This window comes from Chitinophaga costaii (assembly GCF_900094705.1).
GTDB classification, from domain to species: domain Bacteria; phylum Bacteroidota; class Bacteroidia; order Chitinophagales; family Chitinophagaceae; genus Chitinophaga; species Chitinophaga costaii.
In genome coordinates, this window is the sequence record NZ_FMAR01000004.1 from 115,343 (window position 1) to 346,028 (window position 230,686).

Annotated in this window: 189 protein-coding genes and 2 tRNA genes (2 of these 191 cut by a window edge); 95 read left to right on the forward strand and 96 right to left on the reverse strand. The window is 48.2% G+C overall.

Annotated elements, in window-relative coordinates; genetic code table 11:
* Together GA0116948_RS07495 and GA0116948_RS07500 are read left to right on the forward strand one after the other, a co-directional pair.
* Positions 1 to 156: the end of a YfiT family bacillithiol transferase gene (locus GA0116948_RS07495; RefSeq protein WP_089710699.1), read on the forward strand. 387 nt of this gene lie to the left of the window's left edge; only the last 156 of its 543 coding nucleotides appear in the window; its start codon lies off the left edge, out of view; the stop codon is at positions 154 to 156.
* 18 nt (positions 157 to 174) lie between these two features.
* Positions 175 to 732 (forward strand): NUDIX hydrolase, encoded by a 558-nt coding sequence (locus GA0116948_RS07500; protein ID WP_089710701.1) that lies wholly within the window; start codon positions 175 to 177, stop codon positions 730 to 732.
* A 106-nt stretch (positions 733 to 838) separates the two neighbouring features.
* Here the strand turns inward: GA0116948_RS07500 and GA0116948_RS07505 are convergent, their stop codons facing one another.
* The 4 genes from GA0116948_RS07505 to GA0116948_RS07520 all read right to left on the reverse strand — a co-directional run bounded on the left by GA0116948_RS07505 (position 839) and on the right by GA0116948_RS07520 (position 7,071).
* Positions 839 to 2,122, reverse strand: a complete 1,284-nt coding sequence (locus tag GA0116948_RS07505) for a bifunctional folylpolyglutamate synthase/dihydrofolate synthase (RefSeq protein WP_089710703.1) — start codon at positions 2,120 to 2,122, stop codon at positions 839 to 841.
* 140 nt (positions 2,123 to 2,262) lie between these two features.
* Positions 2,263 to 3,720, reverse strand: a complete 1,458-nt coding sequence (locus tag GA0116948_RS07510; protein WP_089710706.1) for a DUF5723 family protein — start codon at positions 3,718 to 3,720, stop codon at positions 2,263 to 2,265.
* A 306-nt stretch (positions 3,721 to 4,026) separates the two neighbouring features.
* A complete protein-coding gene (gene ccsA / locus GA0116948_RS07515; protein ID WP_240619161.1) occupies positions 4,027 to 6,573 on the reverse strand; it encodes a cytochrome c biogenesis protein CcsA in 2,547 nt (848 codons plus the stop codon).
* Positions 6,574 to 6,675: 102 nt separating this feature from the next.
* Positions 6,676 to 7,071, reverse strand: a complete 396-nt coding sequence (locus GA0116948_RS07520) for a cytochrome c maturation protein CcmE domain-containing protein (protein ID WP_089710710.1) — start codon at positions 7,069 to 7,071, stop codon at positions 6,676 to 6,678.
* 334 nt (positions 7,072 to 7,405) lie between these two features.
* Here GA0116948_RS07520 and GA0116948_RS07525 point away from each other — a divergent pair, with 334 nt between their 5' ends.
* The 4 genes from GA0116948_RS07525 (at position 7,406) to GA0116948_RS07540 (ending at position 11,468) form a co-directional block, all read left to right on the forward strand.
* Positions 7,406 to 8,449: an agmatinase family protein gene (locus GA0116948_RS07525; protein WP_089711140.1), complete on the forward strand. Its 1,044-nt coding sequence runs from the start codon at positions 7,406 to 7,408 to the stop codon at positions 8,447 to 8,449.
* Positions 8,450 to 8,549: 100 nt separating this feature from the next.
* Positions 8,550 to 9,134 carry a hypothetical protein gene (locus GA0116948_RS07530; protein ID WP_123891726.1) on the forward strand — a complete coding sequence of 195 codons (585 nt, stop codon included), beginning with the start codon at positions 8,550 to 8,552 and terminating at the stop codon, positions 9,132 to 9,134.
* A gap of 28 nt (positions 9,135 to 9,162) precedes the next feature.
* A complete protein-coding gene (locus GA0116948_RS07535) occupies positions 9,163 to 10,449 on the forward strand; it encodes a radical SAM protein (RefSeq protein ID WP_089710714.1) in 1,287 nt (428 codons plus the stop codon).
* Positions 10,450 to 10,574: 125 nt separating this feature from the next.
* Entirely contained in the window at positions 10,575 to 11,468 is an 894-nt protein-coding gene (locus GA0116948_RS07540) for a hypothetical protein (protein ID WP_089710716.1), read from the forward strand.
* Positions 11,469 to 11,548: 80 nt separating this feature from the next.
* Here GA0116948_RS07540 and GA0116948_RS07545 read toward each other — a convergent pair whose 3' ends face one another.
* Positions 11,549 to 12,076, reverse strand: a complete 528-nt coding sequence (locus GA0116948_RS07545; RefSeq protein WP_089710718.1) for a thioredoxin family protein — start codon at positions 12,074 to 12,076, stop codon at positions 11,549 to 11,551.
* Between the two features lie 254 nt (positions 12,077 to 12,330).
* Between GA0116948_RS07545 and GA0116948_RS07550 the strand changes: the two genes are divergently transcribed.
* The 17 genes from GA0116948_RS07550 to GA0116948_RS07625 all read left to right on the forward strand — a co-directional run bounded on the left by GA0116948_RS07550 (position 12,331) and on the right by GA0116948_RS07625 (position 28,925).
* Complete coding sequence (locus GA0116948_RS07550; RefSeq protein WP_089711142.1) at positions 12,331 to 13,338, forward strand: alpha/beta hydrolase; 1,008 nt, start codon at positions 12,331 to 12,333, stop codon at positions 13,336 to 13,338.
* Positions 13,339 to 13,462: 124 nt separating this feature from the next.
* Positions 13,463 to 14,080, forward strand: coding sequence for a DUF4294 domain-containing protein (locus GA0116948_RS07555; RefSeq protein WP_089710720.1), 618 nt, complete (start codon positions 13,463 to 13,465; stop codon positions 14,078 to 14,080).
* 22 nt (positions 14,081 to 14,102) lie between these two features.
* Positions 14,103 to 14,663: a hypothetical protein gene (locus GA0116948_RS07560; protein WP_089710722.1), complete on the forward strand. Its 561-nt coding sequence runs from the start codon at positions 14,103 to 14,105 to the stop codon at positions 14,661 to 14,663.
* A gap of 8 nt (positions 14,664 to 14,671) precedes the next feature.
* Positions 14,672 to 15,175 carry a hypothetical protein gene (locus tag GA0116948_RS07565; RefSeq protein ID WP_123891725.1) on the forward strand — a complete coding sequence of 168 codons (504 nt, stop codon included), beginning with the start codon at positions 14,672 to 14,674 and terminating at the stop codon, positions 15,173 to 15,175.
* Positions 15,176 to 15,243: 68 nt separating this feature from the next.
* Entirely contained in the window at positions 15,244 to 15,978 is a 735-nt protein-coding gene (bshB1, locus tag GA0116948_RS07570) for a bacillithiol biosynthesis deacetylase BshB1 (RefSeq protein ID WP_089710726.1), read from the forward strand.
* A 1,007-nt stretch (positions 15,979 to 16,985) separates the two neighbouring features.
* Positions 16,986 to 17,537, forward strand: coding sequence for a peroxiredoxin (locus GA0116948_RS07575; RefSeq protein WP_089710728.1), 552 nt, complete (start codon positions 16,986 to 16,988; stop codon positions 17,535 to 17,537).
* Between the two features lie 119 nt (positions 17,538 to 17,656).
* Positions 17,657 to 18,238, forward strand: a complete 582-nt coding sequence (locus GA0116948_RS07580) for a carboxymuconolactone decarboxylase family protein (protein WP_089710731.1) — start codon at positions 17,657 to 17,659, stop codon at positions 18,236 to 18,238.
* A gap of 405 nt (positions 18,239 to 18,643) precedes the next feature.
* Positions 18,644 to 18,880 carry a 50S ribosomal protein L28 gene (rpmB, locus tag GA0116948_RS07585; RefSeq protein ID WP_089710733.1) on the forward strand — a complete coding sequence of 79 codons (237 nt, stop codon included), beginning with the start codon at positions 18,644 to 18,646 and terminating at the stop codon, positions 18,878 to 18,880.
* Positions 18,881 to 18,913: 33 nt separating this feature from the next.
* A complete protein-coding gene (gene rpmG / locus GA0116948_RS07590) occupies positions 18,914 to 19,096 on the forward strand; it encodes a 50S ribosomal protein L33 (RefSeq protein WP_089710735.1) in 183 nt (60 codons plus the stop codon).
* Between the two features lie 113 nt (positions 19,097 to 19,209).
* Entirely contained in the window at positions 19,210 to 19,383 is a 174-nt protein-coding gene (locus GA0116948_RS07595; protein ID WP_089710737.1) for a DUF4295 family protein, read from the forward strand.
* Positions 19,384 to 19,497: 114 nt separating this feature from the next.
* Positions 19,498 to 20,460 carry a signal recognition particle-docking protein FtsY gene (gene ftsY / locus GA0116948_RS07600; protein WP_089710739.1) on the forward strand — a complete coding sequence of 321 codons (963 nt, stop codon included), beginning with the start codon at positions 19,498 to 19,500 and terminating at the stop codon, positions 20,458 to 20,460.
* A gap of 192 nt (positions 20,461 to 20,652) precedes the next feature.
* Positions 20,653 to 20,775 (forward strand): hypothetical protein, encoded by a 123-nt coding sequence (locus GA0116948_RS21675; RefSeq protein ID WP_262487065.1) that lies wholly within the window; start codon positions 20,653 to 20,655, stop codon positions 20,773 to 20,775.
* Between the two features lie 312 nt (positions 20,776 to 21,087).
* Positions 21,088 to 21,978 carry a cupin-like domain-containing protein gene (locus GA0116948_RS07605; protein WP_089710741.1) on the forward strand — a complete coding sequence of 297 codons (891 nt, stop codon included), beginning with the start codon at positions 21,088 to 21,090 and terminating at the stop codon, positions 21,976 to 21,978.
* A gap of 354 nt (positions 21,979 to 22,332) precedes the next feature.
* The gene (rimO, locus tag GA0116948_RS07610) at positions 22,333 to 23,643 is read left to right on the forward strand and encodes a 30S ribosomal protein S12 methylthiotransferase RimO (protein WP_089710743.1); all 1,311 of its coding nucleotides are present in this window, start codon (positions 22,333 to 22,335) and stop codon (positions 23,641 to 23,643) included.
* A gap of 67 nt (positions 23,644 to 23,710) precedes the next feature.
* Entirely contained in the window at positions 23,711 to 25,489 is a 1,779-nt protein-coding gene (locus tag GA0116948_RS07615; protein ID WP_089710746.1) for a DEAD/DEAH box helicase, read from the forward strand.
* 229 nt (positions 25,490 to 25,718) lie between these two features.
* A complete protein-coding gene (gene glgB, locus GA0116948_RS07620) occupies positions 25,719 to 27,683 on the forward strand; it encodes a 1,4-alpha-glucan branching protein GlgB (RefSeq protein WP_089710748.1) in 1,965 nt (654 codons plus the stop codon).
* Positions 27,684 to 28,043: 360 nt separating this feature from the next.
* Entirely contained in the window at positions 28,044 to 28,925 is an 882-nt protein-coding gene (locus GA0116948_RS07625) for a DUF4382 domain-containing protein (protein WP_089710750.1), read from the forward strand.
* Between the two features lie 581 nt (positions 28,926 to 29,506).
* Here GA0116948_RS07625 and GA0116948_RS07630 read toward each other — a convergent pair.
* The 3 genes from GA0116948_RS07630 to GA0116948_RS07640 all read right to left on the reverse strand — a co-directional run bounded on the left by GA0116948_RS07630 (position 29,507) and on the right by GA0116948_RS07640 (position 34,537).
* A complete protein-coding gene (locus GA0116948_RS07630; protein ID WP_089710752.1) occupies positions 29,507 to 30,151 on the reverse strand; it encodes a DUF4272 domain-containing protein in 645 nt (214 codons plus the stop codon).
* A 581-nt stretch (positions 30,152 to 30,732) separates the two neighbouring features.
* Entirely contained in the window at positions 30,733 to 33,126 is a 2,394-nt protein-coding gene (locus GA0116948_RS07635; RefSeq protein ID WP_089710754.1) for a glycoside hydrolase family 31 protein, read from the reverse strand.
* Between the two features lie 310 nt (positions 33,127 to 33,436).
* Positions 33,437 to 34,537 (reverse strand): YCF48-related protein, encoded by a 1,101-nt coding sequence (locus GA0116948_RS07640; RefSeq protein WP_089710756.1) that lies wholly within the window; start codon positions 34,535 to 34,537, stop codon positions 33,437 to 33,439.
* A 130-nt stretch (positions 34,538 to 34,667) separates the two neighbouring features.
* Between GA0116948_RS07640 and GA0116948_RS07645 the strand changes: the two genes are divergently transcribed.
* On the forward strand, positions 34,668 to 37,796 hold the full coding sequence (locus tag GA0116948_RS07645) for a sensor histidine kinase (RefSeq protein ID WP_089710758.1): 3,129 nt from the start codon (positions 34,668 to 34,670) through the stop codon (positions 37,794 to 37,796).
* A gap of 83 nt (positions 37,797 to 37,879) precedes the next feature.
* Positions 37,880 to 38,512: a response regulator transcription factor gene (locus GA0116948_RS07650; protein ID WP_240619160.1), complete on the forward strand. Its 633-nt coding sequence runs from the start codon at positions 37,880 to 37,882 to the stop codon at positions 38,510 to 38,512.
* A 356-nt stretch (positions 38,513 to 38,868) separates the two neighbouring features.
* On the opposite strand, the gene GA0116948_RS21220 is transcribed toward GA0116948_RS07650, so the two are convergent.
* On the reverse strand, positions 38,869 to 39,018 hold the full coding sequence (locus tag GA0116948_RS21220) for a hypothetical protein (protein WP_165798373.1): 150 nt from the start codon (positions 39,016 to 39,018) through the stop codon (positions 38,869 to 38,871).
* Positions 39,019 to 39,404: 386 nt separating this feature from the next.
* Here GA0116948_RS21220 and GA0116948_RS07655 point away from each other — a divergent pair, with 386 nt between their 5' ends.
* From GA0116948_RS07655 to GA0116948_RS07670, 4 genes are all read left to right on the forward strand, one after another.
* A complete protein-coding gene (locus tag GA0116948_RS07655) occupies positions 39,405 to 41,315 on the forward strand; it encodes a DNA topoisomerase IV subunit B (RefSeq protein WP_089710762.1) in 1,911 nt (636 codons plus the stop codon).
* 118 nt (positions 41,316 to 41,433) lie between these two features.
* Positions 41,434 to 42,315: a DUF1835 domain-containing protein gene (locus GA0116948_RS07660; protein WP_089710764.1), complete on the forward strand. Its 882-nt coding sequence runs from the start codon at positions 41,434 to 41,436 to the stop codon at positions 42,313 to 42,315.
* A complete protein-coding gene (locus GA0116948_RS07665; RefSeq protein WP_089710766.1) occupies positions 42,312 to 42,701 on the forward strand; it encodes a hypothetical protein in 390 nt (129 codons plus the stop codon). The genes GA0116948_RS07660 and GA0116948_RS07665 overlap by 4 nt, the downstream gene beginning before the upstream one ends.
* 76 nt (positions 42,702 to 42,777) lie before the next feature.
* Positions 42,778 to 45,312: a DNA gyrase/topoisomerase IV subunit A gene (locus tag GA0116948_RS07670; protein WP_089710768.1), complete on the forward strand. Its 2,535-nt coding sequence runs from the start codon at positions 42,778 to 42,780 to the stop codon at positions 45,310 to 45,312.
* Positions 45,313 to 45,420: 108 nt separating this feature from the next.
* Here the strand turns inward: GA0116948_RS07670 and GA0116948_RS07675 are convergent, their stop codons facing one another.
* The 10 genes from GA0116948_RS07675 to GA0116948_RS07720 form a co-directional block, all read right to left on the reverse strand.
* Positions 45,421 to 46,422 carry a hypothetical protein gene (locus GA0116948_RS07675; protein ID WP_089710770.1) on the reverse strand — a complete coding sequence of 334 codons (1,002 nt, stop codon included), beginning with the start codon at positions 46,420 to 46,422 and terminating at the stop codon, positions 45,421 to 45,423.
* 40 nt (positions 46,423 to 46,462) lie between these two features.
* A complete protein-coding gene (locus tag GA0116948_RS07680) occupies positions 46,463 to 47,011 on the reverse strand; it encodes a D-glycero-alpha-D-manno-heptose-1,7-bisphosphate 7-phosphatase (protein ID WP_089710772.1) in 549 nt (182 codons plus the stop codon).
* Positions 47,012 to 47,470: 459 nt separating this feature from the next.
* Positions 47,471 to 48,175 carry a nucleotidyltransferase family protein gene (locus GA0116948_RS07685; protein ID WP_170876074.1) on the reverse strand — a complete coding sequence of 235 codons (705 nt, stop codon included), beginning with the start codon at positions 48,173 to 48,175 and terminating at the stop codon, positions 47,471 to 47,473.
* Complete coding sequence (locus tag GA0116948_RS07690) at positions 48,175 to 48,756, reverse strand: D-sedoheptulose-7-phosphate isomerase (RefSeq protein WP_089710774.1); 582 nt, start codon at positions 48,754 to 48,756, stop codon at positions 48,175 to 48,177. The genes GA0116948_RS07685 and GA0116948_RS07690 overlap by 1 nt, the downstream gene beginning before the upstream one ends.
* A gap of 17 nt (positions 48,757 to 48,773) precedes the next feature.
* Complete coding sequence (locus tag GA0116948_RS07695) at positions 48,774 to 49,793, reverse strand: GHMP family kinase ATP-binding protein (protein ID WP_089710776.1); 1,020 nt, start codon at positions 49,791 to 49,793, stop codon at positions 48,774 to 48,776.
* A 13-nt stretch (positions 49,794 to 49,806) separates the two neighbouring features.
* A complete protein-coding gene (locus GA0116948_RS07700; RefSeq protein ID WP_089710778.1) occupies positions 49,807 to 50,943 on the reverse strand; it encodes a glycosyltransferase in 1,137 nt (378 codons plus the stop codon).
* Positions 50,943 to 51,881 (reverse strand): glycosyltransferase family 2 protein, encoded by a 939-nt coding sequence (locus GA0116948_RS07705; protein WP_089710780.1) that lies wholly within the window; start codon positions 51,879 to 51,881, stop codon positions 50,943 to 50,945. The genes GA0116948_RS07700 and GA0116948_RS07705 overlap by 1 nt, the downstream gene beginning before the upstream one ends.
* A gap of 16 nt (positions 51,882 to 51,897) precedes the next feature.
* Positions 51,898 to 52,437: a DUF4199 domain-containing protein gene (locus GA0116948_RS07710; protein WP_089710782.1), complete on the reverse strand. Its 540-nt coding sequence runs from the start codon at positions 52,435 to 52,437 to the stop codon at positions 51,898 to 51,900.
* 9 nt (positions 52,438 to 52,446) lie between these two features.
* A complete protein-coding gene (locus tag GA0116948_RS07715) occupies positions 52,447 to 53,706 on the reverse strand; it encodes a dihydroorotase (RefSeq protein ID WP_089710784.1) in 1,260 nt (419 codons plus the stop codon).
* Positions 53,707 to 53,832: 126 nt separating this feature from the next.
* Positions 53,833 to 55,122, reverse strand: a complete 1,290-nt coding sequence (locus GA0116948_RS07720) for a sensor histidine kinase (protein WP_165798372.1) — start codon at positions 55,120 to 55,122, stop codon at positions 53,833 to 53,835.
* 260 nt (positions 55,123 to 55,382) lie between these two features.
* On the opposite strand from GA0116948_RS07720, the gene GA0116948_RS07725 reads away from it, so the two are divergent.
* Complete coding sequence (locus GA0116948_RS07725) at positions 55,383 to 56,651, forward strand: hemolysin family protein (protein ID WP_089710789.1); 1,269 nt, start codon at positions 55,383 to 55,385, stop codon at positions 56,649 to 56,651.
* A 256-nt stretch (positions 56,652 to 56,907) separates the two neighbouring features.
* On the opposite strand, the gene GA0116948_RS07730 is transcribed toward GA0116948_RS07725, so the two are convergent.
* From GA0116948_RS07730 to GA0116948_RS07760, 8 genes are all read right to left on the reverse strand, one after another.
* Entirely contained in the window at positions 56,908 to 58,347 is a 1,440-nt protein-coding gene (locus tag GA0116948_RS07730) for a glycoside hydrolase family 30 protein (protein ID WP_205686073.1), read from the reverse strand.
* Positions 58,348 to 58,371: 24 nt separating this feature from the next.
* Positions 58,372 to 59,820, reverse strand: coding sequence for a glycoside hydrolase family 30 protein (locus GA0116948_RS07735; RefSeq protein WP_089711147.1), 1,449 nt, complete (start codon positions 59,818 to 59,820; stop codon positions 58,372 to 58,374).
* Positions 59,821 to 60,035: 215 nt separating this feature from the next.
* Positions 60,036 to 61,532, reverse strand: a complete 1,497-nt coding sequence (locus tag GA0116948_RS07740; RefSeq protein ID WP_089710791.1) for a RagB/SusD family nutrient uptake outer membrane protein — start codon at positions 61,530 to 61,532, stop codon at positions 60,036 to 60,038.
* 45 nt (positions 61,533 to 61,577) lie between these two features.
* A complete protein-coding gene (locus GA0116948_RS07745) occupies positions 61,578 to 64,580 on the reverse strand; it encodes a SusC/RagA family TonB-linked outer membrane protein (protein ID WP_089710792.1) in 3,003 nt (1,000 codons plus the stop codon).
* Positions 64,581 to 65,118: 538 nt separating this feature from the next.
* Positions 65,119 to 67,041, reverse strand: a complete 1,923-nt coding sequence (locus GA0116948_RS07750) for a 7TM diverse intracellular signaling domain-containing protein (protein ID WP_089710794.1) — start codon at positions 67,039 to 67,041, stop codon at positions 65,119 to 65,121.
* A 133-nt stretch (positions 67,042 to 67,174) separates the two neighbouring features.
* A complete protein-coding gene (locus GA0116948_RS07755) occupies positions 67,175 to 68,092 on the reverse strand; it encodes an acyl-CoA desaturase (protein ID WP_089710796.1) in 918 nt (305 codons plus the stop codon).
* 505 nt (positions 68,093 to 68,597) lie between these two features.
* A complete protein-coding gene (locus GA0116948_RS21225; protein WP_165798371.1) occupies positions 68,598 to 68,756 on the reverse strand; it encodes a hypothetical protein in 159 nt (52 codons plus the stop codon).
* Positions 68,757 to 68,987: 231 nt separating this feature from the next.
* Positions 68,988 to 69,830, reverse strand: a complete 843-nt coding sequence (locus GA0116948_RS07760) for a hypothetical protein (RefSeq protein WP_089710798.1) — start codon at positions 69,828 to 69,830, stop codon at positions 68,988 to 68,990.
* Between the two features lie 358 nt (positions 69,831 to 70,188).
* Between GA0116948_RS07760 and GA0116948_RS07770 the strand changes: the two genes are divergently transcribed.
* The gene (locus GA0116948_RS07770; protein ID WP_089710801.1) at positions 70,189 to 71,391 is read left to right on the forward strand and encodes a family 16 glycosylhydrolase; all 1,203 of its coding nucleotides are present in this window, start codon (positions 70,189 to 70,191) and stop codon (positions 71,389 to 71,391) included.
* Positions 71,392 to 71,458: 67 nt separating this feature from the next.
* On the opposite strand, the gene GA0116948_RS07775 is transcribed toward GA0116948_RS07770, so the two are convergent.
* From GA0116948_RS07775 to GA0116948_RS07810, 8 genes are all read right to left on the reverse strand, one after another.
* Positions 71,459 to 72,010, reverse strand: coding sequence for a hypothetical protein (locus GA0116948_RS07775; protein ID WP_089710803.1), 552 nt, complete (start codon positions 72,008 to 72,010; stop codon positions 71,459 to 71,461).
* Positions 72,011 to 72,198: 188 nt separating this feature from the next.
* Complete coding sequence (locus tag GA0116948_RS07780; protein ID WP_240619159.1) at positions 72,199 to 73,383, reverse strand: VWA domain-containing protein; 1,185 nt, start codon at positions 73,381 to 73,383, stop codon at positions 72,199 to 72,201.
* Complete coding sequence (locus tag GA0116948_RS07785) at positions 73,380 to 75,653, reverse strand: DUF5682 family protein (RefSeq protein ID WP_089710804.1); 2,274 nt, start codon at positions 75,651 to 75,653, stop codon at positions 73,380 to 73,382. The genes GA0116948_RS07780 and GA0116948_RS07785 overlap by 4 nt, the downstream gene beginning before the upstream one ends.
* A gap of 32 nt (positions 75,654 to 75,685) precedes the next feature.
* Positions 75,686 to 76,765, reverse strand: a complete 1,080-nt coding sequence (locus GA0116948_RS07790; protein WP_089710806.1) for an ATP-binding protein — start codon at positions 76,763 to 76,765, stop codon at positions 75,686 to 75,688.
* 16 nt (positions 76,766 to 76,781) lie between these two features.
* Positions 76,782 to 78,260 (reverse strand): DUF5691 domain-containing protein, encoded by a 1,479-nt coding sequence (locus GA0116948_RS07795; protein ID WP_089710808.1) that lies wholly within the window; start codon positions 78,258 to 78,260, stop codon positions 76,782 to 76,784.
* Positions 78,244 to 79,560: an SWIM zinc finger family protein gene (locus GA0116948_RS07800; RefSeq protein ID WP_089710810.1), complete on the reverse strand. Its 1,317-nt coding sequence runs from the start codon at positions 79,558 to 79,560 to the stop codon at positions 78,244 to 78,246. Before GA0116948_RS07800 ends, GA0116948_RS07795 begins: the two co-directional genes overlap by 17 nt.
* A 253-nt stretch (positions 79,561 to 79,813) precedes the next feature.
* On the reverse strand, positions 79,814 to 80,779 hold the full coding sequence (locus tag GA0116948_RS07805) for a fatty acid desaturase (RefSeq protein WP_089711152.1): 966 nt from the start codon (positions 80,777 to 80,779) through the stop codon (positions 79,814 to 79,816).
* A gap of 20 nt (positions 80,780 to 80,799) precedes the next feature.
* Positions 80,800 to 82,842 carry a M13 family metallopeptidase gene (locus tag GA0116948_RS07810; RefSeq protein WP_089710811.1) on the reverse strand — a complete coding sequence of 681 codons (2,043 nt, stop codon included), beginning with the start codon at positions 82,840 to 82,842 and terminating at the stop codon, positions 80,800 to 80,802.
* Between the two features lie 215 nt (positions 82,843 to 83,057).
* On the opposite strand from GA0116948_RS07810, the gene GA0116948_RS07815 reads away from it, so the two are divergent.
* The gene (locus GA0116948_RS07815; RefSeq protein ID WP_089710813.1) at positions 83,058 to 84,467 is read left to right on the forward strand and encodes an alpha-L-fucosidase; all 1,410 of its coding nucleotides are present in this window, start codon (positions 83,058 to 83,060) and stop codon (positions 84,465 to 84,467) included.
* Between the two features lie 28 nt (positions 84,468 to 84,495).
* On the opposite strand, the gene GA0116948_RS07820 is transcribed toward GA0116948_RS07815, so the two are convergent.
* The 3 genes from GA0116948_RS07820 to GA0116948_RS07830 form a co-directional block, all read right to left on the reverse strand.
* Positions 84,496 to 86,439: a lectin-like domain-containing protein gene (locus GA0116948_RS07820; RefSeq protein WP_089710815.1), complete on the reverse strand. Its 1,944-nt coding sequence runs from the start codon at positions 86,437 to 86,439 to the stop codon at positions 84,496 to 84,498.
* Between the two features lie 188 nt (positions 86,440 to 86,627).
* Positions 86,628 to 87,209 (reverse strand): GDP-mannose pyrophosphatase NudK, encoded by a 582-nt coding sequence (gene nudK, locus GA0116948_RS07825; protein WP_089710817.1) that lies wholly within the window; start codon positions 87,207 to 87,209, stop codon positions 86,628 to 86,630.
* Positions 87,210 to 87,326: 117 nt separating this feature from the next.
* Positions 87,327 to 87,551 carry a CDGSH iron-sulfur domain-containing protein gene (locus GA0116948_RS07830; RefSeq protein ID WP_089711154.1) on the reverse strand — a complete coding sequence of 75 codons (225 nt, stop codon included), beginning with the start codon at positions 87,549 to 87,551 and terminating at the stop codon, positions 87,327 to 87,329.
* A gap of 117 nt (positions 87,552 to 87,668) precedes the next feature.
* On the opposite strand from GA0116948_RS07830, the gene GA0116948_RS07835 reads away from it, so the two are divergent.
* The 8 genes from GA0116948_RS07835 to GA0116948_RS07870 all read left to right on the forward strand — a co-directional run bounded on the left by GA0116948_RS07835 (position 87,669) and on the right by GA0116948_RS07870 (position 99,773).
* Positions 87,669 to 88,247: an RNA polymerase sigma-70 factor gene (locus GA0116948_RS07835; protein ID WP_089710819.1), complete on the forward strand. Its 579-nt coding sequence runs from the start codon at positions 87,669 to 87,671 to the stop codon at positions 88,245 to 88,247.
* Between the two features lie 141 nt (positions 88,248 to 88,388).
* Positions 88,389 to 89,444 carry a FecR family protein gene (locus GA0116948_RS07840; RefSeq protein WP_089710821.1) on the forward strand — a complete coding sequence of 352 codons (1,056 nt, stop codon included), beginning with the start codon at positions 88,389 to 88,391 and terminating at the stop codon, positions 89,442 to 89,444.
* 291 nt (positions 89,445 to 89,735) lie between these two features.
* On the forward strand, positions 89,736 to 93,023 hold the full coding sequence (locus GA0116948_RS07845) for a SusC/RagA family TonB-linked outer membrane protein (protein WP_165798370.1): 3,288 nt from the start codon (positions 89,736 to 89,738) through the stop codon (positions 93,021 to 93,023).
* 21 nt (positions 93,024 to 93,044) lie between these two features.
* Complete coding sequence (locus GA0116948_RS07850) at positions 93,045 to 94,652, forward strand: RagB/SusD family nutrient uptake outer membrane protein (RefSeq protein WP_089710826.1); 1,608 nt, start codon at positions 93,045 to 93,047, stop codon at positions 94,650 to 94,652.
* 91 nt (positions 94,653 to 94,743) lie between these two features.
* The gene (locus tag GA0116948_RS07855) at positions 94,744 to 95,499 is read left to right on the forward strand and encodes a ThuA domain-containing protein (protein WP_089710828.1); all 756 of its coding nucleotides are present in this window, start codon (positions 94,744 to 94,746) and stop codon (positions 95,497 to 95,499) included.
* Positions 95,500 to 95,533: 34 nt separating this feature from the next.
* On the forward strand, positions 95,534 to 97,291 hold the full coding sequence (locus tag GA0116948_RS07860; RefSeq protein WP_089710829.1) for a glycoside hydrolase family 9 protein: 1,758 nt from the start codon (positions 95,534 to 95,536) through the stop codon (positions 97,289 to 97,291).
* A 121-nt stretch (positions 97,292 to 97,412) separates the two neighbouring features.
* Positions 97,413 to 98,534: a glycoside hydrolase family 18 protein gene (locus tag GA0116948_RS07865; protein WP_089710832.1), complete on the forward strand. Its 1,122-nt coding sequence runs from the start codon at positions 97,413 to 97,415 to the stop codon at positions 98,532 to 98,534.
* A 45-nt stretch (positions 98,535 to 98,579) separates the two neighbouring features.
* A complete protein-coding gene (locus GA0116948_RS07870) occupies positions 98,580 to 99,773 on the forward strand; it encodes a DUF5009 domain-containing protein (RefSeq protein WP_089710834.1) in 1,194 nt (397 codons plus the stop codon).
* Between the two features lie 234 nt (positions 99,774 to 100,007).
* Here the strand turns inward: GA0116948_RS07870 and GA0116948_RS07875 are convergent, their stop codons facing one another.
* The 3 genes from GA0116948_RS07875 to GA0116948_RS07885 all read right to left on the reverse strand — a co-directional run bounded on the left by GA0116948_RS07875 (position 100,008) and on the right by GA0116948_RS07885 (position 104,054).
* Positions 100,008 to 102,884 carry a triple tyrosine motif-containing protein gene (locus GA0116948_RS07875; protein WP_089710836.1) on the reverse strand — a complete coding sequence of 959 codons (2,877 nt, stop codon included), beginning with the start codon at positions 102,882 to 102,884 and terminating at the stop codon, positions 100,008 to 100,010.
* 203 nt (positions 102,885 to 103,087) lie between these two features.
* Positions 103,088 to 103,360: a cupin domain-containing protein gene (locus GA0116948_RS07880; protein WP_240619158.1), complete on the reverse strand. Its 273-nt coding sequence runs from the start codon at positions 103,358 to 103,360 to the stop codon at positions 103,088 to 103,090.
* A 61-nt stretch (positions 103,361 to 103,421) separates the two neighbouring features.
* On the reverse strand, positions 103,422 to 104,054 hold the full coding sequence (locus GA0116948_RS07885; RefSeq protein ID WP_165798369.1) for a YhcH/YjgK/YiaL family protein: 633 nt from the start codon (positions 104,052 to 104,054) through the stop codon (positions 103,422 to 103,424).
* A 261-nt stretch (positions 104,055 to 104,315) separates the two neighbouring features.
* Here GA0116948_RS07885 and kduI point away from each other — a divergent pair, with 261 nt between their 5' ends.
* From kduI to GA0116948_RS07910, 8 genes are all read left to right on the forward strand, one after another.
* Complete coding sequence (gene kduI / locus GA0116948_RS07890; protein ID WP_089710839.1) at positions 104,316 to 105,146, forward strand: 5-dehydro-4-deoxy-D-glucuronate isomerase; 831 nt, start codon at positions 104,316 to 104,318, stop codon at positions 105,144 to 105,146.
* 19 nt (positions 105,147 to 105,165) lie between these two features.
* Positions 105,166 to 105,981: an SDR family oxidoreductase gene (locus tag GA0116948_RS07895; protein WP_240619157.1), complete on the forward strand. Its 816-nt coding sequence runs from the start codon at positions 105,166 to 105,168 to the stop codon at positions 105,979 to 105,981.
* Positions 105,982 to 105,992: 11 nt separating this feature from the next.
* Positions 105,993 to 106,355: an MFS transporter gene (locus GA0116948_RS21425; protein ID WP_211434878.1), complete on the forward strand. Its 363-nt coding sequence runs from the start codon at positions 105,993 to 105,995 to the stop codon at positions 106,353 to 106,355.
* Positions 106,352 to 106,540: a hypothetical protein gene (locus GA0116948_RS21430; protein WP_205686071.1), complete on the forward strand. Its 189-nt coding sequence runs from the start codon at positions 106,352 to 106,354 to the stop codon at positions 106,538 to 106,540. The genes GA0116948_RS21425 and GA0116948_RS21430 overlap by 4 nt, the downstream gene beginning before the upstream one ends.
* Entirely contained in the window at positions 106,519 to 106,749 is a 231-nt protein-coding gene (locus GA0116948_RS21435) for a hypothetical protein (RefSeq protein ID WP_205686070.1), read from the forward strand. The genes GA0116948_RS21430 and GA0116948_RS21435 overlap by 22 nt, the downstream gene beginning before the upstream one ends.
* A 102-nt stretch (positions 106,750 to 106,851) precedes the next feature.
* Positions 106,852 to 107,883, forward strand: coding sequence for a LacI family DNA-binding transcriptional regulator (locus GA0116948_RS07905; RefSeq protein ID WP_089710843.1), 1,032 nt, complete (start codon positions 106,852 to 106,854; stop codon positions 107,881 to 107,883).
* A 122-nt stretch (positions 107,884 to 108,005) separates the two neighbouring features.
* Complete coding sequence (locus tag GA0116948_RS21580) at positions 108,006 to 108,824, forward strand: DUF4350 domain-containing protein (protein ID WP_240619156.1); 819 nt, start codon at positions 108,006 to 108,008, stop codon at positions 108,822 to 108,824.
* Entirely contained in the window at positions 108,821 to 109,240 is a 420-nt protein-coding gene (locus tag GA0116948_RS07910; RefSeq protein WP_394363572.1) for an alginate lyase family protein, read from the forward strand. Before GA0116948_RS21580 ends, GA0116948_RS07910 begins: the two co-directional genes overlap by 4 nt.
* Before the next feature lie 59 nt (positions 109,241 to 109,299).
* Here GA0116948_RS07910 and GA0116948_RS07915 read toward each other — a convergent pair whose 3' ends face one another.
* From GA0116948_RS07915 to GA0116948_RS07945, 7 genes are read right to left on the reverse strand one after another with little or no spacing between them, the layout of a single operon-like run.
* On the reverse strand, positions 109,300 to 110,052 hold the full coding sequence (locus GA0116948_RS07915; protein WP_089710847.1) for a 6-phosphogluconolactonase: 753 nt from the start codon (positions 110,050 to 110,052) through the stop codon (positions 109,300 to 109,302).
* Positions 110,053 to 110,059: 7 nt separating this feature from the next.
* Positions 110,060 to 110,326 carry an HPr family phosphocarrier protein gene (locus tag GA0116948_RS07920; RefSeq protein WP_089710849.1) on the reverse strand — a complete coding sequence of 89 codons (267 nt, stop codon included), beginning with the start codon at positions 110,324 to 110,326 and terminating at the stop codon, positions 110,060 to 110,062.
* Positions 110,323 to 112,038 carry a phosphoenolpyruvate--protein phosphotransferase gene (gene ptsP / locus GA0116948_RS07925; RefSeq protein ID WP_089710851.1) on the reverse strand — a complete coding sequence of 572 codons (1,716 nt, stop codon included), beginning with the start codon at positions 112,036 to 112,038 and terminating at the stop codon, positions 110,323 to 110,325. Before ptsP ends, GA0116948_RS07920 begins: the two co-directional genes overlap by 4 nt.
* Positions 112,039 to 112,056: 18 nt before the next feature.
* Positions 112,057 to 113,643 (reverse strand): PTS system mannose/fructose/sorbose family transporter subunit IID, encoded by a 1,587-nt coding sequence (locus tag GA0116948_RS07930; RefSeq protein WP_123891724.1) that lies wholly within the window; start codon positions 113,641 to 113,643, stop codon positions 112,057 to 112,059.
* A 47-nt stretch (positions 113,644 to 113,690) separates the two neighbouring features.
* Positions 113,691 to 114,161 carry a PTS sugar transporter subunit IIB gene (locus tag GA0116948_RS07935; protein ID WP_089710855.1) on the reverse strand — a complete coding sequence of 157 codons (471 nt, stop codon included), beginning with the start codon at positions 114,159 to 114,161 and terminating at the stop codon, positions 113,691 to 113,693.
* On the reverse strand, positions 114,158 to 114,559 hold the full coding sequence (locus tag GA0116948_RS07940) for a PTS sugar transporter subunit IIA (RefSeq protein WP_170876075.1): 402 nt from the start codon (positions 114,557 to 114,559) through the stop codon (positions 114,158 to 114,160). Before GA0116948_RS07940 ends, GA0116948_RS07935 begins: the two co-directional genes overlap by 4 nt.
* A 3-nt stretch (positions 114,560 to 114,562) precedes the next feature.
* On the reverse strand, positions 114,563 to 115,684 hold the full coding sequence (locus tag GA0116948_RS07945) for a redoxin domain-containing protein (protein WP_089711156.1): 1,122 nt from the start codon (positions 115,682 to 115,684) through the stop codon (positions 114,563 to 114,565).
* Between the two features lie 436 nt (positions 115,685 to 116,120).
* On the opposite strand from GA0116948_RS07945, the gene GA0116948_RS07950 reads away from it, so the two are divergent.
* Positions 116,121 to 116,194 (forward strand) — tRNA-Pro (locus GA0116948_RS07950).
* Between the two features lie 235 nt (positions 116,195 to 116,429).
* A complete protein-coding gene (locus GA0116948_RS07955) occupies positions 116,430 to 116,660 on the forward strand; it encodes a hypothetical protein (protein ID WP_089710860.1) in 231 nt (76 codons plus the stop codon).
* 120 nt (positions 116,661 to 116,780) lie between these two features.
* On the opposite strand, the gene GA0116948_RS21230 is transcribed toward GA0116948_RS07955, so the two are convergent.
* Together GA0116948_RS21230 and GA0116948_RS07960 are read right to left on the reverse strand one after the other, a co-directional pair.
* Positions 116,781 to 116,993, reverse strand: a complete 213-nt coding sequence (locus tag GA0116948_RS21230; protein WP_394363573.1) for a sigma factor-like helix-turn-helix DNA-binding protein — start codon at positions 116,991 to 116,993, stop codon at positions 116,781 to 116,783.
* A 30-nt stretch (positions 116,994 to 117,023) separates the two neighbouring features.
* Entirely contained in the window at positions 117,024 to 117,356 is a 333-nt protein-coding gene (locus tag GA0116948_RS07960) for an RNA polymerase sigma factor (RefSeq protein WP_089710862.1), read from the reverse strand.
* A 240-nt stretch (positions 117,357 to 117,596) separates the two neighbouring features.
* Between GA0116948_RS07960 and GA0116948_RS07965 the strand changes: the two genes are divergently transcribed.
* Positions 117,597 to 118,577: an aldo/keto reductase gene (locus tag GA0116948_RS07965; protein WP_089710864.1), complete on the forward strand. Its 981-nt coding sequence runs from the start codon at positions 117,597 to 117,599 to the stop codon at positions 118,575 to 118,577.
* A 132-nt stretch (positions 118,578 to 118,709) separates the two neighbouring features.
* Positions 118,710 to 119,612, forward strand: a complete 903-nt coding sequence (locus GA0116948_RS07970; RefSeq protein WP_089710865.1) for a helix-turn-helix domain-containing protein — start codon at positions 118,710 to 118,712, stop codon at positions 119,610 to 119,612.
* 345 nt (positions 119,613 to 119,957) lie between these two features.
* Here the strand turns inward: GA0116948_RS07970 and GA0116948_RS07975 are convergent, their stop codons facing one another.
* From GA0116948_RS07975 to GA0116948_RS07985, 3 genes are all read right to left on the reverse strand, one after another.
* Complete coding sequence (locus GA0116948_RS07975) at positions 119,958 to 121,508, reverse strand: RagB/SusD family nutrient uptake outer membrane protein (RefSeq protein WP_089710866.1); 1,551 nt, start codon at positions 121,506 to 121,508, stop codon at positions 119,958 to 119,960.
* An 18-nt stretch (positions 121,509 to 121,526) separates the two neighbouring features.
* On the reverse strand, positions 121,527 to 124,571 hold the full coding sequence (locus GA0116948_RS07980) for a SusC/RagA family TonB-linked outer membrane protein (protein WP_089710868.1): 3,045 nt from the start codon (positions 124,569 to 124,571) through the stop codon (positions 121,527 to 121,529).
* Between the two features lie 419 nt (positions 124,572 to 124,990).
* Positions 124,991 to 125,887 (reverse strand): class I SAM-dependent methyltransferase, encoded by an 897-nt coding sequence (locus GA0116948_RS07985; RefSeq protein ID WP_165798367.1) that lies wholly within the window; start codon positions 125,885 to 125,887, stop codon positions 124,991 to 124,993.
* 234 nt (positions 125,888 to 126,121) lie between these two features.
* Here GA0116948_RS07985 and GA0116948_RS07990 point away from each other — a divergent pair.
* Positions 126,122 to 126,195: transfer RNA gene (locus GA0116948_RS07990), tRNA-Pro, on the forward strand.
* 196 nt (positions 126,196 to 126,391) lie between these two features.
* Here GA0116948_RS07990 and GA0116948_RS07995 read toward each other — a convergent pair.
* Together GA0116948_RS07995 and GA0116948_RS08000 are read right to left on the reverse strand one after the other, a co-directional pair.
* Positions 126,392 to 127,087: a hypothetical protein gene (locus GA0116948_RS07995; protein WP_089710872.1), complete on the reverse strand. Its 696-nt coding sequence runs from the start codon at positions 127,085 to 127,087 to the stop codon at positions 126,392 to 126,394.
* A gap of 128 nt (positions 127,088 to 127,215) precedes the next feature.
* Complete coding sequence (locus GA0116948_RS08000) at positions 127,216 to 127,773, reverse strand: hypothetical protein (RefSeq protein WP_123891723.1); 558 nt, start codon at positions 127,771 to 127,773, stop codon at positions 127,216 to 127,218.
* A gap of 221 nt (positions 127,774 to 127,994) precedes the next feature.
* Here GA0116948_RS08000 and GA0116948_RS08005 point away from each other — a divergent pair, with 221 nt between their 5' ends.
* From GA0116948_RS08005 to GA0116948_RS21440, 3 genes are all read left to right on the forward strand, one after another.
* Positions 127,995 to 128,372, forward strand: coding sequence for a hypothetical protein (locus GA0116948_RS08005; RefSeq protein WP_089710877.1), 378 nt, complete (start codon positions 127,995 to 127,997; stop codon positions 128,370 to 128,372).
* A gap of 88 nt (positions 128,373 to 128,460) precedes the next feature.
* Positions 128,461 to 130,806: a TonB-dependent receptor domain-containing protein gene (locus tag GA0116948_RS08010; protein ID WP_089711158.1), complete on the forward strand. Its 2,346-nt coding sequence runs from the start codon at positions 128,461 to 128,463 to the stop codon at positions 130,804 to 130,806.
* 118 nt (positions 130,807 to 130,924) lie between these two features.
* Positions 130,925 to 131,317 (forward strand): hypothetical protein, encoded by a 393-nt coding sequence (locus tag GA0116948_RS21440; RefSeq protein WP_205686069.1) that lies wholly within the window; start codon positions 130,925 to 130,927, stop codon positions 131,315 to 131,317.
* Between the two features lie 88 nt (positions 131,318 to 131,405).
* On the opposite strand, the gene GA0116948_RS08020 is transcribed toward GA0116948_RS21440, so the two are convergent.
* Both GA0116948_RS08020 and GA0116948_RS08025 read right to left on the reverse strand, forming a co-directional pair.
* Entirely contained in the window at positions 131,406 to 132,251 is an 846-nt protein-coding gene (locus tag GA0116948_RS08020) for an AraC family transcriptional regulator (protein WP_089710881.1), read from the reverse strand.
* 36 nt (positions 132,252 to 132,287) lie between these two features.
* Positions 132,288 to 133,580, reverse strand: a complete 1,293-nt coding sequence (locus GA0116948_RS08025; protein ID WP_089710884.1) for a spondin domain-containing protein — start codon at positions 133,578 to 133,580, stop codon at positions 132,288 to 132,290.
* 311 nt (positions 133,581 to 133,891) lie between these two features.
* Here GA0116948_RS08025 and GA0116948_RS08030 point away from each other — a divergent pair, with 311 nt between their 5' ends.
* The 3 genes from GA0116948_RS08030 (at position 133,892) to GA0116948_RS08040 (ending at position 138,352) form a co-directional block, all read left to right on the forward strand.
* Complete coding sequence (locus GA0116948_RS08030) at positions 133,892 to 135,625, forward strand: cellulase family glycosylhydrolase (protein WP_089711160.1); 1,734 nt, start codon at positions 133,892 to 133,894, stop codon at positions 135,623 to 135,625.
* A gap of 156 nt (positions 135,626 to 135,781) precedes the next feature.
* A complete protein-coding gene (locus tag GA0116948_RS08035) occupies positions 135,782 to 137,368 on the forward strand; it encodes a Na+/H+ antiporter (protein WP_089710886.1) in 1,587 nt (528 codons plus the stop codon).
* Between the two features lie 165 nt (positions 137,369 to 137,533).
* Complete coding sequence (locus GA0116948_RS08040; RefSeq protein WP_205686068.1) at positions 137,534 to 138,352, forward strand: glycerophosphodiester phosphodiesterase family protein; 819 nt, start codon at positions 137,534 to 137,536, stop codon at positions 138,350 to 138,352.
* Between the two features lie 302 nt (positions 138,353 to 138,654).
* Here GA0116948_RS08040 and GA0116948_RS08045 read toward each other — a convergent pair whose 3' ends face one another.
* The 5 genes from GA0116948_RS08045 to GA0116948_RS08065 all read right to left on the reverse strand — a co-directional run bounded on the left by GA0116948_RS08045 (position 138,655) and on the right by GA0116948_RS08065 (position 144,389).
* Positions 138,655 to 139,128, reverse strand: a complete 474-nt coding sequence (locus GA0116948_RS08045; protein WP_089710889.1) for a hypothetical protein — start codon at positions 139,126 to 139,128, stop codon at positions 138,655 to 138,657.
* A gap of 249 nt (positions 139,129 to 139,377) precedes the next feature.
* Positions 139,378 to 140,478 (reverse strand): sterol desaturase family protein, encoded by a 1,101-nt coding sequence (locus GA0116948_RS08050; protein WP_089710892.1) that lies wholly within the window; start codon positions 140,476 to 140,478, stop codon positions 139,378 to 139,380.
* A 715-nt stretch (positions 140,479 to 141,193) separates the two neighbouring features.
* On the reverse strand, positions 141,194 to 142,087 hold the full coding sequence (locus GA0116948_RS08055) for a carbohydrate kinase family protein (RefSeq protein ID WP_089710893.1): 894 nt from the start codon (positions 142,085 to 142,087) through the stop codon (positions 141,194 to 141,196).
* A 27-nt stretch (positions 142,088 to 142,114) separates the two neighbouring features.
* Positions 142,115 to 142,873, reverse strand: a complete 759-nt coding sequence (locus tag GA0116948_RS08060) for a ThuA domain-containing protein (RefSeq protein WP_089711162.1) — start codon at positions 142,871 to 142,873, stop codon at positions 142,115 to 142,117.
* Between the two features lie 214 nt (positions 142,874 to 143,087).
* Positions 143,088 to 144,389: a sensor histidine kinase gene (locus tag GA0116948_RS08065; RefSeq protein WP_089710896.1), complete on the reverse strand. Its 1,302-nt coding sequence runs from the start codon at positions 144,387 to 144,389 to the stop codon at positions 143,088 to 143,090.
* A 493-nt stretch (positions 144,390 to 144,882) separates the two neighbouring features.
* Here GA0116948_RS08065 and GA0116948_RS08070 point away from each other — a divergent pair, with 493 nt between their 5' ends.
* From GA0116948_RS08070 to GA0116948_RS08080, 3 genes are all read left to right on the forward strand, one after another.
* Positions 144,883 to 145,311 (forward strand): response regulator, encoded by a 429-nt coding sequence (locus GA0116948_RS08070; RefSeq protein ID WP_165798366.1) that lies wholly within the window; start codon positions 144,883 to 144,885, stop codon positions 145,309 to 145,311.
* Positions 145,312 to 146,210: 899 nt separating this feature from the next.
* A complete protein-coding gene (locus GA0116948_RS08075; protein WP_240619155.1) occupies positions 146,211 to 147,551 on the forward strand; it encodes a sigma-54-dependent transcriptional regulator in 1,341 nt (446 codons plus the stop codon).
* A gap of 11 nt (positions 147,552 to 147,562) precedes the next feature.
* A complete protein-coding gene (locus tag GA0116948_RS08080) occupies positions 147,563 to 150,400 on the forward strand; it encodes a PAS domain S-box protein (protein WP_089710901.1) in 2,838 nt (945 codons plus the stop codon).
* 164 nt (positions 150,401 to 150,564) lie between these two features.
* Here the strand turns inward: GA0116948_RS08080 and GA0116948_RS08085 are convergent, their stop codons facing one another.
* From GA0116948_RS08085 to fucP, 5 genes are all read right to left on the reverse strand, one after another.
* Complete coding sequence (locus GA0116948_RS08085; RefSeq protein WP_089710903.1) at positions 150,565 to 151,440, reverse strand: sugar phosphate isomerase/epimerase family protein; 876 nt, start codon at positions 151,438 to 151,440, stop codon at positions 150,565 to 150,567.
* A 124-nt stretch (positions 151,441 to 151,564) separates the two neighbouring features.
* Entirely contained in the window at positions 151,565 to 152,353 is a 789-nt protein-coding gene (locus tag GA0116948_RS08090; RefSeq protein ID WP_089711163.1) for an L-fucose dehydrogenase, read from the reverse strand.
* Between the two features lie 16 nt (positions 152,354 to 152,369).
* Positions 152,370 to 153,200, reverse strand: a complete 831-nt coding sequence (locus GA0116948_RS08095; RefSeq protein WP_089710905.1) for an amidohydrolase family protein — start codon at positions 153,198 to 153,200, stop codon at positions 152,370 to 152,372.
* 80 nt (positions 153,201 to 153,280) lie between these two features.
* Positions 153,281 to 153,610, reverse strand: coding sequence for an L-rhamnose mutarotase (locus GA0116948_RS08100; RefSeq protein WP_089710907.1), 330 nt, complete (start codon positions 153,608 to 153,610; stop codon positions 153,281 to 153,283).
* A gap of 13 nt (positions 153,611 to 153,623) precedes the next feature.
* Positions 153,624 to 154,886 carry an L-fucose:H+ symporter permease gene (fucP, locus tag GA0116948_RS08105; RefSeq protein ID WP_089711165.1) on the reverse strand — a complete coding sequence of 421 codons (1,263 nt, stop codon included), beginning with the start codon at positions 154,884 to 154,886 and terminating at the stop codon, positions 153,624 to 153,626.
* A 522-nt stretch (positions 154,887 to 155,408) separates the two neighbouring features.
* Here fucP and gpmA point away from each other — a divergent pair.
* A complete protein-coding gene (gpmA, locus tag GA0116948_RS08110) occupies positions 155,409 to 156,155 on the forward strand; it encodes a 2,3-diphosphoglycerate-dependent phosphoglycerate mutase (RefSeq protein ID WP_089711167.1) in 747 nt (248 codons plus the stop codon).
* Between the two features lie 69 nt (positions 156,156 to 156,224).
* On the opposite strand, the gene GA0116948_RS08115 is transcribed toward gpmA, so the two are convergent.
* Positions 156,225 to 156,386 carry a phosphatidate cytidylyltransferase gene (locus tag GA0116948_RS08115; protein WP_089710909.1) on the reverse strand — a complete coding sequence of 54 codons (162 nt, stop codon included), beginning with the start codon at positions 156,384 to 156,386 and terminating at the stop codon, positions 156,225 to 156,227.
* A 1,259-nt stretch (positions 156,387 to 157,645) separates the two neighbouring features.
* Here GA0116948_RS08115 and GA0116948_RS08120 point away from each other — a divergent pair.
* Complete coding sequence (locus GA0116948_RS08120) at positions 157,646 to 158,647, forward strand: sensor histidine kinase (RefSeq protein ID WP_165798365.1); 1,002 nt, start codon at positions 157,646 to 157,648, stop codon at positions 158,645 to 158,647.
* Positions 158,648 to 158,797: 150 nt separating this feature from the next.
* On the opposite strand, the gene GA0116948_RS08125 is transcribed toward GA0116948_RS08120, so the two are convergent.
* Positions 158,798 to 159,430: a response regulator gene (locus tag GA0116948_RS08125; protein ID WP_089710913.1), complete on the reverse strand. Its 633-nt coding sequence runs from the start codon at positions 159,428 to 159,430 to the stop codon at positions 158,798 to 158,800.
* A 216-nt stretch (positions 159,431 to 159,646) separates the two neighbouring features.
* A complete protein-coding gene (locus GA0116948_RS08130) occupies positions 159,647 to 159,859 on the reverse strand; it encodes a hypothetical protein (protein WP_089710915.1) in 213 nt (70 codons plus the stop codon).
* 228 nt (positions 159,860 to 160,087) lie between these two features.
* Between GA0116948_RS08130 and GA0116948_RS08135 the strand changes: the two genes are divergently transcribed.
* From GA0116948_RS08135 to GA0116948_RS08185, 10 genes are all read left to right on the forward strand, one after another.
* The gene (locus GA0116948_RS08135; RefSeq protein ID WP_170876076.1) at positions 160,088 to 161,131 is read left to right on the forward strand and encodes a UDP-glucose--hexose-1-phosphate uridylyltransferase; all 1,044 of its coding nucleotides are present in this window, start codon (positions 160,088 to 160,090) and stop codon (positions 161,129 to 161,131) included.
* Between the two features lie 292 nt (positions 161,132 to 161,423).
* Positions 161,424 to 162,077 carry a fructose-6-phosphate aldolase gene (fsa, locus tag GA0116948_RS08145; RefSeq protein ID WP_089710919.1) on the forward strand — a complete coding sequence of 218 codons (654 nt, stop codon included), beginning with the start codon at positions 161,424 to 161,426 and terminating at the stop codon, positions 162,075 to 162,077.
* Positions 162,078 to 162,196: 119 nt separating this feature from the next.
* Positions 162,197 to 163,036 carry a transketolase gene (locus GA0116948_RS08150; protein WP_089710921.1) on the forward strand — a complete coding sequence of 280 codons (840 nt, stop codon included), beginning with the start codon at positions 162,197 to 162,199 and terminating at the stop codon, positions 163,034 to 163,036.
* Between the two features lie 78 nt (positions 163,037 to 163,114).
* Positions 163,115 to 164,074, forward strand: coding sequence for a transketolase family protein (locus tag GA0116948_RS08155; RefSeq protein WP_089711171.1), 960 nt, complete (start codon positions 163,115 to 163,117; stop codon positions 164,072 to 164,074).
* Positions 164,075 to 164,134: 60 nt separating this feature from the next.
* Entirely contained in the window at positions 164,135 to 164,812 is a 678-nt protein-coding gene (locus tag GA0116948_RS08160) for an HAD family hydrolase (RefSeq protein ID WP_089710923.1), read from the forward strand.
* Between the two features lie 71 nt (positions 164,813 to 164,883).
* On the forward strand, positions 164,884 to 165,828 hold the full coding sequence (locus GA0116948_RS08165; RefSeq protein WP_089710925.1) for a TolB family protein: 945 nt from the start codon (positions 164,884 to 164,886) through the stop codon (positions 165,826 to 165,828).
* Positions 165,829 to 166,114: 286 nt separating this feature from the next.
* Positions 166,115 to 167,362, forward strand: coding sequence for a hypothetical protein (locus GA0116948_RS08170; RefSeq protein ID WP_089710929.1), 1,248 nt, complete (start codon positions 166,115 to 166,117; stop codon positions 167,360 to 167,362).
* A gap of 147 nt (positions 167,363 to 167,509) precedes the next feature.
* Positions 167,510 to 168,634 (forward strand): SPFH domain-containing protein, encoded by a 1,125-nt coding sequence (locus GA0116948_RS08175; protein ID WP_089710930.1) that lies wholly within the window; start codon positions 167,510 to 167,512, stop codon positions 168,632 to 168,634.
* Positions 168,635 to 168,733: 99 nt separating this feature from the next.
* Complete coding sequence (locus tag GA0116948_RS08180; protein WP_089710932.1) at positions 168,734 to 169,852, forward strand: zinc finger domain-containing protein; 1,119 nt, start codon at positions 168,734 to 168,736, stop codon at positions 169,850 to 169,852.
* Between the two features lie 109 nt (positions 169,853 to 169,961).
* Positions 169,962 to 171,962, forward strand: coding sequence for a M1 family metallopeptidase (locus GA0116948_RS08185; RefSeq protein ID WP_089710934.1), 2,001 nt, complete (start codon positions 169,962 to 169,964; stop codon positions 171,960 to 171,962).
* Between the two features lie 177 nt (positions 171,963 to 172,139).
* On the opposite strand, the gene GA0116948_RS08190 is transcribed toward GA0116948_RS08185, so the two are convergent.
* The 5 genes from GA0116948_RS08190 to GA0116948_RS08210 all read right to left on the reverse strand — a co-directional run bounded on the left by GA0116948_RS08190 (position 172,140) and on the right by GA0116948_RS08210 (position 178,389).
* Entirely contained in the window at positions 172,140 to 172,520 is a 381-nt protein-coding gene (locus GA0116948_RS08190; RefSeq protein ID WP_089710936.1) for a DUF2750 domain-containing protein, read from the reverse strand.
* Positions 172,521 to 172,635: 115 nt separating this feature from the next.
* Positions 172,636 to 175,797, reverse strand: coding sequence for an efflux RND transporter permease subunit (locus tag GA0116948_RS08195; RefSeq protein WP_089710938.1), 3,162 nt, complete (start codon positions 175,795 to 175,797; stop codon positions 172,636 to 172,638).
* 3 nt (positions 175,798 to 175,800) lie between these two features.
* A complete protein-coding gene (locus GA0116948_RS08200) occupies positions 175,801 to 176,100 on the reverse strand; it encodes a DUF190 domain-containing protein (protein ID WP_089710940.1) in 300 nt (99 codons plus the stop codon).
* Between the two features lie 19 nt (positions 176,101 to 176,119).
* A complete protein-coding gene (locus GA0116948_RS08205) occupies positions 176,120 to 177,130 on the reverse strand; it encodes an efflux RND transporter periplasmic adaptor subunit (RefSeq protein WP_165798364.1) in 1,011 nt (336 codons plus the stop codon).
* A gap of 5 nt (positions 177,131 to 177,135) precedes the next feature.
* A complete protein-coding gene (locus GA0116948_RS08210) occupies positions 177,136 to 178,389 on the reverse strand; it encodes a TolC family protein (protein ID WP_089710944.1) in 1,254 nt (417 codons plus the stop codon).
* An 813-nt stretch (positions 178,390 to 179,202) separates the two neighbouring features.
* Here GA0116948_RS08210 and GA0116948_RS08215 point away from each other — a divergent pair.
* The 5 genes from GA0116948_RS08215 to GA0116948_RS08235 all read left to right on the forward strand — a co-directional run bounded on the left by GA0116948_RS08215 (position 179,203) and on the right by GA0116948_RS08235 (position 188,984).
* Positions 179,203 to 180,537 carry a TolC family protein gene (locus GA0116948_RS08215; RefSeq protein ID WP_089710946.1) on the forward strand — a complete coding sequence of 445 codons (1,335 nt, stop codon included), beginning with the start codon at positions 179,203 to 179,205 and terminating at the stop codon, positions 180,535 to 180,537.
* Between the two features lie 112 nt (positions 180,538 to 180,649).
* Entirely contained in the window at positions 180,650 to 181,846 is a 1,197-nt protein-coding gene (locus GA0116948_RS08220; protein ID WP_089710948.1) for an efflux RND transporter periplasmic adaptor subunit, read from the forward strand.
* Positions 181,847 to 181,936: 90 nt separating this feature from the next.
* Positions 181,937 to 185,125 carry an efflux RND transporter permease subunit gene (locus tag GA0116948_RS08225; RefSeq protein WP_089710950.1) on the forward strand — a complete coding sequence of 1,063 codons (3,189 nt, stop codon included), beginning with the start codon at positions 181,937 to 181,939 and terminating at the stop codon, positions 185,123 to 185,125.
* A gap of 383 nt (positions 185,126 to 185,508) precedes the next feature.
* Complete coding sequence (locus GA0116948_RS08230; protein ID WP_089710952.1) at positions 185,509 to 188,205, forward strand: TonB-dependent receptor; 2,697 nt, start codon at positions 185,509 to 185,511, stop codon at positions 188,203 to 188,205.
* A 74-nt stretch (positions 188,206 to 188,279) separates the two neighbouring features.
* Positions 188,280 to 188,984 carry an NUDIX hydrolase gene (locus GA0116948_RS08235; RefSeq protein WP_089710954.1) on the forward strand — a complete coding sequence of 235 codons (705 nt, stop codon included), beginning with the start codon at positions 188,280 to 188,282 and terminating at the stop codon, positions 188,982 to 188,984.
* A gap of 24 nt (positions 188,985 to 189,008) precedes the next feature.
* Here GA0116948_RS08235 and GA0116948_RS08240 read toward each other — a convergent pair whose 3' ends face one another.
* The 3 genes from GA0116948_RS08240 to GA0116948_RS08250 form a co-directional block, all read right to left on the reverse strand.
* Entirely contained in the window at positions 189,009 to 189,809 is an 801-nt protein-coding gene (locus GA0116948_RS08240) for a PhzF family phenazine biosynthesis protein (RefSeq protein WP_089710956.1), read from the reverse strand.
* Positions 189,810 to 190,058: 249 nt separating this feature from the next.
* Entirely contained in the window at positions 190,059 to 193,664 is a 3,606-nt protein-coding gene (locus tag GA0116948_RS08245; RefSeq protein WP_089710958.1) for a response regulator, read from the reverse strand.
* A 335-nt stretch (positions 193,665 to 193,999) separates the two neighbouring features.
* On the reverse strand, positions 194,000 to 194,194 hold the full coding sequence (locus GA0116948_RS08250) for a hypothetical protein (protein ID WP_089710961.1): 195 nt from the start codon (positions 194,192 to 194,194) through the stop codon (positions 194,000 to 194,002).
* 521 nt (positions 194,195 to 194,715) lie between these two features.
* Here GA0116948_RS08250 and GA0116948_RS08255 point away from each other — a divergent pair.
* On the forward strand, positions 194,716 to 195,003 hold the full coding sequence (locus tag GA0116948_RS08255; protein WP_089710962.1) for a KGG domain-containing protein: 288 nt from the start codon (positions 194,716 to 194,718) through the stop codon (positions 195,001 to 195,003).
* 454 nt (positions 195,004 to 195,457) lie between these two features.
* Here the strand turns inward: GA0116948_RS08255 and namA are convergent, their stop codons facing one another.
* Entirely contained in the window at positions 195,458 to 196,519 is a 1,062-nt protein-coding gene (namA, locus tag GA0116948_RS08260; protein WP_089710964.1) for an NADPH dehydrogenase NamA, read from the reverse strand.
* A gap of 106 nt (positions 196,520 to 196,625) precedes the next feature.
* On the opposite strand from namA, the gene GA0116948_RS08265 reads away from it, so the two are divergent.
* Together GA0116948_RS08265 and GA0116948_RS08270 are read left to right on the forward strand one after the other, a co-directional pair.
* Positions 196,626 to 197,027 carry a hypothetical protein gene (locus tag GA0116948_RS08265; RefSeq protein WP_089710967.1) on the forward strand — a complete coding sequence of 134 codons (402 nt, stop codon included), beginning with the start codon at positions 196,626 to 196,628 and terminating at the stop codon, positions 197,025 to 197,027.
* Between the two features lie 83 nt (positions 197,028 to 197,110).
* Positions 197,111 to 198,463 carry a TonB-dependent receptor gene (locus GA0116948_RS08270; RefSeq protein ID WP_089710969.1) on the forward strand — a complete coding sequence of 451 codons (1,353 nt, stop codon included), beginning with the start codon at positions 197,111 to 197,113 and terminating at the stop codon, positions 198,461 to 198,463.
* A gap of 94 nt (positions 198,464 to 198,557) precedes the next feature.
* Here the strand turns inward: GA0116948_RS08270 and GA0116948_RS08275 are convergent, their stop codons facing one another.
* The gene (locus GA0116948_RS08275) at positions 198,558 to 199,559 is read right to left on the reverse strand and encodes a helix-turn-helix domain-containing protein (RefSeq protein WP_089710971.1); all 1,002 of its coding nucleotides are present in this window, start codon (positions 199,557 to 199,559) and stop codon (positions 198,558 to 198,560) included.
* A gap of 527 nt (positions 199,560 to 200,086) precedes the next feature.
* On the opposite strand from GA0116948_RS08275, the gene GA0116948_RS08285 reads away from it, so the two are divergent.
* A complete protein-coding gene (locus GA0116948_RS08285; RefSeq protein WP_089710974.1) occupies positions 200,087 to 201,403 on the forward strand; it encodes a nucleotide sugar dehydrogenase in 1,317 nt (438 codons plus the stop codon).
* 92 nt (positions 201,404 to 201,495) lie between these two features.
* Here the strand turns inward: GA0116948_RS08285 and GA0116948_RS08290 are convergent, their stop codons facing one another.
* Positions 201,496 to 202,233, reverse strand: coding sequence for a tyrosine-protein phosphatase (locus GA0116948_RS08290; RefSeq protein WP_089710976.1), 738 nt, complete (start codon positions 202,231 to 202,233; stop codon positions 201,496 to 201,498).
* Between the two features lie 568 nt (positions 202,234 to 202,801).
* Here GA0116948_RS08290 and GA0116948_RS08295 point away from each other — a divergent pair.
* From GA0116948_RS08295 to GA0116948_RS08305, 3 genes are all read left to right on the forward strand, one after another.
* Positions 202,802 to 204,412 (forward strand): T9SS type B sorting domain-containing protein, encoded by a 1,611-nt coding sequence (locus GA0116948_RS08295; RefSeq protein ID WP_165798363.1) that lies wholly within the window; start codon positions 202,802 to 202,804, stop codon positions 204,410 to 204,412.
* A gap of 162 nt (positions 204,413 to 204,574) precedes the next feature.
* Positions 204,575 to 205,129: a hypothetical protein gene (locus tag GA0116948_RS08300; protein WP_089710980.1), complete on the forward strand. Its 555-nt coding sequence runs from the start codon at positions 204,575 to 204,577 to the stop codon at positions 205,127 to 205,129.
* 48 nt (positions 205,130 to 205,177) lie between these two features.
* A complete protein-coding gene (locus GA0116948_RS08305) occupies positions 205,178 to 205,507 on the forward strand; it encodes a helix-turn-helix transcriptional regulator (protein ID WP_089710982.1) in 330 nt (109 codons plus the stop codon).
* Between the two features lie 164 nt (positions 205,508 to 205,671).
* On the opposite strand, the gene GA0116948_RS08310 is transcribed toward GA0116948_RS08305, so the two are convergent.
* From GA0116948_RS08310 to GA0116948_RS08355, 10 genes are all read right to left on the reverse strand, one after another.
* On the reverse strand, positions 205,672 to 206,079 hold the full coding sequence (locus GA0116948_RS08310) for a hypothetical protein (protein ID WP_123891719.1): 408 nt from the start codon (positions 206,077 to 206,079) through the stop codon (positions 205,672 to 205,674).
* Positions 206,076 to 206,366, reverse strand: a complete 291-nt coding sequence (locus GA0116948_RS21025) for a hypothetical protein (protein WP_123891718.1) — start codon at positions 206,364 to 206,366, stop codon at positions 206,076 to 206,078. The genes GA0116948_RS08310 and GA0116948_RS21025 overlap by 4 nt, the downstream gene beginning before the upstream one ends.
* Positions 206,354 to 207,217 carry an RHS repeat domain-containing protein gene (locus GA0116948_RS08320; protein ID WP_089710988.1) on the reverse strand — a complete coding sequence of 288 codons (864 nt, stop codon included), beginning with the start codon at positions 207,215 to 207,217 and terminating at the stop codon, positions 206,354 to 206,356. The genes GA0116948_RS21025 and GA0116948_RS08320 overlap by 13 nt, the downstream gene beginning before the upstream one ends.
* Positions 207,218 to 207,342: 125 nt before the next feature.
* Positions 207,343 to 207,651, reverse strand: a complete 309-nt coding sequence (locus GA0116948_RS08325) for an iron-sulfur cluster assembly protein (RefSeq protein WP_089710990.1) — start codon at positions 207,649 to 207,651, stop codon at positions 207,343 to 207,345.
* Positions 207,652 to 207,669: 18 nt separating this feature from the next.
* Positions 207,670 to 208,101 carry a SufE family protein gene (locus GA0116948_RS08330; protein WP_089710992.1) on the reverse strand — a complete coding sequence of 144 codons (432 nt, stop codon included), beginning with the start codon at positions 208,099 to 208,101 and terminating at the stop codon, positions 207,670 to 207,672.
* A gap of 29 nt (positions 208,102 to 208,130) precedes the next feature.
* On the reverse strand, positions 208,131 to 209,381 hold the full coding sequence (locus tag GA0116948_RS08335; RefSeq protein WP_089710994.1) for an aminotransferase class V-fold PLP-dependent enzyme: 1,251 nt from the start codon (positions 209,379 to 209,381) through the stop codon (positions 208,131 to 208,133).
* Positions 209,382 to 209,477: 96 nt separating this feature from the next.
* On the reverse strand, positions 209,478 to 210,788 hold the full coding sequence (gene sufD / locus GA0116948_RS08340) for a Fe-S cluster assembly protein SufD (protein ID WP_089710996.1): 1,311 nt from the start codon (positions 210,786 to 210,788) through the stop codon (positions 209,478 to 209,480).
* An 8-nt stretch (positions 210,789 to 210,796) separates the two neighbouring features.
* Positions 210,797 to 211,561 (reverse strand): Fe-S cluster assembly ATPase SufC, encoded by a 765-nt coding sequence (gene sufC, locus GA0116948_RS08345; protein ID WP_089710998.1) that lies wholly within the window; start codon positions 211,559 to 211,561, stop codon positions 210,797 to 210,799.
* A 32-nt stretch (positions 211,562 to 211,593) separates the two neighbouring features.
* A complete protein-coding gene (sufB, locus tag GA0116948_RS08350; protein ID WP_089710999.1) occupies positions 211,594 to 213,039 on the reverse strand; it encodes a Fe-S cluster assembly protein SufB in 1,446 nt (481 codons plus the stop codon).
* A 102-nt stretch (positions 213,040 to 213,141) separates the two neighbouring features.
* The gene (locus tag GA0116948_RS08355) at positions 213,142 to 213,468 is read right to left on the reverse strand and encodes a HesB/IscA family protein (RefSeq protein WP_089711001.1); all 327 of its coding nucleotides are present in this window, start codon (positions 213,466 to 213,468) and stop codon (positions 213,142 to 213,144) included.
* 217 nt (positions 213,469 to 213,685) lie between these two features.
* Between GA0116948_RS08355 and GA0116948_RS08360 the strand changes: the two genes are divergently transcribed.
* Positions 213,686 to 214,342, forward strand: a complete 657-nt coding sequence (locus GA0116948_RS08360; RefSeq protein WP_205686067.1) for a helix-turn-helix transcriptional regulator — start codon at positions 213,686 to 213,688, stop codon at positions 214,340 to 214,342.
* Between the two features lie 55 nt (positions 214,343 to 214,397).
* On the opposite strand, the gene GA0116948_RS08365 is transcribed toward GA0116948_RS08360, so the two are convergent.
* Positions 214,398 to 214,811: an EamA family transporter gene (locus tag GA0116948_RS08365; RefSeq protein ID WP_089711002.1), complete on the reverse strand. Its 414-nt coding sequence runs from the start codon at positions 214,809 to 214,811 to the stop codon at positions 214,398 to 214,400.
* A 604-nt stretch (positions 214,812 to 215,415) separates the two neighbouring features.
* On the opposite strand from GA0116948_RS08365, the gene GA0116948_RS08370 reads away from it, so the two are divergent.
* The 5 genes from GA0116948_RS08370 (at position 215,416) to GA0116948_RS08390 (ending at position 223,371) form a co-directional block, all read left to right on the forward strand.
* Positions 215,416 to 216,111 (forward strand): response regulator transcription factor, encoded by a 696-nt coding sequence (locus GA0116948_RS08370; RefSeq protein ID WP_089711004.1) that lies wholly within the window; start codon positions 215,416 to 215,418, stop codon positions 216,109 to 216,111.
* A gap of 59 nt (positions 216,112 to 216,170) precedes the next feature.
* The gene (locus GA0116948_RS08375; protein WP_089711006.1) at positions 216,171 to 217,523 is read left to right on the forward strand and encodes a sensor histidine kinase; all 1,353 of its coding nucleotides are present in this window, start codon (positions 216,171 to 216,173) and stop codon (positions 217,521 to 217,523) included.
* Between the two features lie 231 nt (positions 217,524 to 217,754).
* Complete coding sequence (locus GA0116948_RS08380; protein WP_165798362.1) at positions 217,755 to 219,026, forward strand: TolC family protein; 1,272 nt, start codon at positions 217,755 to 217,757, stop codon at positions 219,024 to 219,026.
* 11 nt (positions 219,027 to 219,037) lie between these two features.
* Entirely contained in the window at positions 219,038 to 220,153 is a 1,116-nt protein-coding gene (locus tag GA0116948_RS08385; protein ID WP_089711010.1) for an efflux RND transporter periplasmic adaptor subunit, read from the forward strand.
* Positions 220,154 to 220,233: 80 nt separating this feature from the next.
* The gene (locus GA0116948_RS08390) at positions 220,234 to 223,371 is read left to right on the forward strand and encodes an efflux RND transporter permease subunit (protein ID WP_089711012.1); all 3,138 of its coding nucleotides are present in this window, start codon (positions 220,234 to 220,236) and stop codon (positions 223,369 to 223,371) included.
* Between the two features lie 365 nt (positions 223,372 to 223,736).
* Here GA0116948_RS08390 and GA0116948_RS08395 read toward each other — a convergent pair whose 3' ends face one another.
* Complete coding sequence (locus GA0116948_RS08395; protein ID WP_165798361.1) at positions 223,737 to 224,855, reverse strand: AI-2E family transporter; 1,119 nt, start codon at positions 224,853 to 224,855, stop codon at positions 223,737 to 223,739.
* A 116-nt stretch (positions 224,856 to 224,971) separates the two neighbouring features.
* Complete coding sequence (locus GA0116948_RS08400) at positions 224,972 to 225,877, reverse strand: helix-turn-helix transcriptional regulator (RefSeq protein ID WP_089711017.1); 906 nt, start codon at positions 225,875 to 225,877, stop codon at positions 224,972 to 224,974.
* A 664-nt stretch (positions 225,878 to 226,541) separates the two neighbouring features.
* Between GA0116948_RS08400 and porG the strand changes: the two genes are divergently transcribed.
* Together porG and GA0116948_RS08410 are read left to right on the forward strand one after the other, a co-directional pair.
* Positions 226,542 to 227,405 carry a type IX secretion system protein PorG gene (gene porG / locus GA0116948_RS08405; protein WP_123891717.1) on the forward strand — a complete coding sequence of 288 codons (864 nt, stop codon included), beginning with the start codon at positions 226,542 to 226,544 and terminating at the stop codon, positions 227,403 to 227,405.
* Positions 227,406 to 227,757: 352 nt separating this feature from the next.
* Positions 227,758 to 227,982 (forward strand): hypothetical protein, encoded by a 225-nt coding sequence (locus GA0116948_RS08410; RefSeq protein WP_123891716.1) that lies wholly within the window; start codon positions 227,758 to 227,760, stop codon positions 227,980 to 227,982.
* Between the two features lie 137 nt (positions 227,983 to 228,119).
* Here the strand turns inward: GA0116948_RS08410 and GA0116948_RS21235 are convergent, their stop codons facing one another.
* Positions 228,120 to 228,365, reverse strand: coding sequence for a hypothetical protein (locus GA0116948_RS21235; protein ID WP_165798360.1), 246 nt, complete (start codon positions 228,363 to 228,365; stop codon positions 228,120 to 228,122).
* A 95-nt stretch (positions 228,366 to 228,460) separates the two neighbouring features.
* Here GA0116948_RS21235 and GA0116948_RS08420 point away from each other — a divergent pair, with 95 nt between their 5' ends.
* Positions 228,461 to 230,380: a menaquinone biosynthesis decarboxylase gene (locus tag GA0116948_RS08420; RefSeq protein ID WP_089711025.1), complete on the forward strand. Its 1,920-nt coding sequence runs from the start codon at positions 228,461 to 228,463 to the stop codon at positions 230,378 to 230,380.
* A gap of 123 nt (positions 230,381 to 230,503) precedes the next feature.
* Here GA0116948_RS08420 and GA0116948_RS08425 read toward each other — a convergent pair whose 3' ends face one another.
* Positions 230,504 to 230,686 carry the final stretch of a peptide chain release factor 3 gene (locus GA0116948_RS08425; RefSeq protein WP_089711028.1) on the reverse strand. The gene runs 1,401 nt beyond the window's last position, so only the last 183 of its 1,584 coding nucleotides appear in the window; its start codon lies beyond the right edge, outside the window; the stop codon is at positions 230,504 to 230,506.

Here is a 230,686-nt window from a genome sequence, read left to right on the forward strand (position 1 = left end):
ATGGACAACCTCAGCCCGGAACAATGGGAGCGCACTTTTATCCATCCTGCCAGTAAAAAGACGTTTAAACTCAAAGAAATTGCCGGCAATTATGCCTGGCACGGACGCCATCACCTCATGCACATTATCCGCCTGAAGGAGCGCATGGGCTGGTAAAAAATAAAACTTACGATCATGGATCCAATGGATTGGAAAACACTTGAATCGACCTACCTCTTTAAAGACGAATGGCTTACCGCCCGTCGTGATAAATGCCAGAAGCCAGATGGAAAGATTGTAGACCCTTACTACGTGCTGGAGTACCGCGATTGGGTAAATGCCGTGGCTTTCACGAAGGAAGGCAAGATACTCATCATACGCCAATTTCGCCAGGCCTATGGCCAAACCATTACCGAACTGCCCGGTGGCACAATGGACCCCGAAGACGCATCGCCCACGGTGGCCATGCAACGGGAGCTGCTGGAAGAAACCGGCTTCTCTTTTGAACATATAGCATACCTTGGCAACGTATCTGCCAACGCCAGCACCAATAATAATGTTACCCACATGTTCCTGGCTACCGGTGGCGTAAAAGTGCAGGAACAAGACCTGGATGATAATGAGGAAATAGCCGTAATGGAGCTGAGTGTAGATGAGGTAAAACAATTGCTGCGCGACCATAAAATAGTACAGGCACTACACGTTACTAACCTGCTGTACGCACTGGAGAGAACAGGACATATAAAAATGTAAAAACAATACCGTTTTAAAAAGAGAAAAGCAGTGACCATGTCGCTGCTTTTCTCTTTTTAAAATTTATGAGTGTACCAGTTAACTCAATACTAAATAGTAAGCGTTATTATATTTCACCTACAATAAAAAAGCTGCCGCATACCAATATCATATCCTCCGCATGGGCAGCTTGTTGTGCGGCATGATAGGCCAGTTGCACATTAGCAAAGGTATGCCCCAGCAAGCCGTGATGTAACGCCATCCGGGTAAGTACGTCTGCTTCCAGCGCTCGTTCTATCTGGGCCTGGCAGAAATAATAATGCGCCGTTTTGGGCAGCAAAGAAAGTACCTTTTCAATGTCTTTATCTTTTACAAAACCAATTACGATGTGAAGCTGGTTATATACCTGCCGGCTTAATTGCTGCACAATCTCCGTGATGCCTGCTTCATTATGTCCTACATCCAATACTGTGAGCGGGTGTTGCTGTATCACTTCCCAGCGGCCATGCAAGCCTGTGAGTTGTTTTACGTGGGAGAGGGCCTGGTATATACCCTCTTCGGGCAGGTGCCAGCCTTGCTGCTGGAGAAGTTTCACCGCCATGAGTACGCCCAGTACATTCTTTTCCTGGTACTGGCCACCCAGGTCAAGGTCTATCGTGCGCGCATGATCGGTGGGTGTGTGTAAAATAGCTAGTTGCAGGTGCGTGCCTTTGGGCTGGCTATCTTGCACCAGGAATTCCTGGTCTGCATAATGTAACGGGGCTTGAAGGGAGGTGGCCGTGTTATAGAATACGGACGCTACTTCGGTCTGCGTTTCGCTGATCACCACCGGCACACCAGGTTTTATAATGCCAGCCTTTTCCGTGGCAATTTCCGGTAGGGTATTGCCCAGCAATTGCATATGGTCATAACTGATATTGGTGATCAGGGATAGCGATGGCGTAATGACGTTGGTACTATCCAAACGCCCGCCCAGCCCCACTTCAACAATGGCAATGTCTACCCCCTGCTCTGCAAAATAGGAGAAGGCCATAGCTACCGTTACCTCAAAAAAGGAGGGCTGTAATTCCTGTATAGCAGGTTGCAAACGTGCTACAATATCCACCACAAATAACGGATCTATCATACTGCCATTCACGCGGATGCGCTCACGAAAATCCTTGAGGTGAGGAGAGGTGTAAAGCCCTGTTTTATAACCGGCTTCCTGGAAAATGGCTGCCAACATATGGCTCGTAGAGCCTTTACCGTTAGTGCCGGCTATGTGTACGGATTTAAATTGTTTTTCCGGATTGCCCAACGCTGCGCATAGCGCCAGTGTATTGTCCAGTCCCTTGCGGATGGCGGAGGCACCTTGTTTGGTAAATACAGGCAGTTGGTTATAGAGAAAGTCCAGTGTTTGCGAATAGTCCATGGCTTACAGATCGATGGTTTACGTGCAATGATCCCGCACAAAAATACAGGATTTGACATTGCCAACCACGATAGGAAAACGGCTGGCCGGGTGGCTTATTACCAGGCCAGTGATCGCTGGAAAAAAGAAGGATGTAGATATTAAAAAGCGCATTCCACCTGGCGAATGGCTCGTTTTTCTTCCCGCGTTTTGCCTTGTTTACTATTGCCCAGGGGCAGGCGCACCGCCAGGAAAAAGTCTGCACGTTTTATATGGCTGCTGGCCAGGTCGGAGAAGATACTGCCGCTACCCAGGATTACCGGGCCTAAGCGCAGGCCCATGCCTACATCTACCCCCTGGTAGCGGTTCACGCTCATAGGCAGGAAGGCACTCCACCAGCCATGTTCGTAGCGGGGCGTAAGCTGTGCTATGGTGATCATGTTATTGCGGAAATCGGTTTTGGCGTTGGTGTTTAAACCAAATACAGCGTTGCCGCTCAAGGCCCATCCACCGCCAAACTGATAATCGGCAGAAAGATGCAGGGCGGTGGGCAGTTGCATGTAATAACTGCTGCGTTGCACCGGGTCGTTGGTGAAGTATTGTTTTACCCGGTTGGACCAGTGTTTATAACTTTCACCACGGCTTTTGTTTAGAAGGCGGGGATCAATGTCGGGCTTATCCAGGTTTAGGCTGGTATTGTATAAATCGTTGTTATAATTAATGCCGCCGATGTCGGTAACGGATACGCCTATACGTAAACGGTAAGCGTCTGCATCGTCATTAAAGTAATCGTTGCCTCCATAGTCGGCGCCGTCGCCACCTTCCGAATCGGGCCGCCATTCCCACGTGAAACCAATATCGGCCCCTACGCCAGGATAGCGCCCCAGGTTGTAATAATGCTCGTCCGGATGGCTTTCCCGCGCCAGGTTCTCCGTATAGCCATACACCAGGTGCCCCCCATCTATCGTCATGCTGGTAGGGCTGTTCAGGCGCAAGGTAGTGTTAGACACGATCGCATAGCCAGAGGCGATGCCACTCAGGTATTTCAGGGTAACACCGCCCTTGATCCGCGAGAAGGTAGATTCCATTAATACGCGGGCATAGGTGAACCCAAACTCGTTCCAGGTATTGAAAGTGCCAGCCACATGACCCATGTCTAGCGTTTGACCGATATATTGGCTGTTTGGAAAATGCACGGTGGCAAAATTAAGTAGCCGTGGGCTGAATGGCCCCCAGTTTGCAGCCCCGCGCACCCGCCAGGTAAAGGCAAGCGACTGGGTTTCGTCGATGGAATACATGACCGAAGGCATAAGAATGTCTGCCTGTGCCCAGGCAAACTGGTATAGGTTGGAGGTAGTATCCGGGAAGTAGTCTGTACCCAGTTTTAATGAATCCGTACGCAGGGCGCTTTTGGCAAAACCGGCATAAGTATTACCCAAAGCCGCTGAAGCACCTGCGATGTTCACATCCCATTTAAAATGGGTGCTGGCAGCGGTAGCCGGGTTGGTAAGAATGCCATAAATGCCGGCATCCGGGCTGGTGCTATACCCCCCAAAGGTCTGCGCCAAGGCAATACTTGTCGGAATAAATAATAAAAATACAGTGAATAGGCGGCGCATAGGTTTTCGTAGCGTATATGCGTTTATAAAATAAGTCCATTACAAGAGTACATATTCTTGTGCCAAATGCGGTGCTTTTCTTACCAACGCGTTTCAGTTCAATTGATTGAGATAGTTTATTGATTACATCTCGGCCATTCGCGTTGGTAAATATATTTATTTTTAATATGAATATGCAATTTACGGGAAACTAAATACAAAATAAATTCCAGCGATCCGCCAGTTTTTACCGGCAACCGCTGGAAATCATTTGTTTAATTTTAGGGGAATAGAATAGCCGTAGGCCTGTATACATGGGCAGGTTAATTATACCTGTACTGGTTTATGCTTGCGGGTATTCGTCGTTTTCTCTACGCGGCGGTTTTGTTTTACCCGCTGCACTATGCTCATGAAAAAGCCGGTGATCATGATTAATACCCCCATCCACAATACATTAATGTAAGGGAATATCATAGCCTTCATCACAATATAGTTGCGCTGCGTACCACCCGAGTCTTTCACCTGTATCTGCACCTTTGCTTCATTGTTGCTGGTAGGCATAATCTTGTCGAACTTCACGTACAGCGACATAGCGCTTAATGTATCGTCTACATTGTATTGATAAGCACTGTCGCGGATGAAATACACCGGTTCCAGTTTATATTGCTCCTGGTTATTGCTGCTGTATACATCTAGTTTTGCGCTTACGGCCATTTCGCCATCCTTCGGCTTATAGTTTTTCGTTTCGGGGTGAGGCTGTATAGCACGCAGTACCATGTAGCCCTGGGAGAAGAAAATAGAATCGCCGGGTTTTATATCATGTGCCACATATTGGGCGGTATCTTTATAAGCGTCTGGGTCTGGCAGGGAAGTAAGGTAGGTGAAGATATCCTTGGTCAGATAATGTTTGCTCGATGGATTAGCCACCAGGCTGGCGGCACCTTTCCGGTTAATAAACGCATCAGGATACAAAGTGAAGCGTTCGGTAACATTGCCTTGTTCGTCCGTCTTTTCATAGCGTACGCGGTAATAGGTTTTAAAGTCGCCTTCTACTATGCTATCCCCCACGTAGGTGGCGTGGTAGTTACCCATTTGCATGGGCATGTTCAGCGGCAGCATCAGGTTCTCGCGGCTATTTTCCTTTGATTCTTTGGCGAAGTAACCATCCAGTATCTTCATATTGTCGATAGAGATCACTTCTTTTTTAGCAGAAGAAAGCAATATGCCCAGCAGGATAAGGCCAAAGCCAATGTGGGCCACCGATGCACCCGCAGCTTTAAAATTGCCTTTCAGGATACCGATGATGTAATTAATATTGGCCACCACGGCATATACGCTGGCATACAGCATGGTATAAATCGCAATAAGAAAACCAGTGCCATACACGGAGTAATTAATATGCTCTAGCGTAGCTATCAGTACGGTAAATACAACGGAGAGCGCAGTAGGCAGCCATATCTTTCGCCAGGCATATCCTTTGGGTGTTTCCTTGTATTTCAGGTATTGTATTACCGCCGTGAAGCAACCTATTACAATGGCAATCCATATCTGTATTTTATTGTAATGGAACACCGGCTCAATGGGCGGTGCAATATCCTTCATGTGAAACAGCTTCATCAGCCCCGTGCCGTTCAGTATCTTATTCCACACCGGAATGGAGGTGGTAAAGGTGATCTGGATAGCGGCCATGAGTAACACCAGCGATGCTACAAACATCCAGAACTCCCGGCTATAAGTGCTTTCCTCTTTGTGTACCGTAGGGATAGCTTTCCTGTGATAGATCATCAGGCCAAAAGCCGGCACCAGGAAGGCCAGCATGAACCACAGCAATTGCTGCGTCATGCCCAGATCGGTGAAGGCGTGTACGGAAGTGTCGCCCAGAATGCCGCTGCGCGTGAGGAAGGTGGAGTATAAAATGAGTACGAAGGTGATGAAGAAAAAGAAGAAGGTGATCTTAAGCGACTGCCCGCTGCTTTTGTAGGCCAGCAGGGTGTGGATGCCTGCCACCAGCGTGATCCAGGGTACCAACGAAGCATTTTCCACTGGGTCCCAGGCCCAGTAGCCCCCAAAGGAGAGCGATTCATACGCCCAAGCAGCCCCCATCATAATACCAGTACCCAGCACCATAGCGGAGAACAAAGCCCAGGGCAGTACGGGTTTTATCCATTCGCTGAAACGGCGGGTCCATAAGCCGGCAAAAGCAAAGGCAAAGGGTACGATGGTAGAAGCAAAGCCCAGGAACAATACCGGTGGGTGAATCACCATCCAATAATTTTGCAGCAGCGGGTTCAGGCCATTGCCGTCTTTTACAAAGTCGAGGTAATTTTTTAATTGAAAGATAGGCGCCGCCTGGTTTTCTTCGGTTTGCCGCAGTAGCGCAAAGGGGTTGCTACCCACTTTATAGCCAAAGAAGTAAATGCCAATTAACATAGTGGCCAGGCAGAACTGGGCAAAGCTCATCACTGTCATCACCGGGCGTTCCCAGGTTTTGGCGGTACGCATCAATACCAACCCCAATATGCTTTGCCAGAAACTCCACAACAGAAAGCTGCCTTCCTGGTCGCTCCAAAAGCTGGAAAACAGGTAGGCGGTGAGCATGTTGCGCGAGGAATTGCGCCATACATATTTGTATTCGAATAAATGATGGTACAAAATATAAAACAGTGCGCTGAATACTGCAAATACAGACAGTGCCTGTATCACAAAACTCCAACGGGCCATTCGCTGCCAGGAAAGCTGTGTGGCCGTTTCCGTGGCGCGGGTGGCATTATAATAGGCAGTCATCGCCACCAGCGACGCTACCAGCGATAGAACGGCAAAAAAATGTCCTATTTGCCCGGGAATTAAATGTTCACCTATAAATGTAGTTTCCAACGTCTTACAGTATTATTAGTAGGAGGTGTAGCACAGTAAGGCAGCAGCTCTTCGCGCTCCCCGGCCATACGCCCGGATATAAAATGCTAAAGAGATAACGGATTAAATAGTTTTACCAATAGCCACCTGGTCTTTTTTATATTTAGACGGGCATTTCATCTGAATTTCCCGGCAATGAAATTCATTACCTACAATTTTGCCCGTGAGTACCACCGATTCGGCTTTTTCAAAATCTGTGGGTTTGGTGCCGGAAAAGACCACTTTACGGATCTGGCCGGATTTGTCCTTGGCATAAAAACTAAATAAATTGGCGTCCTTTAAAGCATTGTATTCCATAGCACGGGTGGTATCTACCACGCTAATCACCTTGTAATCCTTGCCTGCACTGCTGCTGGCGGTGGCAAATGTTTCGTAGGTACTGAAATCACCTACCATGGTTACAATCACTGCAATAGAAATAGCCACGACGACTAGCAGTATTATATTTGTTTTTTTCATCCTTTATTAGACTTATCCAGTCGCGAAATTACGCCAAAATGCCGTTGAGGAGTATATTTTTTATTTATACGGTAGGCCTGTCAACTAGGGTGTCAGCCCGGGACGATCAGGGCGAAATCCCCCGCCTGGTAAGGCTTTTGCCTTTGCTTATATCCTAATAATGTGCGGAATATAGTATGATAAAAGTCAGGATATAATGATTTGGCATTTCATTAACAAATTAGTGGTATCAACTATCCGTACAGTGCAGCCCTCCTTCCGGTAAGCTTGCTACGACAACTTAACTGCATGGAACCTGGAAATAGGTTATCTTTGCCACCCGAAATTGAAAATGATGGCTGATTTATCGCAATTTGACCCCAACTCAGTAGGGTTGTTGTCTAACAACGTATTTGGCTTGCCTTTCACGGAAGAAGAGGCAAAACTGGTGATACTGCCCGTTCCCTGGGAAGTAACGGTTTCCTACAACCAGGGTACTTCCCGTGCCCCGGAACATATATTTAAAGCTTCGCTCCAGGTAGACCTCTACGATCCGGATGTAGTAGAAGGCTGGAAACAAGGTTTTTACATGCGCCAGTCAGATAAAACACTGTTGCTACGCAGCGATTACCTCCGCAAAGAGGCCGAACTATACCTGAAATTCCTGACAGAAGGTGGCGACATTGCTGAAAATCCTTTCCTGAGAAAAACGCTGGTAGATGTGTGCAATGGCACTAATACCATGAATGAATGGGTCTACAAGCAAAGCAAGGAATTGCTGGATAAAGGAAAATTGGTAGGCCTCGTGGGGGGCGACCACAGTACACCGCTGGGATACTTTAAAGCCATCGCCGAGAAAAAAGGCGAGTACGGCATTCTTCAGATAGATGCCCACTGCGATCTGCGCAATGGCTACGAAGGCTTCCAGTATTCCCACGCCTCCATCATGTACAATGCCCTCAACGAAATTCCCCAGATATCCAAACTGGTGCAGGTGGGCATCCGCGACTATTGCGATGAGGAAGTAAATTTCATCAACGAAAGCAATGGCCGTGTTAAAACCTTCTTCGATAAAAATATTAAGGAACGCCAGTTTGAAGGCGAAACCTGGAAATCTATCTGCGACAATATCGTAGAAGCCCTGCCGCAACAAGTGTTCATCAGCTTCGACATCGACGGCCTGGACCCCAAGTTATGTCCAAATACCGGCACACCAGTACCAGGCGGTTTTGAGTGTGAGCAGGTGTACTACCTGTTTAACCGTGTATTAGCCAGCGGCCGCACCATCATAGGGTTTGATCTTAATGAAGTAGGGCCCAAACACGACGAGTGGGATGCGAATGTAGGCGCCCGCGTATTGTTTAAACTGTGCAACCTGCTGGTAAGCCAGCATATGTGATATTTTCCAGGCCAGTACCGCCACGGCGATGGATGCAGGTAATGCCTGCCCTGCGCCTGCCGGTAACGGCCTTTTGTTTACGGCGCATAATTTCGTCCCGATGTATAAGTTTCGCATCCTCCATCCATCCACGCTTACAAGGCTGCGCTTGCAGCCTATGATGCATGGCCTGGTGGGGATTTTATTTTTGTTCAATGCCATTGGGGTATACCAGGGAGCGCAGCCCAACTATTTGATGGCCGCGTTTTTCATCCTGCTGGGGTTGGGCAGCATATTGCTGCCTTTTGTACTGCGCCGTTTCCGTAAATTTGGGCAGGTAAACAGCATGGTCCGGGTGGTACAGGCCTTCACCTGCTTTACCGGCAGCCTCTATTTCCTATCGCACGGCAAACCAGACATTGCAGGTTTACTCCTGCTGGTAGGCATCGGCATTGCATATGTTGGATACACCGAATATAAAATATTACAACCGGCCTTCGCCCGCCTGGACACCATGGGCGTTACCTTACCGGCCACCTTTTCCGAAAAGAACTTTAGCTGGACCGTCCTTCAAAATGCCGTACTCCGCAACGATCTTTTCACCCTGGATTTTAAAAACAATAAAATCCTTCAAGTAGAAGTGCTAGACGACCTTACCACCTCGGAACAGGAGTCCATCAACACCTTCTGCCAAAGCCGCCTCTAATTCATAATTCATAATTCATAATTCAAACATGACGCCTTACATTCTCTATTCCGATGGTGAGGGAAATATCTTCGAAGATACTTCCCTGCATGTGACGGGCCGCAGTGGCTGGGATGCATGGCCGATAGATGCATCGGAATGGATAGAACTGCCGCAGGGCGGCTCTTTATACGAGCTACCCGGTCGCCGGGGCATTGGCATCAACGTGGAAACGGGCGAAATGATGCTGTGCGAAAAGGGATGGGCAGTGGCCGCCTTTATTCCTCCCGCGCACACCGGCGCTTACATTGCCGCTTATGAAACCATGCCAGATGCGCCCACCCTGCCATTGTTCTGCTATACCGCCGTAGGTTGGTGGGAGGGCAAATTTTACGTACCCGCTATCCGCATTGAAAGCGATATCCGCCAGGAAAACGCTGGTTTCGACGATAAAAAAGTGAAAGAAGGTGTTCAAGCTTTAATGAACGCCTACCCGCATAACCGCCTGGTGCAGCACCTGGCGCAAAACTGTGCCCTTACTTATCATTGTCCCGCCGCGCGCAATTACTTCATGGGCCGCTGGGAATGTCCAATTCCTTCTTCGCCGGCCTGCAATGCTAACTGTATTGGCTGCATTTCCTTCCAACCCGAAGAAGAAACCATCGTATCTACCCAGGACCGGCTGCGTTTTAAACCCACAGCGGAAGAGATTGTAGAATATACTGTTCCGCACCTGGAGCAGGCGCCATTCCCGATCGTGAGCTTTGGCCAGGGCTGCGAAGGAGAACCCTTGCTCATGTGGGAAACCCTCCGGGAGTCTATCAAAGAAATCCGCAAACACACGCCCAAGGGCAGCATTAATATTAACACCAACGGTTCCAAGCCAGACGCCGTGCGCGCGCTTTGCGAAGCAGGGCTGAACAGCATACGCGTAAGCCTGAACTCCGCCCAGGAACAATGGTATACGCCTTACTACCGGCCTAACAATTACCACTTCTCCGATATCGTGGAAAGCTTGAAAGTAGTGCGCTCCTTCGGTGGCTGGACATCTATTAATTATTTCGTATTCCCCGGCCTTACAGATAGTGTGGCCGAATATGAAGCCCTGCGCCAGCTAATTATCGATACAGATTTGAATATGATCCAATGGCGCAATTTCAATATAGATCCCGATTGGTACCTGGGTAAACTAAACATTGCCGATCCCGGAGAATGTCTAGGCATGAAGCAGCTTATGGAGCTTATTCACGAAGAATTTCCAAATGTAAAATTTGGCTACTTCAACCCACCCATGGAACGTATCCAGGGTGATTATGAAAAAGATTTCGCGCACTAACTATTTCGTTTATATGATCAAGAATCCCACTGCCAGCCAGCAGTGGGATTTTTTCATTGTATGCCACAAACGAATTTTTATTAGGGCACTTATAGCTCCACTTGTTTTTTTATTAACTTTGGATTATGCAGACGAAGGAACAAAATATGGCCAAGAACCTGAAAGCACTCGGCATTACCATTGCAGTGCATGCATTGCTGTTACTGGCTTTCTGGTTATTGCCAGGTTTTGCCGCACCACCACCCTTGCCTAACCAAGACCTGGGCATGGAAGTGAACCTAGGCACCTCCGATCAGGGCATGGGAGAGGAGCAGCCGCTAAATCCCAACCCGCCTAGTAATGCGCCCGCACAGGAACCTGCGGTACAAAACACGGCACCCACCGCCGCGCAAAATACCACGCCTCCGCAGGATATTGCTACCCAGGACGAAGAAGACGCACCGGCGGTAACCAAGCCCACCAAGCCCGTACCTCCGCCCAAGGAGTTTCCCAAAGAACTAGATCCAAAACCTGAAAAAGTAAAACATCCTAAGCCAGTAGAAGCTCCGCCTACACCGGCACCGCCAGAGCGGCATGCCAAAGCGGTGGCTACCGGCGGCACCTTTGCTAATAAAAACAGCGGTAATGGTGCAGAAGGGAGCAATAACTCAAAAGGTGAGGGCAATACCGGCCAGCCGGGAGACCGGGGTGCCATTGGCGGTAATCCTAACGGTGGCGGATACACGGGCGGTGGCCTGGGTGGCGGCAAGTCCGACTTCCGCCTTACTGGCCGTAACCTGGTAGGCCGTCCTACTGTTACCTACAATGGCTCCGAAAGTGGTTACGTAGCCGTAAATATTAAAGTAGACCGTGATGGCAATGTAATCGAAGCCACCCACAGCCTGCGCGGCTCTACCCTGAATAATCCGCAGCAGATCAGCATTGCGCTGGATGCCGCCCGCCGCATTAAGTACAACGCCAGCCCCGATGCCCCGGAAGTACAATTTGGCAACATCCGTTTTTACTTTAAAGTGGAATGAAATCTTGCTTGCATACTTACAAAAACGGGCCACCTTTCTTCGAAGGCAGCCCGTTTTTGATAATCACAGTTTGTACGCTATTATTTTCCAATCCGTGCAAATCTTTCACCGATTGTGTTAATTTCTGTGGGTGATCCTTTGCCTGTTTTTACCAGGATGCTTTTCAGTTGGGCTACATCAGCAGCGGTGGTTGGGCAGCCAATATTTTCGCCGGTGCCAGGCTGCCTGGAATCTGCCAGCAAATTGCCTTTGGGGTCCAGTATCACCCAAAAGGGGATGCCAGACTCCTTCCCATTCGTATACTGCTTCAGCAAAACATCTGCACCGGGATTTTCCAGATTTTTATTTTGGGGCGATTCAGATACAGTGAGGTGTTCCAAAACAAAACTGCGCTCGAAAAAAGGCTTGCAGGCAGCATCCGCAATAGCAGAATCCATTTCATGGCACCAATGACACCAGGAGGCATGAAATATGATCAATACATTTTTATGCGCTTTCGCGGCCTTTGCTTCCGCGTTTTTCAATACATCTGTGGCAGCCGGTGCGGTCTGCGCTTTCACAAACAGTGGTAATAAGCAAATGGAGAACATCCATATAAAACGTTGCATACGGTAGGTTTTTTGATATAATTAAAACTAAGAAAATGCGACAATGTGCTATTTGAAAGGAAGGGGGAGTGGTAAATGTCCATGATAAATGCAGGCAGTGCCTGTATGATCGAGGTATCGCAGTATTGGACCGCACCTATTTCGCAGGGGGGCAATCCCCCAAAATACCACGATTTAGTAATCTACCCCGTCGCCATTTTCAATACCTTTATCCAGACGAATTTCCCCGACGATTACCTGCTAAATAGATGGCTATGCCTATCTGGCTTCGTACTGTATTATCAGTTACCTTACTCCTGGGCAGCGCCTACCTGCTAGGGCCCTGTCCGCCTCGTCCCCAATATTCGCTTGTACTGCCATCTGTACCGCAAAATGCACGGTCGCTCATGGCATACATCCAAAGCAAAGAAAGCCAGCACTGCCTCAAGCCAGACAACCAGGCCCGTATTGTATGGTGCCATGGAGATGACCAACATAAGACCGAGTACAGTATCGTATACCTGCACGGCTTTTCCGCAAGCCAGGAGGAAGGCGACCCTGTACATCGCCGCCTGGCGGCCCGCTATGGTTGCAACTTGTTCCTCACCCGCCTGGACGGTCACGGCCTGGACACTGCGGCACCTTTACTCACCATGACGGCCACTGGTCTATGGGAAGACGCCAAGGAGGCCTTGCAAATAGGGAAGGCCCTGGGACACAAAGTAATTTTGGTAGGTACTTCCACCGGTGGCACCCTGGCCCTTCTGCTGGCAGCCAAATTTCCCGCCGATGTGTATGCGGTGATTAACATGAGTCCCAATATCGAGATTAACCAACCCCTGGCCTTCCTGGCCAATAACCATTGGGGACTGGCCATGTCCCGCATGATAAAACAAAGCGACTATAACATAGCCCCTGCCAAAAACGAAATGCAAGCCCGCTATTGGTACACAAAATACCGGCTGGAGGCCGTGAGTGAACTGGAAGAATTGCTGGAATCCAGTATGACGCCCGGTACTTTTCAAGCGGTACACCAGCCGGTACTCAATTTATATTATTACAAAAACCAGCAGGAGCAAGACCCCACCGTAAGGGTAAGCGCCATCCTGAATATGCAGCAGGCGCTGGGCACGCCAGACAGCTTGAAACTGGCCGTGGCTATACCCAATGCCGGCACCCACGTGCTGGGTTGCGCTCTTACCAGCAAAGACATTCCCGCAGTGGAAACCGCCATCTATCATTTTATGGAAAACACCCTCCACCTGCGCCCCCTGGAAGATTAATATTCCGTTCCGGCACAGAGTTGTATATTATTGTAACGCTGCTGCGCGTTGATACGTTATAATTACAACCTAAGTTTAATCTTCCCGGGAAAGGGAATTGCCGATTTACTATTAACTTTGGAGTATGCGCCGTTTTTTACAAATTATTATTAGCCTGCTTGTCCTCACGTTGTGGGGTTCCGGCGCGTTAGCCCAGCATCAGCGCACAGCTACAGACACCATTCCCCTGGCTACCGTGATGTACGATGGCGAGCTTATTCCCGAAATCACCCTGCCATTTACAGAAGTATACGATAAATTGCCCAGGCGTTTTGTGAAAGAGCGCGCCCGATGGACCCGCCTGCGCAATGCGGTATATGTAACCTACCCTTATGCCCTCACCGCCGCCAATATACTAAAAGACGTGAACGCCAAACTGGCCTCCATGCCCGATAAACGCGCACGCAAAGCCTTTCTGGAGAGCAAGGAAAAGGAAATGAAGGCTAAATTTGGCAACAAACTGGAAGACCTGAGCGTATACCAGGGTAAGGTACTCATGAAACTTATCAACCGGCAAACTGGCCAGAACTGCTATGATATTATCAAAGAGCTGAAGGGAGGTTTTAACGCCCGGCTCTGGCAAACAGTGGCTTTCTTCGTGGGGGGCGACCTGAAAAGCGAATACGATCTCCAGGAAGATAAAGACATTGAAGACATCGTACAGGAAATAGAGGTCTATCATTCCCTGCACGCCTATAATTAAAGGACAGAAAATTTGAACCGTGATGAAATGGACCGTACTATGTGTAATACTGCTGGCCGCCTTTAGCGCCCAGGCTCAGACGGGTACCCCTGAAAATGGCAGCCCGGAAAACGACAGCACCTTTTACGTGGTAGATAGCGTAGCCGTAGGACTCGGCAGCATGCACGACCTTTCCCCGGAAAAAATAGCTTCAATTTCCGTCGTTTCCGGCGCAGGCGTAGTGCGTAAATATGGCGAAAGGGCCGCCAACGGCGTGATTTATATAGAGACCAAGGTCTTTGCCCGTAAGCATTACACCGCCCTCTTCGCCAATAGTTCTGCTGCCTACAAGCAACTGCTCACCGAAAATAAAGGGGACGACACTCATTTTGCCTACGTACTCAATGGCCGCCTGCTGACCATTAACCCGGAAGGAGAATTGTCTGCCATCCAGCTCACCGAACTACGTGCTATTTCCGTGATGCAACCCAAAGACTTGCAACGCATCTATGGCGTAAAAGACAAGGTGGCTGGGGTACTCATCACCACCAGCACCAGCAGTGGTGCCGCTCATGGAGGTGGGGGCGTAATTACTGCGAAATAAATCCCACTATGAAATACCTATTCTTATTCTTATTCTGCATGGGGCTATATGTTACTGTTATGGCGCAACAGCGCAAGAAAACAACCGTTGCCGCAGTGGCGCAGCCATCCTCCCCATCATCCCTTTGCCCACACCTCATTTACCTCGATACCCTGGACATAGATGTGCCGGTGAAGGCCCTGAAAGACACCTTCTCCCTGCCACAAGCAGATGGTCATTATCTGAAAATATACGCCAGCGATTGCCAGGGGACCCTGTTTGTAGAGCAGCGCATTAGTACCAGTCACCGCCTTATTTTTAAAGGATATTACAAAGCCGTACCCGAGCCGTCTACCCTTTCTCACCATATAATAGATCCCGTAACAGGGGAGGAGCGTTTTAGCGAACGTACCGTGTTTGTACCGCTGAAAACCGGTACCTGGCAGTATTTTGGCCCCGCTGGTACAGTGAATGAAGAACTGGACTATGACAATGGCCACCTCACCGACACCCGGTCTATGGGTGATTATTAGGCCTTTACAGCACAGAATGCCTGCGCTATTCTTATCTTTGCGCCCACACACCAAATCACCTGTGGACCATGAAACTGGATTTACTCGCCATCGCAGCACACCCTGACGATGTGGAACTGGGCTGTGCCGGCACCTTGCTGGCTCATGCCTTACAAGGACAAAAAGTTGGGGTGATAGACCTCACCCGCGGAGAGCTGGGTACCCGTGGTACGGCAGAGACCCGCGCCGCAGAAGCCGCCGCCTCCACGGCTATCCTGGGCCTGCATGCCCGGGAAAACCTGGGCTTAGCCGACGGGTTCTTCGAAAATGCAAAACCGGAACAACTGGCCATTATCCGCGCCATCCGTAAATACCAACCCGAAGTAGTGCTGGCCAATGCCTTCCACGACCGCCATCCCGACCATGGCCGTGCTGCCAAACTTATTGCAGACAGTTGCTTCCTGGCCGGCCTGCGCAAAGTGGAAACCCTGGGAAACGATGGGCTGCCCCAAGCCGCCTGGCGCCCTAAACAGGTCTTTCATTTTATCCAGGACACCTACCAGGAGCCTACCCTGGTGGTAGACATCTCCGCCGTAATTCAAACTAAGATTGAGGCGATCAAATGCTTTAAAACCCAGTTCCTCGCCGAAGGCAAGGATAACGAGCCGCAGACCTACATTTCTTCTGCCGCCTTTTTTGAAAGTGTTTTACACCGTAACCGCATGTTTGGGAAAATGATTGGGGTAGAATATGCCGAAGGATTTACCACCCAGAAGGTTATCGGCATCAAAAACTTCCAAAACCTGCTGATGACGGTGAGCTAACGGGATCGCTTATACGAAAAAAACGCAGTCCGTGTAAGCAGGCTGCGTTTCTTGTTGGCCTTGGATGAGTAAAATATTGCTCATGGCTGGAAGATGTTTAAAGCAAAAACCGCCTTACACAGCGAACTGTGGTAAGGCGGTTAGTATATTGTATAAAAAGAATTGCCTGCGGTATATAACTATTTTACCTGCTTGTATGACGCAATAAGCCTCCTATATGGCAGGACGGCATTTATGCACCGGCTGCATGCAATTCAGGTCTTGTCGGATTAGAATAATGGGTTAAAAGGCCGCGCTGTATAATGATGACGCGATACGCTGCATCGAGCAGCTTACAATCAGTAAGGAAGCGGTTTGGTACTAGATGAACAGATCTTGTGTAGCATCAAATTCATCCTGTTTGATGAAACTGTTTTTGATAAACGGAATCAAAGCTAAACCTACCGTAATAATCACGATGAGTACATTTCTTAATTTCATGTCCGGGCTATTTAAAGTGAATACATAATTAACTAAATACTGTGCCAATTTGTAGCGTTAAACAAGTAAAAAGCTCCTGCATTAGCTTAAAAAAGCAGTAAGCCACCATGGTGGAGTGCGCAAGGAAAATGTTAACGTTTGGTCAAATCTTTGGGATCAATGATCAGCGAGAAATAGTGGGATTATTCTTAAACTAATATTTACTCGTTATCAAAGATTTTTGGTTGTATTCGGTATGTCAATTGGTGTTGTTTGCTGCAAGCGGGGCGGGCTTTAGCCCAGTTTCATTTCTTAGTAATATGTACGAATTTTCGCATGTTATGGATTAGCCATATAGAGAAATCCAATGAGATATTTTAAAAATCTATTTGAATTATTGGCGGTAGCAGATCATCTTTGCGTAACATTAACGAAAAGCCTGTATTTGACCCTAAAATTACAACAAATAGCAGGCTCACCCAAACTAATAACATTCGAATAACATATTATTCTATAATTATTCAACTCTTATATATAATCGATTCAAAATGAAAAATCAAGTTTTATCCCTGGGTTCCGTTTTCCCAGATTTCAAAAAGACAGCAGTTGTTTCCATTGAAAAAGGGAAAGAATTTTATGAACTGTCTTCCGAAGAACTGAAGAATTCAGGCAAATGGCTGGTGATGTTCTGGTGGCCTAAGGATTTTACCTTTGTTTGCCCTACCGAAATCGCTGAGTTCAACAAACATCACGCTGATTTTACAGACCGCGAAGCCATCCTGATCGGCGCGTCTACCGACAGCGAAAATGTACACTTAGCCTGGAGAAAAGATCATGCAGACCTGAAAGACTTGACATTCCCTATGCTGGCCGACACTTCCAAATCGCTGGCGGAAGAATTGGGTATCCTGGAAGCTAATGAAAAAGTGGCCTACCGTGCTACCTTCATCGTAGATCCGGAAGGCATTGTGCGCTGGGTTTCCTTGTACGACCTGAGTGTAGGCCGTAATGTAAAAGAAGTATTGCGTGTACTGGATGCTTTGCAAACAGATGAGCTGTGCCCCTGCAACTGGCAGAAAGGCGAAGCTACCCTCGCATAATTAAATACATGGTGAGCCGCCGGTTGTATGGCCGGAGGTTCTTTTTACAAGGCCGGAAGTAAGGCAGGGTCCTCCCAGGTGCTGCTTCCGGCCTTTTTTATACACCCAAAACACTTAATATGTTCGCCACCTCCAATAACGATACCGCCCTGCAACTGTTGCAGGCAGTGGGTTTGACCAATATCTCCGTGCGCCTGCAAATGCTGGCCAATACCGATGCCCGGTACTTAAAAGACCTGAAAATTAATATAACTAACTCGCTAGAAGCGGCTACCCTGACTAAAAAAGAAGCCTATCTTATAGGCCTGGCGGTGTCAGTGAATGAAAAACAAAGCGACTTACAGGCTTCTCTTACCACGCTGGCCACGGCCCAGGGTGCTACGGAAAAGGAGATTGCTGAAACCATTAGCTGCGCTTCTTTAATGGCGGCCAATAACGTGTTTTATCGTTTCCGCCACTTCGTAAATAAAGAATTTTACAACGAAACTCCTGCAGGCATCCGCATGAGCATCATGGCCAATCCTGTACTGGGCAAAGAGTTTTTTGAACTGCTTAGCCTGGTGGTATCTACTCTGAACGGCTGCGAAATGTGCGTGACCAGCCACGAAGCAGCCTTGCTGAAACATGGCACCACCCAGCAGCGCATCCTGGACAGTGTACGCCTGGGCGCGGTAATGCGTAGCCTGATCGTATTGCTGTAAATGCATGCGGTAAGCATAATGTGTAATTCCACTGGCAAAATTAGCGGCGCATCCTTCCTGGTGCGATTTATCGCAGGCGCTATATCCAGGCAATTATGCTGAATAGGCATCGTGTTTTGCAAATAATTTAAAATCAACAATTTACATGCTTTATAATAAGTTTTGCTTTTTTATCGCCGTTATAGTGATAAAGCAATAAAACTTGTTTATTTTTGCATCCGCTTCCCAGGGTACCGTCGCAAACTGACCGGCACTGCCTTTTTGTAAGGTCCTGGAAATGAGGCGTAAAGATGTAGCGCTGCCTGCTGATGTGGACAGACGTTTTAAATGTGAATAAATTAAATTCAGTTTATTTGCTAAATCAATAAAAAAAATCGACCTTTGCAGTCCAAAATTTTTTGAAAAATGGCAAGAGTATGTCAGGTGACAGGAAAGAAGCCGATTACAGGTAATAGCGTTTCTTTCTCTAACATTAAAACTAAGAGAAGATTTCTGCCCAACCTGCAGAAGAAACGTTTTTTCCTCGCGGAAGAAGATCGTTGGATTTCATTGAAGGTATCTGCTGATGCAATCCGTACCATCAATAAAAACGGCCTGTATACCGTGGTAAAAGAACTGCGTGCAGCCGGTCAGGCTATCTAATTTTGTTAGGAACACATTTAATTTGAATAAAAAATGGCAAAGAAAGGTAACAGGGTGCAGGTAATTCTGGAATGCACGGAACACAAATCAACAGGTTTGCCCGGCACTTCCCGCTACATCAGCAACAAAAACAAAAAGAATACTCCGGAACGCCTGGAGTTGAAAAAGTACAATCCGATTTTGCGGAAAGTTACTGTTCACAAGGAAATAAAATAATTGATTGTTAAGTGTTGAGCGTTAATCGTTGGTATGTTGGATGTAGGTCCACGCGATTAGCAATTAACAGGTAACTTTTGACGATTCACTTTAACTTTTAATCTAATAATATCATGGCAAAAGGAGCTTCAAAGAACGCTAAAGTAAAGGATACCAAGGCCGCCGCCGAATCTAAGGTGTGGACCAAGGTAATCAAAGCCGTTCGCTCTCCGAAAACTGGCGCCTATACTTTCAAGGAAGCTATCGTGCATAAAGACAAGGTTCAGGAGCACATCAACGCTAAGTAATTCGGCTTTACTACATTATACTCACAGAAGCTGTCCCTCGCTGGACAGCTTTTCGTGTTGTTGGGAGAACGGTAACGTTAAACCAATTACCTTTATTGGCCCAAACTAAAGACTATGAGTTTCTTCAATAAATTATTCTCCCGGGAAAAGAAGGAAAGCCTGGACCAAGGATTACAGAAGACAAAAGAAGGCTTTTTGTCAAAGATAGGCCGGGCCATTGCCGGCAAATCAACCGTAGACACTGAAGTACTCGATAATCTGGAAGAAGCCCTGGTAGGGGCCGATGTAGGGGTTACTACCACGGTGCAGATCATTAACAAAATAGAAGCCCGCGTAGCCAAAGACAAATACCTGGGTACCAGCGAACTCAATAACATCCTTAAAGAAGAAATCTCCAGCCTGCTGGTAGACGCCCCCGACAGCGGCTTCCGCGATTTTGACACACCCGCCGGTATAAAACCTTATGTGATTATGGTGGTAGGTGTAAATGGGGTAGGCAAAACCACCACTATTGGCAAACTGGCTTATAACTATAAAAAGGCTGGCAAGTCTGTATTGCTAGGTGCCGCAGATACCTTTCGTGCTGCTGCAGTGGACCAACTTACTGTATGGAGTGAGCGCGTAGGCGTACCCATCGTGAAGCAGCAAATGGGTTCCGACCCCGGCGCGGTAGCCTTCGATGCAGTGCAAAGCGGGGCTTCTAAAGACGTAGACGTGATTATCATAGACACCGCTGGCCGCCTGCATAATAAGGTATACCTCATGGACGAACTGACCAAAATAAAACGTGTCATGAAAAAGGTATTGCCAGACGCTCCGCACGAAGTTTTATTGGTTTTAGACGGCTCTACCGGCCAAAATGCCGTGGAGCAGGCCAAGCAATTTACCGCCGCTACAGAAGTAACCTCCCTGGCTATTACCAAGCTGGATGGCACGGCCAAGGGTGGGGTAGTATTGTCTATTACCAACCAGTTTAAGATACCCGTTAAATACATTGGCATTGGCGAGCGCATGGAAGACCTCCAAGTATTCGACAAGGAAGCCTTTGTAGACTCCCTATTTAGTACCAACAGCTAAGTTCTTTGCTCCGCCAGCCCCATCTGAAGTATGTGGAACCAGGATGTGATTTTAATTTAAAATAATGACCTGACCATAGACCTAAAGAGCGATTACAATGCTGTTTCATAGTAACGAGGGCCATTGTACCATCCTAAATCGTTGTACACTATTTCCTTTTTTCTTTATTTTTGTAAGACAAAATATTGCTGTATGAAAGAACAAGTGCCTAAAAACATAGAAGTTCTCCGTCAAAGGGCGAAAGAAGTGAAAGCGGTAAAAATGGCCGCCCAAAAGATGCATCGTAATTCATTGGCAGAAAATATTACCTCCTAGGAGAACAGGTAGATCTAATTAAAAGCTCCTAAAAGCTTATAATTTATCATGGAACCTTTAGTGCAAAGAGGCCGTACCTGCTCATCCCTTGGTGCATATCACAGAGATAGATTGTTCATAATATAGTAAGGTCTCGCACGTGCGGGACCTTTTTTATTTAAATTTATGGGAATGTGTTAACTGCTTATAAGCTATGCCAACAATAGATAAGCCCCGTGTGGACACAGTTTGGCATGACTTTTCTGCGTTAATGAACTTTACACCAGCCTACTAGTACAACTTGTATTAAATAGCGTCACTAGATCAACCTGTATGAAAATTCAGCAAATCGAACGGGTAGCCGACATAACGCCGGCAGTATTCAGAGAAAAATACTACCTGCCCCGCAAACCAGTGATTATTTCCGGTCTTTCCAAAAATTGGGAAGCCTTGCACAAATGGACATGGGACTATTTTAAGTCCATTGTTGGGGAGCAAACGGTAGGCGTTTACAACAATACCCGCGCCGGTGCAAACACCCTGGTAAATGGAGCCGATGAATACATTAAATTTGGAGATTACCTGGACATGATCCAGCAGGGCCCGGTGGAACTGCGTATATTCCTATTTAATATTTTTCAGCACGCTCCCCAGCTCGTGAAGGACTTTACCTTTCCTGACGAATATGCAAAGGGGTTCCTGCATAAATTCCCGATGTTGTTTGTGGGTGGGGCAGGATCGGTGGCGCATATGCATTACGATATAGACCTGTCGCACATTTTTCACACCCAGTTTATAGGCCGCAAACGCCTCTTATTGCTGGAAAACAGCCAGGCACCCTATATCTACCGCATGCCGTTGACGGTGGAGAGTGCAGCTTCTTTTGTAAACTGGCATGAGCACCTGGATACTAAACAATTTCCAGCCCTCGAATACGCCCAGGCTTACACCGAAACCTTGCAGCACGGCGAAACGCTTTTCATGCCGGCAGGCTACTGGCATCATATGGAATACATTGACAGTGGTTTTGCCATGAGCCTGCGGGCCCTGGACCAGCGGCTTATCGGTAAATTAAACGGGGCCTATCACCTGGTAGGATTGCGGGGCATGAATAACCTGCTGATTAAAATGGCACCGGTATGGTGGTATCATTATAAGCGTAAAGTGGCTAAGGCGCGGGCCAACAAACTATTAGAGAAGATAGGGGTGGCGGCAGGAGAGTGATCCTCCATCTACAACTAAATCCTGGGGCTTAAACTCCTGCATATGACCGCCCTGGTGGCAGGGCGGTGTGATTGTATATCCAGCATCTTGGTTGGAAAAGATCGCCTACAGGCCAGGTGCGCCCTGGCGGTGGCCTTATAATTATCCCGGTAGGCATATTCCTCCCCACTACTAGTAAATACGAAAAATTATTACTAACTTTGCGAATCCTTTGGGAGGGGCGGTACAGTCCCTTGCCACTAAGGCTCCCATAACACACACTACATAATTCTTCTTTTTGTCTGTTCGTGTCCGGTGTCTTCGTGGCTGTTTCGGCTAGCAATCTGGCTGCCGTTTTATCTAAAAACGCACGAATTGAAGACAAAAACTTTAAAGAAAGACAAGGTTAATATTATTACGCTCGGTTGTTCCAAAAATCTGGTAGACTCAGAAGTGCTGAGTGGTCAGTTGCGGGCCAATGATATAGACGTGGTGCATGAAAATGCCAAACGCGATCATAACATCGTGGTGATCAATACTTGTGGTTTTATCGATAAAGCAAAAGAAGAATCTATCAACACCATTTTGGACCAGGTGGAGCTAAAAGAGCGCGGCAAGCTGGATAAGGTATATGTGACTGGTTGCCTGAGCGCCCGTTACCGGGGCGATCTGGAAACGGAAATTCCCGGGGTAGACGCTTGGTTCGGTACTTTGGAAATGCCCGCCTTACTTAAAAAATTCAATGCAGATTATAAAGCGGAGTTGATTGGTGAGCGCTTGCTCAGCACCCCCTCTCACTACGCCTACCTGAAAATTGCGGAAGGCTGTAACAGGACCTGCTCTTTCTGCGCTATCCCGCTCATGCGGGGAGGACATGTATCCCGCCCCATTGAGGAGCTGGTACGGGAAGCGGAAAAGCTGGTGAAGATGGGCGTGCGGGAAGTGATGTTGATTGCCCAGGAGCTTACCTATTATGGGCTAGACCTCTACAAAGAGCGCCGCCTGGCCGACTTGTTAAATGCTATTGCCGACGTTCCCGGCCTGAAATGGATCCGACTGCATTATGCTTATCCCAGCAAATTTCCCATGGAAGTGCTGGACGTGATCCGCACCCGCGATAATATTTGCAAATACATAGACATGCCTTTGCAGCATGCCGCCAATAACATGCTCAAAGCGATGAAGCGCCAGATAACCCGCGAGGAAATGGAACGGCTCATCACCGAAATGCGTGCACTGGTACCTGGCATCTGCATCCGCACCACGCTGATCGTAGGTTTTCCGGGAGAAACCCTAGAAGACATTGAAGAACTGAAAGCGTTCCTCGAAAAAATGCGCTTTGACCGGGTAGGTGTATTTACTTACAGTCACGAAGAAAATACCAGTGCCTACGCATTGGAAGATACGATCCCTGCCGATGAAAAAGAACGTCGCGCTCAGGAGATCATGGAAGTACAACAGGAGATCAGCCTCGAAAAGAACCAAGCCAAGGTAGGGCAGGTATTTACCGTGCTGGTAGACAAAAAAGAAAGTGGCCGCTACCTGGCCCGCACCGAGTTCGACTCCGTGGAAGTGGATAATGAAGTAATCATTACCACCACCAAACGGTTGCAACCAGGCGAGTTCGTGAACGTTCGCATTACCAAAGCTTACGATTACGACCTGGAAGGTGAACTGGTGGATTAAGCAGCATAACTTTTTTACCGCTCATTGCGGCATACATGGCCTCTGTTTGAGGCATTAAATACAATCAATGATAACATTTGAATCATTAGGCCTGCAGGAAGACATCTTAAAAGCCGTAACGGACTTAGGATTTGTATCCCCAACGCCTATTCAGGAAAAAGCCATCCCGGTTTTATTAGGTGGTGACCGGGACTTTGTAGGTCTTGCCCAGACGGGCACCGGTAAAACAGCAGCATTTGGCCTGCCTTTACTGCACCAATTGAATGTAAAGCTCAGGGCTCCTCAGAGTCTGATCCTTTGCCCCACCCGCGAACTGTGTTTGCAGATTGCCAATGACCTTAAGAATTTCAGTAAATACCTGGGCGATGTGAGCATCGTAGCGGTATATGGCGGCGCCAGTATTGTGCAGCAGCTACGTGAAATTAAACGTGGTGCCCACATTATCGTGGCTACCCCTGGCCGTTTGCTCGACATCATTGATCGCGGTGCGATCAACTTCGATTCCGTTCGCTACGCCATATTGGATGAAGCAGACGAAATGCTGAACATGGGCTTCCAGGAAGATATTAACAATATACTCTCCAAGACACCGGCAGAAAAAACCACCTGGTTGTTTTCCGCTACCATGCCGCAGGAAGTACGCCGCATTGCACAGAAATACATGAACGATCCGTTTGAATTGACGGTTGGTACCAAAAACAGCGGTAACGTTAATATTGAGCATGAATACTATGTGGTTCGTCCGCGAGATAAATATGCTGCGCTGAAACGTATTGTAGATTATAATCCCGATATCTTCGGTATTATTTTTACCCGCACCAAACTGGACTCCCAGGAAATTGCAGAATCCCTGATCCGTGATGGTTATAACGCCGATGCCCTGCATGGCGATCTTACCCAGCAGCAGCGTGATAAAGTAATGAAGCGCTTCCGCGAAAGAGGTTTGCAGGTGCTGGTAGCTACAGATGTTGCCGCCCGTGGTATAGATGTAGACAGCGTTACGCACGTAATCAACTACGAGCTGCCCGATGATGTGGAAAACTACACCCACCGCTCTGGCCGTACAGGCCGTGCAGGTAAGTCTGGCGTATCAATCGCCATCATTACCGGCCGCGATGTAGGTAAGATCCGCCAGATAGAACGCGTACTGGGTAAGAAATTCGTGAAGGCAGAAGTGCCAGACGGATTTGCCGTTTGCGAAAAACAATTGTTTGGCCTTGTGCATAAAGTGCATAATGTAACAGTAAACGATGAACAGATAGAACCCTACCTGGAACGCATCTACGAAGAATTTCAGCAGATGAGTAAGGAAGAGCTGATTAAGCGTTTTGCTTCCCTGGAATTCAATGAATTCCTGGCTTATTATGAAAATGCGGAAGACCTGAATGTGAAGGAAGTACGCCGTGGCGAAGCAGGTGATACCAATACCATGTCGCAGCGCAGCTCTGGCCGCTTTACCCGCCTGTTCATTAACCTTGGTTCCGTGGACGATTTTAACCGTGGCGACATGCTGCGTTACCTGTGCGACAGCACTGGGCTGAAAGGCAATAAGATTGGCCGCATAGACCTTAAAGGTGTGTATTCTTTCTTCGAAGTGGAGAACGATGTGCTGGAACAGGTACAGAAATCTTTCACAGATCTGAACTACAACGGTCGCAGCGTGCGCATAGAAATGTCGCAGGATGGTGATAAGCGCGGTGGCGGCGGCTATCGTGGCAACAGTGGCGGCAGCCGTTCTTATGGTGGTGGTGATCGCAGGAAGAGCTACGGCGACCGCGAAGGCGGTGGAGGCCGTCGTGAATACAGCAGCGGTCGTCCCAGCTATAAAGGCAAAAAGTCAAGCTGAGCAAGCAAACATTAAGGAAAATCAGACAGTTTCGTATATGTTGTGCGGGCTGGCATGTAAGCTAAATAGAAAAAGGATGTCTCTAGGTAATAGAGCCATCCTTTTTTGTTGGTATGGATTTTAAGGTTACTACTTAAAGCAATACAGGTATAAAGTGCCGCCGGCCTGGCCGGGTTTGCGCTTTACATCGTATCTTGTAGTTACTTCACGTTTCAATATTACCCTTCACATGGCCAGCAAAGGAAAAAAGAGCAACAGCAAACAAACTAGCGAACCCGTATCTTCCGGGATCATTCCCTTTTCCCGCTTCACCGAGTTCGATATCGCCCTGTTTGGAGAAGGCAGGCATTACAGGCTGTATGAAAAATTTGGCGCCCACACCGTAACCCATGAAGGGCTGGCCGGCACCTCCTTTGCCGTATGGGCACCCAATGCCAAAAGTGTAAGCGTAGTAGGCGATTTTAACGACTGGAACCCTAAAAGTCATGTATTGCTGCCCCGTTGGGACCGCAGTGGCATTTGGGAAGGGATGGTGGCCGGTGTGGGCCTGGGTGTGAAATACAAGTACTTCATTCTATCCACCACCGGCGAGCAAATATATAAAGGCGATCCGTATGCCAACGAGTGGGAATTGCGTCCTAAAACCGCGTCGGTAACGACTACCCTCGAATATAAGTGGAAAGATAAAAAGTGGATGAAGGACCGCTACAAGAAAAACAGCTTGCAAAGCCCCATGTCGGTGTATGAAGTACACTTAGGAAGCTGGCGGCGCCCGGATCTGAACAATCATGAAGTGTTTTATTCCTACCAGGAGATCACCGAGATGCTAGTGCCTTACGTGGCCGGAATGGGCTTTACGCACGTAGAGCTGATGCCCATCATGGAACACCCGTTTGATGGTTCCTGGGGCTATCAGATAACCGGTTATTTTGCGCCTACCAGCCGTTATGGTTCACCAATTGCATTCATGGCCATGGTAGATGCCTTTCACCAGGCAGGCGTGGGCGTGATCCTCGATTGGGTGCCATCCCATTTCCCCTACGATGAACACGGGCTGTACCGTTTCGACGGATCGTATGTGTACGAATCTGAAGATTTGCGCAAGGGGTATCATCCTGATTGGAACTCTTATATTTTTAATTACGCCCGCAACGAAGTAAAGGCCTTCCTGACCAGCAATGCCGTGTTCTGGCTGGATAAATTTCATATAGACGGCCTGCGGGTAGATGCCGTGGCATCCGTTATTCACCTAAACTATTCGCGGCCCGCCGGCACCTGGGAACCCAATGTGCACGGCGGCCCGGAAAACCTGGAGGCTATTACCTTTCTCCAGGATATGAATACCTATATCTACGACCAGTTTCCCGATGTGCAGATGATAGCCGAAGAATCTACCTCATTTTATGGGGTGTCTAGGCCTGTATTTTCCGGAGGGCTTGGGTTTGGGCAAAAATGGATGATGGGCTGGATGAATGATACCCTGCGTTATTTTAAAACCGATCCATTATACCGCAAGGTGTTGCAGGATCAATTCAGTTTTAGCATTGCCTATGCATTTTCCGAAAACTTTATGCTTCCCCTAAGCCATGATGAAGTAGTACATGGCAAATCGTCCTTACTTTATAAAATGCCGGGCGACGATTGGCAGAAATTCGCCAACCTGCGCACCATGTACACGTATATGTTTACCCATCCTGGTACCAAACTGCTTTTCATGGGCGGTGAATTTGGGCAAACGGGGGAGTGGGATTATAAAGCCGAATTGTACTGGAACCTGCTGCAATATGCACCGCACGAGGGTTTGCAGCATTACGTAAAGGCCTTGAACCAACTCTACACTACCCATCCCGGACTGTATGAAAAACAATTTGAGTTCGAAGGATTTGAGTGGGTGAACATCCATGATTACGATAACAGCGTGATCGCCTATGCACGGCATGGGAAAATGGAGAAAGACCAATTACTGATTGTGTTAAATATGACACCGGTACCCCGACTGCAATATCCCCTTGGGCTGCGGGAGGAAGGCACTTGGGAGGTAGTGCTGAACAGCGACGACAATATGTACGGCGGCAGTGGCGTAGGCAATACGGCACCCATAAAAACCGAAGCAGCGTTCTATAACGGCCAGCCCTTTAAACTCACCCTGGACGCCCCGCCATTGGGGGCTTTGGTGCTAAAGAAAAAGAAATAGGAAACTGTACTTAGAGAAGGCTTTACCACGCGGGTACAGCCTTTTTGGGTAGTAGTCTGGGATATCATTTCATAGGTGCCACCATTTCCCGGCCAGGACATTTTCCGCTGAAAATACCAAGCAACGGCTGGCATACGTTATAAATAACTGGTAGAAAAAACATCATCAGCAATTTAGCCAAACATGCACTACCGGATATAAAAATTTTAAGCAGTTTTAAACCTTGCGGGGCGCGCCGCATCTAAAAAAATTGTTCCTGCAAAGGACTTATAGTGAAGCTTACATTGAAACACCAGTTACTTATTATGCAATAAACCATAACACCTTTATTAACCATTTCATTATTTTAAAACCTAGTGTATGCAACTCCAACTCCGCGCCTGGCCGCTGGCCCTGGTGGCGCTTTTACTCATGGGCCTTTGTGCCTGTAACAAAAATGAAAGTGCAGCCGGCAATGCTCCGGATGCAAACCACCAAAAACTAAACATCTACCTCTCGGATGATCCTGCTTATTTCGATGCGGTGAACCTGGACATTCGTGCTGTGGAGGTACTGGTAGATACCTGTACGACCGATAGCAGCCAGTTGAGCAACCAGCCCAATCGTTGTGGGTGGGACAATGGTCAGTGGGATCACCAACATTGCACTGTGTGGGATACGTTGGCCATCCGTGCTGGAGTATACAACCTGCTGGACCTGCGCAATGGTACCGACACCCTGCTGGGCGATGGGAATGTTATAAAAGGTGATGTAACCCGTATCCGCATCACCATTGGCGATAACAACAGCCTGGTGAAAGACAGCGTAACTTATCCGCTGTATACCTGGAGTGGGCAGCACAAGGTAATCATCAACTTGCGCCGTAGTGATTGGGAAAACTTTTCTTCGGGCAGCTACCGCCTCTGGCTGGATTTTGATGTAAACCATTCTGTACTGGAAATTTTCAGGGGACACTTTATTCTTAATCCTTTTATTCGTGTATTCATCCCTAATCAATTTGGTTCCATCAGTGGCAATGTAGGGCCGGATGCGGCACAACCGGTAATATCGCTTTATGGCGCCACCGATACCCTGTACGCCATTCCCTGGAGAGGGGGCGACTTCTCTATCCGGGGCGTAACGGAAGGCACTTATAGCCTCTATGTCAATGCCTCGAATGGGTACAGCGATACAACGATTGCTAACATAGCTATCAAAGGAGGCGAAACGACCAAATTGCCCAAAATTACCCTGCATAAATAACCGCTTCTTTTTGAATGGAACCGGCCTGCAGGCCTTTGCCCCATGGGCAGGGTCTGCGGGCCGTTTTTATGCTGGGAGAGCTACATTTAGCCAATGAGAGCCAGAAGTTTTCCTCTAAATAAATTGATTAATAATACTTTAAAGTTTAATAATTTAGTGGCGACTGAATGAATAAAATGAATAGATTATATTTATAAATGGATTATTATATTGTGTTTAATCCGAATGAAGAGATCCTTAGCAGGCTAATAATGCCCCAGCCTAGTATGTGAAAACCAATGTTCGTCACCTAAGATCATTACTATGAAAACCTATATTAAATCAGCCGTATCCGAAGAGTTATACTTATATGGTATATGGAGAGTACTATGTGTGCTGTGTATATTTGGCGCGCTGTGCTTTTTTTATTTTAATATACTGGTATAGGCTGTCCTAAGGCTATCTGCTAGCCTATTTCAGCGGTCATCATGCCGTTGTGTATGTTACTTTATTATAAAAAATTGCTTGTTGCTATTAGCTGCTTTGCCCCTGTCTTTTGTTAACTGCAAAAGATCAGGGGCATTAAAATTTAAGAGGGTTGGTTAAGGCTTACCTGCCGTAATCCATTTCAGCGCATTGCGGCGTTCATAGAGGGCCATGGGGTGAAGTTGCTGCACGGTACGGGCACCTTGTTCATAGAGACGGCGCAGGTGCAATACGGCCAGATCGTTAAAAATATATTCGTCCACCAGCTCTTCCTTTTCCCGGTAGTGGCAATGGTTTATAAAGCCGGCGGTATCGGCATGGAGATGTGGAATGTGGGATAGCAGGGAGGCAATGGGCGCTTCGCTGGCGGGATCCGGGGATAGGGGTACCAGATCCATAGTCCAGGCCAGGATGTAAGCGCCTTCCAGGCTCCAACTATATTTAGCCAGGGTTCTGGCGTCGGTAGCATTGCTTTGGAGGAAGGCTTTTTCCTGCGGCGTAAGATAAATGAAAAGCGCTTGTTGCTGTAGCCATATAACAATAGTCCCGCGCTTATCAGGTTTATAAGCAGCCAGTGACAAAGCATACAATACCAGCATGCGGGCGGCGGCGGAGGAAGCTTCCCGGAAGTGCCATTGAGCAATATCCAAGTAAGATAACACAGTGATTTCAAGGTCGGCGATACGGGCAGCATATAGGCGGGCCTCCAGCGCGTTACGCCTGCTTTCTAGGGTATTGGTCCAGGTTAGCAAATCGTTCATAGGTAAACTTGATTATCCTATGCAAGATAAAACACATTCAAATAAATATTTATGGGTGTGCATAAAAGGTGTAAAATGTTTGATGGGCTGCAATAGCAGGCAGGAGCGGGAATACTGTTGAAAATATTGAATACCCCTTTTAAATACATAAAAATTCTCGTTGCATGGTTAATAATTTGTTATTAAGCAGACTCATTAAATGTTTTTAAATGGATCATTTTAATAAAATCTATTCATTTTGTTCATTCAATTAAGCAATGCAATAGCTGGTTTATAAGACTATATATTTGTATTAACTCTAAAGTTGGCATAGGTTATGAGAAGGCACTGAGATTTCAATCTACAGTGCCTTAATTTTTTTAGCCCGCTGTGTTACCATGTTTCAGCCTACTGTTATGGCTGCTTTCCGTATTGATTAAAGAAAGGAAGTTAATGAATGATTGGTAGAAGGTGTTTTCACTTTATACCAAAGGCCATCATCATGCAATGATTTTTGGGATAGAATATACGTGCTTTTTTTTCGATCATAAAAAAAGGCCTGGCAAATGCCGGGCCTTTTTGTGAGAAATTTGATCGTGATCTTATCGTACAATTAATTCTTCAAACTTCCTGTCAAGCGGGATTTTCACAATACCTACGGCCAGGTTCCTGGCGGTGAGGGAAAACGCTTTTCCATCTACTACGTATTCCTTGGGAGTAAATGGCAGACCGTGAATAATTACTTTCTGGGTTTTATACGTGTTCTTGTATTTGCCATGAAACTTCTTTTTCAATTTAAACTCCTGCGCGTTGGACACCTGGCGGAAGCGGATGATATTAAACTGGTCGTTTTTATAACCATAATTATCACCGGCGTCTTCATACAAAACGCTGTTGGCCACCTCATCGCTGTAATACACGTTCAGCGAAAGTTCTGCTACTGCCTGCTCGCCTACATATTGCATTTTCGGGTATTTCGTAAGCACCATACCGGCTTTAACGAACAGGGGGATTTCATCAAGTGGAGTAGGTATGGTAACGATCTGGCCACCTTCAAATACCTGGTTAGAAAAATAGTAGTACCATTTTCCTGCTGGTAGATATACCGCTTTTTCTTTCATGCCTGCTTCGCTTACGTGGCTCACCAACAGGGCATCGCCAAACATGAACTCGTCGTTGCGGTGGTGGGTAAGCGGATCGTGCTGCGACACAAATGCGATGGGGCGCAGCATAGGGGTACCCAGTGTAGAGTATTGCCAGTAGGTGGTATAGAAGTAGGGCAGGAGATGGTAGCGTAGCTGAATAAATTTTTTGACGATGAATTCATACTTACTCCCGAAGCTCCAGGGTTCCTGGTTGAAACCGGTTTCATTACTGGCTGAGTGTGTGCGCATGAGGGGGTGAAAGGTGGCCAGTTGTATCCAGCGGGTGTATAGTTCCCCATCTGGCTCGCCGATGAAACCTCCGATATCACTGCCGGCATGCGATATGCCGCTTACGGCCAGGCGCTGGCATTGCACAGCGGCCAGCCACAGGTGTTCCCAACTGGCTACGTTGTCGCCCGTCCATACGGAAGTAAACCGTTGTGCACCCGCATAGCAAGAGCGGGTAATGAGGAAAGGACGGTTGGGCATGAGGTGTTTTTTCATGCCTGCGGCGCTGGCCATGGTCATCAAGTGACCATAAATATTATGGGCTTTACGGTGACTTACTTGTTCGCCGTCGTAGTCATGGCGTACATCTTCGGGAAAGGTACCCATTTCAAAAACGGCTGGTTCGTTCATATCGTTCCATACACCGCGCACGCCATATTCCACCAAGCTGGCGAAAAGATCGGCCCACCATTTCCGCACCACGGGGTTGGTAAAATCGGGGAATACGCATTTGCCCGGCCACACATCGCCTTCCATCAGTGCTCCATCGGCCCGTTTACAGAAATAATTGTTTTTAATACCTTCCTGGTATACAAAATAATCCGGATCTACCTTAATGCCGGGGTCTATAATAACCACGATTTTAAAGCCCATTTTGGATAGTTCTTTAATAAATGTGGCCGGATCGGGGAAGCCTTCTTTACTCCAGGTGAAGCAGCGGAAGCCTTCCATGTAATCGATGTCCAGGTAAAGTACGTCGCAAGGGATCTTTCGTTTGCGGAATTCGGCGGCAATCTCGTTTACGCGTTTGTCGGGGAAGTAGCTCCAGCGGCATTGGTGATAGCCCAGCGTCCACAGGGGTGGCAGTTCCGGTGTGCCGGTAATGCGGGTGTAGGATTCTGCTACCTGCAATAGTTCCGGTCCATAAATAAAGTAATAATTCATTTCCCCACCCCTGGCCCAGAAGCTGGCTACATCATCTCTTTCTTTACCAAAATCGAAGAGGGTGCGGAAGGTATTATCGAAAAATATTCCGTATCCAATGCCATTGTGCAGGCCATAGTAAAAAGGAATATTGCGATAGAGTGGATCGGTATCTTTCTGGAAGCCATAGGCATCGGTACCATAGTTTTCCAGGCGTTTGCCGCGCAGGTTCAGTGCGGTGGGTTTATCGCCCAGGCCAAAAAAGGATTCATCTTCCTGGATAATTTTGCTGCAATACACAATTTTACCGCCTTTTTGCAAGTAATATTGCCAGTGAAAGCCCAATTCGTCCTGGTTAATAATGCGGCCTTCCAGGTCGGTAATGGTGATGCGGAGATTATCTTTAGCGATGAATACCTTAATGGCCGCTGTTTCTATTTCAAATACTTCTTCAAATTCATGGAGTTGGAAATAAATGGGTGCATCTTCCAGTTTGTGGCTCGTTGCGTAGGAAAATTCCCGCTGGAAAGTGCCATCTGCGGCGTAACGGAAACGCACAATTTTATCGGTGATGACCCGTACTTCCAGGATGGTTTCGGTGGTGGTAAAATTGAAGTAATTGCCCTCTTGCTTCCACTCCCGCACGCTGTCGGGAAAGTGTTTGACAGAATATTTACTTGACGAAGTTTCAATTTGCATATATCACATTTTCTGATGCCAAAGGCGGGCATGAAATTAATAAAATTTAATGGGTTGGGCAGTTGCTCAAATTTCCCGCGAATAGCCTTGATATTTGGCAGATAAAAGTTGGCAATAAGGTGGTATGGTGTTGTTATGACAAGTAAGTATCTTCCTCATAAATTTACTTTTTGCTTTAATCTATTATTCCGGTGGCGCGCCTTTCCAGGTATGGCCACCTTTTTTTTGCACGGAGGTGGGTATTTACGATGAAGTTGCTTCCTAATACTTTAAAATACAAATCATTGGGGTAAAATACAACCTGTTTATTTTATTCTTCTATTTCCAGTAGGGCTATTTTGCCATGGCCGCCGGCCAGGATGGCGTGCCGGCCATCACCCAGATTTTTTACGGTATTAAAACCGGCGGAGTTTAGCTTATGCCAATTTTTGCCGCCATCTTCCGACATACCTGTGCCGGAAGTGCCCGTGGCCACTAACCAATTCGTGGTAATGAAAGTAACGCCGGAGCAGTATCCCCAAGGGGTTGTGGTGGCTGGCTCCCAGTTGCGTCCGCCATCGTGGGTAAGAGCACAGTTGCCGGTGCGTATAGTATCGTGTGCATAGTCGCCGCCTACTACCACGCCGATTTCCCGGTTGGCCGAAAAGGCGATGGCAAAGGCACCGGTGGTGGATTGTCCCTGTAGCAAAGGAAGCTCCTTTATTTGCCATCCCTTCCATGCTGGATGATTTAATTTATCTGGTGATAAATAGCAAGACAGGCAGGTATCGGCCATGGCGGGCTGGTGACCGCTAATGAAATAACTCTTCGTGCCGCCGGTGATAAAGCAGGGGATATGGCCAGGTAAAAAAACAATATTGCTATTGCTGGCGGCAAATGCGGCGTCGCCTTCGTGCGCCGGGGGGCGGCCTTCCCGGGGGGCCTGCCAGCTTTTACCACCATCAAAGGTGTACAGTATCATAAAATGCGCCCCGATAGGGTCGCCCACTGCAAATCCGTATTGGCGATCATCAAATTGCAGGCAATCAAAAAATGCTTTTGGGTCGTCATTATAATATTGCTGTTCCCAGGTAATGCCTCCATCTGTAGTGTGCAATAGCCTGGCAGGTGAGCCGGCATTGATCACAAAAGCTTCTTGATCGCTCCGTGCAGCAATGCTGCGCCAGTCGCAGGAATCGCAGGCAGCGGTGTGCTGCCATTGCCAGCTATGGCCACCATCCAGGCTTCTGCCCACCGTACCACCCGTGCCGGATACCCAGATGGTGTGGGCATTCACCACAGACAAGCCCCTGAAACTGGCATTGGTACTGGTGTGTATGGGAGCGATCGTTGCACGTTGTGCCAAGGCGGATAAGCTGGTGAGCAGCCACGCACCGTTACAAAACAGGTTACGCATACGGTGTAAAGTCATAGGTCGTTGACAGTTTATCAAAAGTGGAGGATAAACCTGCGCTCAAAGTAAGAAAAATATAAAATGAGTTAAAAGGTTCGCCTAGAATTATATATTTGCAAGATAGCTTCACAGACACCTATTATATTACATGTCGTCAATTATACGGCTATTCGCCATCCTTCTCCTGAGTGTAGCAGGTTTTATGCCGACTTTGCATGCTCAAACCCAGGAGAAGAGCTACATTTTCGATGCATATGGGGTGAACGAGGGCCTATCCCAAAGTACCGTTTACAATATCATACAGGACGACCAGGGCTTCCTCTGGATTGCTACGCGCGATGGGATCAACCGTTTCGATGGGTATGATTTCAATGAATACCGTTATAATCCCAGTGTAGGCGACGAGTTGCGCCATGGCGCGGGCGACCTGGTACACCGGGCTGCAAATGGTGGCCGTGCCGTTATCAACCGGTTTGATCTCAAAGGATATAAGCAATACCTGTTTTTCAACAATAGCCGCCACCAGTTATTGGTATCCCATAACTGCGGCATTTCCCTGTACGACAAATACCGCAACTCTTTCCGGGAAGTATTTCATGATACCACTAATGTAAACGAAACGGAGCGCGATTTTCTCCGCAAGTTTGTGATACTGGGCGAAGACACCGCTACCAGGGAGTTATTTATATGGCGTCCTGCTTTGGGCCTCTATGTACTGAACGATTCCAGCTACTCGGTGAAAAAAATAGTGATGTATCCCCGTGGATTCACCCAGGATCATCTGCCTGAATCTGTCGTAAAAGACGGCACCACCATCTGGATGAACCGCCTCCGGGGAGAGTTGCTAGCTATGGATACCCGCAGTGCCAGGATACTTACCTATTGCGTGCCTACCATTGGGGATAACACCGTGATGCGCAGCCTGAACCGCGATTCGCTGCTGATTGTAAGCGAAGGGCATATCACCATTTTCAACAAACGCTTAAACCGGTATACCGACCTGGCCTACAATATTCACAACGTGTTTAATCAACCCTTCATTCCCCAGGTGTTGGAAATGGATCATGCTGGCAATGTGTGGATAGGCGGCAACGACGGTGTGCTGGTATACAACGTAGCGCAGCATGCTATTGTGCAGCACATTGTGACGTTTAACACCTTTGAGAACCGTTCCCTCAATAACGTAAATTACTTGTACCGCGATGCGGCAGACAACATGTGGGTAGGTACGGATGGAGACGGCATCAAGAAATATTCCCCGCATAGAAAAGTATTTAATCAATACCGTTCGCCTTACATTACCCACAACATGGTAAAGGCCATTTACAAACACGATGATGGCCGCCTGTTTGTAGGCATGATGTTCGACGGGTTGGATATTTATGCGCCAGACGGGCATTTTGTGGAGCGTATTTCCAACGAAACTTCGCCCGGCTTTTTCCCGGCAGACAATTTGAGTGCCATGTGCCGGGAGGATGAAAATCATATCTGGTTTCATTTCCAGCGCATGCATATTGGATTGTTCGAGGTGAATACAAAAAAATATGTAGACCTCACCAATAAGATAAACGAGCTAGGCCTGCCTGCGCAACACAGTGATTGGCCATTTGTGTTTAAGCGGCCCAATGGAGAGGTATATTTTAACGATGGTGAATACCTGCTGAAATTTACCGAGGAGGCAGGGGAGTATAAGGCTGCTATCGTGCACCAGTTTGTGCATGAAAGTCTGACCTGTTTTTTTGAGGACTATGAGGGTAATCAATATGCAGGTACTAAAGCATCGTTGTATGTAAAAGATGGCGCTTTGGGCAACTGGCGCACCATTCCGCTGCCTTCCGGTACTGTGGTGAAGTCTATCAATAAAAACGCGCACAAACAATTGCTGGTAGCGACAAACCGGGGTCTTTTTATCCTGGATCAGCAATACTTTATTCAGCAGCATTACAACAGCTTCGACAATCCTTCTTTGGTGAATGATTTTCTTTACGGTGTATTGCTAGACGACAAAGACCGTGTATGGGTAAGCCACAACAAAGGCCTGTCTGTGATCAATACCGTGACCAATGAAATTTATACCTACACCCATGTAGATGGGTTGCAGAGTAATGAATTTAATACCGGAGCTTATTTTAAATCTTTAGATGGTGAACTTTTCTTTGGTGGCATTCGTGGTGTCAATGGCTTCTATCCGAAGAATTTTAAGAACAATCCTTTTGTACCTAATGTAATCATCAAATCCCTTGAAGTGCTGGATCGGCCTTACGATTCAGACACGGCGGTGTCATTGCTCAAACACATTGAACTTCCTTACAACCAGAATACCATTGCTATCGAATATGTGCCATTGGAATTTACCAACCCGCTCAAAAATTCCATGCAGTACATGCTGGAAGGGGCAGACGACGACTGGGTGGAAGCTGGCACCTTTAAGATGGCGCGTTATACAAATTTGCGGCCCGGCAACTATGTTTTTAAGGTAAGAGCTTCCAACAATGACGATATCTGGAGTGGCACCTCCACCTCGCTGGAAATTGTGATCCGCGTGCCTTTCTGGCAAACGCTGTGGTTCCGTTTCCTGTTGTTATTATTACTATTGGGCATTGCATATTATTTTTCCACTTTATACCTCGATTATAAGATCCGTCATGAAAAGCTGAAGTTGGAAAAAGAGCAGGCGGTAGACCAGGAGCGCGCCCGCATTTCCAGCGATATGCACGACGATTTGGGTTCGGGGCTGAGTACCATCCGGTTGCTCAGCGAGATTGCCAAGCGAAAAATCCACGACCCATCGCAGACCAAGGAAATAGAACGTATTTCTGAGGCGGCGGGCGAGCTGGTAGACAAAATGGGTGAAATTATCTGGGCCATGAATTCCAGCAACGATTCGCTGGAGAACCTTATAGCTTATATGCGCAGTTTCGTGGCAGACTTCCTGGAACATGCGCACATTGAACATGCATTTTACATTCCCGAAAGCATTCCTGACATTAAACTGAGTGGTGGTACCCGTCGCAATATTTACCTGGCGGTAAAAGAATCGGTCAACAATGTGATGAAGCATGCGCAGGCTACGGAAGTAATCATTGAGCTAAAGATTGAAGACAGTAAAATGACCATCCTCATTCGGGATAATGGCAGGGGGTTTGATCCTGAAAAGGTGCGCCTCTTTGGCAACGGTCTCAAGAATATACAAAAGCGCATGCAAGCGGTCGGTGGTTATGCCGACATTTCTACCAATAAGGGTACTACTGTGCTGTTAGATATACCGCTAAATTAGACTACATTCGCTATAAGAATTTAGCCCAATTGAACCAATTAAATACAATGACTGTTTATTCAAAAAAGAAGTCCCAGGGATCCATGGATATTATATCAGTGGCCATTGTGGAAGATAACCATGATATTCGAACTGCCATGGAATTGCTAATAAACGGTTCAGAAGGGTATGCCTGTGTAGGCGCCTTCAACAATGGAGAGACCGCAGTAGAGCAAATTCCGGCCTTGCTGCCCAATGTGGTATTGATGGATTTCAACCTGCCGGGTGGCATGAATGGCATTGAATGCATTGCGAGACTGAAAGGAGAATTTCAGGACATGCAATTCATGATGCTCACCGTTTACGAAGATGATGAGAAAATCTTTCAAGCGCTGGAGGCCGGCGCCAGTGGATATATTTTGAAAAAAACCAGCCCCGGCGAACTCCTGGAGGCGATCATGGAAGTGCACCATGGCGGCTCGCCCATGAGCAGCCAGATAGCCCGCAGGGTAGTGGCATATTTTCAGAAACAAGCCAAACCAAATCCTGCCCTGGAAGCGCTGACCAGCCGTGAGAAAGAAATACTGGATCAGTTGTCCAAGGGTTTTCTTTACAAAGAGATCGCCAGCAATCTGTTTATCAGCATTGAAACGGTGAGAAGACATGTGCACAACATTTATGAGAAACTGCACGTAAGGAGCAGGACCGACGCGGTGAACAAATACTATAACCGGTAATCATTCCGGAAAAATAATACAGACGAAAAAGCGAGGTAATTGCCTCGCTTTTTTATTGGGGTAAAGTGTAAAAAAGAATGACACCGCACCGGGACGGGGTCATTCCTTTTCGTGTAGGAAAGGTGAAAATTCGGCGCCGGAAACCGGCCAAGAAGAAGGTGGACGCTAGTATTTACGTACAGGTGCTTTCCTGAGTTGCAACCTACGGAGATACTGATTTGCCAGGTGAACGCATAGAACCATGGCTGCAATGAGCAGGCAGGCCAGTTTAAACAACAGACCAAATTTCATAAGAATCGGATTTATATTAGGATATGGTTTACAAAAAGTAAAAAGGGAAATCATGCAGCAAACTCCTAGCGCAACATCTGCCAGGATTCGAATTTCTGCACTAATTTGACGAAGGTATGGTTAATGCGTTGCATAGACTGCTGTTCTCTCCGGATGAGGAGGAAAATAACGGTCAATGGTGCGGAAAACAACAGGAAGTATAACAATGATTGCATAGGATAAAGGTTTTATAGTTAGGTTAAGTTCGTTAAAATCAGTCAGGGATAGTGTTGAGTAAATATAGTAATTATTTTAAATAAAATAAATTTTATATAATTATTTTTTGAATAATTATGTAAAATGCCCCTGCTTCTTGGGTTTTCTTATACAAATTGGTGAATAATACAGCAGATTAGCGAAAAAGAATTAACATAGAGAATATTTATATATTATTTTAGGCAGGCGTAGCAGTTATACCGGTGAATAACTTAAACTTGGCAAATACCGGCAAACTATTATTTTTGCCAATAAGCGGGTTTTGCTAAAAGTTTTAGTAAGTTGCCGCTGCAAGAATGGAGTGTGCGGGTATTCCCATTCAATAGAAACTGGAATTTAAGTAGTTATGGCAAATACGGACAATAAAGACATGTTTGCATCGTATACTGAAGACTCCATCCGGTCGTTGGACTGGCGGGAGCATATCCGGCTGCGTCCGGGTATGTATATCGGTAAACTGGGAGATGGATCCAGCATGGACGATGGCATTTATATCCTGATTAAAGAGGTGGTAGACAACTGTATTGACGAGCACACGATGGGGTATGGTAAGCAGGTGGAAATTAAAGTGACGGAACACAATGTGACGGTGCGCGATTATGGCCGGGGCATACCCCTGGGCAAAGTCGTGGATGTAGTAAGTAAGATAAACACTGGTGCGAAGTACGACAGCAAAGCCTTCCAGAAATCGGTGGGGCTGAATGGGGTAGGTACCAAGGCGGTGAATGCCCTGTCTTCCTACTTTAAAGTACAATCTATCCGTGAAGGGCGTACCCGTATCGCGGAATTTGAGCGGGGCGTACTTTCTAAAGAGCATAAAGAGGTAGCTACTTCCGAGCCAAACGGTACAATGGTTACATTTGTGCCAGACGATACCGTGTTCAAGAACTACCGTTATATTCCGGAATACCTGGAAACCCAGATATGGAACTATTGCTATTTGAATGCGGGGTTAACCATTTTGTTTAACGGCACAAAATATATCTCTAAAAATGGCCTGCTGGACCTGCTGAAACGCCAGACTACCGAAGAGGAGTTGCGTTATCCCATTATTCATTTGCGGGGAGAAGATATTGAAGTGGCCATTACCCACGAAAATGCCTATGGTGAAGAATATTATTCCTTCGTAAACGGGCAGCATACCACCCAGGGCGGTACCCACCTGGCGGCTTTCCGGGAGGCTTATGTAAAAACCATCCGCGACTTTTACAAAAAAGACTACGACGCTACCGATATCCGCGCCAGCATTTGTGCAGCGGTGTCGGTGCGTGTGCAGGAGCCAGTGTTTGAATCGCAGACTAAGACCAAACTGGGTTCTATGACGGTATCAGAAGGGGGGCAGTCGATGAAGGCCTTCGTGCTGGACTTCCTTTCCAAACACCTGGATGATTACCTGCACCGCAATCCTTCTACGGCCGATGCATTGAAAAAACGCATAGAGCAAAGCGAGCGCGAACGCAAGGAACTGGCCGGTATTAAAAAACTAGCCAATGAGCGTGCAAAAAAAGCTAACCTGCATAACCGCAAACTGCGGGATTGCCGTTTTCATTTAAATGATGAACTGAGCGGCAAGGACAAGGATATACAGGAAATGAAACGCCGGGAAACTACCCTCTTTATTACTGAAGGCGATTCTGCAAGTGGCTCCATCACCAAATCGCGGAACGTGGAAAACCAGGCAGTGTTTAGCCTGCGTGGTAAGCCTTTGAACTGTTATGGGCTTACCAAGAAGATTGTGTATGAGAACGAAGAATTTAACCTGCTACAGCATGCCCTCAATATTGAAGAAGGCCTGGATGACCTGCGCTATAACAATATTGTAATTGCCACTGATGCCGATGTGGATGGTATGCATATTCGCCTGCTGCTGCTTACGTTTTTCCTGCAATTTTTCCCTGACCTGGTGAAAAACGGACATGTATTTATATTGGAAACACCGCTTTTCCGCGTGCGGAACAAGCAGCAAACCATTTACTGCTATGATGAAAGTGAAAAACAAGCAGCGGTGAAGAAGCTAGGAGGCAAGCCTGAGATCACCCGTTTTAAAGGATTGGGAGAGATTTCACCGGATGAATTTGGCCGTTTCATTGGCGCAGATATGAAGAAAGATCCGATCATTTTATCCAAGGACGTACATATCCAGAAACTGCTGGAATACTACATGGGCAAAAATACCCAGACCCGCCAAGAGTTTATCATTGGCAACCTGCGGTATGAAAAAGACCTGATCGATGAGGAAACCCCGGCAGAGGCATAGGGATTTGGTGAAGATTGTAAGGCCTTCTTTTCCTGTCAGGGAATACAAAGGCAGGAAGTTTTTTTTATTTAAATTCCATCAAAGACCGGTTGGTTTTGATGTTTTGTAATTGACATACATGCATATAGTATTTGGAGCATCTTCGGTAACGGCTTTATCTGCGGCTTTTGAGCTGGATAATAGTCTTCAGTCGGAAATCCTGTGTTTTGAGGACGACTTGTCTGTAGGGCCGCTGTTCATTCTGGATACCCGGGATGGCCAGCAGGCCCGCCAGCAGTGGTGGGATCAAGTAAACGATGTAACTCCACCGCCTGTACCCGTGGAGCATCCCAATTTATCGCCGGTACCGGCGGGCCTTACGCCCCTGGCAGACCTGCCACAGGATGTACTGCTGTTCAAGGAGCTAAAAGCCTTACTTAAGGCCGATCCGGAACTGCAATTGTTTATCTGGGCAGGGCAGAATGCCCGGGATGTTAGCGGTTATTTTTGGCTGGTGAACCAGTTGTACGACTTTGCTGGCCGCGTACAGATCATTTATCTGAACAACCTTCCTTTCCTGAATGAAAAGGGCAACTTATTTTATCCTACCCACCTGAGCCAGATACTGCCCAAGGAGTTTGTGAAGGCCAAAAAGCTGGCCCGTCCTGTATCGCTGGCGGAATTTGAACTGGATGGCGACGAATGGAAAAGGCTGATGAATGAAAATGCCGGCGTACGCCTGTTGGAAGGCGGCAAAAAACTGAAAGGCGAAACCGTTTCCTTCTACGACAAAGACCTGGTGGCGATCGTGGGTAAGGAGTCTATGAAAGCCAATAAAGTGGTGAGCCAGTTGATCAGCAAGCTGAAATACCCGGTGGCAGAGGCTTTCCTGGTATGGCGCTTAAAAGAGTTGGTGAAACAGGGTATCCTGGAAAGTAAAGGGGAGTTTAAATCCCTCAAAGATTTTGAAGTGCAGGTGCCGGGGGCAGTAACCTCCGCGCCGGAAAATGCTGAAGTATGATCAAAGTAACTGCCTTACACCTCACTGGCAAAGACGACCGGGGCGAAAATTATACCTTGGAAAGCTTTCGTACAGGTGAGTTTATCCTGTGTTACCGCAAGGCTGGCAGCAGCAGCGGGCAGCACTATCATACAGGCAAAAGCGCCCACAAAGATCCGGAAATACTATTTCTACTGAGCGGGAAAGCGGAATTGCACTGGTGTACACTGGATAATCGCGCTCACCTGGAAGTGCTTACGATCGAGGCCCCTGCCAGGGTGGAAGTGCCAAAGCTATTGTGGCATCAGTTAATTGCCGTAACGGATTGCAGTTTCCTGGAGTTGAACAGCCTGGCAGATGTACAGGCAGACTCGGTGAGGATTTGGAAAACGGACTTGTTGAAATAGGCGACACTATGCGCTTTAGTGACACCATCACCCTGGCTGCATATATTCATTGTAAACGTAAAGATGCAACATACTCATGAGCGAATTAGAAAATGGAACGGCCTCCGATGAATCATTGCAAGGCGTCATACATGTTGGCGGTATGTACGAAAACTGGTTCCTGGATTATGCCTCCTACGTAATCCTGGAACGGGCGGTACCGGCGGTGGAAGACGGGCTAAAACCGGTACAGCGCCGTATTATGCATGCCATGAAAGAAATGGATGATGGCCGCTTTAATAAAGTAGCCAACATCATTGGGCAAACCATGCAATACCATCCGCATGGCGATGCTTCTATCAGCGACGCGATCGTGAATATGGGTCAAAAGGACTTGCTGATAGAAACCCAGGGTAACTGGGGTGATGTGCGTACCGGCGACGATGCTGCGGCAGCCCGTTACATCGAGGCCCGCCTCTCTAAGTTTGCACTGGAGGTTTTGTTCAACGCAAAGACCACCGTATGGCAGTTAAGTTATGACGGCCGTAAAAACGAGCCACTGGCGCTGCCTGCTAAATTTCCGCTGCTGCTGGCACAGGGCGCAGAAGGTATTGCGGTGGGACTTTCTACCAAAATATTACCCCACAACTTTTGTGAGCTGATCGATGCTTCTATCAAATACCTGCGGGGCAAAAAATTTGAACTATACCCCGACTTCATGACTGGCGGTATGCTGGATGCCGGCAACTACAACGACGGCAAGCGGGGAGGCAAAGTAAGGGTGCGCGCTCACATTGAAGAAAAAGATAAAAAGACCCTGCTCATTAAAGACGTGCCTTACGGGATCACCACTACCCAATTGATGGAGAGCATTGTAAAGGCCAATGACAACGGGAAAATAAAAATAAAAAAGGTGGTAGACAATACTGCTGCCGAGGTAGAGATAGAGGTGCACCTGGCCCCTGGCATTTCGCCAGACATTACCATCGATGCACTGTATGCCTTTACCGATTGTGAAATTTCCATTTCGCCCAATGCCTGCGTGATCATAGAAGACAAACCCCGCTTTGTAACGGCTTCCGACCTGTTGCGGCAATCGACTGATCTGACCAAGTTATTGTTGCAGGAAGAATTGAAGATTAAGCTGGCAGAACTGGAAAACAAATGGCATTATACCTCCCTGGAAAAGATCTTCTTTGAAAAGCAGATATACAAAGAACTGGAGCAGAAACACAAAGACTGGGAAACTGTGCTACAGGCCATCGATAAAGCATTTGGGCCTTACAAGAAATTGTTGAAACGACCCATTGAGCGGGAAGATATTGTGAAGCTCACTGAAAAGCCCGTGCGGCGCATTTACCGTCTCGACATCAATGAACTGAACGAACAGATCAAGGCTATAGAAGCAGATATTAAGCAAGTGAAATTTGACCTGGCCAACCTGACCGATTTTGCGGTGACTTATTATGAAAACCTGCTGAAGAAATATGGCAAGGGTCGCGAGCGCAAAACGGAGCTTAAGACCTTCGATACCATCCAGGTGCAGCAGGTGGCTATGGCTAATACTAAGATTTATGTGAACCGCGCCGAAGGTTTTATTGGCACCTCGCTCAAGAAAGATGAATTTGTAGCAGATTGTTCCGACCTGGATAATATCATCGTGTTTCTACGTAATGGCAAGATGCTCATCACCAAAGTGGCCGAAAAAACCTTCGTAGGCAAGGACATAATTCACATAGCCGTGTTCCGCAAAAATGATGAACGCACCACCTACAACATGATTTATGTAGATGGCATCAGCGGTGTTACGTATGCCAAACGCTTCAACGTAACAGGCATTACCCGTGACAAGGAATACGAACTGGCTGGTAAGGGGGATAAACATACCAAGGTGTATTATTTTTCCGCCAATCCCAACGGGGAAGCGGAAGTGGTGACCGTAAAACTCAGTCCCAATAGCCCTGCCCGTAAAAAGGAATTTGATTTCTATTTTGAAACGCTGGATATCAAAGGCCGTAATTCTATGGGTAACCAGCTCACGAAATATGCCGTGAAAGGGGTGAAGTTCAAGGAAGCCGGCGTATCTACCCTGGCGGGCATGAAAATTTGGTATGACGATGCTACGGGCCGCCTGAACATTGAAGAACGCGGGGTATACATTGGAAGTTTTGAAGGGGAAGATAAAATTCTGGTCATTAATAAAAACGGTACTTACGAGCTTACCAATTATGAGCTTACTAACCGGTATGAAACGGCCATGGTGATGTATATTGAAAAATTTAACCCAGAGAAAATTGTTTCAGCCATTTATTACGATGCTGATAAAAAACAATACAACGCCAAACGTTTTAAAATTGAAACGCAGACGCTGCATAATAAATTCCAATTTATCAAGGAAGGTACTGGCAACTACCTGGAGCTGGTGACCACCGTAGAATCGCCCTTGTTGTTATTGAAAACCGGTAAGAAACGTAATCCGGAAGAAGAACAATTTGAGTTGAATGAATTTGTGGAAGTAACGGGCTGGAAGACGGTAGGGACACGCATTGCCGGCGATGACTTTGTAAGTATAGAACTGCTGAACGAAGAAGAAGACCCGGACGATGGTGCGGTGCAAGGAGAATTATTTTAATCCATGACCTCGCGCCTGGTAGCGCCCTCCGCAGCTTTCGCAGCGGAGGGCTTTTTATTGCAAGGATCTGAGCCGGGGTTTATCACCCAATAAAGGGTATAGAAAGTATTATTGTTTTTTTCCGGGTTTCTTTTTGGTAGCGGGCTGCTGGGCGGCTGCTTCGGCGGCTTTTTGGGCCTGTACCTCTTCTTCAGACTGGATGTGGGTATTGTCTTTGCTTTTCATATCCAGCGGAACAGGGATGGGTGGTTTTCCATTGGGCAGGGCGTCGTGGAAAATCTTATCAATATGTACCCATTTGCCACCTTTCCATTTAAACGCCTCATAGTCCATGTCGGGTACATAGGTGAATTTCTTGGAAGGCTCATTGATTTCCGAAATGAGGTGGTCGAACACAATTTCATCCATGTCGGCACTAAAGTTTAGCATAACGGCTGCTTCCTTTTTGTATTCCAGGAAAAAACGGTTTTGGGTGGGGCGCTTTACCGTATCTTCTTCAAAGCTGAAATAGGGACCGCCAAAAACGGGCTGACCGTTTTTGAAGGTCAGCATTTCCAGTAGTTTTTTTTGGCTGCGGGGATTGTTACCATCCCATCCCAGTAGGGTATAATATTCTTGGTTAAAAAAGTGGGTTTGTACGATGTTATAATAGAGGCATCCATACCAGGCCTTGTTACTGGTAATGGTGTCCCTGTTTACGATAGCGTCGCTACTGTCTATGAGGGCAAAGAGTTTCAGGCTACCATCGGGCGTATTTAACTGGATGGCGCCGTGGTGTTGAAAAAAGCCGTTGTCTGTTTCCTGTAGCCAGGTGAAAATGCGGAAGGTGCTGTCTTTTGGATATTTAATGGAAATAGTTTGCAGGGAATCGAAAGGGAAATAAAAGGAGTTGTTGGTTTTAAGTGCGCGCACCAGTTTGGGAATAAAAGCTTCTAGGGCATTTTGTTTGATATTGTCATTTAAACCGTGCAGCATTTGGTCGGCTACTTTTTGCAGGGTGTCTTGCGAACGGCGCAGGGCTTTTTCGTCCTGGGGCAATAGCTTTTGGGCATGCAATGCTTGCAGGCTTAAACAGAGCAACAGGAGCAGGGAGCTGAATTTTTTTGTCATGCAGGAAAGTATTGGTGATTATACGTGGCAATTACGTGATTTATTGTATGGCTTTGGCAAAGTGCAACAAACTATCGTACCGTGCATCCTGCAAGGGATGCGGAAAGAGTAGGTGTGGCTGGGTAGAGGGAATGAAGACGGTGTACATGCCGAGTTGCTTTCCAAACTGCATGTCGCTCCCGGTATTGCCCACCATGATACTGCGGGAGAAATTAATCTCCGGAAAATCATGTTGCGCCTGCAAAGCCATGCCGGGCTGCGGTTTGCGGCAGGGGCTGTGGGCATCCAGGTCGGGGCAATGGTAAATACGGTCTATGCGCCCGCCCGATGGAAGGATAGCTTGCTGCATACGTTGGTGAATGTCCTGTAAGCCTTCCGTGGTAAGCAACCCTTTGCCGATGCAACGCTGGTTGGTGACGACCACTATGCGGGTAAACCGGCGCGCCAGCATACCCAGTGCTTGAGGTGCGCCTTCGGTGAAATGGAACATATTCCAGTGCAGGACATAGCCATGGTGGATCTCTTCATTGATGACGCCATCGCGATCCAGGAACAGTGTCCAGGTGTTATCGATAACAGGTAGTTGCATAGTTCTTTTTTTTCGTTTAAGGGTGCTTTTGGGCTATTCCGGCATTCGCCTGGAGGGGGGCCGCTGCCATGGGGGCCATTTTTTGCTGGTGCAAAAAATGCAAATGAGCGTAAGCGAATTCATGAAACCCCGTAAAAATGCCTGGATAAAATGCAACTGGTGGCTGCGGGAAATGGCTGAAATTTACAGCGTTTCGCTACGGTAAACAAGCTATTTAGCGTTGGATTTTTCTTTTGCGATTGTGCGCGCTGGCTCTTGTATTTCCCTAGGCCCGTTTGCCACTTTATGCTCCACTACGTAAATTTCTGAATGCCATTTTCCTAAGGCCGCAAAATCTTTGCATAACTATGGCTTCCATCTTTTTGTCCGCAAAGTTCTGCATCCTTCTTTTCTAAGGCTGCAAAATCTTCGTATATCCTCCGCTTTCATCTTCCTACATTCATAGATTCCCTTCCATGACTATGGGAACATTTTAACCAGGTCATGGGCCGCTTGGGTGAAGTCTTCGGGTATGCCAATGTCTATAAAATAAGTAGGGCTGATGAAGCCATGAAGTTCGCCGGCGGCGGATTGTGGCGTTAGTACTTGTGTTTCGAAGGAGAAGGCGGTGGGCAGGGAAAGGCTTTTCAGGTAATGCTGGCTGGTAAGGTATACGCCGCCATTGATGAGGCCTTTTTCCTGGTATTGTTTTTCGCGGAAGGCGGTGATGCGGCCTGTGGTGTCCAGTACAATGCTGCCGTAACGCTCAAACTTTTCCATGGGTTTCAGCGCCAGGGTAAGCTGGCTGTTGTGCGCCTGTGCAAAGGCCAGCATGGCCGGTAGTGGTACATCGAAAAAGGTGTCGCCGTTGAAGATGGCAAAGGTATCTTCTTCCAGGTAAGGCATGGCATGGAGGATGGCACCACCGGTACCCAGTGGCTCCTGCTCTACGGCAAAGGATACATGCAGGGGCAGGGGCGTGTTTTCACACCATTGAATGACTTGTTCAGCAAGGTAACCGAGGGATAACACGGCATGGGTGATACCCTGGGTATGCAGGTACTGAAAAAGGTAATACAGGAAAGGCTGGCCGCCCATGGGGGCGAGGCATTTCGGCTTGTTGGCCACCACGCTGCGTAAGCGGGTGCCCAGGCCACCTGCCAGTATGATACATGCGCGCACCATTATTCGAACAGGTTGTTTTCTACGATTTCGCAAATAATATGGCCTACAGTAATATGGGCCTCCTGGATGCGGGGCGTGTCTGTAGAGGGCATATTAAGCAGGTAGTCGCAGGTGCTTTTCATTTTGCCACCACTCAGGCCCGTCATGGCCACCACGATCATTTTTTTGTCTTTGGCTGCTTTCATGGCCTGCAGGATATTTTCAGAATTGCCGGAGGTAGAAATGGCTACCAGCACATCGTTTTGCTTGCCCATTGCTTTAACGGCGCGGGCATATATATGATCAAACCCGTAGTCATTGGCCACGGCGGTGAGGTAGGAAGTATTACAATGCAGGGCCTCTGCATAGAGGGGCGTGCGGTCTTTATAAAAACGCCCTGAAAATTCTGCGGCCAGGTGTTGTGCATCGGAGGCGGAACCGCCGTTGCCACAAAACAACAGCTTGTGGCCGGTTTCCAGGCTTTTGGTGATGATCTGCGCCACCAGGGAGATCGTTTGCAGCAGGTGTTCGTCCTTAATGATGGCTTCTTTTACATGGATGCTTTCCCGGAAGGTGAGCTGAATTTTTTCGAACTGGGTCATAAGTGTGGTGTAGTGCGTTACAGGCTCCAGGTATGCAGCCCATGGTGCGTGAAATGATATCTTTTCAAATGACCGCCATGTGCTTTTAAGGTGTTGGCTACTTTAAAACGGGTATTGCCCGGGCAATAGAAAATCATAAAGCCGCCGCCGCCTGCACCGGAAATTTTTCCGCCGGAAGCCCCCGCCTGGCGGGCGGCTTCATACAGGTTGTCCAGTTGCTGGTTGGAGATTCCTTTGGCCATTTGCTTTTTATGTTGAAACCCATAATCTAAAATCTCGCCAATTTTGTGAATTTCCCCTCGCAGCAAGGCTTCTTTCATCATTACGGCTTGTTCTTTCAGGTGGTGCATGGCATCTATGGAGGCGTCTTTTTTCTCGCTCACATTTTTTTGCTGCTCACTGATAATACTGCTACTTAAGCGGCTGGTGGAGGTGTAATACAGCAGGAGGTTGTTTTCCAGCTCATACAAATATTTGTCCTTGATGCGCAAAGGGTTTACGATGACGCGGTTATCGTAAAATTCCATAAAATTAACGCCCCCGAAGGTGGCGGCGTATTGGTCTTGTTTGCCACCTGCTTGTTGTAAGTCTTCCCGTTCTATGCCATAGGCGAGCTGGGCAATATCGTATTCTCCCAGGGGCAGTTTTAGCCATTCCACGAAAGCGCCCAGCACGGCTACTACCAGGGTAGAGGAGGTGCCCAGGCCAGATCCGGCGGGGGCGTCCACAAAGGTGGTGAGCCGGAAGCTGAGGGGTTGCTGGCAGTATTCTTTCATCACCCGGTTGGCTACACCCTTCAGAATATCCAACTGGCCGTCTATGGGCAGTTGCATAGATGCCGGGTAGGTCAGTTGTTCGCCCCGGTCTTCAGCATCGAAGATCACTTGCCCGTTATCCAGCGGTTCTATCGCGGCGCGGGCATATAAAGAAATGGTGGCGTTAAGAATGGCGCCGCCATAAAGATCGGAATAAGGACTTACGTCCGTGCCACCCCCGGCCAGGCCGATGCGTAGCGGCGCTTTGCTTCTGTAGATCACCGTATAACAAAGTTTAAAGGGATGCTAAGGTATGGATTTCCGTGGCAATGCGGCTCCAGGAATACTGGAGTTTGGCAGCCCTTACGGCGGCTGTCATAGGGGCTTCCTGTGCTTCGTTGTAATATTTTACAATAGCAGTGGCAATGTCTGCTGGTACCGGCTCGGTTTGATAGCCTACCACGCCGTGGGGTACCATTTCGGTGAGTCCACCTACGCTGGTTACCACCATGGGCTTCTCAAAATGATAAGCAATTTGTGAAATACCGCTTTGGGTAGCGCTTTTATAGGGTTGTACTACCAGGTCGGCGGCGCAGAAATAGTCTTTTACCGCGTCGTTGGGAATAAAATCGGTGTGCAGCAGCACCCGGTCTCCCAGGTTTAGTTGTTCCATCAGTGCTTGGTAGGGCGCGGCGTCTTCGTAGAATTCGCCGGCTACTATGCATTTAATGTTGGCGGCAATGATGCGGGGGTCGGCCATGGCTTGCAGCAGCAGGTCCAGGCCCTTGTATTTGCGGATGAAGCCAAAGAACAGGATATAACGTTGGTCGGGGTCCAAGTGCAGGTGTTTGCGGGCTTCTGCCTTGGGGATGATGGGGCCGTAATTGTCATAGATGGGGTGGGGTACGAGGCTGGCGGGTTTGGCAGGTTCAAACAGCCGCAGGTCGTCCAGCACCTTCTGACTCATGGCAATGAAGGCGTCTACCGGTTTCAGGAAATATTTGGAAAAGGCCACGTCTCCGGGGCGTTTTTCGTGGGGGATCATATTGTCCAGAATGGAAATCACCTTCGTATGGCGGGCGTTTTTCTTACCGATGCGCAGGATAGTACCCAGGGCAGGACCCATGAAGGGCAGCCAGAATTTCACAATCACCAGGTCTGGAGCAAATTGCTTCATCATGCGACCTATGCGCAGCCAGTTCAGTGGGTTCACGGCGTTCACCAGGCGGCGAATGTGGAGGTCGGTGGGCGCAGGGTCGGTGGCATACTGGCTTTGGCCGGGGAAAAGAAATTGGGGATACTGGAGGGTGAAGGTCCATATTTCCACTTCGGCCTGCAGCTGCAGCTCCCGGGCCAGGCGCTCGTTGTAAGCGGCAATGCCTCCCCGGTAGGGGAAGGCAGTGCCGAGTATAATTATTTTTTGTGTTGCCATTAGCCGATTTGTTCTTCTATCAGGTAATTATTCCGTTCGGGCGCGTTGCGCGTTACCAGCTCACCGATAAAGCCAGTGAGGAATAGCTGGGAGCCGATGATCATGGCCAGGAGGGCCAGGAAGAAAATGGGGCGCTCGGTCATTTTATACTGGTCGAACGCCAGCTTGGCGAAGGCCAGGTAGCCGGCAATCACAAAGCCGATAAAGAAAAACAGGAAGCCCAGTGCGCCAAAAAAATGCATGGGGCGCTTCCCAAACTTACCGATAAACATGATGGAGGCCAGGTCCAGGAAGCCGTTGATAAAGCGTTCCAGCCCAAACTTACTCACGCCATATTTGCGGGCGCGGTGTTCCACCACTTTTTCGCCGATCCGGCGAAAGCCGCTCCACTTAGCCAGTACGGGAATGTAGCGATGCATTTCGCCATACACTTCTATACATTTTACCACCTTGCGGTTATAAGATTTGAGGCCGCAGTTCATGTCGTGCAGTTTAATGCCGCTCATGCGGGTGGTGGCGTAATTATATAATTTGGAAGGCAGGTTTTTGGTAACGGCATTATCATACCGTTTCTTTTTCCAGCCGCTCACAAGGTCGTATTTATCTGTTATGATCATACGGTATAGTTCCGGTATTTCGTCCGGACTGTCTTGCAGGTCGGCGTCCATCGTGATGATCACATCGCCCTGTGCCTGGCGGAAGCCTTCGTTGAGGGCGGCAGATTTGCCGTAGTTGCGTTGAAACTTAATGCCTTTGATATGGTGGTTGGCGTCAGATAGTTCGCGGATCACTTCCCAGGAGCGGTCGGTGCTGCCGTCGTCTATCATCCAGATGTCGTAGGAAAAATTGTTGTCCTGCATCACGCGCGCAATCCAGGCTGCCAGCTCTGGCAGTGATTCTTCTTCGTTTTTTAACGGAACGATCACGGATATGTCCATACTAAAGTTGATATGGTTAAATGTTTGATGTCACCGGTGCTTTCCGGCGAATGATCAGGGACACAATGCATGCCAATACAAAATAACGGATAATGTATTGCACCAATTTATAGAAAAATACGCCGATTGTCATGTGATAATCGGTGGCTTCCAAATTTTTAACCGCATCGGCAATCTCGTTGGGTTTAGACTGGAAGGTGGTCATCATTTTGCGAATCACCTGCACGTTGAAGGTGCGTTCTTTATCGGCCGCCGTGATGTCTATAAAGTTATAATAAACGTACTGGTACACGCAAAACAGGGTGATGCTGATGACGCAAACCAGAAAAGTTTGCTTCAGCACCGGGCGAAACGCAATGAAGCCGCCGAAGTGGCGGCGTTGTATGATCCCGGCTACCACTGCCCCTATGAGTATAATGAAGAAAGCCGTTAGTGTGTAGGCCAGGCCAAACTGCTGGTTACTGCCGGCCATAAAAAAGGCCAGGTGGGTAGCGATGAGCAGGGCACCTGACAGGAGTCCCCACTTTAGCCCTGGATTTTGCGTGTTGTCTTCCATGGATACAATTTAAAAGTTGGATAGGCTGCCATTGATCACGCCCAGGACTTTGCCTTTCAGCACGGTGCCAAGATACGCGGAATTTTTAGACCTGGAGGCAATGTCTTGTTCGGTAAAGGTCCACTCGGTTTCCGGATCAAATACCGTAAGATTAGCTATTGCGCCGGTTTCTAGCCGGGGAGCCTCCAGTCCGAAGAGCTGGCGGGGCTGGGTTGCAAGCATGGCTACCAGTTGCTCCAGGGGGAGTGCTGGCAGGTGTTTTCGCAGCACACCGAAGGCGCTTTCCAGGCCTATCATGCCATTTTTGGCGTATTCAAATTCCACCTCTTTGGCGTCCCAGTCCTGTGGCAGATGATGGGTAGCAAAGCAGTCGATCAGGCCGGCCTGCACGGCTTCGCGCAGGGCGTCCACATCGTCCTGGGTGCGCAGGGGAGGATTTACTTTAAGGTTAGTATTGTATTCCCAGAGGGCGCCATCGGTAAGGCTTAGGTGGTAGGGCGTTACCGAGCAGGTTACCTGTATGCCGTCGGCCTTGGCAGCGGCTACCAGCTCCACAGACTTGCGGGTGCTGATGCCGGTGAGGTGCAGGCGGGAGCCTGTATATTTTGCCAGGTCAATGTCGCGCTGTACCATAAGTTCTTCGGCAATAGCGGGTTTGCCAGGCATGCCCAGCCGGGTGCTGAAAATGCCTTCGTGCATGAGGCCGTGGGCCGAGATGTTTTTATCGTCGGGCAGTTGTATTACGATGCCATTGAAAGCTTTTACGTATTGGAGGGCTTTGAGCAGGATACCAGAAGACTGAATAGGTTTCAGGCCATCGGAGAAGGCGATGGCACCTGCGTGCTGCATTTCGTACATTTCTGCCAGCGCAGTGCCTTCCAGATTTTTGGACACTGCGCCTATGGGCAATACTTGTACAGCGCTGCCCCGGCTCCTGCTGTGTATATATTCTATCTGAGGCTTGGTGTACAGCGCGGGCTGGGTATTAGGCACAATCATCACCGTAGTGAAGCCACCCTTTGCCGCCGCACGCATGCCGCTTTGCAGGTCTTCCTTATGCTCTTCGCCCGGGTCGCTGAAGTGGGCAAATACATCGACCCATCCAGGTGATACATGCAGGCCAGCACCTGCTATCACGCGGGCGTTAGGTGCCGAAAGACCCTGACCTATGGCGGCAATTGTACCCTGATCAATTAAAATATCTTGCTGAAGCCCGTGCAGAGAAGATGCGGGCCATATGATGGTGGCTTGTTTGACTAAAATTTGCATGCTAGATTTCAAATCGGGGCAAATGTAAATAATAATCAGCGAAACCGCTTTTGCAAGAGGGAGTTTTTAGGACGGGTCGGGAATTTAACAAAGTATTTGCTGGTACATATGCGGGTTGCTGCCTGTTCATGGGTGGGTGCTGGGGAAACTTACATGCACCCGGGTATAGGCGTTGCTTTCGCTTTCCAGCCATATGGAACCCTGTAGCTGCCCCACCAGCTTACGGGCCACATAAAGGCCCAGCCCATGGCCGGTGGAGGCGGCGTTTCCGCGAAAGTACATGTCAAATACCCTTTCGTGCAGGGCTGCTGGAATGCCCTGCCCATTGTCTTGCAGGGTGATAAGACATTGCCCTTCCAGGTTCAGAATTTTCAAGCTAATAACGGGTTGCCCACGGGAATATAACAAGGCATTTTCCAACAGGTATTCCAGGATGTTGCTGATCATGCGGGCATTGGAATATAAGGGCAGGATGCTTTGATCGTGCAGGGATATGCGGGCGTTTTGCGCTGTGATGGCTGCATCGAAACGATGCAGCAAGGCGGTGAAAATTTTATGAAAGTCTATTGTTTCAAATTTAGTCTGGCTGGCATCGTTGCTGAGGGAGTTTAATTTTACCAGCATGCGATCCAGGTTATGCACAGCCGCACGGTTGCCGGCAAACATTTCTAATACGTGCGGGTCGGTGAATAACATTTCTGCCAGGTTAGCATGTGCCAGGATGTTCATGAGCGGTGCCCTGAATTCGTGCGCAGTGTGATAAAACAAGCTGCGTAATTCCTCATTGCTACTGACCAGTTTTTCCGTAGCTACCCGGATGCTCATTTCCAGGCTTTGATTGAGCCGCGTGATTTCGGCTCGCTGTTGTTCCAGCCTGGATTGCAGATCATCTATATGAGCCTGTAGCAAAAGCTGAGAAAGCTTGCAGTATAAAGATTGGCCAATGAGGCGAAGGAAATTTTCATCTGCGGCGGGCGTGTGTTGGGGATGGGTCGATGCTGCTGCCACCACGAGGTACATATTTGGTGTGTGCAGCAGCGGCAGAGCGTACACATGCTGTATGCGCGTGTGTGAAAAATGTGCGCTGTGTAAAAGCGGGTGCCGTAGCAATGCCTGGCCGGAAAGGTGAAGGGGTAGCCCTGTGGCAGCCACACCGGCTTCAAACGTGCCGGCCCTTACGGCCGCTTCGGCCTTCACATAGGAACTACTGCTCTTGGTTATTTTAAAATGTAGCACCGTGTTTCCGTATTTCACATAAAAAGTAAGTACAAAAAAATCTACTATCCTTTTCAGGTGGATACTTAACACCTTTCTTACGCCTGGTATATCGTTGCAGTTGCTTAAGCTGGTGGCGAAACTTAAAAAAGCTTCGTAACGCAGTTGCTGGTGATGGAGTTGTATCGCTTCCTTATGCATTACCTTACCTCCATCCATTCATGAACGATCTGCATAACCTTGTCATAGTTGACGAGGTGAAAATGATGGCCCATAGGGGGACGATTTTAAAGGGTAAATTTTATAGGAGCGCGTAGGTTAAAGTCCATATATACGCTAATTTGCTGTTGTAAGGTTTTGTTTCCGCTGCAATTTTTTAACCTGATGATGGATATCATTGTTTTTTTACAAATGGGGCGGGACGTATTTTCCGGTCTGAATATTGATGCCAATTCTGTGCTATGCTGCTATTCTGGTTTATTATCATTTTGCTGATCGTTTTAAACGGTTATTTTTCCCTGGCGGAGATTGCGCTGGTATCGGTAAACAAAGGCCGGCTCACCGAAGAAGCCGAGGAAGGCAACCAGCAGGCCGCCCGCACTCTTTCCCTGCTCAACGACCCGGAGGAATTTCTCAGCTCCATTCAGGTAGGCATTACCCTGGTGGGCATTATTGAAGGGTTATATGGCGGGGAGCGGCTGGCATTGTGGGTATCGCCTGTATTACTGCGCTGGGGTATGCATGCAAACGTGGCCCATATTACTGGGCTGGTGTTGAGCATAGGGATCATTACCTACATTACCATTGTACTGGGTGAATTGATTCCCAAATCGCTGGCCCTGCAATTTCCGCATCGCACGGCGCTGTTTATCAGCACTTCGCTGTACTGGTTTACCCGCCTCACTTATCCTTTTGTGAAATTGCTTACTGTAAGCACACAACTACTACTCAAGGCATTCGGCATTAAAAACGACAAGAAAGAAACCATTACAGAAGGCGACCTGCGCACCATGCTCAGTACCGCCTACAAACAGGGCATCCTGGAGAAAAATGAGCTGAAGCTGCACCAAAATGTTTTTAACTTTAACGACCTGAAAGCCCAGTATATCATGACACCCCGCCACTTGGTGGTAGCGCTCCGCGATGATATGTCCCGGGAGGAAATGGCCGTGTTGCTGCGCAAGTACGACTTTACCTGCTTCCCGGTGTACCACGATGACAAAGACCGCATCACCGGGGTGATCATGTCGAAGGAGTTTTTTATGTACCCGGAAAAGTCTTTGGCCGAGTTACTGAAAGTGCCTTGTTTTATCGCCATTCATCAACCTTTGCCCATTGTGTTCCAGCAGTTCCAGGTAAGTATGTGGCCCTTTGGGGTAGTGGTGAACGAGTTTGGAAACTTTGAAGGCGTGATCACCATTTACGATGTAGGTTCTGCATTGTTTGGCAACCTGCGCAACACGGGTAAAGAAAATCCATACCTGCAACAGCAATCGCCCAAAACCTGGATAGCGCCGGGTGCTGTGCGCTTATACACTTTAAAGGAGGCGCTGGGTATAGATTGGGTGCCGGTAAATGAGCGGCAGTTCCTGACCCTGGCGGCCATGCTGCTGGAGAAATGGCAACGCATCCCCACGGAAGGAGAGGAGATAGCGGCGCATAATGTGAAGTTTAAGATTTTGAAGATGGAGGATCACCGGATAGAAAAAGTGTTGATTACATTGCCCTGATACCTGAATGCCTGCTGCCTTGTTTGTATAGATTTCTTGTTTTGCACTCCAAATAAATAAGACAAAGACAAACGTTTTGGGTTTATTGTAGGTAGTCTGGAAGATGTTGCTTTTTTTTATAGGCTGGTATGTTACCCGGTATTTTTTGGAGGCCCTGAAAGTGTTGCTCCTCAAAATGATGGGCGGTTTATTCACCCAGAAAAAGGTCGCAAGTATATATTGCGACCTTTTGATACGAGGAATGAAACACACATTTTTACCACAAATAGGTTGCTACGGCACCCGCATGCAAGCTCCCTTGAAAATTTCCTTTGTTAGTTACTACTGTAAAGGTCTGTGCCTGCTGGCTATGGTTCAGCACAATCAATACCTGCTTGCCATCGGGGCGTTTAAAGGCTACGTTGGGTAGTTCTTCACTGGTATTGCTGGCTATGCGAACAGCGCCGGGCAGTACAAAGGCCGCGGCATGCCCAATGATGTAATAGGCAGGGTTGCGTACTACGTTGCTAGCGTCTAGCGTGATGGCACCTAGGCAACCATTGCAGCCGCCCCGGTCGGTGTGCGGGTTTTGATGCGGGTCTGCGGCGAGGTTCCATTCCAGTACCGTGCGGGCCCAGTTACGGGAAGCGCCAATAGTGAGCAGGCGGATGTGTTCGTCCAGGTCTTTTTTCAGGTGACCGGGCGCACCGATCCACTGCTCGGTGAAGTAAATGTTTTTATTAGGAAATGCGTTATGCACTTCGCTCATCGCTTCTATCTTACCACCATAAAGGTGAAAGGCGCTGCCGTCAATATACTTGTTGGCCTCCGGGTCGTTAAGCACGGTGATGGGGTAATCTGGCCGGTCACAGTTATGATCGTAGATGATAATCTTGGTTTTAATATGTGCCCTTTCAAAAGCTGGTCCCAGTGCGTCGCGTACAAATGCGGCCTGGTCTTCAGGCAGCATTTTCATACTGGGATTATTGCCGGGGTGCAAGGGTTCGTTCTGCACCGTGATGGCGTTGATGGGAATACCGTTGGCCTTCATGGCCTGGATGTAGCGTACAAAGTAGCGGGCATACGCACCATAATAGCGGGGCAACAAACTGCCGCCACGGGTATCGCCGTTATCCTTCATCCATACAGGAGCCGACCACGGTGAACCCAGTATTTTCAGCATAGGGTTTATCTTCAATATTTGTTGCAGCACCGGCACCACGTCGTTTTGATCGGGGCCTAAAGTGAAGTGGGCCAGCGTAGTATCGGTTTGCCCGGTGGGCATATCATCGTACGAAAATACGCTGGCATTCATATCGGACGCCGCGATGCTGATGCGCAGGTAACTCATGTTCAGCCGGTTGGGTCCTTTGCCAAACAGCTCCTGCAACAGCTTCTGCCGGGAAGCGGCATCCATCTGCATGATCAGGGTGGCGCTGCCGCCTGTGAGGGTACAGCCAAATCCATCCATGGTCTGGTAGGTTTCCTGCTCGTTAAGGGTGATCAGCGGCGCTGCCGAAGCGGTGTTGCTGAAATGGATAACAGGCTGGTACTCCAAACGGGCCGTACTGTCTGGATCCGTGAGCCAGCATTCCACGGCTTGCGAAGCGGCGGGTGGCGGGGTAAAGCCCGCAGGGCGGGAAGTTTTACAGGCAGTAGCGCCGGCCAATACGAAGGCCATCATCCAGGCATACCGGCAATAGGTATTGTTCATCATCACTTATATCAGGATCAAAAAAAATCAGTACACAAAAGTGGTCATAGAGTGGGGCAGGCTATTGGTTGTAGCAGCCTGTCCATTCACCCACAGGTAAAAAGGAACTGCTTCATCGCTCTGGTTCATCACTTCCACCACGGTTTTGCCATCGGGGTTCACGAACGCAGTGCTGAGTAGTTTGCTGCGGCTGGGAGTGGCCGCAATGCGTTTGGCGCCGGCCTTCACGAATTTGGAGAAATGGCCAATATAGTAAAATGCATTGCTGTAATACAATTTGCCATCCTTGGCATGTATGGGCGCCATGCAGTAGTTGCCTACGTGGTTAGGGCCGCCCTGCTCGTCCAGCAGGATGTTCCAGTCTGTCCAGCCTACGGTGCCGTTATTAAAGTCGGAAATAATGTTTTGTCCATAGATCTCCCCGTATTGCCAGTCGGCTATTTTATCCCAGTTGAATTTTTCAATACAACCTTCGGTAAACATCAGGTGGGTGTTGGGAAATGCTTCGTGTACGCGGGCTACGTTTTCCAGCATCTTAGCGCCGCCCGACCAGTTTTCGTACCAATGGAAAGCCACGCCCCATAAGTATTTGGCGGCGGCGGGGTCATTCAGTACGGTGGAGGCGCGCTGGTAAATCAGGTCGCGGTTATGATCCCAGGCCATGAGTTTTTTGCTACCATATCCTGCGCGTTGGAGGGTAGGGCCCAGGAAAGATTTGATAAAATCTCTTTCTTCTTCGCCGGTAAATATGCAGGACTCCCATTTTTGGGTGGCCATGGGCTCGTTCTGTACAGACAGGCCCCAGATGGGAATGCCTTCTTTTTCGTAGGCCTGTATAAATTTCACATAATGATTGGCCCAGGCCTGGCGGAACTGAGGTAGTAATTTACCACCCTGCAACACATTATTGTTCGTTTTCATCCAGCCGTAGGGCGACCATGGCGTGGCAAATACATCCAGCTTGCCGCCGGCGGTTTTCATGGCCGCTTTAATGAGGGGAATGCGGAACTGGCGGTCGTGATCTATGTTAAACGTTTTTAGCGCCGCATCGCCTTCCTGCACGTAAGCATAAGACCCGCTGGAAAAGTCGCTGCTGGCAATGGTGGTGCGCACCAGGTTGTAGCCAATGCCTTGCTGCGGGTCGTAATAGGCCGTGAGCAGTTCCTGCTGGCTGGCAGCGGGCAGTTTGCCAAACACTTCTGCAGCAGCGTCTGTAATGGCACCGCCGAAACCTACCACGGTCTGGAAGCGGTGGGTAGGGTCTACGAACACACATACCTGCGTTTCCAGGGGCTGGCCCAGTGGCGTAAAGTGCAGGGTATCGGTAGGAGTAATGCGGAGTTGCGTGTTGGCGGCGGTTTTATAAACAACAATGCTACGTTTTGTTAAGGGCAAGGTTGTGGGCTTTTGCTGTGCCTGTGCAGAAAAAATGCAGCAGCAGCCGGCTATAATGCCGTACCATCCGGTGTACTTCATGGAAATGCTTTTAGGTAAGATCAATCGTTTTTTACGTGGAATATGAATACGGTACAAAGTACAAGATTCAGTGTCAAAAAAGAAGGCAGTGGCGGTATTCCGTTAAAAATTGGACGAAAACGATGTAGTGAACGTGTACATAGTACGTTTATTCGTTCACGTTATAAAGTAAGCAGGGCCGGACTTTTGAAGGCCGGCCCTGCAGGTAGTAATATTTAGTAATTTGGATTTTGCGTAAGTCTTGGATTAAGATCTATCTGGTTTTGTGGAATGGGCAGCACCAGCCGGTAATCAGGTACATTGTAGCCCAGGGATACGCCGTTGCCGTCTTTTTGCGCTTCCATTACCTGCTGTGCCTTTCCGGTGCGCAGCAGATCAAACCAGCGGTGTCCTTCAAAGGCCAGTTCCTCGCGTCTTTCATCGGCAATTACCTGGTTGGCCTGGTCTGCACTGGTAGCTGTTTTAGCCCCCAGGCTTACGCGAGCGCGGATTTGTTTTACCAGGTCCATCGCGCTGTTTATATCGCCTTTCTGTACCAGTGCCTCTGCTTTCAGTAACAGGATGTCCGGAAGGCGCAGCGGGTAATAGTCGTTCACACCATGGTTAGGATCATTATACTTGGTGATGAAAGGATAACGGCTTACAGGCCAGTAGTTGTCGGTAAATTGTCCGGATACGTTGAGGAAGGTAATAGAAGCGTGTAAGCGTATGCTATCGCCATCTTTCACAAAGAGGTTTACCAGGTCGTTGGTCGGGGTGCTGAATTTTTTCCAGCCACCACCTATAAATTGTTTGGTAACGTCATCCATGCCCACAAAGATGGAGGGTATCCAGTCGCCGATTTTATCGCCGCTGTCATAACCATCGTACACCATTTCCCAGATGGCTTCTGTGTTGCTTTTATGCTTGTTATCCCACAGGTAAGTATAATCGCTTACCAGGCTGTAATGCGGGATTACCTGATCGCAGTAGTAGCTTACAGAGTCCCAGTTGGGCGTAGGCATGGTGGCATATACTTTGGCCAGTAGGGCCCATACGGCACCTTTGGAAACAATGTATTTGGAAGAGGTAGCCCCGATTTCCTGGGCATGTTCTTTTGCATACCAAAGGTCGTTCAGGATGGCCTGGTAGATGGTGTCTGAACCTACCTGCGGTTTCAGGGAAGAATTGATCAGGGCTTCTGCGCTGCTGTTGTCGGAAGGTTCCAGTTTTAAAGGAATACGGCCATATAACTGCACCAGGTCAAAATAGTTGAAGGCACGCATAAACATGGCTTCGGACAGGATTTGCGCGCGGCGGGCTTCCGTAAGGGCCGGGTCTACACTGCGCGACACATCGTGAATGGTGATGTTGGCACGGCCTATAAAGGCATAGCCATCTGCAAAGTCGCGGTTCACGTTTCCATTCAGGGAATTGGCTGAAAATTGATCCAGCGTAATGTTGTCGGAATTGTCGCCACCCGCGTAGCAGTTGTCAGCAATCACATCGCCATTGGTGATCTTATCGAAAATAGACCATTCCTGTACGTCGTTTTTGTAGTACTGGTAAAGGCCCTGCATAGAGGCCTCTGCCTGTGTGGCGCTGATGGTAGTAGAATCGGTGGTACGGATGCCCTGTGTGGTGGGATCTTTATCCAGTAATTTGTTGCAACTAGTCCATGCACCGGCGGCCAGTACCAGGATGGAAATCTTATAGCGGAATATATTTTTCATGTTACGATTCAATTTGAAGGTGTTTAAAAATTTACGGATGCCGCTTTATTTTAAACTGATATTAATACCTGCCAGGAATGTCTTAGCCTGCGGATAAGCGCCATTGTCTATACCCAAAGAAACGTTACGGTCTACGCTGCTGTTGCTAGGTCCTGCATAACTGCTTACTTCGGGGTCGAAGCCAGTGTATTTAGTAATGGTAATCAGGTTCTGACCGGATATGTAAACAGATGCAGACCCAATGCCAATGTGGTTCAGGATGCGTTCAGGTATGTTGTAAGACAGGGTAATGGTTTTGAAGCGGAGGTAAGAACCGTTTTCCAGGAAGCGGGTAGAGATCACCGAGTTATTCACACTGTTGGGGCTAACTGCCGGGATGTCTGTGATGTCGCCTACTTGTTTCCAGCGGTGCAGCACGGCAGTGCTTTGGTTGGAGGTATTCATCATGCCTTCCAGTTCCGTGCGCATACCGTTGTAAATCTTATTACCCTGAGAACCCTGAATGAATACAGACAGGTTAAAGTTTTTGTAACTCAGGTTATTGGTCAAGCCATACACAAAGGTAGGTTGCGCATTGCCCAGCAGGCGGCGATCGGAGGGTTTTACACCTTTACCATCGGTAGAGCCGTAGGGGGCCAATTCGCCGGTGCTGGTGCGGTACAGTTCCTGGCCGGTATTTGGATCTACACCGCCGGCTATATAACCATAGAACTCACCCAACGGATGACCTACAATCAGGTTAATGGCATTACCACGGCCATAAATGCTACCAAAGCTGGGCATGGATGTAATGTCGCCATTGAGCGCCTGCACTGTATTTTGGTTAAAGGAGATATTGAAGTCGGTGCTCCAGTTAAAGTCTTTACCTACAATATTCTTGCTGGAAATGGCCACTTCCTGGCCAACGTTCCGCAATTGGGCCTGGTTTACCACCACGCTAGACACGATCTCTCCGGAGAGGTATATAGGTAGCAGCACATTTTTGGTTTTTTTCCAATAAAAATCACCGGTTACAGTCAGCCGGTTGTTTAGGAGGCTGGCATCAAACCCTACGTTGGTCTGGGAAGTGGTTTCCCATCTCAGGTCGTTAGAGGCGATATTGGAGGGGTTGGTAGATAACGGTTCGTTATCAGTTACCAGGTTATAGGTGTAGAGGCTGCGCCAATCGTAGCTGCCAATGCCCTCCTGGTTACCGTTCTGACCCCAGCCTGCCCGTAATTTCAGGTCGTTCACAAAGCGCACATTTTGCATAAATGGTTCCTGGGAAATTCTCCAGCCTACAGACACGGAAGGGAAGGCGGCGTTACGGTTGTCCGGACTGAACTTAGAAGATTTATCATCGCGGATATTGGCTTCGAAAAGATATTTACCATCCCAATCATAATTCACGCGACCCAGGTAGGAGATGAGCGCCCATTGGTCCTGGCTAATGCTCGGCAGACCCTTTACGTGGGTAAGCTGCCACATGGTATTGAAGGGTTTGAACCGGTTTTCATCATCCAAACGGCTGGCGGAGATGTAAGTCTGCTGCCAATCTGAGTTCTGTACAGTCCAGCCGGCCAGTGCGCCAAAATTGCTTTTTCCCCAGCGGTGGTTGTACTTAACGGTTTGCTCGCTCAGCCAGCTCAGTTCTGTAGAAGTGGTCTGCGACAAAGAACCGCCCTGTCCACGGCCATAGTTGGTCAGGAAGGGGTCCAGGAAGTAGGTGCCTTTATCGTTTTTATAGTCAATGCCGAAGTGGGAGGATACCACCAGGTCTTTAAAGATCTTGATATCTGCACCCAGGTTGCTCACCAGGCGGTCGTTGGTATTATTAGTGCGGGAGCCTTTGATAGCGCCCAGGGGATTTTCCCAACCGGTGGAAGGGTTTGCACCTATCCATCCGTTGGCGGCGTATTCGGGTACCGTGGGTGGGGTAGTAAGGGCAGAGGCCACTACACCACCTTTGGCGCTGCTCAGGTTATCGGTTACGTCGTTATTATTTACCCGCGAGATAATAGTAGAGGAGGTCACCGTCAGCCATTTGGTAGCCTGGCTGTTGATGTTCACCCTGCCGGTAAGGCGGTCAAATTTAGAGGGGCGTATCATCCCTACCTGGTTATTGTAATCTACGGAAATGTAGTGTTGGGTTTTTTCCGAACCACCGGAAGCGGCTACGTGGTAGTTCTGCTGGTTGCCATGACGAATGGCCTCGTCGGGCCAGTTAATGTCTACGGCATTTACCAGGGAATCGCTGATGGTACCTTCGCCAAAGCTTTCATTCATATAGGACTGGTACTGCTTTGCATTCAGCACGTGCAGCATTTTGGTAGGCTTGCTATCACCCCAATAGGCAGATACGTCGATCTTATCTTTGCCGGAGCGGCCTTTTTTGGTGGTGATGATCACCACCCCGTTGGCCGCACGGGTACCATAAATGGCGGTGGAGGCGGCGTCTTTCAGTACGGAAAACGACTCTATATCGTCTGCGTTATACGCATTGATGTCTGGCGTGATAATACCGTCTACCACATACAGCGGGTCATTGCCCGAACTGATAGAGGAGGAACCGCGGATGCGAATAGACAGCCCGGCGCCTGGTTTACCAGATACGGAGGTTACCTGTACGCCGGCGGCCTTGCCTTGCAGGGCTTCTGCCGCATTTACAATAGGGCGGTTGGCAAAGTCGGCCGCATTCACCACCGACACGGAGCCGGTAAGGTCTTTTTTGCGTTGGGTGCCATACCCTACCACCACTACCTGGTTTAGATCGGTGCCTAAAGCGCTCAGGTGCACAATGAGGTTTTCCCGGTTGCCAATGGCCACGGTAGCGGTCTTATAACCAATGTAGGAAAATTCCAATGAGGCGGTACCCGGTGCATTTAAGGTAAATTCACCTTTCACATCGGTGGTGGTACCATTGGCGGTACCCACTACGCGGATGGTTACACCTGGCAAGGAATTGCCCAGGGTATCACTCACCGAACCGTGTACGGAAATGTTTTGCGCGATAGACAGCATACTAACTGTCAGCAGCAAGGCCAGGAAGGCCAGAAACTTTAGCTTCATAACGTGTGCAATAAAAGTTTTAGAAAGGGACGATCACCGGTTGCTGTTAGGATCGTTTGCGTTTGCCGAGCAGTGGCTATACAATTGTTGGTTTCATAACATGACCGGATTATAACACAATTTTAACAATACAAAAATACAGCGATGTAGGGTATAAAAACAAATTAATTTTTGATTAAACGGTTGATAATTAACAAGTTATTAAATTTTTGATCCGCTTCAATACCGTGATGAAGATCACTAGAAAGCCCCGGTAATCAAGCAATTAATTGGATAAGATAAAATCAGCCATGAGGAAAACGATACGCTCTATTACAGGAAACTAAATTTTAAGAAGCAGGTTACTTCCCCTCGCAAATCTGTAAAAACTGACTGCATCGTGCTACTTGCGCCCGGGATGATAGCACCTTGAAAATTAAAGTGAGGTAGAGGACGACCAGGGAATAGCATCAGCGCCCAAGATAAAGGCATCTTGAAAATAGCATGCAGTTATAGTAAGGTAGGGAGTGCCAGGATATTGATGCAGGAAACCTGCCGGTTATAACACCAGCCGGCTCCAGCCACTGGCATCGGCCTGCTTTAGTTCTTTTTTCCGCTCTTCCATAATAGTTTTCACCTTATGCTGGTAGCTCCAGCAGGTGCTTTGGCGTATGTCCAGCATTTCGCTGAGTTTGTGGGAGGAAATCTTGCCTTTGGTGGTATACACCAGGAATATCATATAAAAGGCCTTATTAATGGGAATGCGGGTATTCTGGAAAATGGTATTGGCCATTACAGACTCTTCGTAATTGCACTTGGAGCAGCGCCGGCTAAAGGGAGCGTGACCGGCAAAGTAATGGTCATGACCACACTTATGGCAATGGTAGCTGTTGCCCCACTTTAATGCTGCCAGGAAGCGGAAGCAACTTTCATTATCGGGGTAGGTGCGGCTAAATTCTTCAAAATCTACTGGAGCGCTCAAAGCCCGGGCGCGTCTTACCTTTTCCACATTGTGCAGTAGTTGCTGGTTGTCTTCTTCCAGCATGGTGTTCATGCGCTGAATTTCCCTGGATTGTAATTGCAGCAAGTGGTTGGCGTCGTTCAACTCATGGTTCTGGGCTTCAATCAGGTGGTTTTTATCTAGCAACTCATGGTTCTGGGCTTCAATCAGGCGTGTTTTTTCCTCCAGTTCCTGGGTACGCTCTTTTACCTGCTGTTCCAGCTGCTGGTTCAGGCTGTCTTTTAGGCGGGCATGCACGGTCATCTGGCGAATGATTTCCTGCTGGGCTTTTTCTTTTTTCTTCTTTAGCAGGCGCAGCTTGTCGCCTATGGCGAAGGAGAGGAAAAACATTTCCAGGATAAAACAGCAGCTCAGGCTGTAGTAACTGAAGGCTCCGAAATTCAGCCAGCTATAGCCCAGCATGATAAAGAATTTCAACATAAACCCGGCAAACAGGAAGCTATACCCCAGCACAAAAAAACGTGCGGCGCGGTAGCCATGTTGGTAAATATAAATGCCACTGCCAAAGGCCAGCGCCAGCGGGATGATCTCAATGAATTTATAGTTAAACCAGTAGCGGTTAAAGCAATAGCAGTAAGCAAAAAATAATAACCTGATTACTATCACGCTGATAATGAATTGGTTTAGCCTTGGCGCGCGGACTTTAATATATAATAAAGACCGGGTAAAGGACAGGGCAAAAACGCTCATACAGCATAAGGGTACGGCATAGGCGTACTGGTTCCACAGTGGTGCATGGGGCCAGATGTATTGGTAGGCAATTCCATCGGCACTCATTTCGTAAAACCCTATGCTGATAATATATAGGACATACCATAAGTATTGGCGCTGGCGCATGGCGATTAACATGATCAGGTTGTAGAAACAAAAGACCAGGATCATTCCATAGAATAGGCCGAAAGTGATGTATTCAGTGAGGGCGTAGGCAATGAATTTGTTCATGGAACGCAGCACCACTATCATATCTGCCGTTTGGGCGGAACGCACGCGGAAGTAGTATACCGGTGCGCCGGGGTAACTATTGTCTAGCTGCAGTTCAAAGTTTTTGTGGCGGAAGGTGCGTTGGGCGAAGGGGTAAGCGTCGCCTAGTTGCACAGCGTGATAATGGCCCAGGCTGTCGGGCATAAAGGCCAGCAGGTCGTCTATGGTTTGGTCGAAGAATTCGAGGATATATTGTTTGTTAATACCCGGATCGTGTTGGATTTTTATGCGGTACCAGTAATATACGTTGGGTTTGGTATTGCCGGGGGTGCTGGTATGGCTATCGCGGAAGGCGGTGTCGGGTAGTGCCAGAATCTGTGCGAAGGACTTGGGTTGCAGGCTATCTTCCAGCCACTGAATTTCTCCGTAGGTAAAAATATGCTGGTCTTGCCCGGCGCTGATAGACACGGGCTGTTGTGCGCGCAGGGCGTTGTAACCAGTGAGTAGTAACCAACCTAATAAAAAAACACGTCTCATCATAAACAGACAAACCCTCTGGGGGTAAAGATAAGTCTTCCGCGGGTTTTTGTAAGACAGGAAGCACCCGTGAAAATAAAATGCCGGTGAGGTGAGTCGCCGGCATTTTTAAAAATAGAATGATTTAACCTGTGTATTAATTTTCTGCCAATGCTTTTTCGGTGGCCGGTTTTTGTTTCAGGTCTTTAATTTTATTGCTTTCCTGTACTTTCTTGGGTACTTCCCGGATGTCCCATATTATGCCAAAGAGGCCCAGGGTACGCAAGGTGTAGTAGGTGATATCAAACTCCCACCAGTAAAAGCCCTGCCGTGCAGCGCTCTGGTAGTAGTGGTGGTTATTATGCCAGCCTTCGCCCAGGGTAATGAGGGCCAGGATAGGACTATTCTTGCTGTAATCGCCGGTTACATAACGGGGGCGGCCCCATTTGTGCATCAGCGAGTTGATGGTGAAGGTTCCATGGTACAAAAAGATGGTACTCAGAAAAAACCCAATGAGCAGGGTACTCAGACCTGCATGGAAGGCAAAGAAGCTGCCGCCGTTAACCTTATTCCCTACGAAGTAGCAGGCTACTGCCAATACAAAGGCAGGAACCCAGTGCCATTTATTGAGCCATACCAGCTCGCGGTTTTTGAAATCTTTAATCAGGTCAAAGCGGGTAGCCTTGTGTTCGGGACCCATGATCCAGCCGATGTGGGCATACCAGAAGCCGTACACGTTAGCGGAATGCGGGTCTTCAGGGGTATCACTGTGTTTATGGTGAATGCGGTGATTGGAGGCCCACCACAATGCGCCTTTTTGCAGGCTGCTCTGCGCGCCCCCTGCCAGGATAAACTGGAAAAAGCGGCTGGTTTTAAAGGTGCGATGCGAAAAATATCGGTGATAGCCCGCTGTTACAAAGAACATGCGCACTACGTATAACGATGCACAAAGAATCCAGTCGAAAGTAGTGACGTGGGTGAAGATAGCCAGCAGTGGCAGGGCGTGTATTCCAAGGAAATCCACCTGGTGAAGCCAGATCGGTGGCTTACGGTCTTGTTTTACCATGTTGTTCATGACACAAAAATAAAATTTACTAAAACGTTGCTGAATGATATTTGTCAGTCAGTTAGTTGAGCAAAGATAGCCGATTGATGCTATAACTATGGCATATCCAATAGGGCGGATCATTTTTAACGAAATTAAAACAAGTGAGGTATCCACGCCACAGCGGGGTCATGATTGGGTAATATGTCTGCCAGTTGGGGCTTTTGGGTGGGCCTGCCATCACACGTGGCAGGAGCCTCATCGATATATAAGATGAGGGTATCAATTAAAATGATAGTGGGCGGACAAATAATAAATTATTGGATAAGCGAAGTATATCATTTTTACAGCCGGGGCTGATTTTTTTTCCCAAGATGCAGGCTCCCATGAATAGGGAGCCTGTATAGTGGGCCGTTGTTTTTTGGGGCTACTTAAAAATTCAGCAGGTGTAATGGGTGAATAGGATTTTTTTGTTAACAACCGGGTGTAAAATTAGGCCCGTGGACCCCAAAAAACAAGCGCAAACCTACGGGATTTACAATAGGGGGATTTCTACGTTCGCGGCGGGTTTGGGCGGATAACTGGTAGCATTTTTATCATGAAATGCGGTGGTGCGCATGTAGGCGAGCTGGTGCAGTTTCTTGTTTGTTTTTTGCGTAACTTTAAAACTCATCAAAGAAAAGGAGGTATTCATGCAATCTACAGATAAGTCATGGAAACTTCCGGCCTTCGCTGCCTAATCACAGCGAAGGGCTGGGTTGTCCATCAAAAGATCTGCTGGCAAAACTTGCCAGATGGCCACCGGGTTTTTCCGGTGGCTATTTTATTGGCGATGTAACCAGAAACCTAGGTGGTGATGCCCGGCAAAATGGGGCCTTGAATGTCTGCATGGAGAGGAAGGACAGGCAAATGAAAGCAGGCAGAGTTACCAGGTGAACATGATACCCAGAAGTGCTCCTCCCTCATGGCGGATTACGCCGTTCAGTTGCGTTACATCAGTTTCGCCAGTGGTTAGGAATAATTTATCGGTGCCGTGGCCGGTTTTCCAATAGGCATATTGTGCGCGGGCAAATATTTTCACATGGGTATGCACGGTATAATTTACTTGTAAAGCTGGTTGCAGTGTATACCCGTTGGCGGCGTGGGTAAAGCTTTTCGGGTGACTGAACTGGGTGATCAGGTTCCAATTGGCGGTGGCATCGTATTGCAGGGGATCGTATTGCAGCGAGGGGCAGATGGTCATGCGCTTACCGGCATAAAACATGGCCTCCACGCCAACCAGCAGTCCCTGCCAGCGGGCGTTATAGGTGCTGTGCAGGTCAGACGGGTCGCCGGCGTGGGAGGGCAGGATATAGAGGGCCTGCCGGTTGTATACATATCCCAGCATTGGAGTAAGGTACCAGTGGTGCAGCTGGAAGGTGTAAGTCAGCGCGGCATGGAAGGAGGTGAAATGGCCTTTATCGTCTTTAAACACCCCTTTGTAAACGGGCTGCTGCCGGTTGTCTGCGCCGTAGTCGGTGTCGGTAACACGGCCACCTTGTATAAAGGCTTCTCCATATTCGGCGCGCAGGCCCCATTGCTTATAAAAACGGTAAGTGCCGCCCACCTGCACGGTGGCGCTTTGCAGGTTTTTCCAGATCAGTTCCGAATAAATATTGGGGTTGCCGCCGTTACTATTGCCCGCTATAGACCAGCGGGAATTACTGTTTTGGTAGCCAGCCCCGGCATACAGGTTAATTTTTTCCTGGGCCATAATTCCCCTGGTCATACATAATAAAAGCAGGCAGTAAAAAAGGCCACGGAACATGGGCATGTATTGAATGGATTCTGAATGGGAAGTATATCTGCTACACGATTTAACAATTATAGCGGGATCAATTTATAAAAATTCTGTTACCCCAAACGGATTTTTTTGCAGCCGGCTGCAACATGGCGGCAGCGGGCCTTTTCCGGAAAATTTTTTTGCCGTATTCTTCCAGATGGCGTATTATCGCAGCTGCTACTACCCCCGTATGCTTTTTATACGCTGTATGCATAACTACCACGTTATAACCCGTTATTTTTACCTGGCATGCCCCCATCATGCCGGGTTTGCTGTAATCCATTTATCACTTAAAAATTAAGTTATGAAAAAAGCCATGTTAACCGGCGGCTTCCTGATGAGCGCCATTTGTTTGCTGTCCTGCAACAAAAACCTGGACACAGGCAGTACCCCTTCTTCCACATTGCCCACCGCTGCCAGGGCCGTTACCTACCAGTTGGTATGGCAGGACGAATTTGATGGTTCCTCCGTTAATACCAGTAACTGGAATATTGACAACGGTAATCCCGGGGTGAATAATGAGCAGGAATACTACCAATCTGCCAATGCCACCGTAACCGGGGGCAACCTGGTAATTACCGCCCGTAAACAAAGTGTGGGCGGACAGCCTTACACGTCGGCCAAGCTGACCACTGCCGGCAAGTTTCAACCTACTTATGGCCGCATAGAGGCCCGTATAAAACTGCCTGGTGTACAAGGCATGTGGCCCGCTTTCTGGATGCTCGGGGCCAATATCAGTGACCCTAATGTAGGCTGGCCCAAATGTGGGGAGATCGATATTATGGAACAGGTGAATACCAACAACACCATTTTGGGTACTATGCATTGGGATGCGGGCAGCGGCCATGTGCAATATGGTGGCAGCACGGGCGCTACTGCCACCGACTATCACGTGTATGCGGTAGAGTGGGACGCCAGCAGCATTCGCTGGTATGTGGATGGCACGAATTACGTGACGGGCAATATTGCTAATAATATCAACAACACAGGTGCTTTTCACAATCCTTTTTATATTATCCTGAACCTGGCCGTGGGCGGCGATTTGCCAGGCAATACCATTAATGATGGCGCCCTTCCCACCACCATGCTGGTGGATTATGTGCGCGTGTACAATATGACTAACACCAGCGCCCCACCCATTGGGTCGGTTATTTCGCTGAAGGGCAGCAACGGCTTGTATGTAAGTGGTGAAAACGGCACGCAGGCTATGACCTGTAACCGTACCACAGCAGACGACTGGGAGAAGTTCACCGTGTTAGATGCCGGCAATGGAAAAGTATCGTTGCGCAGCATGGGCAAATATGTGAGCAGTGAAGACGGTACCCAGGCCATCACCTGCAACCGTACTACCGTCGGCGACTGGGAGAAGTTTACCTGGCAGGTACAACCGGATGGCACCATCTCATTGATTGGCAATAATGGTAAGTACATATCCAGCGAAAACGGTACGCAGGCCATGACCTGCAACCGTACTACCGCTGGTGCCTGGGAGGCTTTCCATATTTAAATGTGTGTTGTGTGTAACCGGGAAAAGCGCCTGCGAATTTTCTCGGGCGTTTCTTTTTATGGTGGTATTAATTTCCGGTAAGGGGAAGATAGCGCTGGTTGGGTGGCGAATTTTTTATATAGTATTTCGTCATTTGTTTTACCATATTATCTGCATAATCCAGCCAGGCGGCTTGCTGGTCGGCGTATTTTTTATGCGTGCTGTCTTTAGCCCTGGGCCCTAACCATTTTACCATTTTGCGTTGGTTGAAATAATATCGGGAGGCTACCGTGCGGCTGTCTTTCAGGTTGAAGGTAGTGTCGTACATGGGTACGGCGTAGGTAATGAGGCGGTCGTCGACCAGGATGAGCTGGTTTTTAGGATCAAAATAAAGCGTTGTTTTATTTTGGCTATTTACAGCGTACACCGATTCTGTGATGATACGAAAGCCGCTGATATCATAATAGCCGTCTATGGCGGCACCTTCGGCGCTAATGCCGTCTTCGTTTTTTTTGAGGTGGGCAAAGGAAGGCTTTGCGGCGTCGATTTCCTGGCATTTGTGCTGGATGGCTGTTATGATATCCGGGGTTTGGAAGGATAGCAGTAACAAGCAAAGGGAGAGGGTTATTTGCTTCAGCATACAGGGGAGGTTTGGGCAAAGATATCGAAAAAGTGGGGGCATGGAAGTTGTTGCGAAACTTGGCTGCCGGCAAACAGTACAGATAGTTATTTTACGAAAAAAAATCTAAAGACAAAAAGCGTCACTGAAAACTAAATTAAGGATATCACGCGTTGATATTTTTGATCATAAGTAGCATAAACAGTGCGCTATTTTTTTAGCGGAATGTTTTCCTGAGCGGCCCATTGGGAAATGTCTTGTTTGTTCAAAGCGGCCGCCATGAGGTCGGGAAATTTGTCCGGCGTGCAGGCAAAAACAGGGATGCCGAGGGTGGCTAAAAACCGGGCATTGCCATGATCGTAATGCGGCGCACCATCATCGCTAAGCGCTAATAAAACAATGAGCTGTACGCCGGCGGAAACCAGGGAGGTGGCGCGTTTGCGTAGGTTGTCGGTGTTGCCGCCTTCGAACAGGTCGGTGATCAATACCATGACAGTGTCTGAGGGGCGGGAAATAAGTTGCTGGCAATAACCCAGAGCCAATTGTATATCGGTGCCACCACCCAGTTGTACACCGAAAAGCAGTTCTACCGGGTCGCTGAGTTCCTCGGTGAGATCGGCTACGGCGGTGTCGAAAACGATCATGTGCGTGTTTACGGCCGGTATAGAGGCCATCACAGCGCCAAAGATGCCGGAATATACTACCGAGCTGCCCATGGAACCACTTTGGTCTACACAGAGTACTATATCTTTCAGTGCATTGCGGCGACGGCCATATCCCACCAGGGTTTCCGGGATAACCGTTTGATAATCGGGCTGGTAGTGCTGTAAGTTTTTGAGGATGGTGGCAGGCCAGTTTATTTCATGATGGCGTGGGCGATGGTTACGCACACTACGGTTTAAACTGCCATTAATGGCTTGTTGGGTGGGATGGGTAAGTTTTTGCAACAGGGCATCCACCACTTTTCTTACCACCATGCGGGCAGTGTCTTTGGTGCGGTCGGGTATTACGCGGCTCAGGCTCAGGAGGGTGGCCACCAGGTTCACATCGGGCGTTACATTTTCCAACATTTCTTTTTCAAACAGCATCTGGGTGAGGTTAAGTCGTTTCAGTGCATCCTGCTGCATTACCTGCACTACCGCCGAGGGGAAAAAGGTACGGATATCACCCAGCCAGCGGCTCACATTGGGGGAAGATGGACCCAGGCCGCCGGTACGGTCTTGATCATAGAGAGCTTCCAGGGTCTTATCCATTTGGAGGAGTCGGTCTTCCAGGGCTACGCCGGTACCGTCATTTTCATGACCGCCCAGTATTAAGCGCCATTTGTGGAGTTCTTGTTCATGGTTCATCGCGGCTGCTGTAGCATTGTTCGTAGGTGCGTTGGCGTTACTCATGGTTTGTTGATTTGAATGCCTAATAATTGCAGAACTACCGGTACGCCCCGCCATGCTCTTGCGGGGTCAAAGGCGTCGTTTTCCTGGTTGGTGGTTGGTGGGGCCTGTCTGTTGGTCTGTTTGGCTTTTTCGCCCAGCTTACGGCGTTCGGCGGGCGTAAAGTGAGAGAAAGTACGGCGGAGTAAAGGCAGTACTTCCTCGAACACGGCGGGCGTCAACTGGCTCACCCAATGATGGATAACGTGCCATAATTGGGGGTCCAGCAGCAGGAAGGTACCGCTGCCTTTCAGGAAACCTTCCAGCCAGGCGGCGCTGCTGGCAGGCGTTTGCGCGTGCGACATGCCGAAGTAAAAACATTGCATCAGTGCTTCGCCCTGCAGCAATTGATGGTCTGCCAGGAGGCGGGTGGCATACCCTTTTACCATAGGGGTGGCGCTGTCTTGCCGGGCAATGGTGTACAGGGTTTGCTGCCAGGGTTCAGTAATAGCTGACTGCTGGAGCAGGCGGATGGCGTCGTCCATTTTGTAGAGTTGCCCGGTGAGTGCCTGCGCCGCTGTTTCGTCCAATGCGGTGCAGGCAGCGGGGAGGCTAATGCATATCCGGATGATCATGCTGCTGGTAATGTTGGTCACCATATCCGCATCTGTATTGCGCACGTTGCCATAGCGGGCCACGTTTACCAGGCCGGGTACTACCTCCATGAGTTGCAACACATCGCCGGTAGCGGCGGCCAGGTTGTTAATGCAGTGGATAAGCGTTTCCACGGCCTGGGGCAGTGCTGCGGGCATGGCATTGGCGAGCAGGCCGCATACCATGGTCAGGCTGTTGGCTTCCTGCGCCTGGTGATGCACGTATTGGGTGGCGGCTTCTTGCACGGTATTGCCCCAATTGCCTTTTTCGATGATGGTGATGGCATATTCCGGTTCCCATTGCAGTCGCCATTGTTCTTTAAAAGTGCCTTTGCCGGCCACGGCCTGGTTTTCTCCCCAGGGAATGCCCAGCAGTTGCAGGCGGTGCAGGAATATGCTGCGTTCCAGGTCGTTTTCTTTGCGGAGGTCCAGCGTGTAGTCTTTGAAATCTGCGGTGGCGGGCAGTCTTAGCCGCTTCTGCGTTTTTTCAATATCACTTTGCAGGGGTGGTTTTGGAATATCGGTAGGTACTTCGCCGATGGTATCGCTTACGATGAGCGTGTTGTGAATGAGTTCCAGGAGCATAGGCTCTCCATGGCACAACACACTGAGGGTGGCCTCGTTCAGCTCTTCGAGGCCGGCCTTGCTCAGTCCGCGCAGCGCAGCCAGCGACTCCGCCAGGCGCACGGCTTCTATCACGTGGGCCACAGAAGTATCCATTTGTTTTTCACGCAGCAGGGCGGCTACTTTGGCCATCCAGCGGGTACCGTCGTCGGCAGGGTAGTGCCAGGTGTGATGATACCAGCCAGGCGAATGGATACCGGCTCCATAACCGCTGTCAAAACTCAGGCGATTGTAGGTCCAGGGTATCCAGGTGCATTCCACTTTTACTTTAGGGAGGTTTTTGAGCAGGTCGTTATCCTCCTTTTGTTTGGGCATGTTTTGCAGGGCGGGGGCGTGCCAGGCGCCGCAAATTACGGCGGCGGTAGTATACATTTCTTTTTCTGCCTGTCGAATGGTTTTGCGCATCCAGGCTTCACGCAGGCGCTCCATGTAAGCGTCTTTTTTGGGATAGGCTTCGCGCAATACCTGCATGGCTTCTGTTACAGCTTCAAATACCTGTTCATTATCCTGCCGGAACTCGAACATATGTTCCCACCATTTTTCTCCATCGCTAAAACCCGCTGCCCTGGCCAGGTGTGCTACCGGATCGTGGGTGAAGGCGGGGAGGGGTGCTGTATCGGTAGCTGCGGCATGGGTAATGCTGGTAGATGGTGTGGATGCAGCTTTTTCATGATCGCGTTTTTCCTGCCACTGTTGTTCCAGTGCAAATACATGGGCCACGGGCAGGTCCATAAAACGTACGGGAATATTATGCTGCCGGGCATAAAGAATGGCCTGCCACTCCGGCGAGAACTCCGCGAAGGGGTAAAATACGCTGTGCAGCAACTGGTCTGGTTGAAAGCAAAGGATGGCTACTGGCGGTTTCATGGCCGCGTTGTTCACCCATTGCAGGATGGGATCTGCATCTGGCGGGCCTTCAACCAGCACAATATCGGGCTGCAGGGTTTCCAGGAACCGGCGCACATTGCGCGCGGAGCCGGGTCCGTGGTGTCGTATGCCTAAAACATGGGTTGCCATGTGGTGTGTTTCAGTTTCACTTTAAAAATCGGTTATGCCAGGTCGCGGCAGGCGCGGTAAAGGTCTTTCCATTCATCGCGGGTTTTGATCACGGTTTCCACGTATTCCTGCCATATTAGTTTATCCTGCATGGGGTCTTTGATCACGGCGCCGATGATGCCTGCTGCCAGGTCGGCGGCGGTAAGGCGGCCATCGCCAAAATAGGCGGCCATGGATAGTCCGCTATTCATGACCGAAATGGCTTCTGCGGTGCTGAGGGTGCCGCTGGGTGTTTTGATCTTGGTTTTGCCATCGGCAGTAACGCCGTTGCGCAGCTCCCGGAACATGGTTACCACGCGGCGGATTTCCTGGAGCGCGGGCAGTTCGGCGGGTAGCTGCATTACTTTTTCATAGCTTTCTACCCGGCGCTTTACAATATTTATCTCCTCCTCTATACTGTCGGGTACGGGCAGGATAACGGTGTTGAAGCGGCGTTTCAGGGCGCTGGACAGTTCGTTCACGCCTTTGTCGCGGTTATTGGCGGTAGCAATTACGTTGAAGCCTCGCACCGCTTGAACTTCGGTATTGAGTTCAGGGATGGGCAATGATTTCTCCGAGAGAATGGTGATCAGGGCATCCTGTACATCGGCACCAATGCGGGTAAGTTCTTCGATGCGGACTATTTTGCCCAGTTGCATGGCGCGCATAACGGGTGTGGCCACGAGGGCATTTTCCGTAGGGCCTTCGGCCAGCAGGCGTGCATAGTTCCAGCCATAGCGTATAGACTCTTCGCTGGTACCGGCAGTGCCCTGTACCATCATGGTAGAATCGCCGCTGATGGCGGCGGAAAGGTGTTCGCTCACCCAGCTTTTGGCGGTGCCAGGCAGCCCGTAGAGCAGCAGGGCGCGGTCTGTAGTGAGGGTAGCCACCGCTATTTCCATCAAACGGCGGTTGCCGATGTATTTAGGACTTACCTCAAACCCATTTTTCAGCGTGCCGCCCATCAGGTAGGCAACCACCGCTGGCGGTGATAGCAGCCAGTTCTCCGGCCTGGAGCCGTTGTCTTGTTTTTTTAGTTCTTCCAATTCCTGGGCATATAGCTGTTCGGCGTGCCCGCGTAAAATAGCTGACATATAGAGCATTTACTGGTTACGGATTAAAAGCGCGGATGGTGTTGGCTTTTATGTCAATGAGTTTTTGAATGTAGTGTCGCATGCCGTTCCACACATGTTGGGTATAGGGTTCTTTCGGACCCAGTTTTTCCAATTCGGGGGCAATGGCTTCTGGTATGCGGCGTACCTGCAACTGGTAAAATTGTTTGCTGTATTGGTATGGCTGGCTGGCGGTAAAGCTGAAGATGGCACGGGCCAGGTCCAGCGGCCATTTGCGGGCATAGGTGCCGGCAATGTGCAGCGTAGTTTCGGGGTCTGTCTGGAAGGCCGTAACGGCAAAGCGGTCTTGCAGGTGTTCCGGCAAAAATTCCAGGGTTTCTATATAAAACGTAGTGGCGTGTTCGGCCAGGGCTATCATCCAGCGTTGGTCTTTAAAACGAAGGGCGGCGCTGGCCAGTGCTTTTACGAATTTTTTATGGCCTGCTTCCAGCCAGCCGATGATGTCTGCGGGGTCGGCCTGGAAGGCATCTTCCCACCATCCGGGCGGCACGGCTTCCATAAGTTGATATATGATAAATTCATCGTCTGTGAATTTTTTTTGGTTGCTTAGTTGCTGGATGCCGTGTTTAAAAATGCCTGGATCTGCATCTGGTGGCCAGGCCAAGCGTATTGTTTTTTTGCCGCCCAAGCCCATTACAGACCGGCCTTTAGTCAGGGTTACAGCTTGCTGCAAGGCATTCCAGTACTGCAATACCAGTGGCGATTCGGGGATAAGGCCCAGGAGGCGTAGGGCTTCCTCTTTTACTTGCTGGCTTCTATCGTTCAGCAGGCTTTCCAGCCAGGGCAGGTCTTTTTTACCCAGCCCGGTTTCCATTTGCGATAGTAGTGCGGCGCGGGTGGCGGCGTTCTCCTGGTTCCAGGTTTCCATCAGCAGTTCCCTGCCTTTGGCGGGATCTTCCTGGCGCTGCTCGCATAGTACTTCCAGTCGGTGGTTAAGGGTACCGGTTTGCCAGCGGGTAGCGGCATCGGTGGTCCGGGCAAAGTTCCAGTCGGCATTCAGCCCGGCCAGCCAGGCACCGCGGGCGCCACTACATTGACTTACCAGTGGGCGGAGGGGTGCATGGTGGGCAGCACGCTGTAACAGGTCTGGTACAAATTCAGGCCATACCAATTGTGACCTGGCTGCGCATTGGATCAGCCAATACTGCAGCAAGGGAACACTTTCTTCGGCCAGCACATCGTGTAGTACGCTCATGGCAAAGGCGCTGCAATAAGCCTGTGTTTCCGCTGGCGCTATGGTAAGGGTATTGTCGGTAGCGGCCATGGGCAGCAGGCCATTTTGCCGGTAGGCTGATGTTACGGCGGCGAGTTGTAAAAATGCATCGGCATTAGTTGGCTGCGTGTCCAGAATGGCATCCCAGATGGGTTGTAAGTCTGGGGGAAGTTCCTGCCGCGAAGGCTGCCTTTTGGCGGTGCCCAGCAGGGCGATATTGACCAGGTTATTCCACGTTTGCATATAATAATTTGTAGTCGTTATGGTTCCAGGCACCCAATAACCGGTAGCAGTTGCCTTTGCCTAATACGGCGGTTTGCAGGGGGGTACCCCCGCTAATGCTTAGCCATTTCCACAGTCCGGTATAGGGAGGTTCCAGTTGCATGCATTGTCCCTGGGCGTCTTGCAGGTACCACTGGCCGGCATGCAACAGAGGGCGCAGGCCTTCTATGATGCATGGGTATTGGGTGCCGAAGGGTTGTTGGCTTTGTACCCTGGTTTGCCATTCCAGCACCGCCAGCCAGTTCGGCAGGCCCTGAATGGGTGTACCGTCTTTGTTGCCATGCTGGTGTTTTACCATGGCGCGTAATGGCGTGGAGGATGGGAAAAACACCAGTTCCGCATCGATGATCATACCCGGTAGTGCGCTGAAGGTGGGTTGCTGGTTGCGCGCGTAAAATTGCAGCACCAATGCATATTGGCCGGTGTGCAATCCATACAGCCAGTTGCGTTCCACGGTAAGCTGTTCTTCCCGGGAGCGTTCCTTGCCCAGCACTATCCAGTGGTCTTGCACGCCAGGCATGGCTTTCAGGGTATCCTGACTTTGCGGGAACCCTATCATGGTACGCACATCTTGTTGCAAATGCTGGGGTAGTGCGTCTATGTGTTGATATCCTTTGGCGGCCAGGTATAGGCGGCCTAGTTGTTCCAACGCTGCGGCGGGCCAGCCTTCGCGGTAGTAGTTTATATCGCTGAGTTCCCGCAGCAGGGTGGCCAGGCCGGGGGCCTGTGCATCTACCATGCGGCGGGTGATGTTGTCGAGGAAGGGGCTGCCTTTTTCGGGCAGTTGTACCAGGCCGTTGTGCAGTAAGTCCTTGATCCAGCGCAGCAGTTCTTCCACGCCGTCGCTCACTTTTAGGTGGCGGGCCTCCTGGCGTTTTTCGCGGGCATTTTCATCTACGATTTGGCTGGTTTTTGCGGCTTTTTTGGCTTCGCGGTCGTTGCCCTTTTGCAGCCATTCTGTTACCCAGGTAGGGGCGTTATGGTCGGTAAATTCGGCGCGATGGCGTGCGTAATGCAACAGCAGGCCTAGGCTATGTTTGCAGGGAAATTTACGGCTAGGGCAAGAGCATTTATTGGTATAGTCAGACAGGTTTACCCGGGTTTGATACGGCTTGCTGCCGCTGCCCTGGCATAAGCCCCAGATGGCGGTGTCATTGGCGCCCTTGCTCACCCATACGGCGGGCGTGGCAAGCCCCTGGCCGGCCTGCTTCGCTGCATGGTCGGGCGCCATGGCTATAATTTGTTCTTCCGTAAGGTTCAAAGCAGGTTTAATTTTGGGCGGTAAGATAGGAAAATTGGAGGCGGTGGAGACTAATTTTTTTAGTAATCGGGAAGGGATCACGGCGTGGTTTGCTCTCCTTGCGCAACCTGGGTTAAAATGCATGTGTGCGTGAACAGCTGGAAAGTCAGATGGCTTATACGGGATATGACTTGTGTGGTATAGCCATATCCCGGAATACTACGTTGTAGATAAGTGTTTAAAGAAAAATTATTTTTAGGCGTTCGTTATTCCACTACTTCACCTTTACATTTTTCCCCCGGTTATCCCTGGCCATCCGTGAGTACACGCCCAGGTTGCGGTCAAATAAAAACTGGAACAACAATACTGTGTAAGAACGATGACTGCCCAGTGATGTATAATGTTCTCCGCCCATTTTTTTCAGCTCGGGTAATTTATTCCAGGGTATAGAAGGGAAGTCGTGATGTTCATTATGATAGCCCACATTCAGGTTCACGGTATTTAATACGCCATAGTAACTCTTGGTTTCCTGGTCGCCATGGGTGAGGAAATGCTCTTGTATCCAGCGTGCGCCCAGCGGGTGCAGCCCTACGGAAAAGAAAAAGCTGGTGATCAGATATACCAGGGCCTTGGCACCGAAAAAGTAAATGAAAACAGCCATGAAGGCTACTTGCACCACCATGTTAATAACCGTCCATTTGTCCATCAGGGATATTTCCTTCAGGCGTACGGGGCGCAGCATCTGGAAGATGGGGTAGAAGAGCAGCCAGATGGCTTTGCCCAGCACCGAATTGTTGATAAGCCTAGCTTCCCAGCGATAGGGCATATCAGCGTCCATCGCCTCCACGCCCTGGTAGGAGTGGTGTTTAAGGTGGTATTTCTGGAAGGAAATGGCACTTGGAAACACGAGCGGCAGGTTAGCAATAATCGCCGCAATACTATTGGCCATTCGGTTTTTAAAGACCAGGTTATGCGCGCATTCGTGAATACATACAAATAGCGTATGGCAGGCAAAGGCCCCGGCCACATAGGCCAGCAGGAAAACCAGCCACCAGGGGCCGTCTTTAACGAGATAGCTGATGCCTATTTGGAAAGCCACGCAAAACAAGATGATGGCAAAAGTATAAGGGTTTTTGCCGATCAGGGTGCGGATGCCCGGGTGCTCTTGAATGATTGTTTTAGTGCGGCCCTTGTGGGGTTCCGCGTCCATGCTCCACTGGAAACTTGTTTGTTTATGCATACAGGTGTAGGTTTTTTTTATTACCATATGTGTACCCGCAGGCTATCTGGTAAATACATTTTATCGGTGGGTTGTACATTGAAAATTTTGTAGAACGCGTCTACACTTTGGAAAGGTCCGTTCACCCGGAATTTGGCGGGAGCGTGCGCGTCCGTTAAGGCCTGGTTGCGGAGTGATTCATTCGTATTATGCTGTAGCCATCCCAGGCCATAGCCAAGGAAATAGCGTTGTGCGGGAGAGAGTCCTCCTATGCTGTCGTTGTGTTTGAACTGTGTTGTTTGTTGAAAAGCGTCCCATCCCAACAGAATGCCGCCCAGGTCGGCAATGTTTTCGCCCAGGGTGGCCTTTCCATTAATCTTAAACGTATCTATTACCAGGAAATTGTTGAATTGTTTTACCATTACTTCGGCGCGGGTGTTAAATTTCTCTTCATCGGCTTTGTTCCACCAGTTTTTGAGGTTGCCCTTTTCGTCGAACTGGCGGCCCTGATCGTCGAAGCCGTGGGTTATCTCGTGGCCAATGGTGGATGCGCCGGCATAGCCGTATACCAGGGCGTCGTCCAGTTGCTCATCGCGGTAGCCGGGTACGGTAAAGATGCCTGCCGGCAGAACGATCTCGTTATTGGATGGGTTGTAGTAGGCGTTATAGGTTTGGGGCGTCATGTCCCATTCGTCGCGGTTTACGGGTTTGCCCAGTTTATTAAAGTTATACCGTATCCAGAAGGCATTGCCATTGATCAGGTTTTGCACATAACTATCCGGAGTGATGTCCAGGGAGGAGAAATCTTTCCATTTATCGGGATACCCTACTTTTTTCTTAATGGCGAACAATTTTACCAGCGCCTTTTGCTTGGTGCTGTCGCTCATCCAGGTGAGTTGCTGGATGCGGATCTTGTAGGCGTTGCGAATGGCTTCTACCAGGTCTTCGTAGCGTTTTTTGGCGGTGGCGTTGAAGTATTCTTTTACGAACAACTGGCCCAGTAATTCGCCCATTACGTCTTCTTCATGGAGCAGCGTCCGTTTCCAGCGTGGCTTGCGTTCGGTGGCGCCGGTGAGCAGCTTTTTAAACTGGAAGGATGCTACGCCGTATGCATTGGGCAGGGCATCGCTAAACTGATCGATGAGGCGGAAGCGCAATAGGGCTTTCCAGGTATCGATGGGAGTAGATTTTATCAGGTTGCTCAACGCGGTGTAATATTCCGGCTGGCCTATGATAATGGAATCCAGTTTTTCGGCATGCAATGCCTGTAAGTATTGGGGCATGTCTAGGTTAGGCGCCAGTTTATACAGTGCGGTGGTAGCCATTTTATGGTAATTCTTATAGGGGTCACGCAGGTCTTCCCGTTTGCGGTGTACTTTGGCAAGGCTGGTTTCCAGTTGCAGGATGCGCGCCGCCTGGATGGCGGCGGTGTCGGCAGGTACACCACTCATGGTGAGGAAGTGAGTGATTAGCTGTTGGTAGCTGGCAATAATCTTTAAAGAGGTGTTGTCTTTTTTCAGGTAGTACTCGCGTTCCGGCAGGTATAGGCCCGATTGCCAGTAATACAAAGCATTCACCTCACTGTTTTTTTCGTCCTGCATAACAAACAGGCTTAGCATGGGACTTACGCCTATTTTATGCAGGTAGGCCATGGTGGCCATCAGTGTATGCGTATCGGTGATGGCCTCTATTTTTTCGAAATAAGGTTGCAGGGGTGTCAGGCCTTTGGCTTCTATATTGGCGCTATCCATGGCGGCATGCCAGAAGTCGCCGATTTTCTGCTGGGGGGTGCCTTTGGCAGCTTTGGCCGAATCGGCCTGGAGGTTGATGACTTTGAGGCGTTTCAGGTTTTCATTGATCACCAGATTACCGATACCCCAGCTACTTTCCTCGCCGGGAATAGGGTTTTTGCTGATCCAGCCACCGTTGGCGTATTGGAAGAAATCTGCGGAGGGACGGGTGGTGTTATCCAGGTCTGCGGAAAGGATGTCCTTCGGTTTTTCCTGGACGGTAGGTTTGGTCTGACAGGCGGCCAGCAGGGTGGCGCCGGCCAGCAGGGTAAAAAAGTTCCGGGAGCAATGCATGAAACGAAGCGTTTTGCTAAAAGTAACAAAGATAATTTAGTCTGGCCAGGTGAAATTGGAAAGTAGGTGTGGCTGGCAGCAGCGTTTTAGGGAATTGATAGTATTTTGGCTCTTTGCAATACTATCATTTCAAGGCTTAAAATTCACTGGTAAATCCGGATGAAGATGTGTAACATTGGCCCAGGAAACCTTCCAAAATTTTATATATATACTGCATGAATATCAACCATCACTTTCGCCAGGGCCTGTTGGCCTTGGGTCTCTTAGCCGCCACCAGCGCGGTGGCCCAGCAGGTAGCTCCTGCCTCTCCGGCACTTCCCCAATTGCAGCAGCAGTTCGAGGATATGCGTTTCGGTATGTTCATTCACTTCAACATTCCAACCTTCTTCAACCAGGACTGGCCCGATCCCGATGCCTCGCCAGCCATCTTTAATCCGAAAAAGCTGGACTGCAACCAGTGGGCCAAAGCCGCCAAGTCGGCGAATATGGCCTATGCCTGTCTTACCACCAAACATCATAGTGGCTTTTGTATCTGGGATACTAAAACCACAGATTACAACGTGATGCACAGCCCCCTGAAGCGCGATGTAGTGCGGGAATATGTAAACGCCTTCCGCGCACAGGGCATTAAACCCTGCCTGTATTTTTCTATACTGGACACCCATCATAAGATCAGGCCTGGCTTTATTACCCGGGAAGATGTGGAAATGATCAAGGCCCAGCTTACCGAGTTGCTGACCAATTACGGAGAAATTCCCGCCCTCATCATAGATGGCTGGGATGCGCCATGGTCCAGGATATCGTACGATGCGGTGCCTTTCGAGGAAATTTACCGGCTGATCAAAACCTTGCAGCCCAGCTGCCTGGTGATGGACCTTAATTCTGCCAAATACCCGGCGGAAGCGCTGATGTATACCGATATCAAGTCTTATGAACTAGGTGCCGGCCAGCGCATTTCCAAGGAAAGTAACCAGCTACCCGCGCTCACCTGCCTGCCGCTGAACGATGCCTGGTTCTGGAAAACCACCTTCCCCACCAAGCCGGTGAAAGACCCGAATATGCTGGTGAACGACCTGCTGAAACCCCTTAATAATGCTTACTGCACCTTCATCCTGAACGCCGCGCCTAATCGTGATGGACTGATTGATGATAATGCCCTGGCAGCGCTGAGTGCCATTGGTAAAAGCTGGAAAAATGAAGGACCTATTGCGGAATTACCCCCTCACGATGCTCCCATTATTTCCCATAACATAGCCAAACACCAGCCTACCAATGCCAGCTACAGCTACGATTATAACATCATGGACTTCGCTACTGACGATGATTTTAATTCTGCCTGGCAGTCTAACAGTATCGTGCAGCATCCCTGGTTTGAAGTAGTATTCGATAAAGACGAAGCGTTTAACACCATTGCCATTACTGAAACCAGCCATCACATTCAGCAGTACCGGATAGAATATTTTGAGAACGGCGCCTGGAAACCACTGCTCACCGGCAATAATACCAGCCGCGTGAAAATTCACCGCTTCGACCGCGTGTATGGCGGCAAAGTGCGCATCCTCATCGATAAGTTTGATGAGGCACCGGGCATCGATGAATTTGGCGTATATAACGAACGCAGATAACGGCAAGGCATATACGAGCATAAGCACGCTAACGTACCAACGTAACGGTACCCTGGCGGCTAAAACGCCTGCCGGTATAGTCCACACCTTGTATCATCCATACATAAGTGGCTATATCGGCAGGTTTTCCTTTTATGGTACCATCCCAGGGTACCGTGAGGTCGCTGGTAAAGAACACCAGTTCCCCCCAGCGGTTCCATATGCGGAAGAAATCGATTTTAGGAATGCCTGCGGCAATGGCTTTAAAATAATCGTTCTTTCCATCTCCGTTGGGCGAAAATGCGTTGGGTACATAAAATTCAGGCCCTTTATACACTTTGATGTTTATGAAGTCTTCATCCTGGCATCCTTCGGGCGAACTTACCGTGAGTTGGTAGGTCTGGTCTGCATTCAGTATGGCTACCGGGCTGGCGCTGTTAGGATCGTTCAGTCCTGTGGCGGGCGACCAGGTATATTGTGCCGTGGCAATGTTAGTGGCATGGGAGAACAATTGTAAAGGCTGGCCAATGGCTACGATGGTGTCTTTACCGGCATCGGCCTTAACTGCCAGTACGGTGATGGGAATGGCAGACGACAGGGCTTCGCAACCTTCATCGCTGGTGGCGTGCAGCACCACATTATAATCGCCCGCCTGGGAGTAGGTATAACGGGTGTTTTGCCCATCGCTGGTGCTGCCATTGTTCATATCCCAGGTCCAGGTACGGATACTAATAGCGGGGGTCAAATTTTCTCCTTTGAAGATGGAGGCATCGCCCAGGCAAACATTGCTGGAGGTGCCGCCTACCGACGGGGAGGGTGCTATGCGCAGTACTTTGGAGATGGTATTGTTGCAGCCCTCTTTCGTGGTGGCGGTCAGTGTTACGGGATAGTTGCCGGTGGTGGTGAAGGGTATTGTTACGCTGCTGCCGGAGTAGGTGTTCCCATTGCCAAAGTCCCATTGCCAATTATTGAGCGTGCCTACGGCCACCGTGGATGCATCGCTGAGTTGTAGGGGAGTGGCATCCAGGCAAAGGGTGTCTGGCGTAAAATTGGCCTTTGGGTAAGATCCAATGGTGACGCTGGTTGTAAGGGTGTCGCTGATGCAACCACTATTGTCCTGTATCACAAATTTAACGGAATAAATGCCGGCACCGGGGTATAGGTGAGCTGGCGGTTGAGCGCCATTGTAGATGGTACCATCGCCCAGGTCCCAATACCAACGTGTTATTTCGCCGAAAGAACTGGAGCTGTTTTCAAAGGTCACCGGGGTGCCGTCGCAGAGGATTTGGGAAGCGTCAAAATCAAAAGCAGGCCGCAGGGCTGCGCAAAATTGCTGTACGTTGGTACGACCGCCCGTAGAGCCGGCAAATCCCCAGAATACGGAAGGAGCGTCATTAAAAATATCGTGCACCAGGTCTTTCTGGATAGACAGGCGAACCTGGTTATCAACACTTATTTCCAGCGTGTGTGTAGTGGCATCCCAGTGAATGCGCAACAGGTGCCACTGGCAGTCTTTTATATTATTCACCCCATCCAGCACCTGCACCGGGCCGGCCAGGTTGCCCGTACCCTGGTGATTGGTAAGCCCGTTCATCTGTATGGCCAGGTGATCATAAGCAGGATCGTTTTCGGAGGTATTCTGGTAGGTGTCTATCAATACGCCAAGCGAGGGGCTAATGCCTTCAAATCCAATACCCTGGCCATTGGCTCCCAAGTTAGTGCCTTCCGTTTGCAAAATAAAGGCAATGCCATCGGCCCCATTGGTATCGCAGCCCAGGTTCACATCAAATACGTAATTAAAAGACTGGCTTAGGTCTATTTTATTTTTATTCCAGACGGTGCCGCTGGCAAAAGTAGTAGCTGGTGTAAGCTGATAACAGTTGCAGGAACGCTGCGTAGCGTTCCCATTAAGGATGTAAGGCTGCTGTGTTTGTCCATGTGCCCATAAAAAGACACATAACACATGGAAGAGCAGGCATAGTGTTCTTTTCATGTAGGTATTTACTCAACATGGCCTCGATGGCCGTAAAACGGGCATTTATAAATATACAGGAAGGTAAATAAACGTGGGATATGTTGTATATAAATTTTTTATTTTCCGGGGTGATGTCAAAGTAATAAATGATTATGCATATCAACTTTAAGTTAACTGTGGGACGTTTGTTAAAGTAGGTTGTTTACTCAGATCAATTGATGCAATACAGCGTATTGCAGTAATATAATAGTTTTAGCATCTTTAATGCGCCCGTCTTTCATCATTTCCAGGGCCAGGGAAGCCTCCATTTCCAGTACTTCAATATCTTCCTGCTCCTGTTCAAGACCGCCCCCATTGTGTGCTTTCATCGTATGATCGTAAGCGGCTACAAAAAAATGCAGTATTTCTGTGACGCTTCCTGGCGACATATATGCTTCGAAAATTTTGTGGGGATTGGCAATCTTATAACCGGTTTCTTCTTCCGTTTCGCGCAGGATGCATGCGGCGGGATCGTCTTTGTCCAGCAGGCCTGCGCAGGCTTCTATCAGCATGCCGGTTTCATTGCCATTGATAAAAGTGGGTAGGCGGAATTGCCGGGTGAGTATTACTGTTTTGCGGGCTGTATTGTAGAGCAGGATTACTGCCCCATTGCCCCGGTCGTAGGCTTCGCGGTGCTGGATTTGCCAGATGCCATTTGTTTTTTGGTATTCGTAAGTAATTTTTTTGAGTGTGAACCAGTTGTTAGAAAGGATTTCTGTGCCGGTGATTTTTACTTTTTCGTTATGCATGAAGAGGAATTTATGGGGGTGAGTAGGTTACCTTTAAAATTAAGCAAAATTACGGGGTGTGTTATGAATAAAAGCCCTGCCGTGTATCATGAAGTGGGCAGGGCTTCCGGTAGGTTGTTATTGTTTTTTGGGCGGCAATTGGAACGCGATGGCATCGTGTTCAAAGTGTCCTTTATGGGCGCCGTCGCAGAAGGGTTTGTTTTGCGACATCCCGCAGCGGCATAGCGATATTACGTTGCGGCCATTGAGGTCGTAAGCCTGACCATTCCGGTCTACGATCTCAAAATCGCCTTCTATTTTCAGGGAGCCATTGTTATTCACCGTAATCTTTGTACTTGCCATTACTTTTTTTTGTTTGCGCAAAGGTAGCGCAAATAAATGGCGGCCTGGGGATGGTATTTTTAATATTGGCTAAAAAAATATCAGTTTTAACAGCGGTACTTTTCTATTTTCGGGATAATGTGCACTGACATTGAACTGCAATATCACCTAAAGCAAATCGCGGAGGCAAGCAGCCAGCAATCCTTCCGCCGGTTGTTCGTGCATTTTTATCCTCCGCTTAAACAATTTGCCTTCGCCATTGTGAAATCGCAGCAGTCTGCCGAGGAGATTGCATCAGACGTGCTGATGAATATCTGGCAGCAGCGGGAGAAGCTGCATACGATCGTGAACCTGAAAGTATATCTCTATGTAAGCACGCGCAATATAGCCTTGAATTATCTTAAAAAACAGCAGCGTCAGGCCACTTTAGACCTGGATGATATGACGGTGAGCGCGCTTGTTACTGTGCATAATCCAGAAGAAATTTTCATCAGTACAGAACTACTGCATAAGTGTAACCAGGCCATACAGCAGCTGCCCCCGCGCTGTAGGCTGATATTTAAACTGATCCGGGAGGATGGGCTTAAATACAAGGAGGTGGCCCACATTCTCGACATTTCACACAGTACGGTAGCCGCGCAAATGGCCATTGCCTGCAAAAAGATCGGAGCCGCCATTCACCTTAACCTGGGCACTTATCTGCTGCGGGAAGTGTGAGACCTATAGTTTATTACCCCTTTCATTTCCTACCTATTTATTATTCCCGCATTTTGTGGAGGCGTTACAACTACAGATGCCTTTCTTGATTTTTTTTCCTAAGCTTTAGTTATTTTTTACAAACTGGTTGTCCTTTAGGTAATGGATAAAGACAGGACCTGGTACCTCATGGGTAAAAAAGTAGCGGGAGAAGCTACTGCAGCCGAAATGGCTGAATTGGAACGGTTGCTCCGGGAAACTCCGGAAGCGCGTTACACCATGGAGGTGCTGGCTTCGGTGTGGAAACTCAGTGAAAAGCCGGAAGACCAGGCCATGGCGGAGATGGCCTTTCGTCATCAGTGGGCGCGGCTGGAAAGTAAAACCGCCCAGCAGGTACATACGCCCACGTTGGAGCTTTACAGATGGAAACGCGCGGTGGTGGCGGTGGCTGCTATGTTTGTATGTTTTACTGCCTTGTGGTTCCTGCTGCAACGATCTTTCAAATCATTGCCCCTGGCTCATCGAGAGCTGGTAACGCACAAAGGCTCCCGCAGTAAATTATTATTACCCGATGGCAGTTCCGTATGGCTCAATGCGGGAAGTAAACTTACCTATGCCGCAGATGGAGATGCTGCACATGTAAGGGAGGTAACTCTTGCAGGCGAAGGATATTTTGAAGTAGCGCCCATGCCCGGCAAACCCTTTATCATACATACTTCAGATATACAAGTAAATGTATTGGGAACGGTGGTAAACGTACGCGCTTATCCCGAGGACGAGCTATTAGAAACTACGCTGATTTCTGGTAGTGTGGCCGTGGAGTGGAACGATCTTAGTAAATCGGCGATATACCTGCGGCCCAACCAGAAAATGATAGTGCGCAAAGTGCCGCATAAATCCCTGATGGGTATAGATGCTATTTCGCCTACCTGTCAGATAACTGTAGTGAGGCCAATTGCCCTACATCACAAAACATTGAACCCGGAAATATCGTGGGTGAATAATACGCTGGTATTTCAGGACGAAAGTTTCTTAGCGGCAGTCGTAAAAATGGAGCGCTGGTATAACTGCCGTATTACATTGGCAGATAAAAAACTAGCCAGTTTTCATTTCACCGGCACCTTTGAAGACGAGTCGCTGGAGCAGGCTTTAATGGCCATGCAGTGTATTCACCCTTTTCATTTTAAAATTATGGATAGTACTGTTTCTATATACTGACCTGAATAAACCACTACCACAATAACAAAACATCAGGGCAGCCATTAAACATCGATAACAACCAAAATCAGTCGATCTAAAACATTGTTAATGCTGAATTCAACCTGACGACTTACCTGTAAAAAAAACGGGAAATGTTGCTGCATTCCCCGCTGAATCGTTGTAAACAACAGGCAGGGGCTTAAGCCTGCCTTGATGATTATTCACTCCATTCATGGCTAATTTATGAAAAAAAACAGTTTTCGTACGGGATTTCTGTGCCCTGTACTACCCCGTCAACTATTGCTGACTATGCGATTGTCCTTTATTTTAATGTTCGCTTTTTGCCTGCGTGTAACGGCCAATGTGTATTCGCAAGACACAAAGGTAACCATGCATATGGAGGATGTACCGCTGGCTAAAGCATTGAGTATGCTGGCTGCAGAAAGCAACCTGCGTTTCCTTTATGACATGGCAGACCTGCCCTCCGCCAGTATCTCCCTTTCTGTGAAGGAGAAGCCCGCCCTGGAGGTGCTGGAGTCGCTGCTGTCCAATACCAGCCTGCATTTCAAGAGAATGAATGAACGGCTGGTGGTGATTGCGCCTACCCATTGGGAGGACGAGGACCAGCCCATTAAAGGTAAAGTAACCGACAAAAGCGGGCAACCGCTGGTAGGTGTTTCCGTGCAGGTGGCCAACACCAAAAGGGGGCTGCAAACAGACGCTAAAGGCACTTTTATCATCAATGCCAGCCGTGGCGATGTGTTGGTATTCACCTACGTAGGTTATGAACGCAAGGAAATAACTGTGGGTGGTGAAGACGTTATCACCGTAGTGCTGGACGAAAACATCAGCCAGTTAAACACCCTGGTGGTGACCGCGCTGGGTATTGAAAAGCAATCCAAGTCTCTGACATACGAATTCCAGCAAGTAAATGGAAAGGAGCTGGAAACCGTGAAGGACGCCAGTTTTGTGAACAGTCTTACCGGCAAGGTGGCTGGTCTGCAAATTAATCGCAGCTCTTCTGGCGTGGGAGGCTCCACCAAGGTAGTTTTGCGCGGAAGTAAATCTTTAAATGGCAGTAACAATGTGCTGTATGTGGTAGATGGGATTCCGCTGTCGTCTAATACCACTGGCCAGCCCTCGGATGGCTGGAGCGGGCAGGATGGGGGAGACGGTATTTCCAACATCAATCCAGACGATATTGAAAGCATCAGTGTACTGAAAGGTGCATCTGCCAGTGCTTTGTATGGCAGCCAGGCTGCCAATGGCGTGATCCTCATCACCACTAAAAAGGGCAAGGCCGGCAAAACCAGCCTGAGCCTCACTTCCGCTACCACGTTTGAAAACCCGATCTCCCTGCCTAAATTCCAGAATACCTACGGTCAAAGCGCACCATCTACAGGAGGTGCCTTGTCGCCGGAATCCTGGGGCGACAAAGCGCCGGCGAAGAACCAGCCGAAAGACTTTTTTGAGACCGGTGCCACCACGATCAACTCTGTTGCGGTGACCACCGGCAATGACCGGAACCAAACCTATATTTCCTATAGCAATACGTATTCAAAAGGTATTATGCCCGCAAATGAATACCTGAAAAATAACTTTTCGCTGCGCAATACCACTTCTTATCTGGACAATAAACTAAGCCTGGATGAAAGCGTGAATTTTATTACCCAGCGTTCTAACGACCGTCCCAGCATTGGATTATATTCTAATGCGCTGAACGGTGCATACCTGTTTCCCCGCAGCCAGGACTTTACGCCCTACAAAACTTTTGAACAATATGATTCCGTGCGCCAGATCTATGTACAGAACTGGCCTTATTCCGGCAACGATCAGCAAAACCCTTACTGGATTGCTTACCGCAATCCTACAGTCACAAAACTGGATCGTTTGATGGCCTCTATCACGGCAAAGTATAACATTACCAACTGGCTGAACCTGGAAGGCCGCGTGAAGGCAGACCGTAACAACCGTACCTACGAGCAAAAACTGTATGCCAGCACCGTAGGCGTAATTGCCGGTTCGCTGGGCAACTATAATTACAGCGAAGGTCATAACACCCAGACATACGTAGACCTGCTGCTGAACGCCAATAAAAAATGGACGAATTGGAGTCTTACCGCTACGTTGGGTGCAAGCCTTACGGATCATCAAAACAACGGCTTGAGTTTTGGTGGCTTCTATGGCAAATTGCTGAAAATTCCCAACTTCTTCAACATTTCCAATATGGATCGCAGTGTGATGTCGCTGAACCAAACTACGCCGCAGCGGTCGCAGACCCAATCTGTATTTGGAAGCGCCACCCTGGGATATAAGGACATGCTGTTCCTGGAAGCCACGGGCCGCAACGACTGGGCTTCTGCGTTGGCCTTTACGAATAATGAAGCGTTCTTTTACCCATCTGTAGGGCTTACGGCAGTGATCAGCAGCATGGCTCATTTGCCCAGCTGGATCACCTTTGCCAAAGTAAGAGCCTCTTACAGTGAAGTGGGCAATGCACCCCCATCCTATGTGAGTACAGACCCTGCACAGTTTAGCATGGATAATGGTAACCTGTCTAACTTCACCTACAAACCCTTCACCACCCTCAAACCGGAGCGTACCAAATCGTGGGAGGCTGGTACAGAATGGCGTTTTATAAATGACAAGCTGAGCCTGGATCTTACGGTCTATAAAACGAATTCTTATAACCAGTTCTTCAGCGTGCCGGCATCGCGGGGTAGTGGTTATGATGGCTATTATATTAACTCCGGTAATGTGCAGAACGAGGGCTTTGAGGGCGTGCTGGGTTACCGCGACCAATTTGGCCCCAACTTCACCTGGAATGCATCGGTGAATTTTTCCCTGAACCGTAATAAAATCATTGATCTCTACGATTTCATCGATCCTTCAACGGGAGAACACAATGAACTAGACAGTTATGTGTTTACCAGCTTCGATAGCTATTTCCTGGAAGCCAGGAAGGGCGGGCAGTTTGGCGATATCTACGCCCGTGGAATTAAAAAAGACGACAAGGGTGTTATACAGGTAGACGATAACGGGCTACCGGTATTGGCAGAGCTGGGGCAAAATAAGGATTATGATTATGTAGGCAATCCCAATCCCAAGTTCATGCTGGGCTTTAATAACGCATTCACGTTCAAAAACTGGAACCTGAACCTGTTGATAGATGGACGTTTTGGTGGTAAGGTGGTAGACATGACGGAGGCTTATCTGGATTACTATGGTGTATCGGCCGCTACTGGCCGGGCACGGGATGCCGGTGGCGTGATGGTGAATGGAAAACAGATCGATGCTAAAAGCTATTATCAATTAATTGGTAACCGTACCGGCGCACTGGCACTGTACGCATATTCCGCTACCAACGTGCGTTTGCGCGAAGCGTCGCTGGGGTATACTTTGCCTGGCAGCAAATTGAATAATGTAACAAAATCTATCCGCCTGTCTGTGGTGGCCCGCAATGTTTTCTTCTTTTACAAGAAAGCACCCTACGATCCGGACGCAACGCTGTCTACCGGCAACTCGCTGCAAGGGATCGATATGTTTGGCATGCCCAGCACGCGCAGCATAGGTTTTAACCTGAATGTTAGTTTCTAATTCACTCTTAAAGCAGCACCCATGAAATCCATACAACGTCATATATTTAAAGCGCACACTTGCTTGTGGCTGGCCCTGGCCGCCGCAACTTTGAGCGCCTGTACCAAAAAGTTTGAACAATACAATACAGATCCCAACAAGGTAACGGAAGAGCAGTTGAAGGGCGATGGCCAGGATGTAGGTTCCTTTTTCCCCGACATGCAGCTCTCCATTATCCGTACAGTGGATTGGGAATACCAGTTGCAACAAAACCTGAATGCCGATCTCTATTCCGGCTATATGATGTCTGGCGATCCTTTTGTGGGCGGCAAGAATAATAATAACTATGCATTGATACCCAGTTGGAATTCCACTACGTTTGACTTGGCCTACAGCCATGTGATGAGTAACTGGCTGGTGATTAAACAACGTGCAGAACAAAGCAAACCCGATTTTTATGCCGTGGCCAATATCATCAAAGTGGCGGCCTTGCACCGGGTTACAGACGTGTACGGGCCATTGCCTTACACCCGCTATGGCGCGGGTGGCTTTACTGCCCAATATGATGACCAGGCTACTATTTATAAATCCTTTTTCCAGGAACTGGATTCGTCTGTACAGGTATTGTCTGCTTTCGTGGCAGATCATCCGGGTACCACGCCTTTCGCCAGTTTTGACCTTATTTACGGGGGCGACTATACGAAATGGATAAAGTTTGCCAACAGCCTGCGCCTGCGACTGGCTATGCGCGTTGTGTATGCAGATGCTGACCTGGCGAAGGAACAAGCGGAAGCTGCAGTGAGCAACAGTTATGGCATTATTGCCTCCAATGACGATATTCCCCGCGTGAATATGGTGAACGGCACTACTTACCTGAATCCCCTGGCAGATATCACACTGGACTGGAACGATATCAGTATGAACGCCCAGATGGAGTCGTTTATGGTAGGATATTCCGACCCGCGCATTGGTAAATATTTCCTGTCCTCTTCAGAAGGCACTGCCGGATATAAAGGCATACGCAGTGGTATCGATATTATCAATGGTAGCGATTACCAGGCGTTTTCAAAATTGAATTTTACCTATACCGACCTGGTTACCTTGATGGTGGCGGCGGAAGGTTATTTCCTGCGTGCAGAAGGCAAATTGAGGGGCTGGAATATGGGAGATGGCACGGTACAATCGCTGTACGAAAAGGGGGTATCCACTTCGTTTGCCCAGTATAGCATTGGCTCGGCAGATACATACCTGGCGGATAATGTGAGCAAACCCAGTGCCTACACAGATCCTAAAAACCCGGTGAATAATGTGGCCGAAGGTTCGCCAGACTTAAGTACCATTACCATCAAATGGGATGAAGGCGATACTTTTGAAAAGAAACTGGAACGCATCATCACCCAAAAATGGTTGGCGCTGTATCCTGATGGCGAAGAGGCCTGGGCAGAATACCGCAGAACAGGCTACCCGAAACTGTTTCCCGTGGTGGTGAATTACAGTGGGGGTACTATTAGCACGGCTGCGCATATTCGCCGCCTGCCTTTCCCCCAGAGTGAAACGACCAACAATGCCGCTGCGGTAGAGCAGGCTGTAGCCAATCTGCTGGGAGGCCCGGACAATGGTGGCACCAAACTATGGTGGGATAAAAAGTAGAAATTACATCGCACTACGGAATACCAATACCGGTGGGCCTTTTGGGGCTTGCCGGTATTGCTTGTTTTAAACGGAACTAAAAATAGCTGTCATGATTCAACGCTTATGCCTATGCGCCGGCTTACTGCTGGCCGCCTTTAATGGGAATGCTCAAGGAGCGCCCCCATCCTTTAAAGTACTGGCCCTGCTCTCGCCGGTAGAAGACCATCGGCAGATGATGAAGGCTGCCCGGCCCATGCTGGAAGAGATGGCCAGGGAAAATCATTTCCAGATTAGCATTACCGACGATGCCTCCGTGTTGAACGCCGCTAACCTGCGTCAGTATGCCGTAGTGGTGCAATTGCAGGAAGCACCTTTCGATATACCGGTAGCAGCACAACAGGCTTTACAACAGTATATCGAGTCTGGCAAAGGCTGGGTGGGCATTCACGCCGCAGGCCTCACCGGCAAGTCGTTCCTGGCACCGGGCACGCCTTACTGGCAGTGGTTTGAGGGATTTATGGGCGGGGTCATTTATTGGCCTCATCCTGCTTTTCAAAAGGGAACCGTGATCGTAGAAGACCATACCCACCCCATAACCAAGGGGCTGCCTGCCAAATTTGAGATCTCCGACGAGTGGTACGAATTCGACAAAAGCCCCCGAGGCCAGGTGCGCGTACTCGCTACCGCAGACGAAACCACTTATCACCCTAATAAGCCCATGGGCGATCATCCCATCATCTGGGTGAATGAAAAATTTCGCCGGATGGTTTATATTGGCATTGGTCACGATGCCAGTTTATGCAGCGATCCTAATTTTACGCTGCTGCTAAAGAATGCTATAAACTGGGCTGCGGAGCAACAATGAAAACTTTTATAACCAGCATGCTTAAACGAACGCTATGAAAAATATCTTTTTATTACTGTTGCTCTGCCGTTTCCTGCCAGCCTTTGCAGACAATACCATCCATGTAAACCAGGTAGCTTTTGAAAAAAAAGGCCCTAAAATAGCCATCGTGGAAACAGACGGGCCCTCGATCACCACGGGCGTGTTCCTGCTAATAGATGCTCAAAGCGGGGCCACCGTAACCACACTACCCCTGGGCAAGCCCCAGCAGGTACCGGAGTGGGGTAGTAACCGGTATTTTTATCCCGCCGATTTTTCCCGTTTTGAAAAAGCGGGTACGTATAAAATCAAGGTCAACGACCTTCTTTCCGACGCCTTTGCTATTGGTGAACATGCACTCACTTCCCTGGCCATTCCCGCCATCCTGCACTATTACAATAAGCAAAAAGCCAATACGCCGGAGGAGTGGGCGGCAGACGCCCACGCACAGCTCTTTGGCAGCAACCAAACGGTAGACCTGCGCGGTGGTTGGTGCGATGCTTCTGGCGACGTGAGCAAGTACTTTTCCCACCTGGCCTACGCTAATTTCATGTCACCACAGCAAATACCGCTGGTCACCTGGTCTTTACTCAGCGCCCGGGAACGCATACCCCACCTGCTTACCCAGTGGGGCGTAAAAGATTCTATAGAAAACGAAGCCTGCTGGGGCGCAGACTATATCCTGCGTGATCTTTCGGACTCGGGTTATTTTTATATGACGCTATTTACCTATTTCAAAAAAGATCCTAAAGAAAGAAGGGTGGTAGGTTTGCTGGCCAATAGTGTTACGACCAATGATTACCAGTGCGCTTTCCGCGAGGGTGGTGGCATGGGCATTGCTGCCCTGGCCCGTGCTTCACGGCTAAAGGTGCATGGCGATTTTACTAACGCACAATACCTGGCCGGTGCAGAACGCGCCTTTGCCCACCTGCTGGTGAATAATACCCGGTATGATGATGACCATAAAGAAAATATTATTGACGATTACTGCGCGTTGATGGCCGCCACGGAGCTGTGGATAGCCACTGGCAAGCCCTTGTACCGCGATGAGGCCCGCAAACGCGCTCAGCACCTCCATGGCCGGATGAGTGAGGCCGGCTATTTCATTGCCAATGATGCAGACAGGCCTTTCTGGCATGCATCTGATGCTGGTATGCCGGTAGTAGCGCTGGCGCGCTACTTAGACAAGGAGCAGGATGTTGCCGCCCGCGCCGCTGCTTTGGGTACCATCCGGAAGGCATTAGACTATAATCTACGTGTATCCGCTAACGTTAGTAACCCGTTTGGATATGCCCGCCAGTCTTTTTTATTCAAAGGCGCAGTGAAAGATGGTTTTTTTATCCCGCATGAAAATGAAACCGGCTGGTGGTGGCAGGGCGAAAATGCCCGCCTGGGTTCCCTGGCCACGGCGGCTATTGTGGGCGGCAGGCTGGTATATCCCGGTAAAGGCGCCTTTGGCGTTACACCAGCACTGGCCACTTACGCGGCACAGCAAGTGTCCTGGATACTGGGTTGCAATCCTTACAACCTGTGTTTCATGTACCAGTTTGGCAGCAAAAACGTACCCTATATGCAGGCTAACTATGGCCATGGTTCCGAAAGAGGCGGGGTGTCTAACGGCATTACCGGCAAAGATGGGAATCCCGATGGTAGCGGCATAGATTTTAAAACGGAAGCCGAAGGCAACGAATGGCGGTGGACGGAGCAATGGATACCACATGCCGCCTGGCTGCTACAGGCCCTGGCCGCCATGGCCGACGTGCCGGAAAAATAAATAAGGGGCGAGCCGATGAGAAAATGCTCTGCCCCGTCTCTATCAGTAGGAGGCGGTCCACGCGCCAGCTATTTACTAACAAACATTGGCATGGCCTGTCATGCTTGATAATACTTGAAGTATGTTTAAGAAACTTATACCCCTTTGTGTGCTTGCCGCATTCTGCATGTCACTAACAGAGCCGCCCGCAAAAGGGAAGCATCAAAAGGTGATCATCGGATACGTAGGCGGGTACAAGGGTTTGGCCAACACCTACAATATTGCCGCTGAAAAACTTACCCATATCAACTATGCATTTGTAAACGTGCAGCACAACCGTGCCGTGTTGGGCAACGAAGCTACTGATACCGTGAACTTCCGCCATCTGAACGCCCTGAAAGAAAAAAATCCTGCCCTCAAGATCATAATCTCCATCGGTGGGTGGGCCTGGAGCGAAAACTTTTCGGATGCTGTGCTGACGGACACTTCCCGCACCGCCTTCGCCACCAGTGCAGTAGACATTGTGCGAAAGTATAAACTGGATGGAGTAGACATCGACTGGGAATACCCGGCCATTCCCGGTGAGGAAGGCAACATATTCCGCCCAGAGGATACGCAAAATTATACGCTCATGTTCCAGGCCCTGCGCAGCAGCCTGGATACGTTGGAAAAAGCAGTGGGCAAACACCTTTACCTCACTTGCGCGGTAGGCGGCTCCAAAGACTTTGTAGACCACACCGAAATGGGCAAGGCTGCGCAATACCTGGACTACGTGAATCTCATGACCTATGATAACTATGGCGGTCCCGTAGCCGGCCACCACACCAGCCTGTACGCCTCAAAAGCATATGCTGCACATGGCAGTGCCGATAGTACGGTGCAATGGTTTCATGCTGCAGGCGTGCCTTACAGCAAGCTGGTGATGGGCATTGCCTTCTACGGGCGCGGCGCCATCGTGGCCGATACTAGTAAACGCGGCCTGGGAGATGCCGTTATTAAAACTACGCACGGAGGCGGATATACATTCCTGAAGGATAGCCTGGTCAATAAAAAAGGTTTTCAGGAATTTCATGATGAAACAGCCAAGGCTGCTTATCTATTTAATCCCACTACCCATGTATTCATTACCTACGACGACGAATGGTCAGTGAAAAACAAATGTGCATACGTAATATCCCACAACATGGGCGGGGTGATGTTCTGGGAATACGACTCCGACCTGAAACAATACCTGTTGGACCAAATCAATAAAACGCTGCCCTGATAAGACTTTGCTCCCAGAACAATTCCCATTATTAAAAAGAAGTACATGCAAACAACCATTGTCAAACAGCGCGTGGCCGCTATCGATATACTGCGGGCCATCACCATGGTGCTGATGATCTTTGTAAACGATCTCTGGACCTTAAAGGACATTCCCGGCTGGCTGGAGCATGTAGGGGCGCATGAGGATGGTATGGGCCTGGCTGATACGGTATTTCCTGCCTTTCTTTTCATCATGGGCCTGTCTATCCCATACGCTATTGCCCATCGTAAGTCTAAGGGCGATAACGTGGGGCAGTTGGTAGGGCATATCATCCTGCGCACCATTGCGCTGGTGGTGATGGGTACCTACCTGGTCAACTCGGAGGAGCTGAATATCGCCGCCACGGGCATGTCTTCCACGATGTTTGATGTGATTGGGTGCACTTGCTTTATTGTTATCTGGAATACTTATCCCACTTCCTGGAATAAGCTGTTGGCCCGTGGCCTGCAAGTAGTGGCTATAGCCGTGCTGCTGTATATGGTTTATATTTTCCGGGGTGGACGCAATGGTGAACTTCATACGTTTGAACATTCCTGGTGGGGCATTCTCGGGCTTATTGGCTGGTCTTATCTGGTGGGCGCACTGGTGTATGCTTTTTCCGGCGACCGCCTGGGGGTGAACCTGTTGGCCTGGGCGCTGATGCTGGGTTTGTGTATTGCCAATCACGCCCATGTATTACCTCAAAGCGCTGTGCTGCGGGAAATCATTGGCCCACTGGGAGAAGGTGGTCTTACTGCCCTGGTGATCGGTGGTGTGGTGATTTCGCAGTTGTTCCGCAAATTTATCGCGGCGGGTGCGTGGAAAAAGATGATGCTGTACTTCTTCATTATTGCAGCGGTACTGCTGGCGGCTGGTTTTGCTTTACGCCCACTGGACGGAATTTCCAAGATACAATGCACGCCTAGCTGGATATTGATATGCAGCGCAATTACCATAGCCATGTTCTTGCTGGTTTTTTATATCACGGATGTGAAAGGTCATGCCAACTGGTTTGCCTTTATAAAAACTGCCGGTACGGATACCTTGCTTTGTTACCTCATGCCTTACTTTGCCTACGCCGTTTTCCTGACGCCCATCCGCCTCCCGGACATTATAATGACCGGTGGATGGGGGCTATTAAAATCCTTTGTGTTTGCCTTGCTCATGGTACAGTTGGCCAGGATGCTCACGAAATTAGGCGTGAAAGTAAAACTTTGAATATATAAAAAGAGGAAGCCTGCATGACTTCCTCTTTTGCAGATTTAGTTAAATGGCATATAACGAAGTGCCGCCTGTACAGTATGTGTCATTGCTATACTATCTGCCCAAAAGCAGGATGACAGGGTGTTCCGGCACCTGAAAAATATTTGATTTGTTTCCCGTAAACCATTCATTGGCCCTCTATTCAATTTGGTGCAGAGGGCAAACGAAGGAAAGGGAGTGCTACTGCTCTTAATCCGTTACCTGCAAAAGAAAATCAAACAAATTAACCTCCGTGGGCAGTTCCAGTTTTTTGCGCAGGCGGTATCGGCTCACCTCCACGCTCTTGGCGGAGATATTTAGCAGTTGTGCAATTTCCTTTGAACTTAAGTTAATGCGCAGGTAGGCGCAAAGTTTCAGGTCTGTGGGGCTTAGCACCGGGTATTTTTTCTTTAACGTGGAGAGAAAGTTACTGTGCACTTCATCAAAATGAATCGCAAATTGTTGCCAGTCGTCTTCCCCTTTTTCAGCATTATCCAGCATGCGGAGCAGGGCCTTAAACTCGGTAGATATGTTGGGCTGCAAGGTTTTTAATAATTTGTTCAGTTCATCCCGGATTTTAGATAACAGGGTGCGGCGTTCTACAAGCAGCATGGTTACTGTGGCCAGTTCCTTATTTTTAAAATCCACCTGCGCGGCCAGTTGGTTTTTTTGCAGGGAAATAATTTCTTTTTCATTCCTGTCCAGTTCCAGTTGCTGCAGGTAAAGCTGGCGCTCCTGTTCTTCCTGACGCTGCTGCTGCTGGCGGGTTAAGCGGCTTTCCTGCCAGTTCAGCAAGTAATAAATAAGGGTAGCCAGCAGGCATCCGTAAATAATAAATGCCGTGATGGTCTGGTACCAGGCGGGCCTTATCACGAAAGGAAAAGCCGCTGGGGCAGACACGTTGCCCAGGTTATTACGGGCGCGCACCCGGAAGGTATAGGCGCCATAAGGTAGGTTGGTATAATCCTTTTCTGTTTTGGACGACCAGCCGGACCAATTGTTGTCGAAGCCTTGTAACTGGTAGCTGTACTGGATATGCTTGTTGAATTGGGTGCTGCTGTATTCGAAGTGAAAGCTATTCCATTTGTTTGGAAAGCCGGGTCCGTGGCGGGCATCTTCCAGGTTGGCCGCCGGTTCATGTACGGCGTAGCCACCAAACACCAGGCTGTCGCGGCCAGCCGCAGTAGCCCTTACCGCACTTACAAGTGCCGATACCGGCTGGGTTTCAGCAAGGTAGTCATTGTAGTTCAGGTGAAACATGCCGGCATTGGAGCCGATAAAAATATTTTCCCGGTTGTATGGGTAAATGAAGGCATTGTCATTGGGCATCTGCCCGCTCATTTCCGGGAAATACACGATAGAAAACGGTTTGCCATTAGATGGTTTGTGTACATCCACTACGCCCACTTCTGCAGCGCTTACAAACCAAATATTGCCGCTGCTATCTTGGGTTACATATTGCAGGGGTACGTTGTGAAAATAAGCGTCGTATTGTTTGTCGGGCGCAAAGCGGTGGGTGGCTGGATTGTAAGTATACACTCCTTTTTCTGTAGCAACGACCATGCGGCCATGCAGCGTGTATACGTAATTGTTACGGGTAGCGGGTAGTCCATCGTTTTGGGTGAAGAGGCGGTTTTGTACAATGGTTTGATGGTCTGGTGCCAGGTCCAGTTTAAATACGCCGCGATAGGGATGGGAGGCCCAAATGGTATTATCCTCCGGTGCCAGGTAATGCAGCGATTCGTATAATCCATCTACAGACCCACCGTCTTTGAGGTGTGGGGCTGCATACTGTAGCAGGTGCAGGCCGGTGTAGGTACCCACCACCAGGTCGTGACTGGCAGGAATGGCTGCCACGGTCCAGCTACCGGGCCGCGATAGCAGGGGAGTAGCGGTATTGCCCTTCACCTGGAAAACCCCTTCACTATGCGCCAGTAGCAATTGATGGTCTATTTCGGTCAGTCCCCAGGCTTTACCTTTTGTATGCGCTATTTCGGTAAATACACCTTTCTCCGTGCTCAGGTCTGTATCCACCGCATGCAGCGCGGTAGCAAACAGCCCATTGGATGTGCCAATGTATAAATTGTTATCTAACACCCGGGCGGTATAGGTAGTAAGTTGATTGTCGCGGTCGGGATAAATATGTTTTACGGCCGAGTGGTAAGTAACGAAGTCGATGCCACTTTTCAATCCCAGCCAGAGGTGGAGGTCGCGATCCTGGAAGATATGTTGGATGCTATTGTTTTGCAGGCCTTCCTTGCGGGAGAACTGCTGCACCAATTGGCCTTTATCGTCTATTACATAACAGCCGTCTTCCAGCGTGCCAATAGCGAAATGAGTAGCGTCTAGCCGGTCCAGGTGAAGGATGTTGGCAACCTGCGATGGAAAGGCTTTCAAAGTACTGTCGTGCAGTAAAAAGAGCCCGTGTTGCAGGGTGGATACCAGCAAGGTGTCGTGGCGGTAGGTAGTGATGCCTGTAAGACGTAGACCGGGTAAGGGTTTACAGGCAGGCTTCCACTGCCCGCCATGGAATACCAGCAAACCTTGTTCCTGGTCTGCGGCAAATATTTTACCACCGGCTATGGTGAGTAGCTGCCACTGGTGGGGCGCATCGAAGGCTTTGATGGTGGTATCTTTTAACTGGAAAATAGATTCGTTGGTACGGAAATATACTTCGTCGCGTATGGTGGCCACATCCCAAATATCTGCAAACTGACGTTCGTTAGAGGGAATGAATTGCTTAAGCGAATGAAAACGCAGGGAGCCGTTTTCATCGGGGTAAAAATAACCTAGTTCGTCCTGTCCGCCGGTGTATATCCTGCCAGCGGCATCGATAGCCAGGGCTTTTACGGTGGATTTGTTGGGCAGTGGATATTGTTTCCAATAGCTTCCGTTGAAGGTAAGCAGTCCATCATCGTTGGCAAAATAGAGGATACCTTGTGCATCCTGGCTGATGTCCCATATCTGTGGATCGGCGGCAAATTGTAAGGGCGTGTAATGAGTAATGCCAGGCACGCCAATAGCGTTCTGGGCGTAGGCCCAAAGTGGCAGTAGTAGAGTAAGCAGCAGGAGGAGGCGTTCCTTCATGTACCGTCGTGGTTAGGCGGTTAAAATACTCATAAAATGGGGGAAATAAAAAGGTTGCCACTTGTTTGTACTAACGGGAGCGCATCATTTTTTTATTTATGGGAATGATGGATCATAGGATGGTTATACTAAAACATAACACTATAAAAGATCTTCCCGGGCGGGATGAAAAGAATCGATCAGCATACCGGCTTCCAGACATACTACACCATGCATACATTTGGCGGTACATAAAAGCCGTCGCCGGTGGTTACGGTTTGCTTCAAATCTCCAATAGTGGCCTCGAAGCGGCCATTGGCCACATAGGTCACCTGCGTATGCGGATGATGATGTAATGCACCGATGCCGCCTTTTTCAAAACGTACTTTCACCAGCATAAGCTGACCGTTATAACCCAATACCTGCCGGGAAAGACCTCCGCCAAGTTCCTGCCAGGGAGTATGCTCCGATTCTTGAAAAATAGTACTTTCTGCCATCTTCATCTATTGTTAGTTGATCGTTTATTGTAACGGATACCTGGTAGGGTCTGCAATACTGCTACAATGTGCTAGCTGCAAAATACCTAATCTTAATCACCAGTTTTTTTACAATATCGTAACCGTTCACTTGTACGTTGGGGCGATGTACATCGTGGGGAAAAAACAGGTAGAAGGTGCCGGGAGCGGCAATGTAATCCGTGCCAGTGGCGGTATAGCTGGCGCCGTCTCTGGTGGCTTCGTAAGGGTGCACTACGGTGGCCTTTTCAATTGGTACTACGCTGATCTGTTCTTTGCCCCGTAGCACATATTGCAGGTCTATATATTTGCGATGCGATTCCCAACCGGCCTGCTCCAATGTTTTGGACGGGCCTTCAGTAATAGAGGCGTACACGGTATCGCCGGCAATAGGATATTTGCCGGGATCCAATGTTACGGTATTAGGATCGGCTAGGAAAGCAAGGGCTTTGTCCCATGCCGCTTTGTGGGCATGGTATTGCTGAAAAAATTCCCGGGCGTTTACGGAGTCGTACACCGGGAGGACGTAGCCGGGCTGCCAGCCACGGTAGCTTACCCACTGGCGGGCGGCTTTTTCACTGGCGGAAGTAGTTTGTGCAACTGATAAAAGGCCTGCTAGTAAGGCAACCAGCAGCAGGGAAAAAGTACGGGCATAAGGTGGAATACGCATGGACATCGTACACATGGTCTTGTGTGAATAATAGGGCAGTGCCCCGTTCAATATTAAATTCTTTTTCCTTTAGATCACCCGGCATACCACCCCTAAAATTACGAAAACGTTGTAGCACATTGGTTTTACCCCCCGGATTATAGATTATTTTCATACCTTATCTACAACGTTTGCGTAGAAATTAACCTTCAAATCTTTTTAAAATAACGCTCATAATTGTAGCATTGCGGTATTATTCACGTTACTGAAACTTTAAAACATTTTCAATTGAGAGTTCTTCACGGAGTGCATCCAACTGATTTTAAGCATTATGATACTGCAACGATCAGAGAACGTTTCCTGCTAGATAAATTAATTCAGCCCGACCAACTGGTGAGTGTTTATACCCATTACGACCGGATGATAGTAGGGGGTGTTCATCCTGTACAGCAAACGCTTACCCTTAAAAATTATCCCAACCTGCGGTCGGAATATTTCCTGGAGCGCCGCGAAATAGGCATCATCAACGTAGGTGGTGAAGGCCAGGTGACGGTAGATGGGGCCTCATATTATATGCAGAAACTTGATTGTTTGTACGTGGGAAAAGGCGCGAAGCACGTTACTTTCCGCAGCAAAGACGTAGGCCTTCCTGCTGTGTTTTTCCTGCTTTCCGCACCTGCCCACACCACTTATCCTACTACCTTGCTTACCTATGCAGCTGCTGCAAAGGTGCATACGGGCAACAGCACCCATGCGAATCTGCGCACCATTCATAAATACATTCACCTCGATGGCATTCAAAGCTGCCAGCTAGTGATGGGCCTTACCATCCTGCATAACGGCAGCATCTGGAACACCATGCCCGCGCATGTTCACGACCGCCGCATGGAAGCTTATTTTTACTTTGACCTGCCGGCGGAAGACAAAATATTTCACTACATGGGCGAAGGCCACGAAACCCGCCATGTGTTGTTGCAGAACTATGAAGCCATTGTATCGCCGCCATGGAGCATTCATACCGGCAGCGCTACAGCCAGTTATAGTTTCATCTGGGGCATGGCGGGTGAAAACCTGGATTATACGGATATGGATGCTATTCGTATCGCTGATATGTTTTAACTTTCTCAAAAACGGAATCGTGAGCAATAATTTCTCCTTAGCCAACAAAGTAGTAATCGTAACCGGTGGCACCGGTATTCTTGGTGGATCCTTCGTAAAAGGTGTTGTAGAAGCCGGCGGCGCCGTAGGTATCCTGGGCCGCAATGCCGCTGTAGCGGAAGAACGCGCAGCAGCTATTAATAAAGCTGGTGGCAAAGCCATTGGGCTGGTAGCCGATGTATTGAACGAGGGCGAGTTAAAAGCCGCCAAAGAAAAGGTACTCGCTGCTTTTGGCCGTATAGACGGGCTGGTAAACGGTGCGGGTGGCAACATTCCTGAAGGAGTATTACAGCCGGAGCAAGACGTGTTTAGCATGAACCTGGAAGGCATGAAAAAAGCCATGGACATCAACATATGGGGTTCCGTGCTGCCCACACAGGTTTTTGGGGAAGCCATTTCCCAAACAGGTTCCGGCAGTATCGTGAATATTTCCTCCATGAATTCTAAACGGGCCATCACCAAGGTGCTGGGCTATAATATGGGGAAAGCCGCATTGGATTGTTACAACCAGTGGTTTGCCGTGGAACTGGCCAACCGTTATGGCGATGCCATCCGGATGAACGCCATTGCACCGGGCTTTTTTCTCACGGAACAAAACCGCAGTCTGCTCACCAAACCGGAAGGTGGATATACTCCCCGTGGCGAGTTGGCAATCCGGCAAACACCCTTCAAACGCTTCGGTCATCCTGATGAACTGATTGGCGCCCTGGTGTGGCTGCTCAGTGATGCGTCGGCCTTCGTTACCGGGGCGATGATTTGTGTAGACGGCGGCTTCTCCATTTTCGGCGGCGTATAATCCACCCGCTTTTGTCCATTGTTTTACAGCTCCCCTACGTTATGAAAAATGAAAAGAAGGGATACCGCTGGGTAATTGTTATCCTGTTGCTTTTCTCCACGACCATTAATTACATGGACCGGCAGGTGATTTCCTACCTGAAGGAATATTTTTGTACGCCTGTAGCCCAAGGAGGCTTCGGGTGGACCAACATTGCATTTGCCGATATCACTTCCTCGTTCACTGCTTTTTATGCAGGTATGACCATTCTGGCGGGTTGGGTGATAAACCGTATCGGCACTAAACTTGGGTTGGCCTTGTCGCTCATCTGTTGGTCTTTGTTTGAACAGATGGCATTGGGTGGTTCCTGCTTTTCTGGCTGCCAGACTACTTGAAAAAACAATTTGGCATGACCGGCCATGAAGTGATGTTGCCCACCTTCATTGTGTATGGGGTGGCCATCACGGTCAGTGTGTTTGGCGGCAGTGTACCCATGTTGTTCTTCAACAAAGGATGGGAAGTGTACCGGGCGCGTATGACAGCCATACCGTGTCCGACATGTTCCCTAAAAAGGCCGTAGGCTTGGTAACCGGCATTGGCAGTATGGAGGGAAGCATTGGCGGCGTGCTGTTTCAGCAATTAGCTGGCCGGCTAAACCAGCATTACCACGCCACTCCACCTACCGCTTACCTGGTGTTGTTCTGCGTTTGCGCCTTCGCTTACCTGGTGCCTTGGTGCATCATGAAGCCATTGGTGCCACGATTTCGCCCGGTAGTGCTGCACGAATGAATGACCACGCGCTCCTGCGCCCTGGAATTAAATAATTTGTTGTACTTTACTCCAAGAACATGTTATGAAATTCTTTCGTAAAAACTGTTGCCGCGAGCGCATATGAATCTTGACGCCATTACCATCAGGGATATAGCCAGGGAGCTAAAACTTTCTGTATCTACTGTTTCCAAAGCCTTGCGGGATAGTTACGAGATCAGCGAAAAAACCAAGAAGCTGGTGTCTGCATATGCGGAGGAGCATAATTACCGTCCAAACCCAATTGCCCAAAGCCTTAAGAAAGGTCATAGCAAGTCTATTGGGATTGTAGTATCCTCTATCGATAACCAGTTTTATTCACAGGTGATCAATGGGATAGAATCCGTTGCTTATGAGGAAGGATACAATATTTTCATTACCCAGACCCACGAGCTGTTCGACCTGGAATTAAAAAATGTAAATCACCTGACCCATCGCTCCATAGACGGTTTGCTCATTTCCCTCAGCGCCGAAACCAGGGATGTAGAACACCTGAAAAGCCTGCACAAAAAAGGCCTGCCTATCGTTTTCTTCGATCGCGTATCAGACGAGATCAACACCCATAAAGTAACAGTCGATAATTATAAAGGCGCTTACGAAGCCACCATGCACTTGCTGCAAGCAGGCTACCAGCGTATTGCCCATATTACCAGCCCTGCGCAGTTGTCTATTACCGGCGGCCGCCTGAACGGTTATAAACAAGCCATCACCGATTATGGTCTGCCACTGAATGAATCGTATATCCATTACTGCATGCATGGCGGCAAAGATTTTCCGGAGATAGAACAGGCGGTGGATGCCCTGCTGGCCATGGAACAGCGGCCAGACGCTATTTTCACGGCATCGGACCGTATTACCACTTCAGTACTTTCCCTACTCCATAAAAAAAATATAGCCATTCCGCAGCAAGTTGCTTTGCTGGGGTTTACGAACACCCTGTTGGGCGAGGTACTGAACCCCTCCCTGAGTTGCGTGGTGCAACCCGCTTTTGAAATAGGTAAGCAAGCGATGGAGCTGCTCATCAGCCTCATTAAAAGCAAATATCCTGTTACGCAATTTGAAACAAGGGTGCTGCCTACTAGTTTATTTGAAAGAAATTCTTCGCGGCGGAATTGATTGTTTGCCGCATTGGTCTACAACTTACCCGAAAACGATTTTGTAAAAAATTATCCAGCCATCCTGTAATAGCCCTATTTTTGAACAAACGCGCCACGTTCATCCGCTTAAAAAATAGTTGTTTGAAAAAGATATTGTACCTGCTTATTGCCAGCTTGTATGCGGCTACCGCCAGTGCGCAAACGGTGATGGTGGATGCTTACTTTAACCATGAGCTGCGCACGCCCCCGGGAGGCGGTGAAAAAGTACCTTTCCATTATCGTTGGGAAGACACTACCAATACCGGTTTTTCTATCTGGGGACAGATCTTCCGCCAGCAGGGCGCCACCCTGCAAACCCTGGAAGTGGCTCCCAGCGCCGCTACCCTGAAGGCCAATGTGTACATCATTGCAGACCCGGATACTCAAAAGGAAACCGCCCATCCCAACCTTATTGAAAGCCATCAGATCGCTGCCATCCAAAAATGGGTGAAGGCCGGCGGCATACTGGTGTTGATGGCCAATGACAGCGCTAATGCAGAATTGCCTCATCTTAACCACCTGGCGGCGGTATTTGGCCTGCACTTCAATGACGACCTGCAAAACCATGTGGTGGACGATGCGCATTTTGAAGATGGCGCTATCTACCCGCAAAACGATCCGATTTTTACCACTGCTCAAAAAATATTTCTCAAAGATGTGGCCAGCATTAGCCTGAAAGGCCCTGCCCGGCCATCATTGAAGGCGAAGAATGGTGCCGTGATAGCAGCCACCATAAAGTATGGCAAAGGCAAAGTATTTGCCGTAGGCGATCCCTGGCTTTATAATGAATATGTGAATGGCCGATTGCCTGCCGCCTACCAGAACGACAAGGCCGCCGCAGACCTGGCGCGCTGGCTGCTGGCGCAAATTCCAGGGAAGATCAAATACAAAACAACCTGCTGCCGGATGGGTCGGGGATAGGCTTTGCGGAGCGAGATGCTTTGCACTACCAGTTGTACAACCTGGAGCCCTTAATCAAACTGGCGGTGATTATCCAGCGGGCCACGGGTAAAGATTATTATCATTATGTAGGGACTAACAAAGCCTCCATTGCCCATTGCGTGGAATGGACGGTACCCTTTATTACCGGCGAACTACAACATGCGGAATACGTGCACTCCAAAGTACCCTTCGATCGACAACGTGCGGCCATTAAGGAAAGCGCTTATAAAATTGGAGCAGATTTTAACCCGCAAGCCGGCCTTTATATGCTTACCCTGGCCGAATATTTCCAGCCCTCCCTGCATAAAGTAATTCTCACCCTGCAACCGGAGATCCATCGTGGTATAGCCTTCATACAGGTGCTGAATAAGGTACGCAGGAATGTACACACATAAAAAAGGCGCAAGCTGTTACACTTGCGCCGGGTGAGTAAAGAGGCTACCACTCCGCTTTATCACCTAAGTAAATGCTGCACACGGCTGGCAATTTTTGATGCCGCCGCGGCATCTAATAATATTTCACAGTTTGGGTGCAGTTGCACAACCGATGCAGGAATGTCGGTGGTTACAGGGCCTAAGATGGCCTGTTCAATGATGTCTGCCTTATGAGCGCCTTTGGCAATCAGTATGAGCTTGCGGGTGTGCATGATTTCTTTAATGCCCCGGGTAAGTCCGCCCAGTACAGTGGAGGGCGGCACCTGTGTTTCGCGGCGCACCCTTGCTTCAAAATCGGGGTCCATGGGCGATACCCAGGTCTGACTTTCGAAGGGGGTGCCAGGTTGGTTAATGCCAATATGCCCATTGGCGCCAATGCCCAGCATTTGCAGGTCTGCACCTCCCCGGGCCGACAAGGCCGCTTCAAAGTCACGCGCTTCTCTTTCAAAATCATCGGACATAGTGGGCGGCATGATAAAGTTTTCTGGAGGAAGGCCCAACGGACCCGCCAGCTGATTCCATATCATGGTATAACAACTGCCGCTATAGCTACGGGGCAGGTTGGTGAGCTCGTCTACGTTGAATAACGTGATGTTCGATACATCAAACGGATATTGCTGATGGATCTCCGACACGATAGCGTGCATGTTGATGGTGGTTTGTCCGGTAGACAGGCCAATAACTGCCGCAGGTTTTTCCAGCATCTGCGCAATGATGCGCCAGGCAGCGGTTACGTCGAATGCGCGTTCATCTTTCTCTATCGTTATTTTCATGCCTTACTTATAAATTTTTTAATTGTTCCGTAAAAAAAGTGTCGATGGCGGCGGCGGCCTCCGTTTCATCCGGCCCTTCCACCAGCACGGTGAGCGTGTCGCCTGCTTGGGTAGCCATGGCCAGTATATTGAGCATACTATTGAGCCGTACCGTTTTATCGCCCTTCTTTAAGCTAATTACCGATTGGTAGGTCTTTGCCAGCTTAATCAATGCCGTGGCGGGTCTGGCGTGAATGCCCGCTGCAGAATAAATCACATAGTCTTTTGAAATCATGGTGTAACGGCTTGTAAATATTGGGTGATATCCTGGGTAGTACCCATTTGCATCACCTGCTCGTAAATATTTTCGGCTTCCTCCACACTGCGTTGCAGGATAATATGTTTGATGGCCGGGATGCTGGCGGCGCTCATGGAAAATTGTCGCAAGCCCATGCCCAGCAACAGGAGTGTGGCAGTGGGATCGGCGGCCAGTTCTCCGCACAGGCTCACCGGGATGTGATGGCGTCGCCCCTGCGCAATCACGTTGGCGATAAGCCGCAGCACACCCGGGTTGTAGGGATCGTACAGGTAGGCCACCTTTTCATTCATACGGTCTGCCGCCAGTGTGTACTGACATAGGTCGTTGGTGCCAATGCTGAAAAAATCGCACTCCTTCGCCAGCATATCGGCCATTACGGCGGCGGAGGGTACTTCTATCATGATGCCTGCGGCCATATGGGCATTGTAAGGAATGCCTTCCATTTTCAATGCCTGCTTTTCCGCTTCCAGAATGGATTTGGCGTCGCGCAGTTCCTGCAGGTTAGCGATCATGGGAAACATTACCTTCAGCTGTCCGAATGCGCTGGCCCGTAAAATGGCCCTTAACTGGGTGCGGAAGATATCCTTCCATTCCCCCAAACACAGGCGGATGGCGCGATAGCCCAGGAAAGGATTTTGCTCCACCGGCAACGCATAGTAGGGCAGTTGCTTATCGCCCCCAATATCAATGGTGCGTATGGTGACCGGCTTTCCCATGGCTTGCAGGGCGGCGGCTTTATAAAATTGAAATTGTTCTTCTTCGGTGGGGAAATTGTTGCGGCCCATGAACAGCATTTCTGTGCGCAGCAATCCGGCACCCATGCCGAAGTGGTCAAATACCCCCTCCAGATCAGCGGCTCCGGAGATATTGCCCAGCAGGGTAATATCCGTGCCATCCAGGGTGCGGCAGGGCAGGTCTTTGAGGGAAAGCAACTGCTGTTGTTGTTGCACCTGTGCTTCCCGCTGCAGGATATAATCGCTGATGGTGGTGGTGTCGGGATTGCATAACACTTGTCCCTTAGCCCCATCTACAATTACAATGTCGTTATCCTTTACCTGTTCCAGAGCCTGTCCGCAACCTACCACGGCGGGCAGTCCCCGCGTCTTGGCAATGATAGCGGCGTGGGAGGTTTGCCCGCCGGTTTGGGTGGCAAATCCAATGACGTGGCGCGTATCTATGGCAATGGTATCGGAGGGGGCTATGTCTTCCGCAATCAAAATAGTATTGGGCGCAAATGCAAGCGGGGCTTTGTGTGTACCCTGCCGGAGCTGGGCCAGTAACCGCTGTCCAATGTCTTCCATATCTGCGGAGCGGGCATTCATATATTCATCTTTCAAAGAGCGGAACATTTGTACAACGTCGCGGATCACCAAGAGAATGGCATCGTGGGCGTTGAGGCGTTCCCGTGTGATCTTCTCCACCACATCGCTCCTGATCTGCGGATCGCTGAGCAACTCGAGCTGCGTGTCGAGCAGGTCCAGTTCTGCCTGCAGCAAAGTTTTGTGGGGCATATTTTTAAGGCCTTCCACCTCCGCCATGGCGTCTTTTACCGCCTGGTCGAACTGGTGGATGGCCTCCTGCGTTTCTGCATCGGTCTTCAGCAAAATGCCGGTAACAGCCGCCTCCTGCTTTCTCAATACCCGGGCCTTGCCAATAGCAATGCCCGGTGATACGCCAATTCCTTTCATGTTTTATCGTTTCAACCCTTAGGCAAACACGTGCAGCATACTGCCCACAAAACCCAGTACCAGTAAGCCTAAGAGTAAATAAGTAGTTTTAATATTTTTCTTCAAACCGTAAAAAACGGCAAAGGTAAGTGCCAGGGGTAAGAGGGCCGGAGCCACCTGGTTCAGAATACTCTGCACCGGCACGCCGGCATCTGCGTTGCCAATGACCAGCGGTGTGCTAATATTTATAAGCGTTGCCGGCATAGCACCTACCACCATCAATCCCAGGATGGCGGCACCATTGGTGAGGCGGTCCATGACATGACTCTTAGCCAGGTTTTGCAGGAACTTATTGCCTGCTTTATAACCGGTAAAGGTGAGGTTATAGCGCAGTAACAAGTGGGGTACATTAAAAATCAACAGGAAGAGGATAGGTCCTAAAATGCTGCCCTTGAGTGCCAGAGAAGTACCCACGCCTGCGGCAATGACTTTAAAAGTACCCCAGAACAGCGAGTCGAACACGCCGGCCAAAGGCCCCATCAGCCCAAGTTTCACGGCATTGATAGATGCTTCGTCGAACTCGGGCGACTGGCTGTTTTGCTCCTCCATGGCGGCGGTAATGCCGATGATGAGCGTAGACCCGTATGGACTGGTATTGAAAAACGTGAGGTGTCTTTTCAGCGCCCGGGCCATATCGTCTTTGCTTTTGTACAGCCGTTTCAGAACGGGGATAATGGAAAATGCGAAGCCGGTATTTTGCCAGGTCTCAAAATTAAAATTGGCTTCCAGGGCCATGGAGCGAAAGAAAAGGCTGCGAATTACCTTATCGGGCAAACTGGCCGGGGTAGCGGGTTCGTGACTTTCTTCCGGTGCCCCGAATTCATCCTCATCTGTAACGGGGGCTGGCTGGTGGGTAATGCCGGTGATCACAAGAGCAATTATAACGCCAAAGCCGCCAATTGCGATGACAGGTAGTTTTAAATAAGCAGCCAGCATGAAACCGAGGAAAAAGTAGGGAGCTACCTTTTTATTAAACATCAGGTTCATGAGCAGGGCAAAGCCCAGCGCCGGCAACATATTGCCCGCAACTTGCAGGCCGGTATTCACCCAGGCCGGTATTTTGTCCAGCAGCGTTTTCATGGCGTCTGCACCCAGTTGCAATGAGAGCAGCGTGATAAGGCCCATGAGCAAAGGTTTTAATAGGCCTGATGCCACATGCAGTTGCTGCACTTTTTTATAATTCCCCGCTTCGGCATAGCGCATGAACTTTTTATTAAACATGGGCCGGACTACAAACAGCCCGCTGAGTATCATTTCTGCCAGGATGGAAATGGGTACGGCCAGTGCCAGTGCAATGGCAGGTCCTTTGCCGCTCATGATGGCAAAGGCAGTTCCCAGTACGCCACCCGTGATCACGTCTGGCGGAATGGCGGCCCCCACCTTGATATTGCCCATAAAAATAAGCTCCAACGTGCCGCCGATAATGATGCCCTGGCTTACATCGCCCAGCACCAGCCCTACCAGGGGGCCCAGCACCAGCGGACGGCTCAGCAGGGAGGTGCCGAGAAAATCTTCTGCATGCCCAAACATGGCAACGAGCGTCAGGAGGATAAAAGTTGTTAGCAAAATGCAAATTATTTTGGTGGATATAATACTACGTATAGTCGTTTACGTTATATGAGTGTTTCCAATGCAGTTTTTTTGTCGGTGGGAACCTGCCGTACTTCCAATTCCAGGCCCTTGGCGAGCAGCTCCCGTGAAAGGGTAATATCGCCCTCGGTAAGCGCCACTGCTTTAGAAACCAGCCTGGCGCCCTCGCGGGTACGGATACCGCCAAAATTGATCGAAGTGATTTCTGGCAGGGCATTAGCCAGGGTATGTGCGTCCTGCACGGCATTCACCAGCACCAGCACTTTCAGCGGTTTACTACGCTCGTCTTGCAGGAAGGTAATGGCATCTGCCACGGACTTCACCAGCAGGCGGGCAGATGGCGGCCGGGCTATGCCCAGGGTCATCTTAATAAATTCATCTTTCGCTACCTTATCATTGGCCACCACCAGGCAATCTACGCCCAGCGCGGGTGTCCAGGCCATGGCTACTTGTCCGTGTACCAGCCGGTCGTCTATTCTTAATAACTTGATCATCTTTCCGGTATTAAATTATTCACATACACCAGTTGCTCACGCGCATGGGTTATAGCTTCGCCAATGATGGTGGCGGTAGGCGTATCTGTGTCTGCCATCATTATTTCAAGGAGCAGGGCGAGGTTAAAGCCCGCCACAATATGAACCCGTTCGCGCAAAGCCTGTTGCAATACTTGGTTGGTAATGCTGCCGCCCAGCAGATCCGTAAAAATGATCAGCTCTTCGTTGGCTGCCAACCCTTGTAAAGCTGCATCCAGTTCTTTTGTGATGCCTTCGTTGCCATCTGTATAAGCCGTGATCAATGTGATGTTACTGGTTTCTCCAATGATAATGTCCAGCGATGATTTCACCCCCGTGGCAAAGTGGCCGTGGGTGGCGATGATAAATTTTCTTTCCAACACTTATGGGTATTTGCCGATCAGGTGATTGTTGACAATAGTTTTTTTCAGCAGGTAGGGGTCTACCGGGCCTTGTTGTTTATACACGATCTTACCACCGGGTTCCACCAGCAGGGTATAGGGCAGTGCGCCCTGCCAGCTGGTATCGATGGCTTCAATGAGTTTATATTTATCGTCGACGGTAAATTGATAGTTTTTGCAGGAAGCCTGTTGCTTTTGCAGGAACTTCAATACCTGTGGACTTTTGGCGGCATTGTCTGCGCTAATGCTGATGAATTCAAAATCGCGGTCGCGGTACATACGGAACATGTCGATGAAGTCGGGGAATTCCTTGGTGCAAGGTCCGCACCAGGTGGCCCATACATTGATGAGGCGCAGTTTGTCCCCATTATTTTTTACCAGCTCCTGGATGCCTTTTACGTCTATGCTGTCTACCGTTACGGGTTCTTTGGCCCAGGCTTCCCGGGCCTTGGCTACGTCGTCGCGTTTTTCTGCCCACTTTACCGAGCAGCCGAAAATCTTGGTGGTTTTCACCGGCACTTCCTGGCCACTGAGCAGGGCGTTAATAGCATTGCGGGTATCATTATTTACCGGGGTTTTAAAGGGCGATTCGGTGTCATCGAAACGGCCATTATATACCAGCTTACGGGCAGCATCGAAAATGAAAACATGGGGCGTGGCTACTGGACCATATAATTTGGCCACTGCCTGGGTAGCACCATCGTAGAGATAGGGGAAATTGAACGCTTTTTCGCGGGCCCGCACTTTCATGTCTTCAAAGGAGTCGCCCAGGTCAGAGAAATCCAGTTCGTCCAGCCGAAGGGCCTTGTCGTCGTTAGGATTGATGGCAACTACGGCTACACCTTTGTTTTTATAGTCGTTAGTCAGCTGGATAAGGCGGTCTTCATAGGCCTGGGCGGTAGGGCAGTGGTTGCAGGTAAAAACTATGACCAGCACCTTGGCGCTTTTAAAGGAGGCCAGGGAGTAGGTTTTGCCGCTTACATCCGGCAGGTTAAAGTCTGGGGCCGTGCTGCCGATGGCGAGCGTAGGATGCCCCTCTCCCGGTAGGGTGGCGGCGGTGCCGCACAGGAAAGCGCAGCATAGGATTGACCAAAGTATTTTCATCGTGCGAAGGATTTTGGACGGTTGTAGGGTGGCTGGGCCTTCCCTACAGATGATGCTCAAATTTGCGGAGTATCAAGGGGAAATCCTAGTTTTGAGGCACTACATTACCACTACAAGCAGGCTGAAAGGGGCTTTTTTGCCACTACAGGGTGGGGAGTGGGGAGCCTATCCTGGAGATGTTCCGGCTTTGAAATACTTCATCCTGGGGTATACCTGGATTTAGGGTAAGCCCTTGATTTATGTTGGGTAGTACCTGCATGTTGCCTGGGCATTGGATAGGAGGCGTTAGGGAGCTTATTAGGCTTAATGTTGTGGCTGCTTATGGAGATATAATATGGCTGTGGCTGCCAGGGCTTGTTTAGTGGCAGAAAAATTTTGGAAGCTAAATTATTTCATTAGTTTTGCGTCCCGCTCGGTAATAATTAGTTACCAGATTCGGGACGTAGCGCAGCCCGGTAGCGCGCTTGCATGGGGTGCAAGAGGTCGCTAGTTCGAATCTAGTCGTCCCGACAAATACCTTCTGAGGTGGTTTTATCACTTCCTGAATGCTCGTAAACAGTTGGTTTACGGGCATTTTTTAGCTCCATATATAAGGGATGAGGATGCCAAAGGCAAGAATGGCAAAAGGCAGTAAACGTTAATATGAGCGCCTCCAAAATCAGTTTGTGGCGGCTTTTAGATCTGTCGCTGGAAGTGCAGTGGCCGGAAATATCATGGAAATCGGAATTTTATAACTACTAATAGGATGGGATACACACTTTTGGGTCAGTCAGGGGATGTTGGTAATTATAGCGATGGGTACGTTGCTGGAAATAATGGTTTATTATGGCCAGAAGCCAGGGTGGGCTTTGATGGTTATCAAATCTATCATGACATATTTATAGATGTTAAATGGCCAAGCTTTGAAGGCGAACCTACTAAGAAAGCTCAAGAACTTGGCTATGATGCTGGTTTTTATATGTTCGATCAAAATTAGATACCTGCAAAATTATATATCCAGTTAGAAAACTATTATGAAGAAATAAAATTTTATGCAGGTCGCTTATAATATAATGACAACTCCAACTACGGCAAAGGTAGTTGCCGGGAAAAAATTTTAAAAAAAGAGGAAAAGAAGCACCGATAGTATATCCTGGTGCTTAATGATATAGTTGGCAATATTCTTACTGGCCGCCTGCAGGGATTTATTGACCGCATCTTTGCCAATGCCAAGCGTAGCGGCTATTTCCGCATACGTCATGTGGTTTATACGGCTCCTTTGCCAGATTTTCTTCCGTTGGGCATGGAGCTCATCTATGTCTTTATCCAGTAAATTCCATTTGTCGGCGTCGGTATCCCCCTAAGTCGACCGTAAATCCTGTATTTGCCAGCGGGCTTGTTTGTTACGCTCATTGATGAGGCGTTTGAGGGCATTGCTGGCCCTGTTTTTTGAAAGGACATATAAAAATGCCCCGGGGTTTTGTACGGCAGGCAGCGTTTCGCGGGTCTGCCAGAGCTGAATGAAAATATCCTGCACTAACTCTTCCGATTCCCCCAGGTTGTTGGTAATCCTAAATATAAAGGTGTAAAGCCTGTCTGCGTACAAAGCTACAAACTGCGCGAATGCCTTTTCATCGCCATTGGCAATGCGTAAAAGTAGATCCCGGTCATGGTGCGTGTTACTATTTTCCAACGTTTGGTGCGTAAGTCACTGTAAACTTAATCTATTTTAGTAAAAGGCTGTACTCGCTCCGGTTCCGACCAATGCAATCTGCCATACTCATGTAGGTAAATGGGTCAAGACAAAACGGACTACCACCCTATACAATTTGACTACAATAATTACCAATTCAACTACTTTTTAGAAACTGACAATCAAGAATTTTGTGCTTGATATTTAAGTCGGTTTTTAAAAAACAATTAAAATAAAATTATGCAAAAAAGAAAATTAGGAAATAGCGGATTGGAAGTTTCTGCATTGGGATTTGGTTGTATGGGTTTAAACTTTTTGGATGGAAAAGGTCTTGATAAAAAAGATGCCATAACACTACTGCGCAACGCAGTGGAAAGGGGAATCACATTTTTTGATACTGCAGAAGCTTACGGACCTTACACCAATGAAGAGATTGTTGGAGAAGGATTACAGCCATATAGAAAAGAGGTTATTATAGCAACAAAATTTGGTTGTAAAGATGCCAGACCAACAACAGGTTTAGATAGCAGGCCCGAAACTATCAGGGCAGTAGTCGAAGCATCTTTAAAAAGATTAAAAACGGATTACATTGATCTGCTATATCAGCACAGAGTAGATCCGAATGTTCCAATAGAAGATGTTGCCGGAACAGTAAAAGACTTAATACAAGAGGGTAAAGTTCTATATTTCGGTTTATCGGAAGCAGGTGCAAAAACTATTCGCATGGCGCATTCGATTCAACCTGTAACAGCTTTACAAAGCGAATACTCTTTGTTTTGGCGGGAACCTGAACGTGAAATCATGCCAACATTAGAAGAGTTAGGAATTGGTTTCGTTCCATTCAGTCCTTTGGGCAAAGGCTTCCTGACAGGTACAATACATTCAAAATTAGCGGATGCTGACCGCAGAAATGTTATTCCTCGTTTCAGTGAAGAAAACATAAAAGCCAATCTGGTTTTAGTGGATGCACTTTCTGAAATTGCTAACCAGAAAAATGTTTCAACCGGACAATTAGCATTGGCTTGGATCTTAGCTCAAAAGTCTTGGATAGTACCCATTCCAGGGACTACAAAATTGCATCCTTTAGATGAAAATATTGGCAGTACAAATATTGTATTAACAGCTGATGAACTTGCAAAGATCAATACAACAGTGGATGGAATCACACTGGTGGGGGAGCGCTATCCCGAAGTTTTAGAAAAACAAATAGATAGATCATAAAGCAACACGAAGTGTGGGCAACCCTAAAATTTTTTGTATGCAAGCCGAGCAATGGGCTTGCATACAAAAATTTTCACACCAGTGAAGCAATATGTCCGTCAAAACAATTGATTACATTTGTAACAAGGAAATATGCAACGAAAATCTAACATAAATCATATTAAAAGTATATCGCAACTTATGCGGGCATTGGGGCTTCCTGCGCCATTGCACCCATTGATTACATTGGTTGATTACAATAATGTCTCACCCGAAATATTTCCAAAAGGGCAAAAAACAAGTTTCGATTTTTATAAAATTTCTTTTAAGCCTACATTCGTAGGACACATAAAATACGGACAAGGATATTACGATTTTGAAGAAGGCGGATTAGCATTTGTGAAACCTAGACAAATTGTTTTTCCACCAGAAGATATAGAAAGCTATGAAGGTATTGCTTTGTATTTTCATTCGGACTTTATACGCAATTATCCATTAGGAAATACAATCAATCAATACGGATTTTTCGCTTACGATGTTTCCGAGGCCTTGTTTTTATCGGCTAAAGAAAAGGAAATTATAGCTAATTTATTCGCTGTGATAGCAAGTGAACTAAATACTAATATTGACAAGTTCAGCCACGACGTATTGGTTTCGCAGTTAGAATTATTATTGAATTACAGTAATCGTTTTTACGACAGACAATTTATAACAAGAAAAGCCGTCAATCACGACATTATTACTTCGTTGGACAAGTTGTTATATCATTATTTTGAGGAAGAAAACAAATTGCCATCTGTTAAAAATATTAGTTCAGCATTAAAAATATCACAACGCTATTTAAGCGATATGTTGCGATCATTAACAGGGCTAAACACACAACAATACATTCAGAACGCAATCATAGAAAAAGCCAAAGAAAAATTATCAACGACTAACCTTTCTGTTTCTGAAATTGCTTATGAATTGGGCTTTGAACATTCACAATCGTTCAGCAAACTTTTCGGGACAAAAACTAGCGTTTCGCCTTTAGAATTCAGACAGTCGTTTAACTAAAAGACATCAGCAAGCAAATTGCTAAAAGCCACTTGCCACTAATGGTGCTGGTGGCAATAGTAAGGCGACCCCTGCAAACGCCAGCAGCCGGTCTTCTGACAGATATTCAACCCGGCAACTCCCGACATAGGAAAAAATCCCCCAAATCCACCCAACGGAAATTTAAAAGGGTCAATAGGTGATACACCTATTGACCCTAGATTTGACACAGGAGTAAGTCTTGTGTCCATCATTAATAAGTACCTTAAATAAGCCGTTTGCAATAAGATCGGCAATCAGTATTTCATTTTACAAGAAATGCATTGTTCCAAAACAGGCAAAGCATGAAGCCGGAACATGGTGTTATTAGTATCCAGGGTTCCTTTTCAGGTTGGCATTAACGGCCAGCTGCTGGTTGGGAATCGGAAAGAGTAGGTTCCTGGGAGCATCGGTGGGTTTCTCTTGCCAGGGTTGCAGGAACTTTCCAAAACGCACCAGGTCCAGGCGGCGGGAGCATTCCCAGTAAAATTCCCGGCCCCTTTCATCCAGCAGTTCATCCAGGTCTACCGAGGTCAGTGCGGCTACGCCACGGGCCGTACGCACCTGGTTCACCAGCGGCAATGCGCCGGCGGCATTTGACTGGCGCAGCAGGGCTTCCGCTTTCATCAGCAATACATCGGGATAGCGATAGTATACAAAATCATTATCTACCTTCCCGCTTCCATCGTTTGCATAATCAGGACTGTATTTTAATACCCTGATGCCAGTTACTTCCAGGTTGTTGCCTGTTTCAATGCTGCTCACTTCCGGGGTGAAGATGAGGGGGGCGCCGGTTCTGTCTTGCAGCGGCTCATCTGTTGTCAGGTTATATTGTTGCCCTACCAGGAAACCTACATTTACACGCTTACCTGGGTTGGCAGGGCCGCCTGTGCCGGTGGGGTAGGCCACGCCTCTTCTTACATCGTTCGCGGTAAATTTGTTGTAAAAATCAGACAGTGTAGCCCAGCCATTCCAGCCTGGAGGCGCCTGGTTATAGTGCATGACGGTATGCCAAATGGCATTCAGACCGCCGGCGTCTACCCCGCCTATATTTTCCGCGGTGAAAATATTCTCTTTGGACAGGCTGCCATTGGTAGGTGAAAAATTATCAAAGTAGCTGGCGCTGAAAGTATACTGCCCGCTGTTAATAATCTCATCTGCCAGTGTGACCACTTTCGCCAGATCGGTGTTATCAAAGGTGGGTGTTGCACGATTGGCAAACACGCCTTTGTTCAGGTAGCACTTCATCAGCAGTACACGGGCTGCGTCTTTATTGGCTTTCGTGATATTGGCCCTGGCAGTAGCCACATCCGGCAGGTTGGGCATTACTTCATTTACTTCACTTATAATATAATCCAGCGCTGCGGTGCCGGTTCTTACCCTTGCTGCTTCGGTTACTTGTTCACCGGGGTCTCTGTAAGGTACCTGGTCAAAAAAGTCCAGTATGCTGAACATCGCAAAAGCCCTGAGAAAGCGGGCTTCCGCGGCTTGTTGCGTAGAAGGATTGAACTGCAGGATGTCGGTTGCGGTGTACACTACACCACCGAGGTTATTAAAAGCGTCGCGTATGTGAATGTTATCGCCATCCCATTGATGGGAGTGTAATACGCGCCATACGCCATTGTCATCCCAGTCGCCGCCGCGGGTGGGGGCTATCAACTCATCGGTGCTCATTTCCGACAGCGCAAATACCTGGTCATTGCTTTGATAGGGCAGGCGCATGGCGTTGTAAACGCCTCTTAGCAGTGCCTCTGCGGAACCGCTACTGCCGCTTACCTGTTCGTTGGTGGCTTCCCCTTGAAGCTTTTCATCCAGCTTGGTGCATCCCGTCCATAACAGGATACCAGAGAGGAGGGTTATTATCTTTAGGTGTTTCATATAAACCAGTTTTTTAGATTAAAGTGAAAAATTAACACCCAGCGTGAACGTACGGGCGGAGGGGTAGGGTTGATACTCTATGCCTGCTGATGGCACTCCACCGGAGGTGGATATGCCTGTTTTGGCATCTGCGCCAGGCGTACCGCTGCTCTTGTCAACATTCACTTCCGGGTCAAAGCCCTTGAATTTGGTAAGCACAAAGAGATTCTGCCCTGTGAAATATACATTCATACCTTTTATCACATTACCAATATCCCCGATGGTATAAGACAGGGTTACGTTGGCCATCTTCATGTAATTGCCATTCTCAATAAAACGGGAAGAGGAGGTAACCCTGTTGGAGAGCGCTTCTTGTATAGGAGCGTCTAAAACGGCTACGGCTATATTACGCGCAGCCCGGAGGTTGCTTAAGTTCACCACGGTATTGAAGGTGTTGTTATAGATCTTATGACCAAAAGCGCCGTTCATGTTAGCGGTAAGTGTTAGTTTCTTATACGCCAGCGTGGTGGTGATGCCCAGCAGCCGGGTGGGATTGGGGTTTCCCTGGTAGCTTAAACTATCGCCATTCGGGTAAATGGACTGCCCATCTTTATCCATACCACCATAGGTGCGGGTATAAAAGCCGTTAATAGGCAGGCCGTTGTTAATGATTTCTACTAGCGTGCCGGAAACGCCCTGCCCGTTTAGCTGGCCGGTGTAAATGGGGGCCGACATCCTGCTTACATTATTTTTAAGGAAGGTGGCGTTTACGCCCAGGTCCCAGCTAAAGTCTTTACCCTGTACAATGCTGGCGTTCACCATAACTTCAAAGCCTTTGTTAATGATCTGTCCATCCAGGTTCTTCCAGGTGATGGTAGATTGTGAAGCGGCAGGTTGTATGGCTACTGTAGGGTATAGCAGGTCGGAGGTTGTTTTATTAAAATAATCAACAGCACCGGTGATGCGGTCGTGTATAATGGAGAAGTCCAGCCCTATGTTGTATTGCTTATCGGACTGCCATTTCAGGTCATCATTTTCATTGCTTGTTTTGCTAAGTACACCATTTGGCAGAAAAGAGTTCCTGGCCTGTGAACCACCCGCAGGAAACTCCTGGTTGCCGGTACGGCCCCAGCCGCCTCTCAGTTTTAGGTTGGTTACAAAACCTTTGGTAAAGAAACTTTCGTTACTGATGTTCCATGCAACTGCAAAAGAGGGGAAATAACCATAACGGTTGTTACGCCCAAATTTGGTGGAACCATCTGATCTTAAGGTTCCGGTTAGCAGGTAGCGATCTTTCAGGTTTAAGTTTACCCTGCCAAAGTAGGATTGCAGTTCTGAAATGGGATCTGCAAAGGAAGTGATCACCCGGCCGGCTGCATTGGAGTACTGGATGTAATTTGTGATATCCAGCCCATAGTTGCCAAAACCGCCAGGCTGTGCGGGGCCCAGGCCGTTCATGTAAGCACCCTTGTTCTGGAATTTCATATACTCGTACCCTATCAGCGCATTCAGGTGCAGGTTTGTAGTAAGCGCTTTATTATAAGTCAGCGTATGGGTAAACTGTTGGGTGGTTAATTCAGTATTCCCGATGTTAGCCCAACCCAGGCCTGATGGCGGATTTACATTAATGCCAAAGGTGTTTAGGTTAATGCCACCTTCCACCGATGTTCGCCTGTTGCCGCTGCTATAGTTTACGCTGTATTGCATACGGTACTCCAGGTCGTTGGTGATCTTAAAGTAGGGCGATACACTAGCCAGGATGGTGGTCACCTTTGTTTTATCGTGGTACACCTGCAACATGGCTACGGGGTTCACTGCGCTGCTGCCTTGTTTAATATTCAGGGTACCATCATCATTGTATAATGCTTCGGTAGGGTTCCATTGCAATGCCTGGCCTATAAGGCTGTTGGAAAAACCGGCGTCGTTGGAAATGGGAGGGATATTTTCCTGGTATTGATTGGCGATCATGTTCACATCAATCCCCAGTCTTTTGCTGCGCAGGAATTTAAAACCAGCGTTCAGGCCAAAGCTGTATTTTTTAAAGTCGGAGTTTTTAACAATGCCCTGTTGGTCCAGCATGCCGCCTGAAACGCGGTATTTGGCATTTTCTGTGCCGCCACTCACGCCTACGTTGTAGTTTTGGGTAACAGCGGTACGGAGTATGGCGTCCAGCGCATCTACGTTTGCACCTTTATCGTTGGTGGTACCCAGGTCCCATTTCTGTAATGCCTGCCGGTACTGTGCACCATCCAGCACATCAATTCGGCGCATAATATTACTAACGCCTACAGAAGCGCCTATATCCAGTTTAGGCTCGCCGATCTGGCCTCTTTTAGTGGTAATAAGCACTACGCCATAGGCTGCCCTGGACCCGTAAATGGCGGTGGCGGATGCGTCTTTTAATACATCCACGGAGGCAATATCAAACGGGTTAATAAAGTTAAGCGCATTACCCCCGGGAATGTTTCCGAGCTCTGGCACATTTACGCTAGGCCTGGCGGAACGACCGTCCAGTGGTACCCCATCCACTACATACAGTGGCTGGCCGGTGCCTGTTAATGCGGCATTTCCCCGGATCCTTACGGTGGTGGCGGCACCGGGCTGCCCGCTGTTGGATACTATTTGTACACCGGCTACCTTGCCCTGCACGAGCTGGTCTGGTGCGGTAAAGGTGCCCTTGTTAAAATCCTTGGCCTGTATGGATGCAACAGCGCCGGTGAGGTCTTTTTTACGCACGGTGCCATATCCCACTACCACCACATCGGTAAGTTGGGTGCTGTTTGCCTGTAATACAACGGTCACATTGGTTTTACCGGCAATGCTAATCTCCTGGCGGGGGTAACCTACATAAGAGATGATGAGTGTGGTAGCATTGTCGGCGGCGTTCACCTTAAACGTACCATCCGCGCCTGCTGCTGTACCACTATTGGTGCCCTTGATCTGTATGGTGGCGCCGGGAATCGGATCGCCTTTTTCGTCTATTACCCTACCGGTAACAGTTCTCGTCTGTGCATGGGTTATGCCCGCTATCAGCAGTAATAAGTAGCATAACTTACGCACTTTGCGAAATAAAACATTGTTCATAAAATGGATTTATTGGTTTGTGGAATTGATGATGGGGCCAAAAAATTGTGCACTTTGTCAGGGTAATTAGTGAATCATGGAGGTTGTTATACGTGGAAATGTATGCTTAATGGGATTAGTTTTTTGATGGAAATAACGTGTTGGGCTGTCAGAAAAGAATGTGCCGGGTCAAATGCTTTTTGCAGTAAATGATGATCACTTCAATCCTGATTTTTTTTATAAAAATAAGTCAAAGTACCGGATATTAGAACACATGCTTGTATAGTGGGGTATTAACCCGGAGGAATATAATATAGCGCAATTTTTTTTTGTGCCAAATGCTTTCACTAAAATAAAAAACGTCTATAGGTCATAGACTTAGAGGCGTTTGATAGGTCTTCTTTATTTATGCTGGAATTGAAGGAAGCCCAGTAGCAGATTTATAAACTGTTAAAAACCGTTAGCCTGTAAATGTCATCATTCCCTGAGTTATCAAATGCCAGCCAAGGCTGTAAAGATACATAGGGGGTGCATGGTCCGTAGGTGACAAGTTTAATTTTTCTGTGAAGGGATTCTTGCTGCAACAGCGCTAATACTGCTTGCAGAATTTCTCCTTTGAATGGGGTGAACATAAAAAAAACGGTGCCGGTGGAATAGTCTGTATTTCTTGCGTCCTCATTTAAAAATAGCACATTCGATAATTGAAGTGCAGCAGCGCATTCCTGCGCATAGTTGTAAAATGCAGGTTCAAATTCCACGCCCCTCACCTTTATACCGGTGAGTAGGTTTACCAGTATAGATACTTGTCCAAGGCCGGCGCCTATATCAAAAAAAACGTCTTCTTCCCTGAATTGTACCTTCTCTACCAGTTCAAACACCACCCTGGCGGGCGTTTTATAAAACGTGATCATTTCTGGTTCCAGGTTTTTGGTCTGCACCGGCATGGTAGGGATGTTGGATAGACCATTGATCAGGACATCCAGGCTATCGTAGGCGCTTATTTCAGTGTATTCGTTATGATCGTTGTTAAATTTTACATATGAATTGATGAGGTTTTTGAACGCCTGTCCGCTGTATTTTGCTGCGCGGATGTCTGCACGGAGCCTTTGGAATAACTTGGCATCAATGGCTTCCATGGCTGATTTTAAGTGGTATGCCTGGTGCTGGAGCAGCAATGCTTGTTCTGCCTGTGCGGGCTGTTGCTGCATGGCTGCAAGCTGCCCCAATACTTGAAAATCCAAGAAATCCGTTACCTCCATGCGCGCCTCAAAATTTTTCTCTTCCAGGAGAGAGGTATTATTTGCAGAGGATTCAATATAAGATGCTATCTCATTCATGATCATAATCAAAAATACAAATAATGAAAATATGAAATTTTATTTTACCATTTGTACACATGGTCTTACTGGCTTATGGATAGGGTGTGCTGGATAGTGCAATACAGGAATATCCTACCCGCTTACTGGATATTTTTGGTTCATTATACTGCATAAGAATGACAGAAAAATTTTAAAAAATGATTTATTTGATTACTTTTGCCTCCCGCTGGCAGAGAAGCCGGTCACCGGATTCGGGACGTAGCGCAGCCCGGTAGCGCGCTTGCATGGGGTGCAAGAGGTCGCTAGTTCGAATCTAGTCGTCCCGACACATTTAAAAAGCCTTCAGGTTATTACTTGAAGGCTTTTTTGCGCTGCGTTTTTGAATGCTTGGTAAAGGCAATTTGAAATGCTATCTGTAGATATTGCTTCTTCAATTGTATCGCATTCTTTCAATGGATCTACCTGTTTTCGTGTTGTGCTTTTCCTTATGTCTTTATATGGTATTTTACCCTGCAAGGTTGTTCAGCAGATCAGTAATAACCTGGGTTGTCCAGGCTTTTCTCGGGGTGCACGGTGAATGCAAGGAAGAACGGGACTACCAGGATAATCAACCGCCAACCGCCAGAGGTTGCCAAGCCCTACTTTTATTGGACAAGCATTAGGTATAGGCTGGTAGTGTAAATCATAGCAATGTTCACTTAAGAAAAATTCAAAATCTTCTGACGCTCCATGGTATTGTTGTTGAAGGGCATCCCGTATTTCCGGGATAAGCACTTTCTTTACTGCCTGTGAATTGGGTAATATTTCACTTGGCTCGCCATAATAAGTGCATAAAAAGGTATCGAGCGGTTCGGGAGCATAGTCTGCATGAAAAGAATACACATCCGTTGGGAAAAACGAATTGATATCGTCCCGGTCATACTGATTGATCACATTCAGCATGGGCGAGGCACCCTGAGCTTCCAATGCTTTCATGTCATGTAAAAGCATTTCTCGGGCCAGTTGTCCTTGTTCGCTCAATAAAAGTGCACGAAGATCATCCTGTTCCACTATCGTTATATTCCCATTATGCGCTACCTTCTCAACAATTTCAGAAAAGTCACCTACTAATTTACGCGTCCAGCAAACCGCATTAACTGCTCCACTAAATGGGGTAGCCACCAGGTCCTGAAAATTTGTGACACAATGAATCTGTTGTCCCAGGTAAGGTATTGACATTATATTTCCCCCTCATTTAAAGTTAGCAGTAAAAAAAGTTATAATTCATCATTCATAATTCATAATTTATAATTCATAATTCATAATTCATAATTCATAATTCATAATTCTTAGCCGCTATTTCCTGGCTAATGTTTTTTGGGAATAACCTTACAACACTGTCCGTTTGGGTTAAGTGGGTTTGCAAGGTACACGCCGTTTATTTTTTTATCCATTTTCTGTGTAAGCTCGGCATCGGGCGTAATGCGTCCGCGGGCTATCTCGTAATAATGTGTAGGCACATAATACGCGGAGTCTGCCGATGGATATGCTTGTGTGGCATCGCTGCCACCAAACTCCAGCAAGCCGTCGTGATCCAGGTCTTTTACATCGGAGCTGGCGGCGCTCAATACGGAATCGGCATTAGAATGATCAATGCGAAAAACATACAGCTTTTGGAGAGGGGCAATGTCCAGGAAGAGGAACACAGTACCCTCGTTTTCCACGAGGCGGTTACGCTTGCTACCGTAATTAATCGCTTCCGGGTCTAGCTGGTGAGCCTTGTTGCCATTTACGAAAATGGTGCCGTTGTACACCGTGATCTTTTGCTGGATGCTGCTGGTGAAGTGCAGTCCTTTTTTAGGCGTTTGGGCCATGGCAGGCAGGCCAATGATTAATAGTAAGTAGTGTCTGGGTAGGAGGCGCATATGTTTGTTATTATATCTGGGCATCAACTTACATATTTTTTCCCACGAAAGCTGTATTGCTCCCATAATATACAACAGCACCCGCTATTCAGCAGTTACATTTCCTATGATCAGGGCGGGGTAGGGCGGGTAGAGACCAGTATTTTTACAGCATAGGAGGCTGACTGGTAGTTTTTTTCAGGACGATATTGCCAAATGCTAAATTACCTTACCTTTGGGCTATGAAGAAATTCGCCACACTTTTACTCCTTTTCGTTTACGTCGCCGGCATTACCGGGGTAGGCGTAAAGGGGTTCTATTGCTGTGGTAAATTAGCCTCTCTCTCTGCTTCCATCCACGAAGAACCCAATAAAAAGGCCATAGAAGGCGATGGTTGCTGCAAAACAAAATACCAGTTCCATAAAATAAAAGACACCCACCAGCACAGCGACACGGCACCCGTAGCGTTTGGCCAGGTGGCTATCCTGCCGTCTTTCGGGCATTTTGCACCGGAACTGGCCTTATCCGTTCATGACCTGTTGGCCGCCAATCGCAGCAATGCACCGCCTCCGCTGCCGGATATTCCCCTCTATCTGCTTCACTGCACCTACAGAATTTGATGCTTGCCTTACCCCGCAAGTAAATGTATGACACGTGACCTTCCTGGCCACCTGTGTAATACCCTTATTCATCAAATTCTACCACCTCATGATTGCTTTTAAAAAGTTGATCCTCTTACTGTTGTTGTTAACCAGCGCTGGCGCTTATGCCCAGCAGGCCGATACTACGGTTGTGTTCAAAGTATTTGGAGAATGCGGCCAATGTAAGCACCGCATAGAAACCGCTGTAAAAGGAAAGGGCGTTACTTCCGCAAATTGGGACGTAGCGAGCAAGCAGTTAACACTGACCTACCTCCCGCAACAGGTAAACCTTACCACCATCCAAGACAAGATCATTGCCGCAGGGCATGACCTGGAAAACAGGAAGGCTAGCGACAACGCATATAACGCATTGCCATCCTGCTGTCATTACCGGGAAAGTACCGACGCTGCCGCCGATACCCCGGAACACCGTGCAATGGGCGACACGCCATCCGCAGATAGTGCCGCCACTAAAACAGCCCAGCTAAAAGAGGTAACAGTAAGCTCCCGCACACATTCGGCTTATATTTCCGGGCTCAATCCCATTCGCACGGAGATTATGACCGACAAAGAATTACTCAAAGCAGCCTGCTGCAACCTGAGTGAAAGTTTTGAAACCAATCCTTCCGTGGATGTGTCGTATAATGATGCCGTGACTGGCTCCAAGCAAATTCAATTGCTTGGCCTGTCTGGCAACTATACGCAGCTCACCGTGGAAAATTTGCCAGGCCCCCGCGGCCTGGCAACCCCACTGGGGCTTAACTCCATAGCCGGTCCCTGGGTAGAATCTATTCAATTAACCAAGGGTACTGGCTCTGTTGTGAACGGGTACGAAAGCATTGCCGGCCAGATTAATGTAGAGCTGCGCAAACCCGAAACCACCGACCAGTTGTCTGCCAACGTATATGGCAACAGTAATGGGAAAGTTGACCTAAACCTGGACCTTGCGCACAAACTGAATGGGAAATGGTCTACCGCACTATTGCTGCACGACGACTTCCTCGAAAATAAAGGGCTGGACATGAACAAAGACGGCTTTCGCGACCTGCCTACCGGCAACCAGTTTAACCTGGTAGACCGCTGGAAATACGACGATGGTAAAGGCTTTATGACCCAGTTTGGCGTAAAGGTGCTAAACGATGATAAAACCGGCGGACAAACCGGCTACCGGCCCGCTACCGATAAATTTTCGACCAATTTGTATGGCCTGGGCATTCATACCCAGCGCTATGAAGTGTTTGGAAAAATCGGGTATGTGTTTCCCCAGCAAACTTACAAAAGCATAGGCCTGCAACTTTCCGCCATAGACCACCAGCAGGATTCCTATTTCGGTCTTACCACCTACAATGCACAACAACAAAACTTTTACAGTAATCTGATCTACCAGTCTATCATCAACAATACCAAGCACAAATTCAAGACCGGCGCTAGTTTCTTGTACGACAAATATGACGAAACATTTAAGCGCGATCATTACAAACGGAATGAAATTGTAGCCGGTGCATTCTTTGAATATACCTATACCCCTTCCGATAAAGTAACTGTGGTGGCGGGTATACGGGGTGATCATCATAACCTGTTCGGCACTTTTTTTACACCCCGATTGAACGTACGCTACGAGCCTTTTCCTGGTACCACCCTGCGGGTCAGTGGGGGGCGTGGACAACGTACGGCTAATATCTTTGCAGAAAACATGAGCGTGTTTGTGAGCAACCGCCAGGTAGAAATATTGGGCGCATCCAGTGGCTACGCTTATGGTTTGAAACCAGAAGTAGCCTGGAATAAAGGCCTTAGCATTGACCAGAAATTTCGCCTCTTTGATAACGATGCTTCCGCCAGTGTAGATTTCTTTCGCAACGACTTTACTAACCAGGTGGTGACGGACCTCGAAAATCCTCGCCTGGTACGCTTCTATAACCTGGATGGCAAATCCTACTCCAACAGTTTGCAGGTGGGCCTCCAAGTTTCGCCAGTGAAAAAATTAGACATTCACCTGGCTTACCGTTACTTCGATGTGAAAACCACCTACAGCGGTCATTTGCTGGAACGCCCGCTGCTGTCAAGCAATCGCGCTTTTGCAGCCTTTGACTATGCCACCGATGGGTGGAAGTTCGACTACACCATTAATTACAACGGTCGCAAACGCATTCCCAGTACTGCCGGTAATCCTGCTCCTTACCAACTGACAGATTACTCCAACGCTTTCGTGATGATGAATGCACAGGTAAGTAAAACTTTCGGCAAAAAACGCCCCATGGACTTTTATGTAGGGGTGGAAAACATTGGCAATTACTTCCAGCGGGGTGCCATTGTGGCTGCCGATCAGCCTTTCAGTCCTTATTTCGATGCCTCCCTGGTGTGTGGGCCGGTTACAGGGCGCATGGCTTATGTGGGCTGGCGCTACAAAATATAGTCAGCAAAAAGCAAGGCCCGCAACAAAATCGGCGAGGTTGTTAATGGAATGCTAAAATGAAAAAAGGATTAAATTATTGGGTGTAGTAACCGTCTAATAGGTACTAAATCCTAAAAAGATGAAAAAGATTATTATAGCACTATTTGCGATGGCAATCGTTTCGAGCGCTTCCGCAGCGCCCGCAGGCCCCGGCAGAGGTGGGTTTCATGGAGGTGGCCGCCCAGTGGTGATCGTGCATGGCGGCTTCGGGTATTATAATCCGTATTTCTCCCCGTTTGGTTATTATGGATTTGGCTACCCGTTTGGTTATCCCTATGCTGTAGGAGCTTACCCTCCTTCCAAATTGGATATGCAAGTACAGGAAATTAAAAATGATTATGCTGATAAGATACAGTCTGTGAGAATGGATAAGACATTAAGTGGCAAGGAAAGAAGAGAAAAAGTAAGAGCGTTCAAAGCGGCCCGCGATCATGATGTACGCGAAGCCAAAGTGAACTATTATAAATCTTAATTGGAAATGTGAGATAGGAAAAACACCGTCGCCAAACAGCGACGGTGTTTTTATTTGAAGGGGTAACCTGCCGATCAGGCAAAATTTGTTAACTAGCCATGTCACGGAAATGAGAAATATTGCCGCCTGTATGTTGTTTAAAAAAACGGCTAAAATGGGCCGGACTTACAAACCCCAGCGCATAAGCGATTTCCTTGCCAGACAATTGGGTGTAATGCAAATAACGCCTGGCTTCCTGGATAATCCGGCGCTGGATAAGCTTAGACGGTGCCGGGTGATTAAAAATAGCAAAAAGATTGGCCAGGGTTTTAGGCGATTTATTTAAAGCGCTGGCATAAAACTGTACTTCGTGTTCCTGCCGGAAATTTGCTTCCAGCAGGAGATTAAACTTGCGAACAATGTCCATTTTCTCGTCTGGAAAGCGTTCGTAATTTTCAGTTTGTTTCTTGGCGATGCGGGTAATGTTGATGATGAGCCGTTTTAATAACGTACGCAGCATTTCACCCTGCATGCGGTCTTTAATAGACATGTCATCCAGGCAAAGCATCTGGATAATCTCTATGTTTTTTATCTCATCACATGAGAGCGGCAAAATGAGCGGGTGCTGTATACCATAAAAGAGAAATCCAACGCATCCCACCTCAGAATCATGATCGGCAATGCAATAAAAATTTCGGTTAAACTGCCATGCAATCAGCTGTTCCGGATGTTCAAAGCGGAAGTGCTGGTTGGCCATGAGGGTCAGTACTGCGTTGGTAGGTATTATGTATGGCACCTGGTCAATGATCACTGTTTGGGCTTGGTGGCCATTATAAACAATAGTATTGGTCGTATCCCCCTGTCCGTTGGCAATACCGTCTCCACAAAGGGCCGGCTCGTGTACCATTACTGTAAAGCGGCCATCATTCCCGCTTTCATCAAATTGAAATCTCATAAAATTACCCCCTAAATAGATGTACGTAATCTTTGCTTACTGGATTTTTACGCGGATAAAATTGTTGATCGCCGGTAAAGTATTAAAAGCATTTGGGTTAGGTACCAGGGCAATAGGTTTATTTTCTGTAAGTGGGGTGCCGGCTAAATTAAACTGAGTGATGCCTGCGCCGGGGTATTGGTCTATGGCGGTGCCATCGTCATACAGGGCTATGCTGGAAGAGATATCGCCTTTTAAAGTAGCATCCACCCCATTGCCAGTGGTAGCAAAAAACCAGTCATTGGAAAAACCATACATGGTAGCAATGGCAATGCGATCGCCCGCTGTAACACTAATGGCCTGGGATACAGTGCTGCCGGCGGTTTCACCAATTACGGGCAACAATACAGTACTAGATGCTGCCGGTAATACGTACACGGATTTCACGCCTGCTTTTGTTTTTAATGCGGCAGCCAGGATGCTGGCATCGCCCTGTTGAGCCAGCTCTTTCAGCCCTTCTCCGCGATCGGCTTCACCTTCCTTATAAAAAGGATTGGTATCACCCTGGTAAATCACCACCAGCACGGGAGAGAGTGGCGTGAAAATGCCGGTATTGGCAGCTATATAGGTGCTCAGCACCGAGTTGTCTCCCGATTCGGCAATATTGGTAAGCCCATTGGCAGTAGGTTGTCCTTTTGTGTACAGCGGAGCTGCATTCAGCAGGTTGCCGCCTACGATGTAGGAAACGGCCCATACACCCGGACTCAACGGCGTTTCGTTTTTGGTGCCACCGGATTTATTTTTTAATGTAAGGGTAAAGTAAGAATTACCATTGTACACCAGGGTTGCATTTACCAATTGAGAAGCGGGCAAATACGTGTTTCCCTGCGCATCTGTCCCCTGCACTTCGGTAACATTTTTATTGTCTGCCGTGCCGGGATGATTAACGCTTGCGCCAGGCATTTGATTAATACGGGTTCCATTATCCCACAGTTTTATCTGGTCAGATACGTCGCCCTCAATGGGGTTTCCGGCTGCGTCATATACGGCAATGCCAGGATTTTCCGGCGCAAAAAACAAGTCATTAGACCAACCGTACATGGTGGCGAAAGTGAGCGTTTCTCCCTTGGCGGCGGAGAAATGAATGGTTACTGCACTGCCGGGAAGAATAACGGCAGGCGAACCATCGCCCTGGAAAGTGCCGGATTCCACCAGGGGTTTGGAGTTCAACACATTTTCAATACTAATTGTGGCAGACTGAGCCGGAGTAGAATGGTGATCTTTTTTGCACGATGCAAACGCAAATGGCAGTGCTAAGGTTGCTAAATAAGCTGTTGATTTCATTTTCATGTGAGTGATTTTATGATAAGTAAAACTATCTTATACTGGAGGCCCGGGAAATACCGGCAATTCCCGAAGGCTTGTCCGAATTTCCCGGATGCACCGACCGCATCCATGCTACAGCAACGAACAGCCCGTCATCATAACCACTTACAAAGACCCAAACAGGGTAGGCTACCCGTTGTTAAAAGCTCCCATATTACCCTGCGATTATTGGTAGGAGCGAAAACGATTTCGTACGATCAAGGCGAGGGATTGTATTTATGTATTATCTTGGCAGGCTGCGGCCTGACTGCAAAAACGATTTAACTAAATTCCACATGAAAAAATATGTACTTCCGCTATTGTTGCTGATAGCGATTACCACGCAAAAGCTGGGTGCGCAGGGCATACTGCATACCCAGGGCGAAAAAATTGTAAACGACCGGGGAGAAAATGTGCTGTTCCGGGGCATTGGCCTGGGTGGCTATATGTTACAGGAAGGTTATATGCTACACCTCGGCAAAGACGGCCAGCAACATAAGATCCGCGAGCGTATTGCCCGCCTACTCACACCCGCACAAACGCAGGAATTTTACGATACCTGGCTGGCACATCACACCACGAAAGCCGATATCGACTCGCTGAAAGCCTGGGGATTTAATCAGGTGCGCCTGCCCATGCATTTTAACCTGTATACCCTGCCTGCCGACAAAGAGCCGGTACCCGGCCAGCAAACCTGGCTGGATAAGGGGTTCACCATGACGGATAGCCTGGTGGCCTGGTGTAAGGCTGCCGGTATCTACCTCATCCTGGACCTACACGCCGCACCCGGCGGCCAGGGGAACGACCTCAATATCTCCGATCGCGATGGAGACAAGCCCTCACTGTGGCAGCAAGTAGCAGATCAGGATAAAACGGTGGCCCTTTGGAAAAAACTGGCTACCCGGTATGCACACGAAGCCACCATTGCTGGTTACGATTTGCTGAACGAACCCAATTGGGGCTTCGATAACCAGGAGAAAGACCCCAACGGCATCGGAGAAAAAACAAATGGCCCGCTAAAGGCCCTGCTGGTAAGGATTACAGAAGCTATCCGCAGTGTAGATAAAGAACATATCATCATCATAGAGGGCAACGCCTGGGGTAATAATTATAATGGAATGCTCAATGACGGTCTGTGGGATAAGAACATGGTGCTGAGTTTTCATAAATACTGGAATAATAATGACACTGCCTCCATCGGCCATATGCTGCGCTACCGCCAACGACTGCAAGTACCTATATGGCTGGGAGAAACCGGCGAAAACTCCAATACCTGGTTTACCGATGCCATCACATTGTTTGAAAGTAATAACATTGGCTGGAGCTGGTGGCCACTTAAAAAACTGGGCATTAATAACCCGCTGCAAATACCATCCAACAAGGGCTACGACGCACTGGTAGACTATTGGAACGGCAAACGTAGCACCCCGCCAGATGCAGACAGCGCTTACCATGCGCTGCTGGAATTGGCCAATGCCACCGACATCCGGCACAACATTGTACACCGGGATGTGATAGACGCTATGATCCGCCAGCCGCACAGCCTGGAAGCCATTGCCTTCAAAGCCAATATAGCCGCGCCCGGCACTACCATTGCCGCCGCCGATTACGACCTGGGGCGTAATGGGGTGGCTTATTTCGATAAAGATAGCGGCAATTACCGCATCTCTACCGGCCACGCCAGCGTGGGCAACCGGGGCGGCGTATACCGCAACGACGGGGTGGATATTTACAACGATACTGCCCATACTAATGCGTACTACGTAGGCCATACCGAAGATGGAGAGTGGTTGCAATACAATATAACGGTTACGGATACACGTAATTATGCTTTGCAAACCCTGGTACGCGGCGAAGGCCAGTTCCAGTGGACCGAAAATGGCAAAGCGCTGACCCCGCCTCAGTCATCGCCCGCCGGCACTGCCTGGCAGGCAGTGAGCACTACAAAAGTGCACTTGGTCAAAGGTCGCCACCAGCTTAGGTTACAGGTTTTGAAAGGCGGTTTTGACTTTGCAGCCCTGAAGTTTTAGCCCTAGCGAAAATAGGATGGGAGAATGATCTTATCCGGCTGTTCAGACAGTTGGGTAAGATTTATTTATATTAAACTGCCAGCGGCCTGTGCATGAAGGAAATGAGGGAGAATTTCCTAACTTACGAAAGGCATCGTTTACAAAATTCTTTTAGCTATGCAGCAGTTTTTTGGCTTATATCTCTTACTCATCCTACTTATTATTTTTCTGATAATGCTGGCCCAAAAGCTGAGGATGGCTTATCCCATCGTACTGGTATTGGGCGGCTTGGCGCTGAGTCTTATTCCAGGCATGCCTTCGGTGAAGATACACCCGGAAGTGGTGTTCATCATATTTCTCCCGCCTTTGCTGTTTGAGGCGGCATGGAATACCAGCTGGAAAGAGTTATGGCGATGGCGCCGGGTCATCTCCAGTTTTGCATTTCTCATCGTTATTGTTACAGCCTTTATTGTGGCAATCGTATCCAGTTACCTGCTGCCAGGGTTTACCATGGCGCTGGGATTTTTACTGGGCGGTATTATCTCTCCGCCAGATGCGGTGTCGGCATCCGCCATCCTGAAAAATGTAAAAGCCCCGCGCGCCCTCCAGTCTATTGTGGAAGGAGAAAGCCTGCTCAATGATGCTTCAAGTTTAATTGTTTTCCGCTTTGCCCTGATTGCAGTGGATAGCGGACGTTTTGTATTTCATGAAGCCGCACTCAGTTTTGTGGTGGTGATCGTTTTGGGCATCCTGTGCGGCCTGGCTATCGGGGTGTTATATTATGTAGTACACCGCTGGCTGCCTACCACGGCCAAAATGGACGTTGTACTCACCCTCACGGCTCCCTATGTGATGTACCTGGTGGCAGAGTATTTTCATGTGTCTGGTGTACTGTCTGTGGTGGCCGGAGGCTTGTATCTTTCCTTTCGCAGTGATGTAATCCTGTCCCACCGCAGCCGGTTGGAAGGGTCCAACGTTTGGTCTACGCTAGGTTTTGTATTCAATGGTATTGTGTTCATGCTGATCGGCTTACAACTGCCGGGCATTGTAAGCGATCTGGGGGCCGTGAGTATTTCGGATGCGATCGGGTATGGCCTGCTCATCTCCCTGATCCTGATCGTAACCCGCATCCTGTGTACGCTGGGTTCTTCCGCGTTTACCATTTTTATCAGCCGTTATATCAACACGGCAGATAAAAATCCAGGCTGGCGGATGCCGCTGGCTTTTGGATGGGCCGGCATGCGCGGCGTGGTGTCGCTGGCTGCAGCGCTTTCTATCCCCATCCTGATGGACAATGGTCAGCCCTTCCCACAGCGCAATCTTATCCTCTTCATCACGTTCGTAGTAATTATGGTGACCCTGGTAGTGCAAGGACTTACCCTGCCGGCTTTACTGCGCTGGCTGCACCTGGAGGAACCCGGCAAAACGCTGCCGCCCGAAGAACAGGAAGCATTCATCCGCCGACAATTGGGCGAAAATAGCATGGACTTATTGGAAGGCCAGTTTGGAGATTTACTGGTCGCCAATAAGTCGCTGCAACGGCTAAAAGGTAAGATCAAAACAGAGTTCGAACAAGACGGCATATCAGATAAGGCTGCGCAGGATGCTTACCAGGAGGTATTCCTGCACCTGCTGGCGGAAAAACGGAAGGTGCTGCAAAATATTAATAAGGACGTAGATATCGACGAAGAATTAATCCGCAAACACCATCGCCTGCTGGATTTGGAAGAAGAAGAATTACGCATTCGTTTTAAAAAATTGTAAGTAGCTCCGCCGCGCTATGCAGGCGAGTATTACGACTATTATGCATTGGCATTTACATGCAGGCATTAACATAACTTTAAGAGCAAAAGGATTTCATCCCTGTATTATTCCAATAGTTTTGCAGATGCGCCGGCTATGGCCGTCATTATTGTAAAACTATTGCTCATGCGTTTTTTTCTCCTGGCATGCTTTGCTTCCCTGGCAGGCATGGCCACCTTTGCACAAACTGTACACCCTTCACTGCCGGCCGTAAAGCATAAAACGGTAGTCATTGCCCATAGGGGTGATCATGTAAATTTCCCGGAAAATACCCTGGAAGCCTACAATAGCGCCATAAAGGCCGGGGTAGATTATATTGAAACAGACCTGCGCACTACAGCAGATAGTGGTCAGGTGATCATGCACCATGCTTCGGTAGACCGCATGACCAATGGCAAAGGCAACGTAGCCGATCTTACCTACGACAAGATAACATCGCTGACCATCCCGGACGATGCACATCATAAAAAATATCATGTACCCAGTTTTAAGGAGGTGTTGCTGGCCTGTAGGGGGAAAGTAAATGTATACCTGGATTTTAAGGAGGCAGACGTAAACATGACCTGGCGCATGATCAAGGCCCTGCACATGGAACAGCAGGTGGTCGTGTATCCCAATACAATAGCACAATTTAAAGAATGGAGAAAGCTGGCGCCGGAAATGCCCCTGGTGGCTAATGTGCCGGATACAATAAAAGATGCCCCTGCGCTCAATGCATTCCTGGACGAATATCCCGCCGCGGCTGTAAATGGCTCCATTGGCCAATACACACCGGAAATGCTCGCCGTGTTCAAAAACCGGGGCGTGGCGGTATGGCTGGATGTAGAGGCCAATGACGAAGGCCCTGCTATTTGGAGCAAGGCCCTGGACGCCGGCGTACCCGGTGTGCAAACAGACTATCCGGCTGCCTGTACACATTATCTTGCGCAGCAGCATGCACGATAAGGAAAATTACTTTATTGGCGTTACCACAAAGTCTTCGAACGTACCATCAAAACTTTGTTTGCCCGGTAGCGCCGCCTCCATGCCTATCATGGCCTTTAACTGGGTGGTAAGTAGGCCTGCCGCAGCATATCAGATTTTTGAACGATAAACGGATACTGCCAGATTTACTGTAACGTTGAGTTGCCTTGCATCGCCAATTTATAAACATTTCAATAGCCTAAAAATGCAAATGACTTTGCGGTGCGGTGGATGAGAAGTGACATGATTTTTTGTTTTTTGAATATAGGTGGGCGGAAAAAATACTAAGGTTGTTTTAAATAGGTTTCCACAATTTCATGATCCACCTGCAGGCTGTCTATCTTTTCAATGCCCTTCTGAATAAGGGTGTCGCCCTGTTGGGTAAGCGTAAAACTAAAATCCTGGTTTTCCCACGCTCGATAATTGCAATACACGAGATGCTCCGTATAATGATGATTATGCAGGGTGAAAGTGCCTTCTCCTGCTTCAAATACAGGGTTGTTGCCCTGCCCCTGGGTGAGATCGTGTTTCAGGAAGGCAAAGTGGGTCCCGTTAAAAAGCTTTACCATTTCCTGGTTGGCTACTGGAAAGGTTTGTTGGGTATCGCCTTTCGTTATGATTAGGGCAGACAAAAGCTTATAGGTGCCGTTTAAAGTTTCTGCGTGCAGGGAATCGGTGGCCACCGTGGTGGGGCGGATTGCAGGCTGGCAAGCCATGAGGGCCAGCAGGAGCAAGGCGAGATATAACGTGGATCTCATGTATTAATAGGAATAAATGAAAAATAATTATACAACTAAGATAATTATAAGCCCATAATTATTGGCTAAAAATAAATTCAAATGGATAAACAGTTGTGGGGCTTACGCCTTTAATTTAACCCATGGCCGCCCGGCGGCAGGCAACGAACAGCCAGCATAGGGGAGGAGCTTTGGCGTGGAAAAAACCGACCCTTATTGAAGAAGATGGCTATTTATAAATACAGCGCGTAAGCTACGCACGTGCTTAAGTTACCCGTTGGTATAGGTATGGACGGATTCTTTTTCGTAGCGCGGTATTTCCAGTGTTGTTTCTACCCGCAGACCCGGCGCATCGCCCACCATGGGGCCGCCTGCAGATAATTCACTCCCCATTTTTTGGGATTTGAAAATGGGCCACATAAACTGCGCATACCATTCTTCCTGTTTGTAATGTTTGATACCAAAAGATTGCGGGTAACGGCGGGTGATGATGCCGGTGCCGAAAATAACATCCCAGAGGAAAAACATGTTACCAAAGTTGCCTTTATAATGTCCTACACCATCTCCATCCGTATCCGCATGGTGGGCATGGTGGGTGGCAGGGGTAGAGATCAGTCTTTCCAGCACCCAGGCAGCCGGGTGAAGCACTTTGTATTTGTAAAATGGCTTATCCCAGGGTATGCTGGAATGCGCGCCAGTGGTGATCAGGGATTTAATGACGGTTACAAACAGTGCGGCATATCCAAGGCCCAGGTAAGTAAGCGTGGCGGTAAGGTATATCTGCGAAAAGAAAAAACTGTAAACGATATTTTGCCTTCCGGCCATGGCCATGCCCATGTAGGGCGCAGAATGGTGAGTGCGGTGAAAGCGCCACAACCAGGGCACCTGGTGGTGCAGGCGGTGGTACCAGTATTGTGTAAGATCGTCGAACACCGCAATAATCAGCGCCGCCCATACAAAAGGTATCCACGTTAAGACGTTTTTCAGGTTGGGCAATATCAGGGGCAATAATTTCAGGGAAAAGAATGTTACCGTAGGGGTGATAACCACGCGGGGCAATACAAAACATACCATGTCCAGTATACGCTCATTTTTGCTCCACTTGTTGGCATAGAGTCCCAACGCAAATTCTGCCACACCCAGCCCCAGGGCAATTACCGGCAGCCCCCAGGAACTCAAGTTGTTAAAGATAGCTTCTACCAATGCCGGCGCCTTAAAGTGCAGCGAAGGATCGGTGTGAGCGGCCAGCCATGGCTTGTTTCCGGTGATTTTAAAACTAAGTGCCATCAGCGCTACCGGTAGGGCATACAGGAATACGCTTACAAGCAGATCCCGTGTAATAGCCCTGGCTGTTTGTTGCTCCAGTTTCATAAAAGTGCGTTTACAGTGGTTTACAAAAAGTGTTGAAGCAGTCGCAGGGCGATGAAAAAGACGAGCAAAGGCCCCACTACAAGCAGGATGCCCACGATGATCTTTCTGGCTAATAATAAGATGTCTTGCGATGTCATATACGCGGTTTTATATAATATGCTTTTATCAAAAAGGCGCTGCATCTTCCCGTTTTTATAAAGCCCGCCTATCTGCGCTTCGCCATGCTCTTGCAGTGCCAGGAATAACGAAATCCGTTGCGCCGGCGGCAGTGCCTCTAATACCCGGCGAAGTCAAAGGGGAAGTGGCATATCCGCTGAATTTTCGGTGGATCTTTTAGTGCTGAAATACACTTCGGTACAATCGCTGGTACAAATCATTATAGAGCTGGGAACACCGTTAATGGAAATACAGCCCTAACAGCCTTGGCAATAGCAACAACAACCCTTAGCAGGAAAGTGGTAATTGGGTTGAAAAAATGTCGCTAACGAGTGGTAGTGTGACATCTTCATACTGATGAGTTGATAATGACGCAGTCCGACCCGGGAAAGCGGATATAGCTTTATGCTTATACCAAGGCAAAAATAAGTAAAATTATTAGTCTACAAAGTCTATGGGGTAATATTTATTTGTGAAGCTGCCTTTCTCCGCGCCTCAGCGCAGGCCATGATCATATCTGCCTAAAAAGTAGAGAAAAGAGTAATCCAGGAAAACTTTCCTACAATGGATGCGCCGCCACAAATTGCTGGTATTCCTCGAAACTATACGGGGGGCAGGCACCCTCCCTGCTGGTAATGAAGGCACTTAACAAGGCCGCGTTTTGCATTGCCTTTAGTGGACCCTGTTGTTGTAGCTTACTGGCCAGGAATCCCGCCAGAAATGCATCTCCACTGCCTACCGTGTCCTGCACGGTTACCGGTACCGCAGCAAATACCTGGTGATAACCCTTGGCATAATACACCGATCCGCGTACGCCTTTGGTAAGCAGTATTTCCGGTATCTTAAATACATCCTGTAAATAATGTACCCCATCTGCCTCAGCGATATAAGATTTGTCTAGCCAGGTAAGTATTTGTTTCAGTTCGCCTAAGCTTACTTTGAGAATATTGGCCTTTTCTAACAAAGAGCGGATGAGCGGGAAGGAGTAGAACGGTGTCCGCAGGTTCACGTCGAATACCTTTACCCTCGCGGTTTCCAGGGCGGTGAATAAAGTTTTGCGCGTTACTGCATGCCGCGCGCTGAGACTACCAAATATAAAGGCATCTGCCGATTGCAGCACAGCTTCGTAAGAAGGTTGCCAGGTGATATAATCCCAGGCAGCCGGTTGAATAATATCGTAATGCGGCTCTCCCTGGGCATCGAAGCCAGCGATGACGGTGCCGGTAGGCTGGTCTTCGTCTTGCTGGATGCCGGTAACAGGCATTTGCCAGTCCTGTAGCTGCGCGCGTAGTTGTTCGCCCCTTTCGTCCCTGCCTATGCGGCTGATCATGGTGCAGCTTATGCCTTGCTTGGTTAAATTATACGCTACATTCAGCGGTGCGCCGCCAATGCGGGCTGCATGCGGGAATATGTCCCATAACACTTCTCCAAAACTTACTACCGTGGAATCCATATCAGGTGAATTTGAAGGGTTATTAAATTATTGCCGGGCAGCCCAGTACACCGCGTTGCGGAAAATAGTGGTAAAGGCAGGATCGTCGAACAGTTCCGGAAAATGGCCCATGGCAATGTACAGGTTGCGGGCCTTCACGTGCGCATTGGTCCATATCACGGGATGATCGCCCATCTTAACGTCCTTGGCAGGTTGATAAGTAGCTTCGTCTATACTGGCCAATACCTGTACCTGGGGCCGGGGGCTTTTATCGTAAATATACCATTCGTCTTTGGTCATAAAAGTAGTGGGCACGCCTTTCATCACGGGATGTTTGGGCATTTCCACCGTTAGTTGTGCCGTGGCGCCACCAGGAATATGAGCTTTGAACTGAATGCCGCCCATGAAATCAGAAAACCATTGCCACATGGGATACCCGTCGAAAACACCCAGCAGGGTGGGATGGTGGAAACCAATCCATCCGCCCAGGCCCTGGCTAATGTATTTTTCCATGGCCGCCTGCGCCACCGCCGTCCAGGGGTAGGGGGGATAATCAAGTTGAATGAAGAGCGGGTACAATGCCAGCAACGAGTCGTTGATCACATCGGGTGAGGTAATGTAGTCAAAAACAAAACGGTGATCTTTATTCAACTCCTGTTCCAGCCACACATGGCCGCGTTGGGAAAAGAGGATGTGGCCGCCGCCCGAATCAGCCAGCACTAGCACTCGCATAGGTTTTTTAGGATGGCCCAGGCAGGGCGGCACACCGGTGAATAGCAACACGAGCAGGAAGATTATTTTTTTCATATCGCAATCAATATAAATAAATATTCCCCATTTATTCATGCCTTTTTCACGCGCTGCAATATACCCATCATCAGCAGGATGTACAGCGCCATACCCGCCACGGTAATTTTCAGGGCCAGGAGTTACAAGTGAAAATGCGTCAATGCGAGGTAAACTTTTATTAGCAGGAGCCACCTTGTTTGTATGGACCTATCTGTTTAAAAAATGCTCCACATTATGCCACGATATCCAACTGTAGATAGCAGGTAAATGTGGTACCCTTGCCCACTTCGCTTTTTACATCAATATACCCCTGGTAAGTAGCCGCCACTTTTTTACAGATAGCCAGGCCTATGCCGGTGCCGGGATACAGGTCTTTATCGTGCAGGCGCTGGAACATTTTAAAAGCGGTTTCCTGATATTTTTCTTCGAAGCCTATGCCATTGTCGGTGAAAGACAGTTGCAGCCAGGGTTGTTCCGGCGCAGGCTGGGTACCCGGCCATTCCCATGGCGCTTTTACCTGCCCACGGATAATGATCACCGGAGATAGATCGGGCTTACGGAATTTAAGACTGTTGGAAATGAAATGGAAGAACAGCAAATATAGAGTAGACGCATGCGCCATCACCACGGGTAAATCAAAAGGATGCAGCAGGGCGCAATAACGGGTCACGGGCTCATACAGATCTTCCCGCACTTGGGCCAGGATGTCTATTAGGTCTACCGGCGTGGGCATATCGGTACGTTCGTTTATGCGGGAAAATATGAGTACATCATCTATCAGCGTATTCATGCGCTGAGCAGCCAGGTCTATTTTACCCAGGTATTCTTTAACGATATCGGGTAGGTCGGCACGGTGCTGCTGTAGCAACATGTTGCCGAAGAGCTGGAGCTTGCGGAGAGGCTCGCGCAGATCGTGGCTGGCAATGTATGAAAAGGACATCAGTTCATCATTCATACTTTCCAGTTGCCGGTTTTTTTCCTGCAAAGTTGCATTAAGCGTTGTAAGATGTTCCGCCGCGCGTAGTTGTGCTGCAATTTCCGGCGGCACATTATCGGCGGTACCGCCGATAATTTTCGTGTATCCGTAAGCGTTATTAACCGGCACTGCAGCAATGTGTTGGGTGCTGTTAGCCTGCTTCACCACTACCGGTAGAAACTTGTATTCTCCAAAAATGGTATCGTTGCCTTCCTGGTCTGCCAGGCGATAAGCCGTGATCAGCACTTTCCTTTTTTCGCCGCCCGGAAAGCGGATGCGGCAGGGAAACTGTACCCTGCCGCCAGGCAGCAACCCGGCAAGATGGGCTTCGAATAAGGCCCGGTCTTTAGGCGTCATAAATGCATGGGCCGCCGTGGTTGCAATTTCGTTATCGTAAGGTTTGGGAAGGTCGTGTAGGGTGAACAGCGCATCGGACCAAACATAAACACCTGCATCCTGCTTCCATTCCCAACTACCGGTATGATCGCGTAGCTGCGTCTGGTTCAGCAGGCTGAGTAGCCTTCTGTTAATTTTATCCCGCTGCGGTTTTTGTTTCATGCTGCTGTCCTAATGAATGCCGGCCCTGGCAAATATTTGCTGGCTACGGTATAGGGAATTGCTGGCCTCCCAAATTGTTCTGTAAATTGTAATAGCCTGTGAATAACAATGTTGTGTGTTGTAAAAATGTTGTTGGCAGGTATTGATCAGCTAAGATAATACTCGCATCGTTAAATAACGCCAATGCTTCAGGGCTTTTTTATTACTGTTTGCTGCCTTACTGTTCGTTAACCGCTTAAATATGAATTGAAATAATAATGTTCAGCACATACCCAATCGTTGCCTTGTTGTGGCAGACACTGCCGTAGTAATAACTTCGGCTAGATCAGCAGGACCCGGGCATTCCAATTTTTTCCAGAATCTGGACGGATTTCCAGATAGTAGACCTACTCCAGTCGATAAGCATTTCATGAAACCTTTGCTGGTAGCGGGTTTTATGCGGTCTGTGCCAATTGGCACTCGGTTCGCTTTATACCCATCAAATAAGGGATGTATGGTCGACAAGTTTAAACGTAAGATTTTCCTGGTAGACGATGATTCATTCAGCCTTACGATGTACACTGCTTTTTTAGATGCCCAAGGATATAAAAATATCATGGGTTTTTCTTCCGGGGAAGCGGTATTGGAAATGCTAAAGGAAGAACCTGATATTATATTATTGGACCATCAGCCCGGTGTCTTAACAGGTTTGGAGATATTGGAAAAAATTAAACGATACGATCCCAATATATATGTGGTATTTATCAGTGGCAGGTATGATAAAAAAATGGGAATAGAAGCTGTGAAGGGTGGTGCCTTCGATTATATCACCAAAGAAGCAGCCCTAATGCCCAAGATCTTGGAGGTAATGAACCGGATATTCACCGTGCAGGATTACCTGATACGGATACATCCGAAGCCCTCCCGCTTTTTCCTGATTTAACTATTTGAATGGATAGCCACACCAAACATTTTTTTTAAGTGTTAGCATTCATGGGCGCTGCCCGTAAAAAAAATAGTTGTCCCGTGCGTATGAACTGGTGCCATTGCATCGCCGGCTGCTATACACCCACAACATGAAGTAGCGGCGATGCTGGTTGGGACATTTTTACTATCTATTTCTGTTTAAGAAAAAATAAAAGTGTACTACCAATTTATGCGGGTACTTAAAATATTACTAAATGATTATATACCTATACCTGGAAAAACCCAAAGATGAATGACGTGGAAAACAATGCTAATGAATCGTTTCTCGATTGCCTATGAAAAATCCATTATTAGACGAAGTGACTGAAAGATGAAGAAAGGGTTGGTGAAAACGATGGGGTGAAGAATGATACAACCCTTTTATTCATAGCGCTTGCAAAAGTTGTATGGAATGTTTGATGAATGAGGTTACATGGAGTTGGTTCCGGGGGAGATAGTGCGCAGGAGAAGAACGAATAACCCGGAACTATTCTTTGTAACAAGCGGTTTTTATTTTATCCTTTATCTGATTTTTTATCTAAACCTAAACAATCACCTGGTATGATTTGCGGAGGGGGCAGCCTGGGGGAAAGCAACTGTTAAGACCTGGAAAGCAAATCTTCTTCGCAATTTATTCACCGGTAATGCATTGCCAGTTGCTGATAACCATTTCGAAAGGCATCAAGAGATTATTTTTTTTAGCATGGTTTCCGTTTATGTAGGCGAGCTGGGGGATTTCCCCCGGCTTTTTCGTTTTACAGACATTGTTTCCCTTAGCACGGATACTGCAAATTTACCTCGGCCTTCTCCTGTTTCTTGCATCAAAATTGCTTATCTTCAAAGACCCTTTAGAACATTCTCCTAAAACGCCTGCTTTTGTTCAAGATTTTCATTGTAGAAGACGATCCCTGGTATGGCGAGATACTGCAATATCATTTGGGACTTAATCCGGATTATGAAGTAACCTTACTGAAAACAGGTAAAGAATGCTTGTTGCAGTTACAACATAAACCCGACCTGGTGACCATCGATTTTTCCCTGCCCGACCTTAATGGCGAAGAGCTTTTCAAAAAAATAAAAGCCCAGCAGCCCAACCTGCCGGTGATCGTAATTAGCGCGCAAGACAAGGTTACCACCGCCGTGAGCCTGCTGAAACTGGGGGTAGACGATTACCTGGTGAAAGATGATCATACCAAGGATCTGTTATGGAAATCCATTATCCGCATCCGCGAAAATCTTTCGCTGAAAGAAGAGATCAGCGAGTTGAAGGCGGAACTTAAAACAAAATACGATTATGCCAATACCATCATCGGTAGCAGTGCCGCTATTAAACAGGTATTTCGCCTGATAGACAAAGCGGCGGCATCTACCATCAATGTGTCCATTACTGGTGAAACGGGTACTGGCAAAGAATTGGTGGCCAAAGCAGTGCATTATCACTCCGCCCGGTCGCAACAAGCTTTTGTGGCCGTAAACATGGCCGCTATACCCAAAGAACTGGTGGAAAGCGAATTGTTTGGCTACGAAAAAGGTGCCTTCACCGGCGCACAGCAGCGCAAAACCGGTAAGTTTGAAGATGCCAATGGCGGTACGCTTTTCCTGGATGAAATAGGGGAGATGGACCTGGGCATTCAAAGCAAATTGCTGCGGGTACTACAGGAAAAAGAACTACACCGCTTAGGCGGCAACATCCGCGTGAAACTGGATTTTCGCCTGGTGGTAGCCACGCATAAAAACCTGGCAGAAGAAGTGCGTAAAGGAAACCTCCGGGAAGATCTTTACTACCGGATTGCAGGACTGCCCATCATGCTGCCCCCGCTGCGCGACCGGCGGGAAGACATATTGTTGCTAGCCCACTATTTTCTCAAAGCCTACAGCAAAGAGAACAAACTTCCCGAATACAAACTCTCCACCGATGCCCGCCGGAAACTGCTGCAATACCCTTTCCCAGGTAATGTGCGCGAGCTAAAAGCTGCGGTAGAACTGGCTGCGGTGATGTCGGATCAGCAACAGATAGAAGCCGCCGACATCACGTTTATGAGCGACGTATCCCGCGATCCCCTGGAAGGAAAAGAAATGACGTTGCGGGAATATACCCGGTTGATCATTAAAAATTATCTTACCAGGTACCACGACAATGTAGTGCTGGTGGCCGAGAAACTGGATATTGGCCGGTCTACCATTTACAAAATGATGCAAAAAGGAGAAATCGAATAAACCGCTACAATATGGGAAGCGAAGGAGAAAAAATCACGGCTTTGCAGCTCAATATCCGCAAGGTCGAAGCTGAACTAGAAGCTTTGCGGCAACAACTGGCGGCTCAACAGCACGTGGCCACAGTGCTGCCAGCAGGTATGTTGCCCCTTACGCCCAATACAGCCATGCTAGCCATGATGATGGAGCAAGCCAAACACCTCATCATGATAAAGGGGCTGGACAATCGCATTATATGGATGAGCCCCAGTTTTCTTGAATTTACCGGATATACTCTGGAGGAAGTGCTAGGCCAAAATCCATTGGAATTATTATCATCTCATAAAGACAGGATTTCAGTAAAGGCGCTAGATTATATGGCGCACCAAATGGCCACCTCCTTGGAATATGAAGGCGAATACGAAGGTTGCAAGAAAAACGGTGAACCTTATTGGGTTAAAACAACGGCCCAGCCAGTACGGGATGAGCAGGGAGCCGTATTGCACTATCTCTCCATATCTGAAGATGTGACCGAAAAAGTGGCCAGCAGGCGCTGGGTTGAACAAATGCAACGTAAGCTGGAACAAGATTCCAACCGGCTGTTTTCCGTATTATCTAACCTGCACGAAGCTATATTGCTGGAAGACCAACAGGGCAATACCCAACTGGTAAATGATACTTTCTGCCACTTGTTTGGCATTCATCGCGATGCCCAGTTCCTGTTGCAACGCGCCACCAAAATAGTTTGGCGCGCCTTGGCGAATAAATTCAACGATCCAACGGCCTTCCTGCCAGGTATCGACAACTTGGTACAGCACCAGGAAACGGTACTCAATGAAATATTGCTGCTCAATGACCAGCGTATCCTGGAACGCGATTATATCCTAATTAATGAAGGCCAGCATTTCCTAGGTACCCTGTGGCGCTTTCGCGATGTAACGGAGCAGGTAAGGGCCGGGGAAAAACTGAAATCCAGCGAGGAGAAGTACCGTAATATTATAGAGAATATGAACCTGGGATTACTGGAAACAGACAATCAGGAAAATATTCTTTATGCCAATCAGCGCTTCTGCGACATTACCGGTTATACCCTGGATGATCTGATAGGCCGCTCAGTGTATAGTATATTGCTGCGGGGCGAAAACGTATCACTCATGCGCGAAAAAAATGTGCTGCGTAAAAAAGGTGTTTCCGATGCCTACGAAATCCGCACCCGCGACCGGCGTGGCCATGTGAAATGGCTGCTGATCAGTGGTGCGCCACTATACGATGATAAGCACGTGCAAACAGGCGCTATTAATATTCACCTGGACATTACCGCACAGAAAAAACTGGAAGTGGAATTGCGCGAAGCAAATCTTAAAGCCGAGGAATCATCCAAAGCCAAGGAAATATTTTTTGCTAACATGAGTCATGAGATCCGCACCCCCATGAACGGCATTCTCGGTATGTCAGAGCTCATGCAACAAACGCCGCTGAATGAGCAGCAGGAGGGCTACCTGAAAGTAATACACCGATCGGCAGAAAACTTACTGGTCATCATTAACGATATCCTGGACTTTTCCAAAATGGAAGCTGGCAAGCTGCAACTCAAGGAAGTAAATTTCGACCTTTTTGAACTGGTGTACCAGATGCAAGCTACCATGCAGCCACATTTGAAAGAAAAAAATCTGCTGCTGGAAGTAAAACTAACCGATCAAACCCCGCAATTCCTGAAGGGAGATCCTTACCGGCTGAACCAAATATTGTTAAACCTGGTAAACAATGCCGTAAAATTTACCGACCTCGGTTGGGTAAAGGTTTCCATACGCACAACATTGCTGGATGACGGAGTACGGCTGTTTTTTGAAGTGAAAGATACTGGCATCGGCATTTCTAAAGATTACCTGGACCGCGTTTTTCAAAGTTTCTCCCAGGAAGATGGCACCGGAACGCGGGAGTATGGCGGCACCGGGCTGGGGCTGGCTATCACCCGGCAGCTGATAGGGCTAATGGGCGGGCAGATAAGCATTGAAAGTGAAAAGCATAAAGGTACCACGGTGTACTTCGATCTGACATTTAAAACCGGTGAAGCCCCTGCACCGAAAGAAGCAGTGTTTAGCAAACCAGCAGACGAACTGAAACGGGTGCGGGTGCTGGTGGTAGAAGATAACGAATTTAACCGCCTGGTGGCTGGCTCCCTGCTACGAAATCATGGTGCCACCGTACTAGAAGCAACAGACGGGCGGCAGGCCCTGAACGTACTGCTGGGCAATGATGTGGATGTAGTGCTGATGGATATACAGATGCCGGTGATGAATGGCTACGATGCTGCCAAACATATTCGTAAAGACCTGCGGCTGCAAATTCCAATCATTGCCCTCACTGCCAATGCATTGCAAGGAGAACGCGAAAAATGCCTGCAAGCCGGGATGAACGAATGGCTGGTAAAGCCGGTCAATGAAGAGGAACTTATTTCCACCATCCTGCGCCTGCTTGGTAAAGTTGGCAACCAGCGGGTAAATGCCCTGGAACCCGCCATGGCCGCACACAACAACAGCCCTTTATATTCCCTGGCCGGTCTTCAGAAAATGGCCGGCAATAATACCGCTTTCATTAAACGTATGATCAGTGTATTCATGGATATTACGCCTCCTTATATCCGCGATTTGGAAAAGGCTATCCTGGCCAAAGACCTGTCAACGATTAAAAGCGTGGTGCACAAAATGCGTCCCAGCATACACAATCTTTCTATTATCAAACTCTACACCCTGATCGAAGACCTGGAAAGCCGGGAAGTATGGCAGGAAGACGTGGCCACACGCACCGCCCTGCTCAATGAAACCCTGCAGGAAGTGATGACGAAAATGGGGCAGGAAACGATTTTGCAATAGCCTTGCTATTGTAAAATACATGGTTCCGTAACCAAATAGTAGCCAGGCTGGCTCCAAGTGGGATAACAGTGTATTTGATACCTGATCACAGTACAATACCTGTTAAATACAATCGCCCACGTTACTGTAACGCGGGCGATTATGTTTGATAAAAAAACCAGCTATTACACCAGGTTTTTTTTGATATAGTTAATGCTGGTAATGATTGCATCTTTTGGTGGAGCGGCGGTGTAGGCCTCCTGTTCCACAAAGAAATTTTCAAACCCAGCCTCTTTTTTGTATTTAAAAATATCTTTAAAGTCGATCACACCTTTGCCTACCTCGCAGGATTCTTTTTGTGGTTCCAGGCGCATGTCTTTAATATGCCACATGGGAAAACGGCCAGGATGTTGCTTAAATAGGTCCAGGGGCTTAATACCCGCATATACCACCCAATAAATATCCATTTCAAAATGCACCAGTTTGGGATCGGTGTTACTGAGCAGGATCTCGTAACCGGTGGTGCCATTATAATCGGTGAACTCGAAATTGTGATTATGATAAGCCAGTTTCATCCCGGCTGCATTGACCAACTGGCCGGCCTTGTTAAAGCGATCTGCCAGTTGCTTGAAGTTGTCGGCAGTAGTGCGCAGGGAATCCTGTAGATAAGGAATGGTTACGAAATCATGGCCCAGTATTTTTGCGTCTTCGATCACGTATTTCAACTCTTCTTCATTGCCGGTAGACAGGAAATCGTGCAGCCCATAATGGGCGCTGGTGGTCTTTAACTGATGAGCTTTCAGCAGCGCGCTAAAGTCTTTTACACTCAGGCCAAAATACAGGCGCTTATTGTACCCAAAAAGTTCCAGGTTAGTGTATCCTGCTTGTTGAATGGCGGCAATGGTACCTTTAATATCTTTTATCGCGTCGTCCCGTAACGTGTAAAGTTGAAGGCCGATCAAGGTTTTGGTACTAGCGGCATTTGCCATTAAACGGGGGGCGAGTAGTGCAGCCGCAGAAAGAAGGGTAGTGCTGCGGAGAAAATCACGGCGTGTAGTCATAAGGTGAAATTTTAAATAATCGTGTCGCTACCAAAATACGAAACAAAATGAGTTTTAACATATAAATATTCAACCGCTGGCAATAAAATACAGCACCCATCCGGTATTTTTTGAAAACATTCCATCAGGCATTGGCCAGGGAGCGGTCTAGGTGTACATAGCCGCCATCTACATGAATGAGTTGGCCCGTGGTATGGCTGGATTTTGCAGACAGCAGGAATACAGTGGTGTTGGCAATTTCTTCGATCGTAGTCATTCGGTGTTGCAATGGAATGCGCTGGGTGATCTCGTTTAGTTTGGCTTCTGGATCTGGCAAGGTTTTTATCCAACTTTCGTATTGGGGAGTCCAGCATTCGGCTACAATCACGGCATTTACCCGGATGTTGTATTTGAGTAGTTCTACTGCCCACTCGCGTGTAAGTGCGTTGCGCGCCCCATTGGAGGCGGCATAGGCAGATGTTCCGCCCTGGCCGGTTTCGGCGGTTTTTGAACTGATGTTCACGATGGCACCCTGTGAAATTTTTAACGCCGGCAGCGCGTAATGGGCCAGCAAATAATAATGTACCACGTTGCGGTGCAGTGAGGTAATGAAACCCTCGTAGTTGCCATTTTCCAGGCTTACGCCGTCATTCAGCCCGGCATTATTTACCAGTCCGTCTATACGACCGTAGGCGTTCAGTACGGTTTTGATGGCTTGCTCGCAAGCTGTGGGGTCGGTAAGCTCGGCGGTGATAGCAATGCCGGATGCGCCCAGGGAAGTGATGTGGGCAATAGCTGCTTCGTTGTCCTGCCTATCGCGGCCAATAATAACCGGAATAGCGCCTTCCGTAGCCAATACATTTACAATGCCGTTGCCAATGCCTTTAGCGCCTCCGGAAACGACGATCACTTTGTGTTGTAGTTGAAGATCCATATGGTTGGTAAAAAAATCAGAGTTGATAAAAACGTTGGGCGTTGCCATGCCAGAAAGCTGCTTGTTCGGCTAGTGAAAAGCGGCTTATAAAATCTGCTGCAAGGTTATGTACCTGTTCGTACGTGCCAGATAATAAACACACCGGCCAGTCGCTGCCAAACAGTATGCGCTGTGCGCCAAAGACTTTCCATACAACATCCAGGTAGGGACGAAAATCTTCAGGTTTCCATTCCAGCCAGTCTGCTTCCGTAACCAGCCCGGAAAGTTTGCAATACACATTTTCCTGTGCGGCAATTTTTTCCAGGCACTGCCGCCAAGGCTCCAGTTGCCGGCTGCGGATAGCGGGTTTACCCAGATGGTTCAGCATAAAACGTTGTTCCGGCAAATCCATGGCCAGCGCGGGTATATGCACCAGTTGATCAGGATACACCACTATTTCAAAGATGTAGCCATATTGGGCCAGTATTTTCAATCCTTTTTTGAATGCGGGTTGTAACATGAGGGCGCGGTCTTCCTCCCCCTGTAAAATATAACGGAAGCCTTTAATTAAAGTGAACTGCCGGTAATGCTCCAGCAGTTCGTGGAGGCGGGGCGACCGGGGGTCTATCCATCCTACAATGCCCCGGATATGATCGCAGCTGTTAGCCAGCGACAGCAGAAAATCATTTTCCAACAGCGATTGGTCTGCCTGTATGGCAATGCCATCATAGATGCCATGCTGGTGCATCAACGGGCGCAGGGCATCCGGCAGGAAATCATGCCCGATCACGGCCATATCTGCCGTGATCCAGCTATCCCGCACGGGATCAAATTTCCAGAAATGTTGATGCGTATCGATTTTTAGCATACGAAACGGAGTACTGATATGGTATACAAGGAATTATGTACCAGCCGCCACTGTTTAGTGCGAAGTGGTAGCTGAAACCGTCAATAATCTAAGATTTTTTCCATCAATTTCCACTTTTCGCCTTCATTGGCAAAGGGCAGGCGCTGCTGGTACTGCTCCATCAGGGTTTCCCAGGCCTGCACCCGCTCGTTGGCGGCGTCGGCAGCCGCTTTGCGGGCAAAAGAGAAATCGTCCGTGGTTTCCATGATCATAAACAAACGGTTGCCAGTACGGTATATTTCCATGCGCTGAATGCCAGATGCGCGGATGCTTTGCAGCACTTCGGGCCAAACTTTTTGGTGCCAAGCATCGTAGGCGTTGATGGCCTGCGGGTCGTTGATCAGGTCCAGAGCCAGACAGTGTTTTTTCATGACGGGAAGATAATTAATGCGCTGTAGAAAGCGTGACTTGTTTTACACCAATATTTTTTATAGCAAACGAGCTTACCACCATGAAACATACAGCAGGCACTGCATAGGCCCATTGTATATTTTGGGTGAGATCAGAAATATAACCAAGGAGTACGGGAAATACGGCTCCTCCTGCAATAGCCATAACAAGGAAAGAAGTACCTTCCTTAGAACGGTGTCCCAGCCCGCGAATGCTTAATGCGAAGATAGTAGGATACATGACCGACATGAAAAATTCCACCCCGCCCAGGGCATACACGGCTACATAACCCCGCGCAAAAATTGCTACCACCAATAATAAAATATTAATGATGCTGTATAGTAGCAACAACCTGGCCGGTGCAATAAAACGCATGAGCACTGTGCCGATGAAACGCCCTGACATAAATGCCAGCAGGAAAAATGATAATAGTAAGGCCGCATTTTTTTCATTGATCCGCGCGGCATGCCATGCAAAGCGGATGAAGAAGCTGCTTACGCTTACCTGTGCACCCACGTAAAAGAATTGGGCAATGACACCCAGGCGCAGGTTGGGCTGTTTCAGCACTGCCCAGTCCAGTTTTCTGGTTTCCTGGGGCGCATGTGCTTCAGGCAATGCGGTACGCCAGCACACCAGCGCTACCCCTAGTACAACCAAGCCAATGAGCAGGTAAGGTATTTGTACCGCCCCAGCCTCGTGTTGCAAATAATTTTGTAAAGCTGCTGTGGGCATGGCTTTAAGCTGGGCCTCTGTAAAGGTGGTGCCAGACAGTATGAACTGACGCCCCAGCAGCGGCGCCAGACAGGCGGCCAGCCCATTGAAAGATTGGGCGAAGTTGAGCAGGTGTATTCCCTTGCCCGGTTGTTCCATTTCGCCCAGCTCTGTCATATACGGATTAGCGGCAGATTCCAGGAAGGTGCAACCGCAGGCAATGATAAAAATGGCTGCCAGGAAAAATGCATACCAGCGTAGGGAGGCCGCCGGGTAAAATAGCAATGCTCCTGCCGCAAAAAGTAGTAGCCCGGTAAGAATACCTTTTTTGTATCCATACCTTTTCATGAAAAGGCCCGCTGGCAGGGCCATGAAAAAATAGGCCAGGTAAGAAGAAGCATCGATCAGCGACGACTGAATATCGGATAGCTGGCAGGCTTTTTTCAAATGTGGAATGAGAATGGGGTTAAGATTCAATGCAAATCCCCATAAAAAAAAGAGGGCAGTGACCAGTATCACAGCCACCCCTAGCGGACGTTTCGACATTAACAGGTGCGTTTGTACCATTATTCCGGCTTGCCGGCAATAAAGCGTGGATCAAGTTACAAAGTAGGATAGTTTTCCATACGGAATACTACGGATTTTAACGAAAGGTCATGTTATATTCACTTTTCATAGATAATTTATAAGAGTTAAGTTGAAAACAATACCGGTAGGAATGGTTGAAGAAATGTTTACTGCCCTTGCGCAGGTATATAGGGTGTGAGATAAATAATGAGTGGTCCATCCAGAGCGGTAGAGAGGGTGTCCGCGAAGTGTAGGGAATGCGAGCAGAAGCCAAGTACCGGCTATTGCTTTTCATTTCCAGGATTACCGATAATAAATATCCAATGGGCAATTATGCCCGTACTTACTTAAATTTAAGAAAAATTGTATGGTTGTTCTCCCGTAAATATCAGCCCTTAACAGGTAATGAACTAAAAACAGCAGGTCGCCCTATTTGTTGAAAAATAAGCTTTATTGCGGGATGGCCAGGATTGATATAGAATGTGCTAAAACATGAAACAGATGACCCAACTTGTATTATTACGCCACGGAGAAAGTACCTGGAACCAGGAAAACCGGTTTACCGGGTGGACAGATGTAGACCTTACGCCCAAAGGCCAGGAAGAAGCCCGCCAGGCGGGCCGTCTGCTTCATCAGGGAGGGTATACATTTGATATGGCCTATACTTCCGTGCTGAAGCGCGCCATTAAAACGCTGGATCTATGCCTGGATGAAATGGATCAGCTGTGGATACCGGTAGTGAAGTCCTGGAAGTTGAATGAGCGCCATTATGGAGCATTACAGGGGCTCAACAAAGCCGAAACGGCCCACCAATATGGGGAAGAACAGGTGCATATCTGGCGCCGCAGCTACGATATTCCTCCTCCGGCATTGGAACCTGGCGACGCGCGTTTTCCCGGAAAAGATCCCCGTTATGCAAATATAGCAGCGGCGCTGCTGCCCCGCTACGAGTCGCTCAAGGACACGGTAAAAAGGGTGGTGCCGTATTGGGAAACGGAGATAGCACCCATGGTGCGCGCGGGCAAAAAAATTATCATCGCTGCCCACGGCAACAGCCTGCGTGCCTTGGTAAAGTTCCTGGATCATATTCCTGATGCCGACATTGCAGACCTCAATATTCCCACGGGCATACCGCTGGTATATGAAATGGGCGAAGACCTGCGCCCGCTCCGTAAATACTACCTGGGCGATGCTGCCCACATTGCCAGTGCTACCGCTGCCGTAGCGGCCCAAGGTAAAGTGAAATAAAAAATGAGCATATCGCACAAATCCTTTGCAGGACTGCGTGGTATGCCCACTATCGTGTGGAGGAACGTATTAACTACGCCTCCGGGAAATTAGCCAGATAATTACGAAAACAACCACGGCTACCAGTAATATACCCACCCATACGCCTGTTTTAAAAATGTCGCCAATGGCTTGACAACTGGTCAGGAGCAGGCTGGAAAATGCTAATAAAGAAAAACAGATTGCTTTCATATCGCTGTTTTAATGTTAGTGAATAAGTAGAGTCTGCGAAAACAGATAGCACATCCTGTGCCATTGACTATAGGTAAAAAAAACCGCCCAAGAATAGGCGGTCGTCATTTTATCCTTATATCTAATAAAGCGATTGAAAATAAGTTTAATGCAGTATAGGGAAAAATCGATGGCAGGTCATTGGCTGGGTAAAGTTTTCAATAGTAATTATTCGACCGCTTATACAGGTTCGTTCATGCAAAACTAAACAGAACAAGCAGGCTTATTTGTAGCAATTATACTACAACTTGTTAGCAAATGCCCCCTTAATTTTGCCTCCACTTCGCAGCTTAGGTGCAACTATTCCAATTTATGCCTTTGGATCGAAATAATATAATGCAGTTCCCTTCCTAATATTGTACCACCAGTTTTAGCTTTTTTCTTTTCTGAACATTTAATTGCAAGGCAACAGCTTGCAGGCAAAACAATTTTTTTAGGCTGATGTAAAGAAGAAAATTAATAAAATTTTTGACAGTGTTTTTATGCAAAACGGTAGGATTGTTAACGGACAATAACAAATAAGGAGTATAAGTTTAAAATGTAGCATGGTGGCGGTTTTTACGAGTTGTGTATACGTTTATTTGCAACTGTAGAAAATAAACTACAGATAGTTTTTTGAGGTAGCGCTAATTTGCGGCTCCATTCTAACCGGCAAAGTAATCCGGGGCTGATAGCCGGATGTGCTGCACATTGGAGCGAATGGATTAATTTCACGTTTTTTGTGAAAATTGTTAAGTTTGTAAATAATTACTATGCCTGCTGCCAGACTTGCCTGATCTACTTATCAGTTACTTATATGCCATCCAGCTCCATTTCCATCACGGGTGCTTCACCACTTTTGCCGTGCATACAAGCTGCCGATAATCAGATAGACTTTACAGTCAGTTACGATTTACATACAGCTCCGGAGCCGCTGCAAACCGTGACGTAGGACGTTCTGTATAGTAGCATGGTCCATTAAAGAATAAATGTTTGATTGCATAAGCATTCGTCTTCCTGGTTTAAAATTGCTGCCAACTCAGATTCTTCATTAACCCGATTGCACTGATGTTATCCCAGAACCGACTTTGACTTGTGCTATCTGCATATTTTTATCAACCGCTGCTCCATTGTTCCGGCTTATTGCAGGAAAACGCGATGGGGCCGGTGCATACGGGGTACTGCTTTTGTGGGAATTTGGTATGAATTTAATCGTTTCGTGTTTAATTGCGCTTTTGCCCTTGCATACACCGTGCGGAGCTCCCGCTGCCGCGAGCAGGCATTATATTGAATGCCCGGCCTTTACGGTAACGGCTTTCTCCGTTGGGCCTTTGCCGCATCAACCTGGTGTACAGGTAGCCGTACTGGGCTTTCCCCTGTTACTGATACTGACTTATGGACAATGGGGGATTGTATTGGTGGCTATGCTGCTGCTGGTGCTGGGGCTAGTACGCCTGGACTTGCTGAATAAGCGCCGCAAAGACCGGCAGGAACTCCGGAAAATGCAGGTGGAATATGAAGCCATGCAGCATTCCGTGATAAGGTTAGGACAATTGGAAACGTTGTTGAGGCAACAAATGCGCGTGCAAGAACGCCTGATTACGGCTATTCTCCACGATATAAAAAGCCCCCTGTACTACCTGCTTATTTCTGCCCGTGCGCTAAGCAGCCGCATTACCTCTACTGCAGGCGGGTTACAAGCCGATGCCGCCGCTTTTTATGACGCCACTTACCGTATGTACCAACTGTTGGACAATTTGCTGCAATACGTAAAACTGCATGCGCAGAATAAACACAATGTGCAGGAACCTATTGCCCTACGGGCGCTGGTGGCAGAAAAGGCCAGCATCTTTACAAACATGGCAGCGGCCAAAAACATTGATATAGAAAATGACATAGATGACTCGCTTACGCTACGCAACGACCGCACTATGCTCGCTATTATTCTCCATAATTTAATGGATAACGCTATCAAATTCACAGAATCCGGCACGGTTCGCATAACCGCCACCGTAAAAGACGGCCAGGTATGCCTGGAAATTGCAGACAGCGGGGTGGGTATGCATGCGGGCTGGATGGACTGGGTGAACCAACCACTAAGCGTAGATACACCACCTTATCCGGCGGAAAATGGCCTGGGACTTATCATTGTAAAAGAGTTGCTCGCAGAGATTCATGGCCGGCTAAAAATGAGCAGCAATGAAAATGGAACAGTGGCCGAGGTGATCGTTGCATACAAATAACGATAGCAATTCCACGTGTCAGAAATACAGGGGATGTCTTTTAAAAATGCCTGCATGTACATTTACAGGAATAATCGTTGCAAAATGGCAAACGCCCGCGCAGGTAACTTGCGCGGGCGTTTATTTATCTGGTATAAAATGAAAAATTATTTAGTTGTTGCTATACATCCTAACCGTATCAGCTAGTTCTATAATATTTGACACTTCAAGTTTGGCGAAAATCCTGGTTTTATAAGTGCTTACGGTAGAGAGCTGGAGATGCAGTGTTTTGGAGATATCGGCTACACTGCTGCCTTTAATGAGTAGCTGCATCACTTCCGTTTCGCGGTTAGAAAGGGCCAGGAGAGGATTGCCCGTGGGCCGCGTTTTTACATTACCATTTACCAGGTGCTGACGAATGTTGGAGCTTAAATATTTTTCGTTATTAAGTATTTGGTGGAGGGCAGTTTTGATCTCATGTTCAGAAGAATGTTTTACCAGGTAACCATCGGCACCTGCCTGTAAATAGCGGAGGGCGTAAAGTTCTTCATCATAAGCAGAAAAAATAAGAATCTTAATCTTAGGCTGGCGCAACCGCAGCACGTCTATCATTTGCAAATTGTCGCCACCCGGAATATTAATATCGAGTATGATCAGGTCGTAATGGCGTTTGGCCATCTCCTTTAACGCCAGATCAAAATTATCGACATCCCTGATGTATACCTTGGGTAGCATATCACGAATAATGATCGTAATACCGAGCCTCACTATAGTATGGTCATCAGCAATTAAAATATTAGTCATAGGAGTCTTTCTATCTTAAATGATTTGGGTCAAATCAGGGCTCACGGGCAGCTACATGCTGATAAATGCAGCTTTTCAGGGACACTTTCTTAATAGCTATAAAGACCGCAATTTACAGTGTAATGTTTTATAATACATAGAAAAATCCAATTTGTAGTAATGGTACTACAAGTCATTCTGTGCAACTGTTCTCCTCCTGATCAACAATATACTCATTCAATAGTAATCCTTACTAATTTTTTCGTCGTGAGTGGGATGGGGATGTAGATCTTCTTCCGAAACTATTTCTGTAGCTTCAAAAGCACCGGCAGAACCATCTGCAATAATCTCCTCCTCTGCAGGCAGCGATGGTGCAGGTTGTTTTGTTGTTGCTTTGGATGGATCCGTAGACTGTAGCTGATTTGTTAGGTAAATGCGCATATTATTCATACAATCACTGTTTTCAAGTACAATGCCACCGTTGATATTCAGCTTAAAATATACATATTATTTACGCAATAATAGCACTGAACTTACAGGGTTTGAAAAACCAATGCCATAGATAAAATTTTAGACGTAAAAAGTACGCTTATTATAAAAAATGTTGTTCTTTTGCGAGACCGCCCGGGGGCATTGGCTCAGGGCTATCTTTTAAACCTTATCCAACATTCCACTATTATGGCAGCCGATTTACTGCAAAACGTGCATACCCGCTACAACCTGCTCACTGCTGAATGGGTATTGGTTTCTCCTCATCGCAATAAACGTCCCTGGCAGGGTAAGGTAGAAGCCGCCGCCGGCTTGCAACGCCCGGCTTATATGGCAGACTGCTACCTATGCCCAGGCAATCACCGCGCGGAAGGGGTGGAGAACCCGGTGTATACGGAGCCCTATGCGTTTACCAATGATTTTGCCGCCCTTATTCCCGGTACGCCGGAGGGCCGGTTTGAAGAAGATGGGTTGCTGATTGCCCACAGCCAGCAAGGGCAGTGCCGGGTGATTTGTTTTTCTCCCCGCCACGATCTCACGTTGCCGCAAATGGAATTAGCAGCTATCGAAAAGGTGGTGCAGCTGTGGAAGGAAGAATATGTAAACCTCGCCGCCAACCCTTCTATTCGTTATATCCAGATTTTCGAGAATAAAGGCGAGATCATGGGTTGCAGCAATCCACACCCACATGGCCAGATCTGGGCCCAAAGCGAGGTGCCTACGGAGCTGGTAAAAGAAACCCGGCAGCAACAGGCCTATTATGAAAAAAATCATCGTAGTCTGCTGGCCGATTACCTGGCGCTGGAGGAGAAAAAAAAGGAGCGGATCGTTTGTGAGAACGAACATTTTGTGGCGCTGGTACCTTTCTGGGCGGTATGGCCATATGAAACAATGATCATCAGCCGCCGTCAGGTGGCAGACATCCGGGAGTTTACGCCCGCGGAGCAGGCAGCCCTGGCCAGCATCCTGAAACGGCTTACTACGCGGTACGATAACCTGTTCCAGACCTCTTTTCCTTATTCTGCCGGTATGCACCAGGCACCGGTAAATGATGGGGCCTACCCCGGATGGCACTGGCATATGCATTTTTATCCACCCCTGCTGCGTTCTGCCACGGTGAAGAAGTTTATGGTAGGTTATGAAATGCTGGCCAGCCCCCAGCGCGATATTACCCCGGAAATGGCTGCCGCCCAGTTGCAGGTGATGCGTGAGGTTCATTTCCTGGAAAAATAATCTCCTAAACTGGCGTGCAAAACGGGGGCGCTGCCAATACGGCATGCCGCCTTAACAAAAAAAAATTAAAAACACAACGTTCGCCGGCCATGCTCCCTACTATCTTCCAGGATAGTATTCAGCGCCGCCAGGCGGGCGTTATAGCGCCGTGGGCGCGGCATGCGGTCCTGGGATATATAGGATCAAATGGTGGCTTTTTTATATTTCTTCTACTTAATCCTTTCGTTTTCCATGATAAATGCCTTTCTTTGATGTTGGATTTTACAAAAGGACAAATAATAAAACATCAGACATGAAATTCTTTATTGACACCGCCAACCTGGCGCACATTAAGGAAGCCCAGGACCTGGGTATTCTCGACGGGGTAACTACCAATCCTTCCCTGATGGCTAAAGAAGGCATCAAGGGAACGGAAAACATCATTAACCATTATAAAACAATCTGCGAAATCGTGCCCAACGGCGATATCAGCGCTGAGGTACTTTCTACCGACTTCGCCAGTATCGTGGAAGAAGGCAAGAAACTCGCGGCCATTCATAAGAACATCATCGTGAAGGTGCCTATGATCAAGGATGGTATTAAAGCCATTAAATGGTTCACCGACAACGGTATCAAAACCAACTGTACGCTGGTATTCTCTGCCGGTCAGGCTATCCTGGCGGCAAAAGCTGGCGCTACTTACGTTTCTCCTTTCATTGGCCGTATAGACGACAGTGGTTGGGAAGGCACTCAGTTGATTGGCCAGATTGCCAATATCTACAGCCTGCAAGGTTTCACTACCGAAATCCTGGCGGCTTCTATCCGTAACGCCAACCACATTATCCAATGTGCAGAACTGGGCGCAGACGTTTGTACCTGCCCCCTGGACGCTATCCTGGCGCTGCTGAAGCACCCGCTTACCGACATTGGTCTGGCTAAATTCCTGGAAGACGCAAAAAAAATGTAGTATACTTTTTACGCCGGCAGGGTACTCTCTCCCGAGAGTGTCCTGCCGCGTGATTTACACCACATCCTGATACCATCCACTTTCTCCGGCAATTCTGACCGGACAAAATTTTTACTGGCATGAATGTTCAAGCATTAAGCAATATTGCTGCACAGGTGCGCCGCGACATCGTTCGCATGGTTCACCAGTCTCAATCGGGCCACCCCGGCGGTTCCCTGGGTTGCACCGACTATTTTGTAGCCCTTTACTTCCAGATCATGAAGCGTAATCCTACCTTCACGATGGACGGTATTGGCGAAGACCTTTTTTTCCTGTCTAACGGCCACATTTCCCCGGTATGGTATTCCGTGCTGGCCCGCGCCGGTTATTTCCCAGTAAGCGAACTGGCTACGTTCCGTAAGCTGAACAGCCGCCTGCAAGGCCATCCTACCACCCATGAACACCTGCCAGGTGTACGCATAGCCTCCGGCTCCCTGGGTCAAGGCTTGTCTGTAGCCATCGGCGCTGCTCATGCTAAAAAGCTTAATAAAGATCCTCAACTGGTATTCTCCCTCCATGGTGATGGCGAATTGCAGGAAGGACAGATATGGGAAGCAGCTATGTTTGCTGCCCACAATAAAGTAGATAACCTGATCTCCACTGTAGATTACAACGGTCAGCAGATTGATGGGCCTACCGAAAAAGTGCTGTCGCTCGGCAACCTGCATGCAAAGTGGGAAGCTTTTGGCTGGGATGTGATGGAGATAAATGGCAACGATATGCAAGCTGTTGTAAACGGCTTGGAAGAAGCCAAATCTCGCACCGGCAAAGGTAAACCGGTAATGATCCTGATGCACACGAACATGGGCCACGGTGTGGACTTCATGATGGGCACCCACAAGTGGCACGGTGCTGCACCTAACGACGAGCAACTAGCCGCCGCACTCGCGCAGCTAATATCGACGGAAAAGGATTATTAAGATATTACCCGGATTGAATCTTCGCTATTATCAGCCTTGTGCATCGTACCTGGTACGCTGTACAGTAAACAGACAAGCATGAAAAAATATACTTTCACCGAAAAGAAAGATACCCGTTCCGGCTTTGGCGCCGGACTGCTGGAAGCGGGCCAGCGCAATGATAAGGTAGTGGCGCTGTGCGCTGACCTGATCGGCTCCCTGAAAATGGAAGCTTTTATTAAGGCATTCCCGGAACGTTTTACCCAGGTAGGTATTGCGGAAGCTAATATGATTGGCATGGCCGCCGGTATGACCATAGGCGGTTATATTCCTTTTACCGGCACTTTTGCCAACTTCTCTACGGGCCGTGTGTACGACCAGATCCGCCAATCGGTAGCTTATTCTAACAAGAATGTGAAGATCTGCGCATCCCACGCAGGTCTTACGCTGGGAGAAGACGGTGCCACCCACCAGATCCTGGAAGATATTGGCCTGATGAAAATGCTGCCCGGTATGACCGTGATCAACCCTTGTGATTACAACCAGACCAAAGCAGCCACCATTGCCATCGCCGATTATGAAGGCCCGGTATACCTGCGGTTTGGACGCCCGGTAGTGCCTATCTTTACGGCTGCCGATCAAAAATTTGAGATTGGCAAAGCCTGGATTGTAAACGAAGGCAAAGACGTAACCATCGTAGCTACCGGCCACCTGGTTTGGGAAGCGATCAAAGCCGGCGAAATATTGGCTGAAATGGGAATAGATGCGGAAATCATCAACATCCACACTATAAAACCACTGGACGAAGCAGCTATCTTAAAATCTGTTGCCAAAACACGCTGTGTGGTGAGTGCAGAAGAGCACAACCGCCTGGGTGGCCTGGGTGATAGCATTGCACAGGTATTGGTGAAACACGATCCCATTCCGATGGAATATGTGGCCGTAAATGATAGCTTTGGAGAAAGCGGCACACCTGATCAACTCATGAAAAAATATGGCCTGGATGATGCCCACATCGTAGCCGCCGTGCAAAAAGTACTACAGCGCAAAGGCAAATAAATTACTTGTAACAATGGGCCGCAAAGGCCCATTGTTGTTTTACTAACTAACTGAAATAGGATGCTGTCATTAGACTTTACCCCCGAAGCATTTTTGTTTGATATGAACGGTACCATGATAGACGATATGGGCTTTCACCTGATCGCCTGGGCCAATGTACTGAACAACGAACTAAAAGCAAATCTTACCAACGAACAGGTGAAGCTGCAGATGTATGGTAAGAACGAAGAATTGCTGGGCCGCGTATTTGGTAAAGGTCATTTTACCCAGGCGCAGATGGATGCCATTGCCATGGATAAAGAAAAGGCTTATCAGCAAGCATATAAGCCGCATCTTAAACTCATAGAGGGCCTGGCCCCCATGCTGGACGCGGCAAAGGCTAAAGGTATAAAAATGGCCATTGGTACAGCGGCCATTCCATTTAATATCGATTTCGTGGTAGACAATTTGAAATTGCGCAGTTACTTCCCGGTGATCGTAAATGCTCTGGATGTGGTGCATAGCAAACCTCACCCGGATGTGTTCCTGCAATGCGCGCAGCAATTGGGCGTAAATCCCGCACGCTGCATTGTATTTGAGGACGCGCCCAAAGGCATAGAGGCTGCGTTGAATGCAGGCATGAAGGCGATCGTGCTAACTACTTTGCACGAGCCGCAGGACTTTGCCCAATATTCCAATGTGCTGGCCGCTATAAAAGACTATACCGATCCCGCCATTCAGGAGCTGCTGCAACGCTAACGCGGTTATTCTTAAATTAATAGTGCCGGATGTAACAGGGATGTCGTATTTTAATCATACAAATCCATGTTATGAAACTTACTTTGTGGACCTGCTGTTTATTAATCCTCTGCCATCACCTTTTTGGGCAGGACCGAAATAGGATAGAAAGTACCGTGCAGGTACTGGACATTGCCAGCGGCAGCATTGCTACACTTTATAAAGGCAGTCGCCATATGGAAGCACCCAATTGGGCCCCCAGTGGGGTTTGTCTGGTGGTAAACAGCAATGGCAAGCTCTACACACTACGCTGGCCGGAAGGACAAAAAATGACACTTAAAAATGTAGTACTTTGCGAACTTTCCACCGGCAAAGCCAGGGCGCTTAACAACGATCATGGATTTTCACCAGATGGGGACTGGCTGGCCATTTCTCATCATGGTACTGTGGGCGATACCGGATTTTTTGCATCCCAGATATCCATTATCCCTTCTTGTGGCGGCGCTTCACGGCAAGTAACCACAGGTAGCCCTTCTTACTGGCATGGCTGGTCGCCGGATGGTAAAACACTGGCCTATTGCGCAGCACGCAATGGTAACTTCGATGTTTATACGATCCCAGTAACGGGTGGATCTGAAACCCGGCTCACCACCAACCCCGGCCTGGATGATGGGCCCGAATATTCGCCCGACGGGCAGTACATTTACTACAATGCTTACCGCGACAGTACGATGGAAATATGGCGCATCCACCCCGATGGCAGCGGCCAGGAGCCGGTATTACAGGATCAATATGATAACTGGTTCGCCCACCTCTCCCCAGACGGGACACAGTTTGTAACCATTACCTACCTGGAACGCCAGCACGGAGATCATCCCTTCGGCAAACAAGTGAAACTGCGTTTGTATAATTTGCAAGACCACAGCATCCGCGACCTCACGGATGTATTTTTGGGCGGGCAGGGTACTATCAATGTGCCTAGCTGGTCGCCAGACGGGAAGCGTATTGCGTTTGTGCAATACCGGGTGCTAGAGTAGGGCAGGAAAAAAAAACTAGGATACAATATAGAAATATCGTTTTTATTGTTAATCTTTGTTTTACTGACGTTTTTTTCAGCATTTCATTTGCTATAGCCCTTCATGTTGGGTTTGTTTGTTTTGTTTATACCTAAATTACACACATGAGTAAATTTACCCTGGTAATGTTGTTGTTTGTCCTGACACCCGGGTGGGCACAGGTTTAAGCCCAAGAACATTTAATATGGAAAGTATCTCTTTAAGATAAAAATATCATCCCTCATTTTATACCAATCCCTTATATGTTATGAACCGCTTTTTAACTTATGTATTATTGGGTTTTATTGGCTGTCTGATGACCGCCATTCAGGTATTCGGTCAAACTACTACGGCCGGTTCCTATTTTGTGAACAATCGCTATTACTATGTTGACAGGGGTATTTCCGGATCAACAAGGGATGCAACGGGTATTGATTATATTTTGCTGCACGAGGCATATAATGGCACTCTGCTGGCAGAACATTATATTATGGGAAAAATTACCGGCATCAGAGGTGCTACTACTGGCTGGAATCGTAAAGTGACTATAGAAGTAAATACCGCTTCGGCCTATAATACCGACAGGGGCAGCGTAGTTAGTTACAATGAGCCGACCTTTTTAGCCTATGTAACCTATAACGCGAAAAAATACTTAGCCCTAGCCATCAATAACGGTTCAATTATTTCCTCTTTTTCTTTCACCGGTTATGCCTATAACGAAATGCTGACGCTGGTGTCTGGTGCTGACGTGACAAGTCCTTTACCCTTTTTGGCTGCCGACCCGGTTGCTTTCCAGGGAAATGTAGGCATTGGCACTTTGGGGCCAGCCGCAAAATTATATGTGAAGGCTAATAATACTGGCAGCGATATTAACGCTACCGCCAATTTGAGTGGGGATGTTATTGTAGAAGCGCCTACTGGCGGTCGTTTAGCTAATAAAGGAGCCTCACTGGAATTTGCGTTGCCTGCAAATACCGATGGTAGCAATCCCTATGGACAGGGGCGCATCCTTACCGTAGCTGGTAATACGGCAAACGGGCAGGCAGTAGGCAAAATGATATTGGGTACCCGCCGCCAGTTTACTAAAACTGGTGATACCACCAGTTGGAGTTATGGTGATGACCTGGTGATAGACGGTAGTGGCAATGTAGGTATCGGTACGCTTACGCCACAATCTTTGCTGTCCGTGAAGGGACTGATCACTGCACAAAAAGTAAAGGTAACGATGACCGGCTGGGCGGATTATGTATTTGAGAATGGCTATCAATTACCTTCCTTACAATGGCTCGAAGCCTATGTGAAAGCCCATCATCACCTGCCGGACTTACCCGCTGGAGATACAGTAACAACCCAAGGACTTGATGTAGGAGAGATGAACAAACTACTATTAAAAAAGCTGGAAGAGCAGACTTTATATCTGATAGAACTGAATAAAAAAGTAGACGCCCTGCAACTGGAAAATAAACAATTGAAAACGGAAATGGGGGATATTAAAAAGCAAATCATTGAAAATTAATAAAGGGGAAACCTTGGTGTTGCGTAAAAAGCAGGCATGTTTATTTACACAAACCATATAAAATCCTGGCTTTCATGTTTCGTCATTGAAGTCCATATCCCGTTTCCATAAATTCACGTAATTTCATGCCCAATAAAAACCACCGCCATGGGTATATTTGACAAACTGAGGAACGAGTTTATTGATATTATTGAGTGGGTAGACAATACCAGTGACACCCTGGTATGGAAATTTCCCCGCTACCAGAACGAGATCAAGATGAACGCCAAACTAACGGTGAGGGAATCGCAGTTGGCCGTCTTTATCAATGAGGGTAAAATTGCCGATATTTTCCAGCCCGGCATGTATACGCTCACCACCCAGAACCTGCCTATTCTCAGCACCCTAAAGGGTTGGGGGTATGGCTTCAACAGCCCTTTCAAGGCCGATGTGTTTTTTGTAAGCACCCGCCAGTTCACCAACCAGAAATGGGGTACTAAAAACCCAGTGATGCTGCGCGATGCAGAATTTGGCCCTGTGCGGTTGCGGGCCTTTGGCAGCTATGCCTTCCGCGTGAAAGACGCGGGTCAATTCCTGAAAGAAATTGCAGCCACCAACCCGGAATTTACCGTAGAGGATATTAACGAACAACTCCGTAACCTGGCCGTGAGCCGTGGAATGGACGCCATTGCGGAAGCGAAAATTCCTGTGCTGGATCTGGCCGCCAAGTACGACGAGGTATCGGCGTTGATCACCGAAAAAATTAAGCCTGAGTTTAATGAACTGGGCCTGGACCTCACTAAATTCCTGATCGAAAATATTTCCCTGCCCGAAGAAGTAGAGGCCGCGCTGGACAAGCGCAGCAGCATGGGTATCATTGGCAACCTGGGCGCTTATGCACAGTTCCAGGCCGCCAATGCTATGGGCGATGCCGCAAAGAATCCCAGTGGAGGCGGGCTGGCCGGTGCCGGTATTGGCGTAGGGCTTGGAGCGGCTATGGGTAGCCAGATGGGTAACGTATTTCAGCAAAACCAATTTCCGGGCAATGCTACAGCCGGTAATGCCGGAGCAGGCGCTCCGCCGCCACCGCCCCCGGCTGCCCAGATATTCCTGGCCATCAACGGCCAGCAGGAAGGGCCTTACGACCTGGCTACCCTGCAACAACTGGCAGTGGGTGGCCGGCTGAACGCGCAAACCCTGGTATGGAAAGCGGGTATGGGTGCCTGGGCGGCCGCCAGTACGCTGCCGGAAGTAGCTGTTTTACTGGGTAGTGTACCCCCACCTTTGCCTTAATCATACAGCATAATCATATTTTCCCCGCGCGCAGACCGTAATGGCTGCGCGCGGGTTGTTCTTGTCTGTATACTATTTCACTTATAGCTTTCTCCTCCAATGCCTTTTGAAGAAAAGACAGCCAATACCTTACAAAATACCCTGAAGTGCGCTAGTTGCGGCGCCGCCCTTCATTACGCGCCCGGCACTGAAAGCCTTACCTGCGATTATTGCGGGACAGTGAACAAAATCGATATTGCACCTGTAACCATCATGGTAGTAGACTATGAAAAATACATAGCGACGGCCATAACGCCGCAGACTGGCGAAACAGCCAATGTGGTAAAATGCAGCAGTTGTGGAGCATCCACCACTTTGTTGCCTAATGTTACATCGGATACCTGCCCTTTCTGTGCCTCCCCGCTGGTGATTGCACAAGCCACACAGATGACCATTCCCAAACCGCATTACGTATTGCCCTTTGCGGTGAAGCAGCAGGCTGCTTATGATAACTTTGGCCACTGGTTGAAGAAGCTATGGTTTGCTCCGTCCGATTTGGTGAAGAAGTCGAACAATATCACCTCCCAGCAGCTCAAAGGCATCTATATTCCCTACTGGAGTTTCGATACCAATACCTACACCGCCTACCAGGGCGAACGCGGGGAATATTATTACACCACTGAAACCCGTACGGTAACGGTAAATGGGGAAAGCCGTACCGAAACTTATGAACAGCGGCATACACGTTGGTATTCGGTGAGTGGCCGGGTGCAGCACGCCTTCCGCGATGTGCTGGTATCTGCCAGCCCCTCGCTGCCGCAAAAACTAGCCACCCAATTAGAACCCTGGCGTTTGGAAGACCTGGTGGGTTTCGACGAAAGGTTTCTCAGCGGTTTCCGTTCCGAAATGTATAGTATTGCCGCGCCGCAGGCCTTACAGGTGGCAAAAGACCGCATGGATCCTGTAATACAGGGAGATATTCAGGACGATATTGGCGGAGATGAGCAACGCATTGATAATTATAACACCGATTATAAAGACCTGGGGCTGAAATACATCCTGCTGCCGGTATGGATTAGCGCCTATCGATACAATAACAAGCTGTATCATGTAGTAGTAAATGCCTGCACAGGCGAGGTGGCCGGTGAACGGCCCTATAGCGCCCTCAAGATCGCACTGCTAGTCATCGGCATCCTGGCGGTGGTTTTCGCGGTGTATATATTAGCCAATCATCATTAAATACAACCTGTAATCCTCACTGCGATAATATGCGGTAATTTGTAATTATCTTGTTCATTGCGATCAACCATTACAAATTCCGGGGATTGCATTAATCTAAACCAACAAGATGAAGCGTACCATTCTATCCGGCGTATTTGCCCTTTGTGCGGGGATGCCGGTTTTTGCCCAGGCACCCGCCGACACTGCAAAGCCCGTAAATCATTACGATTACAAGGCGTTATTTAACCCTGTGTTTTATACCAAAAACGGTACAGAAACCCGCTCAGCCAGCGGCGCTCCGGGTGCCAAATACTGGCAAAACATGGCAGACTACCAGCTCAATGCCACGCTGAACGACAGCACGAACGAGATCACCGGTAGTGAGGTGATGACCTATGTGAACAATAGCCCGGACAAGCTTTCCTTCATATGGATGCAGGCCGATGAAAATCTTTTCCAAAAGGATTCCCGCGGCGCGGCCATCCTGGGAGCAGGCCCCAGCCGTTACGACACTAAGGGTAAGGTGTTTGATGGAGGATATAAAATCAAATCCATCAAAATCTCTAGTGGGGCAGGCGGCAAAAGCGCTGAAGCCACCGCACAATATATCATCACCGATACCCGCATCCAGATACTGCTGCCCACTGCACTGGCAGCTAATGGCGGTAAATTGCAGGTAAAAATCGAATACAGTTATATCACGCCCGATTACGGTGCAGACCGTAATGGTGTACTCACCACCAAAAATGGTAAGGTGTTCGCCATTGCCCAATGGTTTCCCCGTGTATGCGTATACGATGACATCCTGGGCTGGAATACCAAGCCCTATACCGGTCCTGGTGAATTTTACCTGGAATATGGTAACTATGATATTAAGATCACAGCGCCAGCCCGCAACATTGTGGTATGCTCCGGCGAACTGCTAAACGCTGCCGAAGTATACACACCCGAACAAGTGAAACGCTGGGAGCTGGCCAAAAAGAGCGATAGCACCATCACCATTCGCAGTGCGGAAGAAGTGACAGATCCCAAATCACGCCCGGCCAAAAAAGACCTGACCTGGCATTTTCAGATGAAAAATGCACACGACGTAGCCTGGGGCGCATCGGCGGCATTTGTAGTAGATGCAGCCCGCATTAACCTGCCCAGCGGTAAAAAGTCTTTGTCTATCGCCGCTTATCCGGTAGAAAGTATTGCTAATGATGGATGGAACAATGCCGCTAAATTTGCCAAGGCTTCCATAGAATTTAATTCCAACAAATGGTTTGAATATCCTTACCCTGCCGCTACCAACGTGGCAGGTAATGTAAGTGGTATGGAATATCCCGGTATCGTATTCTGCGGTTACCGCTCGCATGGTGCCGAACTTTATGACGTAACCGATCACGAATTTGGGCATACCTGGTTTCCCATGATCGTGGGCAGTAATGAAAGGCTGTATGGCTGGATGGATGAGGGATTCAACACCTTCATCAATACCCTGAGCAAAGAAGGTTACAACCATAATGAATTTAGGGAACAGCGCCAGAATTTTACCCTGGCAGCCGGCATGTACACCAGTCCTATTTTTGAACCGGTGATGACCGCCCCAGATGCGATGAAAGAACGCAACATCGGAATACTGCTCTATATGAAACCCAGCGCCGGTCTTACCATCCTGCGTGAATACGTAATTGGTAAAGAACGTTTTGACCGCGCATTCCGCACTTACGTAGAACGGTGGGCTTACAAACATCCGCAGCCAGATGATTTCTTCCGCACCATCGAAAATGTGGCTGGGGAAGACCTGAACTGGTTCTGGAGAGAATGGTTCTACAACACCTGGAAACTAGACCAGGCCATACGCGAAGTGAAATACGATTCCTTCCGGAAAGCCACAATCATTACCATCGAAAATATGGAGCCTATGGCTATGCCGGTAGTAATGGAGATCAAGACCAAAACCGGCAAAACGGAGCGTGTATCATTGCCCATTGATATATGGATGCGTAACACCATCTTCAGCTACAAATGGACCGGCGATGATGTGGTGTCTGTAAGCCTGGACCCCGACCATTACCTGCCGGATGCTAATATCAAAAACAACAACTGGACAGCGCCTGCAGATGCTCCCGCCGTCAATAATTGATAAAGTGATTGTTATGAAGAAGGCCGCCCAGTTTGTAGGGGCGGTTTTTTTTGTGTAACGTTTTTATCTGGCATTCATATGTCAATGCCGCTAGTAGGCGTTTAGTCGCTGAGTAGTGCAAAAAAACATAGAAATATACCGCGCTTCCGCCTATAATCCTTGCACCCTGCATGAATATCAAAACGCATCATCGGCCTCCTGGGCCACTTGAATGTATTCCGCGAAGTCGTGCGTAGACACTACCACGCCTTTGCCGGTGGGCAGCGGCATGATGGCGATTTTATAACCCTGCTCTTTAAAGTGGGGGAGGTAGTGTTGTAAGAAGCGCTCCAATGCAATGGCTTCGGGTTTTTCTTCGCCGGTGCGCAGTAACTCCGCGAATTCGGCATACGGCCATACCGGAAATACGCCCTGTTCGTCTTGTGTAAACATGGTAAACCCGCTTTCGGTACCCAACACCCACACCTGTGCTGCTTCCACGATTTGTTCAATGCAATACTCCACGCGATCCAGTGCGGATGCAGCCAGCAGGTTGTCTATTTCTTCCTGGTCTATCATAATAGGATGTTAAAAATGTACAATGTGGGTTTAAACTTACGGAGAATATGTGGTAAAATAAAGAAGGCGCCCTCCTGCATGGAAGGCGCCTTCTTCGCCATTATACAATGCTTAGTTATGCTTCTACCGGTGGTTTCTTTGCATCCTTATTCAGTTTGCGCTGTTCTATCCAATAATAGAACGGCGGCAGCAGGAAGGGGGTAAACAACAACGTGGTCGTTAATCCGCCGATGATCACCGTAGCCAGGGGGCGTTGCACATCGGAGCCTATGCCAGACGATTTTGCAGCCGGAATGAGGCCGATGATGGCTACGATCAGCATCATCATTACCGCCCGCAATTGCTGGGAGGAAGCGCGGCTTACTACGCTGCGTAGGTCTTCCCGTGGGAACATCTCCCGTTCCCGGTTATACGAAGAAATGAGCAATACGCCTGCCATCACCGAAATACCAAACAGCGATACAAAACCTACGCCGGCCGATACGTTAAAGTTATATCCCCTTATCAGCAATGCGGAAATACCGCCGGCCAATGCAAAGAAGATACAGGCAAACGTCATGAGCGCATAGCGGATGTTGCGGAACAGGATAAACAGTACCAATAAAACAATCACCACGGTAAGCGGGATAGCAATGGCCAATTGTTTACTGGCGCGTTCCAGGTTTTCGAACTGGCCGCCGTAGGCCACGGTGTAGCCTTGTGGCATGTGAATGGCGGCACCCACCTTCTTTTGCGCTTCCGCTACAAAACTGCCCTGGTCGCGGCCACGGATGTTTGTTTTTACGGTGAGCAGCCGTTTGTTGTCGCCACGATAAATATTGGTCTGACCGGGTGTCAGCTGTATATCGGCCAGTTGGTTCATCGGGATGAGGGCACCGCTGGGAGTTGGTACCTGAAGGGATCGGATCACATCAATATTATTGCGTTCCTGCGGATAATAGCGCACAATCACATCATATTTCTTAGTGCCGTCATACAGGCTCGATACCTGTTTGCCGCCAATGGCTGCTTCCACCATGGTCTGGATGTCTGCTACATTAATGCCGTAGCGGGCGGCCGCCTGGCGGTCTATTTTGATAGACAACTGGTCTTGCTGGCCTTCCTGTTCTATACCCGTTTCCGTAGCACCCGGAATATTGCGTACAATGCTCACCACAGAGTCTGCCACCTGGCGCATATAGATCAGGTCATCGCCGGAAATTTCAATGGCCAGATCGGCTGCGGAGCCATTTACGATCTCCGTTACCTGGTCAATGATAGGCTGGCCAAAAGACAGCTGTGCGCCTGGCAATGCCCGCTGTATCTGGGTTTTAATTGTTTCCACCAGCTCTGCCTTGGTAGTGTCGTGTACCCATCCGCTGTAATCTTTTAGCATCATGAGTATTTCGGTACGGTTGCTGGGAAAGGGATCTGTACCATCGTCATTACGGCCGCTTTGGGTGATTACGGTTTCGATCTGCGGATGGCTGGCCGCAATACTGCGGATCACCGGCGCAATTTTCTGATTTTCATGAATATTAGTACCTGCTGGCAGGAAAGAGCGCATGAAGATAGACCCTTCGTCCAGGGCGGGCAGGAACTCTGTACCCACCTTGCGGCCCAGGCTTAGTAATATAAATACGATGGCAAAACCAACGATTAAAAAAGGTTTGGAATGTTGCAACACCTTATTCACCGCCACCGCGTACTTGCGTTCCAGCCAGCTTAGAAAAGAATAGCGGGCCAGGAAGCCCGGGTTTTTATGCGGGTCATCCGTTTTCAGTAATTCTTTTTTATACGCAAAGGAAATGAGTACCGGGATGATGGTCAACGCGGCGATCATAGAACCAATTACTGCAAATGCAAGGGTAATGGCCATGGGTGAAAAGAGCTTACCTTCCACGCGCTGCATGGTGAGGATGGGCAGGTAGGCCAGGATAATGATGGTAACAGAGAAGAATATTTCGCGGCCCACTTCCTGTGCGGCGTTCAGGGTAAGTTTTACAATGCCCTCTGCTTTTTCTTCCGGTGTGGCGTGTTTAAATTTATGGATCAGATGGGCTGCCATTACACAGGCCCCGTCCACAATGATGCCGAAGTCTATGGCGCCGAGGGAAAGCAGGTTGGCCGGTACGCCGGTGAGGCGCATGAGGATAAAGGCAAACAACAGGGAGAAGGGGATAGTAAGTGCTACCACCAGCGCCGAGCGGATGTTGCCCAGGAAAAGAATGAGAATAATGATCACGATGCTGATACCTTCAAACAGTGTATGCGATACGGTGGTCAGTGTATAATTTACCAGGGTACTGCGATCGTATACCACGCGCAGGTGCACATCTTTCGGCAGTTCATTGTCCTGCAGGTCTTTCATCTTCTGCGTCATGGCTTTGAGTACCTCGGTGGGGTTTTCACCGCGACGCATGGAAATAATACCTTCCACGCCACTGTTTTCATTCACATGGGCGGTAGCATTGGTATAACCCAGGATGCCTTGTGGAGGCGGCGGGTTTATTTCCACGCTGGCTACATCGCGCAGGTATACAGGAATTCCGTTGATATTGGTCAGCACAATACTTTCAATATCCTGGGTACTTTTCAGGGCTCCCAGGCCACGTACGGCAAAACCTTGTCCGCCGCGCTCTACAATATTTCCCCCGGTATTCTGGTTGTTCTTAGCCACGGCGTCCATCAGTTGGGCCAGGGTAAGATTGTACTTGCGTAATTTCTCGGGCGAGGTGAGTACGTGAAATTGTTTCACCGGGCCGCCAAACGTTACGATGTCGGCCACGCCTGGTGTTTGCAGCAGGTATGGGCGGATCACCCAGTCTTGCAGGTCGCGGAGTTGCATGGGGGTGTAAGTAGGCGGCGCTTCCACCACGTAGCGGAAAATTTCGCCTACGGCAGAAGTAAGGGGGCCTAATTCGGGTACTACACCATCCGGCAGTTCGGCGGTGGCCAGGCGTTCATTCACCTGGGCGCGGGCAAAATAATCGCTCACGCCATCTTCAAAATTCAGTTGCACGAGGCTCAGTCCAAAGATGGTGCGGCTGCGGCGGGAGGTTACGTTGGGTACAGAATTAAGGGCGCGTTCCAGTGGAACGGTTACCTGCTGTTCCACTTCCTCGGCGGCGCGGCCTTCATAGGGCGCGATCACGATTACGTTGGTATCTGCAATGTCGGGATAGGCTTCGATCTTCATCAACTTAAAGCAGATGATACCGCCTATCATTAACACCAGGGCACCGGCGATCACCGCCCAGCGGGTATTGAGTGCTTGTATGAGAATATTCCTAATCATTCTTTACCATTGCTCTACTTTGTTGGTGACGATAAGTCCCCCCTTGTAGTGTTTTCTTAATTCGGTTATGATCTGCATTACTTTCTCATCGGCATCGATGAAGGAGATGAGCATGGGTGGTTCATCGAAAGAAAATAGCCGGTCGGGACGTTTCAGCCGGTGCTGGCTGCCAAATCCCCACTGGCCGCGGAAGGCTGTGGCCCCTGCGGCATTTTGTTCCAGCAGGAAGTGCATGATGAACTGGTACAGGGGCTGCATGCCCCATAGTTCGTCTTTATCGATGTAGATCTGTGCCTGTAGCATAGCTTGAATAAGATTTTTATTAGTAGCCGAATGATAAACCTTTTAATTGCATGGCGCCTTTATTCACGACTTTGTCGCCAGATTGCAGGCCGCTGAAGATTACCACCCGGTCGCCGATCTGCTGACCACTTACAATTTCGCGCCGTTCAAACACATTTACAGAATCTTGCACAAAGGCGTAATTCTTGCCCTGCACCGTTACGATGGAGGCTTGTGGGATACTTAGCAATTTGCCTTCGCTCATGCCAAACGATACGGAAGCGAACATGCCAGCTTTAAAGCGGTTTTGGCTATTAGGCAGGGAAATACGCATTTTTACCATACGGGTTACATCGTCCACCACGTCACCAAACGATTCGATGCGGCCGGGAAAAGATTCATCCGGGAAAGAGGAAAAATGAACAATGGCGGTGCCGCCTACTTTCAGTTTATTAAGCTGACTTTCGGGCACGTCGCAGGTTACCCATACCTGGCCTGCTTTTGCATTGAGCAGGGTTTGTGGGTCGAAGCCGGCTTCTTTTAATTTGGCTTCCTGTTCAATGATACCAGTTTTTTCATTTTGCAGGTTGGTATGCTCCATAGCCAGGGCCGTTTGGGCGTCCAGCACATCTTTGCCGGTGGCAGCGCCATGCTCGGAAAGATCTTTAAGGCGATCGTAGTCGATCTGCTTCTGGCGGATGTTTACATTGGATATCTGGTTAATGGCAATCTGGTGTTGGATTAGCCCGGTATAGCTGGCGGTGAGGTCTTCATCGTCAAACAATACCAGGTTATGGCCTGCATTTTCCGTAGAAGGTACCACAGTGGCGGCTACGTGCGCAGGCGCGTTGTAATTGGCAGAAAGGGTATCCATGCCCAGGGTTTCCGTTTGGAAGAACGCCAGGGTTGTGCTATCGTCCGGGAAAGAGATCACCCGTCCGTTGTCGCGGATCTCGGGGCGTATAAAACCCATCACCACGGGTGCTTTAGGCTTTTCCTTGCAGGCGCTCAAAATAGCCAGGGCGGCAATTATATAAAAAGTACTTTTCATGTGCATTATTGAGCTAATTGGTTAATCAATCCGGTCGCGTATAAAAGTTGTATGTAAGCTTTACGGTAAGCATCCACGGTGTCATAATATCCCTGGCGGGTTTCCAGCCAGCTTCTTTGTGCCTCCAGGTAATCCACGATAGTGGTGCCGCCTTTCAGGTAGGCATAGCGCACGCTGCTCAAAATGTTCTCCGACTGGGCCAGCACCTGGGTAAAGTTATCCAGGTTATGCTGCTGGGTTACAAAGCTGTTGTAGGCCGTTTGCACTTCGGTATTAATCTGCAGTTGAATGGCCTGTAGGTTCTGCGCACTTTGCTGCTGAACGTACTGCGATTTGCGGATCTCGCCCTGGTTGCGGTTCCAGAAGGGAAGGTCTATGGCGGCGGTAAAACCAACGTACTGTACTTTATTCTGCGGATTATAGATAACACCCACCAGTGGTTGCGGGGCGGCCAGTGATTTCTGGTACTGCACGTTGCTGGCGCTGGCGGTCATAGCGGCATTGGCCAGTTGCAGATCGGTACGGTTGGAGAGGGCCTGCTGCAACAGTTGATCTGCATTGCCGCCAAATATGGTGGTGAAGGTGTCTGTGGTGTCGATAGCTACACTGTCGGCTACGCCTAAAAGTAGCTTTAGGTTTTTCAGTTCGTTGTCGAAAGTTTGCTGTGCATTGATGATTTGCAGGCGATACTGGTTAGACAGTAACTGGGTGCGATATAGTTCGGTGGTAGTAATCACTTGTTTTTCCTGGCGCAGCCTGTTGATCGCCACCAGGCTGTCTACATTAGAATTGGCTACTTTCAGCAGTTCTAACTGGCGTTGGGCGGTCCATACATCCAGCCATTTGGCACCTACTTCCAGGAAAAGGTTGCGTTCTTCTTCGGCATAATTCTTTTGGGAAACGGCAAAGCGTTGGTTTGCCACATCAATTTTGTACTTGCGTTGGTTGGGCCATTGGATGGGCTTTGCAAGCTGCCAGAGGGTTTGCCGGTTATAGCCGCTGGCCCAGCTCGTGTTAGGGGCGTATTTGTCTACCTGTTGCAGCGTTTGGTTGCTGAGGTTGAGATTGGGCCGGAGCTTTGCGGAGGTAATATCGCTTTCGGCGATATGCACATCGAAGCTTTGCGTTTTGAGTACTGGGTTGGTGGCTTTGGCAGTTTGCAAGGCTTTTTGCAGGGTATAAATTGTCTGGGCAGACAAAGGCAAATTGGCCATTAACAACAAAGCAGCCCCCAGTAAGTAGGATACCCGGATTTGCATTTTTCGTTTTGGTTCAGATTAAAGGAATGACAAAGCTACCCTATAAAAAGCCGGGGCGCAATCGGATTGCATTAAAAATCACTTAAAAAAGTATTATAAAGTACTTAACTACAGGTTATACAGCCTTACATAGTCATGTGGAAGCACATGCAGGGTATAGTATGCAGGTTGATACGCAGTACAGTAATAGCTAGAAGCGTTAATTCAATACTTTATGAGAAATGCTACGGCTGTGAAAATAAGCAGAAACCGGGAGTTCAAAAATGGTTTTTTACAAGTGGTAAAATATTAAATTTGGTACCTGGCAGTGATACCAGGCATCAATTGGCCGGTACAGGGAATGCATGGTAAAAAAAATATTGGCCTGGTTTTTAACCTTATTTAATACTTCCTATTTAATACTCCCTTCCCAATAATCCGCTTTTTTTACCATCCTGAAATTTTCTTGCACAGAATTAATAAATATAAGGCTAATTTTGATTTACCTCAACCTGCAACTACTTATTAGTGATAATCGCTTAATATGAAAACTTTTTTACATGCGATACTGTCCCGGAGCCCGGCCCCCTGACAGTTTTCCGTATGAGGCATAAAGGAAACCTTTTATTGTATATTAGAACATTCTGGTATGAAAAGTTGTACTTATCATGGTTCTTTGTAAAAACCCGGCTGCTGGATACAGCGCGGAGCATGGTGCCATTGTTCATAGTCGTCGTTTTATTTTTTGTAAAAGAATAGCCGTTATGCTGCCTGCTATTATCGTCTTTTATTTTTTGATTGGTATAAGCCGCATTTGATTGTCAAAAGCTAATTATGAAAAGAGCCATTATGAGTGTGCTATCGGTCATGGGCGTTTTAGCGTTCCATTTCCGCGTTCAGGCACAAACCACAGATTCCCTGCTGGCCCAGGCTACTGTGCATGATTGCGTACAGTATGCGCTGGTTCACCAGCCTGCCCTGAAGCAATCCCAGATCGATGAAGCCATCACCGATCGCACCGTAAAAAGTAAATTGGCAGATTGGTACCCTCAAATCGGGCTGAACTACAATTTCCAGCACTATTTCCAGTTGCCCAAGTCTAACTTTGGAGGAAACATTATACAGCAAGGGGTAGAGAATACCTCTGTTGTGGGCGCTGGGCTTACGCAAAACATTTTCAACCGGGATGTGTTGCTGGCTAGCAGCACCGCAAAAACCGTTCGCCTGCAAGCCCGGCAGAATACGGTGAACAACCAGATCGTAACGATCTCAAACGTAAGCAAGGCCTATTATGATGTGCTGCTTACCCAGCGCCAAATACAGGTGCTGGTAGAAGATACCATCCGGCTGCAACGTAGCCTCCGGGACGCCTACAACCAATACCAGGGTGGTATTACAGACAAGGTGGATTACAAACAGGCACAGATCTCGCTTAACAATGCCAAGTCTCAATTAAAAAGCGCTTCAGAAATTCTCAATGCCAAGTATGCCACCCTGAAACAGGAAATGGGATATCCCGTATCCGGCACGCTGAACCTGGTGTACGATTCTGCTACCATGGTGCAGCAAGCCATTTCGCTAGACACCAGCACCCAGGTAGTATACGACAACCGTATTGAATACCAGTTGGAACAAACTACACAGCAACTGTTACAGGCTGAACTTCGATACAACCGTTGGAGCTTCCTGCCCACCGTGTCTGCCTTTGCAAACTATAACCTGGCCTATTTCAACGAACAGTTCAGTAAAACGTACAATACTGATTATCCAAACTCCTATGCGGGTTTGCAGTTGTCGCTGCCCATTTTCCAGGGTACCAAGCGTACCCAGAATATTCGTATTGCAGAATTGCAACTGGCCCGTTCTAATTGGGATGTTGCCCAATTGAAAGAGCAGATCAATACGGAATATACACAGGCCATGGCTACGTATAAGGGTAATCTCAACGATTTCTTTGTGCTTAAAGAAAACGTAGAACTGGCCTCCGATGTGTATACCACGGTAAATCTTCAATACCGGGAAGGCGTAAAAACCTACCTGGATGTGATTGTGGCCGAATCGGATCTCCGCACTGCGCAACTCAACTATTTTAACGCCCTGTACGCTGTACTGTCTGCCAAGGTAGACCTTCAGCGCTCCCTTGGCACGCTTACACCGCAAACGTTTTAAACAGAGTACTATGTTTCCGGTATAACGTACCCAAGGGTTACTACATCTTACCGTTAATAGTGTACATTGAACGATACAAGCATCTTTAGACATCATACTTTATACTGACAGAATGAAACAGCACTCTCTTTTATTGATCTGTGTGGCCGGCTCCCTGAGCTGGACGGCTTGTCATGGCCCATCCAATACGCCGCCTCCTAACCCGGCAACGCCTGTACAAATAGCGCCTGTAGTCGATACCGACGCTGTTTATTACGATAAATATCCCGCCACGGTGCTGGCATTGAATACCGTAGAATTACGGGCCCAGGTTTCTGGCTTTATCACCGGAATTTTCTTCCAGGAAGGACAGGTAGTACAGAAAGGCAAGCCCCTGTATGAAATAGACCGTCGCAAATACGAAGCTGCTTACAACCAGGCCGTAGCTAATGTAGCCAGTGCGAAGGCTAACCTCGTGAGAGCGCAGAAAGACATTGATCGCTATAATAAACTGGCAGAGCAGGACGCTATCGCTAAGCAGGTAGTGGATAATGCTGTAGCGACCTTCGAAACCCAGAAAGCACAGTTAGAGGTGGCGGAAGCTGCCGTGCGCAGTGCAGCTACAGACCTGGATTACGCAACCATCCGCGCGCCTTTCACCGGTCGCATTGGTATTTCACAGGTTAAACTTGGCGCCCAGGTAAGCCCTGGCACTACGCTGCTCAATACTATTTCCACCGAAGATCCGATTACCGTACAGTTTGTGGTGAATCAAACGGAAATATCCCGCTTCGTAGCTTATGAAAACCGCAAGGGTGGTACTAACGATTCTACTTTTAAGATACAACTGCCCGATGGCACAATGTATAACCAAAACGGCCACCTGTATGCAATAGATCGTGGCGTGGATAACCAAACAGCTACCATCAACATTAAGGTGGAAGTGCCGAATCCGAAAGACCTGCTGAAAGATGGTATGAGTGTAAGCATGCACGTGCTTAACGACCTTTCCGGCCAGCGGCTGATCATTCCTTACAAGGCCATTACGGAACAAATGGGTGAATTCTTTGTGTTTGTTGCGAAAGATTCTATCGGACTGCAAAGAAAAGTACACATGGGTCCCAAGATCAGGGATCGCGTGGTGATTCTGGACGGTATTAATGCCGGCGATCAGGTGATCACGGAAGGCTTCCAGCGGTTGCGCGATAGTGGCAAGATTTCCGTGGTGTCGCCGCCAGATCAAAACAACACTTCCGCAGGAGCAGCACCCGCCGCTAGCGCTACACCAGCCGCAAAGCCCGCTGCTGGTGAAAAACCGGCCAACCACTAAGCAAAGCCGTCGGAAACGGACCGTTTATACGGTCCACCGCATGGAAATGATTGACGGATATTTGATTCAACAGCTCAAACAGCGAAGATTATGATTGCAGATACTTTTATACGCAGGCCGGTGACCGCCATTGTGATCTCGGTAGTACTGGTGCTGGTAGGCCTGCTGGCAATGATGAACCTGCCGATCGGGCAATACCCCGAAATTTCGCCTCCTACTGTGCAGGTTACTGGTACCTATACGGGTGCCGATGCGCAAACGGTGGAGCAAACCACCGCCACCCCGGTGGAAGTGCAGATAAATGGTACACCTGGTATGACCTACATGACTTCCAACTCTACAAGTGCAGGCGCTATGTCTCTCACGGTGAACTTTGAAGTAGGTACGGACATTAACATCGCCGCCCTGGATGTGCAGAACCGCGTTGGTATTGCCACCCCCACGTTGCCGCAGGAAGTACAGCGTTTAGGCCTTACGGTTAGAAAGCGTAACCCCAGTATTCTGATGCTGGTGGCCTTATATTCTCCGAAGGGGTCGCACAACATTACTTTCCTGGATAACTATGCAAATATCTACCTGAAAGATGCCTTGCTGCGTGCCAATGGAGTAGGGGATATCTTCACCCGTGCAGACGACTTCTCGATGCGTATCTGGCTCAACCCCTCCAAACTGGCGGAGATGGGCGTTACCTCAGATGATATACGCGCTGCTATTACAGAGCAGAACCAGCAGATTGCTTCCGGTTCCGTAGGCTCGCCGCCACAGCAGATGGGACAAACGTTCGAGTATTCTATCATTGTGAAAGGCCGTTTAGTAACTCCGGAAGAATTTGGTAACATTATCATCAAGACCCGCCCCAGTGATGGAGCAGTGGTATATATGAAAGATGTAGCCCGCGTGGAACTGGGTAAATTCAATTACGCCGGTAACTCCTTCGTGGATGGTAAACGCGCCTCTTACCTGCTGGTGTACCAGGCTCCTGGTAGTAACGCTATCTCTACAGCAGATGCCGTGGTCGCCACCATGGAACAATTGAAAAAGGTATTCCCCCAGGACGTAGATTATGTAGTTCCGTTCGAGGCTGTAACGGTGGTACGCGTTTCTATTCATGAAGTGGTAGAAACACTGGTCGTCGCCCTGATCCTTGTAATTGTGGTGGTGTTCCTCTTCCTGCAAAGCTGGCGCGCCACCCTCATTCCGGTACTGGCCATTCCGGTATCTATCATTGCTACCTTTATCTTTTTCTTCCCGCTAGGCTTTACCATCAATACCCTTACCCTGTTTGGTTTCGTACTGGCCATTGGTATTGTGGTGGATGATGCGATCGTAGTGGTGGAAGCGGTGCAGCATAATATGGACCATGAAGGCATGTCTCCCAAAGATGCCACCCATAGGGCCATGGAGGAAATATCCGGGCCGGTAGTCGCCATCGCCCTGATCTTGTGCGCGGTGTTTGTACCGGTGGGTTTTATCCCCGGCATAGTAGGTCGTTTGTATCAGCAGTTCGCGATCACCATTGCGATCTCTGTACTGATTTCCGCTTTTGTAGCACTATCGCTTACGCCGGCCTTGTGTACGCTGCTGCTGAAACCCATGAACCTGAGCGGGGAATCCCGTGGTCTTAATAAATTCTTCTTCAAGTTTAACATATGGTTTGGTCATCTTACCTCCCGGTACTCACTGGGCGTGAAGAAGGTACTGCGCCGTTCCAGTGTTGCACTGGTGATGCTGGTGCTAATTATTGTAGCCGCCATATTATTATTCCGCAATAAGGCTACCGGTTTCATTCCAACGGAAGATGATGGGCGTATTATCATTACTTACGATATGCCGGAATCTTCTGCTACAGAGCGTACGGTGCAAGAGCTGCGTGAAATAATGCGTACGCTGGACAGTGTGCCAGAGATCAGGCATTACGCTGCATTGGGCGGTTTGAATGCCATTAACTTTGCCACCAAGTCGAACTCCGCCACCATTTTCTGCCAGTTGAAACCCTGGGACGAACGTAAAGAGAAATCCCAGCAGATCTTTGCCCTGGTAGCGAGTTTACAGGCTAAACTGTCGCGTTTCAAAGAAGCTAACGTGGTGGTGATACCACCACCCGCCATCCCTGGTTTGGGTAACACGGGCGGTTATTCCTTTGAGCTGGAACAGAAAGGGGGTAGCGGTGATATCAAACAGTTTGAAACGGTGTTGCGTAATTTCATAACCGCTGCCAGCGCCCGTAAGGAACTGGCACGCCCTTTCACCTTCTTCACGGCCCGCACCCCTGGCTACTCCCTGGAGATAGACCGTGAAAAAGCCAAGAAGCTGGGTGTAAAGATATCTGATATCGCCTCTGCGCTGCAAACGTACATGGGCTCTGTGTACATCAATGACTTTACCATCTATGGCCGTAACTTCCGTGTGCTGGCGCAGGCCGACAGCAGTTTCCGTGGCAGCATCAGCGACCTGGGTAAATATTATGTGCGTAATAACGCGGGTAGCATGGTACCCCTCAGCACGCTTACATCCTATAAAGTAATAGAAAGCGCGCCGGTAATTTCCCACTATAACCTATTCCGGTCTGCGGAAATAAATGGTAATGCCGCCCCGGGTTATAGCTCTGGCGACGCCATTGCCGCCCTGCAAGATGTAGCAGCTAAGACGTTGCCTGATGGTTATGGTTATGAGTTCTCCGGTTTGAGCCGCGAGGAAATTCTTTCCGGATCTAAGACCATTTATATTTTCGCACTTTCCATCGTGTTCGTATTCTTGTTCCTGGCCGCCCTGTACGAAAGCTGGTCTGTACCCTTCTCGGTGTTGCTGGCCGTACCCCTGGGCGTGTTTGGGGCCATCCTGGCGCTTACCCTGGCTGGACCTACGATCACCAACAATGTATATGCACAGATCGGTTTGATCACCCTGATAGGGCTGGCCGCCAAGAACGCTATCCTGATCGTGGAGTTTGCCAAAGAGCGTGTAGACCGTGGTATGGATGTAGTGACAGCCACTGTGGAAGCAGCCAAGCTGCGCTTGCGCCCGATTATTATGACCTCCCTGGCGTTTTTGCTGGGTGTCCTGCCGCTGGCTTTTGCATCCGGTGCAGGTGCCTTCTCCCGCAGAACCATGGGTATCACAGTATTGGGCGGTATGCTGGCAGCCACCTTCCTGGCCATTTTTATGGTACCGGTGCTGTATATGTCTATTACCAAATGGGCTTATGGTAAAGAAAAGCTAGAAAAAATGAAGGAAAAGTACAACTCTGTACCCGACCACGACGTGCAGGGACACGTGTAATTTATAACACCTTTTCCCAAAACGATAATATGCTGAAAGGCGGAATGCCAGGTTGGTCTTGGTATTCCGCCTTTTTTTGCGGGAATAGGGTCATCTAGCATCCATTTTAGCGAAAGGTGCCAAATGTATTATCTGTGCAGCCGGTTTCGTTATTATTGCGCGGGAGCGGTACCATTCATTGAAGGAATATCCCGCTAATTTAAACTTGCGCATAAAAATATGCCCTGCAAAGTTTTGGGCCGCTGCATAGCTTAACATTGCCATTTATTTAACCTAGGGTCCATCGCCAACCGATGTCGCTGAAAAAGGACGGGTAGTGTACCCGGCAGGAATCTTGTTATCCCGCGTAAATGTTTGGCTAGGATTGCTTGACGCTGACTATTATGAATTGTACCAGGCTACTGCTGTTTGTGACCTTTTTACTGGCAGGGCTTGCCGCTTCTGCCCAAACCACGCATCGCGTAGTAAAAGGGATGGTACGCGACTCCACCGGCCTGTTGCTGCCTGGTGCCAGTGTACGCCTGGTTATTGCCCACGATACCCTCAGCACCATTACCCATGACGACGGTAGTTTTGACATTCCTCACGTTACCGGGTCCCGCTTCAGCATGCTGGTTTATATGATGAGTTATGCCGGATTTAAGCAGGATTATTCATTTCCGGAAAAGGATAGCGTAGTCCTTGTGGGGACTATCATTCTGCAACCCAACGTACATCAACTGAAAGCCGTTACGGTGAAAGGTGCTGCGATGGCTGTTTCTTTTCATGGCGATACGGTGGAATATAGCACCGCCGCCTATCCTGTACGCGCCGGAAGTAGTGTGGGGGAGGTGGTGAAACGCCTGCCTGGAGTGGATGTAGACCATAGTGGCAAGGTAACTGCACAGGGAAAAGAGATAACCCGCATCCGCGTGAATGGCAAAGATTTTTTTGGCACCGATGTTAACAAAGCGCTCAAAAATCTGCCTGCCGATATCATTGATAAATTACAGGTGATCGATGATTATGGCGACGCGGCCAATCTTTCTGGTGTAAAAACCGGAGTGCCGCAAAAGATCATCAACCTTACCCTGAAGCCAGACAAACAAAACGGCGCTTTTGGCAATGCCACCCTGGCAGGGGGTACCAGTGGGCGATACCTGGGTGCCATGAATGTAAACCGCTTCAAAGGCGAACGGCAGCTTTCTGTAGTTGGGGATTTTAATAATACCAACGCGGCTGCATTCAGCTTTGGCGATAATGGTGGCATTAGTGGCAGCGATGGCAGCACACTTTCGCATTCCGCCGGCATCAATTACCGCGATCAGTTCAGTAAGAAACTGATGGGCTACGGCAGCTACAGTTATTCCGACTCCAAGTCGCTGGTGACCGGCGTTACCGCACAGCAAACCATAGATGCCAGTTATGTGAATATTAACAATCAAAATAATAGCAGCGCTGCTACCAATAAAAGCCATAACCTGAATTACAACCTGGAATACAAGATAGATACCCTGAACTTCCTGAAAATATCTCCCAACCTTTCCTGGAACAATGGCGATGCCGGCAGCGTTAGCCAGTTTCATATAGAACAAAATAACCTGTACCCCATCAAGATATCCGATGGTACTACTAATAGCGTCAATACCACTAAAAGCCCTTCCGTAAATGGTACCATCCTGTACAACCACCGCTTTTTGAAAAAAGGCCGTAACCTTAATATTACGGCTACCTACAGCCGTACAGACAGTAAATCATTGCAGGATACCCGCACGCTCACCCACATTGGTTACGTAGATAGTGTTGACTTAGATACTTCCCTGCACCAGCAGGTAAACAGTAATAATGGCAATAACAACGTGATGGCCCGCCTTTCTTATACAGCGCCTATTGATACCTTTAGTTTACTGGAGTTTAATTACAGTTTTAACAGCGCCAGCAGCAACACCCTGCGGGAAACCTGGAATATTGATCCGGCAGCCGTGAAAACGCGGGTGGATTCACAAAGCAACCGTTACAACTACCTGTTCATTACCCAACGGCTGTCATTGAATTATAACCTGAAATTAAAAAAGCATAATATAACCGTGGGCCTCACAGGACAGCCCCTGGTGCTGAGCGGCACCTCTACGCACCCTGATTTTTCGACCCGCAAAACGGCTTTCAACTTTATACCTACGGCGCGATACACGTATAATTTCAATAACAGCGAAGCCTTTTCTATGAACTATAATGGTAGCAGTAGCCAGCCAGGTTTTATGCAGCTTATGCCCGTTACTGATCTTTCCAACCCGCAGTACCCTGTTGTGGGCAATCCTAACCTGAAACCCGAATTTACCCAATCTGTGGGCTTGCAATACCGCCGCTTCGATATGAAAAAAGGCAATACCTTTTTTATTAATATCAACGGCAGTACCACCGGCAACCGAATTGTGAATAACATTATAAACGACTCCGCCCACCTGTCGCAGATGAGTAATACCGTAATTCAGGAAACCCGCTATCTTAATACCAACGGAGCCTACATGGCCAACGGGTATTACTCCTACGCACAGCCTTTTTTTAACCGTAAGTTTACCACCACACTTACCGGCGGGGTAAGTTATAATAACAATATTTCCTATACCAACGACCTGCGCCAACTAGGCCGCAACTGGGTTTGGAGTCAGGGCGCCAGGCTGCGGGTAAACCTGCCAGACCTGATAGAAGCAGAACTTTCCGGCACATACGTAAACAACCGTACGCTATACAGCACACCTGGTGGGTATAATTCCACCACCCATTCTATCGTGTTGGAATTGTATGGTAAGAATTATATCGGCAAACATTTTATTGTGGGATATAATGGTAGTAAAAGTATTAACAGCGGCTATAGCAGCGGGGTAGGTGTTAATCCGTTGGTGGTAAATCTTTACCTGGAATGCCAGCTATTGAATGGTAATAAAGCCGCCATCCGTTTGCAGGGATTTGATCTTTTTAATGAAAATACAGGCGTATATCATACCGTAATTGGTCCGGTGATTACCGATACACGTAACAATCGCTTGTCACGTTATTTCCTGTTATCATTTTCTTACCGTTTGCAACAGTTCGGATTCTAAACGATGTGTTGAAAAATGGAGGAGAAAGCGGGTGTATTTATTATATTCGTAGTTCTTAAGTTTAACATTATGGTATGATAGGATACACTCGCCAAAAGCATGTACTGATAGCGGTAGATTGCATCATTTTTGGTTTCGATGGCAGCAGTATGCGGCAGTTAGTGGTGAAGCGCAGTTTTGAACCTGCCAAGGGTAAATGGACGCTGGCCGGCGGTTTTGTGCAGCCAGGCGAAGACCTGCCCGTGGCCGCTGCCCGCATCCTTACATTGCTGACCGGCCTGGAAGGGGTGTATCTGGAGCAACTGGCCGCTTTTGACCACCCTGACCGCGACCCCAAGGAACGAACGGTATCTGTTGCTTATTTTGCCCTCATCGATATTAATCAATACAAGCAGCAGCTCAGCAACGAATACCAGGCCGCCTGGTTCGACTTGCGAGAAGCGCCCCCGCTTATTTTTGACCACGATAGCATGGTAGCGCTGGCCAAAGAACGCTTGCGTTATAAAGCCGCCATTCATCCCATATTGTTCGAATTGCTGCCTGCCCGTTTTACTATTCCACAATTACAACAGCTCTATGAATCGGTATATGAAGCTACCTTCGACAAACGTAATTTCAGCCGCAAAATTCTGTCTACTGGCTTGCTGGTAAAACAAAAGGAGAAAGAGAAAGAAAGCTCTAAAAAGGGAGCTTATTATTACAAATTAGACAAGCGCCGTTACCAGGAAAAATTTCATTCCTTTCTGAATTTTGTAACTGATCCGGAGAAATTAAAATAACACGCTTTCTTCAGCGCGCAAATATTATTCATACCTGACAAATTCCCCTTTCAGTACTGTTACCGCATTCCCTGTCATCAATACCCGGTCGCCAACGAGTTGTACCCGCATTTCTCCACCTCTGGCAGAAGCCTGGTATGCCCGGAAGTCTTTTTTGCCCAGCAAAGGTGCCCAGTAAGCCGCCAGGCAGCAGTGGGCCGATCCGGTTACCGGATCTTCATCGATGCCGATATGGCTGGCAAAAAAACGGGAGATAAAATCATATGGGGTGCCGGTCTTGCCCCTTGCAGTAATTACTACGCCTCCAGTGGCTTTAATCACGGTGAAATCTGGTTGTAATGTTTCCACTGCTTCGGCATTTTCCAGTTCCAGCACATACCGGTCTCCATGGGAGCTTGCATGGACAATCCGGGCCGGTATGGCTTGTTGTATGGCCGAAGGTAACTCCACCGCTTTGCCGGGAGACACCGGGAAGTCTAAGGTAATAGCGCCATCCGCATCGCGGGAAGCCAGCAGCGTTCCGCTCAGGGTATGGAAGTGTATTGCATCCGGCAGGGCGGCCCTGCCAGTTTCCCAAAGCACATGCGCACTAGCCAGGGTGGCATGCCCGCATAGCGGTACTTCCGCGGTGGGCGTAAACCAGCGCAAATGGTAGCCATGCGCCTGTGGTACAAGAAATGCAGTTTCCGCGAGGTTATTCTCCGCTGCAATGGCCTGTAATGTAATATCCGGCAGCGGGGTTGTCAACAGGCATACTGCGGCAGGATTGCCCCTGAGCGGCGTGCTGGTGAAAGCATCTACCTGGTAAATAGGAAAAGGTTGCATAGTCGTTTCATTTTTACAAAAATGATTAAAGTCTTTGAAATAAAACAGATGCAGTTTTAGCGTTTTATGACCAGATCAGATGAAGTGAAGGCATAAAAAAAGCGGCCATTTTGTGGCAGCTTTTTTTATGAAAATTTTTTGGGGTGTTCCTTTTTTAGCCATGTCGGTTAGTGGTTATTCGGCTGCCTGCAATGCTTTGATGGGTTGTATATTGCACCATTTTTGCGGTGCACATCTATTAATCTCTTGCTATTCGTATAGCCATACCCGTAATAGCGATATTAGTTGGTCTACATCCACTGGTTTGGAAATGTAGTCTGATGCACCGGCTTCAATACATTTTTCCCGGTCGCCATTCATGGTTTTGGCAGTAACTGCCAGCACGGGAAGCCCTTTAAAGCGTTGTTGCTGGCGGATATTCCGGATGGCAGTGTAGCCATCCATTTCTGGCATCATCATGTCCATGAGAACAATGTCTACCTGCGGATATTTTTCCAGCTGGGCTAATGCTTCCTTCCCATCCAGCGCAGAGATGATCTTCATCTTGTGTTGTTCCAGCGCCTTGGTAAGGGAGAAGATATTGCGTACATCGTCGTCGGCTATGAGAACGGTTTTGCCTTCCAGCGCTTCCTTTATAGTAGCGTGGCGGCTGGTAGTGCTTTTGTACAGGTCGTTTTTTTCCTGGATAAGATGGAGAAACAGCGCTACTTCATCCAGGATGCGCTGGTAGGAGTGGGCTGTTTTTACCACGATGCTATCCGCGTATTGCTTGATCTGGTTTTCTTCCGATTTGGAAAGGTTGCGGCCCGTGAAAATGATAATAGGCAGGTTTTCCAGGCCAGGGTTTTGTTTAATAGGCTCCAGGGCGTCATACGCCTGCTTGTCGGTGAGTGTCATGTCCAGGATCACACAGTTTACATCCGGATCTTGCAGCCGGATAATGCTTTCCTTAATGTCATGTGTAATCTCCGTTTGTACATCAAAAGAGGCAAGAAAATAAGAAAGGGCTTTTGCATGTTTAATATTTTCTTCCACGATCAGCACCTTCTTTGGATTATGACTTAGCACGTCTTCCAGTTTCTGGAAAATTTCCTGCATACGTTCTATGTTGAAAGGCTTGGTAGAAAAATCTACAGCACCTTTCTGCAGGCTTTCCCGTTTCACCTCCATGGAACTCATAATGTGTACCGGTATGTGGCGGGTTTGCGGGTTTTCCTTTAATTCCGCCATCACTTCCCATCCGTCTTTTATGGGCAATACAATATCGAGCAGAATAGCGGCGGGTTTGTATTGCAAAGCCATTTCCATGGCCAGGTCGCCACGCACTGATACCAGGCCCTTGAAGCCCCGTTGGTGAGTAAAGTCCAGCAAGGCATGTGCGAATGGCGTATCGTCTTCCACGATCAGCACAATAGTGTCATTTGCTTGGAGGTTGTCGCGATCGTCTGGTATATCCTGCGGTATAACCTTGGCCGTAAGTCGGGGCGTGGGAACGTCATGGGTAGGATATGCTATGGACGCAGGCACCGGCACCATGGGTGTGCTGGCCGGAGAAGCCGATGGGGTAAAGGCGTTGGCTTCCCAGGGTTTGTTCAAAGGAATGATCAGGCTGAATTCACTGCCTTCATTTATCACACTATGCAGGTGTATTTCTCCATTCAGTAACTTGGCCAGTTCCCGGCTAATAGACAGTCCCAGGCCCGTGCCGCCATATTTTCGGCGGGTGCTGCCGTCTGCCTGTTGGAAAGCTTCAAAGATCACGGATTGTTTATCTATAGGTACGCCAATGCCTGTGTCGCGTACAGACATTTTTACGCTATTTGCGTCGCCTGCGAGAGAGGCAAATTGCAGGGTCACGCTGCCTGCGGCGGTAAATTTGAGGGCGTTAGATATCAGGTTTTTCAGGATCTGTTCCAACCGCATTTTATCCGTCTCTATGAGAGAAGGTAATAAGGGGTCTATATCAACATTAAATTCCAATCCTTTTTCGCGGGCAATGGGGGTAAAGAGCGACTGCATATCTGCCGCGATAACCTTCACCGGCACTTCGTTGTATTCCAATTCCATTTTGCCGGACTCAATGCGGGAAAGGTCTAGTATCTCGTCGATCAGGTTTAGCAGGCCTTTGCCAGAACTCAGGATGACCTCTGCAGATTCTACCTGGTCGGAGGAAAGGTTGCCTTCATTGTTTTCAGCAATGAGCCGGCTTAACAGCAATATGGAGTTCAGTGGTGTACGCAGTTCGTGCGACATATTTGCAAGAAACTCCGATTTATAGCGGGTGCTTAATTCCAGTTCTTCTGCCTTCCGTTGTATTTCCAGGTTACGCTCCAGGATCACCTGGTTGCGGTCTTGCAGCAGTTTAGAACGTTCTTCCAGTTCCCGGTTAGCTTGTTGCAGTTCTTCCTGTTGTACCTTCAATTCTTCTTCAGACGTTTGCAATTTCTGGGTCTGCATTTCCAGTTCTGCATTGATGTTTTCCAATTCGGAGTGTTGGGATTGCAGCTCCTCAGACTGCGCCTGGGTTTCTTCCAGCAATTCCTGCATGCGGTTACGGTTTTCAGCGGCTACGATTACCAAACCAATATTATGCGACACGTTTTGCAGGAAGATAAGGTCGTTGTCGGAGAAAGGGGTGAGGGAAGCAATTTCCAGCACACCTTTCACCTGGCGTTCGTAAAAAATGGGATATACGATCAGGTGGCGGGGTGTAAGGTCTCCACCAGCAATGCTCACGTGAATATCAGCCGGTTCAATATTATCGAGACGGATTACTTCTCCATTCAGGGCGCATTGGCCAGCAAGGCCTTCGCCCAGGCGTAGCGGGCGATCACGCACTGTTTTATCTAGCGCATAACCAGCGGAGAGGTGAAGTAATTCATCATTATTAACCAGGTACAGCCCACCGGCAATGCCGTGTATATATACTGTTACAAACTCTACGATCTGGGAGGCTAAGAATTGCACATCTTTTTCGCCCACCATTTTATTATTAAGATTAGCCACCCCGGTTTGCAACCATTCTTTATTAGCCAGTTGGGTAAAAGAGGTTTCCAGGGAGTTGGCCATGGCATTCAACGCTACACTCACATTACCCAGCGCATCCGATTCCATGTCGCTTACCCGGACGGCGTAGTTTCCGCCTGCAATACTTGAAGCAATTTCCCGGATAATGCCAATTCGGCGGGCAATATCCATATCTTTCTTTTGCAGGGCACCCTGCATTTTTTCTTTCTCGTCGAAGTCGCGTTTTACCCGGCTATAAAAGAAAATGGTGATGAGTAAAGAAAGGATGGCAGCCAGGATGATAAAAGCGGGGGTGTAGAGGGCAAATTTCCGCATTTGTTCCGTGCGCTGCACCATAAGGCGTTGTTCGCGGCTCTCCATGGTGCTTACAATTCCCCGCACGCTGTCCATGAACATTTTGCTTTTTCGCAGACTGTCGATGCTCAGCGGCCTGCCTGCCCGGTGTTCTTGCATCATCGCCAGCTGAAGGGCTGAGAGCTGGTTTATGACCAGTAATAATTGGTTGGCACTCACCGTTTGCGGTGGGTTGTCGCTGGTAAGGTCGCTTACTTTCCGGATATTGGCGCGGGCGCTATCAAAAGCACCATAAAAAGGTTCCAGGTATTGGTCGTCGCCGGTGAGCAGAAAACCTCGCTGTCCAGTTTCGGCTCCTTCCACATAATTCTTAACATGGTCCAGGCCTATCGTCACCTGGTTGGTGTGATCCACCCAGAAAGCACTGCGCAGCAGGTGCTGGATACTGGTGTAGGAAGCTATAGAACTCATTAGCAATAGCAATAAAGACAAACCAAAGCCGATAAGTAAGTTGCGCTTAAAAGTGCTGTTCATTTGAACCGTATAATTTTTTAAAATTCGATGCTTAAGTATAGGGGGCCTACTATTGGCCGGATTTTTTAAAGTAAGTACAACATGAAAACTTGCGCTTAAAGGTAAAATCCACTTCCTCAAATTCCAAATGGATATGGCAGCTCATTAGCACTCATGTTTTAAAGCATGCATCGATCTTGCGGGATGGCACAAGCTGGCAGCAGGCTATTTACGCATATCAAGCGGAGACAGCCGCAAAAATAATGCCTCTTCCTATATAAAAAAAGCCGCCAGTCTCCCCGGAGAATATACGGGATGACTAGCGGCCTTGACCGTTCTTTACAGTAGCAGGGTGCTTATGGTTTTTGCATCATGCTGTCATTACTCATTTTCTTGTGCATGTGGTTTTTGGTTTTATGTACGGTTGAATCCGAACTTTCCCACATCTTTTTAGCTTTGTGTTTCATCTTGGTACTGTCTTGGGCGGCTACGCTAAAGGTGCTACCTATGGCCAGCAACAAGGCCAGGGAGAGGAATTTGGTGTGCTTCATAATGCTTGTTTTTACAGGTTTAAAGTTTATATGATAGAAAATTACAAACTCTATGGACGTAAGAAAATTGATTTTACTGACTTTTTATTTGGAGCAACCTAGCGGTAAGCTGGCATTGGGTGATGTTACTATGTTTTTATATACAAACTGCATAAACCCTGCGCAGGTGTAGGATTTGATGCATTTTTTTTCTTATCAGGCTTATCATGCTAAGTTTACATTTCTTACATATTTTTTTAATATAACATTATCATAATCAATATATTGTAGAGTGGGGATTGTGGTGGGGATGAGGCTCCCCGGAAAGTACTATTTGCTGACCTTTATACCGATTGTTGGACAGGAATCCTGCCGGAGTACTCCTATATATATGGCGAGGAAAATCCTTTAGCTGCTGCATGGGCGCAAATACCGGCATGGCATAGTTCTTGGCTCTTTTTTTTACGTAAACGCGTTTTCTCTTATTTATTATCGCAGCGAATGTTCACATTTACCTTCGTAACCCAAAAAACTAAAAAGTCATGAATAACAGTAATGTAGGTACACATCAGCATGTAAGTAAAACATCACATCGTGGATTTGCGGCGATGGATCCTGAAAAACAAAAAGCAATAGCAAGCAAGGGCGGCCAGGCTGCACATGCCAAAGGAACTGCTCATCAATTCGATTCGGAAGAAGCACGCGCCGCTGGTCGCAAGGGCGGTATGGCCGTTAGCCGCGACTCCCGTCATATGGCGGAAATAGGTCGTAAAGGCGGAGAAGCAGCACACCAGAACAGGAAAAAAAGACAATCTACCGACCAGCAATAACTTTTTATAAGTCACTACCTGAATTATTTTGCAATTATTGTGTAAGTAAATGGGTAGTGACTTACTTTTTGCCCGGGTATATTATTGGTGCTTTTTAACACTATGTTTTCTTGCCGGCAATTCTAAAAATATTGGGTAGTTTTTGTTGCAGTAACCAGCACTAATTAAAATTTTGTGCTGTGGCAGTTTGAACCTATAGCAAAACATTTCCATGCACATTATACCAAGCTGTTGGGTAATGCTGGGAAGAATTCTCCACAAATTTCTACAATGGAGCTCGCTTGGAATTAAACAGGAGCGCAGCTATGGCCTGATGTGGCAGGTAAATATTATCTAACCCTTTCTTGCCTGGCTAACTGTAAATAAATACGTTAATGCATTTTCCCAGTTTATTTATTGCATAAAAATACCGGAAGGATATTCCCCCCGGTCCTTTTTAGCTTAAATGGTGCTGTTAAAGTTTAGCGCGATCGTATTGAATAGGCCATTTTATATCATCACCCAGCGCCTTTGCCGCATATAGCGGGAAGTAGGGATTGCGCAGCAGTTCCCGCGCCATGATGATAAGGTCTGCTTTACCTTCCTGCAAAATGGACTCAGCCTGTTCGGCAGTAGTGATCATGCCTACTGCACCAGTGAGAATGCCCACTTTGCGCACCAGGTCTGCAAATGGTACCTGGTATCCAGGGCCAATGGGAATTTTTGCTGTAGGGAGGTTGCCACCGGAAGAACAGTCTATTACATGTACTCCTTTATTTTTGAGGATAGCAGCAAGATTCACGGAGTCTTCCGCCGTCCAGCCGCCTTCTGCCCAATCGGTAGCAGAAATGCGTACAAAAAGCGGATGGTCTGCCGGCCATGATTGCTGAACAGCATCCACTACTTCCAGCAGCAACCGGATACGGTTTTCAAAACTGCCACCGTAATCATCGTGACGTTCATTGCTGAAAGGGGATAAAAATTCATGTAGCAGGTATCCATGAGCTGCATGTATTTCCACCACCTGAAATCCTGCTTTCAGCGCGCGTGCTGCCGACTGCCGGAAGGCATCCGTAATGCGGGCTATGCCGGCCAGGTCCAGGGCCATGGGTACGGGATAATTGTCTTTAAATGGTACCGCGCTCGGTGCGTCCGGCACCCAGCCGCCTTCGAGTTCCGGTACCTTGCTATTGCCTTCCCAGGGTCGCATGGTACTGGCTTTGCGGCCAGCATGTGCCAGTTGTATACCAGCCACCGCGCCTTGATCTTTTATAAAATTAGTAATACGTTGTAGGTATTCAATATGGTCATCTTTCCAGATACCCAGGTCGTGCGACGTAATGCGCCCTTCGGGCAATACGGCGGCTGCTTCTGTGAGTATTAGGCCGGCCCCACCTACTGCGCGGCTACCCAGGTGCACCAAATGCCAGTCGTTGGCAAATCCATCATAGCTGGAGTACTCACACATAGGTGATACTACCACCCGGTTTTTCAATGTAACGGAACCTATCGTTAAGGGAGAAAATAATTTTGACATCCGGTTTTATTTTTTTTATAAAGTAATGCGGTACAAGGTACGAAGTCTTCACAAAACGATCAGCGTATCATGTTCATTGTAAAGTACATTACCTACTTTTGTTTTCATGAAAAAAGCCTTGCTACTTTTATGGATCATCTTTTACCTGGGTACGGCCAGCGGGGCTACCGTACACCTGCATTACTGCATGGGTAAAATCATTGGTTGGGGTCTCCGGGAAGCCAGGCCCAGTGCTACCTGCCCATCCTGTGGTATGCATAAAAAACCTGGTAATAACTGCTGCGGCGATGTTCCCCAATGCACCAGTACGGAAAAACAGGACCTTGTGGTATCCGCTACCAGCCTGCCGTTTCTGCCGGATCAGTTTTCTGTTATCTTACCATTTATACTTTACCATTTTAGCCCCATCGCGCTGGCCTTTCACGGCTACAGTGTAAAAAACATTTTTGTAAGGCCGCCTGGGCCGGAAATGCCGGTATTTCTCAAAAATTGTGTGTTCAGGATCTGATGACTTTCCCGCTCACTAAATATCGCCAGGTATAGTAACACCAGGTGGAAAAATAGTTTTCTATCAACACACAATTGAAATATATGACGCGCAAGCCAGCACTGTTGTTCTCTATATTATATTTTTACGCCCTCACAGTCAGTGCCCAGCATGAAACGCATGCCATGCACACTATGCAAACAGATAGCACCCCAATGGCCAATGATAGTATGCCTGGTATGGATATGAATATGGACATGCCCATGGGACACTCCTTTTCCTTGAACCTGCCTATGAACCGCAATGGTTCCGGTACCGGTTGGCTACCCGATGCATCACCCATGTATGGTTATATGTTCATGTCAAAAAAATGGATGTATATGCTGCATGGCAATATCTTCCTGCGTTATGAACACCAGGACATTGGTAGCAAAGGCTCCCGGGGCGGGGAGAAGTGGGATGCGCCCAACTGGCTGATGTTTATGGGCCAGCGCAAAATAGGGCAGAAAGGACTCTTTCATTTTAGCACCATGTTGTCGCTGGATGCTGCCATTGGCGGCAATCACGGCTACCCGCTACTGTTTCAAACGGGCGAAAGTTATAGGGGGCAACCATTGGTAGACTATCAGCACCCTCACGACTTGTTCTCTGAATTGTCTGTAGCCTATACGTATGCCTTTAATGAAAGATCAGACCTCACCTTTTACTTTGGCTATCCCGGGGAGCCGGCGCTGGGTTCTGTAGCTTTTATGCACAGGGCATCTGCACAGTATATGCCGGATGCGCCACTCACCCATCATTGGAACGATGGTACCCATATAACGTTTGGGGTAGCTACCGTGGGGTACCGTTATGATAAATGGAAGCTGGAAGTATCCTCCTTCACAGGCCGGGAGCCGAACGAGCACCGCTACGATTTTGATAAAATGCGCTTCGACTCCTACAGTGGCCGCCTGTCGTTTGCCCCTTCGGAAAATTGGAGCTTTCAGGTGTCGCATGGTTATATTAAAGGCCCTGAAGACCTGCATCCGGATGAGAATGTACACCGCACAACGGTATCCGGCATTTATAGCCTGCCATTAAAGAACTACCACGCGCTGGATGTAACGGCGCTATATGGACTTAACAAGGTAAAAGGCAATGACGGAGAAAGTGGCGTCCTGCTGGAAGCCGCCTTGCGACTGAAGAAATGGGCGCTGTATACCCGGTACGAATTTGTACAGAAAGATGCCGAAGAACTAAACCTGGATAACGCCGGTTTCGGCCACGATGCCATATTTCCGGTGAATGCATTGACGCTGGGTTTAAACCGCGACTTGTTTCACATCGGGCAAACGCGCTTTGCTGCCGGCGCCCAGGCTACTGGTTACGCGGCAGACCACCGGCTGGACAACTTGTATGGTAAAAATCCCTGGTCGGGTGAAGTGTTCCTGCGGATATATCCGGGAAAAATGTAAGCATTCGCTTTTTATCATTAACACAACTACCTGTCCCATCTTCCCGGTGGCTCCGCCAACCATGAAGGGTGAGTTTGGGACAGGGTGTTTATCGTTATGCACCCAATAGCATGCGCTGGAAGCTTTTACGCTTAAAATCGCCCGGAGGAAGGCCATTGCGGCGTTTAAAGGCTGCAATGAAATTGCTCATATTTTTATACCCTGCGCCCGCGGCAATACTCTTAATGGGCAGGTCTGTTTCGCGCAACAGGCGTTTAGCTTCTTCCATACGTGCAGTAGATACAAATTCAAAAATAGTGGTGCCGAATAGTTGTTTAAAGCCCCTCTTCAGCTTGAAGTCATTCATGCCAATGCGGCGCGCCAACTCTAGTGTACTGATATGTTCGTCTATGTTTTTCAGTAGCAGGTTTCTGGCATTGGCCAGTATTTCCTGGTCCTTTTTTTTTAGCATCATGATCTGCCGGGGTGTTACCTTATCCGGCGTTTCATACAGCGCTGTCATCAGCAGTTCTACTACCTTGGCCTCCATGAAATAATCGCGGGCGGCACCGTCTAAGGCGCAGTGCCGGAGGCTGCCAATGGTGCGCTGCATATCTAGCCCTATGGCGCGGTGCTGGGCATATAAAGGTAGCCAGCCTACGGTACCGGCATCCTGAAAATGCTGTAGGCGTGGAAAATTAGCGGCGTATTGAGGCAGGTATTGTTTGTCAAATGCAATGGTTAGCAAAATGTGCTTGCCCCTAGATAGTAGCACATGCCCGTTGCTACGGTCCATGCGAAAAATGTTGTAATGTGCATGCTGTAAATGTAAGGTGGCTCCATCGCTTCCATGCAGGTCTAGCTTGCCTTTCAACGCAAAGAACATGACGGCTGACTGTTTGGAGGTGTTAAATGCAAGTTCGTGTGGTGCAGTGGCCAGTAAGTGCGTAAGGGTAATCTGACTGTGGGGCAGCCGGGCTGTTTGTATAAGAATAGTAAGGCCGTCCAGTTGCGCTGCATTCAACGTGGTATGCGCAATACGGTATCTTTCACAATGGGGTGGCAATACATCTTCATAATGGATTCCCTTTCCTCCGTAGGTTAACGGCAATAGCATAAGCTTCTGATTTAATGGTGATGGGGTGATACCAAATTACAATATCCAACTGTGACCAGATTTCCGTAAAGTGGCCACTGGCCTGAGCTGCCTAAAAAAGATAAACCGGAAAATGTTTTACCAGCATGGGCGTCTTTATTTTTCAGCGGCAGGGTAGGGTAGCGGTACTGCCCATGTTTTACAGGAAACTACCAGTAGCCGCCAAGGCTTATCCCGGGATTTGTGCTATTTTCACTACCGGACAGGCAGGGGCCTCACCTTACGTTCCAATATTATCAGTACCTTGCAGCTACCTTGGTATAGTTGGGATTGCACCTGATTTGCAGGCGTATATGGTTGTTATGTCCAACAAAATGCTCACCATGGAGGCTGCCCGGTCTGGTTGTATACGTAAAAAACTGCCAGTAGGGCTGGAAAGTAACGGATACGAATATAGCCTTCCGTTAAAGCAAAACTTTAATAGCGTTATAAATAACATTGTTCAAAATAATTAATCACCAAAAAAATATCCCAAACCAGCAAATTATATGGACCAGGTTCTTAAAGGAAAGGTGGAAAACGCCAAAATAGCAATTATCGGTTTAGGTTATGTGGGTTTGCCACTGGCCATTGAATTCGGGAAACAGTACGATACACTTGGTTTTGATATAAATAAGGAACGCATTGAAGAGCTGAGCGAAGGTAAAGACCGCACGCAGGAGGCCGACCTGGAAGCCCTGCATGGCGTGATTGCCCTGCGCAAAGATAAAAAGGCGCATGCCGGCCTGCATTTCTCTTTTAACAAGGAAGACCTCCGTCAGTATAACACCTTTATCGTAACGGTGCCTACTCCCATCGACCAGTTTAAGGCCCCCGACCTTCGCCCGCTGATAAAGGCGTCTGAGATGCTGGGCAGCATCCTGAAAGCAGGAGATATTGTGATCTATGAATCTACCGTATATCCCGGCTGCACAGAAGAAGATTGTGTTCCGGTGCTGGAGGCTGTTTCCAAACTAACATTCAACAAAGATTTCTTTGCCGGGTATTCGCCAGAACGTATTAACCCCGGTGATAAGGTGAATACGCTCACGAAGATCAAAAAAGTAACCAGCGGTTCCAACCCTGAAATTGCGCAGCGTGTAGACGATCTGTATGGCTCTATTATTGAAGCAGGTACCCACCGGGCTTCCAGTATCAAGGTGGCCGAGGCTTCCAAAGCCATTGAGAATGCACAGCGTGATGTAAATATTTCTTTTGTGAATGAACTGGCCCTGATCTTCGACCGCATAGGCATTGACACCAACGATGTGATTGAGGCGGCGGGTACGAAGTGGAACTTTTTAAAATACAAGCCAGGATTGGTAGGCGGTCATTGCATAGGCGTAGATCCTTATTACCTCGCGCACAAAGCGCAGGCACTCGGTTACCATCCGCAGGTAATCCTTTCCGGTCGCCGGGTAAATGATATGATGGGCCAGTTTGTAGCCAATAAAGTGGTGAAGCTGATGATTGAAAAAGACCACAAAATTAAAGGCGCCAAGGCCCTGATCCTAGGTGTTACTTTTAAGGAAAATTGCCCCGACGTGCGGAATACCCGCGTGGTGGATATTTACCACGAGCTTACGCATTTTGGGCTAAGCGTAGATATCTACGATCCCTGGGCCGATGTAGAAGAAGTAAAGGCGGAGTATGGCGTGGATATACACAAAACACTGGATAATACCGTAGTATACGATGCCATTATCATTGCAGTATCCCACCGCGAGTTTGCCACATTTGATTATCAGAAATTTAAGCGCAACAATGCCGTTATTTTCGACACTAAGGCATTGATTGATCGTAGCCTGGTAGATGCCCGGCTCTAATACGGGAGTATACATACCATTACATTTGTCGCCAGGCCATTTTGGGCCTGGCGACCCTGTTTAAAGCAGGTTGGGCATAGGATGCAGGATTGTTATAATGCATTGTTTTTAAAACCATATTGCTCCAGCAAGCGCACCATTTTTTTATTCCTGCCCAATGCATCCAGCGCCTCCAGGTGCCTATTGTGGTGGAGGTCTGTACCCACATAATCAATAAGTTTTGCGTCTACTAATTGCCGGGCCACTTTCTGAACGGGTTTTCCATAATATCCAGTCAGGGAAAGCAGGTTTAATTGCAATTGCACCCCTCTTGCTTTCAGGTTTTCATACTGGCTAAAGTCCTCATGCATATATCCATACCGTTCGGGGTGGGCCAGGAGAGGCTGGTAGCCAGCGCTGATCAGGTCAAATATCCATTGGTGGAGGGCAGTAGGTGGCCATAAAAAAGATATTTCTACCAATAATAAGTTGTCTTTCAGTGTGAGAAGGGGTTGTGCCAGCCGCTGTTGAAAATTTTCATCCAGGTAATATTCTGCGGCATACCGTAGTGGCACATGTAGGGCATCGGCCTGCAGTTGTTGCTGCAATATCTCATAGGCGGGTTGTAAAGTAGCGGGTGTATTATCAAAACGTGCTGCTTTGATATGGGGTGTTGTAATAATCTGGCGGATACCCCACGCCTGCAACTGCCGAATGAAATGCACGGCTGTTGCGGCTTCCTGCACGCCGTCGTCTACGGCGGGCAATAGGTGAGAATGAATATCAGTGCCGATAGAGGATAAAAAACCGTCTGTTTGCACCAGGGGGGAAGGCCGATTAAAGAACAACATGAAAAAAACTTTATACTATTTCTTTATTATATTATATGCTGGCGAAAGGCCCACCCATGGCTTCCGGAGGATAGTGCCAGCTTGGTTGGGTAATCAAAATAACATATCAATAACATTAATAACGTATCAATAACAATAATGTAAATACGGGTAATTTACCTTTGATAAAGAAAATGCTACAAAGCATATCATTCAAAAGGGATGGTAAAATGAATATACAAAATTAAGGGTTCTATTCCGTGTTTGACAACAATCTCTGTCAAGCCAGGCTAGCCCAAAAACTTATGCTAACTTTTAGTTACCTATGCCAGGTAAGGAGAACAATGCCAACGATTAGAACCAACGGAAGGATGTATTATCCGAAGCCAATTTAGAGCCCCTTCCGCAGTTACCGATGCCAAATTGCAGTGGAGCAAGCCTCCTTTATTCCCAAACCTGCTGCTCTTACGGGTGCTATGCCAATGCCATGCTGCAGCAGTTTACTATGCCATCAAGACACCTATGCCGGTGTCATTATTAAAATAGGGTAATCCAGGGATTGCCGCCTTTGCCACTTATGCTTCATCGTATGAAAGATGCAAGACTGCGGAGCTACGTGCTTACCGCCACGACTTACTTATTATTACTAGTTTTATTGAACGGGTTTGGCGTTAATGTATATGCGCAGGCGCTGAATGGCGGCCAAGAGCGCACCGTTGCGGGCGTAGATATACCGCTCACCAATCCCTCGCTGGAAGATGCTCCCAAAGTAGATGCTGCACCCAGGGGATGGTTTACTTATGGCCAAACACCAGACATTCAGCCTGGAATTGGCGATATTCACCAACCCGCTTCCAATGGTCAAAGTTATGCAGGCTGCTTGCACGCTTCTTACTATGATGAAGCCATTGGCCAGCAACTATCCACCCCACTGAAGGCTGGCGTTACGTACGCTGTTTCATTTGACCTGGCATATCCTGCCTATTATTCTACCGGCATTTGCAGTGGTTCTTTTGCGATTTATGGTAGCAATAATGCTGGCGAAAAACAGGTGCTGCTCTGGCATATTGAAGGTTTCATGCACAAGGACTGGCGGCGCTATACGGCTGAATTTACACCTACTACCGATTTTAAATATATACTGGTAGGGCCCGACAACGATGCCGGATGCCCCAGCAGTAAGTACACTGCCGTCCTTTTCGACAATTTTTCCAACACCTTACATGCCCTGCCCGTCATTAGCACCGAAAGTACCAATACCTGCGCTGGCAGTAACAATGGCAGCGCCCGCGTGAAAGTGTCCGACAATGGCGATGGTTACCAATATTTATGGACACCTGGCAATTACACCACAGCCAGCGTAGCCCACCTGCCTGCCGGAAAATACAATGTGCAGGTTACCGATCCACAGGGCGTAATAAGCAACCGCACGGTAATCATACAGGCCACGATGCTTCAAGTGGTGCCCAAGGTTACCCTCCCCACCTGTGCCGATCGTACCGATGCATCCATTACTTTGCAGGCGGCTGGGGGTGTAGCGCCTTACACTTTTAGTATAAATGACCGTACCGTACAGGATACGCCACAGTTCAGCCACCTGGCTGCCGGCACCTACCAGGCCACCGTACAGGATGCCATGGGTTGCGCCACAACTATAGAACAGATTACTATCGACAACCCAGCTTCCCTGCAAATAAATTCCATCGCCATACACCCGGTAAGCTGTGATAATAATGAGCCGCAGATTACCGTGGTACCAGAAGGTGGCATACCTCCCTATAGCTTCAGCATAGATGGTGCGCACTGGCAAACAGAAAATACCTGGTACCGCCTGGATGCCGGTAATTATGAAGTGGTGGTGAGCGACGCCCAACACTGCGAAATAAAAACGGCAGCCTCCGTAACACGCGACGACACCCGCTGCGCCGTGATGGTACCGAACGCCTTTTCCCCCAACAACGATGGGCATAACGATGTGTTCAAGCCCCAGTCTTACGCCACGATTCTCCACTACCGGCTCACCATCTTCAACCGCTGGGGCCAGCAGCTTTTTGACACTGCAGACCCCAATACCGCATGGGACGGCTATTTCAAAGGCCAGTTGCAGGACGCCGGCGCCTATGTGTGGGTGCTAACCTACCGCGACATGCAGGCGCAGGACCGTAAACAAACCGGTGCGGTGCTGCTGGTGCGGAATTGAGTATTTTATTTTATCGGATTTTCCTGGCTATAGGTAGCTTTTGTAATGGGTTGTAAATTAATCAGTTAATTCCTTGTTAATGACGCCATAAACTTTCAACCCATTTCCTTTATCCCTTATTTTTGAGACGGAGGAAAAAAATTGTTAACCTATAGGTAGATCATGAAAATTGTTTGTATATTCGTGGAGGGAAATAATGGGCTGTGGTCCATACAGCTTCCCGGAGAGCCCCAGCATGAATTTGATAAGTTCTTTAACGCCATTAATGATGTGGAGTGGCTGAAAAACTTCTTCACCCGCAATGAAGATGACTTGTGTAGCGGATATTTCCGGCAGGTCAATGTAAATAACGCCGTATTAAAAACCTTTGAAGAAGCAGCGGGCATGGAAGACGCCTTGTACACCTATTGGGAGCAAGGATGTTTGCATAGGGGCGGTTCCCTGGAACATTTATTTAAGCCCCTCCATAACTTTGAATATGCGGTAGGTTTTCATCAGAAAAGTAAGGCCAGGCTTAGGAATGGATGGTTGCGCCTGTATGCTATAAGGCTGGACAGAAATTGCTTTTTAGTGACGGGTGGGGCCATTAAGCTTACCCAGGATATGCACAGGCCGCACTTGCAGCAGGAATTAAGAAAACTGGCTATTACCAAAGGTTGGTTGCAAGAGCAGGGCATTCATTTTCCGGAAGATTTGAATACCTATCAGGAAGATTAAAGTAGGGTGCGTAAATATATTTTTTTAAAAATATTAATACTTACGATCATGAACAATATCAACAAAAAGCTTGCAGACATCTCAGCTGGTGAGGTTTCTAACTGGCCGGAGCAGGTCAGGGCCCGCCGCGAAAACCGGGCCTGGCTAAAAAAATCCGCTATCATTGCCCTGAAAGTGCTGGAAGCCTTAAAGGCCCAGGGCCTTACCCAGAAAGACCTGGCCGGAAGGCTGGGGGTGTCGCCGCAGCAGGTGAGCAAGATCGTAAAAGGGCATGAAAACCTTACGCTGGAAACCATCACCCGGCTGGAGCAGGAACTCGGCATCCAGCTATTGGTGGGGCCGGTAGCGGAGGAGAAGGAAATTGTGATTGTTTCTTAAGCGGTGGTGCAAATTGTAGTAAAAGCGCTTTCCGATGCAGAAAGTGGAGTGACATCAAAACACCGGCTTCTCACAGTTATAATCGTTTCATTACGTAATCAGTATTCTATTGGTAAAACACTTTTCTAGGATATTCAATTTAGCCTTGCCTACAACAAATTTCCTCAAATTAAGCTTTTACATTGGGAAGGTAAATACTCTGTTGGATCGCCATACTGGCTATGCCAATTATCGGGAACATATTGTTCTATTCCAATGTCATCATAGGAGCTAACAAAAAAATTATTGTCAAAATCTATAAAAAAATTCAAAATATAATTCATTCCAGAAAAAGTATCTGGTTGAGTTTTATCAATCTCTATCGCGATCATAAATTCATTAATATTATTATCATTTACTGTAAGAATATTATTGCGAAAAATAAATTCCCAATCATTAGGATTATATGAGGGATCATATTTTTTATAATCCAATATCCAATAGGCGATTGGCATCAAATACAAAGAACAATGTTCCTGAAATTTGATACAGCCGAATATATAACCTTCTTCTATTTTCTGTTGTATTGTCATTGATTAAGTGTTTCTGTTTTCCCGGTGCCTGATATTGCTTGTTGTCGTAATTTATCAATATATGTTTTAGGTAATCCATAGGCGCTATTTGATCTGGTCGGATCCGATATTTGAGGCCTACCAGGTTTCGCCTTGCCTTGAGCTTGAGGAACTCCATTTGCCACAATCTCATCTGCTAAACTTTGTGGTATTTTAAACGAAGCAATTTGTGCACCCTTTTCTGAACCACCTCTTTTTTGATAGAAATATACTTGATGCGCTTTGTCATTCAATGTTACATATAGCATTTCATCCCCTCTATATTTATCCCTCCATTCTTGTCGAAAGAAATTCTTGATCTACTTGCATTAGGAAGCTCTCCACCTTGTGTCCTATATACTGTTGAAATTTTCGCATCTTCTAATGTCCTAGTGTACCATGCTCCTTCTGTTAATGGTCCATACATTGCAATATTGTTCTGCAATTGTATTGATATACTAAAAGCCTCTACATTATATGACCTATCCTCGTCAAGAAACATTTTTGGAAAAAGAGAGGCATCTGGGTTTTTCTCAAACTCTTTGAATAAAGCCATTCCGTTTTCATTTCCTCTGCCGTATGAACCGCTAAAACCAATGTAATATTTTTTGCCTTCATAATCAACTATTGCCCGTTCAGGAATTTTAAATGAATTTGGGCCGAGACCTATTGTTGCTATGCGCAACCACATCGGTATTGCTGCTGTTTCTTGTATAGAGGTTTGCTTTAAAGTCGTAGTTCCATGCTTGTAGGTAAGAGTATAACGCTTTTCTTCTCCACCATCAAGGTCTATAGCCTGTATGGGTGTATTACCCGCAAACTGATAAGGTGTATACCACGGATAATTTTTCATTAGCGGATCCGCAGATAGGAACCGCCCAATACGTGGATCATAAATCCTCATCCCATAATTCATTTGATTCCCATCACCCTTGACCTCATTATCATTTTCCTTCCCATTAAACCCATAACGATATTTCTCACTTGTACTATACGTTCGAGCGGGCATCAATGATCCAAATGGATAATAATCATTCGCACTAACCACATCCGCATTATAATAAGCTACCGTACCATCACCATTATCTACTTCTATCTTTTTATCACTTATTGTAGCCATTACATTCCCACGATGGTCTGATAGTTCATATAACTTTTTCCCTCGTTTATAACTCGTCTCTCATGCATATAAAAAGGCCGCACCCCGTAGCGTGCGGCCTTTTTAGTGCCTGGCAAAGCAGTATTTTACATAAAACCAAGTTCCAGCTTGGCTTCTTCGCTCATCATTTCTTTATTCCATGGTGGGTCGAAGGTGAGGTGTACGTGTACATCACCCACATCTTCGAGGGCGCGCACTTTATCTTCCACTTCCCGGATAATATCGCCGGCCACCGGGCAGGCCGGGGCGGTGAGGGTCATGGTGATCTTTACATTATGATCGTCTGCTACTTTTACTTCATATACCAGGCCCAGTTCCCAGATATTTACGGGGATCTCCGGGTCAAAAACTGTTTTTAAAACAGTTTCTATCTGGTCTCTTAAAGGTTCGCTCATCTTTTTATCTTTTATGACTCAGGAACCGCTACCAGCCTTAGTTTGATAGGCGAGCGCGTATAATTTCATTTGTTTTAGCATACTCAGTAATCCGTTGGACCGGGTAGGCGAGAGGTGACTGCTCAGGCCTATTTTATCGATAAAATAAATATCGGCGTCTACAATCTCTTTGGGCGTGTGGTTAGATAATACGCTTACCAGGAGGCTTACCAACCCTTTAGTGATGATGGCATCGCTATCGGCAGTAAATACCAGCTTACCATCCACCAGTTCTGTGTGCAGCCATACCTGCGACTGGCAACCTTTAATGAGGTTGTCGGGCGTTTTGTACTGCGGATCTATGAGGGGTAAATTTTTGCCCAGGGAAATAATATGTTCGTATTTATCCATCCATTCATCGAAGAATGAAAAATCAGATATTAGCTCGTCCTGTGTTTCGTTAATCGTCATTTCGTATATCCGTTAGCGTTAGTTGGAAATTACCCCAGCATTGTTGCGGCCTTTTTTACCGCAGTTACCAGGTGATCTATTTCCTCGGTGGTATTGTACAGGCCAAAGGAGGCGCGTACGGTACCGGGTATTTTGAAGAAGTCCATAATAGGTTCTGTGCAGTGGTGGCCGGTGCGTACAGCGATGCCCTGCTTATCCAGCAGCTCGCCGAGATCGTAAGGGTGAATGTCTTTTACCAGGAAAGAAATGGCTCCTGCACGGTGGCTGGCCTGGCCAATGAAACGGATGCCATCTATGCTGGAAAGCGCCTCCAGGGCGTATTGGAGCAGGTGTGTTTCCCAGGCACCAATGTTGGCCACGCCAATGCCCTGCACGTATTTTACAGCCGCCCCCAAACCAATAGCACCGGAAATATCGGGCGTACCGGCTTCAAATTTATAGGGCAGTTCGTTATAAATGGTTTTGGCAAACGTAACGGTCTTGATCATGTCGCCGCCGCCCTGGTAAGGAGGCAGTTTGTTGAGCCATTCAGACTTGCCATACAGCACGCCGATGCCGGTAGGGCCGTATAGTTTATGGCCGGAGAAGGCGAGGAAGTCTACGTCCAGCGCTTGTACATCTACTTGTCTGTGCTGAATGGCCTGAGCGCCGTCCAGCAGCACAGGAATGCCTTTGGCATGGGCCAGGCGAATGATGTCCTGCACAGGATTTACGGTGCCAAGGGTATTGGATACGTAGGTGCAGGCTACAATTTTCACCGTATCATCCAGCATGGCCTCGTAGGCTTCCATTTCCAGTTCGCCGCGCTCATTTACCGGAATAATGCGCAGTGTGGCTTCGCGTTCTTCGCAAACGATCTGCCAGGGTACAATGTTGGAGTGATGTTCTATGGCGGAAATGATCACAGTATCGCCCTTGCGGATGATCTTGCGGCCAAATACATTGGCCACCAGGTTAATGCTATCTGTAGTGCCTTTGGTGAAGATCACCTCATGGTTATGGGCTGCATTGATATAACGGGCAATGATACGGCGGCTTTCTTCGTAAGCCTCGGTGGCTATCTGGGAAAGATGGTGTACGCCCCGGTGTACGTTACTATTATAGCCGGTGTAATAGTCCTGCAGCGTTTGCAGCACGATGTTGGGCTTTTGGGTAGTAGCGGCACTGTCTAAATAAATGAGCGGTTTGCCATACACTTGTTGGCGTAGGATGGGAAAATCCTGGCGCAAGCGCGCTACATCGTATGCGAGGGGAGCGGTGTCGGTAGCAGATGATATCATAAAAAAAGCTTTTAGCGGTTAGCTTTTAGTGGTCAGCTTTGGCTGCTAACAACTATTCGCTAACGGCTAAAAGCTAATAGCTAAAAGCTACAGGCCTTAATTAATTACGATGGATTCTTCGATATGCGAAATGATGTAATCCTGTACTGCCGGTATTTTTACCTGGTCGGTGATATCGTAGGCAAAGGCACCCACCAGCATATTGCGGGCGGCTTCTTCGCCAATACCCCGGCTGCGCAGGTAAAACAGGGCTTCCTGGTTAAACTGCCCAACGGTAAATCCGTGGCTGCATTTTACATCGTCTGCATATATTTCCAGCTGTGGCTGGGAATTGATGTCGGCTTTGTCGCTCAGCAGCAGGTTACTGTTCTGCTGGAATGCATTGGTCTTTTGTGCGATCTGGTTTACATGAATACGACCGGTGAATACGGCCTTCGCGCTATCAAGCAGTACCCCCTTGTACAACTCATTGCTATTGCAATTAGGCCGCAGGTGATCTACAAAAGTATGATTGTCTACGTGCTGCGCATCGTTGGCTACATACAGGCCGAGCATATTGCTTTCGGTGTAGTTGCCATGAAGCGCTACGCTCAGGTTATTGCGCGTGAAGGAAGCCGCAGGCAGGGTAAAGTTAAAATGATGGTAGCGGCTATACTGTTCCTGTTCAGTAGCCGTGTAGTGAATATAACGGCCATCTTTTGCCGCCATTTGGAGATTGTAGTGAGAAAATTCTGCATTCTCTTTTACGATAGTCTCCGTAACGCCATTAACCAGTACAATACCATTATCACTGAGGTCTAGTACAGATTCTACGATTTCCAGGGCCGCATTGGTATGGATTATCCAGAGATTGCGGGGCTGGATAAAGGCGTTTTTATGGGTAGTGGTATAAACGTTTAGCAGGTATATGGGTTTGTCTACAATCACATTGGCTGCCACTTCTATAAACAGTCCACCGGTAAAAAGGGCGGTGTTGAGTGCTGCAAAGGGCTGATCCTGTAGGTGAATGTGCTGGCCCAGGTGTTCCTGCACCAACGGGCGGGTGGCCGCAGCAGCCAGGGGCTCTATGGTAACGCCTTTAATAGCAGGTAAGGTAGAAAGGTTTTCCTGAAAATGGCCATTCACCAGCACCACGCGGTAGGCATCCAGGCCTACAATGCTGGCGGGTGCCAGTTGCGTTTCCGTTACCGTGCCGGCAACAGGGGAGAAGGTGAAGGGATCTTTAAGGAATAACTGTACGTTGGTATAACGCCAGTCTTCCGCTTTCGTGGTAGGCAGCCCCAGCGTTTTGAAGCGGGTAAAAGCTTCTTCGCGCAGTGGCAAAAAATTGCCTGGTGTGGCATCCAGGAAACCCGGGAAGCCATCCACGATGTAATTATAAAATGGAGTGGTTACCTCGTTTGTCATGATACAGATTAAACAGATTCTTTCAGGTGATATGCTTCTTTCAGCCAGTCGTATCCTTTTTCTTCCAGCTCCAGCGCCAGTTCTTTAGTGCCGGTTTTTACGATTTGTCCGTTGTACAGAACATGCACGAAATCGGGCACGATGTATTCCAACAGGCGCTGGTAGTGCGTAATCATCACGAAAGCGTTGTCGCTGTTCCGGAGTTTATTCACGCCATTGGATACAATGCGGAGGGCATCGATATCAAGTCCGGAATCTGTTTCGTCCAGGATGGAGAGCTTGGGCTCCAGCATGGCCAATTGCAGAATTTCATTGCGTTTCTTTTCGCCGCCGGAAAAACCTTCATTCAGAGAGCGGTTCATCAGGTTGGCGTCGAAGCTTACCAGTTGCTGTTTTTCCTTGGTATATTTCAGGAAATCACGGGCTTCCATGGGCGGCAGGCCTTTGTAAGCGCGCATTTCGTTCACGGCAGTTTTCAGGAAAGTGATATTGGACACGCCAGGAATTTCTACCGGGTACTGGAAAGCCAGGAAGATACCTTCACGGGCGCGTACTTCGGGAGCCATTTCCAGGAGGTCCTGTCCTTCAAAAATTATTTCGCCCTGCGTTACCGTGTAGTTTTCACGACCCGCCAGTACAGAGGCCAGGGAACTTTTGCCGGAGCCGTTGGGACCCATAATGGCATGGATCTCACCCCGGTTTATTTCCAGGTTTATACCTTTAAGAATCTGTTTACCTTCAACTTCCGCATGCAGGTTTCTAATTGATAACATAATACTTGTTTGTGCTTGTGTTTTTTGCTTCTTTAACCCACACTACCCTCGAGGGTGATGGATAACAATTTTTGAGCTTCTACCGCAAATTCCATGGGTAGCTGATTCAGTACTTCCTTAGCATAACCGTTTACAATGAGGGCCACGGCCTTCTCGGTGTCTATACCGCGTGCGTTCAGGTAAAAGATTTGGTCTTCCCCGATCTTGGACGTGGTGGCTTCATGTTCCACGGTGGCGGTATTATTACGGCTTTCAATATAAGGAAACGTGTGTGCGCCGCACTGATCACCGATCAGCAGGGAGTCGCACTGCGTAAAGTTTCTGGCGGATTGTGCCCGCGGGCCTATCTTTACCAGGCCACGGTAGCTATTATCGCCATGGCCGGCGGAGATGCCTTTGGAAATGATACGGCTACGGGTATTTTTGCCCATATGTATCATTTTGGTGCCGGTATCGGCTATCTGGCGGTTGCGTGTTACGGCTACGGAGTAAAATTCTCCCTGTGAATGGTCGCCCTGCAGGATTACGCTAGGATATTTCCAGGTGATGGAAGAACCCGTTTCAACCTGCGTCCAGGAGATTTTGCTATGTGCGCCACGGCAGATGCCGCGTTTAGTAACAAAGTTGTAAATACCACCTTTACCGTCTTTATCACCAGGGTACCAGTTTTGTACGGTGGAGTATTTTACTTCTGCGCGTTCCAACGTTACAATTTCAACCACAGCAGCGTGCAGTTGGTTTTCATCGCGCTGGGGGGCGGTGCAGCCTTCCAGGTAACTCACATATGCATCGTCGTCGGCTATGATCAGGGTACGTTCAAACTGGCCGGTGTTTTCGGCATTGATGCGGAAATAAGTAGACAATTCCATGGGGCTGCGAACGCCTTTTGGAATGTATACGAAAGAGCCGTCGGAAAATACGGCTGCATTCAGTGCTGCGAAGATATTGTCGGAATGGGGTACTACAGAACCCAGGTATTGCTTTACCAATTCGGGATGCTCCTGTACGGCTTCGCCAAAGGAGCAAAAGATAATGCCCAGTTCTTTGAGCTTACCTTTATACGTGGTGGCTACGGAAACGCTGTCGAATACGGCGTCTACGGCCACCCCTGTCATCATTTTCTGTTCATTAAGCGGGATACCCAGTTTGGCAAAAGTAGCCAGCAACTCCGGATCTACTTCATCCAGGCTGTTAAGCTGCTTTTTTTGCTTGGGTGCGGCATAATAAGATACATTCTGAAAGTCGATCTGCGGCATATCAAAATGTTGCCAGGCGGGCATTTTCATTTTGAGAAATGCGGCATAGGCCTTCAGGCGCCATTGTAGTAACCATTCGGGTTCGTTCTTTTTGGCGGAGATGAAACGGATGGTATCTTCACTGAGCCCTTTAGGCGCAATCTCCATTTCGATATCCGTCGTAAAGCCGAACTCGTACTCTTTACTCGCAATGTCGTCGATGATATCGTTGCTATTTTTCATGTTCTCTTCTTGGAATCATTTGGGCGCCGGCAAAATGGAATGCCTTGCTGGAACCAGGTGTGCCGCCGCACTAAAAGATGAATGGCGGCTGTTCATATTGTACTACACTGCAAAGCTTTCGCCACAGCTACAGGTACGGGTAGCATTGGGGTTGTTAAACACCAGGCCTTTGCCATTAAGACCATCTGAGTAATCTAGCTCCGTGCCGTAGAGATATAAAAGACTCTTCATATCTACTACTATCTTCATGCCTTTATCTTCAAATACCTGGTCGCTGTCTTTCAGGTTGGTGTCGAACGACATTTGGTATTCCAGGCCGGAACAACCACCTCCTTTAACACCTACCCGCAAAAATGCGTCTGCTGTTACACCTTCCTGCGCCATTTGCCGTACTACGTAATCCTGGGCTTTTGTTGATATCGTTATCATATGTCCCGTTTTTTAAGTTAGAAACAGACTAAAACCGGAAGGTAAATTCATATTAAAAATATTGAAATTTATCATCCGGTACTACAAGGCGACAAAGCTACAATCTTTCCCGGTATAATAATATAGGGAGTATCGATTGGGCTATAAGTGTTGTGCCTTACAGTATTTTTTAAACTGATACAAATTTACGACATTTGAGAATAATACAAGTACTCACTTGGAAAATTATATTGCCATGCACCTGCATACGGCCGAGCGTTTTTTAATGTTGTTGAAGACCAAAGGTCCGCTTTCGGCTGCTGCCGTGGCGCAGTCGTTGGGCATCACCCACGAAGGCGCTCGGTTGCAACTGCAAAAGCTGGCGGCCGCTGGTTTGGTACAGGCCGAAACTGCGGCATCCCGGGGCGTAGGCCGCCCGGTGCAAAGCTGGCAACTTACGGCTGCCGGCCATACGCGCTTCCCCGACGCCCATGCAGATCTATCCATACAGCTTATTCAAACCATTCAGCAACTTCTGGGCGATGAGGCCCTGCAACAAGTAATGAATGCCCGCGAGAAGCTGGCGGCAGATAAATACATGGAACAGCTGGCAGGCATAGATGATATTCCTGCCAGGCTGGAGCAGTTTGCCGCCATCCGTAGCCGGGAAGGCTTTTTGGCGGAATGGCAGGCACATGGGGATGCCTACCTGTTCATCGAAAACCATTGCCCCATCTGCTCCGCCGCCAAAGAATGCCCCGGTATCTGTGAGTCTGAACTCCGTATATTCCAACAAATTATGGGTGGGCTGGCTACCATTGCCCGTAAACATCATATCGTAGGCGGCGACCGCCGCTGCGTATACGAGGTAGCGCCATTGGCGGTAACAGCTTAATAGTTCCTGAATAGGAAGATAGTGGCCCGTTATTCCGAGAACGGGCTTTTTAGTTTTAAAAGATGAGAACCAGGGTGCCGGAAATGATAAGTATGGCTGCGATGGCGGTTTTAATGGTAATTGTTTCGTGGAGAAAAATGGCCGCCAGCACAATGGTGATCGCCACACTCAGCTTATCCAGCGGCGCTACCTGTGAAACCTTGCCCGATTGCAGGGCCTTGAAATAAAATATCCAGGAAAGGCCGGTAGCCACCCCGGACAGCAATAGGAAGATCCAGTTGTTCCGGCTCAGTAAGGGCAGTCCTTTCTCCTCATTGCGGGCCAGTACAATACCCCAGGCTATCACCAGGATGATAACCGTGCGGATGGCGGTAGCCAGATCGGAAGATATGCCTGTCACCCCTTTTTTTGCCAGAATGGCCGTGAGGGAGGCAAAGAATGCGGAGAGTAATGCGTAGCGCCACCACATGGAAATGTTATTTAAGTAAAAGTAGGCCAGTAGCACAAATATAAGGCGGGATTATGGAGTTGGCCTGAAGACTTTAGGCTAGTTTTTTCATGTCTTGGATAAAGCATGGCATCTTGCAGGCACTATTCAGGTAACGCTGCGTATAAACCATGATAATGCGCACCAGCTTATCCATAATGACCATTGATGGGCAGGAATAAGGGGGCATGGTGGTTTAATGTCCTGGATGTGTAACCGGCTATAACTCATAATTTAATTTGGAATACTATTGTAAGTAACTTTAAATATATTATTGAATATCAATTTACTGAGATTTAAATGATTGGGTATTCTTGCATTGTTGGCTTAGCTGGACAGTGGTAATATGTTGTTTTTTTTAATAACTGCCCTGTACATCCGAAGTAATACAAATAATTGATCGTGAAGAATTAGCAGCAAGTTAGCGGTGTTATGGCTTTAAATTAGAGCGGCATTAGACTTCTCCCCATTTACTGGAAATACTAAACTATCTGGGTAAATTGCTGTCTGACAAAGTGTTGAAAAGCGTTATCATTTTTGGAAATTGATGCCAGGTTGATTAATTAGCACTGGAGAAAGCTTACCCATGAAAATACTACTGATCGAAGATGAGCCAAAGGTGGCGGCTTTTATAAAACGTGGGCTGGAAGAACAACAGCACCAAGTGGAGGTGGTCTACGACGGCCTTGCCGGAGAGAAGATTGTAGCCCAGCACTCGTATGACTTGTTAATTCTGGATGTGATGTTGCCCGGATTAAATGGCCTAGAATTGTGTAAGCGCATCCGTGGGCAGAATATCCAAACGCCTATTCTCATGCTCACCGCCCTGAGCGCCACCAACGATGTGGTAGATGGTTTGTATGCAGGGGCAGACGACTACCTGTCTAAACCGTTTCATTTTTCCGAACTGCTGGCCCGCATCCAGGCCCTTACCCGCCGCCGTTACCGCCAGGATCAGGCGGAAAAAGTAACGCTGGAATTTGAAGATCTGCAACTTGATACCCATACAAAAATGGGCCACCGAGAAGGCAAAGAAATTGTGCTGACGGCCAAGGAATATGCTTTGCTGGAGCTGTTTATGCGCAATCCCCAGAAAGTATTATCACGGGCTTACATAGCGGAAGTAGTGTGGGGACTAGACTTCGATAGCGGTACCAATACTATAGACGTTTATGTAAATTACCTGCGGAATAAGATTGAAAAAGGCTTCACGGGCGAACGCCTCATCCACACCGTAGTGGGTATGGGGTATGTGCTGAAAGTAAAAGGAGCTACCGCCTGATGCTGTGCCATTAACACTTCCTTACTGTAGTCATTCACCCGGTCGAAAGCATTGCCATTATGAAAATTCGCCACCGGCTGTCGCTACAGTTTGCCCTGATCTGCGGGGTATTGCTGCTGGCCATTTTCAGCCTCATTTACTTTTTATCCTCTCACTACATTGCTACGTCTTTTTACGGGCAGTTGCAAGACCGCGCCCTGATTACGGCGCAGGTGTACCTGGAAAAAGACGAATTGGCCAAGCGCAAGTTCCAGGAAATTCAAAAAAAATACCTTAACAGCATTCCCGACGAAGTCAGTAATATTTATGATGATGCGAATAAAGCCGTATTTATAGACAATACCTATTATAATTGGAAACTGTCTTTACTCAGTGCTGTCCGGAAAGACCGGCTTTTATATTTCAGGGTGAACGACCAGCCGGCGGTAGGCATATACTATACCGATAATCAGGGAAATTACGTGGTGATCGTAACTGCCCCGGACGTGGCGGGGAGGCGGCAGTTGCACACCTTGCTGGCCATCCTGATCAGCACCTTTGCCTTAAGCCTGCTGCTCATCTTTTTTGCCGGGCAATGGTTTGCCTTCCGGGCCTTGCAGCCCATTGCCAACATCAACCGCCAGGTACAGCGTATCCGCGCCACCAATTTGCACCACCGCGTACGGCGGGCGCGCAATAAAGATGAAGTAGACGAGCTAGCGGCTAATTTTAACGAACTGCTGGCCCACCTGGAGGCGGCGTTTAATACGCAGCGGTCTTTTGTAAGCAATGCCTCCCACGAATTGCGCACTCCCCTTACCACCATCATTGGTGAAATAGAGGTGACCTTGCAGAAATCCCGGCAGCCGGAGGTTTATCTGGAAACCTTGCATTCTGTGTTAGATGAATCGGTGAAACTCAAAAGTATAACTGATGGACTGCTGCAGCTTACCAAAACAGATTTTTCCCTGCCCGGTGTGGCACCTTATGCCATCCGCCTGGATGAGCTGCTCATTGCATTGCAAATTGAATGGGCTAAGGAAAAACCACCAGGCTTGGTGCAGCTTCATTTTGAGAACCTGCCGGAAGATTCAGGGCCTCTGAGTGTAATGGGTAATGAGGCCTTGCTGGAACTAGCTTTCCAGAATATTCTTAAGAACGCATTTAAATTCTCCGATTATAAACCGGTAACAGTAACGCTGCGCCTGGAGCCGCAATTGCATATAGAGATTCGCGACCAGGGTATAGGCATTGCCCCCGGGGATTTAAAAAATATTTTTTTGCCGCTTTTTCGCGCACCCAATGCCTATGCTTACGACGGGTATGGGATTGGGCTGGCCTTATCGCAGAAAATACTGGAGCTGCATAGCGCAAAAATTGAAGTGGAGAGTGAGCCGGGGGTGGGGAGTGTGTTTCATATACGGTTTAAATAATTGAATAGCCAATCCCAGCATTTGCTCCTTATCCCCGGAAGCTGCAACTAATTTTTGATGGCATACGTTATTTATAGTAGCTATTTACAAACCATTGTGATAATTCATTATCATATTCTACCAAAACATTGTTAATTAAAAGCTAACATTCTTTTTTAATAGCTTTTTAATGCTGTTTTAATACATCACAACTTATTGCATATGATCTTTGCGTCCGAAATTAGTATACGTATGATCTGTCGCTTTTTAATATTGTTTCCCTTAGTCTTTTGCTTTCAGCGCAGCATGGCCCAGCAGGCAGATACGCTATCGCTGACGCTTCCGCAGGCAGAACAGCAGCTTTTGCAAAAGAACATTCCCTTATTGGCCCAACGCTACAGCCTGGACTCTGCCCAGGCCACCATCGTTACAGCCCGTCTCTGGGATAATCCCACTCTTTACCTGGAAAACGTATTGTATAACCAGAACAACAGCCGGGTACTGGATTTCTCTTCCGAAGGAGAAAGAGCGGCGCAGTTGTCGCAAGTATTTAAGATTGCCGGCCAGCGTAACCGGGCGGTAAAGGTGGCACAGAGCGGCTCCCGGATGACGGAGTATCAGTTTTACGACCTGCTCCGCACCTTGCGATTCACCCTGCGGGATGATTTCTACCGGTTGTATTTCGCTGAGCAATCCATTAATCTTTATGGGGAGCAGATCATTTCCCTGCAAAAAATATTACATGCATTTGAAGACCAGCTAAAGCAAGGCAACGTGTCCCTTAAAGATGTGTTGCGCATCCGCTCCTTGCTCTACGATCTGCAAAGCGATGAGGCGCAGGCCCACCAGGATCTTCAATCCACACTGAGCGACTTGCAGCAACTGCTGCGTATACCAGCCACCACGCCGGTGAAGCCTGTGCTGCCCGATGGTGCGCTGCAACCACCTGCTGTTACAGTGTTTAGTTATCCGCAGCTACTGGACAGCGCCCGCGCCAACCGCTACGATCTAAAAATGGCGCAGGAAAATGTGAACTACAACGACCTGAATTTGCGCTTGCAGCGTTCCCTGGCCATACCTGATGTAGCCGTGGGGCTTACCTACGACCGCCAGGGTAATTTCCGCCCTAACTATAATGGCCTTTCGCTTTCCATCCCGGTACCGGCCTGGAACCGCAACCAGGGTAATATTAAAATGGCCCATGCTTCCCTGGAGAGCAGCAAACTACAACTGCAAGGCACCCAGGATCAATTAGAGCATGACGTGATGGATAGCTATCAGCAGGCCCTCCGCACCCAGCAAATGCTGCAACAGGTAGATCCGGCTTTTGCCAGTGACTATAACCACTTGCTGGGGGAAGTGCAAAAAAACTTCCAGGCGCATAACCTGAACCTGCTAGAGTTCATTGACCTCTACGATTCTTATCGTGAAACGGTGTTGAAACTCAACAACCTTCGCTACAACGAACTCCAGGCGCTGGAAAACGTGAACTACTCCACAGGCTCCTCCATTTTTCAACTCTAAAATGCATCCTCATGCCATATATTTTTAAACAACACATCGTTACTTCCGTATTAGGTATAGGCCTACTAGCCGCCGCACTCACCGCCTGTACATCGCACAAGCCGGAAGAAAGCGGCGAGGAACAAGGTTGGGTACTGACAGACTCCCTGTTGCACAGTTTACGCATAGACACCGCTACCGCCCATCCTATCGAAAGCGAAGTGTCGCTTACCGGTAAGATAGCGCCCAATGAAGACGAAGTGGCCCGTATATTCCCCATGGTAAGTGGTGTAGTAACTAATATGAAGGCGCAATCCGGCGATTTGGTTACTGCTGGTCAAACCCTGGCCGTGCTGCATTCCGCAGAAATGGCAGGCTATACCGCCGATGAAACGGTGAATAAAAACGCCTTGGCTACGGCTAAGCGCAATCTTGATGTGGCTGAATCATTTTATAAAAGTGGCCTCTCTTCCCAGAAAGAACTGGAAGAAGCCCGTGCCGCCTACGCCACCGCTGAGGCGCAACTAAATCGTTCCAGCACCGTGCTTTCCATTAATGGTGGTGGCAATGCCAAGTCGGACTACCTGGTGAAATCGCCCATCACGGGTTTCGTGATAGCCCGTTCCGGTGCAGAGCACATGCAGTGGCGTCCCGATAATACCGAGCCCATTTTTGTAATTGCGAACCTGCATACGGTATGGGCCATGATCAATGTGTATGAGTCTGACATTGCCAATGTGCGGGAAGGCGATAATGTAGCCATCACCACCCTCTCTTACCCCGACAAAATATTTAATGGTAAAGTGCAGAAAGTGTACAACGTGCTGGATCCGGATAATAAAGTAATGAAAGCCCGGGTGAGCATAGACAATCCTGATTACCTGCTGAAACCCGAAATGTTCGTCAGCGTAAAAGCCCAGCGGCATGCCAGTACAGAAGGCGTGAGCATTCCTAGCCGGGGCATCATCTTCGACAACGATAAGCAATACGTGCTGGTACTCACGCACGGCGAACCTAAAGTGGCCGTCCGTGAAATTACCGTGGGCCGTACAGTGGAAGACCGTGCTTATGTAACCAGTGGTCTTAAAGAAGGCGATGAAATAGTTGCTTCCCGCCAGGTATTCATTTACGAGTCGCTGAAAAAATAATCCGTTGGAATGCGGCAGGGGCGTAGTGTTTCTTCGCTGCGCGCCATGCCCAGGCAGGCTTCCCACAAAACAAACGAACAATGAACAAAGTCATAAAAGCAGTATTAGCATTTTCGCTAAAGAATAAATACTTCGTTTTTGCGGCGGCGCTCGGGCTGGCGGTATGGGGCTTTATTAGCTTCAACCAGATCGGCATAGACGCTTTTCCGGATGTAACGAATACCTCGGTGACCCTCATTACCCAATGGCCAGGCCGTTCCGCAGAGGAAGTGGAAAAATTTGTGACCCGTCCCATTGAGATTGCCATGAACCGTAACCAGGGCAAAACCAGCATCCGTTCTTCTTCCCTGTTCGGACTTTCTGTAGTGAAAGTGATCTTTGACGACGATATTAAAGACGATTTTGCCCGCGTGCAGGTAAATAACAACCTGCCCTCGGCCGACCTACCGGATGGTGTGGATCCTGAAATTGAGCCGCCTTATGGTCCTACCGGTGAGATATTCCGCTATTCCCTGTCCAGCAACAAACTCACCACGCAGGAGCTCAAGACAGTGCAGGACTGGGTGGTGGAGCGCAACCTGCTGGCCGTACCTGGTGTGGCAGACATTGTGAGCTTTGGGGGTTCGGTAAAAAGCTACCAGGTAACCATGGACCCCGACAAGGCCGTGCAGTACAATATCTCCGCCAAGGAAATGTTTGAGGCCCTTTCCAAAAGTAACGTAAACGTAGGGGGCGATGTAATTGTGAAAAATGGGCAGGCTTACGTGGTACGCGGCATTGGTATCCTGAACAGTGTAGACGAGATCAAGAACGTGATTGTAGACAACATTAACGGCACCCCCATCTTGGTGAAAGACGTAGCCGATGTGGCTATCAGCAGCTTGCCCCGCCTGGGGCAAGTAGGTCGTGATAAAGACAACGACGTGGTGGAAGGCATTGTAGTAATGCGGAAGGGCGAAAACCCTTCTAATGTGATCGATGCACTGAAACTGAAAGTAGACGAGCTGAATGAAAAGATATTACCTGACGACGTAAAGATCAAACCATTTTATAATCGCGAAGACCTCATCCACTTTGCTTTACATACCGTTATTCACAATATGCTGGAAGGCATCATTTTCGTAACGGTCATTGTATTCCTTTTCATGGCCGATTGGCGCACCACCTTTATTGTGGGCCTGATCATCCCGCTGGCATTGCTTTTTGCTTTCGTGTGTATGAAGTTAAAAGGCATGTCGGCCAACCTGTTATCGATGGGGGCGATAGACTTCGGTATTATCATAGACGGGGCGGTGGTAATGGTGGAGGGCATCTTCGTGATGCTGGACCACCGTGCACACAAGGATGGTATGGAGAAATTTAACAAGCTGAGTAAACTGGGTATGATCCGCAAGGCCAGCCTGGTAAACGGTAAAGGTATTTTCTTCGCCAAGATGATTATCATTACCGGCTTGCTGCCTATTTTTACCTTTGAAAAAGTGGAAGGTAAAATGTTCTCGCCGCTGGCCTGGACATTGGGTTTTGCGCTGCTGGGTGCTCTGATCCTCACCTTTACTTTGGTGCCGGCCCTGGCCAGTGTATTGCTTCGCAAAAACGTACGGGAAAAAGACACGGTATTCATCCGCTTCATTCACCGCGTGGTGTTGGGCACCTTCAACGCCAGCTTCCGTAACAGGAAGGTGGTGTTTCCTATTGCTATGATTGTTCTGGCGGGGGGGCTGTACTGCTTTTCCTTTCTGGGTACAGAATTTCTGCCACAGCTCAATGAAGGCGCTATTTACATCCGCGCCACCGGGCCGCTCAGTACTTCGCTAGACGAGTCGGTGAAACTGGCCAACGTGATCCGCAAACGCCTCATCGAATTCCCTGAAGTAAAACAAGTGATGTCGCAAACTGGCCGTCCTAATGATGGTACCGATGCAACCGGTTTTTACAATATGGAGTTTCACGTGGATATATACCCTGAAGACGATTGGAAAAGCCACATTTCCAAACAAGAGTTGATAGACCGTATGAACAAACGCCTGGCCGACCTGCCCGGTATTTCCCTCAACTTCTCGCAGCCGATTACCGACAACGTGGAAGAGGCGGTATCTGGTGTGAAAGGTTCTATTGTAGTGAAGCTCTTTGGTGACGACTTTAAACTGGTAGAAGAAAAAGAAGATTCCATACAGGCCATTCTTTCAAAAGTATCTGGCATCGCGGATCTTGGCATTTTGCGCAACCTGGGTCAGCCGGAATTGCGTATTAACCTCGATCAGCAAAAAATGGCGCTATACGGTGTAACCACCGAAGACGCCAACAGTGTGATTGAAATGGCCATTGGGGGTAAGTCTGCCACCCGTATTTATGAAGGCGAGCGTTATTTTGACCTGCGCATTCGCTACCCGGAAGCCTTCAGGGAGAATGAAGATGCCATCGGTAGTCTGATGGTACCCACCATTCGCGGGAACAAAATACCCCTTAAGGAAATTGCCGACGTGCAGCATATCCTGGGGCCTAGCATAATTTACCGCGACAAGCACATGCGTTATGGGGCCATTAAGTTCTCCGTGCGTGGCCGCGACATGGGTAGCACCATTGCTGAGGCACAGGCTAAGGTAAATGCCGCCATTCATATACCGAAAGGTTACTCCCTGGAATGGGCAGGCGATTTCGAGAACCAGCAGCGTGCTACTAAACGCCTTACGCAAGTGGTTCCTATTTCCCTGTTGCTCATTTTCCTGATCCTTTATATCCTGTTTGGTTCCTTTAAAGATGCGGGCCTGGTGCTGATCAACGTGCCGTTTGCTATTATCGGTGGGATATTTTCCATTTGGATCACGGGTATCAACTTCAGTATTTCCGGGGGTATAGGCTTTATCGCTTTGTTTGGCATTTGTGTGCAGAACGGGGTAATCTTGTTGTCGCGTTTTAAGGAAAATATGCGTACCATGCACCTTACAGACGAGCATGATTTGCAGACGGCCATCCGCTCCGGCGTGGAGGCCTTGATACGACCTATTATCATGACGGCCATGATGGCCGCCATAGGCCTGCTGCCTGCCGCCATCAGCCATGGTATTGGTTCCGAAACGGCCCGTCCGTTGGCCCGTGTGGTTATCGGAGGATTAATCACCAATTCCATCTTTGTACTGTTTGTATTCCCGATCGTGTTCTACTGGAGCTATCGCCATGTAGTGCGCGACAATGAGCCGGTACAAGCTAAGAAAGCATAAAAATGTAAGCCATACAATTTGAGTGAAAAAAGGGGCGTCTTGTAAGAGGCGCCCTTTTTGATTTCGGGCGGATGGAAGGAATGGGTTGTCTGTGACAGTTAGTGCAGCTTAGTTGTCTTAAGAAGGGAGCAGGCTATCTCTCCGCCGGATAGTGTAAGGCTAGCGGCAGCCGTTAAGTAGCGTGGTAAGTATATAAAATGATCCTTGCCTGCGCCAATGATTAAGGCAACGAAAGTTGGGTAGTGGGTATGATTTTCAAGTTACAAGGCTGGGGTAGTGGCAAAAAAGCATAATTGCCAGTGGTTAAAATATAAAATCCAGCTTGTGGGCTGGATTTATATTTATCAATTAAAAATTTGCGGCGTTTATAAGGTAGTGTTGTCTTCCTTCACATTTGATTTATCTGCTGGCACTGTCTTTACGTCGGTTTTGCGTGGGTGGGGCATGTCGCCAAGCAGTAAGGCCCAGGCGCTCAGGTAATCGATGTGTTCAAAGATGATTTTCATGATGGCGATGATAGGAATGGCCAGGAACATGCCGGAAATGCCCCATAGCATATTACCCAGTACCACGCCAATGATGGTTACCAGTGCATTTATCTTCACCTTAGACCCCACAATGCGGGGCAGTAAAATATTAGAATCTACCAGGTGTACCAGGAACAGGGCCAGGCCTACCTGGATAGCCCCTAGCATGGGGCCGGTGGTCATGGTAATTAGCATACTAATAATAATGGCGGTAAAAATACCCAGATAAGGCACCAGGTTAAAAATGGCGGCCATAATACCTAGCAGTAGCCCATACTTTATACCCAGGATGGTAAATAGTACACAGTTCAGCACAGCTACGATCAGCATTTCCAGCATCAGGCCACTAACATAACTTTTAATGATATAGCGGGTTTGGGCTACTATATCCAGTAATTTGTCGCGGTGCTGTTCCTGGATCAACTTTACGAGGAAGGTAAGCAGCAGGGAACGGTATAGCAGGAGAAAGAAGGAATATAGCATAACGAACACGCAGAAGATGAGCAATGCCGAAATGGATAAAAAGGTTTCGCTGATAAAGGTAGTGGCGGAACCCAGGGTGCCCAGGGCAGCCTTTTCCAGATAGTTGGTTTGCCGGACTACATCTATATGAAAGTGGCGCCATACCCATTGCTGAGCAGAGGAGGCCGTTTGCATCACCTGTTTTTGCAGGGCGGGGAAGTCGGATATGAAGGAAGCCATTTGACTGCCCAGCAAGCTGATAATAGCCATCAGCACAAATATAAAGACAAACAAACTGACCAACGCGGCCAGCCAGCGAGGAAAGCCCTTGCGCTCCAGAAAATTAGACAGGGGTAGCAACATGACCGCCAGCAGGAAGGCAAAGATCAATGGCACAATAATGCTTTGACCAATATGGGCAATAAAAACGATTAAAATGAGGGATAAAAGTGTATACGTGAGTCGCGCATTGAAGGGGAGCTTTACTTCATTCATACAGTGTATTTGGAGATTTTTTAAACAGCCTAGCTGAATGTACAATAAAAAAGTCATTGTCCGAAGAAATGGACAATGACCGATTTTTACAATATCTGTGCCGTTTGCCAGCCGGCTTAGATCACGGGAACATTCAGTTCGTAAGTACCTGGTTGAATAATTCCAAGGAAAAAATTGTTACTGCTTAATTTATAGTATCCCTCTGTGTGTATCCGCTCAATGAGGCCATAAAGTTGCATACCAGCCACCACGAAGTTTGTTTGTACCGTAACCTGCAGGTAGCGCCCACCCGCCAGCTCTTTGCTGAGGAGCTGGTCCTGGTAAGTGGACCGGATGTATTGATGGGCGGCCAATTCCTGTACCGGAACCAGCAGGCCAAAATACATATACAACTGCTCGTAGTTTGTCACAGGTATAGCATCCAGGGTACCGGTAATTACCCGGGCATTGGGCAATTGTATCTTTTCAAGGATTTCGTGGAACTTGTGATCATATTGTGGCACCCCCTGCACTAATTGGCCAATGGGGTCGTTTTCGCGGGGTACCAGGTCATAATATAAGATGAAGGATGGCAGCGTCACCTCCTGCACGATTTGGTTCTCAAAAAATGGCTGGGTGGAGGGCGCTATTTTGCTGGCGGTGAGGTGCAGGGTTCTTTTTTCGTTTTGCAGCTCGCGCAGGCGGCGAAAGTCGGTGGCACTGTTGGAGAAATAGCTGGCAAACGCCTTTGAGAATGAAGCTTTGGTGGCATATCCACAACGTTCGCCTACCTCGCCAATACTGTAACCTGCATACCGCAGCAGGCCGGCTGCCATTTCAAGGCGATGGCGTTTAATATAATGGCCATAAGGCTCTCCTGCCAATTTTTCGAAAACATGATAGAAGTGGCTGTACGACATGTATAAATTGGCCGCAGCGTCTTTAAGCGTGATAGGCTCGGAGAGATGGTTGTCGGCAAAATTGATAGCCTTGTACACCATGTTCCAATGCTGTTGTTGTGTGCTGGGTTTAATGGTCCCCATAAATAAATGCGTTTGCGTGATGCTTTTCAATAATCGTTGCGGAACAGAATTGATCAATAAACCAGGTAACTAAACGGATATTAAACGGATAACAAATCGAGGGTTATTTTTAAAACTTTACGTACAAATTAAACATATTAGCATCAAATAATAAAACAATTCGTACATGTGTCAGGATAGGTTGGTAGAACAATATATATGTAATATAGTTGTCAGATCTGTCTTTTTTAATAGGTAACTTAGCGAAAATCAGTCATCAACAGGCGTGTGGGGAGGTGGAAGCCAGAAAAATCTGCATAACAAAATAGCGTATTTTAGGTTCACTATTTTATTAAAATAGATAAAGCAGACAACAAAAATAGACGTCAAAACATAATTAAAATTTAAGTATTATTTTTTATTTACATTTTATTTTTTTGTAATGCATTAAGGGATCCTACCACTGTGGCGGATTTTCAGTGAGAGCTAGGTGATGTGGTTGTATGACTTACTTCTTAATAATTCATAGACGAATGCATTCTTGCCAGGAAGCAGGGGCGGATGAGCGGGCGGGAGTGTTTTTTGGCAGAAAAGATTAATTTAGCGCCCGGCTGTACCCGTATAATTTTTTGATGATAGACGCGTTTATATCTGGTCAGCCATATCACGCTAAATCAAAATTCCTTTGAAAAAGTTCCCCGTCTTATTACTGGTACTTGTATTGATTTCCCATTACGGGATAGCACAGTCTTGGCATGCCGGTATTTTCCTGGGCGCCAGCAATTATAGTGGCGATCTTGCTGAAAAGCGGATAGATTTCAAATACACCGGATTTTCAGCAGGACTCATGATTAAACGCGATATCAATCCCCACCTGACCTTGCGCCTGGGCCTTTACTATGGACGTGTATCCGGGGCGGATAGTACTAACAGTGCGAAGGACTTGCAGGCGCGCAATTTGAGTTTCCGTTCCCCGATATGGGAAGGAAGCCTTATTGCGGAGGGTAATCTGCTGGATATTGAAGAAACGGGTTTTACGCCTTATGTATTTGCCGGTGTAGGCTTGTTTAGCTTTTATCCTACTACCCGCGACGCTGCGGGCAATACCATTAAGCTTCGCCGCCTTTCCACTGAAGGGGAAGGTTTGCCTCAATATCCAGACCGTTCCATGTATAATCTGGTTGCAGTGTCTATACCATTTGGTATAGGTTTTAAATGGATGGTTTCCGAGCGGATTATGATGGGCGTGGAGGTAGGTTTGCGCAAAACTTTCACGGATTATATTGATGACGTGAGCAAAACCTATGTAGACCAAAACACGTTGCTCTATGAGCGCGGCGCTACCGCTGCCCAATTTGCTTATCGCGGCGACGAAGTCACCAAGAATAATACACCTGGGACTTATCCCCCAGATGGCACCGTGCGGGGTAATCCAAAACAAAAAGACTGGTACAGCTTTTCCGGCCTTACGGTTACGTACCGCTTTGGCAGTAAAAACGGGTATGGTCATTGGGGCAAACAAAAAGTTTCCTCCTGTCCGAAGTTTTAAAAGCGGTTTCAATATTATTTTCGTGATGTAAGGAAAGATTTCTTACACCACTTTTATTTTTGCCGGTTAGCATGTTACCCTTTGATATTAAATAACTTTTATAACCGGCCATACCTGCCTTGTGCCTCCTTTATTTTACGTGCAGCCATGTAAGGCTGCAATTTAAGCTGCTTTTAAGGCGGATTTTTTCTATTGGCATGCTTTTGGCCTATTACTAATCAGACAGGAAAACAAAAAGTTTGTAACTGGCTAAAAGTCTTTGCCAGTGCGACCATCAGGGAGATGGTATGCAGGTATAGAGGGTGGTTGGTTGCATCAAACTTTGTGTTGTATTGCCTAAAAAATATTTTATATGAAACGCATCCTATTCCTGGTTACTTTCCTGCTATTTGCCATTACGGCGGTAACGAATGCACAACACCGGCCACCGGCACCTCCGCATCCTGCTGGATTTCCTGTGCCGCCACATCCGCGTCCGGGACGGCCACCGCACCCGGTGCATCACCGTTATCATCATCATTACCATCATTACCGTCATCATCCAAGACCGCATACCGTACATCATTACCATCGCTAAATTATTAACCGGATACACCTATTTATTTAAGCAACATTAAAATTCAGCTGTGATGAAAAAAGTATTCTTCCTTACATTCCTGATCGCTGGTCTGGCTGTTAGCAGCCGGAGCGTTGCCCAGGTATTTATCCATGCCGCTATACATATCCCTTTACCGGTTCCTCGCATACCTGTTCCGGTTGTGGTAGCACCTCCGCCGCCTCCGGTATATTATGCGCCGGCGCCGCGTTATTGCCGTCCTGTGCCCGTTGTGGTGGCTGCACCCGCACCGGTATATGTAAGGACTTATTATCGCCCGCGCCCCCGCTACTATTGTGATAATGTGGTAATGGTAAGAGAAAGATCGCGTGGACATTATTATAGAAGATGGTGATTTTTTCCAAATAGCAGAAAGGCCGGAATGTGTAAAACGTTCCGGCCTTTCTGCGTTACAGGCTGCTTCCGTTTTCTGTACTCAAATGCTTACTTTTGCGCTATTATGGCGTACAAGCATCTGAAGCACTTTATCGATACCCTGGAAGCGGCAGGCGAGTTAGTAAGGATCAAGGAATATGTAGATCCTCACCTGGAGATCTCGGAAATTACAGACCGGGTTAGCAAGCAGCCTGGTGGCGGCAAGGCCCTGCTATTTGAAAATACCGGCTACGACTTCCCGGTGCTGATCAATTCCATGGGCAGTTATAAAAGAATGTGCCTGGCCCTGGGTGTGGGCGAGCTAGATGATGTAGCCAAGGAAATTGAAAACCTGTTTAAATTGCTTTCCAAACCCAAGGAAAGCATACTCGATAAATTATCCATGCTGCCTAAGTTGGGACAGTTTGCTTCCTGGATGCCCAAGATAGTAAGCGGCAAGGGGAGTTGTCAGGAAGTAGTGATGGCCAGTCCCGATTTGGGAAAGCTGCCCGTACTTACTTGCTGGCCCAAAGATGGAGGTCCTTTCATTACCCTGCCGGTTATCCACACCAAAGACCCTCATACCGGCACCCGCAACGTGGGTATGTACCGTATGCAGGTATTTGAAAAAGACATGACGGGTATGCACTGGCACAAACACAAGGTATCTGCCAAACATTTTTCCGAATATAAAAAACTGAATAAGCGTATGCCCGTTGCCGTTATCCTCGGCGGCGACCCGGTGTATACCTATTCTGCCACGGCGCCTCTGCCGGAGAACGTAGATGAATATATGCTAGCCGGTTTTCTGCGCAAGAAAAAAGTAGAGCTGGTAAAATGCATTACCCAACCCGAGCTGGAAGTGCCGGCAGATGCTGATTTTGTGATAGAAGGATATGTATTGCCGGAAGAAGAACCGGTATGGGAAGGACCTTTTGGCGATCACACCGGTTATTATTCGCTGGCAGATTGGTATCCGCGTTTTCATGTAACGGCTATAACGCATCGTAAAGATGCGGTGTATCCAGCCACCATCGTGGGTATTCCGCCGCAGGAAGATGCCTGGATAGGCAAAGCCACGGAACGGATATTTCTGGCTCCCATTAAAATGACATTGGTGCCTGAGATCATAGACATGGAAATGCCTGTGGAGGGTGTGTTTCATAACCTGGTGATTGCCCAGATCAAGAAAGACTACGCCGGCCAGGCCCAGAAAACCATGAACGCCATGTGGGGCGCGGGGCAAATGATGTTTAACAAAATACTGGTGGTAACTGATGAGCAATGCGGCCTGCATGATTACAAAAAACTGGCGCAGTACCTGTTTCGCCACCTGGACCCCAGCCGGGATATTTATTTTAGCCAGGGGCCTATGGATGTGCTGGACCACTCCTGCTCCAAGATGGGTTTTGGCGGTAAAATGTGCATAGACGGCACCCGTAAATTTGAAGAAGAAACAGGTGATGAAACCTATGTGCGCTACAATGGAACACTGGATGTAAGCGCCCTCCGGGCTAGCTTCCCGGAGATTAAAGGGGTGAATGCAGCCTTACTGGCGGCGGATATTTCCTGCCTGCTGGTGGCGGTGGAAAAGAATCGTTTAGGCCACATTGCTGCGTTGAATGAAGCGCTGTATAAACTGCCCGCCGTGCAAGGCATAAAAATGATTCTTTACTTAGAGCATACGGTAGACGTGAATGACCTGGCATCTTCGCTATGGCGCTTCTGTAATAACCTGGATCCTAAGCGGGATAACTTTGTGGTGCGCTATACCAATGCCGATGGTAAAACTGTGAGTGGCATAGGACTGGATGGCACGCTGAAAACAAAAGCGTTCGACAACTTCCAGCGCGACTGGCCCAATATTATCGTGGCAGATGATAAAACAATTGCCAGTGTAGATGCCAAATGGCCTTTTCTAGGGCTGGGCGGGTTTGTAGCATCTCCCTCGCATAAGTATAAGCAGCAGATGTATGGCACCGAAGCCATTGTGAATGTGGGATAATGCGCGGAGCAGTGTAGGGGTGGGGTACGTGTTCCTGGCTCTTCCGGGAAAGGCTGATGAAATAATTTTATAAAAATGCCCGGACAACGAAATTTGTCCGGGCATTGTTTTTATAAGATCGTCTTATTTGTGAATTTCGGAGGTAAAGTGGAACTCAATGTCTGGGTTGTTAGCGCGCTCGGTGTTGAGATACCATTCTGACTGGGCCAGGTATACCAGGTGGCCGTCTTTGTCTGTTACCACATTGGCCTGTTTAAAGCGGATAAATTCCTCCACCTTGTCTTTTGGGCCAGTAATCCAGCAGGC

Excerpts from the sequence above, each read along its gene's own strand:
- GA0116948_RS07500 (WP_089710701.1), top strand. The coding sequence starts at position 175 with ATGGATCCAATGGATTGGAAAACACTTGAATCGACCTACCTCTTTAAA.
- GA0116948_RS07505 (WP_089710703.1), bottom strand. The coding sequence starts at position 2,122 with ATGGACTATTCGCAAACACTGGACTTTCTCTATAACCAACTGCCTGTA.
- GA0116948_RS07510 (WP_089710706.1), bottom strand. The coding sequence starts at position 3,720 with ATGCGCCGCCTATTCACTGTATTTTTATTATTTATTCCGACAAGTATT.
- GA0116948_RS07520 (WP_089710710.1), bottom strand. The coding sequence starts at position 7,071 with ATGAAAAAAACAAATATAATACTGCTAGTCGTCGTGGCTATTTCTATT.
- GA0116948_RS07525 (WP_089711140.1), top strand. The coding sequence starts at position 7,406 with ATGGCTGATTTATCGCAATTTGACCCCAACTCAGTAGGGTTGTTGTCT.
- GA0116948_RS07530 (WP_123891726.1), top strand. The coding sequence starts at position 8,550 with ATGTATAAGTTTCGCATCCTCCATCCATCCACGCTTACAAGGCTGCGC.
- GA0116948_RS07535 (WP_089710714.1), top strand. The coding sequence starts at position 9,163 with ATGACGCCTTACATTCTCTATTCCGATGGTGAGGGAAATATCTTCGAA.
- GA0116948_RS07540 (WP_089710716.1), top strand. The coding sequence starts at position 10,575 with ATGCAGACGAAGGAACAAAATATGGCCAAGAACCTGAAAGCACTCGGC.
- GA0116948_RS07545 (WP_089710718.1), bottom strand. The coding sequence starts at position 12,076 with ATGCAACGTTTTATATGGATGTTCTCCATTTGCTTATTACCACTGTTT.
- GA0116948_RS07550 (WP_089711142.1), top strand. The coding sequence starts at position 12,331 with ATGCCTATCTGGCTTCGTACTGTATTATCAGTTACCTTACTCCTGGGC.
- GA0116948_RS07555 (WP_089710720.1), top strand. The coding sequence starts at position 13,463 with ATGCGCCGTTTTTTACAAATTATTATTAGCCTGCTTGTCCTCACGTTG.
- GA0116948_RS07560 (WP_089710722.1), top strand. The coding sequence starts at position 14,103 with ATGAAATGGACCGTACTATGTGTAATACTGCTGGCCGCCTTTAGCGCC.
- GA0116948_RS07565 (WP_123891725.1), top strand. The coding sequence starts at position 14,672 with ATGAAATACCTATTCTTATTCTTATTCTGCATGGGGCTATATGTTACT.
- bshB1 (WP_089710726.1), top strand. The coding sequence starts at position 15,244 with ATGAAACTGGATTTACTCGCCATCGCAGCACACCCTGACGATGTGGAA.
- GA0116948_RS07575 (WP_089710728.1), top strand. The coding sequence starts at position 16,986 with ATGAAAAATCAAGTTTTATCCCTGGGTTCCGTTTTCCCAGATTTCAAA.
- GA0116948_RS07580 (WP_089710731.1), top strand. The coding sequence starts at position 17,657 with ATGTTCGCCACCTCCAATAACGATACCGCCCTGCAACTGTTGCAGGCA.
- rpmB (WP_089710733.1), top strand. The coding sequence starts at position 18,644 with ATGGCAAGAGTATGTCAGGTGACAGGAAAGAAGCCGATTACAGGTAAT.
- rpmG (WP_089710735.1), top strand. The coding sequence starts at position 18,914 with ATGGCAAAGAAAGGTAACAGGGTGCAGGTAATTCTGGAATGCACGGAA.
- GA0116948_RS07595 (WP_089710737.1), top strand. The coding sequence starts at position 19,210 with ATGGCAAAAGGAGCTTCAAAGAACGCTAAAGTAAAGGATACCAAGGCC.
- ftsY (WP_089710739.1), top strand. The coding sequence starts at position 19,498 with ATGAGTTTCTTCAATAAATTATTCTCCCGGGAAAAGAAGGAAAGCCTG.
- GA0116948_RS21675 (WP_262487065.1), top strand. The coding sequence starts at position 20,653 with ATGAAAGAACAAGTGCCTAAAAACATAGAAGTTCTCCGTCAAAGGGCG.
- GA0116948_RS07605 (WP_089710741.1), top strand. The coding sequence starts at position 21,088 with ATGAAAATTCAGCAAATCGAACGGGTAGCCGACATAACGCCGGCAGTA.
- GA0116948_RS07615 (WP_089710746.1), top strand. The coding sequence starts at position 23,711 with ATGATAACATTTGAATCATTAGGCCTGCAGGAAGACATCTTAAAAGCC.
- glgB (WP_089710748.1), top strand. The coding sequence starts at position 25,719 with ATGGCCAGCAAAGGAAAAAAGAGCAACAGCAAACAAACTAGCGAACCC.
- GA0116948_RS07625 (WP_089710750.1), top strand. The coding sequence starts at position 28,044 with ATGCAACTCCAACTCCGCGCCTGGCCGCTGGCCCTGGTGGCGCTTTTA.
- GA0116948_RS07630 (WP_089710752.1), bottom strand. The coding sequence starts at position 30,151 with ATGAACGATTTGCTAACCTGGACCAATACCCTAGAAAGCAGGCGTAAC.
- GA0116948_RS07635 (WP_089710754.1), bottom strand. The coding sequence starts at position 33,126 with ATGCAAATTGAAACTTCGTCAAGTAAATATTCTGTCAAACACTTTCCC.
- GA0116948_RS07640 (WP_089710756.1), bottom strand. The coding sequence starts at position 34,537 with ATGACTTTACACCGTATGCGTAACCTGTTTTGTAACGGTGCGTGGCTG.
- GA0116948_RS07645 (WP_089710758.1), top strand. The coding sequence starts at position 34,668 with ATGTCGTCAATTATACGGCTATTCGCCATCCTTCTCCTGAGTGTAGCA.
- GA0116948_RS07650 (WP_240619160.1), top strand. The coding sequence starts at position 37,880 with ATGGATATTATATCAGTGGCCATTGTGGAAGATAACCATGATATTCGA.
- GA0116948_RS21220 (WP_165798373.1), bottom strand. The coding sequence starts at position 39,018 with ATGCAATCATTGTTATACTTCCTGTTGTTTTCCGCACCATTGACCGTT.
- GA0116948_RS07655 (WP_089710762.1), top strand. The coding sequence starts at position 39,405 with ATGGCAAATACGGACAATAAAGACATGTTTGCATCGTATACTGAAGAC.
- GA0116948_RS07660 (WP_089710764.1), top strand. The coding sequence starts at position 41,434 with ATGCATATAGTATTTGGAGCATCTTCGGTAACGGCTTTATCTGCGGCT.
- GA0116948_RS07665 (WP_089710766.1), top strand. The coding sequence starts at position 42,312 with ATGATCAAAGTAACTGCCTTACACCTCACTGGCAAAGACGACCGGGGC.
- GA0116948_RS07670 (WP_089710768.1), top strand. The coding sequence starts at position 42,778 with ATGAGCGAATTAGAAAATGGAACGGCCTCCGATGAATCATTGCAAGGC.
- GA0116948_RS07675 (WP_089710770.1), bottom strand. The coding sequence starts at position 46,422 with ATGACAAAAAAATTCAGCTCCCTGCTCCTGTTGCTCTGTTTAAGCCTG.
- GA0116948_RS07680 (WP_089710772.1), bottom strand. The coding sequence starts at position 47,011 with ATGCAACTACCTGTTATCGATAACACCTGGACACTGTTCCTGGATCGC.
- GA0116948_RS07685 (WP_170876074.1), bottom strand. The coding sequence starts at position 48,175 with ATGGTGCGCGCATGTATCATACTGGCAGGTGGCCTGGGCACCCGCTTA.
- GA0116948_RS07690 (WP_089710774.1), bottom strand. The coding sequence starts at position 48,756 with ATGACCCAGTTCGAAAAAATTCAGCTCACCTTCCGGGAAAGCATCCAT.
- GA0116948_RS07700 (WP_089710778.1), bottom strand. The coding sequence starts at position 50,943 with ATGGCAACACAAAAAATAATTATACTCGGCACTGCCTTCCCCTACCGG.
- GA0116948_RS07705 (WP_089710780.1), bottom strand. The coding sequence starts at position 51,881 with ATGGACATATCCGTGATCGTTCCGTTAAAAAACGAAGAAGAATCACTG.
- GA0116948_RS07710 (WP_089710782.1), bottom strand. The coding sequence starts at position 52,437 with ATGGAAGACAACACGCAAAATCCAGGGCTAAAGTGGGGACTCCTGTCA.
- GA0116948_RS07715 (WP_089710784.1), bottom strand. The coding sequence starts at position 53,706 with ATGCAAATTTTAGTCAAACAAGCCACCATCATATGGCCCGCATCTTCT.
- GA0116948_RS07720 (WP_165798372.1), bottom strand. The coding sequence starts at position 55,122 with ATGCATAAGGAAGCGATACAACTCCATCACCAGCAACTGCGTTACGAA.
- GA0116948_RS07725 (WP_089710789.1), top strand. The coding sequence starts at position 55,383 with ATGCTGCTATTCTGGTTTATTATCATTTTGCTGATCGTTTTAAACGGT.
- GA0116948_RS07730 (WP_205686073.1), bottom strand. The coding sequence starts at position 58,347 with ATGATGAACAATACCTATTGCCGGTATGCCTGGATGATGGCCTTCGTA.
- GA0116948_RS07735 (WP_089711147.1), bottom strand. The coding sequence starts at position 59,820 with ATGAAGTACACCGGATGGTACGGCATTATAGCCGGCTGCTGCTGCATT.
- GA0116948_RS07740 (WP_089710791.1), bottom strand. The coding sequence starts at position 61,532 with ATGAAAAATATATTCCGCTATAAGATTTCCATCCTGGTACTGGCCGCC.
- GA0116948_RS07745 (WP_089710792.1), bottom strand. The coding sequence starts at position 64,580 with ATGAAGCTAAAGTTTCTGGCCTTCCTGGCCTTGCTGCTGACAGTTAGT.
- GA0116948_RS07750 (WP_089710794.1), bottom strand. The coding sequence starts at position 67,041 with ATGATGAGACGTGTTTTTTTATTAGGTTGGTTACTACTCACTGGTTAC.
- GA0116948_RS07755 (WP_089710796.1), bottom strand. The coding sequence starts at position 68,092 with ATGAACAACATGGTAAAACAAGACCGTAAGCCACCGATCTGGCTTCAC.
- GA0116948_RS21225 (WP_165798371.1), bottom strand. The coding sequence starts at position 68,756 with ATGAATACCTCCTTTTCTTTGATGAGTTTTAAAGTTACGCAAAAAACA.
- GA0116948_RS07760 (WP_089710798.1), bottom strand. The coding sequence starts at position 69,830 with ATGACCAGGGGAATTATGGCCCAGGAAAAAATTAACCTGTATGCCGGG.
- GA0116948_RS07770 (WP_089710801.1), top strand. The coding sequence starts at position 70,189 with ATGAAAAAAGCCATGTTAACCGGCGGCTTCCTGATGAGCGCCATTTGT.
- GA0116948_RS07775 (WP_089710803.1), bottom strand. The coding sequence starts at position 72,010 with ATGCTGAAGCAAATAACCCTCTCCCTTTGCTTGTTACTGCTATCCTTC.
- GA0116948_RS07780 (WP_240619159.1), bottom strand. The coding sequence starts at position 73,383 with ATGAGTAACGCCAACGCACCTACGAACAATGCTACAGCAGCCGCGATG.
- GA0116948_RS07785 (WP_089710804.1), bottom strand. The coding sequence starts at position 75,653 with ATGGCAACCCATGTTTTAGGCATACGACACCACGGACCCGGCTCCGCG.
- GA0116948_RS07790 (WP_089710806.1), bottom strand. The coding sequence starts at position 76,765 with ATGTCAGCTATTTTACGCGGGCACGCCGAACAGCTATATGCCCAGGAA.
- GA0116948_RS07795 (WP_089710808.1), bottom strand. The coding sequence starts at position 78,260 with ATGCAAACGTGGAATAACCTGGTCAATATCGCCCTGCTGGGCACCGCC.
- GA0116948_RS07805 (WP_089711152.1), bottom strand. The coding sequence starts at position 80,779 with ATGCATAAACAAACAAGTTTCCAGTGGAGCATGGACGCGGAACCCCAC.
- GA0116948_RS07810 (WP_089710811.1), bottom strand. The coding sequence starts at position 82,842 with ATGCATTGCTCCCGGAACTTTTTTACCCTGCTGGCCGGCGCCACCCTG.
- GA0116948_RS07815 (WP_089710813.1), top strand. The coding sequence starts at position 83,058 with ATGAATATCAACCATCACTTTCGCCAGGGCCTGTTGGCCTTGGGTCTC.
- GA0116948_RS07820 (WP_089710815.1), bottom strand. The coding sequence starts at position 86,439 with ATGAAAAGAACACTATGCCTGCTCTTCCATGTGTTATGTGTCTTTTTA.
- nudK (WP_089710817.1), bottom strand. The coding sequence starts at position 87,209 with ATGCATAACGAAAAAGTAAAAATCACCGGCACAGAAATCCTTTCTAAC.
- GA0116948_RS07830 (WP_089711154.1), bottom strand. The coding sequence starts at position 87,551 with ATGGCAAGTACAAAGATTACGGTGAATAACAATGGCTCCCTGAAAATA.
- GA0116948_RS07835 (WP_089710819.1), top strand. The coding sequence starts at position 87,669 with ATGTGCACTGACATTGAACTGCAATATCACCTAAAGCAAATCGCGGAG.
- GA0116948_RS07840 (WP_089710821.1), top strand. The coding sequence starts at position 88,389 with ATGGATAAAGACAGGACCTGGTACCTCATGGGTAAAAAAGTAGCGGGA.
- GA0116948_RS07845 (WP_165798370.1), top strand. The coding sequence starts at position 89,736 with ATGCGATTGTCCTTTATTTTAATGTTCGCTTTTTGCCTGCGTGTAACG.
- GA0116948_RS07850 (WP_089710826.1), top strand. The coding sequence starts at position 93,045 with ATGAAATCCATACAACGTCATATATTTAAAGCGCACACTTGCTTGTGG.
- GA0116948_RS07855 (WP_089710828.1), top strand. The coding sequence starts at position 94,744 with ATGATTCAACGCTTATGCCTATGCGCCGGCTTACTGCTGGCCGCCTTT.
- GA0116948_RS07860 (WP_089710829.1), top strand. The coding sequence starts at position 95,534 with ATGAAAAATATCTTTTTATTACTGTTGCTCTGCCGTTTCCTGCCAGCC.
- GA0116948_RS07865 (WP_089710832.1), top strand. The coding sequence starts at position 97,413 with ATGTTTAAGAAACTTATACCCCTTTGTGTGCTTGCCGCATTCTGCATG.
- GA0116948_RS07870 (WP_089710834.1), top strand. The coding sequence starts at position 98,580 with ATGCAAACAACCATTGTCAAACAGCGCGTGGCCGCTATCGATATACTG.
- GA0116948_RS07875 (WP_089710836.1), bottom strand. The coding sequence starts at position 102,884 with ATGAAGGAACGCCTCCTCCTGCTGCTTACTCTACTACTGCCACTTTGG.
- GA0116948_RS07880 (WP_240619158.1), bottom strand. The coding sequence starts at position 103,360 with ATGGCAGAAAGTACTATTTTTCAAGAATCGGAGCATACTCCCTGGCAG.
- GA0116948_RS07885 (WP_165798369.1), bottom strand. The coding sequence starts at position 104,054 with ATGTCCATGCGTATTCCACCTTATGCCCGTACTTTTTCCCTGCTGCTG.
- GA0116948_RS21435 (WP_205686070.1), top strand. The coding sequence starts at position 106,519 with ATGTTCCCTAAAAAGGCCGTAGGCTTGGTAACCGGCATTGGCAGTATG.
- GA0116948_RS07905 (WP_089710843.1), top strand. The coding sequence starts at position 106,852 with ATGAATCTTGACGCCATTACCATCAGGGATATAGCCAGGGAGCTAAAA.
- GA0116948_RS07915 (WP_089710847.1), bottom strand. The coding sequence starts at position 110,052 with ATGAAAATAACGATAGAGAAAGATGAACGCGCATTCGACGTAACCGCT.
- GA0116948_RS07920 (WP_089710849.1), bottom strand. The coding sequence starts at position 110,326 with ATGATTTCAAAAGACTATGTGATTTATTCTGCAGCGGGCATTCACGCC.
- ptsP (WP_089710851.1), bottom strand. The coding sequence starts at position 112,038 with ATGAAAGGAATTGGCGTATCACCGGGCATTGCTATTGGCAAGGCCCGG.
- GA0116948_RS07935 (WP_089710855.1), bottom strand. The coding sequence starts at position 114,161 with ATGATCAAGTTATTAAGAATAGACGACCGGCTGGTACACGGACAAGTA.
- GA0116948_RS07945 (WP_089711156.1), bottom strand. The coding sequence starts at position 115,684 with ATGAAAATACTTTGGTCAATCCTATGCTGCGCTTTCCTGTGCGGCACC.
- GA0116948_RS07955 (WP_089710860.1), top strand. The coding sequence starts at position 116,430 with ATGGGATACACACTTTTGGGTCAGTCAGGGGATGTTGGTAATTATAGC.
- GA0116948_RS07965 (WP_089710864.1), top strand. The coding sequence starts at position 117,597 with ATGCAAAAAAGAAAATTAGGAAATAGCGGATTGGAAGTTTCTGCATTG.
- GA0116948_RS07970 (WP_089710865.1), top strand. The coding sequence starts at position 118,710 with ATGCAACGAAAATCTAACATAAATCATATTAAAAGTATATCGCAACTT.
- GA0116948_RS07975 (WP_089710866.1), bottom strand. The coding sequence starts at position 121,508 with ATGAAACACCTAAAGATAATAACCCTCCTCTCTGGTATCCTGTTATGG.
- GA0116948_RS07980 (WP_089710868.1), bottom strand. The coding sequence starts at position 124,571 with ATGAACAATGTTTTATTTCGCAAAGTGCGTAAGTTATGCTACTTATTA.
- GA0116948_RS07985 (WP_165798367.1), bottom strand. The coding sequence starts at position 125,887 with ATGAATGAGATAGCATCTTATATTGAATCCTCTGCAAATAATACCTCT.
- GA0116948_RS07995 (WP_089710872.1), bottom strand. The coding sequence starts at position 127,087 with ATGTCAATACCTTACCTGGGACAACAGATTCATTGTGTCACAAATTTT.
- GA0116948_RS08000 (WP_123891723.1), bottom strand. The coding sequence starts at position 127,773 with ATGCGCCTCCTACCCAGACACTACTTACTATTAATCATTGGCCTGCCT.
- GA0116948_RS08005 (WP_089710877.1), top strand. The coding sequence starts at position 127,995 with ATGAAGAAATTCGCCACACTTTTACTCCTTTTCGTTTACGTCGCCGGC.
- GA0116948_RS08010 (WP_089711158.1), top strand. The coding sequence starts at position 128,461 with ATGATTGCTTTTAAAAAGTTGATCCTCTTACTGTTGTTGTTAACCAGC.
- GA0116948_RS21440 (WP_205686069.1), top strand. The coding sequence starts at position 130,925 with ATGAAAAAGATTATTATAGCACTATTTGCGATGGCAATCGTTTCGAGC.
- GA0116948_RS08020 (WP_089710881.1), bottom strand. The coding sequence starts at position 132,251 with ATGAGATTTCAATTTGATGAAAGCGGGAATGATGGCCGCTTTACAGTA.
- GA0116948_RS08025 (WP_089710884.1), bottom strand. The coding sequence starts at position 133,580 with ATGAAAATGAAATCAACAGCTTATTTAGCAACCTTAGCACTGCCATTT.
- GA0116948_RS08030 (WP_089711160.1), top strand. The coding sequence starts at position 133,892 with ATGAAAAAATATGTACTTCCGCTATTGTTGCTGATAGCGATTACCACG.
- GA0116948_RS08035 (WP_089710886.1), top strand. The coding sequence starts at position 135,782 with ATGCAGCAGTTTTTTGGCTTATATCTCTTACTCATCCTACTTATTATT.
- GA0116948_RS08040 (WP_205686068.1), top strand. The coding sequence starts at position 137,534 with ATGCGTTTTTTTCTCCTGGCATGCTTTGCTTCCCTGGCAGGCATGGCC.
- GA0116948_RS08045 (WP_089710889.1), bottom strand. The coding sequence starts at position 139,128 with ATGAGATCCACGTTATATCTCGCCTTGCTCCTGCTGGCCCTCATGGCT.
- GA0116948_RS08050 (WP_089710892.1), bottom strand. The coding sequence starts at position 140,478 with ATGAAACTGGAGCAACAAACAGCCAGGGCTATTACACGGGATCTGCTT.
- GA0116948_RS08055 (WP_089710893.1), bottom strand. The coding sequence starts at position 142,087 with ATGGATTCCACGGTAGTAAGTTTTGGAGAAGTGTTATGGGACATATTC.
- GA0116948_RS08060 (WP_089711162.1), bottom strand. The coding sequence starts at position 142,873 with ATGAAAAAAATAATCTTCCTGCTCGTGTTGCTATTCACCGGTGTGCCG.
- GA0116948_RS08065 (WP_089710896.1), bottom strand. The coding sequence starts at position 144,389 with ATGAAACAAAAACCGCAGCGGGATAAAATTAACAGAAGGCTACTCAGC.
- GA0116948_RS08070 (WP_165798366.1), top strand. The coding sequence starts at position 144,883 with ATGGTCGACAAGTTTAAACGTAAGATTTTCCTGGTAGACGATGATTCA.
- GA0116948_RS08080 (WP_089710901.1), top strand. The coding sequence starts at position 147,563 with ATGGGAAGCGAAGGAGAAAAAATCACGGCTTTGCAGCTCAATATCCGC.
- GA0116948_RS08085 (WP_089710903.1), bottom strand. The coding sequence starts at position 151,440 with ATGACTACACGCCGTGATTTTCTCCGCAGCACTACCCTTCTTTCTGCG.
- GA0116948_RS08090 (WP_089711163.1), bottom strand. The coding sequence starts at position 152,353 with ATGGATCTTCAACTACAACACAAAGTGATCGTCGTTTCCGGAGGCGCT.
- GA0116948_RS08095 (WP_089710905.1), bottom strand. The coding sequence starts at position 153,200 with ATGCTAAAAATCGATACGCATCAACATTTCTGGAAATTTGATCCCGTG.
- GA0116948_RS08100 (WP_089710907.1), bottom strand. The coding sequence starts at position 153,610 with ATGAAAAAACACTGTCTGGCTCTGGACCTGATCAACGACCCGCAGGCC.
- fucP (WP_089711165.1), bottom strand. The coding sequence starts at position 154,886 with ATGTCGAAACGTCCGCTAGGGGTGGCTGTGATACTGGTCACTGCCCTC.
- gpmA (WP_089711167.1), top strand. The coding sequence starts at position 155,409 with ATGACCCAACTTGTATTATTACGCCACGGAGAAAGTACCTGGAACCAG.
- GA0116948_RS08115 (WP_089710909.1), bottom strand. The coding sequence starts at position 156,386 with ATGAAAGCAATCTGTTTTTCTTTATTAGCATTTTCCAGCCTGCTCCTG.
- GA0116948_RS08125 (WP_089710913.1), bottom strand. The coding sequence starts at position 159,430 with ATGACTAATATTTTAATTGCTGATGACCATACTATAGTGAGGCTCGGT.
- GA0116948_RS08130 (WP_089710915.1), bottom strand. The coding sequence starts at position 159,859 with ATGAATAATATGCGCATTTACCTAACAAATCAGCTACAGTCTACGGAT.
- GA0116948_RS08135 (WP_170876076.1), top strand. The coding sequence starts at position 160,088 with ATGGCAGCCGATTTACTGCAAAACGTGCATACCCGCTACAACCTGCTC.
- fsa (WP_089710919.1), top strand. The coding sequence starts at position 161,424 with ATGAAATTCTTTATTGACACCGCCAACCTGGCGCACATTAAGGAAGCC.
- GA0116948_RS08150 (WP_089710921.1), top strand. The coding sequence starts at position 162,197 with ATGAATGTTCAAGCATTAAGCAATATTGCTGCACAGGTGCGCCGCGAC.
- GA0116948_RS08155 (WP_089711171.1), top strand. The coding sequence starts at position 163,115 with ATGAAAAAATATACTTTCACCGAAAAGAAAGATACCCGTTCCGGCTTT.
- GA0116948_RS08160 (WP_089710923.1), top strand. The coding sequence starts at position 164,135 with ATGCTGTCATTAGACTTTACCCCCGAAGCATTTTTGTTTGATATGAAC.
- GA0116948_RS08165 (WP_089710925.1), top strand. The coding sequence starts at position 164,884 with ATGAAACTTACTTTGTGGACCTGCTGTTTATTAATCCTCTGCCATCAC.
- GA0116948_RS08170 (WP_089710929.1), top strand. The coding sequence starts at position 166,115 with ATGAACCGCTTTTTAACTTATGTATTATTGGGTTTTATTGGCTGTCTG.
- GA0116948_RS08175 (WP_089710930.1), top strand. The coding sequence starts at position 167,510 with ATGGGTATATTTGACAAACTGAGGAACGAGTTTATTGATATTATTGAG.
- GA0116948_RS08180 (WP_089710932.1), top strand. The coding sequence starts at position 168,734 with ATGCCTTTTGAAGAAAAGACAGCCAATACCTTACAAAATACCCTGAAG.
- GA0116948_RS08185 (WP_089710934.1), top strand. The coding sequence starts at position 169,962 with ATGAAGCGTACCATTCTATCCGGCGTATTTGCCCTTTGTGCGGGGATG.
- GA0116948_RS08190 (WP_089710936.1), bottom strand. The coding sequence starts at position 172,520 with ATGATAGACCAGGAAGAAATAGACAACCTGCTGGCTGCATCCGCACTG.
- GA0116948_RS08195 (WP_089710938.1), bottom strand. The coding sequence starts at position 175,797 with ATGATTAGGAATATTCTCATACAAGCACTCAATACCCGCTGGGCGGTG.
- GA0116948_RS08200 (WP_089710940.1), bottom strand. The coding sequence starts at position 176,100 with ATGCTACAGGCACAGATCTACATCGATAAAGACGAACTATGGGGCATG.
- GA0116948_RS08205 (WP_165798364.1), bottom strand. The coding sequence starts at position 177,130 with ATGAAAAGTACTTTTTATATAATTGCCGCCCTGGCTATTTTGAGCGCC.
- GA0116948_RS08210 (WP_089710944.1), bottom strand. The coding sequence starts at position 178,389 with ATGCAAATCCGGGTATCCTACTTACTGGGGGCTGCTTTGTTGTTAATG.
- GA0116948_RS08215 (WP_089710946.1), top strand. The coding sequence starts at position 179,203 with ATGAAAAGAGCCATTATGAGTGTGCTATCGGTCATGGGCGTTTTAGCG.
- GA0116948_RS08220 (WP_089710948.1), top strand. The coding sequence starts at position 180,650 with ATGAAACAGCACTCTCTTTTATTGATCTGTGTGGCCGGCTCCCTGAGC.
- GA0116948_RS08225 (WP_089710950.1), top strand. The coding sequence starts at position 181,937 with ATGATTGCAGATACTTTTATACGCAGGCCGGTGACCGCCATTGTGATC.
- GA0116948_RS08230 (WP_089710952.1), top strand. The coding sequence starts at position 185,509 with ATGAATTGTACCAGGCTACTGCTGTTTGTGACCTTTTTACTGGCAGGG.
- GA0116948_RS08235 (WP_089710954.1), top strand. The coding sequence starts at position 188,280 with ATGATAGGATACACTCGCCAAAAGCATGTACTGATAGCGGTAGATTGC.
- GA0116948_RS08240 (WP_089710956.1), bottom strand. The coding sequence starts at position 189,809 with ATGCAACCTTTTCCTATTTACCAGGTAGATGCTTTCACCAGCACGCCG.
- GA0116948_RS08245 (WP_089710958.1), bottom strand. The coding sequence starts at position 193,664 with ATGAACAGCACTTTTAAGCGCAACTTACTTATCGGCTTTGGTTTGTCT.
- GA0116948_RS08250 (WP_089710961.1), bottom strand. The coding sequence starts at position 194,194 with ATGAAGCACACCAAATTCCTCTCCCTGGCCTTGTTGCTGGCCATAGGT.
- GA0116948_RS08255 (WP_089710962.1), top strand. The coding sequence starts at position 194,716 with ATGAATAACAGTAATGTAGGTACACATCAGCATGTAAGTAAAACATCA.
- namA (WP_089710964.1), bottom strand. The coding sequence starts at position 196,519 with ATGTCAAAATTATTTTCTCCCTTAACGATAGGTTCCGTTACATTGAAA.
- GA0116948_RS08265 (WP_089710967.1), top strand. The coding sequence starts at position 196,626 with ATGAAAAAAGCCTTGCTACTTTTATGGATCATCTTTTACCTGGGTACG.
- GA0116948_RS08270 (WP_089710969.1), top strand. The coding sequence starts at position 197,111 with ATGACGCGCAAGCCAGCACTGTTGTTCTCTATATTATATTTTTACGCC.
- GA0116948_RS08275 (WP_089710971.1), bottom strand. The coding sequence starts at position 199,559 with ATGCTATTGCCGTTAACCTACGGAGGAAAGGGAATCCATTATGAAGAT.
- GA0116948_RS08285 (WP_089710974.1), top strand. The coding sequence starts at position 200,087 with ATGGACCAGGTTCTTAAAGGAAAGGTGGAAAACGCCAAAATAGCAATT.
- GA0116948_RS08290 (WP_089710976.1), bottom strand. The coding sequence starts at position 202,233 with ATGTTGTTCTTTAATCGGCCTTCCCCCCTGGTGCAAACAGACGGTTTT.
- GA0116948_RS08295 (WP_165798363.1), top strand. The coding sequence starts at position 202,802 with ATGAAAGATGCAAGACTGCGGAGCTACGTGCTTACCGCCACGACTTAC.
- GA0116948_RS08300 (WP_089710980.1), top strand. The coding sequence starts at position 204,575 with ATGAAAATTGTTTGTATATTCGTGGAGGGAAATAATGGGCTGTGGTCC.
- GA0116948_RS08305 (WP_089710982.1), top strand. The coding sequence starts at position 205,178 with ATGAACAATATCAACAAAAAGCTTGCAGACATCTCAGCTGGTGAGGTT.
- GA0116948_RS08310 (WP_123891719.1), bottom strand. The coding sequence starts at position 206,079 with ATGACAATACAACAGAAAATAGAAGAAGGTTATATATTCGGCTGTATC.
- GA0116948_RS21025 (WP_123891718.1), bottom strand. The coding sequence starts at position 206,366 with ATGCTATATGTAACATTGAATGACAAAGCGCATCAAGTATATTTCTAT.
- GA0116948_RS08320 (WP_089710988.1), bottom strand. The coding sequence starts at position 207,217 with ATGGCTACAATAAGTGATAAAAAGATAGAAGTAGATAATGGTGATGGT.
- GA0116948_RS08325 (WP_089710990.1), bottom strand. The coding sequence starts at position 207,651 with ATGAGCGAACCTTTAAGAGACCAGATAGAAACTGTTTTAAAAACAGTT.
- GA0116948_RS08330 (WP_089710992.1), bottom strand. The coding sequence starts at position 208,101 with ATGACGATTAACGAAACACAGGACGAGCTAATATCTGATTTTTCATTC.
- GA0116948_RS08335 (WP_089710994.1), bottom strand. The coding sequence starts at position 209,381 with ATGATATCATCTGCTACCGACACCGCTCCCCTCGCATACGATGTAGCG.
- sufD (WP_089710996.1), bottom strand. The coding sequence starts at position 210,788 with ATGACAAACGAGGTAACCACTCCATTTTATAATTACATCGTGGATGGC.
- sufC (WP_089710998.1), bottom strand. The coding sequence starts at position 211,561 with ATGTTATCAATTAGAAACCTGCATGCGGAAGTTGAAGGTAAACAGATT.
- sufB (WP_089710999.1), bottom strand. The coding sequence starts at position 213,039 with ATGAAAAATAGCAACGATATCATCGACGACATTGCGAGTAAAGAGTAC.
- GA0116948_RS08355 (WP_089711001.1), bottom strand. The coding sequence starts at position 213,468 with ATGATAACGATATCAACAAAAGCCCAGGATTACGTAGTACGGCAAATG.
- GA0116948_RS08365 (WP_089711002.1), bottom strand. The coding sequence starts at position 214,811 with ATGTGGTGGCGCTACGCATTACTCTCCGCATTCTTTGCCTCCCTCACG.
- GA0116948_RS08370 (WP_089711004.1), top strand. The coding sequence starts at position 215,416 with ATGAAAATACTACTGATCGAAGATGAGCCAAAGGTGGCGGCTTTTATA.
- GA0116948_RS08375 (WP_089711006.1), top strand. The coding sequence starts at position 216,171 with ATGAAAATTCGCCACCGGCTGTCGCTACAGTTTGCCCTGATCTGCGGG.
- GA0116948_RS08380 (WP_165798362.1), top strand. The coding sequence starts at position 217,755 with ATGATCTGTCGCTTTTTAATATTGTTTCCCTTAGTCTTTTGCTTTCAG.
- GA0116948_RS08385 (WP_089711010.1), top strand. The coding sequence starts at position 219,038 with ATGCCATATATTTTTAAACAACACATCGTTACTTCCGTATTAGGTATA.
- GA0116948_RS08390 (WP_089711012.1), top strand. The coding sequence starts at position 220,234 with ATGAACAAAGTCATAAAAGCAGTATTAGCATTTTCGCTAAAGAATAAA.
- GA0116948_RS08395 (WP_165798361.1), bottom strand. The coding sequence starts at position 224,855 with ATGAATGAAGTAAAGCTCCCCTTCAATGCGCGACTCACGTATACACTT.
- GA0116948_RS08400 (WP_089711017.1), bottom strand. The coding sequence starts at position 225,877 with ATGGGGACCATTAAACCCAGCACACAACAACAGCATTGGAACATGGTG.
- GA0116948_RS08410 (WP_123891716.1), top strand. The coding sequence starts at position 227,758 with ATGAAACGCATCCTATTCCTGGTTACTTTCCTGCTATTTGCCATTACG.
- GA0116948_RS08420 (WP_089711025.1), top strand. The coding sequence starts at position 228,461 with ATGGCGTACAAGCATCTGAAGCACTTTATCGATACCCTGGAAGCGGCA.